Raw genomic sequence first — 226,329 nt, forward strand, 5'->3', positions numbered from 1 at the left:
CGGTATAACCGGTGGCGATCCGCAGGCCGAGCGTTTCCAGCGAGCCGTTGGCCCCGCCGAGCTGCTGCAGGAGCCGTTCGTTTTCCTCTGCGGTTTCGGTATCGCACCACAGCTTGACGCTGTGCAGCACATTGCCGTCTGCGTCCAGCGGCACAAACCCATGTTGTTGGCCAGAGACCCCCAGAGCATGAATCTCCCGTGCATCAACGCCGGCGTTAGTCACGGCTTGGCGAAAAGCGATGACCAGCGCCTCAATCCACCAGTCGGCCTCCTGTTCGCGCCGGCCATTGGCTTGGCTGATGAGACGGTGAGGGGCGTTGCCCTCACCGAGGATCACGCCCTGTGTGCTGTCGACAATCACGACTTTCGTGCCTTGCGTACCGCAGTCTATGCCAGCATAGAGCGCCATAGGATCACTCCATTTCCAGCATGATTTTGATGTCCGAGGCATGTCCCGCCGCCGCGCGCTCGAAGGCGGCCACGCTGTCGGAGAACTTGTAGGTTTGGCTTATCAACGGCTGGACGCGCAATTTGCCGCTGCTCAACAGCCGCAGCGTGCGCGGGTACATGTTGGCGTAGCGGAAAATGGTCTTGAAGGTGATTTCCTTGGCCTGCGCGGCGACGATATCCATCGGCGCGGCATCGATCGGCATGCCGACCAGCACGGCGGTCGCTCCTGGCGCCGCATGTTCGGCCAGCGTAGCGATAGCCGGTTTGGCGCCGCTGCATTCAAACACGACATCGGCGCCATTGCCGCTGGTGAGCGCGGCCACTTTCCCCGCCAGGTCGCCGGTTTTGATATTGACGGCGTGCAGCCCCTCATAACTGGCCGCCACGGCGAGTTTTTCGTCAAACAGGTCGCAAATAATGACGTCCGAGCAGCCGCCCGCCAGCGCCGCGAGGGCGGTGACCACGCCGATCGGCCCGGCGCCGATCACCAGCGCGATATCGCCGGGTTTGATCCCGGCTTTGGTGGCCGCTTGCATGCCGATGGCTAAGGGTTCCACCATGGCGCCCTCAGCAAAACTGACGTTGTCCGGCAATTTGAACGTGAAGGCGGCGGGGTGGATGACGGTTTCGCGCAGGCAGCCGTGCACCGGCGGCGTCGCCCAGAAGCGCACGGCCGGATCAAGGTTGTAAATGCCGGCGCGCGTCTGGGCCGAGTTGAGATCCGGAATACCGGGCTCCATGCAAACGCGATCGCCGATGCTGAGATGAGTGACGTTTTTACCTGTCGCGAGCACTACGCCGGAGGCCTCATGGCCGAGCACCATCGGGGCGTTAACCACGAACGGGCCAATGCGGCCATGTTGGTAATAGTGCACATCACTGCCGCAGATGCCCACGGAATGAATTTTTATCTGCACATCATCGGGCCCCAGCGTTTCGGCAAGCTGGACGTCCTCAATAGCGATTTCCCCCGCTTTGGCCAACACTAATGCTTTCATATTGCCTCCTGGTGAATCATTTTTGTGGTAACGATATCATTTCAATGCGGCGATAGTGGGCTAAAGCGGGGGGTTAAACTGTGATCGATGTTGGAATTACTCGACGGGAGTTAATTTTGCTGGTGGGTTGTTATTCAATATGGGGATGAAGATCACAAAATCGGCGATGCAATGACGGTTTTAATATCAGCATGCTGATATCGATACCGTTACTTTGCAGGGGAAATGATGAGCAAACAACAACGTGCCATAGCCGCTACGCTGGAATACTTGCGCGAGGCGGACATTGTTCTGACCGAAGAAGAGCAGCAACGTATTGAAATTGCGACGTTTGGCTTGGCTGACTATCCCGTCTCAGGGCTGCAACTGCTGACCTATGTCAACTCACCTCGGTATTGTGCGAAAGAGTTGGTGCTGTTTCCTGAGCAGACTTGCCCAGAGCATTTGCATCCTCCTTTCGCCGGCACGCCCGGCAAGCAAGAGACGTTTCGCTGCCGTTGGGGCGAGGTGTTTCTGTTTGTCGACGATGAAAACCTGACGCTTAATGACGCCGGCGGTGAACCGGTATGCCGGGTGCCGGAGGGCGCGGAGCCTTGGTATACCTGCAATCGCTATATCCTCTTGCGGCCTGGCGAACAATACACCATCGCGCCCAATACCCGGCACTGGTTTCAGGCGGGGAAGCGGGGCGCGGTGGTGTCCGAGTTTTCTTCCGAGAGCCGTGACGAGCTGGATATCTTTACCGATCCCCGGATTAACCGCCTGGCAGGCGTAAACCATTAGCGCGACGATGAAAGTTCTGTCATGATGTTGTTAATGGTACAAAATGATAACCTTAAGCTAAGGAGCTGCATTTGGCGGTGGGGCGAGGACGGAAAGCGACGCTGGCTAGCGTGGCCGCACAGGCAAACGTCAGTAAAATCACCGCGTCGCGGGCATTTTCACAGCCGGACAAGGTTCATCCGGAAACGCTGCGCCGCATTCGGGAGACCGCTGCCGAACTCGGTTATGTGGTCAATGCTGCGGCGCGCAATCTGCGGGCGAAAAGCAGCAGAACCATCGGCATCGTCAACCCTGATATGGCCAACCCGTTCTTTGGCGGCCTGACGCGGTTGATGACGCTTGAAGCGCAAAAAATGGGATATGACACTCTGGTGTTCGATTCCTATGAGTCACAGGAAAGCGAAGACAGAATCATCGACAAACTGATTGGCTACAACGTCGATGCGATCATTCTCTCGGTCATTTCCAACGATCATCTGTACCAGCCTTCCTATCTAAAGCGGTTGGAAACATTGAATATCCCGGTGGTATTGATCGACCGTGAGCTGGACAATCGCCACTGCAGCGGAGTGTATATCGATAACCTGGACTGCGGCCTTCAGGCGGGGCGCTGGCTTCTGGAACAGAAAGCGCAGCGGGTGGTGGTGGTGTCCGGGCCGGAGAACTCCAACGTTGCACGGGACAGGGTTACAGGGCTGCAGGCGGCGCTGCAAGGGAAAGTGGCGTCGTTTGAAGTGCTGTATGCCGATTTCTTTATGGATATCGCCTGGCAAGAGACGAGCCGTTGGCTGGCCAACAACCGCGCCCCGGACTTTTTCGTTGGCTGCAATAACCAGATCTCCCTGGGCATTATCAAAGCCTGCATCGAACATCGGCTGCCGTTGATGCAGGACGTGTCGTTGTTCAGCATCGATGAGGTTTCACATGCTGAGATCTACGGTTTTCATTTCCCGTGCGTGTCACACGACTTGCAAGAGATCGCCTGGCAAGCGTTGAATCTGGCGATCCGTCGTATTGCCGACCCCGAGATCAAGCCGGGCAAGGTGGTGGTACGGGGGAAACTCGTCGCGTAACGGCGCCATCATTCGCTTATCCGTCATTTTTCAGCGTGTTGCGCTGTTTTGGGCTCATCACGCCCGGCGGGACGGATGAGCAGCCACAAACCACTTCCTGCCGCCGCCGCGCCTAGCAACATGGGCCAGGAAAGAGGTTCATTGAACATTAACCCTGCCCAGCAGAAGGTGACGAAGGGGCTGAGAAACAGCAGGCTCGTCACGCGCAGCGCAGAAGTGCGCCTTAGACAAAACCAGTACAGACCGTAGCCGGCCAGGGTCGCCAGTAGCGCGGTCCAAAGCACGCCGATCACAAACCCCGTCGTTACCGTTGGCAGCAGCGGGCCTTCCGCGCCGGCCATGGCGGCGAAAGCCAGCGCGGAAACCGCGCTTTGTATCCCCAGCGCGGCTGGCAAACTCATTGCTTGCGTTCGCGGCAGCCGTTCCTGCCACAGCGTTGCCAGCGCCAGCGACAGCATCCCCGCCAGCGGCAACAGGTAGCTCCACAATGGGGCGTCTCCCCATGAGATGGCGCTGCCGGTCGCCAGCGCTACCCCGCTAACTCCCAAGGCTAACCCGGACCAAACGCGGCCATCGGGCAAGCGGCGTTGTAACAGCATGCTCAGCAGCGCGGTGCCGAGCGGGAGCAAATCGGCGATGAGCGCGGCCAACCCGGCCGGCACGCCATATTCGATGCCTTTGCTGACGCCGGTCAGGTAACCGGTCATGGCGAGCAACCCAATCCCGGCGTGAACAGCTATCGTCAGCGGAGATGCGCGCCTGATGGCGCGCAGACTAAGCGGCAGCAACACGAACGCGACCACCACGCAGCGCCAGAACGCCACCAGCAACACCGGCGCGTAATCGGCGGCGAAGCGGATGCCGACGAAGCCGGAGCTCCAGGCCACGATCAGCAGGATCTCGGCCGCAGCCAGCCAGAGGGCGGCTCTGCCGCGATGTTTGCCGCAGCGGGAAGAGGGGCGAAATGGTGCCAGGGACATGATGGTCACCTCCTTTCCGCCCGATGGTAGTGAGTGGCTATAATTTAATAAATCGAATAATTTTCGCCCAGTTGTTTAATGAGGTTAAATCATGCGGCCGACATTGGATATCGATCTCTTACGCACTTTTCACGCTATTGCGCGTTTGGGGCAATTTCGCGCGGCGGCGGCATTTGTCAATCGCAGCCCCGCCGCCGTGAGCGTGCATATCCGGCGTCTGGAACAGGTGGCGGGCGGCCGCCTGCTGGAGCGTGACAATCAGTCCGTGGCGTTGACGCCGTTGGGAAACAAGCTGCTGGCCTCGACGCTCGGGCTGCTGAGCGCCCATGACGATATTCTGCGGGAACTGCAGGGCGCGCCGCTAAGCGGCCATATCAAATTGGGCTTGCCTGATGAGTACGCTTCTCATGTGATACGCCATATTTTGCCGCGGTTTACCGACAGTTTCCCCGCGGTGGAACTGGAGGTCTCTACCGCTGCCAGTCAGGCGCTGGCGGAGCAAGTTGGCCGTAATCGGCTGCATCTCGCGCTGGTGGTTCAACCTTCGGGGAAACAGTGCCAGACACCGCTCGCGGTGACTGCGCCAGTGTGGGCCGGAGGCCGTTCGCTGGCGCTGCAGGCTAACCGGCCACTGCCGCTGGCGTTGCATGCCGCCGATTGCCCTTATCGTGAGGCTATGATCGATGCATTGACCAGGGCGGGAAGGCACTGGCGAGTGGTTGTGAGCAGCCCTTCGGCCAGCGTGGTGGCGGCTGCCATCGAGGCGGGATTGGCCGTCACGCTGCTTGACCGCGCACGGGTTTCGGCGGCGATGCGGATACTCGACGAATTGCCGTCGGTCGCACCACATGAAGTGCAGCTGCTCCGTTCTGCCACGGCCGCCAGCCAACCGGCGGTGGCGATGCTGGAAAGCGTCATCGGTGAGTATTTACGGGGGGGAACATGAATATCGGCCGCGTGGGGAAGACGAATCGAGCACGACGGTGACGCAGAGATGTGGCTAGCGCCGGGAACGCTGTATCGCGGGGCGTTCCCGGTATTCGGAGGGCTGGAGATCAGAACACCTGTTTGAACGGTTTCACCGTCACGTCGGCATAGACGCCGGCGGCGACGTACGGATCCTGCTGCGCCCAGGCCTGGGCTTCCGCCAGCGAGGCGAATTCGGCGATCACCGTCGAACCGGTAAAGCCGGCGGCGCCGGGATCGTTGCTGTCGATGGCCGGGTTAGGGCCGGCGACCACCAGGCGGCCAGCGTCGCGCAGCGCCTGCAGGCGCGCCAGGTGCGCCGGGCGCACCGCCAGACGGTTTTCCAGCGAGTTGGGGACGTCTTGCGCGTAGATCAGATAAAGCATGTTTCACCTTTAAAATCATGGCTATAAAACGGTGCTACCAAGGTAGCGCAAAAGGCGCGGCAGGGGAACGGCATCGGGCGAATTTCCCGGCGGATTGGCGCTTATGCCTTGAAGCCGCTACTTTTTATTCGTATAGTGCGGCGCGCTTAAACTGATATGCCATTGAGGTGAGGACATGACGGAACTGGTAAGGGAAAAACTCGATTTGCCGGCGGGCAAAAAAAAACTGCTGCTGCATTCATGCTGCGCGCCCTGTTCCGGCGAGGTGATGGAAGCGATTCAGGCCTCCGGGATCGAGTACGCCATTTTCTTCTATAACCCCAACATTCACCCGCAAAAAGAGTATCTGCTGCGTAAAGAAGAGAACATCCGTTTCGCCGAGCAGCACGGGGTGCCGATTATCGATGCCGATTACGACACCGACAACTGGTTCGCCCGCGCCAAGGGGATGGAGAATGAGCCGGAGCGCGGCATTCGTTGCACCATGTGTTTTGACATGCGTTTCGAGCGCACGGCGCTGTATGCGTATGAGCATGGTTACGACACTATCTCCAGCTCGCTGGGCATCTCGCGTTGGAAGAACATGCAGCAGATCACCGACTGCGGCATCCGCGCGGCGGAAAAGTATCCCGATCTGGTGTACTGGGATTACAACTGGCGCAAGAAGGGCGGTTCGTCGCGCATGATAGAGATCAGCAAGCGCGAACGCTTCTATCAGCAGGAATACTGCGGCTGCGTCTATTCGCTGCGTGACACCAACCTGCACCGTAAGGCGCAAGGGCGGCCGCTGATCAAGCTGGGCGTGCTTTACTATGGCGATGAAGAATAACGCTGACTCACCGCAATTAACCCGCTCCGGCGGGTTTTTTACTTTTTGACGCCTGGCCAAACGTTAATGAAGCGTGTCGCCCCGGCGGTAAAAAAGCAACGGCCAGGTTAATATCCTTATGAGTTTGCTGGTTTTAGCCGCGCATACTGACGATTAAAGCGATAGTTTGCCTTTCGTTATTGAATATGATTGCTATTTGCATTTAAACTTGGCGAACCAGAGGAAACAGAATCATTATGCCGCTAAAAAAGATGTTCCTTAATCGCCGTATATCCGTGCCTTTCGTCTTATCCGTAGGCTTGCACAGCGCCCTGGTGGCGGGATTGCTTTACGCTTCGGTAAAAGAAGTGGTGGAGCTGCCGAAGCCAGAGGACGCGCCGATCAGCGTCATGATGGTCAACACCGCCGCGATGGCCGAACCGCCACCGCCGGCGCCGGCCGAGCCGGAGCCGCCGCAGGTTGAACCTGAGCCGGAGCCAGAACCGGAACCTATCGTGGAGCCGCCGCCAAAGGCGATCGTGAAGCCGGAGCCGGTCAAGCCGAAACCAAAACCTAAGCCGAAGCCGAAGGTCGAAAAACAGGTCAAACCGGAGCCGAAAAAAGTCGAGCCGCGCGAACCGTCGCCGTTCAACAACGATTCGCCGGCCAAGCCGATCGACAAAGCGCCGGTGAAACAGGCGCCTGCCGCGCCGGTGCAGGGCAACTCGCGCGAGGTCGGGCCGAGGCCGATCAGCCGCGCCAATCCGCTCTATCCACCGCGGGCTCAGGCTTTGCAGATCGAAGGCAACGTGCGGGTACAGTTCGATATCGACAGCGACGGGCGCGTCAGCAACGTGCGTATCTTGTCGGCCGAACCGCGCAATATGTTCGAGCGTGAAGTGAAGCAGGCGATGCGTAAATGGCGCTATGAAGCCAAAGAAGCGAAAGATCGCACCGTCACTATCCGCTTCAAGCTGAACGGCACCACCGAATTGAACTGAGTTCGGTCACACCAAAAAGAAAGGGTCGCCTCGGCGACCCTTGTTGCATTTGCGGCGCAGCCGCAGGCTTACTCTTCGAAGCCGACGCGGAAGTTCATTTTGCCCTCGGGCAGCGCGCGCGAGTTGCCTTCCGCATCGACCGCCACATAGGTGAACACCGCTTCGGTCGCCCGGTAACGCTGGCCGATCGGGGCGGAAGAAACTTTCTTTACCCACACTTCGATATTGATGGTGATCGAGCTGCGCCCGGTGCGGATACAGTGCGCATAGCAGCAAACCACGTCGCCTACCGCCACCGGTTTCAGGAAGGTCATGCCGTCTACGCGCACCGTCACCACGCGCCCTTCGGCGATCTCTTTGGCCTGGATGGCGCCGCCGATATCCATTTGCGACATCAGCCAGCCGCCGAAGATATCACCGTTGGCATTGGTATCGGCCGGCATCGCCAGCGTGCGCAGCACCAGCTCGCCGCTGGGTAAAGGTCGTTGTTGTGTCATAGCAGTCTGCTTTTAAAAGGAGGGAATAACATCATACTGCCCGCGGCAAGCGCCGCAGGCATTAACAATTTTGTAACTATTTTTTCTGTTCTTCCGGCATGTGCCGGTAAATATAGATACCGCTGAGGAGGGTGAAGACCAGCGTCAGTACCGTCAGGCCAAAGACTTTGAAATTGACCCAGACGCTTTGCGGCAGCCAGAAGGCGACATAGATGTTCGCCAGGCCGCAGGCCAGGAAGAAGATCGCCCAGGCCAGGTTAAGGTTGCTCCACACTTTGTCCGGCAGCGTCAGCTCCTTGCCCAGCATGCGCTGAACCAGCGGTTTTTTGAGCACCCATTGGCTGATCAGCAGCGCCAGCGCGAACAGCGCGTAAATCACCGTGACCTTCCATTTGATGAACAAATCGTTGTGGAACACCAGCGTCAGGGTGCCGAACACCAGCACCATCAGGAAGGTGATCAGCGTCATCTTCTCGACCTTGCGGTATTTCACCCAGGTGAACACCAGCGCCAGCGCGGTGGCGACAATTAACGCGCCGGAAGCGACGTAAATGTCGTACAGCTTGTAAAAAGCGAAAAAGACAATTAGCGGGAGGAAATCAAGAAACTGCTTCATAAATCAATCCATCATCTGTTCATCGGCCGACTATACCGGATTCGGCGAGCTCTGTGTACCGCCGGGCGTTGCCGATTATCGGCGTTTGGCCGGCGGATTTCTGCCGCGAAAGCAGGAATTTGCATAAACTTACGCAAGAAAGCGCCGGCAGATTGCCAGCGCGGGCCGCAGGCCGCATAGTAAGCGTCATAATAACCAGATAATTTACCGCGGAAAACAACATGCAGTGGAAATCTCTCCAGGCCCTGACGCCTGGTTTGACGCATTTATTGGGCTATCAACGCAGCTGGCTCAAGCCGGATATTCGCGCCGGCCTTTCCGTCGCCGCCGTCGCCCTCCCGGTGGCTATCGCCTACGCCGAACTGGCCGGGGTCAGCCCGGTAGTGGGGCTCTACTCCTGTATCTTGCCGATGATGGCCTACGCGCTGTTCGGCTCGTCGCGCCAGCTGATCGTCGGGCCCGACGCCGCCACCTGCGCGGTGATCGCCGCAGTGGTGACGCCGCTGGCAGCGGGCAATATGGAACGCCATTGGCAACTGACCATTATGATGACCGCCATGATGGGCGGCTGGTGCCTGCTGGCCAGCCGGTTCAAGCTGGGGGCGCTGGCGGATTTGCTGTCGCGGCCGATCCTCAGCGGGCTGCTGAACGGGGTGGCGATCACCATTATTGTCGATCAGATCGGCAAGGTGTTGGGGTTCACGGTGCGCCCGGCACAGCTGATCGAGCGCATCTATGCGCTGCCCGGTAACTTGCTGCACAGCGACTGGCTGACGATGGCGGTGTCGTTGCTGACGCTGGTGACGCTGCTTGGATTTAAAAAATGGCGGCCTAACTGGCCGGCGCCGCTGTTCGCTATCGTGCTGGCGGCGTTCGTGACCTGGGCGGGCGGCCTGCAGCAGCATGGCGTGGTGACGGTGGGCGGTTTCAGCGGCGTGCTGCCGATCGTCCAGTGGCCGGACTTCCAGCCCGGTTTGCTGCGCGACATGGTGATCCCGGCGCTTAACCTGGCGGTGGTGAGCTTTGTCAGCATGATGCTCACCGCCCGCAGCTTCGCCGCCAAAAACGGTTATGAGGTAAACGCCGACGCCGAGTTTCGCGCGCTGGGGCTGGTGAATATCGTCTCTGCGCTGTCGCAAGGTTTCGCCATCAGCGGCGCGGATTCGCGCACCGCGGTGAATGATGCCAACGGCGGCAAGAGCCAACTGGTGTCGATCATCGCCGCCGCGGTCATCGCCTTTGTCTTGCTGTTCCTGATGGCGCCGCTGCAGTTTATTCCGGTGGCGGGATTGGGTGTGGTGCTGATGTATGCGGCCTGGTCGCTGCTGGACATCCGTGGCATCTGGATCTTGCGCCGTCGCAACGCGCAGGCGTTCCGTCTGGCGCTGTTTACCTTCCTCAGCGTGTTGCTGGTGGGAGTGATCAGCGGCATCGGGCTGGCGGTGTTGCTGGGGCTGATGCAGTTTTTGCGCACCGTCTTCCGGCCGACGGAACAGCTGCTGGGCGTCAACGATGAAGGCATGATCCATTCCATGGGCAATAACAATGGGGTGAAGGCGGTACCTGGCGTCATGATGTATCGCTTCAATTCGCCGCTGACCTATTTCAACGTGGCGTATTTCAAACGCCGTATCCTCAATTTGGTCGACGGCACACCGTTCCAGCCACGTTGGGTGGTGGTGGATGCGGTGGCCAGTTTCACCCATGCCGATATCAGCGTGCTGGCGGCCATCGACGAACTGAAACGCGACCTGTTACAGCGTAACGTAAAGCTGGTGCTGGCGGGGCGCCGCACCGAGCTGACGCGTTGGTTCCGCATCAACCGCTTAGGGCGCGATAAAGAGTTGATTTTGGTGCCGGATCTGTATCTGGCGCTGAAGCTGATTCAGAGTAAGGAGCAGGCGGAAGCCGCCGTGGTGGGGTAAACAAAAAAAGGGGCGCGCCGAAGCGCGCCCCTTGGTTTTTGCTGACGCCGGCGTTAGCCGCGCAGCAGCATATACAGCCGGAACAGGTAGATCAGCAGCAGAGCGGAGACCAGATTGCTCAACGCGGTCAGCACCACGCTGGCGACGTTCGGCGTCAGCACCGACAGATGGCTCACCAGGAACAGCACCAGCAGCTTGGCCGCCAGCCACAGCATCATCGCTGGCACCAGCACGCGCGCATTGGCGAAGGCCAATTTGCTGCTCAGCTTGAGCGAAGCGAACACGCCTTTTTTATCGACGGAGGCGATCACCGGTGCCAGCGCGAAGGCGATCGCCATCAGCACGCCCGGCACCACAAACAGCGTCAGGCCGAGCTGGATCAGCAGGGTGCAGATAAACAGCAGCAGCAGCAGGCGCGGCAAGTCGGGCGCCGAGGCGCCGAGCGCGCGCAGGGCGCTGGTGCGTTGCCCTTGCGACACCAGACGGATCAGCGTCAGCATCCCGCCGACCAGCAGCACGTTGCCGACCAGCGCAGAGAAGGTGGCGGCCGCCGACACTTTCAGCAACACCATCTGCTGTTCCGGCGTCATCTGCTGGATCACTTCCTGAATGCCCATGCCGGTAGACGAAGCAAAATCGCTGGTGGTGGCAGCGAGCGTCGCCAACTGTTCGGCATCAGGGCTGAAGGCCTGATTCAGCAGCACGGAGATAAACGCCGTCAACAAAGCCAGCATCAGGATGCTGGCCAGTTGGTTGCGTAAAAAGTTAAAACTGTCACGGTACAAAGCGTTGGCCGTGATAGGCATGCAGACTCCTTGGCGTCGGGAAAACAGAGATAAATCAGTGGGTGATTGTACCCTGTTCCACGCCGCTGTGGCACCCCGCGAATTGCACTACGCCTATTTCTTCAACGATCGTCGCGTCAGACAGCGATAGCGGCAAGGGCACCGGCAAGGGCGGCAGGCCGTAGCGTTCCCGGGCGCGATCGCAGGCTTCGTTGCGCAGGCCGTTTTCACCGGACTGATCGAACTCCCTGCACGGGCTGGGCCGATTAAGGTAGATCGAGCAGGAAACGGCTTTACCTATTTCACCGTCTAGCGCGCTGCAGCGGGGGGACTTGCTGTTGGTCCCCTGCATGCAGCGCAGGAACGGGGTCAAAGGCTCTGTTAAGGAAAGGGGAACGGTGCCGCCGCCGTCTTCGGCTTCGGCCCAATAGAATGACACTCGAAAATAACCGCAGCATGCGCCGCAGCTGACACAGGGATTAAGGATTTCGCTCATCTTGATTGCCCACCGACTCCTCACGGCACCAACCAAAACCAACACGGAAAATGAAATTACCTCAGCCGCATTTTTCTCCGCAACAGAAATTTGAACATGTAGATAATTTGCAACAAAATCGTTTTTTTGATGCAGATCAATCCTTGATTTATTAGACGGTTAGGTAACCTTGTTTTTGGTGGGATTTTAAATTTTTACACATAAGATGTGATCTCGATGGGATCACAAATACCCGAAAGTAGGTATATTCCCCCTCGAGCGATTAACCACACAAATGGAATGGATAATGAAAAAGACAACTCTGATGGTATTGGCGACGATGATGGCGCCTATGTTGGCAAGTGCGCATCAGGCCGGTGATTTCCTGTTCCGCGCGGGCACCGCGACGGTGCGTCCAAATGCAGGTTCGGACAACGTACTGGGGTTGGGTTCGCTGGATGCGAAAAACAACACTCAGCTCGGTCTGACCTTCGGTTACATGGTGACGGACAACATCGGTGTTGAGTTGTTGGCCGCAACGCCATTCCGCCACAAGGTGACGCTGGGCGGCACTGATTTGGCGACCGTTCACCAACTGCCGCCTACGCTGATGGCGCAATACTATTTCGGCGACAAGCAGGACAAACTGCGTCCTTACCTGGGCGTCGGCGTTAACTACACCACCTTCTTCGACGAGAAGTTCAACGACTACGGCAAAAGCGCCGGGTTGAGCGACCTCGATCTGAAAGATTCCTGGGGCGTGGCGGCGCAGGCTGGCCTGGATTACAACCTGGATGAGCACTGGATGCTGAACATGTCGGTGTGGTGGATGAACATCGAAACCAAAACTCGCTTCAACGATGCGAACGGTGGGCACCACAGCTTCGATACGCGTCTGGATCCGTGGGTGTTCATGTTCGGGGCGGGTTACCGCTTCTGATGAAGGCCGCAATCAGGGAGGCGTTGCGCCTCCCTGTGTCGGTATTATTTAACCTGCATCACGTTTTCAACCGATTTCACGCCGGCCACGCCGCGTGTGACCTGCACCGCACGGTTGGCGTCATCGCTGGAGGTCACGAAGCCGCTCAGCTGTACGCGCCCTTTAAAGGTTTCTACGCTGATCTCGCGTGACTTGATGTTTTTATCCGCCAGCAACGCCGATTTCACTTTGGTGGTGACCACGGTGTCATCGATATAACCGCCTGTTCCCTCTGATTTTGCCGTCGGCGCGCAAGCGCTCACCGCGACCGCCACAACGGCTGCCATGCACAAGGCTGAAAGGGTTTTAAACAGCTTCATAAATTACTCTCCATGCAATGTTATGGTTGAAATTCGCTACGGTTTTTCGCCGCAGCGAGCGCATTCCCCAAATCAAACGAAGAAATGCATAGCGAACAACGTTCATTGTGAGACAAGACCTGGGTTTGTTCAAATTTTTGATGTAAATAAATGGAACAAACTTTGAGGGGAAACAAGCTGTTAAAGCGAGCGCCGGCAGGGCGCTCGCTAAAGAGGATCACGCCCGGGTGGCGCGCTTCATATTGCTGACGAAGGCCGCCAGCCTGGTCAGCATCTCCGCCGGGTCGGCATGGTGCTGTTCGATGATTTTGACGATTGCCGAGCCGGAGATCGCGCCGGCGGCGCCGGCCTGCAGCGCCGCCTTCACCTGCTCGGGTTCGGAGATGCCGAAGCCCTGCAGCGGCGGCGCGGCGTGATACTCGCGCAGCGTGTTCACCAGGTGATGCAACGGCAACTGCGCCCGGCTTTCGGTGCCGGTCACCCCGGCGCGCGACAGCAGGTAGGTGTAACCGCGGCCGTGCGACGCGATTTCACGCAGCAGATCGTCATCGGCGTTCGGCGGGCAGATAAAGATCGGTGCGATACCGTGGCGAGCGGCGGCGGCGCGGAACGGCGCAGACTCTTCAAACGGCACGTCGGCGACCAGCACCGAATCCACGCCCACTTCGGCGCAGCGTTGGTAAAACGCATCGATGCCTTTATGGAACACCAGATTGGCGTACATCAGCAGGCCGATGGGAATGATCGGGTGCTTCTGGCGGATGGCCGCCAGCATCTCGAAGCACTGGGTCGGCGTGACGCCGGCGGCGAAAGCGCGCAGCGTCGCGCTCTGGATGGTTGGGCCATCCGCCAGCGGATCGGAGAAGGGGATGCCCAGCTCCAGCGCGTCCGCGCCGGCTTCGATCAGGGTATCGATAATCTGCAGCGACAGCGTCGGATTAGGATCGCCCAGCGTCACGAACGGGACGAAGGCGCCTTCCTTGTTGCTTTCCAGGCGTTTGAACAGTTGCTGATAACGTTCCATCAGATTTCTCCCCGTGCTTTCAAAATGTCGTGAACGGTAAATATGTCTTTGTCGCCGCGGCCGGACAGGTTGACCACCAGGATCTGTTCTTTCTGCGGCGTTTCACGGATCATTTTCAGCGCGTGCGCCAGGGCGTGCGAGGATTCCAGCGCCGGGATGATGCCTTCATGGCGCGACAGCGCCTTGAACGCTTCCAGCGCTTCGTCGTCGGTGATCGACACGTATTCGGCGCGGCCGATGCTGTTCAGGAAGGCGTGTTGCGGCCCGACGGACGGGAAGTCCAACCCGGCGGAGATTGAATAGGATTCTTCAATCTGGCCTTCGGCGGTCTGCATCATCGGCGCTTTCATACCGAAGTAGATGCCGACGTGGCCGTGCTTCAGCGGCGCGCCGTGCTGGCCGGTCTCGATGCCCAGACCGGCGGGTTCCACGCCGATCAGCCCGACATCGGCATCATCGATAAAGTCGGCGAACATACCGATGGCGTTGGAGCCGCCGCCGACGCAGGCAATGACCGCATCCGGCAGACGGCCTTCGCGCTCCAGCACCTGCGCTTTGGTTTCTTCGCCGATCATGCGCTGGAATTCACGCACGATAGTCGGGTACGGATGCGGGCCGGCGGCGGTGCCGAGCATGTAGTGCGCGGTTTCATAGCTGCCGGACCAGTCGCGCAACGCTTCGTTGCAGGCGTCTTTCAGGGTGGCGGAGCCGCTGTGCACCGGGATCACTTCCGCGCCCATCAGCCGCATGCGGAACACGTTCGGCGACTGGCGCTCGACGTCTTTGGCGCCCATATAGATGCGGCATTTGAGGCCGAGCAGCGCGCAGGCCAGCGCCGACGCGACGCCGTGTTGGCCGGCGCCGGTTTCCGCGATGATCTCGGTTTTGCCCATGCGCTTGGCCAGCAACGCCTGGCCCAGCACCTGGTTGGTCTTGTGCGCGCCGCCGTGCAGCAGGTCTTCACGCTTCAGATAAAGCTTGGTGTTGCTGCCGGCGGTGAGGTTTTTGCACAGCGTCAGCGCCGTCGGGCGGCCCGCGTAGTTCTTCAACAGATCGATAAATTCCGCTTGAAACGCCGGATCGCGCTGGGCGCTGACAAAGGCTTCTTCCAGTTGTTTCAGGGCCGGCATCAGAATTTGCGGCACGTATTGGCCACCAAATTCGCCGAAGTAGGGGTTAAGCAGCGTCATGAGAGTTCCCGTTATTATCCGTTATTAATATAGAGCCGTATTCAGTAGGCGCGCAGGGTCTGGAAGACCGAGGCCAGGCGCGCGGGATCTTTGATGCCCGGTTCGCTTTCCACGCCGGAGTTGAAGTCCAGCCCGGCGCAGCCGAGCTTGGCCGCTTCGACGCAGTTGTCGGCGCGCAGGCCGCCCGCCAGCATCACGTTAGTCAGATCTTCGCCTTGCAATACCGACCAGTCGAAGCGTTGGCCGGTGCCGCCGGCGCCGTTGTCGAGCAGGTAGCGATCGACATGCTGCAGATCGCGCGCCGGCACCCGATCTTTCACGCTCAGCGCTTTCCAGATGCGGCAATCAGCCGGCAAGCGGGCGCGCAGGGCGTTGATATAAGCCTGGTCTTCCGCGCCGTGCAATTGCACCGCATGCAGGCCGAGGCGCTCAACGGTCAACGCCACGGTATCGACCTGGGCGTCGCAGAACACGCCGACATACTTCAGCGGCGCGCCGGAGATCACTTCGCGGGCGCGGGTGATATCCACATAGCGCGGTGAACGGCCGACGAAAATCAGCCCGCCGTAGATGGCGCCGGCCTGATACGCGGCGGCGGCGTCCTGCGGACGGGTCAGGCCGCACACTTTGTTGTCGCCCAGGATCACGCGGCGCACGGCGGCGCGCAGATCGGGTTCAGACATCAGCGCGCTACCGATCAGGAAACCGTTGGCGTAATGGCTCAGCTCGCGGATCTGCCCATAGTTGTTGATGCCTGACTCGCTGATCACCGTCACGCCATGCGGCACGCGCGGCGCCAGTTGGCGAGTGCGGTCCAGATCGATGCTCAGATCGCGCAGATCGCGATTATTGATGCCGACCACGCGCGCTTCCAGCGCGATCGCGCGCTGCAGCTCTTCTTCACTGATCACTTCGGTCAGCACGCCCATATTCAGGCTGTGAGCCACCGCCGCCAACTGGCGATACTGGTCGTCGGTCAACACCGACAGCATCAGCAGGATGGCATCGGCCTGATAGTAGCGCGCCAGGTAAATCTGATACGGATCGATGATAAAGTCTTTGCACAACACCGGTTGGCTGACGGTTTTACTGACCAGCGGCAGGAAATCGAAGCTGCCCTGGAAGTATTTCTCGTCGGTCAGCACCGAGATCGCCGAGGCGAAATCTTTATACACCGTGGCGATCTCTACCGGATCAAAGTTTTCGCGAATCAGCCCTTTGGAAGGCGAGGCCTTCTTGCATTCGAGAATGAAAGCCGTCCGGGTGCCCTGCAGCGCGTGATAAAAGCTGCGTTCACTCGGTACGATGTCGTTCTGAAAGCCGGCCAGGGGCTGTTGCTGTTGTCGCGCCGCGATCCATTGCGCTTTGTCGCGGACAATCTTGTGTAGCACGGTTTCCTGCATCATTTATCCTCTTGCCGCCAGTGCGATGACACGCTCATAGGCCTGCCCGCTGTTGATCATATCCAGTGCCTGCCGCGCATTTTGGCGCAGGTCTTCATGTCCGAATAACTTCAGAAGCAACGCGACGTTGGCCGCGACCGCCGCGGCGTGCGCCGGCTCGCCTTTACCTTGTAACAGCCGCGCCAAAATGTCACGGTTTTCTTCCGGCGTGCCGCCCAGCAAGGCTTCCAGCGGATAGGTTTCCAATCCGAAGGACTGCGGCGTGAGCTGGTAGCTGCTGATTTCGCCGTTGTTCAATTCCGCTACGTGCGTCGGAGCGTGGATCGCCACCTCGTCCATGCCGCCGCCGTGAACCACCGCCGCACGCTGATAACCCAGCACGCGCAGGGTTTCGGCAATCGGCAGCACCAGTTCCGGGCTGTAAACGCCGATCAGCGCCAGCGGCGGGCGCGCCGGGTTGATCAGCGGGCCCAGCACGTTGAACAGCGTGCGGGTCTTCAACTGCTGGCGCACCGGCATGGCGTGACGAAAACCGGTGTGGTACTGCGGCGCGAACAGGAAGCACACGCCGAGATCGTCCAGCGCCTTGCGCGCTTCTTCCGCCGGCAGATCCAGGCGGATGCCGAACGCCGCCAGCAGATCCGAAGAGCCGGAACGGCTGGAGACGCTGCGGTTGCCGTGTTTGGCGATCTTCGCGCCGCACGCCGCCGCCACGAAGGCGCTGGCGGTGGAAATATTGATGCTGTTGGTGCCGTCGCCGCCGGTGCCGACGATATCGGCGAACAGATAGTCAGGGCGCGGGAACGGCTGAGCGTCGTCCAGCAGCGCTTTGGCGGCGCCGGCGATCTCTTCCGGGCGCTCGCCGCGGACTTTCATGCTGATCAACGCCGCCGCCAGTTGGCTCGGCTCCAGCTCGCCGCGCACGATGGCGCTGAACAGCTGTTGGCTTTCCTGCTGGCTCATCGACTCGGCGCGGTACAGTTTCTCAAGAATAGGTTGCATCGTCGTGTTCCTTATATTACTTCGCCAGCGCCCAGGCCAGGGTCTGCTCAAGCAGGCGCGCGCCGTGGGTGGTCAGAATCGATTCCGGGTGGAACTGGAAGCCGCACACGCGGCGGCGGTCGTCGCGCACCGCCATCACCATTTCGCCGAAACGGGCGTTGACGGTGAGATCGGCCGGGATATTGCTGCCGACCAGCGAGTGGTAGCGCGCCACCGGCAGCGGATTGGCCATACCGGCGAACATGCCTTCGCCATCGTGAGCGATCGCCGAGGCTTTGCCGTGCAGGATCTCGCCCGCCTGGCCGACCTGGCCGCCATAGGCTTCGACGATCGCCTGGTGGCCGAGGCAGATGCCGATGATCGGCAGTTGGCCGCGCAGACGCTGCAGCAGTTCCGGCATACAGCCCGCTTCGGACGGCGTGCCGGGACCGGGCGACAGCATCAGCACCGGCTGTTCCATCTGTTGCAGACGCTCGATGATCACCTCGGCGGCGATCTGATTACGGTAAATCACCACCTGGTGGCCGCTGGCGCGCAGCTGATCGACCAGGTTGTAGGTAAAGGAATCGACGTTGTCGAGCAGCAGGATATCGGCCATCAGAACACCTCCTTGGCATGGTGCGCAGTGGCGATGGCGCGCAGCACGGCACGGGCTTTATTACGGGTTTCGTCGGCTTCCGCCTGCGGGACGGAATCCAGCACCACGCCGGCACCGGCCTGCACGGTGGCGATGCCGTCTTCAACGTAGGCGGAGCGAATGACGATGCAGGTATCCAGATCGCCGGTGGCGGTGAAGTAGCCCACCGCGCCGCCGTAGCTGCCGCGGCGCGTGCCTTCGGAGGCGGCGATCAGCTGCATCGCCCGCACTTTCGGCGCGCCGCTGAGGGTGCCCATGTTCATGCAGGCCTGGTAGGCGTGCAGCACGTCGAGATCGGCGCGCAGGGTGCCCACCACCCGGGAAACCAGGTGCATGACGAATGAATAGCGGTCCACCTTGGTCAGGTCGGCCACGTAGCGGCTGCCGGCCTGGCAGATACGCGCCAGATCGTTGCGCGCCAGATCGACCAGCATCAGGTGCTCGGCCAGCTCTTTGTGGTCGGTGCGCATTTCCAGCTCAATGCGGCTGTCGAGATCCAGATCCAGCGAACCATCGGCGCGGCGGCCGCGTGGGCGAGTGCCGGCGATCGGGTAGATTTCGATTTGGCGATTGCCCGCGTCGTATTTCAGCGCGCTCTCCGGCGAAGCGCCGAACAGGGTGAAGTCATCATCCTGCATGAAGAACATGTACGGGCTGGGGTTGTTGTCTTTTAAGGTTTGGTAGGCCGCCAGCGGCGCCGGGCACGGCAGGGTGAAGCGGCGCGACGGCACCACCTGGAAAATCTCGCCCTGGCGGATCGCTTCCTGCAGCTCGCTGACCACCGCGCCGTACTCTTCGTCGCTCTGGTTACAGCTCAGCTGCATGTTTTCCAGCGTTTGGTGCGGGATCGGCTGCGGGGGTTGTTGCAACTCAGCCTGCAGCTGTTCCAGGCGATGCTGCAAACGCTGCGCTTCACTCGCCTGCTCACTGAAGACGCTGGCCTGCAGACGGGCCGATCCGCGTTGATGATCAAGCACCAGCAGGGTTTCCGCCAGATAGAAGCAGAAATCCGGGCAGCGTTGATCCTGGCGCAGTGCCGGCAGGTCCTCGAACCCGGCGACCAAATCGTAGGCGAACAGGCCGCCCAGCATCACGGCTTCGCGCTCGTCCGCCGGGGAGTCCACCAGGGTCAGCAGCGTGCGCAGCGCGTCGAACACCGACAGTGAACGCAGGCGGGCGTCTTCGTCCTGCACCGCGTCGATCGCCGGGAAGGTCAGTTCGCGGCCGTTGGGGCGCGCCTGATTGCGCACCTCGGGCGGCAGCGCTTCGTCCAGCAGCGGCAGCAGCGCCGCGCCGTTGGCGGTCAGCGCCTGCACGCTGACGGTGTGGCCCAGTGCGGTAATGCGCAGCGCGCTGTCGATGACCAGCAGGCTCTGCAGATTCTGTTTGCTGTTGATTTCCGCCGACTCCAGCAGCAGGGTGGCCGGACGGGCGCCGCACAGCTGGTGGAAAAGGGTGGTGGGATCGCCCCGGTAGCTGGCTTGCGCCTTCAGCAATGTCAGTTGTGGTTTGGTGTTCATCATCGGTGGTTCCAGTGAATTGTGTCCATAAAAAAGCCCGCATCAGGTGCGGGCTCAGGAAATCTGCATTGTCAGATGACAGCTATGCGCGATTACACCGCCCGCAAGAGGGAGGTACGCCACCAACCGTGAAGAGAAATGTATGTGTTCATTTGCAGACTCTCTTTGTTAACTCTCATCCGACACGGCCGTTGCCGTGAACTTGTGTACTAGTTAACTGGTTCGCGAGGGCAAAGTCAACCCTCTTTTTGCACAATGTTTTAGCGGTCAGCGTGAATTCTATTCATCGTCTGCCTGGCGCAGAATAGATTTCCGTCCGGCCGCCGATCGCGGGTATGATAGAAAACCAAGCCATTGCCGGATAGCCGTTTTGACAGACAGTAACCCCCCATCCATCGCCTTTACTCTGTACGACCTCCACAGCCACACGACCGCCTCCGACGGCTACCTGACGCCGACGCAGCTGGTGCTGCGGGCGGTAGAGATGCGCGTGGGCGTGCTGGCGATCACCGATCACGACACCACCGCAGGCTTGGCTGAGGCCGCCGCCGCTATTGCGGAGCAGGCGTTGCCGCTGCGGCTGGTCAACGGGGTGGAAATCTCGACGCTATGGGAAAATCATGAAATTCATATCGTTGGGTTGGGCGTGGACGTCGCGCACCCGGCGCTGGTGGCGCTATTGGCGGAACAAACCGAACGTCGCCATCGGCGCGCGCAGGAGATCGGCGCACGTCTGGGTAAAGCGCGCATTCCCGACGCCTATGCCGGCGCCCAGCGGTTAGCGGGGGACGGTGCGGTGACCCGCGGCCATTTCGCCCGTTACCTGGTGGAGATTGGCGTGGCGGACAACATGGCGCAGGTGTTCAAGAAATATCTGGCCAAAGGCAAAACCGGCTACGTGCCGCCGCAGTGGTGTACAATAGAACAAGCCATTGATGCGATTCATCAATCGGGCGGCCAGGCGGTGATAGCGCACCCCGGCCGTTATGATCTGACCGCGAAGTGGTTGAAACGTTTGCTGGCGCATTTCGCCGAACACGGCGGCGACGCCATGGAAGTGGCGCAGTGTCAGCAGGCGCCGCATGAGCGCGCGCAGCTGGCGAAGTACGCGCAGGACTACCACCTGTTGGCCTCGCAAGGCTCTGATTTCCATCAACCTTGTTCGTGGATCGAACTGGGGCGCAAGCTGTGGCTGCCGGGCGGCGTCGAGCCAGTGTGGCGCGATTGGCCGCAACCGGGCCAGGCGGTCTGATTTTACGCGCGTGGCAACGCGCGCGGGCATTATTTTAGGAGCAAGTCATGAGTCAGCTTTTTTATATTCATCCGGACAACCCACAGCCGCGTTTGATTAACCAGGCGGTCGAGGTGCTGCGCAAGGGCGGAGTGATCGTTTATCCCACCGATTCCGGCTACGCGCTGGGTTGCATGCTGGAAGAGAAGGCGGCGATGGAGCGCATTTGCCGCATCCGTCAACTGGACGGCAACCACAACTTTACCCTGATGTGCCGCGATCTGTCCGAATTGTCGACCTATGCGCACGTCGATAATACGGCCTTCCGCCTGATCAAAAACAATACGCCGGGCCACTACACGTTCATTCTGAAGGCGACCAAAGAAGTGCCGCGCCGCCTGATGAATGAAAAGCGCAAAACCATCGGCCTGCGCGTGCCGTCGAACCCGATCGCATTGGCGCTGCTGGAGGCGCTGAACGAACCGATGATGTCCACCACCCTGATGCTGCCGGGCAATGATTTTGCCGAGTCCGATCCGGAAGAGATCAGCGATCATTTGGGCAAGGTGGTCGATCTGGTGATCCACGGCGGCTTCCTCGGCCAACAGCCGACCACGGTTATCGATCTGACCGAATCCACGCCGGAAGTGGTGCGCGAAGGGGCGGGTGACGCGGCGCCTTTCCGCTGATGTAAAAGGTTGCCACCTTGCCCATTGTCTGAAAATCGGCTGAAGCGAGGCTATTTCGCGTGAAAGCCGCTATTCTTGACTACTTCAGAATTGATAATGGGCAGGATGCGCAGCAATGATTAAACAGGTTTCTTTTTTAGCGGCCTTATTATTTTCCTCAATGGCAAATGCGGGGTTTTATTCAGGCAGCGGTTTGCTGGCGGAATCCGGCGGTTACGTAAAAAATAAAAGCGGTGAAGCCACCGTGGCCGAAGCGCTGAATGGCGGCATGTTCATGGGATACGTCGCCGGCGTATTCGATACTTATTCCATGCAGGGCAATCGCAATATCTGCCCGCAAGCCGGGATGAGCATCGGCGTAGCCGCCGACGCGGTGATGCAGTATTTGAACGAGCATCCTGAGCAACTGCATTATTCCGCACCGTCGGTGATCATGCTGGCGTTAAGCGCCGCCTATCCCTGCGTGCGCCATTAAGTTCCCATTCCAATTAGTGCGCATTTTTTCATAAGGTGCGCCCAGGGGACTTTCCGCACGAACTTCAATAGATCAATACCTGCTGCGCTGTCACCTTATCCCCGTCGGTATTCCCCGAACGGGTCGGGGAGAGACGCGCAGGAGGTAATATGACCGCATTTCACAGTGCCAACATGATGCTCGATTATCAGGATATCGGCTCAGGGCCGCTCACGTTGGTGTTGCTGCCCGGCTGGTGCGAACCGAAAACCGTGTTTGAGCCGTTCATCGCTCTGGCGGCCGAACGCTATCGGGTGATCAGCATCGACTGGCGCGGCCATGGCCTGTCGTCAAAAGCCACGGAGATGTCGCTGACGGCGGACGACTTGCTGGAGGATGTGCGCCAACTGCTGACGGCGCTGCGTTTGGATAACGCGGTCACTCTGTCGGTGGCGCACGCCAGCTGGCTGGCGGTGGCGTTGGCCGAAGCGTTGCCGCAGCGGGTGCGGGGCATGGTGTTTCTCGACTGGATCATGACGCAGCCGGAGCCGGCGTTCTTTACGGCGGTGAGTCGCATGCAGCAGCCGCAGCAGTGGCTGGCGGCGCGCGACGCCTTGTTCGACTTCTGGCAGGGCGGCATCCGTCACGATCGGGTCAAACGCCATCTGGAGGTCGAGATGGCGCAGGAAGATTACCGGCTCTGGCGTGCCGCCGGCGTGGCCATCGAACAGGCCTATCGGCAATACGGCTCGCCGCTGCAACGCCTGGCGGGCATGAGCGCGCCGCCGCCGTGTCGGCACATCTACTCGTTGGATCGCCGCGACGACTACCTGCGGCAACAGCAGGCGTTTGCCGCCGAACAGCCGTTTTTCTCCGTGGTGCGTCTAGGCGAGGCTCGCACTCACCTCGGCATTTTGGAACGGCCCGACGCGGTGCTGTGGGCGGTGGAGGATTTTTTGGCGCCGTGAACGCTGTCTGAAGGGGGCCACCGCCGATAAAGTGGGTTTCAACACCTTAGAAAGCCTGTATAATACGCGGTTCGATCCTGATAAGCGTATTATGACCGTCGTGGCGCTTGGCCGCGGCGGTATCCCCCCGACGCCTGTGAAGGCGACATTAGAGGTTGCTCAATGAGCGAAAAGTTACAGAAAGTTTTAGCGCGCGCCGGGCATGGCTCGCGTCGTGAAATCGAAACCATGATTGAAGCCGGGCGCGTCAGCGTCGACGGCAAGGTCGCCAAGCTCGGCGATCGCGTTGAAGTGACGCCGGCGATGAAAATCCGTCTGGATGGCCATGTCCTGTCGATCAAAGAATCCGAAGAGGTGGTTTGCCGGGTGCTGGCTTACTACAAACCGGAAGGCGAGCTGTGTACCCGCAGCGATCCTGAAGGCCGCCCGACGGTGTTCGATCGCCTGCCGAAGCTGCGCGGTTCGCGCTGGGTGGCGGTAGGGCGCCTGGACGTCAACACCTCCGGTCTGCTGCTGTTCACCACCGATGGCGAACTGGCCAACCGTCTGATGCACCCGAGCCGTGAAGTGGAGCGCGAGTACGCGGTGCGCGTGTTCGGCCAGGTTGACGATGCGAAAGTGAAGCAGCTGAGCAAAGGCGTGCAATTGGAAGACGGCCCGGCCGCCTTCCGCACCATCAGCTTCCAGGGCGGTGAAGGCCTCAACCAGTGGTACAACGTGACCCTGACCGAAGGCCGCAACCGTGAAGTGCGTCGCCTGTGGGAAGCGGTGGGCGTGCAGGTGAGCCGCCTGATCCGCGTGCGTTACGGCGACATCGATCTGCCGAAAGGCCTGCCGCGCGGCGGCTGGGCTGAACTGGATCTGCCGGCGATCAACTACCTGCGCGAGCTGGTGGAGTTGAAACCGGAAACGGTCAGCAAAATGCCGGTGGAGCGTGAGCGCCGCCGCGTGAAGGCCAACCAGATCCGCCGTGCGGTCAAGCGCCACTCGCAGGTGGCCGGCAGCGGCCGCCGCAGTGCGCCAGGCAGCAAACCGGGCAAGCCAAGCAAACGCAGCTAATCCCGCCATTCTGGCCCCGTTCGGGGCCAGAACGTTTTGTTACCAATCGATCCCCTGTTGCGCCTTCACGCCCGCGTCGAATGCGTGTTTCACCGGCCGCATCTCCGTGACCGTATCCGCCAGTTCCAGCAGATCGCGATGGCAGCCGCGCCCGGTCAGGATCACCGTTTGATGCGCAGGGCGTTGCAGGAGCGCTTCCTTCAGCTCTTCCAGTTCCAGATAGCCGTAGGTCAGCATGTAGGTCACTTCATCCAGCAGAACCAGATCCAGGCCGCTGTCGGCCAGCATGCGTTTGCCGTGCTGCCACACCGCCTGGCAGGCGGCGGTGTCGCCGGCCTTGTTTTGCGTTTCCCAGGTGAAACCGGTGGCCATCACCTGAAATTCAACGCCGTGTTGCTGCAGCAGATTCTTTTCGCCATTGGGCCATTCGCCCTTGATGAACTGGATCACCCCGGCGCGCATGCCGTGGCCGACCGCGCGGGTGACGGTGCCGAAGGCGGCGGTGGTTTTACCCTTGCCGTTGCCGGTAAACACCAGCAGCAGGCCGCGGGTGTCCTGCGCCGCAGCGATGCGCGCATCGACCTGTTCTTTCAGGCGCTGCTGGCGCTGTTGATGACGATCTTCCGCCATGAAACGCTCCTGATTATTCGGCTGCGCCGGGTTTGCGGTTCGGCTGCGCGTCGAAGCTCATGCCGGTTTTGCGGCGGCTGTCTTCGCCCATCAAATACAGATACAGCGGCATGATATCGGCCGGGGTTTTCAGCTTGTTCTTGTCTTCGTGCGGGAAGGCAGATGCGCGCATTTTGGTGCGGGTGCCGCCCGGATTGATGCAGTTCACCCGCAGATTGCGGTTTTTATACTCGTCGGCCAACACCTGCATCATGCCCTCGGTGGCGAACTTTGACACCGCATAGGCACCCCAGTCTGCGCGGCCGGTACGCCCGACGCTGGAGCTGGTGAACACCAGTGAACCGGCGTGGGATTTCAGCAGCAGCGGCAGCAGTGCCTGAGTCAGCATAAAGGTGGCGTTGACGTTAACCTGCATCACTTCTTGCCACATGGTTATCGACAGGTCGGCCATCGGCGCGATGTCGCCGAGCAGGCCGGCGTTGTGCAACACGCCGTCAAGGCGGGGGATCTGGCGCGCCAGATCGTCGGCTATCTGCCGGCATTGCTCCTGAGTGGCGTGCAGCAAGTCGAGCGTGACCACCAGGGCCGGGGCGCCGCCCAGGGCTGCGATCTCTTGTTGTACCGCCAGCAGTTTGCTCTCGGTGCGCCCCAGCAGCACCAACTGAGCGCCGAAGCGCGCGTAGGTCAGCGCCGCTTCGCGGCCGATGCCGTCGCCGGCGCCGGTGACCAAAATGATACGTTGTTCGAGCAGATCTTGTTTGGGTTGGTAATGCACGATAAATCCTCGCCTGGGTGGCTGTTCTCCCGCGGATATCGGGGAGCAAGGGTGAAACGCGCGGCCGGGGCGGGAGCGAAGGCTCGACCGTCTGCGGGCCGCGCAGCGAATCCGTCTCATCATATTGATGAATAATGGGTGTTATATGCCTTAATCCGCAGGCATTTTCAATGCGTAGCAGGCTGAAATGGCATTCTTTTGTAACAAAAGCGCGGCGGTGGCGGCTTGGTTCGGCCGTAAATCGTCCCCATAGTGATGCTCTGTGCGCAATGAATTTTCATTTAGCCGCGACAGCAGCCGCTGCGGTTGGCTAAAATGGAAATAAGCATACTAACAACCTGTAAATAAAGGCGGAATCTGTGGAGTTTATATCTGTTTATGGCCTGTTTCTGGCCAAGGTCGCCACGGTGGTGCTCGCCATCGCTGCGTTGGCCATCCTGGCGGTCAGTTTGGGGCAACGCAAGAGCCGCCAGAAAGGGGAGCTGCAGCTGACCGATCTCGGCGAACAGTATCGCGAGATGCAGCGCGATATGCGCCTGGCGCGCATGGATGCCGCCGAGCAGAAGGTTTGGCTGAAACAGTTCAAGAAGCAGACCAAATCTGATGACAAATTGAAGAAGCAGCGCGCCAAGTCCGGCGCGGTGGAAGTGGCCAAGCCGTGCCTGTATGTGCTGGATTTCAAGGGCAGCATGGACGCGCACGAGGTCACCTCGCTGCGCGAAGAGATCTCGGCGGTGCTGGCGGTGGCGTCGGCGCAGGATGAAGTTCTGTTGCGCCTGGAAAGCCCTGGCGGGGTGGTGCACGGCTACGGCCTGGCGGCTTCGCAGTTGGAGCGCCTGCGCAAAGGCGGTATTCGTCTGACGGTCGCGGTGGATAAAGTGGCGGCCAGCGGCGGCTACATGATGGCTTGCGTTGCGGATCGCATCGTGGCGGCGCCGTTCGCCATTATCGGTTCCATCGGCGTGGTGGCGCAGATCCCGAACTTCCACCGCCTGTTGAAAAAGAACGATATCGACGTGGAGTTGCATACCGCCGGGCAATTTAAACGCACGCTGACGCTGTTTGGCGAAAACACCGAACAAGGGCGCGAGAAGTTCCGAGAAGATCTGAACGAAACGCACGAGCTGTTCAAGCGCTTTGTGCATGAGCAGCGCCCGTCGCTCGACATCGACAGTGTCGCCACCGGTGAGCACTGGTTCGGTTCACAGGCGAAAGAGAAGGGCCTGATCGACGCCATCGGCACCAGCGATGATTTGCTGATCGCCGAGCTGGATAACCACGAAGTGATCGCCGTGCGCTATACGCGCCGCAAACGCCTGATGGATCGCTTCACCGGCAGCGCGGCGGAAAGCGTCGATCGTTTGCTGCTGCGCTGGTGGCAGCGTGGGGAAAAGCCGTTGTTGTAACGGCAACGAGAGCGTGAATCAACGGGGGCCAGGCGCCCCCGTTTTCTTGTCTTAATCGACCAGGTGGTATTTTTCCGAAAGTAGGTGAGCCAAATGTTTAAACATATTAAATACCGCGGTGGTTTTGGCGGTGGGCAATCCATCGGCATCCAAAAAGTATTCGCCGCGAAAAACTAAAACGCCGCTTTTTTGTTCAACGTCGGTGGCGATCATGCCGTGCAGATAATCTTCGTGTTGGCGGATGATGTTATTTGCTTCCGCCAGCAGGGCCTCGCGGCCGATAGGTGCAGTATTCGTGCGCATTTATTAGACTCCAAACTAAAAACTCTGCGCATATTCTAACGCCGGTTCGCTTTTATCCGCAAACCGACTAAGGTTTATTTGCCGTCTGGATGGCCATGGGCGGCCGCCGGTTGGCGAAATCGGACTTTCCATGCTAATTAGGTTGCGTGACGCTTTTTATCAGGTACAGTGTGGGATTTTGCGGCGTCGGGTGGAAGGTTTTGTTTACGCCATGAATAAAACTCACACAGCCATACTTCTGGGGCATGGGTGAATAGCAGGCAGGATCAACAACTTGCGTTCAGGTTGAGCAGTTGGGCAACCAAAAGAAAAAAATCTGTTGATCTCTTGCCAGACTGCCGCAATATAAAAAAAGAGACACGAATTGCCGCGGCACGGCGAGATAAAAGACTTCTTTTTAGAAGAAATAAATTAGGTAAAGGTAAATATGGGTAAAGCTCTCGTAATAGTTGAGTCCCCGGCAAAAGCCAAAACTATTAATAAATATTTAGGAAGTGACTACGTGGTGAAGTCCAGCGTCGGTCACATCCGTGATTTGCCGACCAGTGGCTCAGCCAGCAAAAAGAGCGCTGACTCAACCGAAGACAAAGCCAAGAAAAAAGTTAAAAAAGATGAGAAGGCGGCGCTGGTAAATCGCATGGGCGTCGACCCTTACCACGGCTGGAAAGCGCATTATGAAATCCTGCCGGGTAAAGAAAAAGTGGTCGCCGAGTTAAAATCGTTGGCGGAAAACGCCGACCACATTTATCTCGCAACCGACCTTGACCGCGAAGGGGAAGCCATCGCCTGGCACCTGCGGGAAGTGATCGGTGGAGATGACAAACGCTTTAGCCGCGTGGTGTTTAACGAAATCACCAAAAACGCGATCCAGCAGGCGTTCAAACAGCCGGGCGAGCTGAACATTGATCGCGTCAACGCGCAGCAGGCGCGCCGGTTTATGGACCGCGTGGTGGGCTATATGGTCTCGCCGCTGCTGTGGAAGAAAATCGCCCGCGGCCTGTCCGCCGGCCGTGTGCAGTCGGTGGCGGTGCGTCTGGTGGTTGAGCGCGAACGCGACATCAAGGCGTTCGTGCCGGAAGAGTACTGGGAACTGCATGCCGATCTGCTGGCGAAGGGTGAAACCGCGCTGCAGATGGAAGTGACCCACGCGCACGACAAACCGTTCAAGCCGGTCAACCGCGAGCAGACTCACGCCGCGGTCAAGTTGCTGGAAAAAGCCCGCTACACGGTGCTGGATCGCGAAGACAAACCGACCAGCAGCAAGCCGGGCGCGCCTTTCATTACCTCCACGCTGCAACAGGCCGCCAGCACCCGCCTGAGCTTCGGCGTGAAGAAAACCATGATGATGGCGCAACGGCTGTATGAAGCCGGCCACATCACCTATATGCGTACCGATTCCACCAACCTGAGCCAGGATGCGCTCAACATGGTGCGTGGCTACATCGGCGACAACTTCGGCGATAAATACCTGCCGAAGGCGCCGAATCAGTACAGCAGCAAAGAGAATTCGCAGGAAGCGCACGAAGCGATCCGTCCTTCGGACGTGAACGTGCTCGCCGAGCAGTTGAAAGACATGGAAGCGGATGCGCAGAAGCTGTATCAGCTGATCTGGCGCCAGTTCGTCGCCTGCCAGATGACGCCGGCGCAGTACGATTCCACCACGCTGACGGTGAAAGCCGGCGATTATCAGCTGCGCGCCAAGGGCCGTACGCTGCGCTTTGACGGCTGGACCAAGGTGATGCCGGCGTTGCGCAAGGGCGATGAAGATCGCACCCTGCCATACGTCGAAATCGGCAGCGAGCTGGATCTGCAGAAACTGATCCCGAGCCAGCACTTCACCAAGCCGCCGGCGCGCTACAGCGAAGCCTCGCTGGTGAAAGAGCTGGAAAAACGCGGCATTGGCCGCCCGTCCACCTACGCCTCCATTATCTCAACCATTCAGGATCGCGGTTATGTGCGGGTGGAAAGCCGCCGCTTCTATGCCGAGAAAATGGGTGAGATCGTCACCGATCGTCTGGAAGAAAACTTCCGCGAGCTGATGAACTATGACTTCACCGCGCGCATGGAAGATGGTCTCGATGAGGTCGCCAACAACCAGGCCGAGTGGAAAGCGGTGCTGGACGAGTTCTTCGTCGATTTCAGCGAGCAGCTGGAAACGGCGGAGAAGGATCCGGAAGAAGGCGGCATGCGGCCTAACCAGATGGTGATGACCAGCATCGACTGCCCGACCTGCGGCCGCAAGATGGGCATCCGTACCGCCAGCACCGGCGTGTTCCTCGGCTGTTCCGGCTACGCGCTGCCGCCGAAGGAGCGTTGCAAAACCACCATCAACCTGGTGCCTGAAGCGGAAGTGCTCAACATCCTCGAAGGTGACGACGCGGAAACCAACGCGCTGCGCGCCCGCCGCCGCTGCCAGAAATGCGGTACGGCGATGGACAGCTATCTGATCGACAACCAGCGCAAGCTGCACGTCTGCGGCAACAACCCGGCGTGTGACGGCTATGAGATCGAAGAGGGCGAGTTCCGCCTGAAAGGCTATGACGGCCCGGTGGTGGAATGCGACAAGTGCGGTTCGGAAATGCACCTGAAAATGGGGCGTTTCGGCAAGTACATGGGCTGCACCAACGAGAACTGCAAAAACACCCGCAAGATACTGCGTAACGGCGATGTGGCGCCGCCGAAGGAAGATCCGGTGCCGTTGCCGGAGCTGCCGTGCGAGAAGTCCGACGCCTATTTCGTGCTGCGTGACGGCGCTGCCGGCGTGTTCCTGGCGGCCAACACCTTCCCTAAATCGCGCGAGACCCGCGCGCCGCTGGTGGAAGAACTGGCTCGCTTCAAGGATCGTCTGCCGGAGAAGCTGCGCTACCTGGCCGATGCGCCGGTGGCGGATGCCGAAGGCAACAAAACGCTGGTGCGTTTCAGCCGTAAAACCAAGCAGCAGTACGTCTCCTCTGAAAAAGACGGCAAGGCGACCGGTTGGTCCGCGTTCTACGTGGACGGCAAGTGGGTCGAAGGCAAGAAGTAAGGGCGATGTCCTGCCTGCAAGATGAAAAACCAGCCCTGGCGGCTGGTTTTTTTATTGGTGAAAAGGGGCAAACGGATCTATCCTTTGCTGTTTTTATCCCTCCGACACCGCCGTTTCACGTTGATACCAATGCAAAATAATCGTTATCATAGTGTGACGCGGATCTATACTTGAAGCTGCATCGTGGTATAGTGGTTATATAAAAAGTTTTTTTATTATTAAAGCTTATTAACAACGGCGTTTTCTTCACCATCAGGGTAGAACACGGGGTTTATGGCTTGTGAGTTTCAGCATACCGGGGCGACACCGATATACCTGGCTGCGGGTAAGCCGCAGTGTTTAACCTAGGATGGTATAAGATATGAAATTGCAGCAGCTTCGTTACATTGTGGAAGTGGTTAACCACAACCTGAATGTCTCCTCGACGGCAGAAGGGCTCTATACCTCTCAACCCGGCATCAGTAAACAGGTGCGCATGCTCGAAGATGAGCTGGGCATCCAGATTTTCGCCCGCAGCGGCAAGCATCTGACCCAGGTCACCCCCGCCGGCCAGGAAATCATTCGCATCGCGCGTGAAGTGCTGTCCAAGGTAGACGCCATCAAGGCCGTCGCCGGTGAACACACCTACCCGGACAAAGGCTCGCTGTACGTCGCCACCACGCACACTCAGGCTCGTTACGCATTGCCAAACGTGATCAAAGGCTTCATCGAGCGTTACCCGCGCGTCTCGCTGCACATGCATCAGGGCTCGCCGACGCAGATCGCCGAAGCGGTCTCCAAGGGCACCGCCGATTTTGCCATCGCCACCGAGGCGCTGCACTTGTACGACGACCTCATCATGCTGCCGTGCTACCACTGGAACCGTGCGGTGGTGGTGAAGCCCGATCATCCTTTGGCGGGAAAAAGCAGCATCAGCATCGAAGAACTGGCGGCTTACCCGATCGTCACTTACACCTTCGGCTTTACCGGCCGCTCGGAGCTGGACACCGCCTTCAACCGCGCCGGCCTGACGCCGCGCATCGTCTTTACCGCCACTGACGCCGACGTGATTAAAACCTATGTGCGTTTGGGATTGGGGGTAGGGGTGATCGCCAGCATGGCGGTGGATCCGGTGCAGGATCCGGATCTGGTGACGGTGGATGCGCGCGACATCTTCACCTACAGCACCACCAAAATCGGCTTCCGCCGCAGCACCTTCCTGCGCAGCTACATGTACGACTTCATTCAGCGCTTCGCGCCGCACCTGACGCGCGACGTGGTCGACAGCGCAGTGGCGCTGCGCTCCAACGAAGAAATCGAAGCGATGTTCAAGGACATCAAGCTGCCGATTAAATAATCGTTGACGATATCAAATCAAACCCGGTTAGGCGCCTGCCAAACCGGGTTTTTTTAGCCCGGAAACCCGCACCTTCCTTGTTTCTCAGGATCATCCTGAAAAGCCACCGTCCTCTTTTCAACCCGTTCACCTCTAAGTAGACTGCAAAACGTTCGGATAATTGAATAAGGAAATTCAACGTTATGCAGATATGCAGGCTTAACTACGCTGATTTATCAAGTGATGGCAAGATAGCGAAATTACGGTGCTATGGAGTGGGGACATTCGACGTGTTATCGGGTATCGAGCATTACATTAACAACCCAAACTGTTCGGATCGTGAAAAAGCCGCCATTCCTCCAGGAACATACTGGATCGTCGACAGACCACAGGGCAGTATTGCAAATCAAATTCGTTCTGAGTTGGTTGACCTGTATCATCTCTACAAGAATCGCCATTCTGAGTGGTTTGGTCTCTTCAGCAATGAAACTATGAGTGACTACCTCGCCGTAAATGGCGTCTTTCGAAACAGTTTTAGACTGCATCCACTTAACACAGATGGCACCGGTGTTTCTTGGGGATGTATTACTCTCTATCAGGCATCTGACTTTCAGATCCTTCGGGATGCGCTGCTAAGGCGTAGAAAGGTGAGAGTGCCTGGAGGTCGAGGGCTGATGGCGTACGGTCGTATAGATGTTCAAGGCGAGCCTGATTACAGTAAATGCGTGGTATCACAATGAAAAAAAGTCTCTGGATTGTTCTGTTCTTGTTGCTAACATTTTTGTTGTTGCGCTACCTACCAGACGGAATTTTCGACAGCTTCGTTTCCAACAACATAGAAATTAGCGGTGATGGTGAAATAGGGATGAATAATTTCGACTCGGCTGTCATTGCCATTAAATTGGGTGTCTCTGCTATCATTGCTGCAGTTGTGCTCACAGTATGTCGCCGCCTGGTGCGCAAACCCCGCTAAAGCCGTGAGATTTTCGCTGCCAAAACGCCGCCTCGTTGCGGCGTTTTCGTTGACGCGTGGCCTAACCCCTTGGCTGTGCTCGCACTTCCTTCTTCTTGATTGTTCTCACCTATCGTTGTGATCAAATCGTGTTGTTATCAAAACGTTAACTTGTCTTTGTGGTATCTTTAAACAAGACCTCACTGATTACCCTGTTTTAGTCACAATAAGAAATGGAGGAGCTATGTCGTCCGATCTTCGTGAAACAAGTCTGGATAAGCTGGTTGCGCTGAATAGCGAATATTACTACTACAGTCTGCCGCTGGCGGCGAAGCAGCTGGGTGCTATCGACCGGTTGCCGAAATCGATGAAAGTGCTGTTGGAGAACCTGCTGCGTCATGTGGATGGCGATACCGTGCAGGTTGACGACCTCAAGGCCATCGTCGCCTGGTTGCAAACCGGCCATGCTGACCGTGAGATCGCCTACCGTCCGGCGCGCGTGCTGATGCAGGATTTTACCGGCGTCCCGGCGGTGGTGGATCTGGCGGCGATGCGCGAAGCGGTACGGCGACTGGGCGGCAATGTCGAGCAGGTGAACCCGCTGTCGCCGGTGGATCTGGTGATTGACCACTCGGTTACCGTCGATGAATTTGGCGATAACAACGCCTTCGAAGACAATGTGCGTATCGAAATGCAGCGCAACCACGAGCGCTACACCTTCCTGCGCTGGGGGCAGAAAGCTTTTAACCGCTTCCGCGTGGTGCCGCCGGGCACCGGCATTTGTCACCAGGTCAACCTCGAATACCTCGGCCAAACGGTCTGGCACAGCGACGAAAGCGGCCGCCGTGTGGCTTATCCCGATACGCTGGTGGGCACCGATTCCCACACCACCATGATCAACGGCCTGGGCATCCTCGGCTGGGGCGTGGGCGGCATCGAAGCAGAAGCGGCGATGTTGGGCCAGCCGGTGTCGATGCTGATCCCGGATGTGGTCGGCTTCAAGCTGACCGGCAAGCTCCGCGAGGGCATTACCGCCACCGATCTGGTGCTGACCGTCACCCAAATGCTGCGCAAACACGGCGTTGTCGGCAAGTTCGTCGAGTTTTACGGCGACGGCCTGGCCGATCTGCCGCTGGCGGACCGGGCGACCATCGCCAACATGTCGCCGGAGTTCGGCGCCACCTGCGGCTTCTTCCCGGTGGATGACGTTACGCTCGGCTATATGAAGCTCAGCGGCCGCAGCGCCGAACAAATCGCGCTGGTGGAAGCCTACGCCAAAGCGCAGGGCATGTGGCGCAATCCGGGGGATGAGCCGGTCTTCACCAGCTCGTTGGCGCTGGACATGTCGACGGTGGAGGCGAGCCTCGCCGGGCCGAAACGCCCGCAGGATCGCGTCGCGCTGCCGAATGTGCCGCAGGCGTTCAAGGCCGCTACCGAGCTGGATATCGGCGGCCACAAGGCCACGACAGACGGCAAAACCTTTACGTTGGACGGGCAGCAGCACGAATTGCGCGACGGCGCGGTGGTGATCGCGGCGATCACCTCCTGCACCAACACCTCCAACCCGAGCGTGATGATGGCGGCCGGCCTGCTGGCGAAAAACGCCGTCAAGAAAGGGCTGCGCAGCAAACCCTGGGTAAAAACCTCGCTGGCGCCGGGTTCCAAAGTGGTGACCGACTACTTCGACAGCGCCAAACTCACCGCCTATCTGGAAGAGCTGGGGTTCAACCTGGTGGGATATGGCTGTACCACCTGTATCGGCAACTCCGGGCCGCTGCCGGATCCTATCGAGCAGGCGATCAAAGAGGGCGATCTGACCGTTGGCGCGGTGCTGTCGGGCAACCGTAATTTCGAAGGGCGCATCCACCCGCTGGTGAAAACCAACTGGCTGGCCTCGCCGCCGCTGGTGGTGGCTTATGCGCTGGCGGGCAGCATGAAGATCGATCTGACCAAAGAGCCGCTGGGCGAGGGTAATGACGGTCAGCCGGTCTATTTGAAGGACATCTGGCCGAGCAGCCAGGACATCGCTCAGGCGGTGGAAGAAGTGCGCACCGAGATGTTCCACAAGGAATACGGCGAAGTGTTCGACGGCGACGCCAACTGGCAGGCGATCCAGGTGACCGGTTCGGCGACCTATCAGTGGCAGGAGGATTCTACCTATATCCGCCATCCGCCGTTCTTCAGCACCATGCAGGTGAAGCCGGATCCGGTGCAGGACATCAAAGACGCGCGCATTCTGGCGATTCTGGCCGACTCGGTGACCACCGACCACATCTCGCCGGCGGGTAACATCAAGCGCGACAGCCCGGCGGGGCGTTACCTGAGCGAGCATGGCGTAGCGCCGCAGGATTTCAACTCCTACGGTTCACGCCGCGGCAACCACGAAGTGATGATGCGCGGCACCTTCGCCAACATTCGCATCCGCAACGAAATGGTGCCGGGCGTGGAGGGCGGCTATACCCGCCATATTCCGTCACAACAGCAGCTGTCTATCTACGACGCCGCCATGCAGTACCAGCAGGAGAAAGTGCCGCTGGCGGTGATCGCCGGTAAAGAGTACGGTTCCGGCTCCAGCCGCGACTGGGCGGCGAAGGGGCCGCGCCTGCTGGGCGTGCGGGTGGTGATTGCCGAATCCTTCGAGCGTATTCACCGCTCTAACCTGATCGGCATGGGGATTTTGCCGCTGGAGTTCCCGCAGGGGGTGACGCGCAAAACCCTGGGGCTGACCGGGGATGAGCAGATCAGCGTTGGCGGCCTGCAACAGCTGCAGCCGGGCCAGACGGTGCCGGTGCACATCACCTATGCCGACGGGCGCAAGGAAGTGGTCGACACCCGGTGCCGCATCGATACCGGCAATGAGCTGACTTACTACGAAAACGACGGTATCCTGCACTATGTGATCAGGAAAATGCTGTAATTAATCAATAAAAAGGGCGCCGTAAGGCGCCCTGATTGTTTCCGCGGCGGTGGCGATCACTTCTGGTCGAGCAAATGGCCCATTTTGGCGGCCTTGGTGGCCAGATAGCGTTCGTTCTTCGGGTTGCGACCGACGATCAACGGCACGCGTTCGCTGATATTGATACCGGCTTCGGTCAGGATCTCGACCTTTTTCGGGTTGTTGGTCAGCAAACGCACCGCGTCGACGCCCAGCAGTTTGAACATGTCGGCACACAGGGTGAAGTCGCGCTCGTCGGCGGCGAAGCCGAGCTGGTGATTGGCTTCCACGGTGTCTGCGCCCTTATCCTGCAGGGCGTAGGCGCGGATCTTGTTCAACAGGCCGATATTGCGGCCCTCCTGGCGATGATAAAGCAGGATGCCGCGGCCTTCTTCCGCAATCTGCTCCAGTGCGGCTTCCAGTTGAAAACCGCAGTCGCAGCGCAGGCTGAACAACGCGTCGCCGGTCAGGCATTCGGAATGCACGCGTGCGAGCACCGGCGCTTCGCCGGAAATATCACCGAATACCAGTGCCAGATGGTCATGTCCGGTCGCCAGTTCTTCGAATCCTACCATCAGGAAATCGCCCCAAGGTGTCGGCAGTTTAGCCTCTGCCACCCGTTTCAGCTGCATGTCACTCTCCACAAAAACCTACGATTCAATCATTGTCGCGCATCCTAAGTCCGGTTCAGTAAATTGACCAAGACTAAAACGTGCTACGCCGATCTCTATTTCGTTAATTATCGGCTATTTTGCCACAACTTCTTGCCGGGCGGTGCTCAGCAAACCAGCAGATGGCGTTTTCTGGCCACCTATTATTGCGATAGGTTTCCTATCTGTTTAATTTTTCGCGTGTTATCAATATTGCACTCTTGTTACACTGCAGCCTGATTCACGCAGAGGAAAACGGGAATGTATGAGATAGCAAAACGTACGGCGGGCGGCGCGCTGCTGCTGCTGTTGATGCCGCTGGTCGTATGGGCATCCGGCTGGCATTGGCAGCCCGGCGGCAATGAACGGCTGCTCAAAGCGCTGTTCTGGGTGACCGAAACCGTGACCTCGCCGTGGGGCATTCTGACCAGCGCTATCCTTTGCGGTTGGTTTTTGTGGTGCCTGCGCTTTCGGCTGAAAGCGGCCATCGGTCTGGCGATCCTGCTTTCCGCCGCGTTGGTGATTGGGCAGGGGGTCAAGTCGTTGATCAAGGATCGGGTGCAAGAACCGCGGCCGTTTGTGGTATGGCTCGAGCAAACCCACGGCGTGGACGGAAAATATTTCTATTCGCTGCATCGTAAAGAGCGCAGCGCGCTGGTGCGCGAGCAACTGCAAGACCAGACGCTGGTGCCGAACTGGCTGCGCAAGCACTGGCAGTTTGAAACCGGCTTCGCTTTCCCGTCGGGGCATACGATGTTCGCCGCCACTTGGGCGCTGCTGGGCGTCGGATTGCTGTGGCCGCGCCGCCATTATAAAACCGTCGCGCTGCTGATGGTGTGGGCAACGGGGGTGATGGGCAGCCGTCTGCTGCTGGGCATGCACTGGCCGCGCGATCTGGCGATGGCTACGCTGATCAGTTGGCTGCTGGTGGTGATCACCTGCTGGCTGGCGCAGCGCTGGTTCGGTCCGCTGACGCCGCCGCCGCAAGAGCAGCAGGAAATCGCGGCGCGCAAGCCGGAGATATGATCGATATGTGACCGCGTCACAAAATAGGCGGCATCGGACCGGTGCCGCATTAACCGCTTACATTTTCCTGCCATTGCAATTCGCCCGGTTGCCCCCATATCCTTATAAATTCGACGTTTTGAGAAGCTTTCTCATCAATTTGTTCGCTAAGACCGTTTACTGCCGAATATGCCAGCAGATATGTGGTTTTATCGTGCGGCAGGGTTTCCCTGCCGCAGCGGGAAATGCTAACTTAAGGGTTAGGGACGCCACATTTTGGCATCGTTCATCCGATTCACTCGGCATCGCGGGAAAGAATGTGAAATATTTGCTGATTTTTTTGTTGGTTCTGGTGATCTTCGTGATTTCCGTCACCTTGGGTGCGCATAACGATCAGGTGGTCAATTTTAACTATCTGGTTGCGCAGGGGGATTATCGCGTATCGACCCTGTTGGCCACGCTGTTTGGCGCCGGTTTCGTTCTCGGCTGGATCATTTGCGGCCTGTTCTACCTGCGTACGCGTATTGCGCTGGGTCGCGCCGAGCGCAAAATCAAAAGGCTGGAGCTGCAGCTTGAGCAGCCCGCAGAACCGGCGGCTCAGCCTGTTGTCAGCAAGGAATAATCCTCTATGTTAGAACTGCTGTTTCTGTTGCTGCCCGTGGCTGCCGCGTACGGTTGGTACATGGGGCGCAGAAGCGCTCAGCAGGATAAACAGCAAGAAGCCAACCGCCTGTCGCGCGAATATGTGGCAGGGGTGAACTTTCTGCTTTCCAACCAGCAGGACAAGGCGGTCGATCTGTTCCTCGACATGTTGAAAGAGGACAGCAACACCGTTGAAGCCCACCTGACCTTGGGTAACCTGTTCCGCTCGCGCGGCGAAGTCGACCGCGCCATCCGCATCCATCAGGCCTTGATGGAAAGCGCCTCTCTGACCTTCGAACAGCGCCTGCTGGCGGTGCAGCAACTGGGCCGCGACTATATGGCGGCCGGGCTGTACGATCGCGCGGAAGACATGTTCAGCCAGTTGACTGACGAAGCGGATTTTCGCGTCTCGGCGCTGCAGCAACTGCTGGTGATCCATCAGGCGACCAGCGACTGGCAGAAAGCGATCGACGTGGCGGAAAAGCTGGTCAAGCTGGGCAAAGAGAAGCAACGCGTCGAGATCGCGCACTTTTACTGTGAGTTGGCGCTGCAGGCGATGGGCAGCGACGATCTCGATCGGGCGATGAGCCTGCTCAAACGGGCGGCCGCCGCCGATAAACAGTGTGCGCGCGTGTCCATCATGTTCGGGCGCATCTACATGGCGCAAAACGACTACGCCAAAGCGGCAGAGTCGCTGCAACGCGTTCTGAGCCAGGATAAAGAGTTGGTCAGCGAGACGCTGCCGATGCTGCAGGAATGCTACACGCATCTGCCGGAACAACAGCACAACTGGGCTGAATTCCTGAAGCGCTGCGTGGAAGAGAACACCGGCGCCACCGCCGATCTGATGCTGGCCGAGATTATCGAGCAGCACGAAGGGCGCGACGTGGTGCAGGTCTATATCAACCGCCAGCTGCAACGCCATCCGACCATGCGGGTGTTTTACCGGCTGATGGATTATCACCTGGCGGACGCCGAAGACGGCCGGGCGAAAGAGAGTCTGCTGCTGTTGCGCGATATGGTCGGCGAGCAAATTCGCACCAAGCCGCGTTACCGCTGCCACAAATGCGGCTTCACCGCGCACTCGCTCTATTGGCATTGCCCGTCGTGCCGCGCCTGGTCATCGGTTAAACCGATCCGCGGTCTGGACGGCCAATAATGCGGCGGGGCGACAAAACAAAACGGGGCGATTTATCGCCCCGTTTTTTATGTTCGTCTGTTCGTCGCTTATTTTTTCTTGCCGCCTTTGGCGCCGGTTTTCAACAGCTGGCGGAGTTTCTTCAGCTCTTTCTGGCTCAGCGGCTGTTCAATTTCTTCTTCGGTGCTTTGATTGTCGATCTCGCCGTGGTGCAGGTCATCCGCCTTTTTGGCCGGTTTTTCTGCTTTGGTGGCGGGCGCGCTGAAACTGCTTTCCAGGCGCTGGCACACTTCCACGCTCAACGAAAATTCGTTTTCAGCGGCGGCGGCGCGGATTTTTTCCTTGAGTTCCAGAGGAATTTTAATGGTAAGTGTCGATATCTCGCTCATTTTGAAAGCCTTTCTGCAGGAAGATGCCTTCAAGCTAAGCCACTGGCGATCGGGTGTCTAGTGTGTAATAAAAATTTAATATTTATGTAACAAATGAGGGCGGGGCAAACGCGGGTTTTTTTAGGCGAGAAACAGAGGCAGGGCCCGAGCGTGCGGGCCCTGTACCGGAAACATTATTTGTAGATGATCGCGGTGCCGCTCAGCATGTTGTTACCGCCGGCGGAGATGATGCGGTAGCTACTGGCGCCCTGAGCGTCGGCTTTAGCGGCCAGCTTTTTTTCCAGGCTGCTGAGGGTGGTCGCGTGGCCTGCGGAAACGATGCCGGTGGCGGTCAGGTTATCGGCCTGCTGGCTATTGATCGGTTCAGCGGCGAAAGTGGCGAAAGAGGTCAGTGCGATAGCGGCAGCGGTTGCAAAATATTTGATGGTTTTCATAGGTGACTCCAGTCTGTTTATTTAGGAAGGAAGCCATTCGCTTCCGATTGGTTGAATAATAAAGCATCTACGTCGATTGAAAATCTGATAATGCTGAGTAATTCATTCAAAATATCTGATCAACAATTTACGCATCTTTACGGCGTTTTACGCTGCGTGGTTTATCGCTAACGCGCTTTCGTTGACGCGCCATGACAAAGGTGAGCGGTAACATGACAGAGCGCCGGTGCGCGCTGCGGCTGGGATTTCTGCCCTCCGGCATGTAGAATGCGGCGGTCAGTTTCGCGGGTGAGTCCCTGATTATGTCTATTTTACAGAAGGTAGAAGAAATGAAGTCTGAAAATAACACTAATAACAATGACTTAAAATCATCTCCAATCGTTGTGGCGTTAGATTACGCCGATAAGAACGCCGCGCTGGCGTTCGCCGACCGTATCGATCCGCAAGACTGCCGGCTGAAAGTGGGCAAAGAAATGTTCACGCTGTTTGGGCCGCAATTGGTGCGCGATCTGCATGGGCGCGGCTTCGACGTATTTCTTGACCTGAAATTCCACGATATTCCCAATACCACCGCGCATGCGGTCGCGGCGGCGGCCGAACTGGGCGTTTGGATGGTCAACGTCCATGCCAGCGGCGGCGCGCGCATGATGACCGCCGCTAAAGAAGCGCTGGCGTCATTCGGGGCGGATGCGCCGCTGTTGATTGCCGTGACGGTGTTGACCAGCATGGAAGCGGAAGACCTGCGCGGCATCGGCATTGAGGCCAGCCCGGCGGAACACGCCGAGCGCTTGGCGCGTCTGACCCGCGACTGCGGGCTGGACGGCGTGGTGTGTTCGGCACACGAAGCGCAGCGGCTGAAGGCGGCCTGCGGGCAGGCTTTCCAACTGGTTACGCCGGGGATCCGCCCAGAAGGCAGCGCGGCGGGCGATCAGCGCCGTATTATGACGCCGGTGCAGGCGCAGGCCGCCGGCGTGGACTACATGGTGATTGGGCGTCCGATCACCCAATCTGCCGATCCGGCCGCGACGCTGCGCGCGATCCGCGCCTCTTTGGCCTGAGGAACCGCCGATGAATGACGATAACAGCCGCCTGGTGTATTCCACGGACACCGGCCGCATCAAGCAGGAAGAGGTTAAACCGCAACGCGCCAAGGGCGACGGCATCGTGCGCATCCAGCGTCAGACCAGCGGCCGCAAGGGGAAGGGCGTATGCCTGATCGCCGGCGTCGATCTGGATGATGCTGCGCTCGACAAACTGGCGGCCGAGCTGAAAAAGAAATGCGGCTGCGGCGGTTCGGTGAAAGACGGGGTCATCGAGATCCAGGGCGATAAACGCGATCTGCTCAAGCAACTGCTGGAAGCCAAAGGCATGAAGGTCAAACTGGCGGGCGGTTGAGGTGAATCGCCATGCCGCGGTGCAATGCCGTGGCATGGCTTGAGGTTGTTGCTGCCGGGGATTAGCCCGTTAACGGCAAAAGAACCATAGACTTAAAGTAAAACAGACCTGAAATCATCGTTATTGGTTAATACGTCAAAGCGCCAAAGCGCTTTTGCCAGCCTGTCGGCCGAGGGCGCTCGGTCAGGTTATTTACCAACCTGGTGACCGATAATGCCCCCTACCGCAGCCCCGCCCAGCGTACCCAACGCGCTGCCGTCTGTCAGCACTGCGCCGCCGACTGCACCTGCGCCGGCACCGATAGCGGTGTTGCGATCGCGTTTGGACATGTTGGAACAGGCACTGAGTGAAAACGCCAGAGTCAGTGCCAGAGCGGCGGTGGCGAAACGTTTATTGATAATCATCATAATGACTTCTCCTTAGCATTGGCTATATGGAAGTGCCCTATAAGTATAGGCGTTAACCATAAATCAGGCCTGCTGTTGATTCCCGTACAGTATCGATATAAAAAATGGCATTTTTTGTTAACGGCCGAATAATTAGCAGGTTACGGCCCAAAAGTTACCGAAGCTGAGTATAGGTTTCTCGGGAAGGATAAACAGGTAAATAGTCTTAAAATCCCGCTGCGCAAGGGAATCGGCGGGCGGCGTGGCCCGCGCGGCGCGTTATTCGTTGACCAGCTCCACCTGTACGCCCTGACGTTTCAGCTGATGCTGATACTCCAGCGCCAAACGTGAATCGGTGATCACCCGGCTGATTTGCCCCGGCTGCGCCAGCGGATTGGGCTGGATCTGGCCGAATTTGCTGGAGTCCGTCAGCACGATATTCTCCACGCCCTTGGCCAGTACCGCGCTGACCACGTCGGCGCGCATCATGTCGCGGCCGGTAAAGCCGGTTTCGGCCTGAAAGCCGTCAATGCCGATAAACGCCTTGTTGAAATGCACCTGCTGAATGCACAGCCGCGTGAGCGGGCCGACTACGGTCTCGCTTTTCTTCTGGTACATGCCGCCCAGCACAATCACGTCGCAGTCGGTTTCTTTCAGCAGGTTGGCGATGTAGTGGCTGACGGTGATCAGCGTAATGCGCTTGCGCTCGGCGATGTAGCGCGCCAGCAGGGCGTTGGCGCTGCCGCTCTCGATAAAGATCGTCTCGCCGTCGTTGACCTGCGCGGCGGCGTATTGCGCCAGCCGCTGCTTGAGGGTGAAATTGGACATCATGCGGGCGTCGACGTCATCACTCTCCAACGCCACGGCGGAGCCGTGCACCCGCTTCAGATAACTGCGTTTTTCCAGCAGGTTGAGATCCTGCCGGATGGTGACTTCCGAGACGCCCGAGGCGCGCGCCAGCTCATTGACGCTGATCCGCCGGCGATCGTTAACCAACTGCAATATGGTCTGTTGTCGTAAATTCATATCGGCCTGATGATGCGGCCGCCAAGGCGCGGCCGCTAAGAGTCAAAGGTTTAAAGAGTATGTTCTGTGCGCGCAATAATATCATCCTGCGCCTCAGGGGATAATGCGGTAAAGAAGGCGGAATAGCCAGCTACGCGAACCACTAAATCACGATATTGGTCAGGGTGTTGCTTCGCCGCCAGCAGCGTTTCGCGCGACACGATGTTGTACTGCACATGCCAGCCGCGATAGCTCTCGAAGAAGGTGCGCAACATCAGCATCAGCTTTTCCCGATCGCGCGGGTTGTCCAGCGTCGCCGGGTTCAGCTTTTGGTTGAGCAGCACGCCGCCGAGGATCGCCTCGGTCGGCAACTTGGCGAGCGAATTGAACACCGCCGTCGGCCCCAGGTGGTCGGTGCCGGACGCCGGACTGGCGCCTTCCGCCAGTGGCGCGTGCGCCTTACGTCCATCGGGCGTGGCCAGAGTGGCGGCGCCGAAGGGCACGTTGGCCGAAATCGACGAGGTGCCGGCGTAGTAACCGCCGCCGATCGGCCCGCGGCCGAAGCGGGTGTTGCGATACTGCTTCAGTTCTTCGATATAGGTTTGGTAGGCGCGCACCAGCAGCCGATCGACCTCGTCCACATCGTTGCCGTATTTGGGCGCGGCGTTGAGCAGCCGCTGGTGCAGCTGCTCGCCATCCAGCCCGGCGAAGTCGTCGGCCAGCGAGGTCGCCAGCTGCTGCTGGCCGATCGCCCCCTGGTCGAACACCAGTTTGCGCACCGCCGCCAGGCTGTTGCCCAGGTTGGCGATGCCGACCTGCAGGCCGGAAACCCAATCGTATTTGGCGCCGCCTTGCTTGATGCTTTTACCGCGTTCGATGCAGTCATCCACCAGCGCGGAACAGAGGATATCGTGGGCATTCTCTTCCAGCACGCTGTCCACCACGCATTCGATCTCGATCGACTTGCGCGTGTAGTAGCGGATTTGCCGATCCCAGGTGGCTAAGACCTGCTCGAAATCGACGAAGTTTCCTTTGGACAGCGCCTGTTCCTGCGGCATGAATATTTGCCCGGAGGTGGCGTCACGGCCCTGTTCCAGCGCTGCCAGCAGCACGCGGGCGAAGTTGATGAAGCTCATGCCGGTGCAACGATAGCCCCATTTGCCGCCGACGGCGGTCTCGATGCAGCCGATGGCGGCGTAGTCGTAGGCGTCTTGCGGCTCAACCCCCAGCTTGATGAATTCGGGAATGACGATTTCGTCGTTGTTGAACGCCGGCATGCCGAAACCGCAGCGGATCACCTGCACGCAGGCGTCGAGGAAGTCGGCGCTCATCCCGGCATGGTAACGCACGCTGAGGTTGGGCTGGGTGGAGCGCAGGCGGCCGCAGGACTCGAGAATGGCGTAGGACAGCGGGTTGACCGCATCGCACGGCCGGCCGTCGATCAGCTTCTGTCCGCCGATGGTGACGTTCTGGTACAGCGGGCTGCCGGCGGAAGCCTTGGAATGCGAGCCGGAGCGGATCTTGTTGACCTCCAGCAGCTTCAGCCAGCAGCTGTGCAACAGCTCGATGGCGTCTTCTCGCGCCAGCTTTTGCTCCAGCTCCACGTCACGCCGATACCAGGGATAGAGGTATTGATCGAGGCGGCCAAAGGAAACCGAATGGCCGTTGGATTCGATCTGCAACGTCAGCTGGATGAAATAGCACAGCTGCAGCGCCTGCCAGAAGGTTTGCGGCGGGCGATGGGCGATCTGTTCACAGTTATCCGCGATGGCCAGCAGCTCGGTACGCCGGCCAGTGCGCGGTTCGTTTTGCGCCATGTCGCGCGCCAGGCGGGCGAAGCGCAGGATGTGTTCGCTCAGCGCCGCCAGCACGATGTCGATAGCGTTGAGAAACTGCGCTTTGTGCAGGTCTTCCCACTCGGTCAGGCGCAGGCGGCTGTGGCGCGCGTTCACTTTTTCACGCAGGCCGTCGAGACCTAGCTCCAGCAACAGCGGGAAGTTGACCGCCAGGTGAGCATCGCCGGAGGTCATGTTGCCCTCGGCCTTGATGATGCCGGTGGCCAGCAGCGCTTTTTGCTCGTCGGTGAACATGCCGTAGCAGCGATCCTGCACCGTTTGGCCGCGCCACCAGGGGCACAGGCGATGCAAAGTCGCCTTGTTCTCTTCGCTGACCGAAAAACCGGCGCCCGGCCGGTCGGCCAATTGGTCTATTTCGTTTTCTATCCAGCCGACGGTGTATTCGGGAAAGATCGGCGCGGCGCGCAGCTCGCTGGCCTGGTTGCCGACGATCAGTTCGTCGTTGGCGATCCAGATGGTGCGCTTCGCCAGATGGTTAGCCAGCGCCAGCGCGCGGCGCACCGGCAGCGGCCGATCCTGATGCTGTTGATAGGCCTCGGTATAGTGCTGCGCGCGTTCGGTGCACACCGGCGGTTTGACGATGTGAATCAGCGCGTTCTTATGCGCCTGAATGCGGGCGCTGAGGGTGGTCAAATCCAACGTGGTCATGGCGTTATCCTCGCAAAATGGCGGTCAGGCCTTTGGCGCCGGCATAGTCTTCGGCGAAGGCCAGCAGATCGGGCGCGTCCAGCGGCGTGCGGGCGGCGCGGTAGGGCTCGCCGAGCAGGTGGTACTTGTTGATGCCCAGCGTGTGGTACGGCAGAAAGTGGATCTCCGACACGCCGATCTCGTCGGCGGCGAAGTCGACGATCGCACGGACAGAGCGACGATCGGCGTTGAAATCGGGGATCAGCGGCACGCGCACGGTCATTGGCACGCCGTGCGCCGCCAGCCGGCGGAAATTGTTCATCACCCGGCGGGCGGAGCCGCCGGTCCAGGCTCTAAAGCGCGCTTCGTCGGTGTGTTTGAGATCGGCCAACAGCAGATCCAGCCACGGCAGCGAAGGCGCGATGTAACGCCACGGAACGTGCAGGCAGGATTCGACGGCGGTGTGGATGCCGGCTTCGCGGCCGCGCCGTAGCAGTTCCGCTGCAACCTCCGGCTGCATAAAGGGTTCGCCGCCGGACAGCGTTAAACCGCCGCCGCTGCGCAGGTAGAAAGGCTTATCCCGCATCACCTCGGCCATGATATCGTCGGGGTTGACCGGGCTGCCGCACAGGCTGAGCGCGCCGGTCGGGCAGGCGGCGGCCAGCGCCGCGTAGTCGTTTGCGCTGATGACTTCACGCTGCAGCGTCAACGCCTCTTCGTCACGCTGCAGGCCTTGCGGGCAGCGCTCGGCGCACAGCGTGCAGCCGCTCAGGCACAGGCGTTCGTCAAACAGCAGGTCTGCATGGCGCGAGCGGCTTTCCGGGTTCTGACACCAGCGGCAGCTCAGCGGGCAGCCTTTTAAAAAGACCACGCTGCGGATGCCGGGGCCGTCATGGGTCGAGTAGCGCTGCAGATTGAAGAACATGAGTCACCCGTTTGGCGTTGCTGAATCTTTCGCCATTAAAGGTGTTTCGAATGAAAGTTGAATTGATTTTGATCAAAGGTTGGCGGTTTTTTTGCCCTATGATGATCAGAGTTTGAGTCCGCCCACAGAACATGACACAGGAGTCCGTGATGGAGCTTTATCTCGATACCGCCGATGTGACCGCGGTAAAACGCCTGGCGCGCATTCTGCCGCTGCACGGCGTCACCACCAACCCGAGCATCGTGGCGAAGGAAGGCAAGCCGATCTGGGAAGTGCTGCCCGCGCTGCGCGACGCCCTCGGCGGCACCGGCAAGCTGTTTGCGCAGGTGATGGCGGCCGATGCGGAACGTATGGTGGCGGAGGCGGCGCTGCTCAGCCAGCGGGTACCGGGGTTGGTGGTCAAGATCCCGGCAACCGCCGAAGGGTTGGCGGCGATCAAGAAACTCAAAACGATGTCCATCCCGACGCTGGGCACGGCGGTATACGGCGCCGGGCAAGGGCTGTTGGCGGCATTGGCCGGTGCGGAATATGTGGCGCCTTACGTCAACCGCGTGGACGCGCAGGGCGGCGACGGCATCGAAATGGTGCACGAGCTGCAGCAGCTGTTGAGCCTGCATGCGCCGTCGGCGCAGGTGCTGGCCGCCAGCTTCAAAACGCCGCGCCAGGCGCTGGAGTGCTTGCTCGCGGGCTGTCAGGCCATCACGCTGCCGGTGGACGTGGCGGAGCAGTTCCTGAATGCGCCGGCCGTACAGGCCGCGGTCGAGAAGTTCGAGCAGGATTGGCAGGGGGCGTTCGGCTCGACGCTGTTAGGCTAAAGCCAGTAAAAAGGGCGCCGCGGCGCCCTTGCTTGATGCTCGGTTCGTTTAGCCGCGGCCGGTCTCCTCCCGCAGCGCGGCGCTCACCTCGTGCGCCGTCGGTTGTTCGGAACGCAGCGCCCTGCGGATCGCGAAGAAGGCGGCGATCAGCATGGTCACCGCCACCAGCATAAAGAACCCGCACAGCGCGGCGTTGATCTGGTTGCTGAACACGATGGTCTCCATGTCCTTCAGCGACTTGGCCGGCGCAATGATCGTGCCTTGCTCGATGCCGGTTGAAAATTTCTTCGCCTGCGCCAGGAAACCGATACTCGGTTTTTCATGGAAGATCTTCTGCCAGCCGGCGGTCATGGAGGTTACGAACAGCCAGGCGGTCGGCAGAATGGTGACCCAGGCGTAGCGCTGCTTCTTCATCTTGAACAGCACCACGGTGCCGAGGATCAGCGCCATCGACGCCAGCATCTGGTTGCCGATGCCGAACAGCGGCCACAGGGTATTGATGCCGCCGAGCGGATCGACCACGCCTTGATACACGAAGAAGCCCCAGCCGGCTACCGCCACCGTGGTGCCCGCCAGGTTGCCGAACCAGGAGCGGTTGTTGGCCAACTGCGGCACCGCCACGCCTACCAGATCCTGCACCATAAAGCGGCAGGCGCGGGTGCCGGCGTCGACGGCGGTCAGGATGAACAGCGCTTCGAACAGAATGGCGAAGTGGTACCAGAACGCCATCATCGCCCGGCTGTTGAACACCTCACTGATGATGTGCGCCATGCCCACGGCGAAGGTCGGGGCGCCGCCGGCGCGCGACAGTATCGAATTCTCACCCACCTCTTTGGCGATCAGCGCCAGCGTTTCCGGTGTGACGATAAAGCCCCAGCTGTTAATGACCTGCGAAGCATTTTCCACCGTGGTGCCGATCAGCGCCGCCGGCGAGTTCATGGCGAAGTAAACGCCCGGATCCAGCACCGAGGCGCAGATCAGCGCCATGATGGCGACGAAAGACTCCATCAGCATGGCGCCGTAACCGATAAAGCGAATGTGGCTTTCGCGCTCCACCAGTTTGGGCGTGGTGCCGCTGGAAACCAGCGCGTGGAAGCCGGAAATGGCGCCGCAGGCGATGGTGATGAACAGGAATGGGAACAGGGCGCCGGCGAACACCGGGCCGCTGCCGTCGATAAAGCGCGAAACCGCCGGCATTTTCATCTCCGGCATGGCGAAGACGATGCCGATGGCCAGACCGATGATGACGCCGATCTTCATAAAGGTCGAAAGGTAGTCGCGCGGCGCCAGCAGTAGCCACACCGGCAGCACCGAGGCGACGAAGCCGTAGATCACCAGCACCCAGGTCAGGGTGGTGCCGTGCAGCGTGAAGAACGGCCCCCAGTAGGGATCTTGCGCCACGTTGCCGCCGTAAACGATCGCCAGCAGCATCAGCACGAAGCCGATCACTGAGATTTCAGCGATTTTGCCCGGCCGGATAAAGCGCATGTAGACGCCCATGAACAGCGCGATCGGGATGGTGGCGGCGATGGTGAACAACCCCCACGGGCTGTCGGCCAGCGCCTTCACCACCACCAGCGCCAGCGCCGACAGGATGATGATCATCACCCCCAGCGCGCCGAGCATGGTAATCACCCCGGCGAACGCCCCCAGCTCTTGCTTGGCCATCTCCCCCAGCGAACGTCCGTCGCGGCGGGTGGAGATGAACAGCACCAGAAAATCCTGCACCGCGCCGGCCAACATAACGCCGACCAGGATCCAGATGGTCCCCGGCAGGAAGCCCATCTGCGCGGCCAGGATGGGCCCTACCAGTGGCCCGGCGCCGGCGATGGCGGCGAAGTGGTGGCCGAACAGCACCCATTTGTTGGTGGGCACGTAGTCCAGGCCGTCGTTGTGGCGTTCGGCCGGGGTAAGACGGCGGTCATCCAGTTCAAAGACCTTGTCGGCGATGAACCGGCTGTAGAAGCGGTAGGCGATGCTGTAGCAGGCGACGGCGGCGACCACCAGCCAGACGGCGTTGACGTGTTCGCCGCGGCTGAGCGCCAGCATGGCGAAGGCGAAAGCGCCGACCAACGCCACCAGCAGCCAGATAAGTCCGGACCTGATGTTTTTCATGAAACAACTCCTTGGCGTACAGAGGTAGAAATTGACGTTGTTATTAGGGATGACGTTTTAACAGTAGAAGTTTTGCCGCTGAACCGCGGCAGGTCGGATGAGAAATGTGAAGCAGGTGGGGTTTTGGTGTAAAAACAAGGCGATGAAACGCCGTTGGCGCAGGCTGCCGCCCACGCATTTCCGAACAGATTTTCATTCTGCACTTTTACTGCGCATGCAGCGAATCATCGCCGTTTTTTATCTGGGTGCGGCGTTTGTCGGCTTATTATTTCATCTGTAGAGGTGTGCCGGAATAAAATGGCACGCATCGTGTTATACCTTTATTTTCATCCGCCTGTTTATTCATTCATTAAATAAATAATAGGGAAAGAAAAGGGATTTAATTATGATAAATAAAGTTATTGAAGGGTATTTACCGCAGCTCACGGCGATTCGTCATGATATTCACCAGCACCCGGAGCTTGGCTTCGAGGAGTTTCGTACCAGCGATTTGGTGGCGGATTATCTGAGTTCGTGGGGGTATGAGGTGCACCGCGGATTGGCGGGCACCGGCGTCGTCGGTACGCTGCGAGCGGGCGCCGGTGCGAAGCGTCTCGGGCTGCGCGCCGATATGGATGCGCTGCCGATCGAAGAAAACAACGGCAAATCCTGGAGCAGCAGCGTGCCCAACCGCATGCACGGTTGCGGCCACGACGGCCATACCACCATGTTGCTCGGCGCTGCGCGTTACCTGGCGCAAACCCGCCGCTTCAATGGCACGCTGCATCTGATTTTTCAGCCGGCGGAAGAGACGCTGGGCGGCGGCGCGTTGATGGTGGAGCAAGGGTTATTCGAACGCTTTCCCTGTGACGCCATCTTCGCCATGCACAACATGCCGGGTCTGCCGGTGGGCGAGTTTTTCTTCCGTCACGGCGCCTTTATGGCTTCGACGGACCAATTCGTCGTTACCGTGCAAGGCTGCGGTGGGCACGGCGCTATGCCGCATCTGACCGTCGATCCGGTGCTGGTGGCCTCGCATATCGTCGTCGCGCTGCAAAGCATCGTCTCGCGTAATACCGATCCGCTGGAGGCGGCGGTGATCACCGTCGGCAGCATTAAGGCCGGTGAGGCGGCCAATGTTATCCCGGACAGCGCGGAAATGCGGCTTAGCGTGCGATCGCTGGGGCGCGAGTGGCGAACAACGCTGTTAACGCGCATTCCTGCGCTGATTCAGGCGCAGGCGCAAAGCTTCGGCGCCACGGCAATCGTGAACCACATCAACGGCGCTCCGGTATTGGTTAACGATGAGGCTATGACGCGCTTCGCGCATCAGGTGGCGCAGCAGCAGTTTGGTGCCGCGCGCGCGCACTACGGCGCTAAGCCGCTGATGGGCAGCGAAGATTTCACCTTCATGCTTGAGGCGCAGCCGCGGGGGTGCTATCTGCTGATCGGCAATGGCGACGGTGAAGGAAGCTGTATGGTGCATAACCCGGGATATGACTTTAACGATGAATGCCTGGCGGCGGGCAGCCATTATTGGGGCGCGCTGGCGGAAGCGTATTTAAAATAAGTCAGAAAAATAATAACAGGGAAGATAATAATGAGTGAAAATACGGCGGTGACGCAATCAGAAATAAACACGCCGTCGAAGGCGGGCGGCAAGAAAGTGATATTTGCCGCCTCCTTCGGTAATGCGCTGGAATTTTTCGACTTCGGCATTTATAACTTCTTCGTCATTTATATTAGTGTGCTGTTCTTTCCGCCGTCGAGCGATCCTAATCTGGCGTTGCTGCTGGCGTTCGCCACGTTCGGCGTCAGTTTTATTATGCGGCCTCTGGGCGGTATTTTGATCGGCGCCTATGCCGATCGCCGCGGCCGCAAACCGGCGATGATCCTGACGATTTCGTTGATGAGCCTGGGTACGGCGATGATCGGTTTTGCGCCGACCTACGCCAGCGCCGGCTATTGGGGAACCGTCACGCTGGTGGCGGCGCGCCTTATCCAGGGTGTGGCGGCGGGTGGAGAGGTGGGGGCGTCGATGTCGTTGCTGGTGGAGTCGGCGCCGCCTAATCGGCGCGGCTTCTATTCCAGCTGGTCACTGGCGACGCAGGGTATCGCCAGCGTGATTGGCGGTGTGACAGCGCTGGGGTTGAGCGCCGCGCTGCCGCTGCTTTCGGGCGAACCGAACGCGATGGCTGAATGGGGGTGGCGCATTCCTTTCTTTATCGGCGTGGCGCTTGCTCCGCTCGGTTGCTGGCTGCGCCTCGGGCTGGAAAGCGACCGTCCGCCGATGCCGCGCACTCAGGAGCCGCCTGCGCAGCTGCGCCGGCACTCGCGAGCGGTGGTACTCGGCGTGATGTTGACCATCGGCGCCACGGTTGCCACGTACATTTCTATGTATTATCTCGGTACCTTTGCGGTGAAGTATCTGGGCATGGCGCAGACTTACGGCTATGCCGCGATGCTGCTGGCCGGGATCATCACTTTCGGCGGCAGTTTGCTGGTTGGGGGCTGGTGCGATCGCTATGGCCGTCTGCCGCTGATCCGCTGGGCGCGGATCGCCATTTTGCTGCTGGCGTTGCCGGTTTTCTGGTTGCTGACGGTGGCGCCGTATCCGGCGGTGTTGCTGAGCGTGGTTGCGCTGATGGTTGGGCTAACGACGTTGGGGTCTGTTCCTACGCTGTTGGTGATTTCCGAGCTGTTTCCGCAGCGCGTGCGCGCGCTGGGGTTTGCGTTGGTTTATAGCCTTGGCGTCGCAATCTTCGGCGGCTTTGCCCAATACATCGCTTCACAGTCGATCGCACTCAGCGGTTCGCTGCTGGCGCCCGCCGGCTATCTGATGTTGGCGACGCTGATCTCGCTGGCCGCGTTGCCGCTGTTGCGTGAAACCGGCGGCGATCCGCTGCGCTAGCAGACGCGGGGCAAAAAAAGCGCCGGCGGTTTTCACCGCCGGCGCTTGACGCTTGTTACCGCACGCTATCCTACCGTCAGACCGCAGGGCGGGCGATCACGCTGCGGGTTTCCATGCGCACTTCAGCGATGGTGACCTGCAAGGTGTCGCTCTGGCGGTAAACCACTTCACCTTTGATCTGCACGGTGCCGGTTTCCTGGCTGCACTGCATCTCGTCACGCACTGCGTGAATGAACGGCGCCGGGATGAAGGCAACCGCGCCGTTGTCCAGCAGGCGCACACGCAGGCCGCCACGGGTTACGTCGATAATCTCGGCGTTGAAGCGGGTATCGGTGCCGGCCTTGTCCTGCAGGAAGCGGGCGTACAGCCAGTCGCCGACGTCGCGTTCCGCCATGCGGTTCAGGCGGCGGCGCTCCGCCAGCTGCACCGTCACGTCATCCTGCGGTTTTTCCGCCGACTGCTGGTTGATGATCGCCTTCAGCAGGCGGTGGTTGACCATATCGCCGTATTTACGGATCGGCGATGTCCAGGTGGCGTAAGCCTCCAGACCCAGACCAAAGTGTGGCCCCGGCGTAGTGCTGATCTCGGCGAAGGTCTGGAAGCGGCGGATGCGGCTGTCGAGGAACTGGGTCGGCTGCGCGTCCAGGTGGCGGCGCAATTCGCAGAAACCGTCGAGGGTCAGCAGCTTCTCGGCTTCGGCTTCGACGCCGTTGGCCTGCAGTACGGTGACCGCTTGCTCAACCAGCGCAGGATCGAAACCGGTGTGCACGTTGTACACGCCGAAGCCCAGGCGATCGCGCAGCACGATGGCGGCGCAGACGTTGGCGGCGATCATGCATTCTTCAACAATACGGTTGGCGCTGCGGCGCTGCTCGGTAACGATCTCCAGCACGTCGCCTTTTTCACCCAATACGAAGCGGTAGTCCGGGCGATCTTTGAATACCAGCGCATGCTGGTGGCGCCAGGCGTTACGCGCGTCGCAAACGCGTTTCAGCAGGGTGATCTGTTGCGCGATGGCGTCGCTCGGCGGTTGCCAGCCGGCAATGCCGTCCAGCCAGTCGGAGACTTCGTCGTACACCAGTTTGGCTTTGGATTCGATCTCGGCGGCGAAGAACTGAATATCTTCGCTCAGCGCGCCGTCGGCGGCGATGGTCACGCGGCAAGCCAGCACCTGACGGCGCTCGTTAGGGCGCAGCGAGCACAGGTTGTCCGACAGATCGCGCGGCAGCATCGGGATGTTGAAGCCCGGCAGATAGTTGGTGAAGGCGCGCACGCGGGCGATATCGTCCAGCTTGCTGCCTTGCTCGACATAAGCGGTCGGATCGGCGATGGCGATGGTCAACTGCAGCGAACCGTCACCGTTGTCGGTCACGTACAGCGCATCGTCCATGTCTTCGGTGCTGGCGCTGTCGATGGTGACGAATTCGAGCGCGGTCAGATCTTCACGCACCAGCGCAGCGTCCGGCTCGCTGAGAGCCTGCATCTCCGGCGCCTCTTTTTCCAGATTGTGACGCGCCAGCGTCACCCACCACGGGGCGAAATGGTCTTCACCGTCGGTGATAAACTGGGTCAGGTCGGCGTTGAAGCCGCGATCGCCTTTCAGCGGATGACGGCGCATTTCCGCCACCGCCCAGTCGCCGGCCTGGAAGTTGTGGGTCAGTTCACGCACCGGGCGGCACGGAATCGCCTCTTTCAGCAACGGATGATCGGGCACGATGGACAGGCGATCGTCGCGCTTTTGCACGCGGCCGACGAAGCGCGACAGGAACGGTTCGACCAGGGTTTCCGGCTCGGCGATTTCGCGCTCTTTCTCGGTGTGCAGGGTGGCGATAATGCGATCCCCGTGCATGACTTTCTTCATGTACGGCGGTGGAATGAAGTAGCTTTTTTGACCGTCTACTTCAAGAAAGCCAAAGCCTTTCTCAGTCCCTTTCACGACGCCTTCAACGCGCGGGGTCTGAGAGTGAAGTTGCTGTTTAAGCTGCGCCAGCAGCGGGTTATCTTGAAACATATCGTCCAGTGAATGGGTTGTGAGTGGCAAGATTTGCGGCTGACAGTTTTACGCGAATCACCCGCTGCGAGCAAGCCTAACGTCACGGAACCCCGCGTTGCCGCGCGATTTTGCGCAAGAATGGTCAATCGAAGGGCGAACGATGAAAAACCCCGGCGCGCAGGCCGGGGTGAAAGGCGTGGGACAATCAGTCCCGCAGCGGCGTCGGCTGCAGGATTTCAATCCAGTAATCGTCCGGATCGCGAATGAACGCCACGTAGTTCATGCGGCCTTCATGCAGGCGTTTCTGGAAGGTGACGCCCAGGCGCTCAAACCGCTCGCAGGCGGCGCGCACGTCCGGCACCGTAACGCACAGGTGGCCAAAGCCGCGCGGCTCGCCGTTGCCGTTGTGGTAATGGAAATCCGCCTGATTTTCGGTGCCGTGGTTATGGGTCAGCTCGAGAATGCCCGGCTGGCTCAGCGCCCAGCGTTTGCGTTCGTCGTCATCCTGCGGGATCTGCTCGCGCGGGCTGCGCGTCAGGTAGCAGATGGTGAAGGCGGCTTCTTTGAACTCTTCCAGATAGACCGGGGTAAAGCCCAGCACGCGCGTATAGAAATCCAACGCTTTGGTCAGGTCTTTCACGCGGATCATGGTGTGGTTGAACACGTAACCGTCGGTTACCGTATCCGGTTGGGCCGCCACGCCGGGCAGCGTCAGTAAGTCATTCAGTGGCATCAGTGATCCTCCTCAGGGTGTCGACAGACTGTAGGTGAAATCGATGCTAATCTAAAGTGATTGTTTTTAAGTAAAACGCTAACTAAAAGTGAAGGATAGATGAAGCTGAGCCAGCTGAAGTTTTTCTGCACCGTGGTGGAACACAAAACCATCGCCGCCGCCGCCCGTGAGCTGCACTGCGTGCCTTCCAACGTCACGCTGCGGCTGCGCGAGCTGGAAGAGTCGCTGGGCGGCGAGCTGTTTTTCCGCGACAAGAACCGGCTGTACGTGAATCCCAAAGGCCGGCTGTTCTACCAGCAGGCGCGCGACATCGTGGCGCAGGCCGAGCGCAGCAAACAGCTGTTCGCCGGCGAGCAACAGCATGGGCTGCTGAACCTCGGGGCGCTGGATTTTTCGCTGGTCAGTCACTTGCCGGCGCGCATCGCCCGGCTGCGCCGTTTACAGCCCCATTTGCACATCAACGTGCTGAGCCGCGACTCGCTGGTGCTGGAACGCATGTTGATCGACAGCGATCTCGATCTGGCGATCACCGACGGCCCGATTGAGCATCCGCTGCTGGCCAGCCAAAAGGCGTTTGACGAACGGCTGGTGCTGCTGATGCCGGCGGATGTCGGGCAACCCGACGCCGCCACGCTGGCGCCGCTGGAGTTTTACACGTTCAGCCGCGAGTGCTCGTTCCGGCTGAAGGTCGATCACTGGCTGGCCTCGCGCGGGCTGAAACCGCGCATGACGCTGGAAATGGAATCTTATGCCGCGATGGCAGCCTGCGTGAAGGATGGTTGCGGCGTCGCCTGCGTGCCCGGCTCGTTGCTGCCGCTGATTTTGCCGGCGCCGGGGCTGAAGGTGGTGGAAATGGGCGAGGAGGGCGTGAGCGATCTCTATTTCGTCTGGCGGCGGCATCAGCTGTCCGAGGAATTGCAGACTATCCTGGAAATATTGGCGCGCCCGGCGTGAACCGGGCGCGCGTTTTCAGGCGATGCGCAGCGACGGTTGCTGCTCGCTGCGGCGAATCGCCACCGGGATCGACTTCGACGTCGGGGTGCCGGTGCCGTCGCCGAAGCTGGCCAGCGGCACCAGCGGGTTGGTTTCCGGGTAGTAGGCCGCCAGGTTGCCACGCGGAATGTCGTAACTCACCAGCTTGAATCCATCCACCTTACGCACCACGCCGTCGTTCCACAGGGTTTCTATCTCTACCCGTTCGCCATCCTGCAGGCCCAGCGCCGCCAGATCTTCCGGATGGATGAACAGCACTTCGCGCTGACCGTAAACGCCGCGGTAGCGGTCATCCAGACCATAGATGGTTGTGTTGTACTGATCGTGCGAGCGCAGCGTCTGCAGGGTAAACGGCGCTTGCTCGCCACCCAGCTGCGGGAACAGGGTGGTCGGCAGCGCGGCGTCGCTGAATTCCGCCTTGCCGCTTGGCGTGGCGAAGCGCAGTTCGGCGGCGGCATTGCCCAGGTAGAAGCCGCCGGGTTGCTCGCAGCGCCGGTTGAAATCCTCGAAGCCGGGAATGGTGGCGGCGATGTGATCGCGGATCAGCGAGTAGTCGTCGGCCAATTCCAGCCAGTCCAGCTGTTGCGTACCCAGCACGGCGTCGGCGATGCCGCAGACGATCGCTGTCTCCGAACGTTGAGTGTCCGCCAGCGGTTTGCCGATGCCTTCCGAGGCGTGCACCATGCTGAACGAGTCCTCGACCGTGATGTACTGTGAGCCGCTGGCCTGCATGTCCAGTTCGGTGCGGCCGAGCGTCGGCAGGATCAGCGCGTCTTTGCCGGTCACCAGGTGGCTGCGGTTAAGCTTGGTGCTGATATGCACCGTCAAATCGCAGTTGCGCAGGGCGCGGGCGGTGCGCTCGGTGTCCGGCGCCGCGGCGGCCAGGTTGCCGCCCAGCGCGATCAGCACTTTCACTTCGCCGCGCAGCATCGCTTCGATCGCTTCCACCGTGTTGTGGCCCAGCGCGCGATTGGCGGTGAAGTTAAAGTGGCGTTCCAGGCTGTCGAGCAGCGCCTTCGGCGACTTCTCATCGATCCCCATGGTGCGGTTGCCCTGGACGTTGCTGTGGCCGCGTACCGGGCACAAACCGGCGCCCGGTTTGCCCAGTTGCCCGAACAACAACTGCAGGTTGGTGATTTCACGCACCGTTGCAATAGAGTGCTTATGCTGAGTCACGCCCATCGCCCAGGTGCAGATCACCCGTTCGGCGCCCTGGTAGGTGGCCGCCGCCTGGCGCAATTGCGCTTCGCTCAGGCCCGATTGCGCGGTAATGGTCCGCCATTCGGTGGCGTCCACCTGCGCCAGATAAGCCTCTACGCCGACGCTGTGCCGTTCGATAAACGCCAGGTCAAACAGGGCGGGTTCACCGGCGGCGAGGCGCTGACGGTGGGTTTCCAGCAGGGCTTTCACCATGCCGCGCACCGCCGCCATATCGCCGCCCAGATTCGGCTGGTAATAGGAAGAGCTGATCGGCGAGGATTTTGGCGTCAGCATCTGCACCGGATCCTGCGGATCGGCGAACCTTTCCAGCCCACGTTCGCGCAGGGTGTTAAAGCTGACGATGCGCGCGCCGCGTCGGGCGGCGTTTTTCAGGCTGTGCAGCATGCGCGGGTGGTTGGTGCCGGGGTTTTGACCGAACACGAAGATGGCGTCGGCCTTTTCGAAGTCATCGATGCGGATGGTGCCTTTGCCGACGCCGATGCTCTGCTTCAGCCCAACGCCGCTCGCTTCGTGGCACATATTGGAACAGTCGGGGAAGTTGCTGGTGCCGAGCATGCGGCCAAACAGCTGATAAAGATACGACGCTTCGTTGCTGGCGCGGCCCGAGGTATACAGCTCGATCTGGTTCGGGTTGTCCATGCCGTTGATGTGTTTGGCGATCAGCGCCAGCGCGTCCGGCCAATGGATAGGCTCATAGTGGTCGGTTTCGGCGTTGTAGCGCATCGGATGGGTGAGACGCCCTTGATACTCGAGGAAATAGTCGCTCTGCTGCTGCAGGGTGCTGACGCTGTGGGCGGCGAAGAACTCAGGCTCCACGGCGCTGCGCGTCGCTTCCCAACTGACCGCTTTGGCGCCGTTTTCGCAAAAGCTGAAGGTGCTGTGATTGTCGTCGCCCCAGGCGCAACCGGGGCAGTCGAAGCCGCGTGCCTTGTTGACGCGCATCAGGTTGCGCATGTTTTTTAGCGTTTGTTTACTGTCGAGGACAAAGCGGGTGGTGGCTTCAAGCGAACCCCAGCCGCCCGCCGGGCCGGTATAAGGCTTGATTGACGGTTTGAATTTCATGGTGACACTTCGCAGGTGGTTGTAGCTAAAAAGTAAACGCTTTTTTATGCGTTTTGCGTATTTATGTCACAAGTTTAGGAGCGCGGCAGGCGGGCGTCTAATCGAATGGTGCAATGGCGGCATAGAGCATATCTATCGCAGATGGATGTTGACCTAAACAAATGGTTGCATAAAGACACCCGCTGCAAAAGAGTAAAGGTTTCGTCTGAAAGTGAATTCATGCAGTCTATCTCGCGGATTATATTGGCATTTTATTTAGCCTGCGGGCCTGAGGAACACAGCGTGAAGCGTTCAGTATCAGTAGTGATCGGCGGTATGTTACTGCCTTTGGCGGCGCAGGCGGCGGAAACGACGCCTCATTTTCCCACCATGACGCCACCGGCGATAGACGCCGCCTCTTACGTTTTGATGGATTACACCACCGGCCAGGTGCTGGCCGCCGGCAATGCCGACGAGCGGCGCAATCCGGCCAGCCTGACCAAACTGATGACCGGCTTGGTGATCGACCACGCGCTCGACCAGCATAAGATTGGCCTCGACGATGTCGTCACCGTGGGGAAAGACGCCTGGGCGCAGGGCAACCCGGTGTTCAAAGGCTCCTCGCTGATGTTCCTGAAGCCCGGTGACAGGGTCACTGTTCGCGATCTCAGTCGCGGCATTATCATCGATTCCGGTAACGATGCCTGCGTGGCGATGGCCGATTATGTGGCGGGTAGCCAGGCCAACTTCGTCAAGCTGATGAACGAGAAGAGCGCCCAGCTGGGATTGCAGAACACCCATTTTGAGACGGTACACGGGCTGGATGCGCCTGGGCAGTTCACCACCGCCGGCGATCTGGCGGTGATTGCGCGCGCCATCATTATGAGCGAGCCGGCGGAATACCACATGTACAGCGAGAAATCGCTGACCTGGAACGGCATCACGCAGCAGAACCGCAACGGCCTGCTGTGGGATAAGACCCTGCACGTCGACGGCCTGAAAACCGGGCACACCGCCGCGGCCGGCTTCAACATCATCGCCTCCGCCACCGAAGGGGATCGCCGCCTGATTGCCGTGGTGATGGGCGGCAAAAGTTCCAAAGGCCGCGAGGAACAGGCGCGTAAGCTGTTGACGTGGGGGCTGCGCGACTTTACCACGGTGCACCTGTTCAGCGCCGGCCAGAGCCTGGGGGACGAACCGGTCTGGTACGGCGAAAGCCACCGCTTGCCGGTCGGCAGCGCGCAAGAACAGTCGCTCAGCCTGCCGAAAAGCGAGGCGGACAAACTGAAGGCGCAGTACGTGATCAATGCCGCGCGGCTGGAAGCGCCGATCAACAAAGGACAAACCGTTGGCGAGATCCGCATCAGCGATAATGGCCAGGTGGTGAAAACCCTGCCGCTGGTGGCGCTGCAGGCGGTGCCGCAGGGCGGCGTGTTCTCGCGCCTGATGGATTACATGAAGCTGAAGCTCTGACTCACCGGGCGAGCGACGACGCCCGGTGGTATACTGAGCGCGAATGCCGATCATTGAGCCGCGCTATGGATATTAAACAACTGATTTATTTGTGTAATTTAGAACGGGAACGCCACTTCGGTCGGGCGGCGGAGGCCAGCTTCGTCAGCCAGCCGACGCTGTCCATGCGATTGAAAAACCTGGAAAAAGAGCTGGGCGTTTCGCTGATTAACCGCGGCAACCATTTCGGCGGTTTTACCGCCGAAGGCGAGCGGGTGCTGGCGTGGGCGCGTGAGATTGTCTCGGTTTACCAGGGGCTGAAGCTGGAGGTGGAGTCGCTCAAGCACGGTTTGCACGGCACGTTGCGCCTTGGCGTGGTGCCGCAGTGCAGCATCTCGGTGGCGGAAATGCTCAAGGCGGTCAGCGAGCGTTATCCGCATCTTGATTACCGGCTGGCGGTGCTGAGCGCCGATCAACTGCTGGAGGCGTTGACGGCGCATACCGTCGACATCGGCATCGGCTTTTTCGAGCTGTCGACGCTGAAGGAACTGCATTTTCAATCACAACCGCTGGTGGAAACCGGCGTTGAGCTGGTATTTCATCCGCAACACTTCCCTAAGCTGGTGGGCGACACACCGTTGCCGCTGGAGGCGGTGGCCGCCTTGCCGCTGTGCCTGGCCGAGCCGACGCGGTATTTTCGCCGCTATCTCGATCAGCATTTCCGCGACGCCGGGTTGACGCTGCACCCGCGGCTGGAAACCGCTTCGATCTTCCAACTGCTGGAAGGGATTTTCGTCGGCCTGGGTTGCGGGTTGTTCCCGCGCGGCCAGTTGCAATCGCCGCTGATGCCGGAACTGCAGCGGCGGCCGGTGGCCATCGCCGCCATGCCGCGCCATGCGGCGGTGGTGGTTGATATGGCGGAGCGCGCCACGCCGTTGGCGCAAAAATTCTTCGATGCCGCCAGCGAGTGGCTGCGTCGGCAAAAGGAATAGAGACGTTTAAGTTTATCCGATGTTCCCCCATGATTATGGCCCCACGGGGCCATAATCATGTTTTCTCTAACGGCCGATGAAATCATGTTAATTACTGATGGTAATGGTCGGATCCCAATAGAAATAACCCAGTAATTTCTGATCGCCGCCGTTTGGCCGATAATAAAGGCCAAATTGGATGCAATAGTTTTCCGTGCCGGTATTGGTAATGTCCGCCTGTATAAACCAATAGGTTTGGTTGGTGAAGCTGACGGGGAATACGGTATTTTGCGCCGGCATCATCGAGCTGCGGGTATACATTTTGAAGGTCGGGTTGGAGAAAACCTGGGTGCCGCTGCCGAACTGCGGCAGCCCGTAGATCAGCACGCTGGCGTCGAAATTGGCGGATTCCGAGGTGCCGGTCCAGCGAATGACGTCGCCGACATTGGCTTTAAAATTCAGGTCCGCCGTACCGGAGCCGCCGATCACCTGTTCGGAGGTGACGACCATATAGGCGTATTGATGGCCAATGCCCGTCGGGTTGCCGGCGTCCTGGCTGGGGTTGTTATTCTCGAATGCTTCTATCAGGGCATCGGTATCGATGACGACAATCACGTTAACGATACTGTTGCTGGATTTAAGTTCTTGTTCAGACATAGGGTTACCTCACAATATTTTTTTTGCTGTGATAGAAAATTAAAATAATGGGAATAACGGCGAGCGTTTATCTTTGTTGAATATTTAAAAGGGGGCATCACAACGCCGCTATCGGCTTAATCATAGAAACGAAATAGCAAGACGACCACTGCTGAAAGGTTAGGAGTGTTAATGAGTTCATCTATTAATTAGCAGGGTTAAAACCTTGTTTTACTGCTTATGCGATGAGAACGGTTACAGAATTGAGCGATGGCGCAATCTGCCTATTGCTTTGTTTGCAGACATAATTTTGACGAACCCTGTTTTTCGCCGATGCTAGAACAAAACGAATCATAATCCTGATAAATGAAGTGTGTTTGGATTTTTGCTTTATCAATTTATATTTTGGTGAAGTTTTTCGCCGAAACAGAGAAGGGTGAGTTAACGGCGAAGGACGCTAGCCGTCAACTCAGTGATGACAGATCACGGCGCCGGTTGTGCCGGTTCCGCATCGCCCAGCGTTTGGCGCAGGCGATTTTCCCAGGCGTAGAGCGCGGCGGTGAGGATCACTTCCAGCGCCTGCGCCTGATTCAGGCCGCTGTTGAACAACGGCTGCACGCTCTGCGGGGTGAACTTCTCCGGTGCGCGAGTCAGCTCGGCGGCAGTGCGCATCACCGCGAGTTTTACCGAGTCTTCGGTATACGCCAGTCCCTGAGGCAGCCCGGCGAACAGCGCCTGAACCAATCCCTCATCCTGCAATTCTTGCGCGACGGTGGCCGCGCAGTAATGGCTGCCGTTGATGCGCGAGACCGCCAGCGTCGCCAGCGCCTTCAGGCGGCTCGATAACCCATATCCTTCGGCATTGATGCCGTTGAACACCCCATTACGCTCGCGCAGTGCGGCGGCATCGTGCGCCAACAGCAGATAATAAGATTCGGCGCGCGCCTGCGGGTGGCTCTGATCCAGCACATCAAGCTGTTCGGCGGCGGCGGCTTCCGTGTCGATTGGCGGCAGACGCGCGGTCCAGCTTAACTCTTCGGCACTGAACGCGACGCCATCGGCGTCTTCGACGTTAGGGAAGCCGGGCACCACCACCGCCGGCCGGCCGGCCAACGCCGCGACACCCGCGACCACGCGCGCCTGATAGCTGACAAAACCGATCACCTGCGAAAAGGTGACGATATCCGCCGGGCTCAGCCCGACGTCGGCGAGCTGTTGCAGCGCCTTGCGGCAAATCAGCGTGGGCTGGCTGGCAAGCTGGCGGGCATATTGGGTGATCTGAGCAAGGCGGATATTGCTTTCCCGGGAGGCGTCCGGGCTGTGCAGAGGGGCGAGGCGAGCGGCGTAGTGGCTACAAAGCGATTGCACGCCCGTCACCTGAGCGACGGTCAACGCGGTGCTGAGGCGATCGTAGGGTGACAATGTCACGTATCGTGACAGCGGCACCTGGTCGGGAAACAGGGCATGGTAGCCGGCCAACGAGGCGCTGAACACGCCGGCGCGAGCGCTGAGCGCATTGTTTAAGGCTTCATCGGCGAAGGCGCCCAGCCCCAGCAGAAAGCGATCGCGAAGGGTGGCCGCCTGCGGTTCCAGCGGCGCATCGCCCCGCACGCTGCTTTGGGTTTCGTGATACCACTGGGCATTATGTTGTCGACGGAGTCGTTCCATAGGGTCAATCCTTAATCATGATCAGCAGCCGCCGCTGCGCGCGGCAGCGTCGGCTGGACAAAGAGGCAACATGCCCGCAGGCGGGGCGAAAGGCGGTTTTAGCGCAGCTCATCACAGCAGAGGGCGTGGCCGTAAACAGAAAAACCGGCTGCCAACGTGAGCAGAAACTGCGTAAGGCGGCGATGGTGAATGCTGTTCATCAGTGCGATATCCTGTCGTATGAGAAGTGCAACGTAGGGGATATCCTCACCGATCGCCCTGGCGAGATAAAATAATGTTACGGACTAATCAATAACTGAAAGGAATAAAATATAAGGATATATAACAAGAATGTAATTTGCATGTGCGCTTTCTTGCTAAGCGGCAGGCGCGCAAGGCGATAAAAACCCGCCGCAGCGGGTTTGGAGGTGAAGGCGTGACTCAGAAGCGGCCGCCGTCGCGCCGCCAGGCATCGGCGGTCAGCGCCTCGCCGAAGTGGCTGGCGATAAGACGCTTGGTCAATTCGTGCAGCGGCGCCGCCAACACCTCGGCGGTGCTGCCGCGTTCGACGATTTCCCCTTCATGCATCACCAGCACCTGGTCGCTGATATGCTTCATCATGCCGAGATGTTGGGTGACATAAATATAGGAAATACCGTGTTTTTCCTGCAGCTCCAGCATCAGGTTGATGATTTGCGAGCGCATCGACATGTCCAGCGAGGCCAGCGCCTCATCGGCGACGATCACTTTCGGCTGCAGGATCAGCGCACGCGCCAGCGCGACGCGCTGTTTCTGCCCGGAAGCCAGCATGTGCGGATAGTAGTAGGCGTGATCCGGCAGCATGCCGACCTGGCGCAGCGTCTGGTTGATGCGCTGCTCGCGCTCGGCGGGTTCCAGATCGGTGTTCAGCCGCAGCGGCGCATCCAGCAACTGGCCGATGCGTTGGCGCGGGTTGAGCGAGGTGCTCGGATCCTGAAAAATCATGCGAATGCGCTGGCTGCGATAGCGATAATCGCCGAACGCCAGCGGATGATCGTCGATCAACAGCTCGCCGGCGGTCGGCTCCACCATGCCGGAGAGCATCTTCGCCAGCGTGGATTTGCCGGAGCCGTTCTCGCCGATCACCGCCAGCGTCTGGCCTTCGCGCAGGGTAAAGCTGACCGATTTCACCGCCTCGACGTGCTGGCGGCGGAACAGCCCGGTGCGATAGCGGTAGGTTTTGCTCAGGTTGCGCACTTCCAACAGCGTTTCCATGTTATTGCTCCTCCATGTTCAGCGGGAAGTGGCAGGCGAAGAAGTGGTTTTTGACCGGGCGCAGGCGCGGCGTTTCGATGCACTTCTTCTGTGCGTAAGGGCAGCGCGGCCCCAGGCGGCAGCCGATCGGCAGGTGTTCCAGCGAAGGAATGGCGCCCGGCAGCGTATTCAACCGGCTTTTGTGCGGCAGCGAGCGGCCGAAGTCCGGCATGGCGCGGATCAGCGCCTGGGTGTAAGGGTGGTGCGGCGCCGCCAGCAGTTCTTCGCACTGGGCGCTTTCCACCGTTTGCCCGCAGTACAAGACGTTCACCCGGTCGGCCCACTTGCTCATCATCTGCAGGTCGTGACTGATCAGCAGAATGGTGGTGTTGTTGTTCTGGTTGAGACGCGCCAACAGGCGGAAAATCTGCGCCTGCGTGGTCGGTTCCATGGCGTTGGTCGGTTCATCGGCGATCAGCAGGCGCGGTTGGTTGGCCAGCGCGATGGCGATCATCACTTTCTGGCACTCGCCTTCCGTCAGCTCGTAGGGGAAGCTGCCCATGATGTCGTCGTGATCCTTGATGCCGACGCGGTGCAGCAACTCGATGGCGCGGCGTTTGCGCCAGTTGAAGCGCTGCCACCAGTGGCCCTTGTAGGTCCAGCCCGGGATGGCCTGCGCCAGCTGGCGGCCAATGCTCTCGGAAGGGTCGAGACAGGACTGCGGCTCCTGGAAGATCATTGAGACGTTGTGGCCCACCAGCTTGCGCCGCTCGCGCGGGCTCAGCTGCAGCAGATCGATGTCGTCGAAGCGGAAACGATCGGCGGTGACGCGCCAGTTGTCTTTGGTCACGCCGCAGATGGCCTTGGCGATCAGGCTCTTGCCGGAGCCCGATTCGCCCACCAGGCCGCGCACCTCGCCCTCGGTCAGCGTCATGCTGACGCGATCGACCGCCTTGACCGGCCCTTCGGCGGTCATAAATTCAATCGTCAGATTGCGGATATCGAGTAACGGCATTATTCCACCCCGGCATTGATTGCGCGGCGCATACCGTCGCCCAACAGGTTAACCAGCAGCACGCTGACGAGGATGGCCGCGCCGGGCAACATCACCGTCCAGGGCGCGACGTACACCAGCTCGAGCGAATCGCCGAGCATCGCTCCCCATTCCGGCGAAGGCAACTGCGCGCCGAGATCGAGGAAGCCGAGCGCGGCGATATCCAAAATAGCCATCGACAGCGCGCGGGTGAACTCGGTCACCAGCACCGCCGCGATGTTCGGCATGACCGCATACCACAGGATCTGCAGCGTGGAAGCGCCGTCAAGGCGCGCCGCCACCACGTACTCTTTCTCCAACTCATCGTGCACCGCGCTGTAGATGGTGCGCACCATGCGCGGCAGCAGAGCCAGCCACACCGCCAGCATGGCGTGTTCGAGTTTGGGCCCGATAAACGCCACCACCACGATCGCCAGCAGTAACGACGGAATCGACAGCAGAGTGTCGAGAATGTGGTTAAGCACCGCCGAGCGCAGCCCGTGGGTGACGCCGGCGAACACGCCGAGGATCACCCCGCAGAACGCCGCGGCCAGCGTCACCGCCAGCGCGGAACCGAAGGAGGCGGCGGTGCCGGTCAACAGACGGCTGAGGATGTCGCGCCCGAGATCGTCGGTGCCGAGGAAGAACGACACGTTGCCGTAGCGCGACCAGGACGGCGGCAGCAGCTGATAACCGAGGAACTGCTGATCCAGCGCGTAGGGCGCCAGCAGGCTGCCGAACAGCGACAGCAGCAGCAGGGCGATCACGCCGTAAAAACCGATCATCGCCAGCGCGTCGCCGTAGAAAATCCGCCAGGTGTAGCGCAACGGGCTCGGCATCTTTTTCTCGCGGTATACGTTATCGAAGGGCATACCATTCCTTATGTTTCAGCGGGTTGGTTGCCGCACCCAGAATGTCGGCCAGAACGTTAATGGTGATCACCAGCGTGCCGACCACCATGACGCCGGCGGAGATCGCCGCATAGTCCTGCTGGCGAATGGCGTTGATCAGCCACCGGCCGAGGCCCGGCCAGCTGAACACCACTTCGGTGATCATCGCCAGCGTGAGCATGGTGGAGAACTGCAGCCCCAGCTTGGGCACGATCGGCGGCAGCGCATTGTGCAACACGTGGCGGCGGATGATGGTGAAGCGCGACAGGCCGCGGGTGGCGGCGGCCTTGATGTAGTTTTGGCTCAGCACGTCGTCGGTGCTGATGCGCATCAGGCGCACCACTTCGGTGGTGGGCGCCACCGCCAGCGCGGCGATCGGCAGGATCATGTGGCGCAGGGCGCTGCCGATCATCTCGGCGCGGTACGGCGAATCCGACAGCCAGGCGTCGATCAGCGCGAAACCGGTGATGGGCTTCACCTGATACAGCAGGTCGAAACGGCCGGATACCGGCAGCCAGCCCAGGTGCAGCGAGAAGAACAGCATCAGCAGCAGCGCCAGCCAAAACACCGGCATCGAGAAGCCCAGCAGCGCGAAGGTGCTGATGGCGGTGTCCTGCCACTTGCCGCGCAGCACGCCGGCGATGATGCCCAGCGGAATGCCGATGAACAGCGCCATAGCGAAGGCCAGCAGGCACAGTTCCATGGTAGCCGGGAACACTTCGCGCAACTGTTCGCTGATCGCTTGGCCGTTGATGCTGGAGACGCCGAAGTCCCAGTGCAGCAGGCTGACGAAGTAGAACTGATAGGCGTCCAGCAGGGCGGCGCCGTTCAGCGGCGCGCGCGGCGTGAAATAGCTCAGGCTGAAACTGACCAGCGTCAGGAAGAACAGTGTGATCAGCAGCAGCAGAATGCGGCGCAGGGTAAAGATAATCACTTTTTCACCTCCGGCGCGGATTCACGGTACACCCCGGCGAACGAGGCGTTGCCGAACGGGCTCAGCACCAATCCCTTGATGTCGTAACGATAGGCCTGCAGGCGCAGGGAAGACGCCAACGGCAGCACCGGCAATTGCTGCTCAAGGATCTTCTGCGCCTTGCGGTAGTTGTCGATGCGCTGAGACAGCTGCTGCGACAGCAGCGCGTTCTGCAGCACTTCGTCAAAGCCCGGATCACACCAGTGAGCATAGTTGGTTTGCGAACGGATTGCCGCGCAGCTCAGCAGCGGCCGGAAGAAGCTGTCCGGATCGTTGCTGTCGGTGGCCCAGCCGGTCAGGGTCAGATCGTGGTTCATCTCCATCAGGCGCGCTTCCTGGAAACGGCCCTCCACCGGCACGATGGTGACGTTGATGCCCACCTGGCCGAGATCGGCCTGGATCAGTTCGGCGGTTTTCAGCGGGCTCGGGTTGTAAGACTGCGAGGCGGTCGGCACCCACAGCTTCAGGTTCAGCTGGCTGACGCCGGCCTGCCGCAGCATCTCGCGCGATTTGGCCGGATCGTATTCGGTGACGTGCGCATCGTTGTCGTAGGCCCAGGAGGCGCGCGGCAGGATCGAGGCGGCGGTTTCCGCCGTGCCGTAATAGATCGACTGCATCAACCGTTGGTTGTTGATCGCCAGCGAGATCGCCTGGCGCACGTTGAGGTTGTCGAGCGGCGGTTTGCGGGTGTTGAACGCCAGGTAGGCGATGTTCATCCCTGGGCGCAGCGTCAGGCGCAGGCGCGGATCGTCGCGTAGGATAGACAGCTGGCTGGCCGCCGGATAAGCCAGCACGTCGCATTCGCCGGTCAGCAGCTTGGAGAGGCGGCCGGTGCCGCCGGCGCCCAGATCGATCACCACCTGCGGCATGCGCGGCAGGCCTTTCCAGTAGGCGGCGTTGCGCGCCAGCCGAATATATTGCCCCGAGCGGTATTCGTTGAGCAGGAATGGGCCGCTGCCGACCGGCTCACGATCGATCAGCTCCTGATGGCCTTCGCGCGTCAGCGTGTCGGCGTATTCGGCGGACAACACCGGCGCATAATGAGTCGCCAGGTGCCACAGGAACGAGGCGTCGGGCGACTGCAGGCGAATTTCCACCGTGTAGTCGTCGAGCTTTCTCACGCTCTGCACCGAATCGCCGAACTGCAGGCTGTCGAAATAGGGGTATTCGCCGCCGTTCACGTCGTGATACGGATGTTTCTGATCGAATACGCGGGCAAAGCTGAACACCACGTCGTCGGCATTCATCTTGCGGGTGGGCGTGAACCAGGCGGTGGTCTGGAACGGCACGTCCTTGCGCAAATGGAAGCGGTAGGTAGCGCCGTTATCCAGCACTTCCCAGCTTTGCGCCAGCTCGGGGATCAGGCGATAGGTGTAGGGATCGACGTCCAGCAGGCGATCGTACAGCTGGGCGGCCAGGGTATCCACCGTCAGGCCGCTGCTGGCCATTTGCGGGTTGAAGGTATTCAGTATGCCGCTGACGCAATAGACAAAGCCGCTCTGGCGAATGTCCGGCAGCGGCGCCGCGGTGGGCGCGGGCGGTGTTGTCGCGGCCAGGGCAGAGCCCGTCAGGCACAACGACAGTATCCAAAAGGGTAAACCACGCATAGAGGCTCATGGGTTAATCAGCAATAGCGTTAGTGTATCGCACTCTGACCGGCAGCCCAATCCATTGAGCAAAATCGCTGAGTTTTCTGCGACTTGATTAATCAGGCCGTTCAGCGGCAAGAAAAAAGTTTTTTATGTTATGTTATAATATAACAAAAACATGTTACCGTTCCCCGGCAAAGTCACAACAACGCAAGGGGATGTATGAACGAAGTTGCACTTCCACCACGCCGTTCGCTGCCGGACGCTCAGGCAGGGCGCGGCGAAATGAGTGATGTCGGGCTCGATTGGGTCGGGATGCAAGGGATCGCGCTGCCGCTGGAGCTGGCCGGCAAGCCATTGATGGCGAAGGTCGACGCCGGTATCAACCTGCGCGCCGAGGCGGCGGGGGAACGCGGCATTCACATGTCGCGGCTGTATCTGGCGCTGGACGAATTGACGCAGGGAGAGCTGACGCCGCAGCGCATCGGTCGGACGCTGCAGGCTTTTCTGGATTCGCAGCCGGAACACAGCGATCGCGCCAGCCTGACGCTCAGCGGCGAGCTGTTGCTGTCACGCCCGGCGCTGCTGTCGCCGCAGCGCGGCTGGAAAGCCTATCCGCTGCGCATCGAGGCCACCCTGACGGACACGCTGACGCTGGCGCTGACCGTCGGCGTGCCTTACTCCTCTACTTGCCCGAGTTCGGCGGCGCTCAGCCGCCAGCTGGCGCAGCAACAGTTCCAGTTTGATTTTGAACAGGAGGCGGAGCGGGTCAGCCAGCGGCAGGTGAGCGAGTGGCTGTTGGAGCAGGGAATGCCGGCCACGCCCCACAGCCAGCGCAGCTGGGCCTGGATCACCGTGACGCCCGAGAATGAACGGGCGTTCGAACCGGTGAAACTGATTGACCGCATCGAACACGCGCTGGGCACGCCGGTACAAACGCTGGTGAAACGCCGCGACGAACAGGCCTTCGCATTGGCCAACGGTCAGAACCTGATGTTTTGCGAGGACGCGGCGCGCCGTCTGTATCGCATGCTGCGCAGCCAGTGCGACTACCGCGCTTTCTCGCTGCGCGTTGAACATCAGGAGAGCCTGCATGCCCACAATGCGGTGGCGGAGCTGAGCTGGCGGGGAGAACACCATGCTGCGTAAAAATCCCAGTGGCCATCTGCCGCAGGTCTCGCCGCTGGCCTACATCGATCCCACCGCCATTCTATGCGGCCGGGTGATCGTCGAAGATTTCGTCTACGTCGGCCCGTATGCGGTGATCCGCGCCGACGAGTTGAACGCAACCGGCGACATGGAGCCGATCGTCATCGGCTCGCACTCCAATATTCAGGACGGCGTGGTGATCCATTCCAAGAGCGGGGCGGCGGTCACCATCGGCCGTTACAGCTCGATCGCCCACCGCGCCATCGTGCACGGCCCGTGTCGCATCGACGATCGGGTGTTTATCGGTTTCAACAGCGTGCTGTTCAACTGCCACGTTCAGTCCGGCTGCGTGGTGCGCTACAACGCGGTGGTGGACGGCGTGACGCTGCCGGAAAACCGCTATATCCCCTCGACCGAGCGCGTGGGGCCGGACAGCGATTTGTCGCGTTATCGCCAGGTCGATCGCGGCGCGCTGCAGTTTTCGGAAGAAGTGGCCGCCACCAACGTCGAACTGGTGCGCGGTTATCAGGCATTACGCAATGAATTTTAATGAGGTTTCCATGAAACAACTTCCCGTGACCGTGCTTTCCGGCTTTCTCGGCGCCGGCAAGACCACGGTGCTGAACCATATCCTGAACAACCGGCAGGGCATGCGCGTGGCGGTGATTGTCAACGACATGAGCGAAGTGAACATTGACGCCGCGCTGGTAGAGAATGAAGTGCATCTTGATCGCCAGGAAGAGAAGCTGGTGGAGATGAGCAACGGGTGCATCTGCTGCACGCTGCGCGAAGATCTGCTGGTGTCGGTGCGCGAACTGGCGCAGGAGGGGCGTTTCGATTACCTGTTGATCGAATCGAGCGGCATCTCGGAGCCGCTGCCGGTGGCGGAAACCTTTACCTTTGAGGATGAAGCGGGCGAAAGCCTGTCCCAATTCGCCCGGCTGGATACGCTGGTGACGGTGGTCGACGGGGTGAATTTCATTCAGCAATACCAACAGGCGCAAAGCCTGCAGGAGGCCGGCCAAAGCCTGGGCGAGGACGATCTGCGCAGCGTGGCGGACCTGTTGATCGAGCAAATTGAATTTTGCGACGTGATCCTGGTCAGCAAGACCGATCTGTTGACGCCAACGCAGCAGGGCGAAGTGATGGCGCTGCTGGCCAGCCTGAATCCCGACGCCCGCATTGTGCCGATCGCGCCGGGCAAACTGCCGCTGGAGGCGGTGCTGAATACCGGCAGCTTCAGCTTTGAAAAGGCGCAGCAGGCGCCCGGCTGGCTGAAAGAGCTGCGCGGCGAACACGTGCCGGAAACGGAAAGCTACGGCATCAGCAGCTTTGTCTATCAAGCGCGGCGGCCGTTTGCGCCGGACAAGTTCTACCGTGTGATCAACGGCGACTGGGGCGGCGGCAAGCTGCTGCGTTCGAAAGGCTTCTTCTGGCTGGCGACGCGTCCGCGACAGGCCGGGCAGTGGAGCCAGGCCGGCGGCATCGCCCATTACGGCCTGGCGGGCACCTTTTGGCGCGCTATCCCGCAAGATAATTGGCCGCAGGATCCGGAAACGCGGGCACATATTCAGGAGAAATGGGTGGAGCCGTTCGGCGACATGCGCCAGGAGTTGGTGTTTATCGGCCAGCACTTGCAACAGGCGGCGATCGTGCGTTTGCTGGATGACTGCCTGCTGAGCGACGATGAAATGGCCGCCGGCGTGGACTATTGGCTGGAGATGGCGGACCCGTTCCCTGAGTGGTAATTGCGCAATCTTCGTGTGGTAATGAGAAAAATTCTCAACAAAGTGCTTTACAGACGATACTGATAACTATTATCATCGCCTGGCAGTTCACGGAAGGCCACGGTTTGCGGCTCTGATGTGGAAGGCACGACATTGCTCACATTGCTTCCAGTGTTTTTTAAGCCAGCTCGGGTGCTGGCTTTTTTTTTGCCCGCTATTCCTCGTCCGCTTCGCCGTTTTGCAGCAGCGCATGTTTTTTCAGCATGCCGCGTAGCTGATGGTAGGTGAGCCCCAGCAGCTGCGCCGCCTTGCGCTGATTGAACCGGCCTTGCTGCAGCGCCGCTTCGAGAAGCGCCTTCTCCTGCTCGAGCTGCCAGTGTTTCAAATCCAACGGCAGCGGCGGCAACGCGGCGGCGTCTTCAGGAATGGGCGCGACCGGCGTGGCCTCGCGCGGCGCAAACGGGTTGATGACGATCTCATCCAGCGGGCTATCGCTGTCGCCGTGACGATAGACCGAACGTTCCACCACGTTTTTCAGTTCGCGCACGTTGCCCGGCCAGCCATATTCGAGCAACGTCTGCCTGGCGCGTTCGGTAAAGCCGGGAAACAGCGGCAGCCCCAGCTCGCGGCACATTTGAATGGCGAAGTGCTCGGCCAGCAACATGATATCGGGCCGGCGTTGGCGCAGCGGCGGCAACTGCACCACGTCGAACGCCAGCCGATCCAGCAGATCGGCGCGAAACTTGCCCGCCGCCGCCAGCGCCGGCAGATCGTCGTTGGTGGCGCACACCAACCGCACATCCACCCGCAGCGGCTGGCTGCCGCCCACGCGTTCCAGCTGACCGTATTCGATCACCCGCAGCAATTTCTCCTGCACCAGCATCGGCGCGGTCGCCAGCTCATCGAGGAACAGCGTGCCGCCGTCGGCGCGCTCGAAGCGGCCCAGATGACGTTTCTGCGCGCCGGTAAAGGCGCCGGCCTCGTGGCCGAACAGCTCGGAGTCCAGCAGATTTTCATTCAGCGCCGCGCAGTTGAGCGAGATGAACGGCCCTTGCCAACGGTTGGAGAGGTAGTGCAGGCGGTGGGCGATCAGCTCCTTGCCGGTGCCGCGCTCGCCGATCACCAGCACCGGTTTGTTCAGCTTTGCCACCTGGGAGACTTGCTCCAATACGTCGACGAAGGCGTTTGCTTCGCCCAACAAATTCTCTGGCTGTTCGTTCATGATGAAATTCGCCAATGTTTGGTGAAAATAATCACTCTACAGCAAGCGCTCGGAGAGTCAAAAATAAAGAATTGTTGTTTTTCAATAATATAAAAGTTGGCACGGGTTTTGATTATATCTTTAGGCAAGCTGTACGACTTAACGCGGCGCTTCAGACGCCATCAGAACCAAGAGGAAGTGAATTATGGGTATTTTTTCTCGTTTTGCCGACATCGTGAACGCCAACATCAACACCCTGCTGGACAAGGCGGAAGATCCGCAGAAGCTGGTGCGGTTAATGATCCAAGAGATGGAAGACACGCTGGTTGAAGTCCGCTCTACGTCGGCGCGCGCGCTGGCGGAAAAGAAACAGCTGCTGCGCCGCATCGAGCAGGGTGAAAGCCAGGTAAGCGACTGGCAGGAAAAAGCCGAACTGGCGCTGCGTAAGGATAAAGAAGACTTGGCCCGCGCGGCGCTGATCGAAAAACAAAAGGTGGCCGATCTGATCGCCACGTTGACGCAGGAAGTGGCGACCGTAGAAGAAACGCTGGCGCGCATGAAGAGCGAAATCGGCGAGCTGGAAAACAAGCTGACCGAAACCCGCGCGCGGCAGCAGGCGCTGGCGCTGCGTCATCAGGCCGCGTCTTCTTCCCGTGAAGTGCGCCGTCAGCTCGACAGCGGCAAGCTGGATGAGGCGATGGCGCGTTTCGAACAGTTCGAGCGCCGCATCGACCACATGGAAGCCGAAGCGGAAAGCATCAGCATCGGTAAAAAGAAGTCGCTGGACCAAGAGTTTGCCGAGCTGAAAGCCGACGACGCCATCAGTGAGCAGCTGGCGGCGCTGAAAGCCAAGATGAACCGCTCAGAGTAAGGCGAACCGCGGCCACACGCCGGAGGTGGCCGCCAATCCAGGACCCGAATAAGAAGGAATAACAATGAGTGCTTTATTACTTGCCATTCCGCTGACAATTTTCGTGCTGTTTGTCGCGCCGATTTGGCTTTGGCTGCATTACAGCAATCGGCAACAGACCGGCATCCAGCTGAGTCAGCAAGAAATGCAGCGCCTGGCGCAGCTGGCGGAAGACGCCAAACGCATGCGTGAACGCATTCAGGCGCTGGAAGAGATCCTCGATGCGGAACACCCGAACTGGAGACAGTCCTGATGAGCAATACGCTGGGCAGTAAAAAGCTTTATCGCGTACCCGAAGAAGGCATGGTGAAAGGCGTCTGCGCCGGTTTGGCCCATTATTTCGACGTGCCGGTGCGCCTGATCCGCGTGATGGTGGTGCTGTCGCTGTTCTTTGGGCTGTTCTTCTTCACGCTGGTGGCCTATATCGCGCTGGTCTTCGTGTTGGACGAAGCGCCGGCCAGCCGTTTCGAGGGCGAGCATCAGAAAACGCCGCGCCAGCTGCTCGATCAGCTGGAATATGAGCTGGGCAGCGGCGAACAGCAATTGCGTCAGGTCGAGCGTTACGTGACGTCCGACACCTTCGGCGTACAGAGCCGTTTCCGCAAGCTATAACCCTTCTTGCGATGCCCGGCCTGCGCAGGCCGGGCATCTTCGCCGCCGTTATCCCGTTGAGGGTCATCTTAATCGTCTTGTGCCGGAGGGCATTGTCATGAATAAAATCGATGTCGCGAACACCGCCAGAACGGGTGGATTTAAACGAGGAGCGGCGGCAATGTTGAAGACATTGGCTAAAGTCATCATCATAGCGTTACTGAACTATGGCCCGGCGGGCGCCGCCGGCTGGCTGTTGAAGACCGTCGGCCGCAAACCGGTGCGCTTCGTGCTGGCGCTGGTGTTGGAACCGCTGTTCCGTAAAGGTCTGAACAAGGCATTCGGGCGTTACGTCAAGGAGAGCAATGAAACGACTGCAAAATGAGTTAACCTCGCTGGTCAACCGCGGAATGGATCGCCATCTGCGCCTGGCGGTGACCGGCCTGAGCCGCAGCGGCAAAACCGCCTTTATCACCGCCTTCGTTAACCAACTGCTGCATGTGCACAGCGGCGCGCGCATGCCGCTGTTTTCACCGGTGCGCGAAGAGCGCCTGCTGGGCGTTAAACGCATCCCGCAGCGCGATCTCGGCATCCAGCGTTTCACCTATGATGAAGGGCTGGCGCAGCTGTACGGCACGCCGCCGGCCTGGCCGACGCCGACGCGCGGCGTCAGCGAAATCCGGCTGGCGTTGCGCTACCGTTCCAACGACTCGCTGCTGCGCCACTTCAAAGACACCTCCACGCTGTACCTGGAGATCGTCGATTATCCCGGTGAATGGTTGCTTGATCTGCCGATGCTCGAGCAGGATTACCTGGCCTGGTCGCGCCAGATGACCGGGCTGCTGCAGGGCGAGCGCGCCGAATGGGCCAAGCCCTGGCTTGAGCTGTGCAAAGCCTGCGATCCGCTGGCGCCGGTCGACGAAAACCGCCTGGCGGCGATCGCCCAGGCCTACACCGATTATCTGCTGCGCTGCAAAAGCGAAGGGCTGCACTTCATTCAGCCGGGGCGTTTCGTGCTGCCGGGCGATATGGCCGGCGCGCCGGCGCTGCAGTTTTTCCCGTGGCCTGACGTGGCCACTATCGGCGAATCGAAGCTGGCGCAGGCCGACAAACACACCAACATCGGCATGTTGCGCGCTCGCTTCAACTATTACTGCCAGTCGATCGTCAAAAACTTCTACAAAGAACACTTCGTTCGTTTCGATCGGCAAATCGTGCTGGTTGACTGCCTGCAGCCGCTCAACAGCGGCCCGCAGGCGTTCAACGACATGCGTCTGGCGCTGACCCAGCTGATGCAGAGCTTCCATTACGGCAAGCGCACGCTGTTTCGCCGCTTGTTCTCGCCGACCATCGACAAACTGATGTTCGCCGCCACCAAGGCGGACCATATCACCGCCGATCAGCACGCCAATCTGGTGTCGTTGCTGCAACAGCTGGTGCAAGAGGCGTGGCAGAATGCGGCGTTCGAAGGCATCAGCATGGATTGCGTCGGCCTGGCCTCGGTGCAGGCGACCGAGAGCGGCATCGTCGATCATCAGGGGCAGCGTATCCCGGCGCTGAAGGGCAACCGCCTGAGCGACGGCGCGCCGCTGACGGTGTTCCCCGGCGAGGTGCCCGCCCGTCTGCCGGGGCCGGCGTTCTGGCAGAGCCAGGGGTTCCACTTCGATGAGTTTCGTCCGCGCGCCATGAGCGTGGACAGCCCGTTGCCGCACATCCGTCTGGATGCGGTGATGGAGTTTTTATTGGGAGACAAATTGCGATGAGCGAGCCGATCAAACCGCGTATCGATTTTGACGAGCCGCTGCAGCCGCCGCAGGAGCCGGCGTTGCGCGCCGGCGTCGCTTTCGATGCCGAACAGGCGGAAAGCTTCTTTCCGGCGGCGCCGGAGCTGCAGCAGGAAGAGGAAGAAGGGCGCGCCGAAGGCATCATTAACGCCGCGCTGAAACCTAAACGCAGCCTGTGGCGCAAAATGGTCACCGCCGGCCTGGCGCTGTTCGGCGTCAGCGTAGTGGCGCAGGGCGTGCAGTGGGTGCATACCGCCTGGGTGCAGCAGGACTGGATCGCCATGGGCGGCGGCGTGGCCGGCGGCCTGATCGTGTTCGCCGGCGTCGGTTCGGTGGTCACCGAGTGGCGGCGTTTGTATCGGCTGCGCCAGCGCGCGGAAGAGCGCGACGTGGCGCGCGAGCTGTTGCACAGCCACGGGCTGGGGCAAGGGCGCGAATTCTGCGAGAAGCTGGCGCGCCAGGCCGGTCTGGATCAGGGGCATCCGGCACTGCAGCGCTGGCAGGCGTCGCTGCATGAAACGCAAAACGATCGTGAAGTGGTGGAGCTGTACGCCAAACTGGTGCAGCCGGTGCTCGACAACCAGGCGCGGCGCGAAATCAGCCGCTCCGCCGCCGAGTCGACGCTGATGATCGCCGTCAGCCCGTTGGCGCTGGTGGATATGGCGTTTATTGCCTGGCGCAACATCCGTTTGATTAACCGCATCGCCGCGCTGTACGGCATCGAGTTGGGCTACTTCAGCCGCATTCGTCTGTTCCGGCTGGTGCTGCTCAACATCGCCTTCGCCGGCGCCTCCGAACTGGTGCGCGAAGTGGGCATGGACTGGATGTCGCAGGATCTGGCGGCGCGGCTGTCGGCGCGCGCGGCGCAGGGCATTGGCGCCGGGTTGTTGACCGCGCGGTTGGGCATCAAGGCGATGGAACTGTGCCGCCCGCTGCCGTGGCTGGAAGGGGAAAAACCGAAGCTTGGCGATTTCCGCAGCCAGCTGATCGGCCAGTTGAAAGATACGCTGAAAAAGAGCGACGGCAAGGCCAAATAACCCCGCGACGGCGCTCTCAGGAGCGCCGTTTTCTCAACGGCGCCGACGCCGGACGTAATCGAGACTTGACGACAGTCGATCCCCCTGTGATTACGTGATAAATCTCTGCAAAATTAATTCTGGTTGTGATAACTCTCTGTTTGTAGGCTAAAATGACGCCGATGCTGTTATCCGCTTGCGTTTAAAATCAGCAACCACGGCAATAAATCAGAGTTCTGTCAACTTTTGCTGACAGATCGCTTCTACCGCCCGGTGCGAGGGAGTATCATCATCGTCAACGATCCCCGCACCTGCAGAGATAAGGCCAACACTGATGCGTTTGGAAGTATTTTGCGAAGACCGCCTCGGTCTCACTCGAGAATTACTCGATCTTTTGGTATCGCGCAGCATTGACTTACGTGGCATCGAAATCGATCCCATCGGCCGCATTTACCTCAATTTCTCCCAGCTGGATTTCGATACTTTCCGCGCGTTGATGGCGGAGATCCGCCGCATCGCCGGCGTAACCGACGTGCGCACCGTCAGCTTTATGCCTTCCGAACGCGAGCATCGCGCGCTGCGTGCGCTGCTGGAGTCGATGCCGGAACCGGTGTTCTCGATCGACATGAAAGGCAAGGTCGAGCTGGCCAACCCGGCGGCGCAGGCGCTGTTCAGCCTGAGCGAAGACAAGATCCGCAACCAGACCGCCGGGGCGCTGATCGGCGGCTATAACTTCAGCCGTTGGCTGGAGAGCGAGCATACGGCGCCGCACGCCGAGCGGGTGGTGATCCGCAGCCAGGATTTCCTGATGGACATCACGCCGATTTATCTGGAAGACCAACAGCAGCAGCCGGCCGCGGTTGGCGCGGTGGTGATGCTGAAGTCCACCGCGCGCATGGGCCGCCAACTGCAAAATCTGTCGGTGAACGACGATACCGAATTCGACCACATCGTCGCGGTGAGCGCCAAGATGCGTCATGTGCTGGAGCAGGCGCGCAAGCTGGCGATGCTCGATGCGCCGCTGCTGATCGTCGGCGATACCGGCACCGGCAAGGATATTCTGGCCCGCGCCTGCCATTTACGCAGCCCGCGCGGCAAACAGCCGTTCCTGGCGCTGAACTGCGCCGCGCTGCCGGATGACGTGGTGGAGAGCGAGCTGTTCGGCCATGCGCCGGGCGCTTATCCCAACGCGCTGGAAGGCAAGAAAGGCTTCTTCGAGCAGGCCAACGGCGGTTCGGTGCTGCTGGATGAGATCGGCGAAATGTCGCCGCGCATGCAGACCAAACTGCTGCGTTTCCTCAACGACGGCACGTTCCGTCGCGTCGGTGAGGAGCATGAGGTGCACGTCGACGTGCGCGTGATCTGCGCCACCCAGAAAAACCTCACCGAGCTGGTGCAGCGCGGCGAATTCCGCGAAGACCTCTATTATCGCCTCAACGTGCTGACCATCACCATCCCGCCGCTGCGCGAACGTCCGCAGGACATCATGCCGCTGACCGAACTGTTCGTGGCGCGCTTCGCCGATGAACAGGGCGTAGCGCGGCCCAAGCTGGCGAGCGATCTGGGCGGCTTCCTCAGCAAATACGGCTGGCCGGGCAACGTGCGTCAGCTGAAAAACGCCATCTACCGCGCGCTGACGCAAACCGAAGGCTACGAGCTGCGGCCGCAGGACATCGTGTTGCCGGAGTTCGAGGTGGAGATGTCGTTGGGCGACGAGGTGCTGGACGGCTCGCTGGACGACATCAGCAAGCGTTTCGAGCGCTCGGTGCTGACGCGCCTGTATCGCACCTATCCCAGCACCCGCAAGCTGGCGAAGCGGTTGGGCGTTTCCCATACCGCCATTGCCAACAAGCTGCGCGAGTATGGCCTGAGCAGCCGCAAAGGCGGCGCTGAGGGCGAAGAATAAAAAAGGCGCCTTGCGGCGCCTTTAGCGTGTTTCCAAAGCCGGCGTTCGCCGGCTTTGTTATTTCAGCGCAGCCAGCGCCGCGTCGTAGTCCGGCTCGGTGGTGATTTCGTTCACCAGCTCGCTGTACAGTACGTTGTCCTGGCCATCCAGCACCACGACCGCGCGCGCGGTCAGGCCCGCCAATGGGCCTTCGGTGATTTCGACGCCGTACGCCTGCTTGAACTCGGCGCCGCGCAGGGTGGACAGGGTGACCACGTTGCTCAGGCCTTCCGCGCCGCAGAAACGAGACTGCGCGAACGGGAGATCGGCGGAGATGCACAGCACCACGGTGTTATCCAGGCCGCTGGCCAGCTGGTTGAATTTACGCACCGACGTCGCGCAGACGCCGGTATCGATGCTTGGGAAGATGTTCAGGACTTTGCGTTTACCCGCGAAGCTGCTCAGCGCCACGTCTGACAGGTCTTTGGCAACCAGCGAGAAGGCCTTGGCCTGTTCGCCCTGCTGTGGCAGCTTGCCCGCTACGCCGACCGGATTGCCTTGAAAATGTACTGTCTGAGTCATTGCTAGATTCCTTTTACAGGTGTTTATACAAAGGGTATGAACCTGATGAAACGGCGCGCCGACAACGGCAGTTAACATCAGGTTCACACCCTGGCGCCAGTTTATGACAACCGGGACGGATTGGATATCAAAGTTTGCTAAATAGTTGTATATATTAGACTGTTCTATAAAACATCACCGGCGCATCAGCCTGGCTGAATGCGCAGTTTTCGCTCAGGAGCCGTTATGAGAGACATGCGTTTTTACCCGGAAGCCTGGCCGCTGCATACCGCCTTCGTGATTGCGCGCGGCAGCCGCACCGAAGCCCGGGTGGTGGTGGTCGAAATCGAACAGCAGGGCGTGCGCGGCACCGGTGAATGCACACCGTATCCGCGCTACGGCGAGAGCGAGGAATCGGTGATGGCGCAGCTGGCAGAGATGGCGCCGGCGATCGCGCGGGGCATCACCCGCGAGCAGCTGCTGACGCAGATGCCGGCGGGCGCGGCCCGCAACGCGCTGGATTCGGCGCTGTGGGATCTGGAGTGCAGGCTGCACGGGCAGAGCCTGTGGCAGCGCAGCGGCGTGACGGCGCCGGCGCAGATCCGCATGGCGCAGACCGTCAGCATTGGCACGCCGGAAGCGATGGCCTTCGCCGCGCGCGAGCTGGAGCGGCAGGGCGCCACACTGCTGAAGATCAAACTCGACGATCACTATATCAGCGAGCGGCTGGTGGCGATCCGCGCCGCGGTGCCGCAGACGACGCTGATCGTCGACGCCAATGAGTCATGGCAGGCGGAAGGGCTGGCGGCGCGCTGCCAGCTGCTGGCCGATCTCGGCGTGGCGATGCTGGAGCAACCGTTGCCGGCCGGTGACGACGCCGCGTTGGAGCACTTTATTCATCCGCTGCCGATCTGCGCCGATGAAAGCTGCCACACCCGCGCCGATCTGCCGCAGTTGGCGCAGCGCTATCAGATGGTCAACATCAAATTGGACAAAACCGGCGGCTTGACCGAGGCGTTGGCGCTGGCGCAGGCCGCGCGCGAACAAGGGTTCGCCATCATGCTCGGCTGCATGTTGTGTACGTCGCGGGCGATATCCGCTGCCTTGCCGCTGGCGCCGGCGGCGCGCTTCGTCGATCTGGACGGCCCGACCTGGCTGGCGCGGGACGCCGAACCGGGCCTGGCGTTCGAATGCGGGGCGATCGTCGATATCGCCCCGTAGGGATTAATTCGGGTAGGTCAACAGCTCGGTCATCGCGTCGATGTAACGCTCGCTGGCGGCATCGGCGGAGATCGGCGGGAATTCGGCGGTGATGCACGGCAGCGACAGATCCGCGCACCAGCTGCCGAACGAGCCGGGCGTTTCATAACCGACGCTGGTCACCAGCGGCAGCTCGAACTTGTGCGACAGCCAAACGCCGAGCCGCGAACTGGCGGGATCTTCGATGCAGGCCAGCGGCTCGTGGAACGACACCACCCAGTGCGGCTTCAGGCGATGGATCAGGTGACACAGCGCCTGGGTTTCCGGTTCGGAACCGGGGCGCCCGCCGGTGGAGAGTTTGACGTCGCGCACCGGCGCCGCGCTGTTCCAACGGTAGACGGTGTCGCCGGAGCGCCAGTTGGCGGCCGGGAAGTTGCGGTTCAGATCGACGCCGTTGGCATTGGCGCGCAGCCCCAGCTGGCAGCCGTCGGGGTTGACCGCCAGCACCACGTGGTGGCGCAACTGCTCGGGGGCGATGCTGCGCAGCGCGCAGGACAGGGTCACGATGGCGGCGCTCTCATCGCCGTGGGTGCCGGCGATGATCAGCCCGGTCTGCGGCCCGCCGTTCGCCGCCGGGAAATAGAGCAGCGGCGCGCCCAGCAGCGAGCTGCCGTAGTTCTCTCCTGCGATGGCCAACTGGCCACGTTCACTGCGTGGTCGATGTTCGGTCATGGTGTTGTCCCTGGATGAAAGGTCGAGAGTCATTGTCATTTTATTCAGTGTATTACGCTTTGAGACATCTTTCCCATCGCAATTGTGCGGCGTTTGCGCGATCTGTGAGGCCGCTGCGGTGAAAACGCCAATTAAACCGCACCTGGCCTGACGCTATTGTTATACTAACGGCAGTGCTAAGCCAATCACCCGCAAGAGGATTTAACATGCCAGTAGCCAGAATCATCGCCAGCTATAGCGAAAATGAAAATGACACCATCACGCTGCTGTGCGGCGTGGACGCTGAAAACCAGATCCGCCAGGGGGAATGGTTCGGCGTGGTGAAAAACGACGACGGGCGCGGTGACGAATCGAACTATCCGTTCACCCTGCATATCGATTACCAGAAAGATGCCTTCTACCTCGACTACGGTTATGACGACGCCGACGCGCGCCAGCTGCAAAAAACCGATATCTCGGCTCGTCCGCTGGCCGAGAAAGGCTTTTTCACCGTGTTCGATGAAGAAGAGGGCGAAGAGTTCAGCTACCGCATCAACAGCATCCACCTGTACGACTGACGGTCGCCGCTGCAAACACCGCCCGTGCCGCCCTGCGCCGCACGGGTTTTTTATCGCCTGAATCGCACTTTTTGCAACTTCTCGACCGCGGGCTCTAGGCCGGATGGATCTTGTGCTATATGATAAAAAATTCAGATGGTTAACGGGGGAAAATCATAATGACGGGAAGAAGAATGCAACGGGGTTTTCGTTTGGCGCTTTGCGCGGCGGCGATCGGCGCCTGTATGAGCAGCGCTATGGCGGCGCAGGTTCCCCCGGGCACCGCGTTGGCGGCCAAACAGGAAATCGTGCGCCACATTAAAGACGAACCGGCCTCGCTCGATCCGATCAAAGCGGTAGGCTTGCCGGAGGCTCAGCTGGCGCGCGATTTGTTCGAAGGGCTGGTCAATCAGGACGCCAGCGGTAAAGTGATCCCCGGCGTCGCCACGCGTTGGCAGACCAGCGACAACCAGACTTATATCTTCCATCTGCGCAAAGACGCGCGGTGGTCAAACGGTGACCCTGTTACGGCGAAGGATTTCGTTTACAGCTGGCAGCGGCTGGTAGAGCCGAAAAACCTGTCGCCGTTCGCCTGGTTCGCGCAGCTGGCGGGGATCCAGAACGCCGAGCAGATCATCAGCGGCAAATTGCCGGCCGATCGTTTAGGCGTGTCGGCGCCGGACGACTACACGCTTAAAGTGCAGCTGGACAAACCGGTGCCGTACTTCGTCAGCCTGACGGCCAACTTCAGCCTGTTCCCGGTCAATAAGACGGTGGTGGAAAAATACGGCAATGATTGGACCAAGGTCGGCAATCTGGTGGGCAACGGCGCGTTCAAACTGCAGGAGCGGGTGGTGAACGAGAAGCTGGTGCTGACGCCTAACGACCATTACTGGGATCATGCGCGTACCGTACTGACTAAAGTGACCTTCGTGCCGATCAACCAGGAATCCAACGCCACCAAGCGTTACCTGGCGGGTGACATCGACATCACCGAATCCTTCCCGAAAAACATGTATCAGAAGCTGCTGAAAGACATTCCGGGGCAGGTGTACACGCCGGATCAACTGGGCACCTATTACTACGCGTTCAACACCCAGCGCGCGCCAACCAACGACGTGCGGGTGCGCCAGGCTTTGTCCTACGCCATCGATCGCAAGATTATCGCGGAAAAAGTGCTGGGCACCGGCGAAAAACCGGCCTATCACTTCACGCCGGATGTGACCGCCGGGTTCAAACCGGAAGCGAGCTTGCTGCAACAGCAATCACAGGCGGAGTTGGATGCACAGGCCAAGGCGTTGCTGCAGGCGGCCGGTTACGGCCCGAACAACCCGCTGAAACTGACGCTGCTGTATAACACCTCGGAAAGCCACCAGAAGATCGCCATCGCCGTGGCCTCGATGTGGAAGAAAAAGCTCGGTATTGACGTCAAGCTGCAGAATCAGGAGTGGAAAACCTATATCGACAGCCGCAACACCGGCAATTTTGATGTGATCCGCGCCTCCTGGGTGGGTGACTATAACGAGGCGTCGACCTTCCTGTCGCTGCTGACCTCCACCCACAGCGGCAACATCGCCAAGTTCAAGAACGCGGACTACGACAAGCTGCTGGCGCAGGCGGGGCGGGAAACCAATCCGGCGGCGGTGACCGCCGATTACAACAAAATGGAACAGATCATTGCCGATCAGGCGCCGATCGCGCCGATTTACCAATACACCAACGGCCGCCTGATCAAACCGTGGGTAAAAGGCTACCCGATCACCAATCCGGAAGACGTGGCCTATAGTCAAACGATGTATATCATCAAACACTGAGTCGATTTATTGATCGCCCCCGTCTAATGCGGGGGCTTTATTTTCTCGACGCTGCAACAACGAAGGTAATTAATTTTTCCACGCGATAAACCCCGTTTAATAATAAACAGGGTTGCCATCATCACATTATTGTTTCGCTATTTCAGCGAGTGGTTACGCTTATAGACAGTCCCGCATGGCATCCACCACCACACGGCCACTCATGTCGGTTTGGGTGATGCGGTAGCTGGTGGGGTAAGAGCGACGAGTGCTGAAACGATCGTGGACGGAGACCTTGCCAATCTGCAGGCCGGCGGCGTTTTTCACCACGAACTCACTGATCTCTTCCTGGCCCTGGTTTTGCAAATGGATATTGCTGATTTTTTCCAGCGTATCGCTGGCGTTTATTTTTAAATGGTCGCGTAACATAACTACCTCCTCGTAGTGAGAAAAGTATATGCCCCTAAAATTTGCGCTGAAACAGCTTTGTGTTGATTTATTATTATCATTTTGAATTAAAATTGATAGCAATATGTTAAGTCATAATAATAACGCTATTGCCAGCGCTTTATCGGCGATATTGTCCGATTTATCGGCAAGGGTTTATTTCATTGCCGTTATTATTAGTCTGCATTAATGGGGAAAAGCGCCTGCCTGGCCGTCGGGGCGGGAAAGACGCAGGCGACATTGTGCCCGCAGCCGGGAACGATCGTTAACCGATGCGGCTTCTGGGGCGCCAGGTAACGCCGATCGTAGTCGGCGTAGGCCAGGGCGCGCTGCAATCGATAGGGGCCCTGCAGCTGGGCGGCGCAGGATTTGTCGAGTATCCGATAGTAGGCGCCCGGCGCGGTGCCGGTATCATCGGCGGCGGCCAGATAGGTGATATCGGCCGCAGCATAGCGCCGGCGAGCCGCGTCTGCGGCGCGCTGCAGGTGAGCGGGAAGCGTTTCCAGACCGAATTTCCAGCGATTGGCCTGCGGACAGCGGCCGGCGTCCAGCGTTTGCCAGCGGAAGCGGCAGGTTTTCTCACTGCCGCAGCTTCCCCAGCTTGTGGGCAGAGGGCGCAGACGATCAAAATAGAGCCAGCTGCCGGGATCGGCCACCACATAGCGCAGACGCACTCCGCTTGGCGGTTGAGCAAAGCCGACATAATGTTGCACGAACTGGGCGCCGGCGGAAAAACCGGCCACGGTTATCGACTGCAGCGACGGCCAACGCCGTTTCAGATCGGCCAGCAGGTTATCCATGGCGTTGAACGAGCCGGTTTTCCCGCTATTATCCAAATCGCCTGCGATCCACGAGCCGCAGCGCCAGAGAGCGTCACCGTCTTGCGGCCGGGGTAGACCGGCGGAATGGCAGTGGACGGCGAGTTTTACCGGCACCTGGAACAGCGGGGCGACCAGCAAGCTGTTGCCTCCCGCTCCCTGCGCGGCATCGATCGCCGCTTGCAACGTCTTGGCGGCGTCGCGTGGATGCCCGTGCATCACCACCAGCGCGGTACGCGGCTGGGGGCGGTGCTCATGGGCGACATAGTAAGAAAAATCGCCCGCCGCCGTCGCTACGCGAAACGGAACGGCGATGCGCTCCAGCGTCGGCTGCGCATAGGCCATTTGCCCGGCGAACAGCAGCGTCGCTATCGCGCGGCGAAACAAGCGGCGCATCCCCATCAGATACGGCACAGAACATCGCGCATTTGTCTTAGGAGTTCCCGACATCGTTGTTCCTCACGCGCCTGTTGATAGTAACGATAAAAGGCGCTTTCCGAGCTGAGATTGCCCGCCAGCATCAACTGTCTGAAAATCATGAATACCAGGCTAAGCATAATGATAGTAAACAATAAGCCGAGGAACAGCAGTTGCCAGCCGTCGCCGATGCGCGCATCGGGCAGATAGGTGATCGACGTGGTGGTGATTTCTACCCCACGCAGCCCCCATTGCGCCAGTGCCAGCAATAGCACCAGCAGCATGACGAACAGCAGGTACAGCAAGAAATAACGGCCGGAAAGCAAAAAACGTTTGAACTTGCTATCGGCGTTTGGCCGCAAAACGAAGCCTGCGGACGTGGCGCGCAGGATTTGCTGGCGGCCACCGGTGAAGCGATAACGTTCCAGCGCGGTCACGCTGTCCGGCAGCGCCAGCAGTAGCCGCAATGCCGTCAGCCTGATGGTTTTATTTCCCATATAGTCTCGAAACTGCAGCAGGCAAATGGGGGCGGCGTGGGGTTTCTCGACAGACTCGAGCAGTTTGAGCAGCTTATCGTGTTTTTCCCGCCGAATGCGAAAAGGGGTTTTGACCACGGCGATAAACAGCGTAATGACGGTCGGTAAGACGACTTTCAAGATATCTGCGGTGCTGATTGGTAACATGCGAGTCTCCTCTCGGGCTGTCTGGCGTTCCTTGCGGCAGAAGTATAGAACACGTTTATGGGACAACGAGAAAACTGGCGTTACAGCTTGGCCTTTGATCTCCAAGACGTTAACGCTAGACTCAGCAACATAAGCAAGACTGAGGGGATAAATGAATGGATGTGATTGAGGGGAGCGAGCTGCAGGTCGCCGATGCGGTTTACGCCTACCAGCTCGACGGCAAGGGGGGCGTCACGCCGATCGAACAGGATGACAAGATCACCTGCGACGTGCCGTGCTGGCTGCATCTTGATTACGCGCACCCGGCCAGCGCTGAATGGCTGAGTACCACGCCGCTGCTGCCGGACTCGGTGCGCGAAGCACTCTCCGGCGAAAGCTCACGGCCGCGCGTCAGCCGCCAGGGCGAAGGCACCATGATCACCCTGCGCAGCATCAACTTTAACGCTAATTCCCGGCCGGATCAGCTGGTTACCATCCGCGTATATATCACCGACAAGCTGATTATCTCCACCCGGCACCGCAAGGTGTATTCCATCGATCAGGTGGTGAACGATTTGCAAAGCGGCGCTGGGCCGACCAACAGCGGCAGCTGGCTGGTGGAAATTTCCGATGCGTTGACCGATCACACCAGCGAATTTATCGAGGATCTGCACGACAAGATTATCGATCTGGAGGACGCCTTGCTGGAGCAGCAGGTGCCGGAGCGCGGCCAGCTGGCGCTGATCCGTAAACAGCTGATCGTGCTGCGCCGTTACATGGCGCCGCAGCGCGACGTCTTCGCGCGGCTGGCCAGCGACCGCCTGCCGTGGATGAGCGACGACGATCGCCGCCGCATGCAGGATATCGCCGATCGCCTGGGACGGGGATTGGACGATCTGGACGGCAGCATTGCACGCACCGCCATCTTGTCCGACGAAATCACCACGGTGATGGCCGACGCGATGAACCGCCGCACTTACACCATGTCATTGTTGGCGATGGTATTTCTGCCCACCACTTTCCTGACCGGGCTGTTCGGGGTCAACCTTGGCGGTATTCCGGGCGGCGGTAATCCTTTCGGTTTCGCGGCATTTTGCCTGATGCTGGTCGGATTGGTGCTTGGCGTCGCCTGGTGGTTGAAGCGCAGCCGCTGGCTGTAGGCAAAAATGACGAAAACCCGGTTAACATTGAGCAATATCAACATTTAGCCGGGGGAAATGGGGCATGATCTCTCTCGCAGGTGAATGCAACGTCAAGCGATGGGCGTTGCGCTCCATAATTGTCTTACTTTCTTATTTTTGAATTACTGCATAGCACATTTGATTCGTACAATGCCGGTTTAATCACCGGCATTTTTTTATTCGGCTTCCTTTCTTCTTCAGGCCGCGCTTTCATCCCAGAAGCTGGCTTCAATCTTGTGCCCATCCAAATCCCGAACAAAGCAGCCGTAGTAAGCCTCGCCGTAATGCGGCCGCGAACCGGGCGCGCCTTCATCGACGGCGCCGGCCAGCAGCGCCTGGCGATGGAATTCATCCACCTGTTGCTTGCTGGTGGCGAAAAAACCGACGTGCGTGCCGTTGCCGGGTGAGGCCGGCCGGCCGTCGATCGGCACCTGTAGCCAAAACTCCGGGTAGTCGCGGCCGTAACCAATGGCGCCGGGATGCTCCAGCACCCGTCGGCAACCCAAAGCGGCCAGCGCACGATCGTAAAAGGCGGCGGCGGCCTCGAAATCGTTGGAGCCCAGCGAGACGTGGGACAGGCAGGGGGTGATATTCATTGCGCGATCTCCATATGACTGTATAAATAAACAGTATAGGGTAAAAACGGCACTGCCCAGCAAATTTTGCGCAAACTGTGAACAGGATCGAGATCGTCGGGAAAGGGAAATGTCGCCGCTCGCAGGATGGCAAGCGGCGAGGGGGCTTATTTGATTTCCAGCACGTTCAAACGCTCTGGCGCAGGCGCTGCGTCGTCCGAGTCTTCCGGCTGCCAGCCGACCGGCTGCATCGGGATGTCTTCGCGATCGAAGGCCAAATCGCCGCCGTCCACCACGGCGCTGCCGTGGTGAATGCCTTTGAAATCGAACAGGTTGATATCGCTCAGGTGCGAAGGCACCACGTTCTGCATGGCGCTGAACATGGTTTCCAACCGGCCTGGGTAACGCTTGTCCCAGTCGCGCAGCATGTCGCCGATCACCTGGCGCTGCAAATTAGGCTGCGAGCCGCACAGGTTGCATGGAATGATCGGGAACGCTTTGGCAATCGAGAAACGCTCGATGTCTTTCTCGCGGCAATAGGCCAGCGGGCGGATGACCACGTGTTTGCCGTCGTCGCTCATCAGCTTGGGCGGCATGCCTTTCATCTTGCCGCCGTAGAACATGTTGAGGAACAGCGTCTGCAGAATGTCGTCGCGGTGGTGGCCCAGTGCGATCTTGGTGGCGCCCAGTTCGGTGGCGGTGCGGTACAGAATGCCGCGGCGCAGGCGCGAACACAGTGAACAAGTGGTTTTCCCTTCCGGGATCTTGTCTTTAACGATGCTGTAGGTGTTTTCTTCGACGATCTTGTATTCCACCCCCAGGCTTTCCAGATAGGCGGGCAGAATATGCTCCGGGAAGCCGGGCTGTTTCTGATCGAGGTTCACCGCCACCAGCGAGAAGTTGACCGGCGCGCTTTGCTGCAGATTGCGCAGGATCTCCAGCATGGTGTAGCTGTCTTTGCCGCCGGACAGACAGACCATGATGCGGTCGCCTTCTTCAATCATATTGAAATCGGCGATCGCTTCGCCCACGTTGCGGCGCAGGCGCTTTTGCAATTTGTTCAGGTTGTACTGCTCTTTTTGGCTAACGGATTGCTTTTCTGACATTTAAATCGTGCTCATTCTCAATGGGGGGCACTAGGGGCATGGGGTTGTAGACCGCGAGTTTACCATTCAACCGGCCAATTTTGATCATTATTCATCATCCTGCTTCCATGCGCCCGACGCGAGGCCTGTATGGTACGGATTGCGCGCCGGAATGCCAGCAGGTTTTGTTGCTGCGATTTACGCCGGCGGTAGTAAAAGAACAGGGCGCGAATCGCTCGCGCCCTGACAGGGGTTACTCAGCGGCGGACTTTTCCGCCTTGCCGGCCAGCAGGCTGAGGAAATCGTATTTCTCCTTCAGCTCTTTCTCGGCGGCCTGATACAGCGCGCTGGCCACCTCCGGCTGCTGCGCGTTTAGGCGACGGAAACGCTGCTCGTTCAGCAACGTTTCAGCCAGGCTGCTGTTCGGCGGCCGCGAATCCAGCGCCAATGCGGCCTTGCCCTCGGCGCTGCGGCGCGGATCGAAGCGGTACAGCGGCCAGAAGCCGGTGGCGGTCAGCTGTTTCATCTGATCGTGGCTGAGCGCCAGATCGTAGCCGTGCTCTTCGCACGGGCTGTAGGCGATGATCAGCGACGGCCCCGGATAGGCCTCGGCTTCCTGAATCGCTTTCACCGTCTGGTTAAGCTGCGCCCCCAGCGAGATCTGCGCGACGTAGACATGGCCGTACATCATCATGCTGACGCCCAGATCCTTGCGCGCCTTGCGCTTGCCGTGCTCGCCGAACTTGGTCACCGCGCCCAGCGGCGTGGCTTTCGACTGCTGGCCGCCGGTGTTGGAGTAGCACTGAGTGTCGAGCACCAGCACGTTGACGTTCTCCGTCAGGCTGAGCACGTGATCCAAACCGCCGAAGCCGATGTCGTAGGCCCAACCGTCCCCGCCGATCAGCCAGATGGATTTATCCACCAGGTAATCGGCATCGGCCGCCAGCTGGCGTGCGTCTTCACCTTCGAAACTCGCCAACAGCGTGCGCAGTTCGGCGATTTGCTTCCGGCGCGGCTCCGGCGCCACGTCGTCCATCTGCAAGGCATTGACCAACTGCTCCGGCAGCTGCGGCGCCAGCGAGTTCAGCAGGCGCAGCACCCGTGCGCGATGTTGATCGACCGTCAGACGGAAGCCCAGGCCGAATTCGGCGTTGTCTTCGAACAGCGAGTTGGCCCACGCCGGCCCGCGCCCTTCGGCATTGGTGGTGTAAGGCGTGGTCGGCAGATTGCCGCCGTAGATCGAGGAACAGCCGGTGGCGTTGGCGATCAGCAAACGGTCGCCATAGAGCTGGGTCAGCAGCTTGATGTACGGCGTTTCGCCGCAGCCGGAGCAGGCGCCGGAGTATTCGAACAGCGGCGTGATCAGCTGCGAGGTGCGAATGTCGATGCGCTCCAGCTGCGCCGGATCGATTTCCGGCAGCTGCAGGAAGAAGTCGTAGTTGTCTTTTTCCGCCGTCAGATTATCGAGGCGCGACGCCATGTTGATGGCTTTGATCTCCGGGTTCTGGCGATCTTTCGCCGGGCAGACCTCGACGCACAGGTTACAGCCGGTGCAATCTTCCGGCGCCACTTGCAGTACGTATTTCTGGCCGCGCATATCGCGCGCTTTGACATCCAGAGACTGCAGAGAGGCGGGGGCGTGTTCCATCTCCGCCGGCTGAACCACTTTGGCGCGAATGGCGGAGTGCGGGCAGGCGGCGACGCAGTGGTTGCACTGGGTGCACAGGTCGGGCTGCCAGATCGGGATCGCTTCGGCGATGTTGCGCTTTTCCCACTGGGTGGTGCCCACCGGCCAGGTGCCGTCCGGCGGGAAGGCGGAAACCGGCAGCGCATCGCCCAGCCCGGCCAGCATCGCGGCGGTAACGGTTTTGACGAAGTCCGGCGCGGCGTCCGAGACCACCGGCGGGCGCATCGGGCTGCTGTCGTCGACCGGCTGCAGCGGAATTTCAATCAGTGCACCGCGGGTGGCGCCCAGCGCCTGCCAGTTGCGCTCGACGATCTCTTGGCCCTTGCTGCTGTAGCTGCGGGCGATGGCGTCCTGCAGCTGTTGCAGCGCCACGTCGCTCGGCAGGATCTGCGTCAGGTGGAAGAACGCCATCTGCATCACGGTGTTGATGCGCGCGCCGAGCCGGCATTCGCGCGCCAGCTTGGCGGCGTTGATGATATAGAAACGCGCCTGGCGTTGGTACAACAACGCCTGAACCTCCTGCGGCAGGCGCGACCAGACCTCATCGGCGCCGTAAGGGGTATTGAGCAGGAAGGTGCCGCCGGGCTTCAGGCGTTCAACCATCTGGTACTTATCGATAAACTGCAGCTGGTGGCAGCCGACGAAATCCGCCTGGCTGACCAGATAGGCCGAATTGATCGGCTGCTCGCTGACGCGCAGATGCGACACCGTCAGGCCGCCGGCCTTTTTGGAGTCGTAGACGAAATAGCCCTGCGCATACAGCGGCGTGGCGTTGCCGATGATTTTGATGTTGTTCTTGGTGGCCGAGACCGAACCGTCGCTGCCCAAACCGTAGAACAGCGCTTCCAGCGAGGCGCGCTGCGGCAGGACTTCGTCGCTCAGCGGCAGTGAAAGCCCGGTGACATCATCGAAGATGCCGACGGTAAAGCGCGGGCGCGGCTGCGGCTGGGCCAGCTCACGGAACACCGCCAGCGCACAGTCCGGGCCGAACTCTTTCGACGACAGGCCGTAACGGCCGCCGATCACCCGCGGCAGCGTGGCGCGCTCGCCTCGGCTGTAGGCTTCCGCCAGCGCGGTCATCACGTCCAGATACAGCGGCTCGGCCAGCGCGCCCGGTTCTTTGGTGCGATCGAGCACCGCGACGCTGCGCACGCTGTCCGGCAGCGCGCCGAGCAGATGCTGGGCGGAGAACGGCCGGAACAGCCGCACCTTCAGCACGCCGACTTTCTCGCCGCGGGTCAGCAGGGTGTCGATCACTTCTTCGCAGGTGCCGGCGGCGGAGCCCATCACCACCACCACGCGTTCGGCCTGCGGGTGGCCGTAATAGTCGAACGGCCGATAGTGGCGGCCGGTGAGGGCGGCGAAGGCTTCCATGGCGTCGATCACGTGTTGGCCGGTGGCGTCATACCACGGGTTGGTGGCTTCGCGCGACTGGAAATAGGTGTCCGGGTTGGCGGAAGTGCCGCGCACCACCGGATGATCCGGCGACAGCGCCCGGCTGCGGTGGGCGTCGATCGCCGCCTGCGGCAGCATGTGCCGCAGCGTATCGTCGCTGAGAGGCACAATCTTGTTGATCTCGTGCGAGGTGCGGAAACCGTCGAAGAAATGGATAAACGGCACGCGCGCGTTGAGGGTGGCGGTCTGTGAGATCAGCGCGAAGTCCTGCGCCTCCTGCACGCTGCCGGCGCACAGCATGGCGCAGCCGGTTTGGCGCACCGCCATCACGTCCGAATGGTCGCCGAAGATGGACAGCGCATGCGTGGCCACGGTGCGCGCGGCGACGTGCAGCACGAACGGCGTCAGCTCGCCGGCCAGTTTGTACAGCGTGGGGATCATCAGCAGCAGACCCTGCGATGAAGTGAACGAGGTCGACAGCGCGCCGGTTTGCAAGGCGCCGTGCACGGTGGCGATCGCGCCGCCTTCCGACTGCATTTCCACCACCCGGGGGATATCGCCCCAGATGTTTTGCCGGCCATCGCCGGACCAGGCGTCCGCCTGCTCCGCCATGGTGGAGCTTGGCGTGATAGGGTAGATGGCAATCACTTCGTTGGTGCGATAGGCCACGGAAGCGACTGCATTATTACCATCTGTAGTTATCATCGGCGTTACCTTTTCATTGCTCACAAAGCCGCGAAAGCGCACTTTCGCAGTAATGGAAAAAAGTCTAACAGAGGGGGCGAACGTGGCTTTATCGTGTTTGTGTGGCGGGTGATAAATCGTCAAAGGCGTATTTCCTCGCCGATTAGGGGCCGGGGCAATAAATTGTTTTCACCGTTTAAAGACAATTTATTTCCGGCGCGTCATAATTGCGCATCGGCAAATTGACAGAAGAAAACCATGAGCGCATTTATGTATTTGACGATGGCGATAGTCGCGGAAGTGATCGCCACCACCATGTTGAAAGCCTCTGAGGGCTTTACCCGCCTGTGGCCGTCGCTGCTGGTGGTGCTGGGCTACGGCGTGGCGTTTTGGGGGCTGTCGATGGTGGTCAAAAGCATGCCGCTGGGCATCGTGTATGCGATTTGGTCGGGCATGGGCATCGTGCTGGTGTCGGTCGCCGCAGTGTTCGTTTATCAGCAAAAATTGGATTGGCCGGCGATCGTCGGCATGGGATTAATTATTGCCGGCGTGCTGGTGATTAATTTACTGTCGAAAGCCTCGGTGCACTGAGTGTTATTTTAATGTAAAAAAAGGCCGGCATGACAGCAAGTCGCGCCGGTTGAAGAATTCAGTCATCATTCACTGAAAATAGTGGAATGCTAATTACTTAGCGCCGCCAGCATAGACGCAAATATCGTTCTCTCCGGTAGCAAAAAATGCGCCGCCGCAATGAAAGCACGCGAAGATAATTAATACCAATGTCGCGGGAAAAACTTCCTCGATGGCAGCGGTGACGTTATCACTTTTTGCGTGCAGCCAGCGCCTGGCAGCGAGTGGCGCCGTCACGGAAATATTCTGCAAACAAAATAAATGTCCGGCCGGCGCAAAAAAACGACAAATAATGGCTGGAATATATTTTCATTATTTATATATCGAGCTAGATTAAACAAGTTTGCATCAAAGATAGCGAAACGTGTCCGCCAAGTGACGCGCGTTATCAGCAATGGCGATTTTACACAGCGCAGTTCCGGGTTCAGGAGTGGGATAATGACGACATCAAAATGGCTGCTTGCCAGCGCCGTGCTGCTTTTAGCCGCCTGCAGCAGCAATAACGAAGAGCCAGTACAGCAGGGCAACAGTGCCAGAATCAATACGTTGCAGACCAGCACCGGTTGCGCGGCGGTCGGTGGCGTTACCACCATCGCGCACAATTTGAACGGTGAAGCGCTGCGCATGTGCCAGATGCCGAACGGCAAGCAGTGCGAAGAGCGCACGCTGGCCCTGGGCAGCTGCGCCGGGTAAGCCCCGGCGCCTGGCCTGCAGGATCAATACACCCAATCGCGCAGGGTATAAATAAGCGTGTGGCCGCTGCCGGTGAGCGTCAGCTGCTGTGCGTTTAGCGTCACTTCGGCGCCGTTTTCCAGCACGGTGCCGATCACCCGATCCCAGCGGTTGCGCTGCTCATCAGGGCACAGCTTGCGCGTCGTGGCCAGCGATTTCACCGTCAGCACGCCGTCGCGTAATTGCCCCTGACCGAAAAAGCGGTTGCACATCGTGCCGGAGACATGCAGGTTCTCGCCGAACTCCAGATTGAGCAGGCCGCCGCCCGCCGGTGATTTTGCCGTGTCGCCATCCACGCTTTGCAACACGAAGTTGTGATGCAGCAGATCGCCTGGCGTGACGGCCGTGTGTGGTTTCATGCTGCACCCCGCTAAGGCCAGCGCCGCAAGGGCGGCCACCGTGGTTTTTCTCATCGCGTTCTCTCAAATAAACAGGGCGCCGCAAGGGCGCCCCGAGGTTACGCTCAGGCGTTCAACTGGTTCGGGCAGGCTTCGCCGCGATCCAACTGGCTGATGTTCTGCAGCGTGGTTTGGGAAATGCTGGTCAACGCCTCTTCGGTCAGGAAAGCCTGATGGCCGGTGAACAGCACGTTGTGGCAGGCCGACAGGCGGCGGAACACGTCATCCTGAATCACGTCGTTAGACTTGTCCTCAAAGAACAGATCGCGTTCGTTCTCGTAGACGTCCATCCCGAGGGCGCCGATTTTTTGCTGCTTCAGCGCATCGATGGCGGCGGTGGAGTCGATGAGCGCGCCGCGGCTGGTGTTGATCACCATTACGCCGTTTTTCATCATCGCGAAGGCGTCGGCATTCAGCAAATGGTGGTTCTCCGGCGTCAGCGGGCAGTGCAGGGTGATCACGTCGGATTGCGCGTACAGCGTCTTCAGATCGACATACTCCGCGCCCAGTTCCAGCGCCTGTTCGCTCGGGAACGGATCGTAGGCCAGCAGCTTCATGCCGAAGCCTTTCAGAATGCGCATTGTCGCCACGCCGATTTTACCAGTGCCGATCACGCCGGCGGTGCGATTGTGCATGTTAAAACCGATTAGCCCTTCCAGCGAGAAGTTGGCGTCACGGGTACGCTGATAAGCGCGGTGAATACGGCGGTTCAGGCACATCATCATGCCTACCGCGTGTTCCGCCACGGCCTCCGGCGAGTAGGCCGGCACGCGCACCACCTTGATGCCCAGTTCTTTGGCGGCGTCCAGATCGACGTTATTAAAACCGGCGCAGCGCAGGGCGAGAATTTCGACGCCCAGCGCCGCCAGTTCTTCGAGCACTTCACGGCTGCCGTCGTCGTTGACGAAGATACACACCGCCTTGCAACCGGCGGCCGTTTTGGCGGTTTTTTTACTGAGTAAAAAGTCGAAGAATTCCAGCTCATAGCCAAACTGCTGGTTCACCAGTTCGAGGTATTTACGGTCATACTGTTTGGTACTGTATATCGCCAATTTCATCGTGGTTTCTCCACCGTGATTTTGTGATCAATTTAACAGATTTTAGTAAATTCGACAATTGGTTAGCGGTTTGTCCTGCACGGGGTTTGTCCGATGAAACAGGGGGATGAAACCGGCCCGCATTGGGCCGGTTCACGCGATGTTAGCGAGCGATTTCCGTGTAATGGTGCTCATCGTAATCATGGGTCAAATACCCGTTGACGGCATCGTTAAAGGCGATCCAATGCGGCGTTTTCTGGTGTGCCGAAAGCGCCGCCTTATCGTCCCAGTTTTCGATCAGCGCATAGCTGTTTTCATCGTTCTGGCATTGCCAAAGCTGGTAAAAAGAGCAGCCGGTTTCTTTATTGGATTCCTGCACCATAGTGTTGAGCAGACTGAGAAAAGCTGGGCGTTTGGCCGGGTTGACCTGAAAAAAGACGTTGAGCGTGATCATGGTTTATTTCCTCTGTCGATAATGAAACTGGAATTTCCAGGAGGCAGCAATGTGCTGACTGCGAGCATTCTATGGGCTTGATGGTTGATTAAAAGTGAAATAAAGTTCGGTTATCATTCATTTTTGGTGAAGGTTTGTGGTGTTGAAACGAGCTCAGTTGGTCACCTTTTGCATGGTGGTTGAGTCGGAGAGTCTCACGGCTGCGGCGGAGCGGCTGTTTTGCGTGCCCTCTAACGTGACCAAGAAATTAAAAGAGTTGGAAACGGCGTGTGGCGTTACGCTATTTGAGCGTGAGCGCAATCGGCTGTCGCTCACACCGGAAGGCCGGGCGCTTTACCATAAGGCCAAGCGCTTTTTGGCTATCGAAGAGCGGGCGCGAGCGCAGCTTGAACAGGATCCGGTACAGGGTGAATTGAAGCTTGGCGCGCTGGATATCGCCTTGAGTCATCATCTGCCGCAAAAGTTGGCGCATTACCGTGCGCAGAACCGCCGCGTTCAGTTGAGTGTGGTGCAAGGCTATTCGCTGGATCTGGAGTTTCAATTGCAAAAAGGGACTCTGGACGTGGTGTTTTCAGATGGGCCGATAGAACATCCGCAGCTGCAGAGCCGGCGTGCTTTTCAGGAGCGTTTGGTCTTCATTGGCGGGGCGTATCAGCCAGCGTTGCTGGCAAAAAGCGATCTCTATGTTTATTCGCGTCAATGCCACTATCGCCATCTGGTGGACGCCTGGCTGCAAAAGCAGCAAATCATCCCCGCCGCGCTGCTGGAGGTGGAATGCTACGACGTGATATTCGCCTGCGTAACAGCGGGGTTGGGGTATGCGTTTGTCCCTGAAAGCCTCGCGCGACAGCGGGAGGTGGCGTATATCGAGTGCGGGAATGAAATGCGCAGCGATATTTATGCTATCTGGCGTAAAGCGAGCGACAGCCGCATAGTACAGGCTTTTATTGAGGCCGTGATTTGAAATTAACGGCAAAAAAATCCCCACGGGGGTGTGGGGAATGGCTTCTCTAGTACACAGTTAGCTAGCAGCTAAACTTTTATTAGAATGGTTGCAAGACTATTAATCATCAACGGTAACAACAATAACAAAAGTCTGAAAACTGTCCTGTTAATGTGATGTAGTTGTAACGAAAATCTACAACTCCGCACACGTTTGCGCCAAAAAGGTGCAAATCGCTTCTGCGAGCCCGCTCGGCTTCACCCTATGTCAAATTCGTGCCATCATTATTGTCAATTCAGGCATAGACTTAACCAATGCCTAACTCAGGAACGAAGCAATCATTTAATGACCAGGCGATTGAAAGTATTCATAGGGACGGTGGCGGGCTGCGCAATCCTGGTGCTGGCGTTGTGGCAAACCTTGCCGCGCTGGCTGCCGGGGGTGTTATCGCATTGGTTGCCGGCGGGGAGCCGCCTGGAATTGCAGGGCAAATTGCACTGGCGCCAGGGCGGCCTGGCATTGGCGGGGGCGCGTTTCACTGCGCAAGATTGCCTGTTGGCCAACGTCGGGCCGACGCGGCTGGCTTACCGCCAGGGCCGCTGGCAGCTGTCGAGCGATAAGGTCAGCGTCGATAGCGCCTGTTTGTCAAAACTGCCGAGCGGCGACGCCAACAGCGCGCCGCTGGCGCTCGATCAGCTGCAGCAACAGCTGCCGCCGCTGGATCTCACCATTAATGACCTGACGCTCATTCCCTGGCAGCGCTATGCCGGCAAGCTGCAGCTTTCCTCCGGCCCCGACGGGCAACGTCTGCATTATCGGGGGCCGAATCTCAGCGCCGAGGCGCAGCTGGATGAAAAACAGCAGCTGACGTTGCAGAGCCTGACCGTGGTTCCGCCCAACAGCGCACAACCGCTGCACCTCGCCGGCAAGATAACCATTCCGTTGGATCTGGCTAGCCTGCCGACGCAGGGCGCGTTGCAGGGGGAAATGCAGACCGCCTATCTGGAAAAACCGGTATTGCTGGACATGCGCTGGCAACAGCAGCAGGGCGTGTTGACGGTAAGCGAAAAAGGCGACGATCGCCCGCTGGCGGTGTTGCCGTGGGAAGTCGCGCCGCAGCGGGTCAGCATCAAGCAGGGCGAGTGGCGTTGGCCGTACAGCGAGCAGCCGTTGAACGGCGGGCTCAGCATCGCGCTGCACGATTGGAGCAAAGGGCTGGATGAAACGGAGATCAGCGCGCGGCTGAACGTCATCACCGCGGGTCACAACGGCAAGGGCAATGCGGTGCTCACCCTCGGGCCGGGCAAGGTGGGGTTGACCGACAGCGATCTGCGCTTCCAACTGACCGGCCAGGCCAATCTGGCCGACTTTTCCACTACCGCGTCGATCCCGGGCGTGATCGGCGGCAGCATTCTCAACCCGACGCTGGTGCTGCAGCCGGGTTCGCTGCTGCGCCTGTGGGGCAAGGTGACGCCGGAAATGACGCTGGAAGAGGCGCGTTTGCCGCTGGCGGGCGTGAAGGTGACCGCCGCCGGTATCACCGGCCGCCTGCAGGCGATTTTGAGCGCCAGCGACAGTTACTGGGGCCGCTTCAAGCTGCATCTGGACGGCCAGGCGCAGGATTTCTGGCCGGACAAGGGCAACTGGCAATGGCGTTACTGGGGCAATGGCCGCTTGCCGCCGCTGCAGGCCGCCTGGGACGTCGCCGGCAGCGGCCGTTGGCGCGACAGTGAGTTGGTGCTCGACAAACTTTCCACCGGCTTCGATAAGTTGAAGTACGGTCTGGTGACGGTCGCCGCGCCGCGCCTGAGCCTCAATCAGCCGCTGCGCTGGCGGCGTGATGAACAAAGTCCGCAGTTCAACGGCGAGTTGCAGCTGGCGGCGGATAAGGTCAGCTTCAGCGACGGCGGCTATCTGCCGGCGCCGGTGCTGGCGCTGCAGGTAAACGGCCGTTCGCCGGACAGTTTCCAACTGCAGGGCAAACTGCAGGCGCAACAGATTGGGCCGATCGCGCTGCGCGGCCGTTGGGACGGCGAACGTCTGCGCGGCGAAGCCTGGTGGCCGAAACAGTCGCTGAAGGTGTTCCAACCGCTGCTGGCGCCGGATCTCAATCTCACGCTGCGCGACGGCGAGTTTTACGCGCAGTCGGCGTTTTCCGCCGCGCGCGAACAGGGGTTCGAGGCCGGTGGCCACTGGGTGGTGAAAAACGGCGGCATGTGGCTGAAGGACGGCGAGATGAGCGGCCTGGATTTTATCCTGTCGTACCGGTTCAAGCAGCATCACTGGCAATTGGGGGCCAAACAGCCGGTGTCGCTGCGCATCAAGTCTTTCACCAACCTGTTCGAGATGCAGAACATTTCCGCCGATTTGCAGGGCACCTATCCTTATAGCGAAGGGCAGCCGCTGACGTTGAGCAACGTCGGCGTGGACATGCTCAACGGGCATATCAGCCTGTCGGCACTGCGGTTGCCGCAGCATGACGCCGCAGTGCTGAAGCTGGACAAGGTCGATCTCAGCGCGCTGTTTACCGCCCTGAAACCGAAGCAGTTCGCCATGTCCGGCCGCGTCGACGGCGAGTTGCCGCTGTTCCTGAATCACCCGAAATGGCTGGTGCAAAACGGCTGGATCGCCAACGCCGGCACATTGACGCTGCGCCTGGACAAAGACATGGCCGACGCCATCGGCAGCAACAACCTGGCGACCGGCGCGGCGATCGACTGGCTGCGCTACATGGAAATCAACCGTTCGCACGCCCGGGTCGATCTCGACAACCTGGGCGAGCTGACGCTGAGCGCGCGCATCGACGGCATCAACCCGCAGAAAAGCGCCAAGCGCGAGGTGATCCTGAACTATCGCCATCAGGAAAACGTGTTTCAGCTGTGGCGCAGTTTGCGCTTCGGCGACAATTTACAGGAGTGGCTGGAGCAGGCCCTCTCACAACCTGGGGAGCAACAATGAAAATCATGAGTGTGTCGGCGCTGGCAGCGGTGCTGTGCGTTTCGCTGCTGAGCGGCTGCGTGCCGCGCATCGAGGTGGCGACGCCGAAGGATCCGATCACCATCAATATGAACGTCAAGATCGAGCATGAAATTCATATCAAGGTGGATAAGGACGTCGAAAACCTGCTGAAAACCCAAAGCGGTCTGTTCTAGGAGCCGACATGAAAAAACGTTATTTGTGGCTGGCCGGCGCCGCCTGGCTGTTCAGCGGCCTGGCGATGGCGTTGACGCTGGATGAGGCGAAGCAGCAAGGTCGGGTGGGGGAAACCCTGAGCGGTTATATCGCGCCGGTGAAGCAGGACGCGGAAACCCTGGCGCTGGTGAAACGCATCAACGCCGGCCGCGCCGAGAAGTATCAGGAAGTGGCGGACGGCAACCATATCGCCGTCGACGAAGTGGCGCGCATGGCCGGGCAAAAGCTGGTGACGCGCGCGCAAAGCGGCGAGTATGTGCGCGGCATCAACGGGCAGTGGCTGAAGAAATAAAAAAAGCGCGCCGTCTGGCGCGCCAAAAGATACGGATAGATGATTATTATGAGGGTAGTGCAGGTTTGACAGGACTTGCCTCTTGTCCGGCAGGGGCACGGCGCCCCTGCGCAGGGTCTTAGGCAGCAACCACCTGAGACAGGGCCGCCTTGGCGTCTTCCTGTGCTTTGGTCGCCACTTCCGGGCCATAGGCGATGCCTTCCGCGAAGACGAACTCCACGTCGGTGATGCCGATGAAGCCCAGGAACAGACGCAGGTAAGGTTCTACCAGGTCGGTCGGGGTGCCTTTATGGATGCCGCCGCGGCTGGTCAGGATCACGGCGCGTTTGTTTTTCACCAGGCCTTCCGGACCGTTTTCGGTGTAACGGAAGGTCACGCCGGCGCGGGCAACCAGGTCGAAATAGTTTTTCAGCTGGGTCGGGATGTTGAAGTTGTACATCGGTGCGGCAATCACGATGACGTCATTGGCCTGCAGCTCGGCGATCAGCTCGTCCGACAGCGCCAGCGCTTCTTGTTGACGCGGGGTCAACGGAGCATCGGAAGGACGCAGCGCGCCGACCAGTTCGCCGTCCAGCACCGGGATTGGCTGTGCGGCCAGATCGCGCACGGTGATGGTGTCGCCGCCATGGGCGTTGCTCCATTGCTCTACGAAGAAATCGGCCAGTTGGTTAGACTGAGAGTAGGTCGCCAGGATGCTTGATTTCAGAACCAATACGTTGCTCATCGATAATTCCTTACGTTGTGACAGTGACATCAGGACTCAGCGTCCCTTGCATGAAGTACATGCTATTCACATTCCACACACAGTGATAGCGCAATATTTCGAGATCTTCGTTCGATTTTATTGAATAACATGCCGAGGCTTTACTCGCGAAAGTAGGGAGGAAAAGCCGTTTGTGATAGGCTGTGCGGCTAAAGCAAAAAAATCGCTAAAAAAACATTAAACCGTTGCCAAGCCTGGTCTTGGCCACGATGAAACAAGGAACACCGAACGTGAAATCTCCGCTCGAGGCACTGCCGGCCCAACTGGGCGAGCTGATGCTCCGCGATCAACAACGCCTGCGTCGTCGCCTGCAGGGCGCACGAAAAATCAAAAATCCCGATGCCCAGCTGGCGGTCGCCGCCGAAGTGGAAAGCGACATCGCGGCGGCGCGGCAAAAAGTGCAGGCGCGCGCCGCGTCTTGCCCGCGCATTACCTATCCGGAAAGCCTGCCGGTCAGCCAGAAAAAGCAGGACATTTTAAACGCTGTCCGCGATCACCAGGTGGTGATCGTTGCCGGGGAGACCGGTTCGGGGAAAACCACCCAGTTGCCGAAGATCTGTCTGGAGCTGGGGCGTGGCGTGAAAGGGCTGATCGGCCATACCCAGCCGCGCCGCCTGGCGGCGCGCACCGTCGCCAACCGCATCGCCGACGAGCTGGAAACCCCGCTCGGCGGCAGCGTGGGCTACAAGGTGCGCTTCAACGATCAGGTGGGGGAAAACACCCTGGTCAAGCTGATGACCGACGGTATCTTGCTGGCGGAGATTCAGCAGGATCGCCTGCTGATGCAGTACGACACGCTGATCATCGATGAAGCGCACGAGCGCAGCCTCAACATCGACTTTATTCTCGGCTACCTGCGCGAACTGTTGCCGAAGCGCCCGGATCTCAAGGTGATCATCACCTCGGCGACCATCGATCCGCAGCGCTTCTCGCGCCACTTCAACAATGCGCCGATCATCGAGGTTTCCGGACGCACTTACCCGGTGGAGGTGCGTTACCGTCCGGTGGTCGACGACGGCGACGATACCGATCGCGACCAGCTGCAGGCGATTTTCGATGCGGTGGACGAGCTTGGACGCGAAGGGCCGGGCGACATTCTGATCTTCATGAGCGGCGAGCGCGAGATCCGCGACACCGCCGACGCCCTGAACCGCCTCAATCTGCCGCACACCGAAGTGCTGCCGCTGTATGCGCGCCTGTCGAACAGCGAGCAGAATCGGGTGTTCCAGTCGCACCACGGCCGCCGTATCGTGCTGGCCACCAACGTGGCGGAAACCTCGCTGACGGTGCCGGGCATCAAATACGTCATCGATCCGGGCACCGCGCGCATCAGCCGCTACAGCTTCCGCACCAAGGTGCAGCGCCTGCCGATCGAGCCGGTGTCGCAGGCCTCCGCCAACCAGCGTAAAGGGCGTTGCGGCCGCGTGTCGGAAGGGGTGTGCATTCGTCTGTACTCCGAACAGGATTTCCTGTCGCGGCCGGCGTTTACCGATCCGGAAATTCTGCGCACCAACCTGGCGTCGGTCATTCTGCAGATGACCTCGCTGGGGCTGGGCGATATCGCCGCGTTTCCGTTCGTCGAAGCGCCGGATAAACGCAACATTCAGGATGGCGTGCGCCTGCTGGAAGAGCTGGGGGCGATCGCCACCGCCGACAACGGCCACTATCAGCTGACGCCGCAAGGCCGCCAACTGGCGCAGTTGCCGATCGACCCGCGTCTGGCGCGCATGGTGCTGGAAGCGCAGAAGAGCGGCAGCGTGCGCGAGGTGATGATCATCACCGCCGCGCTGTCGATTCAGGATCCGCGTGAGCGCCCGATGGACAAGCAGCAGGCCTCGGACGAAAAACACCGCCGCTTCGCCGACAAAGACTCGGATTTCCTGGCGTTCGTCAACCTGTGGGATTATCTGCAGGAGCAGCAAAAAGCGAACTCTTCCAGCCAGTTCCGCCGGCTGTGCCGCAACGATTTCCTCAATTACCTGCGGGTGCGCGAGTGGCAGGATATCTATACCCAACTGCGCCAGGTGGTGAAAGAGCTGGGGTTGCCTATCAACAGCACGCCTTCCGACTACCGCAGCGTGCACACCGCGCTGCTGACCGGCTTGCTGTCGCACATTGGCCAGAAGGATGCGGACAAGCAGGAATACACCGGCGCGCGCAACGCCCGCTTCTCGATCTTCCCCGGCTCCGGCCTGTTCAAGAAGCCGCCGAAGTGGACCATGGTGGCCGAACTGGTGGAAACCAGCCGCCTGTGGGGGCGCATCGCCGCGCGCATCGAACCGGAATGGATCGAGCCGCTGGCTCAGCATCTGGTGAAACACAGCTACAGCGAGCCGCACTGGTCGAAGTCGCAGGGGGCGGTGATGGCCAGCGAAAAGGTCACGCTGTTCGGTTTGCCGATCGTCGCGGCGCGCCAGGTCAATTACGGCGCCATCGATCCATTGCTGTGCCGCGAGCTGTTTATCCGCCATGCGCTGGTGGAGGGGGACTGGCAGACGCGCCACGCCTTCTTCCGCGACAACCAAAAGCTGCGCGCCGAAGTGGAAGAGCTGGAACATAAATCGCGCCGCCGCGATATTCTGGTGGACGACGAAACGCTGTTCGGCTTCTACGATCGCCGGATCCCCAACGACGTGGTGTCCGGCCGTCATTTCGACAGCTGGTGGAAGAACGCGGCCAAACAGCAGCCGGATCTGCTGAACTTCGAAAAAGAGATGCTGATCAAAGACGGCGCCAACAAGATCAGCGCGCTCGACTACCCGAACTTCTGGCATCAGGGCAATCTCAAGCTGCGGCTGAGCTATCAGTTCGAACCGGGCACCGACGCCGACGGCGTGACGGTGCATATTCCGCTGCCGATCCTCAATCAGGTGGAGGAGCAGGGCTTCGAGTGGCAAATCCCCGGCATCCGCCGTGAGCTGGTGATTGCGCTGATCAAGTCGCTGCCGAAACCGGTGCGTCGCAACTTCGTGCCGGCGCCGAACTACGCCGAGGCGTTCCTGGGCCGCGTAACGGCGCTGGAATTGCCGCTGCTGGACGCGCTGGAGCGCGAGCTGCGGCGCATGACTGGTGTGACCGTGTCACGTGATGACTGGCAGTGGGATCAGGTGCCCGATCACCTGAAGATGACTTTCCGCGTGGTGGGAGAGAAAAACCAGACGCTGCGCGAAGGCAAAGACCTGGCCGCGTTGCGCCTGCAGCTGAAAGAGAAGGTGCAGGAGACGCTGTCGGCGGTGGCCGACGACGGGCTGGAGCAGAGCAATCTGCATGTCTGGAGCTTTGGCCAACTGCCGGCGTTTTACGAGCAGAAGCGCGGCGGCTATTCGATGAAGGCGTACCCGGCGCTGGTGGATGAAAAGGACAGCGTGGCGATCCGCCTGTTCGACAGCGAAATCGAGCAGCAACAGGCGATGTGGCAGGGTACGCGCCGCCTGCTGTTGCTGAATATTCCTTCGCCGATCAAATACCTGCATGAAAAGTTGCCGAACAAGGCCAAGCTGGGGCTCTATTTCAACCCGTACGGCAAGGTGCTGGAGCTGATCGACGACTGCATTTCGTGCGGCATCGACAAGCTGATCGCCGAACACGGCGGCCCGGTCTGGCAAGAAGAAGGCTTTGCGCGCCTGCAGGAACAGATCCGCGCCGAGCTGAACGACACGGTCGTCGAGGTGGCCAAGCAGGTTGAACAGATCCTGACGGCGGTCTTCAACATCAACAAACGGCTGAAGGGCCGGGTGGACATGTCGTTGGCGCTGGCGCTGTCGGACATCAAGACCCAGCTCGGCGGGCTGGTCTACCGCGGCTTCGTGACCGGCAACGGGTGGAAACGCCTGCCGGATACGCTGCGTTACCTGCAGGCGATCGAGCGCCGATTGGAAAAATTGGCTATCGATCCGCACCGCGACCGCGCGCAGATGTTGCGGGTGGAGCAGGTGCAGCAGGCGTGGCAGCAGTGGTTGAACAAGCTGCCGCCGAAGCGACAGCAGGAGGAAGAAGTGAAGGCGGTGCGCTGGATGATCGAAGAGCTGCGCGTCAGCCTGTTCGCGCAGCAGTTGGGCACGCCTTACCCGATTTCCGACAAGCGCATTTTGCAAACTATCGAGCAGCTTTCGGGTTAAGCTCGGGCGCACCGGCCGGCAAGCGGCCGGCGCACCACAGGCTCAACAGGCCGCACAGCAGCAGCGTGGCGGCCAAATCCTGCCCGCGCGCCGCGATCGTCAGCCCCAGGGCGATCAACAGATAGTACAGCAGCCCGAATAACGCGCCGGCGGTGCCGAGTTGCTGCCGGTAGCGACTCAGCGCCTGGCTCAGCACATTCGGGATAGCCAACCCGAACGCCAGCATCACCAGCGCACAGGGGAGCAGCATCCACAGGCTGTGTTGCCACCAGAACAATGCCACGCCGCTGGCCACCGCCAGCAAACCGCCCAGCAGGATCTGATGTTTGGCGCTGACGCCGCGCGCCAGCAGGTGGCGGTTCAACAGCGCCCCCGCCAGGCTGCCCAAAGCCAGCATCACGCCCGAGTAGCCAAATTGTTGGCTGTTCAACCCCAGCCTTTCGAACATGAACGGCGCCAGGCTGAAGTAGCTGAACACCATGATATTGAAGCTGGCGACCAGCAGCGCCGAGCACCAGATGTGCCGATCGCGCAGTATTGCCGTCAGGGCAATGCCCGGCGCGGCGGCCGTTGCGGTTTGCCGCCGTCGCGTTTCCGGCAATGTGCCGTAGCTCCACAGCAGCAGCGCCAGCGCCCAGGCCGCCTGCGCGGTGAAAATCGCCGCGCTGCCGCCCCAGGCGACCAGCGCGCCGCCGGCGAACATCCCCAGCAGCGGACTGATGGAGAGCGCGATGCCGACCAGCGCGAACATGCGCCCCAGCGCCGGGCCTTGATAGACATCACGCAGCATGGTTTGCGTGACGATTGAGCCGACCGCGGCGCCGAAGGCGATCAGCGCACGGGCGGCCAGCAACAGCGTGAAACTGCCGCTCAGCAGCGCGAGGCCGGTGCCGACCAGATAGAGCGCCAGGCCGGCCAGCATCGCCGGACGGCGGCCGAACCGATCGCAGAAGGCTCCCCAAAAGGCGACGCCGAGGGCGAAGGCGAAGAAATAGATGGATAACGTCTGCCCGGCCTGCGCGGCGCTGACGCCGAAGTCGCTGCGGATGGCGGTGAGCGCTGGGCTGTACAGCGTTTCCAGGAGCTGCGGCGTCATGATGGCGGTGACGAGCAGCGGCAAAGATAAGCGTTGCATGATGCACATTCTCCCTAAAAGTTAAGGCGGCCAGTATAGGGAGCGGCGTTTTGTTCGATTACAATCATCCGGACAAAAAACAACAGGTATAGGACAGTCTGATGGCGCTGATTCAACAGCATCACCCGTTCGACCCGGATCGGCTGCCGGCACCGGCTCTCGGCATCGCGGCGGCACTGGCGGAGCACGACTCCGGGCTGCATTGGCATCAGCGTTCGCAGCTGCTGTATGCGCCGCAGGGGTGCATGACGGTCACGTTGGCGCAGCAGTGGCTGATTCTGCCGCCGACGCGCAGCGTCTGGATACCGGGCGGCATTGCGCATCGGGTGCAGCTGCGCGGCCGCGTCGCGTATCGCTCGCTGTATTTCGATCCGGCGCTGACGGCCGCCATGCCGCCACAGGCAACGGTGCTGGCGGTAAACCCGCTGTTGGCGGCGATCGTCGAGCGCATCGCGCACTGGCCGCTGGACTATGCGTTGGCACAGCCCCACGCGCGCGATTTGCTGGCGGTGCTGATCAATGAGTTGGGCGAGGCGCAGCGCGAGAATACCCAGTTGCGGCTGCCGCAGGATAAGCGTCTTGCCGCCTGGTTGGCGACGCTGCCGGAGAGCGACGAGTTGCCGGCGTTGGCGGCGTTGGCGCTGCGCTTGCACCTGCACGCCAAAACGCTGACGCGGCTGTTTCAGCGGGAAACCGGCCTGAGCTATCAGCAGTGGTGCCAGCAGTGGCGGCTGATGCGCGCGATCGAACTGCTGGCGTCGTTGCCGTCGGTCAGCGCGGTGGCGCAGCGGTTGGGGTTTTCCAGCGACAGTGCGTTTATCGCGTTTTTCCGTCAGTTCACCGGCACCACGCCGCGGCGCTATATGCAAGGGGGCTGAAAAAGCACAACGGCGCATAATGCGCCGTTGTGAGAGGATTATTTGCCTGCCGCCAGGGCGTCCAGCGCTTCGCGGATGCCGGGCACCGCCAGGGCGCGGTTATCGGCGCGATAGCGATCTTTCGCCGCCGGCGCCGAGCTTTGGATGGCGATCAGTTGCCAGCCGTCGGCGGTTTTCAACAGCAGCGGTGAGCCGCTGTCGCCGGGCAGGGTATCACATTGGTGCGACAGTACGCCTTGCTGAGCCCAGCCGGTGACCTTGCAGTTTTGGTGGCTGTAGAGGTCATCCAGGTGGTCTTCCGGGTAACCCGCCTGAGTTATCAGCCGCTTGGCCTGTTTTAGGGCCTGGGTCAACGCCTTGCTGTCGCCTTGCCACAGCGGCAACGGGGCGATCGGCAGCGGCTTTTTGTCTTTCAGACGGATCAGCGCAAAGTCATAAGCGGCCGCAGCGGGCGGGACGATCCAGCCATCACCGTCCGGCTTCAGCTTTTTGCCCAGCTTGCTGTCGACCAAGGTCTCGATATCGCCGGTTTGATACCGCCAGGATTTATCGCCCGCCACGAAGCGCAGGGCGATGGCTTTATCCAGTTGCCCGGGCGGCGCCAGAACGCAGTGGCCGGCGGTCAACGCCAGGTGCGGAGAGATCAGCGTGGCGGTACACAGATTGCCGCTGGCGGTTTCGACCTGGCCGATGGCTTGCCACGGCTGGGCGGCGGTATCCGTGACCTTGATTCGTTCATCTTTGCCGAAAAACAGACGCGTTTGCTCGGCCTTGGACGGGCCGTCGGCGCGTGCCGCCTGAGCAGCGATAAGCGGGAGTAAGCACAGCAACAGTAAAACGGATATGCGCATAGATCTCTTGCCTGACAAATACGGATCATCCATAAACACACTGAATGCTAACTATAGACTGATTTAGCAGCCATGTGGATGGGCAATAATTGATTTTTCAATAATTTCCCGCCGGCAACGCGGCAGGCTACAGGTAAAAAAAGACGGCGATCAGTCCGCAAAGAATCAGGGCGGTCAGAACGATCTCGAACAGGTAGCGGCGCAGCATCAATGAGAACCCCCCGATGAAAAAACACCCGGCGAACCGGGTGTCGTACACGTCAAGCCTGAAGCGGTGAGGGGACCCTCACGTCATTACGCTTTTTTGTGGCTGGCTTTCTTGTGGTGCTTTTTAGCCGCCTGGGCCTTTTGAGCCGGGGCTTTCTTCGCGGCTTTTTTGTGATGCTTCTTGGCCGCCTGCGCTTTCTGTACCGGTGCTTTCTTGCCGTGGTGTTTCACCTGAGCTTTAGCCGGCGCAGCGGTGGCGGTGGTTGCGGTAGCCGCAGGTGCGGTGGTGGCAGCCTCGGCAGCGAAAGCCACGGAAGACAGACCCATTGCAGCGGCAACAACCAGAGCTAATACTTTTTTCATCGTAGAATCCTCAACATGACTTTTGGGTATCAACCCCACTGCGGGGCCGTTGAAATGATAGTAGGCAAACGGCGCCCGGCTTTCCGTGAGTGATTGGTTTCGGCATGTAACCTAATGTACAGGGCGGCGGCGGCGAGGGGATTGCTGCTATAATGACCGCCAGGCGCGATAAAAGAGATTTAAAATGAACGAGATAGTGATTCGTTGTGGCGTGACCGAACAGGGCGAGGTGCCGCTGGCCTATGAGGACTGGGGCGATGAGGCGCACCCGCCGCTGCTGCTCATCATGGGCATCGGCGCGCAGCTTCTGTTGTGGCCTGACGACTTCTGCCGCGCCCTGGTGGCCCAGGGATTTCGGGTGATCCGTTATGACAACCGCGACGTCGGCCTTTCCGGCAAAACGCAGGCGCAACGCACGCAGCCGTTGTGGCTGCTGATGCTGCGCGCCCAGCTCGGCTGGCAAACGCCGGTGCCTTATACCCTGGCGGACATGGCGACGGACGCGGCGCATCTGCTCGATCATTTACGCATCCCGCAGGCTCACGTACTGGGCGCTTCGATGGGGGGGATGATCGCCCAGGTGCTGGCCGCCGAATACCCGCAGCGCGTCGCCTCGCTATGCATCTTGTTCTCCAGCACCAATCAGCCGCTGTTGCCACCGCCGGCGCCTTCGCTGCTGTGGCTGTTGGCGCGCAGGCCGGCGGCCGATTTGACGCTGCAGCAGCGCCAGGAGGGAATGAAGGCCTTCCTGCGCGCGCTCGGTACCCGGTTTTACCCGCCGGAGGAGGCGGAACTGGATGCATTGGTGAATCGGCTATTGAAGCGGGGCGTGGATCCCGAAGGCGTGCAGCGGCAACTTTCCGCGTTGCTCGGCAGCGGCGATCTGCGTCGCTACAGCCGGCGCATAGCCGCGCCGACGCTGGTCATTCACGGCGATCGCGATCGGCTGGTGCGCAAGGCCGGCGGGGTGGCGATCGCTCGGGCTGTCGTCAACGCCAAATTGCATATTATGCCGGGCATGGGGCATGACCTGCCTGCGCCGTTGAGGCCGCAGCTGGCGGCGATGATCGCCCGTCATGCTCTGGGATGAGAAGCCGGGACGCCGGCGTTTTTTGCCATTTTAGTTACAACATACTAATGATGAGTAGCCACCCGCCACTCTGCGGCCAAGGCGTTGTCAGCAGGGAACGTGCGCTATGAAACATTATCCGGTCATGCAGACGGAAAAAGGGCGCGGCTGGGGCCGCGCCAGGAGAGATTACAGGTAGCGGTTTTCCAAATGCTGGCGGAAGTAGCGTGGGTTGAGCGCTTCGCCGGTCGCATTGACGATCAGCGTCTCGGTCGGGAAGCGGCTGCCGTGGCGCCAGATGTTGTGCTGCAACCAGTGGAACAGCGGCTGCAGGTTGCCGGCGGCGATATCTTCGCTCAGCGAAGGCAGGGCCTGGCGCACGCTGTGGAACAGCTGCGCGGCGTACATCGCGCCGAGGGTGTAAGTCGGGAAGTAGCCGAAGGCACCGTCGGTCCAGTGAATATCCTGCATGCAGCCATTGCGGTAGTTGCCGATGGTGTCGAGGCCGAGGTAAGCACTCATCTTCTCATTCCACAGCGCCGGAATGTCTTCCACTTCGATATCGCCTTCGATCAGCGCTTTTTCAATTTCGTAGCGCAGGATGACATGAGCAGGATAGCTCACCTCGTCGGCGTCGACGCGGATCAGGCCCGGTTTAACGCGCTGGTTGAGGCGAATGAAGTTGGCTTCTTCCAGCGCCGGCTGTTCGCCAAACTGTGCGGTGACTAACGGACGCAATATTTTCAGGAATTCATTGCCGCGCGCCAGCTGCATTTCGAACAGCAGGCTTTGCGATTCGTGGATAGCGGTGGAACGGGCCAGGGCGATCGGCTGGCCGAGCAGATCGCGCGGCAGGTTTTGCTCGTAGCGGGCGTGGCCGGTCTCGTGCACGATGCCGAGCAGCGCGGTCAAAAACTCTTTCTCGTTGTAACGCGTGGTGATGCGTACATCTTCCGGCACGCCGCCGCAGAACGGGTGGGCGCTGACGTCGACGCGGCCGTTGTCGAAGTTGAAACCGAGCAGTTTCATCACGCTCAGGCTCAGCTGACGCTGGGTGTCCACATTGAATGGACCTTGTGGCGCCTGGCAGGGCTCATTAGCCTGTTTGGCCACCACGCGCTGCAACAGATCCGGCAGCCAGGTTTTCAGATCGCCGAAGATGCGGTCGAGATCGCTGCTGCGCATGCCCGGTTCATACAGGTTAAGCAGGGCGTCGTAACGGCTGGTGCCGGCCGCCTGCGCGCGGATCTGCGCCTCTTCCCGACTGAGCTTGACCACCTCGCGCAGATTCTCGGCGAAGCCGTCCCAATCGTTGGCCGGGCGTTGGGCGCGCCAGGCGTGTTCGCAGCGCGCGCCGGCCAGCGACTTGGCTTCGACCAGCGAGGCCGGCAGCAGCACGGCGTCTTCATACTGGCGGCGCATTTCGCGCAGGTTGGCGCGGTCGATCTCGTCCAGCGTCTCTTGCTGCGCGCGATCCAACAGCGCGCCGGTGCTTTCCGCCGTTAAAATCTGGTGCTGCAGCACGCTCAACTCAGCCAGCGCCTCGGAACGTGCCTTGCTGCCGCCCGGCGGCATCATGGTTTGCATGTCCCAACCGGCGATGGCGGACAGGTGGCCGAAACGCGACAACCGGCTGAACAGGGCGCGCAGGTGATCGTAAGCAGACGTGTTGGAATGTGCAGATGTCATTATTATTCGGCTCCAATGAGAAGGTCTGGCGGCATTACGCCAGATCGGCTTTTAAACTGAATGTCGGCTTTACCGGCCAGCAGAAACGGAAACTGGCGCCGCCGAGCGAACTCCCTTCGACGAACACCTGCCCCTGGTAGGCGACGGCGATGGAATGGACGATGGCCAGGCCCAATCCGCAGCCGCCGGTAGCGCGATCGCGGCTGGGGTCGAGACGGACGAAAGGTTCAAACACCCGCTCGCGCTCTTCCGGCGGGATACCTGGCCCGTCATCCTCGACCTGCAAGCAGGCGAGGTCGCCGTCAAACCACAGGCCGACGCGCAGACGCTGTTCGGAATAGCGCAGCGCGTTGTTGACCAGGTTGTCGAGCACGCGCTCCATCAGGCGCAGATCGACGCCGCCGAAGTCGCCGACGTGCGGGATATCGAGCTGGATGTCGCGTTCCTGATGAATAAGACGGATATCATCGACCTTGTCCTCGAGCCATTTTGGCAGATCGATGGGTTCAATGTTTAACGCAACCTGCGGGCGATCCAAACGGGCATAGGTCAGCAGCTCGTCGATCAGCGACTCCAGCTGGCCGATATCGCGGTTCAACGCCTGCTGCTCGCTTTCGGACAGGTTATCGCTCATTTCGAGCCGGTAACGCAGGCGCACCAGCGGCGTGCGCAGCTCGTGCGCGATGCCGTCGATCAGCTGTTTCTTGCTGGCGATCAGGGTGTTGACGCTGTCGGCCATCTGGTTGAACGCCACGCCGAGCCGGCTCAGGCTGGAAGTGGGATCGAAGTGGGTGCGTTCATCCAGATGCCCGGCGCCGAGCCGCTGGGCGGCGTTTTCCAGCTTCAGCAAATCTTGCCAGTGCGGCCGCATCCACAGAAACACCGGCAGTGCCAGCGACATGCCGATAAACACCAGCAATACCAGATCCAGCAGGCGCATCTGGTGCAGGTAGAACAGATAAGGAATGGGGCCGACCACTAACACGTAGTGGCTGCGCGGAATGCGCTGCATAAAGGTGTACTGATCGTCGAGGGCGATGATTTCCCCCAGCCGCAGCCGTTTTTTCAGATCCTCGCTCAGCGCCTGTTTGCCGAGCGGTTCGATATGCAGTTTGAACGACAGATTGAGATCCAGCGTGGCGATGGTCTTGTTCCAGTCCTTCAACGGGATTTCACGCAGCTCGCTGCGCATCAGGTACAGCGAACTTTTCATCAGATCGTCCATCGACTGGCGGCCGGCGCGCTCGGCGGTCACCTTGTACACCAGGCCAACCAGCATCGCCATCACCAGAAAACAGACGAACAGCAACAGGAAGAACTGGACGAAAAGTTTTCTCATTGTTGCACCGATGCCCAGGCGTTAGGGGCGAACAGATAGCCTTTATTGCGCACGGTCTTGATGCGGAACGGTTCCAGCGCGTTATCGTACAGCTTGCGGCGCAGGCGGGAGATCGCCACGTCGATACTGCGATCCATACCGTCGTAGCTCACGCCGCGCAGGTTTTGCAGCAACGCCTCGCGATCCATGATCTGCCCGGCGTGGGTCGCCAGTTCCCACAACAAATCGAAATCCGAGGTGGACAGGGTGATCGTTTCTTCGCCCAGCGTGACCTGCCGGTTGACCGGATCGATGCACAATAGCCCAAAATGCAGCGCGTTATGCTGGGTGAGCGGCTGAACCGACTCTTCTTTCGGCTGCTGGCTGTGTTGGCGCAGGTGCAAACGCAGGCGGGCCAGCAACACCGCCGGCGGCGTGGTTTTCAGGATATAGTCGTTGGCGCCCATCTCCAGCGACAGAATATGGTTCATGTCGCTGTCGAGCGAGGTGAGCAGCACGATCGGGCCGGGGAAGGTAGGGCGCAGATCGCGGCACAGCGTCATGCCGTCTTTGCCGGGCAGCATGATGTCCAGCAGCACTAAATCGGGTTGCTCGCGCTCGATGCGCGCTTGCGCGCTGTCGCCGCGCGGTTCGATCAGCACCTCGATGTCGTGTTTGCCCAGATAGGCGGCGATCAGTTTGCCGACTTCAGGATCGTCTTCCACAAAAACAATTTTATGCATATGCCCGTGTTTTAATAAGAAAAGCGGATTTCAGCATAGCGCGGCCCACAGCGAAGCGCCATGCGGATCTTTGCCTCAGCGCAGCGGCCGCCCGCCGTCGACGCCGTGGGTGCGGCCGGTCACGTAACGGCTCTCCAGCAGGTAGTTCACCAGATTGACCACTTCGCTCTCGCCCGGCGCGACCTTCATCAGCGATTTCGCCAGCGCTTGTTGGCGGTAGGCTTCATCGTCGCCCGGATTGAAGATGATCAGCGCCGGCGCGATGGCGTTGACCTTCACCTCCGGCGCCAGCTTGCGGGCGAACGAGCGGGTCATATTGTCCAGCGCGGCCTTGCTGGCGGCGTAGGCGATATGTTTGTCGCTGCCTTTTTCCACCACGTAGTCGGTCAGATGGATAATGTCCGCGCCTGCCTGGCCCTGGCCGGTCAGGCAAGATTCGAGCAGTTGGTTGAGCAAATAGGGCGTATAGACGTGAATTTGCAGCATCGCCGCCATCACTTGCTCCGGCGGCACTTCCGCCGACTCGGCCTGCCAGGCGCTGGCGTTGTGGATCACTGCGCGCAATTTGGGCGCCACCTGCCGCACCTGGTCGGCGAAACGGTAGATGCCTTCGTGCGTGGAAAAATCGCCCTGAATGCAACTGGCGCCCAAGGCTTTCAACTCGGTCATCGCCGGATATTCGCTGCGATAGGCAATGATGACGGGAACGCCGCGCTGGAGAAACGCTCTGGCGAGCGCCAGCCCGATGCGCCGCGCGCCGCCGGTAATCAGCACCGGGGCAGAGTTGGGGTGTTCCATTGATTAAAGCTCCTGGACAGACTGGCAAACAATAGGGGAATTATGCCATCATACGGCGGAAAGTCGTTAAAGCTTCGCATGATTATCCATTTCTGGATGTAAGATCCCCAATGCGTTTCAGGTTGCCGCCCGGCGGCGGCTTGAAAGACCACGGGTTAACACTGGCCATGAGAGGAATGAGGGGATGAACAGCAATCACCTTGCATCCATCGCGCGCAGTGAGAAAATCTGTTTTGACTATATGGATTTTCTGTCCGCATCGTGCAGGAAGCACTGGCGCTTTGTTGATGCTATTTATGGTGTGATGCCGATCTTCGGCATGGTGTTGAAATCGCGCGTGACCACGTCACAAACGCGCAAAGAGCAGTTGAAAGAGCTGGCGCTGCAAGTGGTGTCGACGCAGGTCAGCGATGAAACCAATATCGTGCGTCTGATTGACCTGGCGCAGCAGCAGGGCCTGACGGTGTTTGATATTCAGTTGCCCTATGCGCTGGAAGCGCAACAGCTGGCGGCCATTCAAAAAGAGTGCGAGGAAGGCATTGCGATCGCCCTGGTGGGTGAGCGCATGACCATCACCATTCCCCCTAAAAGCTGACCGGGTGTATCGACCCGGCCGCCCGTTCATGGTTAGGCAATTGACTTACCGCGATGGCCTAACCATGAATGTGAAATTTCGCGCCGCGTCACGGTCAGCGTCTAACCTTCATCCCATCATTCAATTCATTCATTGGCGGATTACCCTCCTCAGGGCGTTGTGCCGTTTTTAATGCACGGTGGCGGAATGGTTGCCAGCAGGCGCGCAGATGCCGGTTTCCGGCAGCCGATGTTCGCGCAGCACCTGCAGCGTTTCTATTCGAAAGCGCAGCAGGTGCCGCTCGGCGGCCTGCTGCATTTGTTCGCACAGCGAGGTATCGTCCATCACCTGTTCGATGGCGAGCCGAGCCTGATGCACATGCGGCTCAACGCCGCGGAGGGGCGTTTGCCGCAGGCGCAGATGGGTAATGTTGTTGAATGTAACGATCAACGCGGCCAGGGCAGACTCGAAAATATTCAGTGCGTTAACTCTGGCGGCATATTCCACATTCAGCCAGGGTTTCTCGGCGATGATCGCCTGAGCGACGCCCAGCGCCTGCTGATAGTGCATCATCGCCAGGCGATCGCGCCGCTGATTGAATGCCGTGTTGCCCTTGGCGATCAGTGCTTCCCAAGCGGCAAACAAGGGGAATGCGTGCAGCAGTTTTTCAGCCATGAAATGCCTTCCATTTTCAGCCTGTCCAAACCCGCCTCCTGACGCCTCTCAGCGGGGGCACTTGTGTCTTACCGTTAATGCTTAGATGATAATGATAATTAATTGCATTTAAGATCGCAAGCGGAGCCTCTGACGAATCAATAACGGGGAGCGGGGTAAGAGGAAGGGCGAGGAAACGAAATGCGGCTGACGGGCAGCCGCATGGGCAGGCGATTTTAGTGCAACATAAACCAGCCGGCAGGCAGCGTGGCCACCAGCAGCAAGAAGATGCTGCTTTTTTCCAGGCGATTGAGCAGATTGATATCCCGATGGCCGCGGCGGGCATACATGAACACCAACAGCCCTGGCGCATACAGCAGCACCGACATCAGCAGGTGCATCAGCCCGGAAGCATACAGCAGCCACAGGCCATAGACGCAGGCGCCGGAGGCGGCGAAGATCAGGCGCTTGTCGCGGCGGCGGTAAGCCACCTTGAACAGAAACGCGCCGACCAGGAAGTAAGGCACCAGGATCATCTCTGACGCGATGGTCAACAGCGAGTTGTAGTTGCTGCCGGTCAGCCAGATAAGCACCAGCGCCAGCTGCACAGCGATGTTGGTCAGCCACAGCGAAGAGGACGGGGCGTGATGGCGGTTCTGCTTGCCGAACACGCGCGGAAACGCGCCGTGCTGCGCGGCCAGCAGCGGCACTTCCGCCGCCATGATGGTCCAGCTCAGGTAGGCGCCGCACACGGAAACGATCAGGCCGGCGGCGATGAGTACGTCTCCCCACGGGCCGATCAGTTCTACCATCAGCACCGCCATCGACGGATTGCGCATCTCGGCCAGTTCGCTGCGCGGCACCACGCCCAGCGACAGCAGCGTGACCATCAGATACACCGCCAGCGCCGACAGCACCGCCAGCATAGTGGCGCGGCCCACGTCTTTCTTATTGCGGGCGCGAGCGGAAACCACCACCGCGCCCTCCACGCCGATAAACACCCATAGGGTGATCAGCATGGTGTCCTTGACCTGTTCCCACACCGGTTTGCCGAGGGCGACGCCGTTGAAATCCAGTGTGAACACGTCCATTTTAAAGGCGATCGCCGCCAGAACGGCGAACATTCCCAGCGGCAACAGCTTGGCGAGGGTGGCCGCCAGATTGATGCTGGCGGCGGTTTGCACGCCGCGCAGCACCAGCGCGTGCACGATCCACAGCAGGGCGGATTCGGCGATCAGCGCCTGCCAGGTATTGCCGTCACCGAGGATAACGTTGCCGCCGCGATCGGTGAAAATGCTCAGCGCCGCGAACACGATCACCAGATACGAGACGTTGGCGATCACGGCGCACAGCCAGTAACCCCAGGCGGAGCAGAAGCCCACCAGTTCGCCGAATCCTTCTTTGGCGTAGGTGAAGATGCCACCGTCCAGATCCGGACGCAAACGCGTAAGCAACAGCATGGCGAATGCTAAGAACAGAATGCCGACGCCGGTGATCCCCCAACCCAGCAGCAGCGCGGCGGGGCTGGCGACCTGCGCCATGTTTTGCGGCAGACTGAACACGCCGGCGCCCAGCATCGAGCTGAGCACCAAAGCGGTTAGCGCGGTAAGACCGAGTTTTTTTTCCAATGACGGATCCTGAACGCAGAATAAACAACTGGAAGGGAACTGCTTGGCTGCAACAATGTATTAACAACCACTGCGCGAATAGACAATAGCCCTAAAAATTGGCGCAAATTCTACGGAGGGATGATTAGAGATGCAATGATTGAATATGCGGAATTTACAAAAAACTATTCAACGCGCGATGGAAAAAGCGGCAATAAAAACGGGCAGCTCAAGGGCTGCCCTATGGTAAACCTAAAAACGGGTTTTATTTGAACAGATCGGCGCTGACGGTCAGGTTGCCGCCGCTCTTGTTCTGCCACTGGCGGGTGACGTGGTAGTACTTGGCGCCTTTCTCAGCCGCGCGTTTCGCCACTTCGGTGGAGACATCGGTCATGCTGTTGAAGTGGCCGGTGAAGGTGACGGAATCGAACGGCACCATCTGCGCGGCGGTCACGTTGTTCACTTCCTGGATCTTGGTGCCGTTAGGCAGCGTGACGGTATAGCGTTGGCCGGTAGAGGACTGGGTTTCGAAGAAACGGCCCACTTCGCGGCTTGGCGAACCGGAAGATGCGACGCCAGGGATTTCGACTTTCGCGGCTGCGGCGCCGCCAGCGGCCAGCGCGGCGCGGCCGGCGTCAGAATCGGCCGGAATGGCGTCCGGGCTCTGCACGCGGCGTTTCGTCGCATCGGCCTTATAGATATAGGCGGTGACGAACTGGTTGCCGCCGGAGTTGGCGTCAACCTGGCGCACGATGAAGAAGGATGCAGCGCCTTTTTTCTTCGCTTCTTTGGAGATGGCGTCGTTGATGTCCGGCTGGCTGCGGTAGAAGCCGCTGACGCTCACGGTATCGTAAGGCTCCAGCAGGTAGGCTTCCTCTTTAGGCAGTTCATTCACGCCGTTAAATACGCGGTATTTTGGTGTTTTGCTCACTTCTGGCGCATCTTTATGATAAAGGTCTGCGGTGACGCGCCAGTTGCCGCCGTTGTTGCTGTTGTTGCTGTCCTGGATATAGAAGGAATCGGCACCCAGTTTGTCTGCACGGCGGGATACGGCGTCGACGGCTTCATTGATGGCATTGAAGCGGCCGGTAATCGTGATGCGATCAAACGGCTTCAGCGCCGCTGCTTTCTCAGGAGTTAACTCTTGCGCCGCATGAGCAGACAGCGCGGTGAGTGATAACAAGGCTGACGCGATGATCGTGGTCTTCAGCTTCATAAAAAATCCTTTCGCCTAGCGCATTAACGTTTATAACGTACTGAACTGTTTAAGTGTAATTCAGCCGTCGATTATTACATGTAATTCTGAAAACTGTCTCAGCATTTTATGTTATCCCGTGCGACAAATCGGTGACGGTGACGCGGGTCGCACGGATGGCGCCACCGTCATAAGTTTCCATAATAACGGCTTGGGTGTCATTAATGTTAATTATTCACAAAATGATAACTTTTATGCTTTTCCGCCGCGCATGGCCATAATTCGTTACGCCGGGCGTAAACCTCTTGCCACGCAGAATACGCTGTTCTGTATGGATTTTTTCACAGTAAATTGCGATTTGTCATATCACGCGCGGCGTTTTTATGTAAAAACAGAGCTGAATGCGTAAGCAATTATGGATCATCGACCTTATTTTCAGTAGGTTATAGTTGGCGTCTGAAATCAGTGCGGGCAAGTTAACGCTTCGCCCGCCGGCGGCGCCGTGCTATGGGCAGGAAAATAATAAACATCATCCAAGACAGGTGAGAAGGGAACATTATGCGTATTGGTGTACCAAGAGAGCGGTTGGCCAATGAAGCCCGGGTCGCAGCCACGCCGAAAACGGTGGAACAACTGCTGAAGCTGGGTTTTACCGTCGCGATTGAACGCGGGGCGGGCAAACTGGCCAGTTTTGAGGACGTCGCCTACGAAGCCGCCGGCGCGGCGCTGGTCGACGAAAACGAAGTGTGGCAGTCGGATCTGATCCTGAAAGTCAACGCGCCGCAAGACGACGAGATCGCCTTGATGCGCGAAGGCAGCACGCTGGTCAGCTTTATCTGGCCGGCGCAAAACCCTGAATTGATGGCCAAGCTGGCGGCGCGCAACGTCACCGCGCTGGCGATGGACTCGGTGCCGCGCATCTCGCGCGCCCAGTCGATGGACGCGCTGAGCTCGATGGCCAACATCGCCGGCTACCGCGCGATCGTCGAAGCGGCGCATGAGTTCGGCCGCTTCTTCACCGGCCAGATCACCGCCGCCGGCAAAGTGCCGCCGGCCAAAGTGATGATCATCGGCGCCGGCGTGGCCGGCCTGGCGGCGATCGGCGCTGCGGGCAGCCTCGGCGCCATCGTGCGCGCCTTCGACACCCGCCCGGAGGTGAAAGAGCAGGTGCAGAGCATGGGCGCGGAATTCCTCGAGCTGGATTTTGAAGAGGAAGCGGGCAGCGGCGACGGTTACGCCAAAGTGATGTCCGAAGCCTTTATCAAGGCCGAGATGGCGCTGTTCGCCGCACAGGCGGCGGAGGTCGATATCATCGTCACCACCGCGCTGATCCCGGGCAAACCGGCGCCGAAGCTCATCACCAAAGAGATGGTGGCGTCGATGAAGCCGGGCAGCGTGATCGTCGATCTGGCGGCGCAAACCGGCGGCAACTGCGAACTGACCGTGGCCGACACCATTACCGTGACCGACAACGGCGTGAAAATCATCGGCTATACCGATCTGCCGAGCCGCTTGCCGACCCAATCTTCGCAGCTGTACGGCACCAACCTGGTCAACCTGTTGAAGCTGCTGTCGAAAGAGAAAAACGGTGAGATTGACATCGATTTCGACGATACGGTGATCCGCGGCGTTACCGTGGTGCGCCGCGGTGAAATCACCTGGCCGGCGCCGCCGATCCAGGTCTCCGCCCAGCCGAAAGCGGCGCCCGCCGCCGCACCGGCCGCCAAACCCGAAGCCAAACCGACCTCGCCGTGGCTGAAGTATGGCCTGATGGCTCTGGCGATCCTGCTGTTCGGCTGGCTGGCGGACGCGGCGCCGAAAGAGTTCCTGTCGCACTTTACCGTGTTCGCGCTGGCCTGCGTGGTCGGTTACTACGTGGTCTGGAACGTCAGCCATGCGCTGCATACCCCGTTGATGTCGGTCACCAACGCGATCTCAGGGATTATCGTGGTCGGTGCGCTGCTGCAGATCGGTCATGGCGGCTGGGTGAGTTTCCTCTCCTTTATCGCCGTGCTGATCGCCAGCATCAACATTTTTGGTGGATTCACCGTCACTCAGCGCATGCTGAAGATGTTCCGCAAGAACTAAGGGGTAACAAATGTCTGGAGGATTGGTTACAGCTGCATACATTGTTGCCGCTATTTTGTTTATTTTCAGCCTGGCGGGCCTGTCGCGTCATGAAACGTCGAAGCAGGGCAACCTGTTCGGCGTCGCCGGCATGGCGATCGCGCTGATCGCCACCATCTTGGGGCCGGATTCCGGCAACGTCGGCTGGATCATCATCGCCATGATCATCGGCGGCTCGATCGGCGTCTATCTGGCCAAGAAGGTCGAGATGACCGAAATGCCGGAGCTGGTGGCGGTGCTGCACAGTTTCGTTGGCCTGGCGGCGGTGCTGGTCGGCTTCAACAGCTACCTGGATCACGGCGGGCCGATGGAGCCGGTGATGGCGAATATCCATCTGACCGAAGTGTTCCTCGGCGTCTTTATCGGTGCGGTGACCTTCACCGGGTCGATCGTCGCCTTCGGCAAGCTGCGCGGCATCATTTCTTCCAAACCGCTGATGCTGCCGAATCGCCACAAGCTGAACCTGGCGGCGCTGGTGATCTCGTTCTTGTTGCTGGTGGCGTTCGTGCGCACCGACAGCGTGGGCTGGCAGGTGGTAACGCTGTTGCTGATGACGGCGATCGCGCTGGCGTTCGGCTGGCATCTGGTCGCCTCGATCGGCGGCGCCGACATGCCGGTGGTGGTGTCGATGCTCAACTCTTACTCGGGGTGGGCGGCCGCCGCGGCGGGCTTCATGCTGAGCAACGATCTGCTGATCGTCACCGGCGCGCTGGTGGGCTCTTCGGGTGCGATCCTGTCTTACATCATGTGCAAGGCGATGAACCGCTCGTTTATCAGCGTGATCGCCGGCGGTTTCGGCAGCGACGGTTCTTCCACCGGTGACGCCGAAGAGATGGGCGAATACCGTGAAACCACGGCGGAAGAGGTGGCCGAGCAGCTGAAGAACTCCACGTCGGTGATCATCACCCCGGGCTACGGCATGGCGGTGGCGCAGGCGCAGTATCCGGTGGCGGAAATCACCGAAAAACTGCGGGCGCGCGGCGTGAAGGTGCGTTTCGGCATTCACCCGGTCGCGGGGCGCTTGCCGGGCCACATGAACGTGCTGCTGGCGGAAGCGAAGGTGCCGTACGACGTGGTGCTGGAGATGGATGAAATCAACGACGATTTCCCGGATACCGATACCGTGCTGGTAATTGGCGCCAACGACACGGTGAACCCGGCGGCGCTGGAGGATCCGCGCAGCCCGATCGCCGGCATGCCGGTATTGGAAGTGTGGAAAGCGCAGAACGTAATCGCGTTCAAACGCTCGATGAACACCGGCTACGCCGGCGTGCAGAACCCGCTGTTCTTCAAGGAGAATACCCAGATGCTGTTCGGCGACGCCAAAGACAGCGTGGAGGCGATTCTGCGGGCGCTGCAGAAGTAAAATTGGGCAACCAAAAAAACGGGCCGCTTAGCGGCCCGTTTTTTATGCGCGAAGGTTAATCTTCGTCGTCATGCTCGTCATCTTCATCCGCCTCGATCGGGCAGTTGAAGTTTTCCGGTTTAATCACCAGCAGGTCGCATTTCAGATGATCGATCACATGTTCCGCGGTGTTGCCGATAAAGGCGGCTGAAATGCCGGTGCGGCCCAGAGTGCCCAGCACCACCACGCCGGCCTGCAGATGTTCGGCCAGATCGGGGATGACCTCTTCCGGCAGGCCTTTTTCCACGTGGGTGAACTCTTCCTTAATGCAGAATTTCTGCCGCAGCGCCTTCATGGCGATCAGATGCTGGCCGCGAATGGCGTCGTTGTAGACGCTCGGGTCGAAGTCGGGCAATTCGATGGCGATGTTGATCGGGGTAACGGGATAGGCGCCGACCAGGTGAACCTCGGTCTGGTTGACGTTTTGCGCCAGTTCGACGGTTTCTTGCACCAGTTTGATATTGAGCGGGTCGTGATAGGGTTCCTCGCTGGCCAGGTTGACCGCCACCAGCGCCTTGCCGCCTTCCGGCCAGGGCTGGTCTTTCACCATCCACACCGGGCAAGGGCATTTGCGCAGCAGGTGCCAGTCGGTGGGGGTGAAGATCACCGACTCTAACCGATCGTGTTGGTGCGCCATTTTCAGCAGCAGGTCATGTTGGCCGGAAAGCACTTCCTGAATGATGGCTTCGAAGGGGCGGTTATGCCAAACCACTTTGATTTCGATCGGCACGCCGTCGTTGAGATAGAAGCGGCACTGCTCGTTGATCCAGGCGGCGCGTTGGCTGATCACACCTTGCCGCATCGCCGTTCTTTCATCCGGGGAGAGCAGGGTCGTCATTTCGTAAGAGAAGTCATAGATGGGCAGGAAGGCCTTGATGCGCCCGCCGTTCCGTTTTACCAGGTACACGGCGCGGCGCAATGCCGGCTGATCGTCCTGATTGGGGTCAATAGCCACCAGAAGATTCTGATACTTCGCCATAGGGCCTCCTTACAGCTGAAATCAACAGTCTGTTAATTTACAGAGTAACCCAACATTGAAAAACAGAACAACAACGGAAGCGTGCCGGATCAACAATTTCGGTGAAATGTTGATCCGGCGGGGGGATCAGGCGTTGACGGTCACGTTGATGCGCGGCGTACCGGCCAGCACCGACAGCGCGTCGGCGTTTTCGATGGTGATGTATTTGCCTTTCACGCTGAGGATTTCGCTTTTCTGGAAGCGGCCCAGCAGGCGGCTGATGGTTTCCACCGTCAGCCCAAGGTAGTTGCCGATGTCGCCGCGGGTCATGGTCAACCGGAACTCACGCGGTGAGAAGCCGCGCTCCGCAAAGCGGCGCGACAGGTTGTAAACGAACGCCGCCAGGCGCTCTTCGGCGTTTTTCTTCGACAGCAGCAGGATCATGTCCTGGTCGCCTTTGATCTCGCCGCTCATCAATCGCATGATTTGCTGACGCAGGTTCGGCATTTTGCCGGACAGATCGTCGAGGGTCTCGAATGGGATCTCGCACACCATCGAGGTTTCCAGCGCCTGAGCGAAGCTCGGATGCTTCAGGCCGCCGATGGCGTCGAAGCCTACCAGGTCGCCCGCCAGGTGGAAGCCGGTGATCTGCTCATCACCTTGCTCGGTGATGGTGTAGCTTTTGATGGTTCCGGAACGGATCGCGTACAGCGATTTCAGCTCGTCGCCGGCCTTGAACAAGGTCTGGCCTTTCTGGATGGGCTTCTTCCTCTCGATAATGTTGTCGAGCTGATCCAGCTCGTGAGCATTGAGGGTGAAAGGAATGCACAGCTGGCTGATGCTGCAGTCCTGGCAATGGATCGCACAACCACCAGACTGGATACGACGAATCACGCGTTTTTCCGGGATCATAGATTACGCTCATTCAATAATTGATATGAGTCAATTTTAACATCTTTTGCTGCAGCTGATAAGGGTGGCATTAGCATGAATAGGGGTATTGTGTGCGAATTTTGCGCACACATGCCGCCGATTATTCTGTATCGGACTGAAGTTATGAGTATTATTTGTGACTTATGCGTTTTATTCACACAAGTTATTAATAGTGCCCTGCGGGCACGAGCGCGGCGTTGGGCACTGTGCTTTATTAAGCAGCGCCAAACAATGGCGCTGGATAAGCCGATCGCAGCGGCTACAGCAAACTTTTCGGCAGGTAGCCTTCATGCTGCAGCAGCCACTGCTTGCGCTGTACGCCGCCGGCATAGCCGGTCAGCGCGCCTTGCGAACCGATCACTCGATGGCAGGGCACCACGATGCTGATCGGATTTGAACCGTTGGCCATGCCGACGGCGCGCGAGGCGGTCGGACGGCCGATGCGTTGCGCCAGCTGGCCGTAGGTCAGGATCTCGCCACAGGGGATTTGGCGCAGCTGTTGCCAGACGGTGCGCTGGAACTCGGTGCCGGCGGTCATCACCGGCAACCGATCGATAATGCTCAGTTCCCCGGCGAAATAGCGCTGCATGGCGTCGGTCAGCCCGCTGGGATCGCGCTGTTCGCGCAGGGTGAACCGATCGGCGCGGTAGTGGGTGTTCAGCAGCTTCATCAGGCGCGCTTCGTGATCGGTCCAGTCGATCGCCCGCAGGCGCCCCTGTTCATCGGCAATCAGCACCAGTTCTCCCACCGGCGTGGCGGTACGATCAATCAAAAAAGTCTGCATCTGGCTCACTCCTCAGTTTAGTGTGGCGATTATCGCATGAAATGGGAGGGAGCGATGGCGGATTTCGGACATGCTGATGGGCAACCACAGGATTGCCCGAATAGCCGGCTTACGGTAAGGCGGGGAGTTATTGTGCGATAAATTTATAAAATAAATTTATAAGTCATCAAGACAAGTTGTGTCTTGTTTATTATTTCAGCAGGCAGTAACGCTTTGTACTTACTTATAGCTGATAGTCACGCGCTTTAAATGGGGATCGTTATTCACCAACTCACTGCTGACGGCAGAAACTAATTCTTTTGGCATCTCTTTTAACGAAGAGGATATATACCCGTTCTGATATTCCGTCACTTTACCGAAGCAGCTGGAGATAAGCTTTTCATCCTGATGTTTGACGGTGCAGGCCGGCGTGGTAATGGCGCCGGTGAAGCGCACGACGCCGGAGGCGACCTGGCTGCCGGAAAGCGGTTTTGCTTGCAGAGCGAAGGGCAGAATGACCAATGCGCTTAATATGGCTAAGTAATGGTTCATATGCTGTTCCTTTCAGAGTAAAAACACTGCCAATTAAAAAACAAGCGCGCTTGTTTTCATCAAATAAGCTATTTCGCTTGGAGAAATAAAAACGAATGGGCAAAAATCCTACTGCCCGCATTCAATGAATTTGATAATAGGGAGGTAGGATGAGTAAAACCATGATTTGGATCATAGTGAAGGTCGGTTAATGATTTAAGGCGCAGGCGGGATAACAGGCTGTGATCGTTCTCTCAGGAAATTCGGGCAATGGCGGCCGTTTTCGCCCCCGTTGCGCGGCCGCAGCAACGGAGGCGAGAGCGGGGTTACAGCATGCCGCTGCTGCCGCAGATGCGGATCTTTTCCGCCACCACTTCTTTCATCGCCAGCTTGCCGGGGACGATGTACTTGCGCGGATCGTTGGCGTCCGGGTGCTGCGAAAAGTAGCTTTTTACCGCATCGGCGAAGGCGATTTTCAATTCGGTGGCGACGTTGACCTTGCAAACGCCGAGCGAGATCGCGCGCTTGACCATCGCTTCCGGAATGCCGGAGGCGCCGTGCAGCACCAACGGCACGTCCACCTGTTCGCGGATCAGCGCCAGGCGCTCGAAGTCCAACTTCGGTTCGCCGTGATACAGGCCGTGGGCGGAACCGATCGCCACCGCCAGCGAATCGATGCCGGTGGCGGCGACAAACTCGCGTGCCGCGGCCGGATCGGTATAAAAGCTGTCCGCCGTATCGACGATCAGATCGTCTTCCTGCCCGCCCAGGCGGCCCAGCTCCGCCTCCACGCTGGCGCCGTAGCGGTGGCACAGGACTACTGCGGCGGCCACCTTGGCGATATTCTGCTCGAACGGCAAATGGGAGCCGTCGATCATCACCGAGCGGATGCCGCTTTTCACCTTATACTCGATGTCGTCCAGCGCTTCGTGATGATCCAGATGCAGCGCCAGCGGCAGATCGTAGCGGTGCGCGGCCGATTGGCAAATGCCGATCAGGTAGTCGGTGCCGGCATAGCTGAAGGTGCCGGGCGTGCCGGCCATGATCACCGGCGAGCGCAGCTCGGCGGCGGTCTCCGCCACCACCTGCACGGTTTCCAGATTGTGGACGTTAAACGCCGGAACGGCGTAACCCTGGCGCTGCGCCTTGAGCAGCATGTCTCGGTTGGCTATCAGATACATGGGATCTCCTTACAGCTCGGGGGAAGGAAAACGGTAAATCGTCACGCCTTTCACCACCCGGTTGACCTCGCCGGTCGGGCAGGGGTTATCCGGGGTCAGCCCCAGCGCCAGCGAACTCTCGAAGGCCAGCATCTGGCTGAACAGCAGATACGGGAACAGCAGCCAGATATCGTCAGCCGCATCGTGCATATGCAGCAGGGCATCGGACAGAGGTTGGCGTTCGCCGGTCAACCCGACCAGCTGCATCGCCTGCCCATCGCGCTGCAGCTCGTTCCACAGATCGCGGTCATACTGGCGGGCATAGTCGTTGTGGGAGAACATCAGCACCACCAACGTCTGGCCGTCGACCATGAATTTCGGGCCATGGCGCAGGCCGAGCGGCGAGTCGTAGCGCGTAACGATGCGGCCGGCGGTCAACTCCAGCATCTTGAGCGAGGCCTCTTCGGCGAGGCCGGTAAAACAGCTGCCGCCGAGGGTGATATAGCGGCGGAAACCGCTGGCGGCCAGCGCCTTCACCTGCGGCTGCAGCGTTTCGCGCAGTGCGCGGCAGCGCTGCACCATGGCGTTCAACGGCGCCTGGGCGGCCTCGAGCGAAGCCGGGCCGAGCAGCAGCGCGGCGCTCAGCATCATGCAGCTGAAGCTGGAGGTCATGGCGAAGCTCTGATCGTTGGCGCCTTGCGGCATCACCAGCGAACAGACGTTGCCACGCTGATGCGCGTACTGCGCCAGCCGGCTGTCCGGGTTGCACACCAGCATCAGATGATAGCTTTCCGGCAGCAATTGATCGGCCAGCTCCACCGTCGCCACGCTTTCCGGGCTGTTGCCCGAACGGGCGAAGGAAACCAGCAGCGTCGGCCGATCAGGGTCAAGATACTGCAGCGGGTTGGCGACGATATCGGTGGTGCCGTAAGCCACCACGTCGCGGCCGGTGCGTTCGCGCAGCCAGGGGGCCAGGGCGCGGCCGGCAAATGCCGAGCTGCCGGCGCCGCACAAGACGATTTGCAGGCGCGGATTAGCCAGCAACGGCGCCAGGAACGGTTGCCACTGCGCCTGTTGATCCTGCAGTTGGCGGTGCAGCGCCGCCCACAAATCCGGCTGTTGCCAAATTTCTGCGGCGGTATGCCAGGCGTTGCGCTGCTTCAGCCAATTCGCCTCGTAAGAGAAATACGCGTTCATGATGACAGCTCCTTAAAAAGCCTCGGTTAACGGTCGGCGATAATCACGTCGATCCCTAAATGGTGCAGCGCCTGCAGATAGTGTTCCGGAATGCGGCTGTCGGTGACCAGGCGGTGGATCTGGCCGATGTCGCGGATCATGCAAAAGCTGGTGCGGCCGAATTTGCTGGCGTCGGCGAGGGCGATCACTTCGCGCGCCACCTCGCACATGACCCGGTTCAGCTGCGCTTCGCCCGGATCCGGCGTGGTGATGCCGCTCGCGAGATCGAAGCCGTCGACGCCGAGAAAAAGCTTGTCGAACCGATACTGGCGCAGCTGCTGTTCGGCGGCGGGGCCGTACAGCGACCAGGCTTTGCGGCGCACGCTGCCGCCGACCACCATCAGGTCGATCTCCTCGTTGTTGGCCAGTTCGAAGGCGATGTTGAGCGCGTTGGTCATCACCACCAGATCCTTTTTCCCCGCCAGCTGCGGCGCCATTTGGCTGGTGGTGGAGCCGGAGTCGAGGATGACGGCGTCGCCGTCTTCAATCAGCGCCGCGGCCGCGCAGGCGATGGCGTGTTTGACGTCGCGATTGATGCGGCCCTTGTCCTGCAACGGGCGGTCGAAGGCGAACTGTTTGTTCAACATGGCGCCGCCGTAGGCGCGCACCGCGCAGCCGTGTTTTTCCAGCTGGCGCAGATCGCTGCGGATGGTGACGCTGGACACCGAAAACTGCTGGCTGAGCTGCTCCACGCGCACCGTGCCCTCGCGACACAGCTGGTCGATAATTAATTCCCGGCGTTTTGCGGTATTGATCATTAACGCAGACTCCTGATTTACCTGTAGCCGTGCCCGACCGCGGCTTAATAAGCCGCAGCGATACCGACCGGAGCGCTTTCAGTTGTTCGTGGCGAATTACAGCAAACGAAACACTGAAATGCAATCGATTAATTTTAAAATATCTATATCTATCAGTTGGTTATATTTGATTTTGCTTTCGGTTGGGCGGCAACCGAAAGCAGTGTTAACGCAAAGTGAAAACGGCAAATTCGTTATTTTTCAGTCGCCAATTCCCAGCGCTTATTCATTCAGTCCGTCGATGCCGAAAGCCGCAGCGATCGCTCGACAATCTCCGGGCTTTCACTGTTTTTTTATGCCGGCGCGCGTAAAAGCGCTGCGCCGCGCACGCCGCTGCTGTCACCGTGCACCGGCGGGAACACCGCCGCCGGCTCCATGCCCGGCAGCAGCCAGCGCCGCATCGCCGGCGGCAACAGCCGGTAAAGCTCGCCGACGTTGGACAATCCACCGCCCAGCACGAAGGCATCAACGTCCAGCAGCAGCTGTAAGCCGGCCAGCGCGCTGGCCAGGATGTCGACGTAGATGGTCATCAGCCGCTGCGCGAGCGCATCACCGGCACGATAGCAGGCGACCAGCGCCGGCACGTCAGCGGCCGGATGGGCGAAATGGCGGCTCAGCGCCAGCAGCCCGCTGCCGGAGACGTAGCGTTCAAAGCAGCCGGTCAGCCCGCAGTTGCAGCCGAACAGCGGCAGATCGTAACGCTGCGCCAGCTGGGCCGAGATTGGCATATGGCCCCATTCGCCCGCCACGCCGCTGCGCCCCTTGTGCAGTTGCCGGTTCACCACCAGGCCGCCGCCGGCGCCGGTGCCGATGATGGCGCCGAACACCAGCGGCAGGTGCGCGGTTTGCGGCGTGCTGGCTTCCGACAGCGCGAAGCAGCGGCAGTCGTTCTCAATAGCGATCGGTCGCGCCAGCGCCTGCGTCAAATCATCCGCCAGGCAATGGCCGGTCAGGCAGGGCACGTTGACCGCCAACTGGCGGCGGCTGACGGGATCGGTGATCCCCGGCAAACCGATGCCGATGCTGCCGCGCGTGTGCAGTTCGCGATCCGCCTGCTCGACCAGCCCGGCGATGCAGGCCACGAACTCGCCGTAATCGCCGGTTGGGGTGCGCACCCGCTGGAGCAGCACCTGATTGAGCCGGCGATCGTAAGCGGCCATTTCAATTTTGGTGCCGCCGATGTCGAAGCCGTAACGCATCTCTGTCGTGGCCATGCTTTAGGCTCCACTCAGGGCGATCACCGCCGCCTCGCGGCGGGCGCGTTCGGCGGCAAACACCATCAGGTGGCTCTCCAGCGCTTCCGCCGAGCCGGCCAGCACCTGGCTCGGATCGTTGGCGCGAATGGCCGCGATAAAGTGCTGCATCAGGAAGTAGTCGCCGCCGCCGTGGCCGGCCATGGCGTGCAGATCCTGGCCGGCATCGGTGTCGTAATGCGTTTCGCCGTCGTCGAGGAACGAGGTGATGCGGATATGGCGGCCGTCGCCTTCCAGGCAGCCGCGGCTGCCAAAGATACGGGTGTGACGATCTTCGTGGCGGGTAAAGGCCGTCATGGTGAACGACGCGGTGCGGCCGCCGGCGAACTGCATGTTGACCACCTGATGGTCGACCACGTTATTGTCGCAGCGGTAGACGCAGCGGCCGTAAGGCCCGTCGCGCAGCGCCGCCCGCAGCGTCGTCTGGTCGGGTTCCGGCGTCAGCACGCGCAGAAAACCGGGCGTGGCCTTGTGATCGTCGCCCAGATAGATGCGTTTGGCGGAATAGGGGCAGTTTGCCTCTACCGCGCAATCCAGGCAGTTGTCCGCCGCGCCCGCCGGTTGGTTTTCCTGGCGGAAGTGGCGCAGGTTGCCGAAGGAGCTGACCTGTTCACAGGGTTGCTCCATCACGTAGCGGATCCAGTCGATGTCGTGGCAGGATTTCTGCAGCAGCATAAAGGCGGCCTGCCGATCGTTGCGCCAGTTGCCGCGCACGAAGGAGTGCGCCTGATGCCAGTAGCCGACCGGTTCCAAATGTTGCAGGCTGACGATGTCGCCGATCGCGCCGTCGCGCAGCAACTGTTTGAGCTTTTGGGTATAGCGGGTGTAACGCAGCACGTGGCCGACCGAGAAGATCAGCCGTTGGCGCGTCACTTCGGCGACGATGGCGCGGCACTCATCGGCGTCCGGCGACAGCGGTTTTTCCAGCAGCATGGCGTAGCCCTGGCGGGCGAAGGCCAGCGCCGGTTCCAGATGCATCTGATCCTGGGTGCAGATCAGCACCGCGTCGGCCAGCTTGCCGGCGTCGGCGGCCTGACGCCAGTCGGTGAAGACGTTTTCCGGCGCGATGGCATGCTGCGCCACGAACGGCTCGCGGTAGGCGTCGCGCGGTTCCGCTACCGCCACCACTTGCATCAAATCGGGATGCGCCAGCGCATAGCGCGAGTAGATTTCACCGCGCGCCCCGGCGCCGACCACCAGCACCCGCACCGGGCGATGGGCAAAGCTGTTGGGTTGTGTTGACGACATTGCTGGATACTCCGCTGTTGTTATTTGAGGTTTTGGCCGCTGAGCTCGTCGAACAAATGCGCGCGCGTCAGATCGAATGCCAGATGAATGCTTTCGCCGAGGCGCGGCTCCCAGTCCGGCAGCGACGCCATGCGCAGCACGAAGCGCAGATCGGCCAGTTCGCAGTGCAGCAGCTCTTCGTTGCCCATGCGCTCGATAGTGACGATCTGCGCCGGGAAACAGTTGGCGCTGCCGGGCGCGCACAGCCGCAAAGATTCCGGCCGGATGCCGAGACACACCCGCGCATGCGGGTAGTCCGCCAATTGCCGTTGCAGCGCCGGCGGCAGATCGAGCAGGTGCTGCAGGCCGATACGCAGCCGCACCGTTTGGCCGTCGCGCACGATCGCCAGATCGTGCAAATTCATCGACGGGCTGCCGATAAACTCGGCGACGAAACGGTTGGCGGGGTGGTGGTACAGATTGATTGGTTTATCCACCTGCATGATGGCGCCGCGGTTCATCACGCAAATGCGATCGCCCATGGTCATCGCCTCGACCTGATCGTGGGTGACGTACACCATGGTGGCGGCGGCGCCTTCTTGCTTCAGCTGGTTGTGCAGTTCGATCAGCTGCACGCGCATTGACACCCGCAGCTTGGCGTCGAGGTTGGACAGCGGCTCATCGAACAGAAACACCTTGGGTTTGCGCACGATGGCGCGGCCGACCGCCACCCGCTGGCACTGGCCGCCGGAGAGCTGGCCCGGCTTGCGCTGCAGCAGATTGGTGATCTCCAGCTTTTCCGCCGCGTCGCGCACCCGGCGGTCGATCTCCGCCTTGCTCTCTTTGCCGATCAGGCCGAACGCCATGTTCTTGTACACCGTCATGTGCGGGTACAGCGCATAGTTCTGGAACACCATGGCGACGCCGCGATCCTTCGGCATGCTGTCGTTGACGCAGCGATCGTGGATCAGGATCTGCCCCTCGCTGACGCTCTCCAGCCCGGCGATCATCCGCAGCAGGGTGGATTTGGCGCAGCCGGACGGGCCGACGAACACCATAAATTCCCCATCTTCAATGTCCAGATCGACGCCGTGCAGCGCGTGGAAACCGTTGGGGTACACTTTTTTAACGCTGTTTAACTGAATTCCGGCCATGTTGTTTACCTTGTCTGCGCGTTAGCCTTTCACCCCGGCGCTGGCGATGCCCTGGATGAAATAGCGTTGGAAAATAATGAACAGCATCAGCATCGGGATCACTGCCATCAGCGCCCCGGCCATCAGCAGCGGGTATTCCACCCCGGCGCGGCTGGAGAGCGAGGCCAGCCCTACCGGCAGCGTCAGCTTCTCGGTGGTGGTATTGACGATCAGCGGCCACATCAGGTTGTTCCAGCTCCACAGGCCGTTGATGATGACGCAGGCGATAATGCCCGGTCGGATCAGCGGCAGCATGATGCGCCAGAAGATGGCGAAGTAGCTGTAACCGTCGATCAGCGCCGCTTCCTCCATCTCCTTCGGCACCGCCAGGAAGAACTGGCGCAGCAGGAAGGTGGCGTAAACGCTGAAAATGCCCGGCAGCACCAACCCGGTGATGCTGTTGACCAGCCCCAGCTTCTGCACCACCAGGAATTGCGGGATCAGAAACGCCTGGCCGGGCACCATCAGGATCGACACGCACACCAGAAACACCGCGTCGCGGCCGCGAAAATGCAGGCGCGAGAAGCCATAGGCGGCCAGGGTGGCGATAGCCATCTGCAGGCTGACGGTGAAGAAGGTCGCCAGCAGCGAGTTGAGATAAAAACCGGCGAACGGGATTTCGTGCATCACCCGGCCGTAGGCCTGCAGGCTGGGATGCCCCGGCAGCAGCGTCAGCGGGATCTGGATGCTCTCGGCCTGGGTTTTCAGCGAGGTCACCAGCATCCAGATAAAGGGCACCACCGAGGCCAGCGCCGCCAGCCCCATAAACAGGTACACCAGCGTTTTCTTGCTTGCGTTCATGTGCAGCTCCTCAGCTGACTTTCAGGCGCTTGCCGATCGCCATTTGAATCAGGGTGATCACCAGCGTGACGGCGAACAGCACCACGGTGATGGCGGAGGCGTAACCTTTTTCCTGCAGGTAAAACGCGTACTTGTAGAACAGGTTGGTGACGGTCATCACGTCGTTTTCCACCAGCGCGCGGTCGAACATCAGGAACACCACGTCAAAGACTTGCAGGATCTCGATAAAGCTCATCACCGACACGAAGAACAGCGTCGGCACCATCATCGGCAGCGTGATGCAGAAGAAGCGCCGCAGGGTGCCGATGCCGTCGATATCCGCCGCTTCGTACAACTGGCGTGGAATGCTCTGCAGTCCGGCCAGCAAAATGATGATCTTCAGCGCCAGCGACGACCAGATGATGATGATGGATACGCTGATGCGCACCACGTCCGGATCGGACAGCCAGGCGACCGGCGCAATGTGCAGCAGGCCCAGCGCCTGGTTGATCAGGCCGAAGTCCTTGTTGAACAGCCATTGCCACACCATGGCCACCGCCGCGGGCATGGTGACCGCCGGCAGGAACAGCAGGGTGCGCAGCAGGCCTTTGCCGCGGATATTCTGGTTGAGGCCGATCGCCAGCAGCAGCGACAGGCTCAGGCTGATCGGCACGCAGACCACCACGTAGAACAGGGTGTTGGCGGCGGCGGTGTAAAAGTCGTCGTCTTCGAACAGGTTGAGATAGTTATCGACGCTGATGCTGCTCCAGCGCATGAATTGGTTCAGATCGGTAAAGCTGTAAAAGATGTTTTGCAAGAAGGGGATCAGGTAAAACACCGTCACCCCCAACAACAGCGGCAGGATCATCACCCAGCCCCAGAAGCGCTCGGCGCGTTCGAGCCGATTGAGCGCGGGACGGGCGGTGCGCCGGGGGTGTTTCAGGGTGACCGTAGCCGTTTCTGCCAGCGACATGTTGCCATTCCTCACCTATGACGTTCAGCGTGGTTCCCCCGCGGCGCGCGCTCGGGGCTGCGCGCCGCGGCGGGGTGATTACTGCTCCATGACGCGCGCGATCTTCTTGACCGATTTGTCCATTTCCTGCTTAGCGTCCGCGCCCATAAAGATCTTTTTCAGGCTGGCGATCCACATGTTTTGCCACTTCGGCGTATTGGTGCCGGCGGTGGGGTAAGCCTGGGTCACTTCAAGGGTCTGGATATAAGGCGTGACGTCAACCTTTTGGATCTGCTGCGCCCAGACCTTGGCCGCCGTCTTGTTGGCCGGGATCACCACCTTGGCCAGCTCCGCCTGCGAGGCTTCGCTGCTCATGAAGGCGATATATTTCCAGGCGGCCTGCTTGTGGGCGCTTTTCGCCGACATGGCGAAGGCCAGACTGTGCGCCACGCCGGACTGGCGTTCAATTTTGGGCATCATCACCACGCCGATGTGGTCGTTGATCAGCGGGTTATTGGCGAACGGCGCCGCCAGCCAGGAGCCGGCATAGACCATCGCGGCGCGGTTGGACTGGAAGATATTCTCGGTTTTGACTTCGCTCATTTGCTGGGCGCTTGGCATCAGGCCGTCTTTCATCATGCCCTGCAGCTGTTGGTAGACCCAGAGGGATCTGTCGTTGGCGATGTCGGTGGGCTGGCCGTCTTTCGGCACGATGTGGTTGCCGTTTTGGAACAGCAGGTTCATGTAACTGTCCTGGCCGTCGATGCTGAGATCCATCACCAGCGGGAAGGCGGCGCCTTTCAGCCCGTTTTTCAGCGCGGCGGCCTTGCTCTTCAGATCGTCCCAGCTCCAGTCGTTGGTGGGGTAGCTGACGCCGGCCTGATCGAACAGCTTTTTGTTGTACCACACGGCGATGGAATCGACGTCGCGCGGGATGGCCATCTGCTGACCGTCATACTGATAGGCTTTCACCGAGCTGGCGACCACGTCGTCCAGCTTAAGGCCGCTGTCCTTAATATAGGGCGCCAACGGCTCCATAATGCCGTTTTTGGCGTACTGCACAAAATAAGGCATATTGATCCAGAATATATCTGGCGCTACGCCGCCGGCGGCGGCGGAATCTAATTTAACGAAATATTGCGCCGAGGGGGTTAATTCTATTTCTATTTTTATATCCGGATTGGCCTGTTCAAAGCGCTTGGCAATCTCCTGTTCGGCGGGTAATTGATTTCTGTCCCAAACGGCATAGCGCAAAGTTATTTTATCTGCGGCATGGAGCAGCGTGGGTAATAATAATGCGCTGGCAAGAATAGAATGCGCCAGCAAGCGGCCGGTATTTTTTATCGGTGACATTGCTTTCCCCTCGGTGAGCGACGAATAGCGTTTTTTGCAACGTAAATTCTTTCTATCCCTTAACTTTCAATGTGTCAATACACCCCCAAACGCCCAAAAATGGGGCGTCAATGTTTCGTTGTTGTTAAAATCGAAAGGCTTTCACGGTCAAGTGAAAGGTGTTCTTGTTCACATTTCATTAACCTTTATGCGGGGTTTTTCCCCGGTGGCGCGGCATTTAGCGGCCTTCGCAGGCATAGGAATAACTGATAACCCTTGCACCATAATGGGGATTAAAAATATTTTTATTGTGCAAGCTTCAGCTTCTTTCATTTTTGTGATGCAAATAAACAAAAAAATCTTGCTGAGGCTGTCCAGGGAGGGCGCGCAAACGTTTTTTATTGCCGGCTATTGTTTGTGTCGATAAAAGACGCTAGCCTGAATCTCACAACACTTATTCATCCATAATAAAGAGGGCGGAATATCATGCGCCTGTCTCTGGTATTTACGCATTGCCTGGAGAAAGTATTTCATCGCCAAAATATGCCGCCCATTGCCGTGGAAAATCGGTTGAGCGGGTTAAATAACGAGGTGCTGTCCTGGCAGGCGGTGTACTGTTTGCAAACCCCGGGCAACGAGACTCGCCATGAGCTGTGTTATCAACTCGACGGGCCGCTGGCGGAGTATATCAGCGTGCGCCAGGTGCAATCGGTGCCGAGCGGTTTTCCCTGTTATCGCGAGACCGATGAGAATTACCTGACGACTGAGCCGGGCTTATTTCCCGATCCGCTGATACCGCTGCCGCAACGGCGTTTTTTTGCCGCCTGCCGCTATTATGGCAGCCTGTGGTTGACCCTGACGCCGCCGGCCGACGCGCAACTGGCCGGCGACTTTCCGTTGACCCTGCGGCTGCGGGATGCCCAGAGCGGCGAGGCGCTGGCCGAGGCCACGCTGACGCTGCATCTGGTGCCGGCGGCGTTGCCGCCGCAAACGCTGTTGCACACCGAGTGGCTGCACACCGACTGCCTGGCGGATTACTACCGTCTGGCGGTGTTCAGCCCGGATTACTGGCGCGCGGTGCGCAACTTTGTGCGCTGCGCGGTGCATAGCGGGGTCAATATGCTGCTGACGCCGCTGTTTACGCCGCCGCTGGATACCGCCGTCGGCGGTGAACGCACCACAGTGCAGTTGGTGAGGGTGTCGCGTTCCGCGCAGGGGTATCGCTTCGATTTCAGCCGCTTGGCGCAGTGGGTGGCGTTGGCGCAGGAAGAGGGCATCGAGCACTTCGAAATCGCGCCGTTGTTTACCCAATGGGGCGCGGCGCATGCGCCGAAGATCGTGGTGGAGGAGCAGGGCGAGGCGCGACCGCTGTTCGGCTGGCACACCGATGCGCAGGGCGAACCGTATCAGCGTTTCCTGCAGGCGCTGCTGCCCGAATTGACCGCCTGGTTCCGCGAGCGGGGGTTGGAACGACAGGTGTGGTTCCATGTTTCCGATGAGCCGACGCTGGACAACCTGGCGGCCTACCGGCGCGCCAGCGCCGCGCTGCTGCCGCTACTGGATGGCTTTCGCACTTTCGATGCGCTGTCGGATTTCGCTTTCTATCAGCGAGGCCTGGTGGAAATCCCGGTCGCCGCCACCGATCATATTGAGCCCTTTATCGAACACCGGGTGCCTGGCCTGTGGGCCTATTACTGCTGCGTGCAGAAGACCGAGGTCGCCAACCGGTTCTTCGCCCAGCCTTCGGCGCGCAACCGCATATTGGGCGTGCAGCTCTATCTGTACCGCATCGCCGGCTTCCTGCATTGGGGATTCAACTTCTATAACAGCGCCCATTCGCTCGAACGTATCAATCCTTATGCCGTGACCGACAGCGGCCATGCGTTTCCCTCCGGCGATCCGTTCGTGGTCTATCCGGGCGATGATCTGCAGCCGGTGGAGTCGCTGCGCCTGCGGGTGCTGCATCAGGGGCTGCAGGACATGCGCGCGCTGCAACTGCTGGAGAGTCTGACCGACCGGCCGACGGTTGAGGCGCTGATCGAACGCGAGCTGGGCATGCGCATCACCTTCAAGCGTTATCCGCACCAGGCCGGGCCGCTGCTGCGCCTGCGCGACGCGGTAAACCGCCGCATCGAAGCGTTGCTGGCGCCGATGTGAAGGCAAGTGGGGGCGAAAATGCGTCTTTCGCTCCCAATTCGCCATTACTTTGCTATACCTGATAGTCGATGGATTCACTTTATTGTCATGTAACTGACACGTCAGAGTCATGGCTCTGGCTTAAGTTTGCAGCGACTACGTCAGGAGATAACGCGATGTTCAGCCTGGATTCTCTGTTGCAAGATGCATTTCCACACCGCAATACCCCTGCCTGGCAGCGCAGCCTGCTAAGAACCCTTCTCTTCGAAAAAGAATTCAAGCAGTTCGCCGCCGATTATCCCCACCTGAAAGGGCTCGATCTGATCGAGCAGGTGGTGGACTACTTTAACCTCAGCTGCGAACTGGTGGACGGCGATCTGGAAAACATCCCGAGCCAGGGGCCGGTGGTGCTCGTGGCCAATCACCCGATCGGTTCGCTCGACGGCCTGGTGCTGCTGCGCGCCGTTGCGGCGGTGCGCCCGGACGTGAAAGTGGTGGCCAGCCAACTGCTGACCTACATTGAACCGCTGCGCAGCCTGTTCGTGCCGGTGGATAACGTCGCTTATAAAACCAGCCGCAAACAGATTGAAGGCATGCAGCAACAACTGGACAATCAGGGCGCGCTAATCCTGTTCCCGGCCGGCGAAGTGTCGCGCATGAGCCCGAAAGGCATCCGCGACGGCCACTGGCATACCGGTTTTCTGCGCCTGGCCGCCAAAGCGCGCGCGCCGATCGTGCCAATCCACATCAGCGCACGCAACAGCAACCTGTTCTACTTTACCTCACTGGTCTACCGGCCGCTGTCGACGTTGCTGCTGGTGCGCGAAATGTTCCAGCAGCGGGGCGGGCGCATCAAGATCCGCGTGGGCGGCCGCGTGCCGTTCGCCAACTGGCACGACGGCCACACCAGCGCCAAGGATCTGGCGGAGCGTTTTCGCCGCCACGTCTATCGCCTGGGCCAGGGCAAGCCGGGGCTGTTCGCCAGCGAGTCGCCGATCGCGCTGCCGGAAGATCGTCTTGAGCTGAAAAAGGCGCTGGCGAACTGCGAACGGTTGGGGGTAACGCCGGACGGTAAAACCATCTATCTCTACCGTCGCCATGACGAAGCGCGTACGCCAATCCTGCGCGAGCTGGGGCGCCTGCGCGAGATCGCCTTCCGCGCGGTGGGGGAAGGATCCGGCCGCCGCCGCGATCTGGACAGCTACGACGACGATTACTACCACCTGGTGCTGTGGGATGAGGAAGAGTTGGAGATCGTCGGCGCCTATCGCTTTATCCCTACCGCCGAACAAATCGCGCGCAAAGGGCTGGAAAGCATCTACAGCAACAGCCTGTTCCATTATGACCGCGATATGGAACCGATCCTGGCGCAGGGCATTGAGCTGGGGCGCAGCTTTATTCAGCCGGCCTATTGGGGCAAGCGCGGGCTGGACTATTTGTGGCTGGGCATCGGCGCCTATCTGTCGAAATACCCGCAGTACCGCTATCTGTTCGGCCCGGTGTCGATCTCCGGCGGCATGCCGCTGGCAGCACGTGACTTGCTGATCGCCTTCTATCGGCTCTATTTCTCGCCGGATCACGCGTTCGGGCAGTCGCGGCGGCCTTATCCGGCGTCGCTGCCGCAGGTGCTGGCGCAGTTCGCCGGGGACAACTATCAGGAAGATCTGGTGCGGCTGAAGAGCCTGCTCAGCAATATCGGCTGCTCGATCCCAACGCTGTACAAGCAGTACACCGAGCTGTGCGAGCCGGGCGGGGTACAGTTTATCGATTTCGGCACCGATCCGGCGTTCAACAACTGTATCGACGGACTGGTGCTGGTGGATACCACGCGGCTCAAGCCGTCGCGGTATCAGCGTTATATCGCGGTGCACCAGCCGCAGCCGGCCGAGACGGCATGACTATAGTCTGACTCATGCCTTTTTGATCTAAGCACGACCTTGGGGCCGGCGACGGGATAGCGCTACGATAAACGTTTTGCTTTTCACCGCCGGAGCCTGTCATGCCCCATTCGTTTATCCCGCCGCTATTGTCCGCCGATGAACCGCCCGCCGCTGCCGTTGAAATCCCGCGCGGCAAAGCGCCCTTTTTGCTGCTGTGCGATCACGCCGGCAAGGCGATACCGCAATCTCTTGGCGATCTCGGTTTGCCGCCGGGGGAGATTGAGCGCCACATCGGCTGGGATATCGGCGCGCTGAGCGTGTCGCGCCATCTGAGCCGCCAACTGGACGCCACCCTGATCCACCAGCGTTACTCACGGCTGGTGATCGACTGCAACCGGGCGCCCGGCATCGCCAGCTCGATCCCGCATTTGTCCGAACTGACGCCGATACCCGGCAATATCGGTATCGACGCCGCGCACGCGCTGGCGCGCGAGCGTGAGGTGTTTTTGCCGTATCACCACGCCATCGACGATCATTTGGGGCAACGTCAGCTGCGCGAACTGCCGACGGCGGTGATCGCCATGCACAGCTTCACGCCGGTGTTCAAAGGGGAATCGCGCCCCTGGCAGGTGGGGCTGCTGTTTAATCGCTACCCGGAATTTGCGCTGCTGCTGGCCGAACTGCTGCGCGAAGAGGGGGATTTGCAGGTGGGGATCAACGAGCCCTATGCAATGACTGACGCCACCGACTACACGTTGCCGGTGCATGCGGAACGGCGCGGTTTGCCTTATGTCGGCATCGAAATCCGCCAGGATCTGATCGCCGATGAACGCGGGCAGCAGGCGTGGGCGAAACGTTTCGCACGCCTGCTGCCGCAGGCCTGGCAGCGCTGGCAAATTTGACTTTAGGAATATTCCCAGAGATGATAACCGTAAGGAATACGTAATACGTCATTAGAAAAAAAGTCAGGAGAGACGTGTGGAGCACAGCGATAACGGACTGTTTATCAAACGGGAGCGTTTTGAAGTTCTGGCGATTCTGCGTGAAATTTGCAAACAACGCACGCCGCTGCGCGTAGAAAATCAGCAGCACCGGTTTCAAAGTCTGTTATTGAGCGTCGGGCCGGACAATATCGTGTTTAGCGGTGAGGAAGCGGAAAACGCCATCGACGGCGCCTGCACCATCGTGATTGAAAGCCACGACGCCAAAATCGAGTTTTCCGTCGGCCAGGCGGAATTGACCGAACATCAGGGCGTCCAGGCCTGCTCGACCCGGCTGCCGCAGGAGTTGGTTTACATCCAGCGCCGCCGTCAGTTCCGCATCACCACGCCGCACTGGCGCCAATTCTTCTGTACCGGCGAATACCCGGACGGCACGCCGTACGAGCTGCGGATCCACGATCTGTCCGCCGGCGGCGTCGGTTTGCGCTTCGACGGCCCGCTGCCGGATTTCTTCCAGCCAGGCCTGCAGTTCAAGAAAGCGGAGTTGGATCTGGGCAGCTACGGCAGCTTCAAGGTCAACATGGAGCTGGTGGTGGTCAACGACGATCAGGAAACCGACGATAACGATCGGGTGGTGCACTTCTCGCGCCTGTCGTGCCGTTTCCTCAAGCTGGGGCTGGCGATGGAACGCAAAATTCAGAGCGCGGTGTTCGCCTTCGAGCTGGATTTCAACAAAAAGAAAAAACGCTGATAGGTATCAGGGGCGGCACGCTGCCCCTGACTCTCCACCGGCCTTACGGCTTTAACGCCCGCAGGCTGCCGATCTCTTCCCAACCGAAATGCGCCGCTTCGGCCAGCACGTCGCACACTTCGCCCCCGGCGGCGACCACGGCCGCGTCGAGCGCGGCGCCGCGCAGCAGATGGCTCACCAGCAGTGCGGTGAACAGATCGCCGGTGCCTTTGACCGCCGATTTAACCTTCGGATGGGTAAAGCACTGCGTTTCCTGCCGGGTGACCAGCATCAATCCCACCTCGTCTTCGCGCTGTGCCACGCCCGGCGCGCTGGTGACCAGCACCCATTCGGTGGTGTCGTTCAACAGCGCCTGCGCGGCGCGTTGCGTCTGCTCCCGACTGCTCAGAGAGCGGCCGCACAGCTGCTCCAGTTCGAAACCGTTCGGCGTCAGGCCGTTGGCCAGCCGCAGGAACGGCGAGCGATAGCAGTTGACGATGCGCTCATCCACGTAGATCCCTTCGCCGTAATCGCCCATCACCGGATCGATATAGATCCTTATCTGCGGATTGAGGGCGCGCACCCGCTGCAGCCAGTTGGCCAGAATATGGCACTGCATCACGTCGCCCAGGTAACCGACGATCACCGCCTGGGTGCGTTTCATCACGCCGCGGGCGATCAGATCGTCGAGAAAACCGCCGAACCACTCGCCGGAGATGACGCCGCCGTGCGGCTTGCCGTAATAGGGCGGGCAGCCGAACAGCACGCTGGGCACCTGCAGCGCTTCTAGCCCCTTTTTCAGCAGAGCGCGGTAGGCGATGCCGTTGCCGACGCTGCCGTAGACCACCTGAGATTGAATGCTGATCACGTCGATGGACGGTGACCGCAAGGGTGAAGCCTGTTGCATGAGTTACATCCTTGGTTCGTTATTATCCAGCCAGCGGGCGAACACCTGCCGCGCGCGCTGTTCCAGCTGCGCGCCGTGGCGCGCCGCCTGTTCGCGCAGGCTCTGGGGCGCGATGTCGGCCAGTTCCAGCTCGCAGGCATGGCCAATCAGCCAGCGTTCGATATCGCGGTGATCCGCCTCCAGATGGAACTGCAGGCCGAGCGCGAACCCCTGATAGTCGAAAGCCTGATGCGGGCAAATCGCCGTGCCGGCCAGGCAGCGGGCGCCGTCCGGGATCATGAACATATCGCCGTGCCAATGCAGCACCGGCGTATCGGCCAGCGGCGCCAGCACCGAGTCGTCTTGTGCCGCGAGCGTGGTCAGCGGGGCGAAGCCGATCTCTTTGACGCCGAGCGAGATCACGTCGGCGCCCAGCGCCTGGGCGATCACCTGCGCGCCGAGACACACCCCGAGGGTCGGTCGCCGCTGCGCCAGGCGCTGTTTGACCAACGCCAATTCATGGTCGAGAAAATCGTAGCGCTGCTCACCGGAAAAGTGCTGGGCGGCGCTGATCGGCCCGCCGAGCACCACCAACAGATCGGTCTCTTCATTATTGATAGCACGAATATCATCGCGGCCGGCATCGTAATAATCGATCTGATAGCCACGCAGCGAGAGCAGGGAACCGAGGATACCCAGGTTTTCAAAATTGACGTGTCGAATGGCGACGGCTTTTTTCATTGTTTAACCTCGCTAGCGTGGGTGAACGGCGTCAGCGCCAGCGACTCGCCCAGCACCGTGATGCCTTGCGCGCCGCTCTGGTAGACGATGCGGCGTTCGCTGACCTGGCTGAGCTGCACCTGATAACCCTGCGCGGCCGGGAACAGCGCGCACGCCTGTTCCAGCTGATCGGCTGCCCAGGGGGTGAACATCTGCAGGCGGGCAAAGGCTTTTCCTGCATACTGAATGTCGAGCACGTAATGTTTATCCATGGAACCCCTTACTTTTGGCCGCGGAAACGGGTAATCTTATTTGAACTAGTACAAAGGGATTTATGTATGACTTCATTGTATGCAAAAGGCGGCGGCGCTGTCCAGATTGCCGAGCAGATCGCCGCACGCATCAAAGACGGCGCGCTGCGGCCGGGCGAGCTGTTGCCGCCGGTACGCCAACTGGCGGCGGAGCTGGAGGTCAATCCGAATACCGTCGCCAGCGCTTACGCCCGATTGCGCGATGCCGGTCTGGTGGCGACGCGCGGGCGGGCGGGAACGGTGGTGCTGGAGCCGCCGCTGGCGGCGGTGAGTGCGGCCTATACGCCGCGTCAGGTGCCGGCGGGGATGTGCGATCTGGCCAGCGGCAATCTGGATGCCGCATTGTTGCCGGCGTTGGCGCTTGGCGCGGCGGAGGCGTTCCCGCAGCAAAATGGTTATGACATCAGCGGCGATCTGCCGGCATTGACCGATCTGGGGCGCGAGTGGCTCGGCCGCCAGGACGTCGCGCTGGGGGAGCCGGCGGTGTTCTCCGGCGCGCTGGATGCGATGGAAAAGGCGCTGCGCTGCCATGTGCAGCCGGGCGCGGCGGTGTGGGTGGAAGATCCCTGCTGGCCGCCGCTATTGACGCTGTTGCGCCACCTGCGTCTGCGGCCGCTGCCGCTGGCGGTAGATGAACAGGGTTGTCGGTTGCCGGAAAGCGGGGCGGCCGGCGCGGTGATCCTGACGCCGCGCGCCCACAATCCGACCGGCGTCTCGCTCTCTGCGCAACGCGCGCAGCAGTGGCGGCGTTTTCTGCGCGACAATCCGCAGTGTCTGGCGATCGTCGACGATTTCTGGGGGCCGTTGTCGCAGCAACCGCTGCATCTGCCGTTCGACGGCGATCGCGGCCTGTATGTGCTGTCGCTGAGCAAGTTTCTCAGCCCGGATCTGCGCATCGCGCTGGCCTGCGGTGACCCGACGTTGCTGCAGGCGATGCGCGCCGATCAGTACATCAGCGAACGCTGGGTCAGCCATATCTTGCAGCAGATCGCCGCCAGGCTGTGGAGACAGGCCTTGCAGGAAGGGCAACTGCAGCGGGCGCAACAGGCATATCAGGCCAGAAGGGATGAACTGGTGCAGCGGCTCAATGCCTTGAATCACACGGCGCTGGCGGTGGGTGAAGGGCTGCATCTGTGGTTGCCGGTGCGGTCGGAAACCGCCGCCGCGCAGCTGATGGCGCAGCGGGGGTGGTTGGTGCAGGGCGGTGAACCTTTCCGCCTGAAGGGCGGCCCGGCGCTCCGCGTCAGCCTGGCTAACGTCACGCCGGCGCAGTTGGCGCCACTGGCGCAGGATCTGACCGACGCCATGCGGGCCGGGGCGGCGATCAACTAGGCCGGCGTCAAACTCTCCTCCGCCAGTAACTGCAGCGAAGCTAACCGGGCGACCGGTTCGGCGATCGGCGTGTCGATGATGAACTCGTCCACGCCGTACTGCTGTTGCAGCTGCGCCAGTTGCTGATGCACCTGCGGCGCGGTGCCGAGCAGAACATGGCTTTCTCGCGGCTCGATGCGGTAGTCGGTGGCGCCGGCCTGTTGCACGAAACTCTCGGCCTGGGCCAGGCTGCCGACGGTCACGCTCTGCTCACCGGCGACGTGCACGCGGTATTGCTGAATATCCGCCGCCAGCGTCGCGGCCTGCTCCGGGCTCTGCGCCACGATCGCCGCCACCGCCAGCAGCCCCTTGCGGCCGCCGCTGTGTGCGGTGTAGTGCTCCAGCGCTTCTCTAATGTCTTGCGGATTGCCGTTCAGATGCGCGGCGAACACGAAGGCCCAGCCGGATTCAGCCGCCAGCGTCGCGCTCTCTTTACTGGCGCCGAGCAAAAAGCGCTGGGCGGCGTGAGGCGGCAACGGCGTGGCGCTCAGGCCCGGTTCGGCATCGTCGTTCAGGTACGCGGTCAACTGCGACAGCTGCTGCGGGAAGGCCGGTTTGTTTTGCCGGTCATGGGCGGCCTGCAGCGCCTGGGTGGCGAGCGGCAGCCCGCCGGGCGCTTTGCCCACCCCGAGATCGACGCGCCCTGGCGCCAGCGCCGCCAGCAGGTTGAAGTTTTCGGCTACCTTGTAGGCGCTGTAGTGCTGCAGCATCACGCCGCCGGAGCCGATGCGAATGCGCGACGTTTGGCCGAGCAGATAACCGATCAGCACCTCCGGCGACGGGCAGGCGAGCTGCGGCGTATTGTGGTGCTCCGCTAACCAGAAACGCCGATATCCCCAGCGTTCCGCCTGTTGCGCCAGATGCAGCGTGCGCGCCAGCGCCTGCGCGGCGCTTTCCCCTTCGGCGATCGGACTCTTTTCCAATATGCTCAAGGCATAAGCCATTTTCCCGCTCCTTTCCTCATCAGATATGCCAGACAAATACCATGTGGGCGGCGTGCGCCTTAATACTGATTGGCGATAGGATATTCCATTGATCCAAAACGGATTTGGATATGCGCAGAACGGTAAAGCGCCGCGGTGTTACCCCTCGAGCCAGGCCTTCAGACGAATGGCGTCACGGTAGTGGCCGTAACGCGGCTGTGCGCCGAGCAGGATCATCACCACCGGCTGCCCTTTGATGGTGGTGCGCATCACCAGGCAGTGACCGGCCTCGTCGGTAAAGCCGGTTTTCTGCAGCTGGATCTTCCAGGCGGGGTTGTTGATCAGGCCGTTGGAGCTGCGGTAAACCAACTGGCCGCGGCCGGGGCGCACGATCTGCTGCTTGTCGGTGCTGAAGCGGCGAATCGACTGATAGCGATAGGCGTGATTGACCATCTTCAGCAGATCGTTGGCGGTCGCCACATTGCGCGGCGTCAGCCCGGTCGGATCGTAGAAGCGGGCGCGTTTCATGCCGATGGCGCGCGCTTTCTGATTCATTTTCGCCACGAAGGCCTTGCGCCCGCCGGGATAACTGCGGCTCAGCGCGGCGGCGGCTCGGTTCTCCGAAGACATCAGGGCGATGTGCAGCATGTCGCGGCGGCTGAGCACCGAGCCGATGGTCAGGCGCGAATGGGTTTTCTTCAGCAGATCGCGATCGGCGGCGGTGACTTTGAGCTTGCTGCCCATCGGGCGTTTGCTGTCCAGGGCGACCATGGCGGTCATCAGTTTAGTGAGCGAGGCGATCGGCAGCACGCGGTTCGGCTGCTTCTGATAGAGGGTCTTTCCGGTGCGTTGATTGACGACCAGCACCGATTTGGCATTCAGCACCAGCGGCGGTGCAGCGGCATGCACGGGCGCCAAAACGAACAGCAGGCTGAACAGCAGGGCGGCGCCGAAGCGCCGGACAGGCAGACGGAGAAAAGCGTGAGATAAAAGCATAACGGCGGCAATAGTGACCCTAAGTGATTAAAAAATATCAAAAGAGTCTGCCGGGCAAATGTGAAGGAAATAGGGCGATAATCGCTCAAACTGTTACAACAATCCCTTTTGCCGCAGAGTGAAGCGGGTGGCCTCGTTCAAATCGTAGTCCGCGAGACGCTCGCGCGGCACCCAGGCGTAGTCGTCGAACTCGTCGTTGATCGTCACGTCGCGGTTGGCGGCATGGCAGTCGAAAATCAGGTAAATCATGTAGATTTGCTCCCGGCTGCCGTCGGCGTAAGTTTTGATGCGCACGTCATCGCGGAAAGTCCAGGGCGTGATGTTGTCGAGGATCAGCGCGGCGCCCAACTCTTCGCGCACTTCGCGTCGCAGCGCCTGTTCTATTTGTTCACCCGGCTCGACGCCGCCGCCGGACAGCGCCCACTGGCCGGGAAATACGCCCTTGTGCGCCGCCATTTTGCACAGCAGGAAGGCGTTATCGTTTTCAATCAGCGGGCAGACAATGATGCGTTGGCGCATGGAGGACTCCTGTCAAAATGGAAAGCAACCACTTTAACATGGGGTCTGGCCCCTTAGCGTGAGAGAAATCAAAGCGTTGTATTTGCGCAGAGCTGCGGCAACCGCCTCTCTGCGCTACGGTCAGTAGATTTCCGGCACCACCATGTTGTCCGGCACCGGGTTACGGTGGTACTCCGGGCTGCGTTTGCGCTGCGGCAGCGTGATGACGTTGCCTTCGGCTTCCTCATAAGGTACCTGTTGCAGCAGGTGGGTGATGCAGTTCAAGCGGGCCTTTTTCTTGTCGACGCCCTGAACCACCCACCAGGGCGCCTCGGCAATGTTAGTGCGCGCTAACATGATTTCTTTGGCCTCGGTGTAGTCTTCCCAGCGGCGGCGGCTTTCCAGATCCATCGGGCTGAGCTTCCACTGCTTGAGCGGATCGTGAATGCGGCTGAGGAAACGCAGCTCCTGCTCCTCATCGGTGATCGAAAACCAGTATTTGACGATTTGGATGCCGCTGCGCGTCAGCATTTTTTCGAATTCCGGCACGCTGCGGAAAAACTCCTCGTACTCTTCGTCGTTGCAAAAGCCCATCACGCGTTCCACGCCGGCGCGGTTATACCAGCTGCGGTCGAACAGCACCATTTCGCCGGCGGCGGGCAGATGCGCGATATAGCGCTGAAAATACCACTGGGTGCGTTCGCGGTCGTTCGGCGCCGGCAGCGCCGCCACGCGACAGGTGCGCGGGTTGAGACGCTGGGTGATGCGTTTGATCACGCCGCCCTTGCCGGCGGCGTCGCGGCCTTCGAAGAGGATCACCAGCCGGTGGCCGGTGCGCATCACCCAATCCTGCAGCTTCACCAGTTCGCCCTGCAGGCGCAGCAGTTCGCGGAAGTATTGTTTGCGCCAGGCTTTCTTCGCGTCGCTGTCGACTTCTGCCGCGTCGAAGCGCAGGTCGTCCAGCTCCATTTCCAGCTCTTCATCGTAGCTGTCGTAAAATTCTTGCAGCAGGCGCTGGTTGAAACCGTCATCGCGGTTGAATTCATGCATGGTCATCAGATTTTCTCCGTGTCAGCCCGGTGTTAGAAATGGTTGAAGATCCAGTACAGCACCGCCGACAGCAGTACCGAGGCCGGCAGCGTCAGCACCCAGGCCATCAGCAGATTGCGCAGGGTGGCCATCTGCAGGCCGGAGCGGTTGGCGGCCATGGTGCCGGCGATGCCGGACGAAAGTACGTGCGTGGTCGAAACCGGCAAACCGAAGGCGTCGGCCGCGCCGATGGTGGTCATCGCCACCAGTTCGGCGCTGGCGCCCTGGGCGTAGGTCAGGTGCGATTTACCGATCTTTTCGCCCACCGTCACCACGATGCGGCGCCAGCCAACCATGGTGCCGAGCCCCAGCGCAATCGCCACCACCACTTTCACCCAAAAGGGAATGAAGCGGGTGGCGTTGTCGAGTTCGCCTTTCAACGCGTCGAGGTTGCGCTGCGCATCGGAATTGATCTGCAACTGACGCTCTGCCTTCAGGTGCTTGATGGTCTCGGACGCCAGGTACATGTCATTGCGGGTGTTCGACACCGCTTGCGCCGGGATCTTGTCGACCGAGCCGTACTGACGGATTTGATCGCCGATCGCGCCGGCCAGCTGCGCCAGCGCCGGCACCACCTCCGGCGTCAGTTCGCTGGTGCGCACATAGCCGGTCAGCACCTCGCGCGGCGGCGTTTGGCCGCCGGCCGGGAACTGGCGCAGCAGCTCGTTTTTGGTCACTTCCGCCAGCGCCGCCACCCGGGGGATCTGCTCCGGCGGCATCGAACGGTTCAGGGCGTAGGCGATCGGCATGGTGCCCACCAGGATCAGCATGATAAGGCCCATGCCTTTCTGCCCGTCGTTGGAGCCGTGGGCAAAGGAAACGCCGGTGCAGGTGAGGATCAGCAATCCGCGGATCCACAGCGGCGGCGGGCTATTGTCCTTAGGCGCGCTGTACAGCTGGCGGTTCTTGACGAACAGCTTCAGCGCCAGCAGCAGCAGGCCGGCGAACACGAAGCCGATCACCGGCGACAGCAGCAGCGCGTAGCCCACCTTGATCGCCTGGCCCCAGTCCACGCCGCTGGTGCCGGTGCGGCCGTGGATCAGAGCGTTGGCCACGCCGACGCCGATAATCGAGCCGATCAGCGTATGCGACGACGAGGCGGGCAGCCCGAGCCACCAGGTGCCGAGGTTCCAGATGATGGCGGAGAACAGCAGGGCGTACACCATGGCGAAACCGTTGCCGGTGCCGGCCTGCAGGATCAGCTCAACCGGCAGCAGCGAAATGATGCCGAAGGCCACCACGCCGCTGGAGAGCAATACGCCGAGAAAGTTGAAGAAACCGGACCACACCACGGCGACCATCGGCGACAGCGAGTGGGTGTAAATCACCGTCGCGACCGCATTGGCGGTGTCGTGGAAGCCGTTGACGAATTCAAAGCCCAGCGCGATCAGCAGCGCCAGCCCCAATAATAAAAACGGAATGTAACTGGTATAGACGGCGCCGGCGTCGCTGACGTCGTTAAATAAGTTCACTCCGGCGAACGCGATCCCCAGAATTAATAAGAACACAAAAAAAAGAACAGTGAGTCGACTGTTCTTTTGATGCAGCTTGGGCAGGCTGGATGCGGCCGGCACACCCGTTTGAACGGCGCTGTTATCGCTCATAATGACCTTCCTGAGAGGATTGAATGCGGTAGCTGTCGCCTGAAAAGTATTCTGAATGAATGTGGCCTTTTTATGACGAAAATATTAATCATCGGGAACGGCGAAAATCATTAACGCCGATAAATAAAGATTGTTATAACAGCGGGGACGGTCTTGGGTTAACGGCAACAGGCAGGATAAGGCGTTATGGTGCAACGGTTAGCGGAAAAGATGCACAAGCTTGATTTCGATGATGAAGTGACCGGGCTGATCTACGGCCATGTGTTTCGTTCCGGTGAGCCGCCGGCGCGCCTGAACTCGCAACAGGTCTGCCAGGCTTACCAGGCTTTGCCGTCCGGCGACGGCTTTGTCTGGCTGCACCTCAATCTCAACCACGCGGCGGCGGAGAAGTGGCTGAAAAACCATTTCGCCATTTCCGATTTTTTCTTCCATGAAATTCGGCATGGTTCCCACACGACGCGCATCGAGCGCCAGGGCGACGATCTGTTCGCCGTGCTCAACGACGTGATTTTCCACCCTGAGGACAGCAACCCGGAAACGGCGACGCTGTGGCTCTATTGCTGCCGTGGGCTGGTGGTCACCGTGCGTCACAAACCGGTGCGATTGATTGAACGGCTGCTTGGCCGCCTGACGGCGTTGGAGCTGGCGTCGTCTACCGAGCTGCTGGCGCACCTGCTGGAAGAGCAGGAGGACGTGCTGGAACAGGTGGTGCGGCAGGCTAACCAGTATGTTGATGCCATCGAGGATCGCCTGCTGACCCGCCGCGTCAAACGCAACCGCGCCGAGCTGGGGCGCATGCGCCGCATGTTATTGCGCTTTCAGCGCCTGTTGGCGCCGGAACCGGCCGCGCTGTTTCGGTTGTTGAACCGGCCGCCGGCCTGGCTGAGCCGCGAGGTGGTGCAAGATCTGCGGCAGTTTACCGAAGAGTTCACCGTGGTGTTGAACGATCTCGCCAGCCTGACCGAACGCATCCGGCTATTGCAGGAAGAGCTGGGTGCCAAGCTGATGGAGCAGAATAACCGCACGCTCTACACCCTGACGGTGATCACCGTGCTGGCGTTGCCGATCAACATCGTCGCCGGTTTCTTCGGCATGAACGTCGGGGGGATACCGCTGGCCAGCAATCACCACGGTTTTATCCTGCTGGTGTTGCTGGTCGGCAGTTTTACGCTGATCGCCGGTTATCTGGCGTTCAGGCGCCGGGACGAGTCGTAATTACAGGCGGGCGCGGTACTCTTCTTCCAGCCGGGCATGGGTGCTCCAGAACGGCTGCGGCGCCCGATCGTGCAGACGATCCAGCAGGATATCCAGATGGGTGTGCCAGCCGCCGGCGACGCTGAGCATCTCGTCGCGGTTGGCCAGGCGCCGGTGGGTGACCGTCAGCAGCACCGCGTTTCCCTGTTCCGTCAGCTCGAAGGTCACTTCGGAAGGGCGCCCCTGATCCTGTTCGGCCCAGGTAAAGCTCAGCAGGCGCGGCGGGAACAGGCAGGTGATGTGGCCGCGGTTGCTGACGCAGCCGCCGTGCTGTTTGTACTTGGCCGGCGGTTGCTCGTGCTCGCCCGCCAGATCGGAGTTGCGAAACTCCAGCTCCAGCGGCGCGCCGTTTTCCAACTTCATGGCGCCAGCCGCCAGCCAGGTGGCGCGCTTGTCGGATTCGGTCAGGTAAGCCCACACCCGCTCGATGGGGCCGGGCAGCAGCCGCTGGATGCGCAGCGTGCCGGGTTCGATAATCATGCCGTAATCATTCATGGTTCACTCCTTGGGAGGAAGCTGTTCGGGCTGCAGCAGCGCCTGTTCGAGCGCATCCAGCCGTTCAGTCCAGAAATGTTCATAGGTTTGCAGCCAGTGCATGGCCTGCGCCATAGGCTCGGGTTCGAGCCGGCAGATATGGTTTCTTCCTTGCACGGTGCGTTGCACCAGGCCCGCATGTTCCAGTGCTTTCACGTGCTTGGAGGCGCCGGCGAACGACATCTGCAACGGCGCGGCCAGTTCGCCGATGCTGCGCTCACCGCCGGCCAGCGCGCGTAACATCGAACGGCGGGTCGGGTCGGCCAGCGCATGAAAAATGGCGTCCAGCTGTGAGGAAGATAATTCAACCATATGGTTGAATATAGAACAGGCGGGCTAATATTCAACCGTTTTGTTGAATATTTTTTGCCCCGGCGAGAAACCGGGGCGACGATCAGGCGCCGGCGTGCGCCAGCAGCGCGTTCAGCAATACGTCAGCGCCGGCGGCGGCCCAGGCGGGGGTGATATCTTCCCGCTCGTTGTGGCTGATGCCGTCCACGCAGGGAATGAAAATCATTGCGGTCGGGGCGACGCGGTTAAGGTAACAGGCATCGTGGCCGGCGCCGGAAATCATGTCGCGATGGCGATAGCCCAACGCTTGCGCGGCTTGACGTACGCTGTCGATGCAGCCCCGATCAAAAGCGATCGGGGGATACTGGAAGATGCGCTCGGCGCGAGCGGTCAGGCCGCCGCCGTTGACGGCGTTCACCGCCGCCAGCAGGCGCTGCTCCATCTGCTCCAGAATTGACTCCTCTGGATGGCGGAATTCGACGCTGAAAAAGACGCGCCCCGGCACCACGTTGCGTGAATTGGGGGTAATTTGCGCCATGCCCACCGTGGCGCGCGCGTCGGGCGCGAAATCCCAACCGATGCGGTTGACCGCCGTGACCAGCGCCGCAAAGCCCAGCAGGGCGTCGCGGCGGCGGTCCATCGGCGTGGTGCCGGCATGGGCGCTGAAGCCGACGACCTCCAGTTCATACCAGCGCTGCCCTTGTGCGGCGGTCACCACGCCGATGTCGAGATGCTCCGCTTCCAGAATCGGCCCCTGTTCGATGTGCAACTCGAAGGCGGCATGGATCGGCGTGCCGCCCACCGGATACTCGCCGGCGTAGCCGATGCGCTCCAGCGCCTCGCCGAGGCTGACGCCGTGCTCGTCGCGGCGCGTCAGACCGTATTCCAGGTCGAATACCCCGGCGAACACGCCGGAGGCGATCATCGCCGGCGCAAAGCGTGCGCCTTCTTCGTTGGTCCAGTTGATCACTTCAATCGCGCGTTCGGTGACGATCTGCCGATCGTTAAGGCTGCGAATAACCTCCAATCCGGCCAGCACGCCGTAGATGCCGTCGAAACGGCCGCCGCGGGGTTGCGAGTCGCCGTGAGAACCGGTGACAACCGGCGCCAGCTCGGGCCGCGCGCCTTCACGGCGCAGGAACATGTTGCCCATCCGATCGACGCGCACGCTGCAACCGGCCTCCAGCGCCCACAGACGCAGCTGGTCGCGCGCCTGACGATCCTCTTCGCTGAGCGCCAGGCGGGTGACGCCGTTGTCAGCGATGGCGCCGAACTGCGCCATCGCCTGCAGGCTTTGCCACAGGCGCTCGCCGTTGACCCGATGCGTCATGGCTTTTCTCCCGGCGTTTTGGCGGCGTAACGGAAATCGCAGCAGGGGGCGCCGGACATGATGGTCTGGGTGCGCTGCAGTTCAACGTCAGGCGCATAGCCGACGATAAACTGGCTGTCGCGAGCGCAGGAGAGCAGGTGGCCGATGTCTCCCAGCCCCATCTCATGATACATCTCGGCGTAGCGGCAGCGGGTGACGTTATAGTCGAAGTGCTGTTCGTCCTGATTGATCACCTCGACGCGCAACGCATCGTCTTTTTCCCACAGGTACTGCAAGGCGGCGAAGCTGCGCAGATCCGCGCCGTTCGGTTCCTGAGCGGCGAACTGTTTGCCCGCCGCGATGGCGGCATTCTCGATGGCTTCGCCGATCACTGCCTGAGCGCGCGTCTTGCCGATTTCACGCACCAGAATCTGGTAGATCGGTTTGATGATTTCCGCCTCGATCTTTCTGCGGGCCAAAATGCCCAATTCATTATTTGCACAGCTCATCGCCTTGCTCCTCTTGATTTATTGTGGTTTGGCGCCGCCCAACACGGTTTGCGGCTGCCATTTGCCGTCGACTACCCGGTACAGGGTGAAGCTCGGCTGTTGCAGGTTGCCCTGCGCATCGAAGGCAATGGCGCCGGTCACGCCCTGATAATGTATGGCGCGCAGTTTCGGCAGATAATCGGCCGGGTTGGCCGAGCCGGCCTGTTCGATGGCGGCGATCAGCACCCGGGTGGCGTCGTAGGCGAAGGGCGCATGCAGTTCGATGTGGGTGTGGTAACGATCGCGGTAGGCTTGCTCAAACGCCTTGCCGCCCAGCATCTGTTCCAGCGGCAGCCCCGGCTCCAACGCGACGACGCCTTCGCCTTCTTGCTGCGCCAGCGTCAGGAAGGTTTGGCTGACAAAGCCGCCGGCGCCCATCAGCTGCGCGTTCATGCCCAGCTGCTTCAGTTTGCGCGCCAGCGGCGCCGCCTGGGAATCTACGCCGCCGAAGAAGATCAGATCGGCGTTTTTGCTGCGCACGGTGGTCAGTACGGCGCTGAAATCGACGGTCTTGTCATCCACATACTCGCGGGCGATCGGCTGCACGCCCTGGGCCTGCAGCGATTTGATGAACTCGTCCGCCAGCCCCTGGCCGAAAGCGGTGCGATCGTCGATCACCGCGATGCGCTGGGCTTTCAGCGTTTTCACCGCATATTGCCCGGCATAGTTGCCGCCGTCGTCGTCGTGGCCCATCACGCGAAAGCTGGTGTCAAAACCCTGTTGCGTATAGCCGTGACCGGTGGCGACCGGCGCCACCTGGGCGATGCCGGCATCGTGATAGATGCGCGCCGCCGGGATGCTGGTGCCGGTGTTCCAGTGGCCGACCACGCCGGCGACGCCTTCGTCGACCAAACGCTGCGCCACGGCCACGGCGGTGCGCGGGTCGGACTGGTCGTCCTCGGACACCAGTTTGAAGGTGACCGGTTTGCCGTTCAGCGTCGGTTTCTGCGCGTTAGCGTCGGCGATCGCCAGTTGCGCGCCGTTTTCGAGATCTTTGCCGATGCGCGCGGAAGGGCCGGTCAGCGGCCCGGCCAGGCCGATCAGCACGGTGTCGGCCGCCAGCGCCGGGAGGCTAAGAATCATTGTCATGGCGGCCAGCGCCAACGGTTTGATGCGAATGCTCTGTTGCATGTCATACTCCTGGTGCGGTTAAAAGAAACAACGGTTATTCACCCAAATAGATCTGTTTGATTTTTTCATCGTCCAGCATCTCGGCGGAACGGCCGCTGTGGCTCAGGCTGCCGCTGTCCAACACGTAGGCGCGATCGGTGGACTCCAGCGCCAGGCGCGCGTTCTGCTCGACCAATAGCAGCGTGACGCCGTCACGGGCTAACTGCTTGATGACCGTGAAAATGGCTTCCACCACAATCGGCGCCAGCCCCATCGAGGGTTCGTCCAATATCAGCAGCCGCGGGCGGCTGAGCAGCGCGCGGCCCATCGCCACCATCTGCTGTTCACCGCCCGAAAGCAGCCCGGCCGGTTGGTGCAGGCGCTCGCTCAGCCGCGGGAAGGTGGCGCACACCCGTTCGAAATCTTGCCGCACCGCCGATTTGTCACGCCGCGCATAGGCGCCGAGCTGCAGGTTTTCCCGCACCGTCAAACGGGTGAAAATGCCGCGTCCCTCCGGCACCATCACCAGCCCCCGTTGCAGCAACCGGTGCGGCGGCGCGCCGCGAATCGAGCAACCGTCGAACAGGATGTCGCCTTCGAACGGCTGCAGGCCGGTCAGCGCTCGCAGGCTGGAGGTCTTGCCCGCGCCATTGGCGCCGATCAGCGTCACCTGTTCGCCGGCGTTCACCGTGAAATCGATGCCTTTGACCGCATGAATGCCGCCGTAAGACACTTTGAGACGTTTAACGCTCAGCAGGGCTTCAGACATGCGCGCCGCCTCCCAGATAGGCCTGAATGACCGCCGGTTCGCGCCGCACCTGCGCCGGTTCGCCTTCGGCGATCGCTTTGCCGTAGTCCAGCACCGTCAGGCGATCGCACAGGCCCATCACCAGCTTGACGTCGTGTTCGATCAGCAGCAGCGTTTTGCCGCTGTCGCGGATGCGCAGCAGCAGCTCGCGCAGCGCTACTTTTTCACCGGCGTTCATGCCGGCCGCCGGCTCGTCCAGCGCCAGCAACCGGGGTTCGGTCGCCAGCGCGCGGGCAATCTCCAGGCGGCGTTGGTGGCCATAGGCGAGATCGCCGGCGCGGTAATGGGCGAATTGGCTGATGCCGACGTACTCCAGCAGCGCATGGGATTTATCGCGCACCGCCTGTTCCTCTGCCTTGGCGCGCCGGTGGCGAGCGATCGCCGCCCACAGGCCGTTGCGGGTGCGTACGTGGCAGCCGACCATCACATTTTCCAGCACGCTCATTTCGTTGAACAACCGCAGGTTCTGGAAGGTGCGGGCAATGCCGGCCTGCGCCACTTTGTCGATCGCCTGGGGTTTATAGCGCTGGCCCAACAGGCGGAACTCGCCTTCATCGGCGCGATACAGGCCGGTGATCAGGTTGAAGCAGGTGGTTTTGCCGGCGCCGTTCGGCCCGATCAGGCCGTAGATTTCCCCCTGGCGGATGCTCATGCTGACGTCATCCACCGCCGTCAGGCCGCCGAAACGTTTGCTGACGTGATTTAAAGCAAGCAGCGGCGTCATGCGGCGGTCCTCCCGGCATGGCGAGCCGGCCACAGGCCCGCCGGGCGATACAGCATCACCAGGATCAGCGCCAGGCCGTAAAACAGTTGGCGGATGATTTCCGGATCGATCAGCACCTGGCCGAACAGCGCCTGCTGCAGCGGCCCCATGCTGCTGCGCAGCAGCTCCGGCAAGGCGGCCAGCAGCAGCGCGCCCAGGATCACGCCGGGGATGTGCCCCATGCCGCCGAGCACCACCATCGCCAGTACGGCGATCGATTCCTGCAGGGTGAACGATTCCGGCGACACGAAGCCCTGAAACGCGGCGAACAACGCGCCGGCCACGCCGCCGAAGGTGGCGCCGATGGCGAAGGCCAGCAGCTTGAAGTTGCGGGTGTTGATGCCCATCGCCCGCGCGGCGTCCTCATCTTCACGGATCGCTGTCCACGCACGGCCGATGCGCGAGTTTTGCAGCCGCAGGCTGATGAACAGGATCGCCAGCAGCAGCGCGGCGAACAGGTAGTAATACAGGTACAGGCCGGAAAAACGCACGCCGAACCACTCGTGCATGCCGGAAAACCTCAGGCCGAACAGGCTGACCGGGTCAATGCCGGAAATGCCTTTGGGGCCGTTGGTGAGATTGACCGGGCGATCCAGATTGCGCATCAGAATGCGCACGATTTCGCCGAATCCCAACGTGACGATCGCCAGATAGTCGCCGCGCAGCCGCAGCGTCGGCGCGCCGAGCAGGATGCCGCATACCGCCGCCAACAGCGCCGCCAGCGGGATCAGCCACAGCATCGGCAGATGCAGCCCGTCGGGGAACCACTGCAGCAGCAGCGGGAACTGCTGCGTCAGATGCGGTGACGACAGCAGCGCGGCGAGATAGGCGCCGACCGCGTAAAAGGCGATAAAACCCATGTCCAGCAACCCGGTCATGCCCACCACGATGTTCAGCCCGAGCGCCAACATCAGATACAGCAGGGCGAAGTCGACGACCCGCACCCAGTAGTTGCCGCCGGCGGCGCCCGCCACCCAGGGCGCCAGCAGCAGGGCGAGAATGAACAGCGTCAGCCCCAGCCCGGCGCGACGCGGCGTGGCCAGAGGAACGGGGGGAGTCAAAACGGTCATCGTGATGTCCTTATGCGCGCGTGGCGATGCGTTCGCCCAACAGCCCGGAGGGGCGGAAGACCAGCACGGCGATCAGCACCAGAAACGCGAACACGTCCTGGTAGTTGCTGCCGAACACGCCGCCGGTCAGCTCGCCGAGATAGCCGGTGCCCAGTGATTCGAACAGACCCAGCAGCAAACCGCCAAGCATCGCGCCGCGCAGGTTGCCGATGCCGCCGAGCACGGCGGCGGTAAACGCCTTGATGCCTGGCAGAAAGCCCATCGAGAAACCGGCGTTGCCGTAGTTGCTGGCCATCATGATGCCGGCCACCGCCGCCAACGCGCCGCCGAGCGCGAAGGTCAGAACGATGATGCGGTCAGGACTGATGCCCATCAGGCCGGCGACCTGCGGGTTTTCCGCCGTGGCGCGCATGGCGCGGCCGAAACGGCTGTGTTCGACCAGCAGCCAGAGGCCGGCCATCACCGCCACGGCTACCGCCAGCGTGACGATCGCCGTGCCGGTGATCACCGCCGGCGCATGTTCGGCGCTGCCTGCGGTCAGGGCGATGGGCGCCATCGGCAACAGCTGCGGAAACATCAGGGGATTGCGTGACCAGATCAGCATCGCCAGGGTTTGCAGCAGCAGTGACACGCCGATGCCGCTGATCAGCGGGGCCAGGCGCGGCGCATTACGCAGCCGGCGATAGGCCAGGCGCTCGATCGCCATAGAGGTGATGGCGCAGATAGCCATGGCGAACAGGGCCGCCAGCAGCAGCGTGGCGTAGGGCGGTAACGCGGGAAAGTGGTGCTGTAACACCCCGATCGCCGACAGCGCGCTCAGCGCCCCGACCATCAGCACGTCGCCGTGCGCGAAGTTGATGATGCGCAGGATGCCGTACACCATGGTGTAGCCGAGCGCGATCAGCGCATAAATGCTGCCGAGCATCAAACCGTTGACGGTTTGCTGTACCAGCGTATCCATAAGGAGAGTCCGGAGATAATGAGTCAGAGGCTCACAGTAGAGAATTTAAAAAAATTGTAAAATACGGAAAAATACTTTCTTATATAAAAAACGAGTGTTTTTAATGCATTGATTTTTATGTATATTAAACCCACTCCTTCAGTGTTCATTTCCCAAAAACAGTCAATATATGAAAAAAACAGAACAGTATGATGAGCCGTTGCCGATGCTGCCGAACGATCCGCCGCTGCGCGCCGTACGGGCGTTCGAGGCCATCGCGCGCCTGGGGGGGATCAGCGCGGCGGCTAACGAGCTGATGATTTCGCCTTCGGCGGTCAGTCATCAACTCAAAACGCTGGAGGCATTTTTGCAGATGCCGTTGACCGAACGGCAGGGGCGTAACCTGGTGTTGCGCAGCGAGGGGCGGGAGTACTACCGTTCGATTCGCTCGGCGTTCAACGTGCTGCGCCAGGCGACCGAACACGTGCGCGAGCAATCCGCGTCGCGGCAGGTGACCATCAGTCTGATCCCGCTGTTCGGCATGGGGTGGTTCATTCCGCGGCTGCGCGGTTTCCTGCGCGAAAATCCGGATATCGACATCAATGTGGTCTACGCCAACCACCGCAATTACCTGAGCGACGCCGCCGATCTGTCGATCCGCTTCGGGGTCGGGCAGTGGACCGGCTATCGCAGCGAGAAGCTGATGTCCGGCAAAATGGTGCCGGTGTGCAGCCGGGCATTCAGTAAACTGCACGGTCTGCTCGATACGCCGGATCAACTGGCGACGCTGCCGCTGCTGCACGACGAGGAACGCAATACCTGGATGCAATGGTTTCAGCAGGCCGGCGTCAAGCGCCCGCCGCGCAGTATCGGCCCGATGTTCGAGGATGGATTGTTGACGTTGGCGGCGGTGCAGGCGGGGCTAGGGTGCGCGTTGATGCGTGAACCGTTAATCGCCCAGTACCTTGAGAGCGGTGAGTTGATCAAAATGTTCGATCTGCCGATCGATGACGGCCGCGATTATTACCTGTGCGCTCGGCTGGATAGTGAGCTGTCGCAGGAAGGCGAAAATCTGCGGCAGTGGCTGCGCCGTGAGGCGGCGGCTCAGAACGCCGGGGCATAATCTACAACCAACGCGTCTTTCAGCAGGTGACGGCTTTGCGGTAGAGTGCCGGTTCCTCTGTAGCGATAAGGTATGACGATGCTGTTCGATTTAAACCAGCAGGCGGCCGAACTGCCCGAGGCCTGGCGTTCCGCCGTGCTGGGCCGCGTCGGTGCGACCAACATCAAAGTGCTGCGTATGGATGCGCGCAGCATTGCGGATGAAGTGCATGATTACAGCGAAGGGTTGCTGGTGATCAGCGGCCACCTGCGGCTGCAGGTGGCGGGGGAAGAAGTGGTGGTGCGAGCCGGTCAGCTGTATCAGGCCGCGGCCGGCGTGCCGCACCGCGTGTTGCCGGGTAGCGAAGGCACGCTGGTGATTGTCGACCTGCCGGAGGATTAAGCTCCGTGTTTGGGCTGGGGTTGCGCCAGAAATCTGACGACGCCCTGGAGAAAGCGTTGTCTGCCGGCGTTATCTCTATCGAGATGGACAAAATGTGTCGCATCAGGAATGACCAGCTTTTCGGCTGTAGGGGCATCTTTCATGATGGCGTCAACATCCTCTGGCCGGCTCCAGAAATCCCGCTCCGAGCGAACAACCAATACGGGAACGGTGGTTAAGGCTGTTGCGGACCACTGTTTTCTGCCCATCGCCAGTTCAAAGCTGTCAGCCATTGCACCGGTCGGTGCGCGGAAGCTGTGTGGCGTTCTGTGCTGCGAGGTGTTGTCCGATGCCAGTGCGGCATCACCGTAAGCGCGTTTCACTGTTTCATCACGCCACTGTGTTTTATCCGCCACGGGAATGCTGTTATCCCAGACGACAAACAGACTGTCCCGCGTGCTCAGGTTCCAGCCGCCAAATTTGGCTGCGTTGAAATGTCCCGGGTTTTGGGGATCGTCCAGGGGTGATCCCTGTCCCAGCAGCGGATGATGGTCGGTTCCGCCATATAACGTGTTATAGAGCACCAGTCGTTCCACATTCTGTGGGTATTGGGCCGCATAAGCGCCCGCCCAGTGTCCTCCTGTCGCCCATCCCAAGAGACTAACGCGAGGGGAGCCGCTCCACGCCTGAATAGCCTGCACGGCGTAAGCGATATCGGTCACGGCATCCGCCGTGCGGATCAAAGGCGCCGACTGGTCAGGGGGGCTATCCATCGCGGCCGGCCGGCTGGATAACCCATATCCCCGCAGATCGAGGATGTACACTCGAAAGCCTGCTAATGCCAGATCTGCCGCCAGAGAGCCGCCCTTGACGGGCAAATCAAAAGAGGCGAGGCCGGGAACCCGGGCGCCATGAATCAGCAATACAGACGGTTGCGGTATCTTGCCGTCAGGTTTCTGCCTGACCTCCCTGACGTGGAGTTGCTCTCCGTTCGCAAGCAAAATGTGCCTGTCCGTGCGCTCTATCGGCGCGGGGATTTCATTTTCTTTCGATGCAGCCAGCGTGGGTGATGCCGAGATCACAAGGAGGGCCAGCAACATATTTAGGTTTCGGTAAGTCAGTGACAACGATCTGAGTATGTTCATTGTTATTTCTGCTCCGCCAATATATACAGGAAGCATCTTCAGGTTACCTGGCTAGTGTGTCTAATACTATCGAGGGGCTTTCTTAATACGTTGAAGGTATCGCGATATGCTCACCCTGCGTCAGCTCCGCCAATTTCTTGTGGTTGCGGAAACAATGAATGTCCGTAAAGCGGCTGAGCGTTTGCATATGGCTCAACCCCCGCTGACAAACGCGATCCGTCAAATGGAAGAGGCGTTGGGCACCCGGCTTTTTGAACGAACCAATCGTATAACGGCACTGACCCCGGCAGGCAAAGTGTTGCAGAAGGAAGCGGTTGCGACGCTGATGCAGATGGAAAGGTCGATGTTGCTGACCCAACGCGCCGGCCAGGGAATGACGGGGGCTTTGCGCATCGGTTTTGTCGCTTCTGCCGTCAGACATCTGCTTCCGGAAACGCTCACGCGGTTTCACGTTTCCAGTCCGCAGGTGGTGCTTGAACTGAAAGAAATGACCACCGCGCGACAGGTTGAAAGCCTTTTGGAAGACTCGCTTGACGTTGGCATTGCGGTTTTACCTGTTCCTGAATACGCCATACCGAAACTGTCCTGCCATCGATTTTTTAGCTGCCCGCTGATTGCCGTTTTGCCGAGTAAACATCCTGGCGGAACACGCGGCGCGATGCCGCTTTCTACCCTGGCCAGGGAGCCGTGGGTATTGTTCCCAGAGCAGGAAGGGCCTGGTCTTTATCGCTCTATTATTGAAGCCTGCGAAAAGGCAGGATTTGCTCCTGAGGTTGTTCAGCGAGCCGTGCAGATGGAAACGATCGTCGGCCTTGTTGCTTCGGGATTAGGAGTCAGTCTGGTCCCTGAATTCATGCAAAAAAGCGGCTGGGTAAACGTTTCTTTTTGCCGGCTTAGTGGAGAACAGATCCCGTATCAGGTTGCTTTGATTCACAAGCGGGAAAATACTAATCCTCACGTCGCAGATTTTGTCAGAAACGCGGTTCCTCCACAGCCATAGGTAAAACGCGCCTGAGTTTGAACCGCATTCAAGAATCGATTAGGCGCGGTTGCCCAGGACCGTCAGCGCCACGTTTACCGCCGCCAATAACCGCGCTTCGGTGACGCCGTCACGCGCCTGAATCGACAGGCCGTGCAGGAAGACGGCGAAATAGTCCCCCAGGCTGTCGGCGTCGGTGTCGGCCGGCAGTTCGCCGGTTTGCACCGCCTGCCGCAGCCGTTCGACGATCTGCTGCGTGCGCTGCAGCCGATGCTCTGCCAGCCAGGCTTTGAGCCCGTCGTTTTCTGCGCTGACGCTGGCGGCGGAGGAAACCACCATGCAGCCCTGCGGCAGATCCGGCCGGCTATAGAGCCGCACGGCATCTTCCAGCAGGCGTTTGATCGCCGGGCGAATACCGCTTTCCTGCGCGAAGGCGCGATCGGCGAAGCCGCCTTCGGCGGTTTCGTAACTGGCGATCGCCTCGCGGAACAGCTGCTCTTTGGAGCCGAACGCTTTGTAGATGCGCGCGGAAGCAATACCCAATTCCGCCACCAGATCCGACATCGAAGTGCCTTCGTAACCCTGCCGCCAGAATAAGTTTCGCGCCTTCAAGAGCGCCTGTTCGCGATCGAACTCGCGCGGTCTGCCTGCCATTCGCTGCTCCAATTTACCTGTCATTCAGCGACATAGGATCGCTTAAATCGACGGGAATACCAATGTCTTTATAAATTTCGCTTGCGGTCAATTCGCTTTGCTCCTATTGTTTGTCAATCGACAACCAATAGGAGTTTACGATGAAAACCCTCAAAGGTCCAAGCCTGCATCTCGCGCAGTTCAGCGATGAGACAGCGCCGTTCAACAGCCTGCCGGCCATCGCCGAGTGGGCGGCGCAAACCGGGTTTACCGCCTTGCAGATCCCGGCCTGGGATCTGCGTTTATTCGACGTGGCCACCGCCGCGGAAAGCCAAACCTACTGTGACGATCTGACCGGCATGTTGGCGGAGCAGGGGTTGGTAGTCAGCGAATTGACCAGCCATATCTTCGGCCAGCTGATGGCGGTACACCCGGCTTACGATGCGCTGTTTGACAGTTTCGCGCCCCCGGCGCTGCAGGGCAATCCGCAGGCGCGCGGCGAGTGGGCGCGGCAGCAAATGTTGTTGGCGGTGAAAGCGTCGGCGCGGCTCGGGCTCAGCGAGCTGGGCACCTTTTCCGGTTCGCTGGCCTGGCCCTATCTGTTCCCGTTCCCACAGCGTCCGGAAGGATTGATCGATACCGCGTTCGACGAACTCGCCAAACGCTGGCTGCCGGTGCTCGACGCCTGCGAGGAGCAGGGCATCAACCTGTGTTATGAAATTCACCCGAGTGAGGATCTGCACGACGGCGTGACGTTCGAAATGTTTCTTGAGCGCGTGGGCAACCACCCGCGTTGCCGGGTGCTGTTCGATCCGAGCCATATGGTGCTGCAGCAGCTTAACTATCTGGAATTTATCGATATCTATAAGGATGTTATCGGCATGTTCCACGTCAAGGACGCCGAGTTCAATCCGACCGGTCGCCAGGGCATTTACGGCGGCTATCAATCCTGGGTCGATCGTGCCGGCCGTTTCCGCTCGTTGGGCGACGGCCAGGTCGATTTCAGCGGCATCTTTTCGCGCCTGACGCAGTACGGCTATTCGGGCTGGGCGACGCTGGAGTGGGAATGTTGCCTGAAAAATCCGCAGGATGGCGCGCGCGAAGGCGCGGCCTTCATTCGCGATCGCATTATCCGCGTCACCGACAAAGTGTTCGACGACTTCGCCGGCGCGCCGGTCAACCCACAACAGATCAATGCCTTGCTTGGCATTCGCTGAGCCTTAACCTTTCAGGGAGTCACCCCATGCAATATCGACAGAACGAGATCCCGTTAGCGGATCTCGCGGCGGAACACGTCTATACCCAGGTCAATGGCCAACGTATCCACTGCGTGATAGCCGGTGAAGGGCGGCCGGTGTTGCTGATCCCCGGCTGGCCGCAAACCTGGTACACCTGGCGCCATGTGATGCGCGCCCTGGCGGCGGCCGGTTTTCAGGCGATCGCCGTCGATCCGCCGGGCATCGGCGATTCGGACAAGCCCGTCGGCGGTTACGACACCGGCAGCATCGGTGCGGCGTTGCACGCGATGATGGCGCAACTGGGCCACGAACGTTACCAACTGGTCGGCCACGACATCGGCATGTGGATCGGTTACGCCATGGCGAGCGACTTCCCGCAGGCGGTGAAGCGCCTGGTGCTGACGGAGGCGGTGATCCCCGGTCTGGCGCCGCCGCCGCCGATTTTCGTCGCGCCGGAGGAGAACATCTTCCTGTGGCATTTCATGTTCAACCAGTTGGCGGATTTGCCGGAGACCCTGACCCAGGGGCGCGAGCGGGAGTATCTTGGCTATATCTTCAACCGCTGGTCTTATCGGCGCGATCGGGTGGCGGCTGAGGTCTATATCGCCGCCTATTCTGCGCCGGGCGGCCTGCGTGCCGGATTCGACTATTACCGGGCGATCCCGGAGACCGTTCGCCAGAACCGAGTGCGCGCCGCCACGCCATTGACGATGCCGGTGCTGACCGTGGGGGCGGAACACGCCACCGGCGACGCGCCGCTGACGACGCTGCAGGGCAATGCGCGCGATCTGCGGGGCGAAACGGTCGCCGGCTGCGGCCATTTCATCACCGAGGAGTGTCATGAGGCGTTTATCGCACTGATTACGCCGTTCCTGGCGGGAGAACAACATGCCGCTTGATGAACGCATCGCCGCCTTTTTGACGGCATCGGTCGACGCACTGCCACCCGCGTCGCTGGCGGAAATGCGCACGGCCACGGAAACCGGTTTGCGCTTGCTGCAGGGCGAAGCGGCACCGAGCGGCGGCGTCAGGGACTATACGGTGGTCGCCGCCGATGGGCACCGGATTGCGCTGCGCGCTTATCTACCGGCGGGGGAAAGGCGCGCTGCCGCACAACCGGCGATGCTGTTCGCCCACGGCGGCGGCTGGTGCCTCGGTTCGCTGTCGCTGTATGACCAGCCCTGCCAGGCGCTGGCTAACGCCACCGGCCGGGTGATCCTGTCGGTCGACTATCGTCTGGCGCCAGAGTATCCGTTTCCGCAGCCGCTGGAAGATGTCTATCAGGCGCTCTGCTGGGTGGTGCAACAGGCGCCGCAGTTGGGGATCGACGCGCAGCGCTTGGCGGTGGGGGGCGACAGCGCAGGGGGCAATCTGGCGGCGGCGGTCGCGCTGCTGGCGCGGGATCGCGGCGGCCCGCATATCGAGCGTCAGCTGCTGCTGTATCCGGCGCTCAGCCGCGAAATGGCGACGAGGAGCTATCGCGAGTTTGCCGAGGGGCACTTTCTGACGCGCGACGCGATGGTATTTTGTTGGCAGCAGTATCTGGCTCAGCGGCGCGAACCCTACGGCGAACCGCTGCACGCCGCCACGCTGCGCGGGTTACCGCCGGCCACCATTCTGAGCTGCGAATATGATCCGCTGCGCGATGAGGCCGAGGAGTATGCGCAGCGGCTGCGCGAGGCGGGCGTGGCGGTACGCTGCGAACGGTTGCCGGGCATGGTGCATGCCTGCATACACATGCTGGGGCTGACCCCGGCGGCGCGGCGCATGTTCGAGCTGGCCGGCGAGTAAAAAAAAGCCCCGCATTGCGGGGCGTTTGGCTATTCATCAGACACGCGATTAACGGCCGGCGACGGTGACGAAGCGGGTTTCCAGATAGGATTCGATCGCTTCGCTGCCGCCTTCGGTGCCGTGACCGGAGTCTTTCACGCCGCCAAATGGCGTTTCCGGCAGGCCGAAACCGATGTGGTTGATGCTCAGCATGCCGCTCTCCACGTCGCGCCCCAGCGCATTGACGGTGGCGATGTTACGGCTGTAGGCGTAGGCGGCCAGCCCGTACGGCAGGCGGTTGGCTTCGGCGATCGCCTCGTCGTAGGTGGCGAACGGGCGCAGCAGGGCGACCGGGCCAAACGGCTCTTCCGACATGGCGCGTGCGCTCAGCGGCACGTCGCGCAGCACCGTCGGCTCGAAGAAGTTGCCTTTGCCCGCCACGCGTTTGCCGCCGGTGCTGGCCTTCGCCCCGTGGGCGATGGCGTCCTGCACCAGCGCTTCGATATTGTCGACGCTGCGGCTCAGCACCATCGGCCCCATCGTCACGCCGTCTTCCAGCCCGTTGCCGAGCTTGAGCTCACGCACGGCGGCGGTGAATTTCTCCACGAAGGCTTCATAAACGCCTTGCTGGATCAGGAAGCGGGTCGGGGCGATACAGACCTGGCCGGCGTTGCGGAACTTCGACTGCGCCAGCTCTTTGGCTGCCGCGTCGAGATCGGCGTCGTCAAAGATCAGCACCGGCGCGTGGCCACCCAGCTCCATGGTGGCCTTTTTCATATGCTGGCCGGCCAGCGCCGCCAGATGTTTGCCCACGCGGGTGGAGCCGGTGAAGGAGATCTTGCGAATGGTCGGATGCGGGATCAGGTATTCCGAGATTTCCGCCGGGGTGCCGTACACCAGCGCGATCACCCCGGCTGGGATACCGGCGTCGGCGAAGGCTTTGATCAGCTCTGCCGGGGAGGCCGGGGTTTCTTCCGGGCCTTTGACGATGATGGAACAGCCCGCCGCCAGCGCGGCGGACAGCTTGCGCACGATCTGGTTAATCGGGAAGTTCCACGGCGTGAAGGCGGCTACCGGGCCGACCGGCAGTTTCAGGGTTTGCTGGTGCACGTCGCGAGCGCGGGACGGAATAATCTGCCCGTAGGTACGGGTGGCTTCGCCGGCGAACCAGTCGATAACGTCGGCGGCGTTGAGAATCTCGATTTTGGCCTGCGCCACCGGCTTACCCTGTTCCTGCGTCATGATGGCGGCGATGGCGTCGGCGCGTTCGCGCAGCAGCGCAGCGGCTTTGCGCATCAGGTTGGCGCGCTGGTGCGCGGCGGTGTCGCGCCAGACGTTAAACCCGCGCGCGGTGGCGGCCAACGCCAGATCGAGATCCTCTGTGACGGCGTGCGCCACCTGACCGATTACCTCGTCGCTGGCGGGGTTGGTGACAGGCAGGGTTTTCCCGGCCAGCGCATTGCGCCATTGTCCATCGATATACAGTTGAGTATCCGGATACATTGTTGCCTCTTGTTTGCGGAGTGGTCAGGGGCCGCTGAGTTTCGCGATGCGGCGCGCCTGAATGGGACAGGGACCTTAACCCTACGCCGAATGGCGGCGATCGTCCAGGCGAGGGGCACGAAAGGACCAGAGCGGCTACTCAATCGGCGATGTTTTGGCTATGCTGAGCAGATTGTCAGCACGGATGAGGAGGTCGGGTGCAAGGGGTACCACAACAGTTTCCGTTCGAAAAGGATTGCGCGCAGTTCCGGCATTTGTCGCATCTGCCCGGCGTCGAACTCTATCAGGCGCATATCGAACGCTATGCCTTCGAGCCGCATACCCATGACGCCTTCGCCATCGGCACCGTGGATGCCGGGGCGGAGCGTTTTCGCTATCGCGGGGCGCAGCACCTGGCGGCGCCGGGCGCGCTGGTGCTGATGAATCCTGACGAGCTGCATACCGGCGAAGCCGAAACGCCGGGCGGTTGGTGTTACCGCATGCTCTATCTGGCGCCCGAGGCGCTGGAGCAGCTGTCCGGCGATCGGAGCCAGTGGTTTACCGAGGCGGTGCGCCACGATCCGCGGGCGGCGCAGCGCCTGTCCGCCATTCTCGCCGCGCTGTGGCAAACCGACGATCCGCTTACGCTCGATGGCCTGCTGCTGGAGGCCGTCGAGCTGTTGCACCCGCACATCCGCACCGGGCAGCGGGAAAAAGCCGAGGCGGCGCACCGTTTCGAGGTGGTGAAAAGCTATCTGCGCGATAACTTCGCCGAGGCCGTGACCCTTAACCAACTGGCCGAGCTGGTGTCGCTCAGCCCGTACCATTTTCTGCGCAAGTTCAAGGCCGAATACCACGTCTCGCCGCAGCAGATGCTGATGGCGATCCGGCTGTCGCAGGCCAAACGTATGCTGGAGCGCGGCATGCCCGCCGCACAGGTGGCGGCGGCGGCGGGGTTGACCGATCAGGCGCACCTGACGCGCGCCTTCGCCAATCGTTACGGTGTCACGCCAGTGCGTTTCCAGAAACAGGTGAAATTGGGCTAAAACAGCAACCTGCTACAATAATTCCTCCCCGCGTTTTCGCTACTCTGCCGCTGTCTTGTCGGGCGGGTTGGCCGCGCCGGCCGTTTGTCGGAGTCGTTATGTTCATTGGCGTTGTTTTTGCCCTGGCCGCCGGGCTGATGTGGGGACTGATTTTCGTCGGCCCGCTGCTGGTGCCGGACTATCCCGCCGCGCTGCAGTCCACCGGGCGCTATCTGGCCTTTGGGCTGATTACCTTGCCGCTGGCGTGGTTTGATCGTCGCCGTCTGCGCAAGCTGCGGCGTCAGGATTGGCTGGAAGCACTCAAGCTGACGGCCATCGGCAATCTGCTGTACTACCTGTGCCTGGCCAGCGCCATTCAGCGCACCGGCGCACCGGTGTCGACCATGATCATCGGCACCTTGCCGGTGGTGATCGCCATTTGCGCCAATCTGTTTTACGGCCGGCATGACGGGCGCCTGGCCTGGGGCCAGCTGGCGCCGGCGCTGCTGCTGATCGTCTGCGGGTTAGCGTGCGTGAACGTCGCCGAGCTGCGCGGCAATGCGGTGCCGATCGACGGCTGGCGCTATCTCAGCGGTCTTGGGCTGGCCGTGTTGGCGGTGGCGTGCTGGACCTGGTTCCCGCTGCGCAATTCACGCTGGCTGCGGGAGAATCCGACGCAGCGGCCGGCCACCTGGGCCACGGCACAAGGGCTGGTGACGCTGCCGCTGGCGCTGCTGGGCTATCTGGCGGTCTGCGGCCAATTGGCGCTGAGCGAACCGGCGTTCGCCTTGCCGTTCGGCCCGCGCCCTGAGGTGTTTATCCCGCTGATGCTGGTTATTGGCGTGTTCTGCTCCTGGCTGGGGGCGCTGTGCTGGAACGAAGCCAGCCAGCGGCTGCCGACGGTGTTGGTGGGGCCGCTCATCGTGTTCGAAATTCTGGCGGGGTTGGCCTATACCTTTCTGCTGCGCCAGGCCTGGCCGCCGCTGCTGACGCTGGCCGGCATCGTTTGCCTGATCGTCGGCGTGGTGTACGCCATGCGCATCAAGCCGCAGCCGGTGGTGGTGGCGCTGGAAGACAAACCGAGATGACGCCCGCCGTGGCGGCGGGCGTGAGGGTTAACGCTTGCTGTGGTGAATGATCTCTTCGGCCACGTTGCGCGGCGCTTCGGCGTAGTGACTGAATTCCATGGTGTAGGTGGCGCGGCCCTGCGACATCGAACGCAGGGTGGTCGAGTAACCGAACATCTCGGACAGCGGCACCTTGGCGCGAATCTCCTTGCCGCCGCCGCCCGGGATCTCTTCCATGCCCTGCACCAGACCGCGGCGTGAGGAGAGGTCGCCCATCACGTTGCCGGCGTAATCCTCCGGCGTTTCCACTTCCACCGACATGATCGGCTCAAGGATCACCGGATCCGCCAGACGGCAGGCGTCCTTGAAGCCGAAGATCGCCGCCATGCGGAACGCCTGTTCCGACGAGTCGACGTCATGGTAAGAACCGAAGGTCAGGTGCACTTTGACGTCCACCACCTGATAACCGGCCAGCACGCCGTTGTTCAGCGCCTCGGCCACGCCTTTTTTCACCGCCGGAATAAACTCGCCGGGAATGACGCCGCCCTTGATTTCATCGAAGAACTCGAAGCCTTTGCCGGGTTCGTTCGGCTCGACGGTCAGCACCACGTGGCCGTATTGCCCTTTACCGCCGGACTGGCGCACGAACTTGCCTTCCACGTCGGCCACCCGTTTGCGGATGGTTTCGCGGTACGACACCTGCGGCTTGCCGGTGGTGGTCTCCACCCCGAACTCGCGGCGCATGCGATCGACGATGATCTCCAGATGCAGCTCGCCCATGCCGTAGATGATGGTTTGGCCGGATTCTTCATCGGTGCGCACGCGGAACGACGGATCTTCCGAAGAGAGGCGCTGCAGCGCGATGCCCATTTTCTCCTGATCGCCCTTGGTTTTCGGCTCGATCGCCTGGGCGATCACCGGTTCGGGGAAGGTCATGCGCTCCAGCGTAATGATGGCGCCAGGGTCGCACAGCGTATCGCCGGTGGTGACGTCCTTCAGGCCGACGCAGGCGGCGATGTCGCCGGCGTGCAACTCGTCGATGTCCTTACGATCGTTGGCATGCATTTGCACGATGCGGCCGATGCGTTCCTTTTTGCCCTTGATCGGGTTGTAAACGCTGCTGCCTTTGGCCAGCACCCCGGAGTAGACGCGCACGAAGGTGAGTTGGCCGACGAACGGATCGGTCATCAGCTTGAACGCCAGCGCCGAGAATTTTTCATTATCGTCGGCTTTGCGGGTGATGATTTCATCGTGTTCGCCGTGGCCTTCCATCGGCGGCACGTCGAGCGGCGAGGGCATCAGCTCGATCACCGCGTCCAGCATGCGCTGCACCCCCTTGTTGCGGAACGCCGACCCGCACAGCATCGGCTGAATTTCGCCGGCGACGGTGCGCACCCGCAGCCCGTGAACGATCTCCTCTTCGCTCAGCGGCACCTGGTTAAGGTATTTCTCCATCAGTTCTTCCGAGGCTTCGGCGGCGGCCTCAATCATATTTTCACGCCACTCCTGCGCCGAGTCGCGCAGCTCTGCCGGGATCTCTTCGAAGCTGAAGTTCATGCCCTGCGAGGCTTCGTCCCACAGAATGGCTTTCATCCGCACCAGATCCACCACGCCGCTGAAGTGGTCTTCGGCGCCGATAGGAATAACGATCGGCACCGGATTGGCTTTGAGGCGCTCGATCATCATTTTGCGTACGCGGAAAAAGTCCGCGCCGATGCGGTCCATCTTGTTGACGAACGCCAGCCGCGGCACCTTGTACTTGTTGGCCTGCCGCCAGACGGTTTCCGACTGCGGCTGCACGCCGCCCACCGAGTCATAGACCATCACGGCGCCGTCCAGCACGCGCATCGAGCGCTCCACTTCAATGGTGAAATCGACGTGCCCGGGGGTGTCGATGATATTGATGCGGTGCTGCGGATAATTATGCTGCATGCCGTTCCAGAAGCAGGTGGTGGCCGCCGAGGTGATGGTGATGCCGCGCTCCTGTTCCTGCGCCATCCAGTCCATGGTCGCCGCGCCGTCATGCACTTCACCCAGCTTGTGGCTGACCCCGGTGTAAAACAGAATCCGCTCGGTGGTGGTGGTCTTGCCGGCATCGATATGCGCGGAGATGCCGATATTGCGGTAACGTTCGATAGGGGTGGTGCGAGCCATAATCAACCTTTCTTAGCCGCGTGAAGGAGAGCGGCTTAAACAGCATGGATAATGGTGATAATCCTCATAGGGTTATCCGCCGGATCGCAGAGCCTCGCTCTGGTCACAAACTAATCGTAGTTGAAGGCGTTGGTTTTTTTAAGCGATGGCTGTGATAGATGAAAGTTTGCACGCAGGCGAAGAAAGGGCGAAAAAAAGGCCCGTAACGGGCCTGTTGTCGAGCGGCGCGTTCGCCGCTTATTTGCGTCCCAGCAAGAAGCCGAAAACGATGCCGACCGCCGCCGCAACGGCTACGCCGGCCAGCGGGTTGGCTTCCACCTGGGTTCTTACGCTATCCGCCGCGTCTCGGGCGGCATAGCTGGCCTGGGAGGCGTATTTGCGCGCCGCGCCGCGCACCTGATGCTCCGGAGAATCAACGGCTTTGCCGAACGCTTCTTGTACCGCGCCTGCGGCTTCATTGGCTTTGTCTTCCGCTTTTCCAAACATGCTGCTCTCCTGTTCCTTGTGGGTTAACGAACCCTAAGCCTAGCAGGTGAATGGCATTTTTTGCAGCATTCTGTGCGTTATAAGATCAATCTGAGCAAAGAAAAGTCTTTCCATACGCGCGGCGTCGGCTTCACCCGCGCGTTTTTTTATGTTCTATTGGCTAGCGGTTTAACCGAGAATCTTTACCCTTTGACCGATTCGTTGAGTTGAAAGGACTCCCCATGTCAGTACTGCGTATTCTGGCGCTGCTCGCCGCGACCGCCGCCGCGTTGCCCGCTCAGGCCAAGCCTGCGCTCCACGGGGCGGCGGCCGGGAACGGCATTCGTTGGCAATCTTGTCTCAACAGCGGCTTTCAGCGCTGGTTCGATGAGGCGCCGCCGCCGGGGCTGCGCTGCGGCTATCTCGAGGTGCCGCTGGCGTACGCCACGCCGCCCGCCCAGACGGTGCCGGCGGGTGAACAGACCGTGCGCCTGGCGCTGACCCTGCTGCCCGCCACCGGGCCGAAAAAGGGCAGCGTGGTGACGATCAGCGGCGGCCCGGGCCTGCCGGGCATCAACCCCTATTTAGGCAACGACGCCCACGTCGCCAGATTGCGTAAATCCTACGACATCATCGGTTACGATCCGCGCGGCGTCGGCCAATCGACGCCGAAAATCTCCTGTCAGGTGGCCGAAGGTGACGAACTCCCTGAACCGGACGACAACGACGTGGCCGGTGCGGAGAATCAGACGCGCGCCCTGATTGCCGCCTGCATCAAACAGACCGGCGCGGACGTGCTGCAACACATCGGCACCGACGAGGCGGTCAACGATCTGAACGCGATCCGCCATGCGCTGGGTGAACCGGGGCTGACGGCGGTGGCATACTCTTACGGCACCAAGGTGGCGGCGCTGTATGCCGAACGTTTTCCGAAGAAAACGCGCGCGCTGGTGCTGGACGGGGTGGTGGATCTGGCGGAGGACGATTTCACCCAGCGCATGAACCAGGAGCGGGGCTTCCAGCAAAGCTTCCTGCGCTTCGCCGCCTACTGCGGCAAAACCGACAGCTGCCAGCTGGGCGGCGGCGCTAATCAGGCGCTGCAGCGCTATCATGCCTTACTGCGCAAGCTGCACGATCAACCGTTCGTTACCGCCGCGGGCTATGAAATCTCCGCCGACGACGTGCTGACGGTCACGCGTTCGCTGCTGCTGTGGCCGGAGCGCTGGCATGAGCTGGCGACCGTGCTGCGTCAACTCGATGCCGGCATCGCCGGGCAGCAGGTTTCCGATCTGATTGACGAAAGCTATTCGCCGGACGCCGATGACGCCCTGAACGTCATCACCTGCGCCGACGTCGCCAACCCGACGGCCGATCCGCAGCAGTTGCGCAGGCAGCGGCAGGAGATCAATACCGCCGCTTTGTACGCTCACTACCTGCCGTTGCACGAGTATCCGCTGGAAATGTGCGATCTGTGGCCGTACCGCGGCAAAGATCGGCCGCACACCCCGGTGGCGTCCGCCGCGCTGCCGCCGCTGCTGTTCGTCGCGCAGCGCTACGATCCGACCACGCCGTACCGCAATGCCCAAGCGATGGCCGCCGCCTTTAAAAGCCCGCTGATCACCCGCGAACGCGACGGGCATACGCTGGCGCTGAACGGTATCGACAGCTGCGTTGACGAAAGCGTGGTGGATTATCTGCTGGCGCCGAAAAAGCCGCGCCGCGACAAGATTTGCCGCTGAGGAGGCCGGGCGTTGGCCCGGCCTGACAGCCAAGTCGCGCGTGTTTTAGAATTTCACCTCTTCCGCCAGCGCCAGCGTCACGAACGGCCCCGACAGGGTCTGGTTATGGTGACGGATAATGGCGTCGGCGCTGAGCGCCGCCGTGTCCGAACAACTATGGGCATCGGCGGCCAACACCAGGTCAAATCCCAACTCCGCGCCGCGCCGACACGCGGTGTCTACGCAGTATTGCGTTTTCATTCCCGAAATCACCAACCGACCGATGCCGGCTTGCTTAAGCCGCTCCGCCAGGCCAGTCCGGTAAAAACAGCTGGGATGGGTTTTATCGATGAACCAGTCGGCTTGCGCATCGGTGTCGAGATCGGGGTGAACTTGCCACAGCGGACTGTTTACGGCGATAGGTGAACCTGCCGGGCCGGTGTGGCGAATAAACACCACGAGCGCATTCGCCACGCGTGCGGCGCGTATCAACGCATGGGTCTTCGCCAGAAGGGTTTCGGCGGCGAACGGCGGATCGTCCGGCGAGGCGAACAGGCCGACTTGCATGTCGATAACCAGCAGGGCGCTGCGCGGTGCGGGGATAGTTGGCATAGGTCTTCTCCGTAATGAAATTGCCGGCGGGCACGGAGAAATAAAAAACCCCGGCCATGGCTGGCGGGGCTTGGGGATACGTCGTTAGCTGTTGCGCACCCGTGCAGCCCGCCATTGCGTGGCGGTTGCGGTGGTGGTGGTGAGGGCGTGCGCGATGCGATTCATGCCATTGATAATGCGCGGTGGCGAGGGGAACGTCAAGGGTCGCTCCCCACACTCTCAGCCGGTGAAAATATGCGCTTGCCCCATCACGTTGAGACTGACCTGCGCCCCGGGCCGCAGGCCTTCGCGGCTGACGGTTTTGATCTCGAGCTGCGCGCCGTCGGCGGCCATTTGCAGATTGAGGGTGGAGACGAAGCCGGCGAAATCGATGCTGGTGATCACCGCCTGGCCGCGCTGCGCCGGATCGGACAAACCGATTTGAATCTGCTCCGGGCGCAACATGATGCGCGCCGGGCCGCTGCGTTGGCGATCGTCGACGGCGATGCGCCCCAGTGCGCAGTCGGCCCAGCCGTGCGCCAGTTCGGCGGTCAACACCAGCGTTTCGCCAAGGAAGCTGGCGGTCGGTTCATCGACCGGGCGCAGATAAAGATCCTGCGGCGCGCCCACCTGCGCCAGCCGGCCATTGCGCATCACCGCCACCTGATCGGCGAACGACAGCGCCTCGCTCTGATCGTGGGTGACCAGGATCGACGCTACTTTGGCCTCCGTCAGCAGTTCGGCCACCGCTTTTCGGGTGGCGGCGCGCAGGCCGGTATCCAGCGCCGAGAACGGCTCGTCCAGCAGCATCAGCCGGGGTTGCTGCGACAGAGCGCGCGCCAGCGCGACCCGCTGCTGCTGCCCGCCGGACAGTTCATGCGGCCACAGGGCCGCCAGACGGCGATCCAGCGCCACCATCTCCATTAACGCCTCGATGCGCCGCTGTTTCTCGCGCTTGCCGCCTTTGAGGCCAAAACCGATGTTGCCGGCGACGGTAAAGTGCGGGAACAGCGCGCCATCCTGCGGAACGAAACCGATGCCGCGCAGATGCGCAGGCACCCAGCCGCCGCCGTTGCCCATGGCTTGTCCCTGCAGCAGGATCTGGCCGCCGTCGGGGATTTCAAAGCCGGCGATGATGCGCAGCAGAGTGGTTTTGCCGGAGCCGGAAGGGCCGACGATCGCCGTGCGGCTGCCGGCGGTAACCTGCAGGTCAATGTGTTCCAGCACTCTGATGGCGTTGTAAGATTTTCCGATACCGTGCAGTTCGAGCGTGCTCATAGTCCCGCCGTGCGTTTAGATTGAGAATAAAGAAGCCAGGTGAGCGGCAATGACAGCGCCACCATAATCAGCGCATAAGGTGCGGCGGCGACGTAGTCTATCTCGCTGGTCAGCGCCCAGAAGCCGGTGGCCAGCGTGCGGGTGCCGTTCGGCGCCAGCAGCAGCGTGGCGGTCAGTTCATTGGCGATCGCCAGGAATACCAGCGCCGCGCCCGCAGCGGCGCCCGGCGCCGCCAGCCGCAGCGTGGTGCTCCACAACGCCTGCGCCGGCGATTTGCCCAGGCTGCGCGCCACGTTTTCCAATTCCACCGGCGCCTGTGCGATACCGGCGCGCAGATTGATCAGCGCCCGCGGCATAAACATCAGCAGATACGCCAGCAGCAGGGTGATTTCGGTCTGGTAAATCGGCCGGAAGCTGTGAATGGTGATGGTCACCAGCGCCAGCGCCACCACGATGCCGGGCAGCGAGCTGGTCACGTAGTTGCAGCCTTCCAGCACCCGATACAGCCGGGCCGGATAGCGTACCGACAGCCAGGCCATCGGAATGGCGCACAGGGTGATCAGCAGCGCGCCGGCGGCGGACAGCGACAGCGTTTGCCACAGCGCGGGCCACAGATCGGCGTTGCGCCATACGTCGAGGCCGCCCAGCCACAGCCAGCGGGCCAGGGTAATGAAAGGCACGCCCAACGCCAGCGCAGTCAGCGCGATCGGCAGCAGCAGCGCCAGCGCGGCGAGCGGCGGCGAAAGGCGGCGCGGCGTTTGGCTGCGGGCGCTGCCGGAACCGACGCGGGCATAGCGTGCGCGGCCACGGCTTATCGCCTCAAGCAACAGCAGCCCCAGGCAGCACAGCACCAACACGCCGGCCAGCATGTTGGCCGCCGGGCCGTTGAAGGTCGACTGGAACTGATCGAAGATCGCGGTGGTGAAGGTATCGAAACGGATCATGGCGTACAGGCCATACTCCGCCAGCAAGTGCAACGCGATCAGCAGCGAGCCGCCCCAGACCGCCAGTTTCAGCTGCGGCAGCACCACGCGGAAAAACACCGCCGGCGGCCGGGAGCCGAGTGAGGTGGCGACGTCCTCGATACCGGGATCCAGGCGGCGCAGCACGGCGGCGGCAGGCAGGTAGATAAACGGAAAGTAAGCGAGCACCGAGATGAAAACGCCGGCGCCCAGGCCGTGCATCGACGGCACCAGGCTGATCCAGGCATAGCTTTGCACGAAGGCCGGCACCGCCAGCGGCGCGGTCGCCAATACCGCCCAGAGACGGCGGCCCGGCAGCGTGGTGCGTTCGGTCAACCAGGCCAGGGCCACGCCCAGCACGGCGCAGATCGGCAGCGTCAGCACCACCAACAGCAGGGTATTCAACAGCAGCTCCGCCACACGCGGGCGGAAAACCAGTGCTTTGACCGTTTGCCAGCCGGTTTCAACCGCCACGCCGATAACGAATCCCAACGGCAGCAGCGCCAGCAACGACAGCAACACGGCGCTGACCACCACGATCGCCCCTGGCCGCGGGTGACGGGGGACAACAGAATAACGCCGCGCGGTCTGCGCGGCGTGGGTACTCAGGTTTGACATAACGATCAAAAACTCTCGGTTTGCCGGCGGGCCTTACAGCAGGCCCGCCTCGGTCATCAGTTCGACAACTTTCTTACTGTTCAACTGCGCGGCGTCTACCTTCGGCGCGTCCAGATCTTTCAGCGGCACCAGTTTCGGGTTGGAGGCCGCGCCGACGCCGACGGCGTATTCGAAGGCGTTGTTGGTGCGCAAGATCTCCTGGCCCTGTTTGCCGGTGATCCACTTGATGAACGCCTGCGCCTGCTGCTGATGCTTGCTGGAAGCCAGCACGCCGCCGCCGGAGATGCTGACGAAGGCGCCCGGATCCTGATGTTTGAAGTAATACAGCTTGATGTTGTTGCTGTTCTCGCCGGTTTTCGCGCCGTCCACGAACGGGTAGTAGTGATAGATCACGCCGCTGTCGATCTGGCCGGCATTGACCGCTTTCATCACCGTGCTGTTGCCTTTATAGGCGGTAAAGTTGGTTTTCATCGCTTTCAGCCAGTCCAGCGTGGCTTTCTCGCCTTTCAGCTCCAGCAGCGCGCTGACGATCGCCTGGAAATCGGCGCCCGACGGCGAAGCGGCCCAGCGGCCTTTCCATTCCGGCTTGGCCAGATCCAGCAGTGACTTCGGCAGCTGCGCGTCGCTCAGTTTGGCCGGGTTATAAACAAACACGGTAGAGCGGGCGGCGATGCCGATCCAGCGGCCGTGGCTTGGGCGATATTGTGGTTCCACCTGGGCCAGCGTGGCGGCGTCCAGCGGGGCGAACAGCTTGGCGTTATCCACCAACACCATCGCCGGGGAGTTTTCCGTCAGAAACACGTCGGCAGGTGAAGCGCTGCCTTCCTGTACCAGTTGGTTGCCCAGTTCGCTGTCGCCGCCGTTGCGCAGCGTCACCTTGATGCCGGTGTCTTTGGTAAATCCGTCGACCCAGGATTTCACCAGATTCTCATGCTGGGCGTTATAAATAACGATGCCCTGGTCGGCGGAGGCCGCCTGAGCGCCAAAGGCCAGCATCATCGAGGAGGCGAGCAGGGCGACGGGGCCGAGAGATGAAATACGCAGCTTCATGCAGTTATCCTTTTTAGCGTTCGAATGAAGAAAACGAATATCGCCTGGCGAGCGCAAGCAGGCCGATTTTAGCCAAGAACATCAATAATGATAGTGAAAACGATTCGTATTAAATTATTTTTGACGATCGCTCACAAAATGAATTGCCCTAAGGATAAGTTAAGCTTCGGCTGGAATAATCTTGTATTGATTGCCTGAATTTATGTCACCGCCGGTTCACGGCGTTCCTGACGGCAATGCCGGTCTCCGCGTTTATCCTCGTGTTTTTCATCGTTCTGTCGCCAGTACTTCTTTGATAATGAAAGAAATTCAACACCGCTTTTGGTTATGACTCATAGCGATTAATGATTTAATTTATTCCACTGCCTCATTGCATATTAAACGCGATAAAACACTAATCAGGGATATCGACGTGAAATATTCATTTTATGGCAAGAAACTGGCTGGTTTAATCCTCCTGGCTTTTAACGCTACGGCTGCCCATGCCGCAGAGGTGCCGGCAGGCGTTAAACTGGCGGCGGTGCAAGAACTGGTGCGCGCCAACGGGTATGAACCGGCGACGCTGGATCCAAACCTGGCCGAAAGCAATGTGGAGTTCTACATCTTCAACGATCTGTTCGAAGGCTTGCTGCGCGTCGGAAAAGACGGTGAAGTGATCCCGGCACTGGCGCAGACGTGGGAGCATCAGGGCAACGTCTGGACTTTCCATCTGCGGCCGCAGGCCAAATGGTCGAACGGCGATCCGGTGACCGCCGACGATTTTGTATACAGCTGGCGGCGCCTCACCGATCCGAAAACCGCCTCGCCGTACGGCAGCTATCTGGCTTCGGCCTACGTGCTGAATGCGGCGGCGATCAACGCCGGCAGCAAACCGCCGAGCGAGCTGGGCGTCAAGGCGCTGGATGCGCACACTCTGCAGGTGACGCTGTCGGAGCCTAATTCCTATCTGCTCAAGCAACTGGTGCATTTCCCGGTTTTGCCGGTTAACCGCAAGGTGGTGGAGCAGTACGGCAAAAACTGGACGCAGCCGGCGCACTTTGTCGGCAACGGGGCGTTCCGCCTCAGCCAGTGGGTGGTGAACGAAAAGGTGGTGGTGGAACGTAACCCGCAGTATTGGGATAACGCCAATACCGTGCTCAACAAGGTCATCTTCTTGCCGATCCAGGGCTTCCCTGAAGTGGCGCGTTTTCGCGCCGGTGAGGTTGAATTGGGGTATACCACGCCGCCGGAGCTGTATCAGCAGCTGAAAAAAACGCTCGGCGAGCAACAGCTGGTGACCTATCCGCTGCTCTCCACCAGCTATTTCGCCTTCAACAACCGCCAGGCGCCGTTTAACGACGTGCGGGTGCGCCAGGCGCTGAACCTGGCGCTGGACAAAGAGATTATCGCCGGCAAAGTGTTGGGATACGGCCAGCAGCCGGCCTGGACCTTTACCCCAACCGGGGCGGGCGGCTATAGCCTGCAGCCCGGCGCCGCGGCCGGTTTGACGCCGGAACAACGCCACGCCCAGGCGAAGCAACTGCTGGCGCAGGCCGGTTTCAACGCCGAGCATCCGCTGCGCTTTACCGTGCTGTACAGCAATGACGCCACCATTAAGAAGATCGTCATCGCCGCCGCCGCCATGTGGAAAAAGAACCTCGGCGCAGAGGCCACCTTGCAAAGCCAGGAGCGCAAAGTCACGCTGGACAATATCAACCGCGGGCAGTACGGCGTGGCCTTTACCCGCTGGCTGGCGGATTACAACGATCCGTCTACTTTCCTGAACGTGTTCCGTTCCGACAGCAGCGAGAACAGCCCCAAATACCGCAATCCGGCGTACGATCGCATTCTGCATCAGGCGACGGCGGCGCCGACACCGCAGCAGGTGCAGCAATATTTCCAGCAGGCCGAGGCGGTGCTGGCCGTCGATACGCCGGTCGCGCCGGTGTACTACGAAGCCAACGCCACGCTCATCAAACCTTACGTGAAGGGGATCGACTTTACTCGTCAGGGCGCCTTATACGATAAAAACGTCTACATTCTCGAACACTGAAAAATAAAAAACGGCTGATTTATATCAGCCGTTTTTATAAATGGCCGTTTAATTAACATTATCCTAAATACTCCATAAACGACGGGCAATCTTTTCTTTCCGCCGGATAAAACAACGCCTATACTGCGCCGGTAGTTTATATGCAGTATCTCGTTTGGCGAGGCTCCTATACAAACACAGGTTACTGATCTGACGACATCGAGAGATGCCCAAGGTTAAGACAGGCTTTATCGGATTAAGGTTCAGCCCAAAGTAACTTCCGAGCAACAACTCGGATACGTTGTATAGTGCTAAAACCTGGACGCGGAGATAGGCAGTCTGCACTCCCTCTGTGGTTACGCCCCTATGCGATTCGCTGTTGAAGTTCACAACAGAAATAGGGACTGACAAAATGATCAAGTCACATCAATACTCTTCTTCTCCGGCGCTGAACGCGACTGAAACTCTCGACGAGACTTCGGTCGCCGGTTATATGAACGCCGATTTTATTACCGTTCCCGCAACGATGACGGTCAATCATGCCCGGGAATATTTACTTTCACAGCTCAAAACGGACGAAATTCCCAGCCGGGTATTTATTACCGCGGACGATTATCATCTGCGCGGCACACTGTCGGTGAAAAAACTGTTGCAGTGCGAAGAACAGGATAAAGCCGTCGGTGTAATGATGGATTACAGCTATTTCCAGGTTTCACCCGACGATGACCGTAACGACGTGGCGCATCTGCTGGGCAAAGGGGGGCTGGACGTGGTGCCGGTGGTGGCCAATAACACGCTGGTCGGCGTGCTGGGCGAGCGTGAGATCGCCCGGCTGGTCGAGGATGAAAACACCGAGGATGCACAACGCCAGGGCGCGAGCCTGCCGCTGGACAAGCCTTATCTGGAGACCAGCCCGTGGGCGCTGTGGCGCAAACGCTCGGTGTGGCTGCTGATGTTGTTCGTCGCTGAAGCCTACACCGGCAACGTGCTGAAAGCGTTTGAAGATCAGCTCGAAGCGGCGATTGCGCTGGCGTTCTTCATCCCGTTGCTGATCGGCACCGGCGGCAACAGCGGCACCCAGATCACCTCGACGCTGGTGCGCGCCATGGCGCTGGGCGAGGTCAGCCTGCGCAACCTGGGCGCGGTGATCCGCAAGGAGGTCACGACCTCGCTGCTGATCGCCGTCACCATCGGTCTGGCGGCCTGGGTGCGCGCCTGGATCATGGGCGTCGGCATGGAGGTGACGCTGGTGGTCAGCCTGTCGCTGGTGGCGATCACCGTGTGGAGCGCCATTGTTTCGTCGATCATCCCGATGCTGCTGAAACGTCTCGGCATCGATCCTGCCGTGGTGTCGGCGCCGTTTATCGCCACCTTTATCGATGGCACCGGCCTGATTATTTATTTCAAAATCGCCCAACACGTTTTGGGTATTTAAACCGCTCCGCCCGTAAAGGGCGGAAATGTGACAAACCTGAGGAGGACGTTAAAAACCATGGACGCCGACCAACCCCGATATTTAACGCAAGGGGATTTTATCGATAACATTTAACCTGAGGACAAAATAATGGGAAACATGACTATTTTTATGGGATTCCTGGCAATGATCAGCTCGCTGGGCCTGTTGGCGGCCTATATGAGCACCAAATGGGATGATTAATGAACGCTAAAGATCCGCCTAGATGCATCCTCCCCGTGATCGCTATTTATTATGGGGAGGATTTAGCGGCGCGCTGAACGCGCAGCCTAAAACGGGAGTTGATAATAATGACGATTCTTATTCTGGGATTGCTCTACGCCATTTTAATGATTTCGGTGGGGGTGAATGAGATTTATTTTTATTCCACCGGAAAATCCAATTTTCTTACTAGCCTCATGCTGACTTTCTCTGGCAGTATGCTGCTGATCGCCTTTGTCTGGCAATTATCCTCTAAAGTAAAAAAATAAATCACCGTCCGAATGTGAGCTGCATCATGCAAAATGAAAAACAGGCCGTGGCCAGAAACTCGATGATCGCCAGCGGGTTGCTGGCCACGGGCAAATTCGTCGCCGGCATTTTTACCGGCAGTATTGGCCTGATATCCGAAGGGATCCACTCTTTCACCGATTTTATCGCCACCAGCATCACCTGGCTGGCGGTGCGCATCAGCGATAAACCCGCCGATGACGATCACCACTTCGGCCACGGCAAGGTGGAAAACCTGGCGGCGCTGTTCGAGGTGTTGCTGTTGCTCGGTGCCGCCGGTTGGATCGTCTACGAGGCGGGCAGCAGCCTGCTTGGGCAGCCGCATGAGATCGTCGCGGCGCCGGTGGTGATCGCGGTGCTGCTGATTTCCATCTGCGTCGATTTTTTCCGCGTGCGGGCGCTCAACCGCGTCGCCAGGGCGACCGACAGCGCGGCGCTGGAGGCGGATGCGCTGCATTTCTTCTCCGACATGCTTTCGTCCGGCGTGGTGCTGCTGGGCATGGTGTTTGTGCTGCTGGGCTTTGGCCGTGCGGACGCCATCGCCGCGCTGATCGTCGCCGGTTTTATCTTTGTCGCGGCAATCAAACTGGGTAAACGCTCCTTCGACTCGCTGATGGATGCCGCGCCGGCCGGAGCCACCGAGGCGATTCGCGCCACGCTGGACAGCTTCCCGGCGGTGCTGGCCTGCGACAGCGTGCGTATTCGCAACGCCGGCGCCGTACTGTTTGTCGAGATCACGGTGGCGGTGTGCCGCACCTTGCCGCTGGAGCGCATCGATGCGCTCAAGCGAGAAATCGTCGAACGACTGCGGGAGCAGTATGCCAAGGCGGAGTTTACCGTCATCGCGGTGCCGCAGACCCGCAGCGACGAAGACATGGCGACGCGCATTCGGGCGATCGCCGCCAATCACGGCGCGCAGGTGCAGAACGTCACCTTGCAGCAGTTGCCGACGCGCATGGCGATCGGCATGGATCTGGCGGTGCCGGCCAACGCCAGCGTGGCGCAGGCGCATGATATCGCCACGGAGATAGAAGGGATCCTACGTCAGGCGATCGGCGAGGACACCGAGATAGAGACCCATCTGGAGCCGCAGACGCCGCACTGGCTGGCCAGCGAGGATGTTTCCGCCGCCGAGCTGGCCGATATCCGGCTGATTTTGCAGTCGGCGCTGGAGCAGGGGGATAAGGTGCAAGACGTGCACAACATCCGGGCGCGCAGAACCGACGGCGGCATCATCGTCAACTTCCACTGCCGGGTGTCGCCGGCGGTAACCATCGCCGCCGCGCACGATGCGGTCGATCGGGTCGAGCGGCGGCTGCGCGCGCTTTATCCGGCCATCTCACGCGCGATAGGGCACGTCGAGCCGATCAAGCCCGGCGTCTGAATCAGCTCGGCCAACTGCGGATAGAGCGCCGCGTTGGCCAGCAGCAGCGGGTTGCCGCGTCGCAGCCCGTTGTGGTGCATAAAGTCATTCGTCACGCCGCCGGCTTCGCGCGTCAGCACCAGCCCAGGCAGGCTGTCCCAGGCGTTCATGTGCGGTTCGTAATAGCCCAGCAGCCGTCCGGCGGCCACCTGGGCGGTCATCAACGCGCCGGAGCCGCTGCGCACAAACATCCCTCCCGTCTGCAGCAGGCGACAGAGAAAGCCGCTGAATTCCGCCGCCGAAGCGCGCGGTGAAATCCCGACGCCCATCACGCCATCCGCGACGCTGCGCCCGGCATGCACGGCGATCGGTTCCCCGTTCAGGAAAGCGCCTTGGCCGCGACAGGCGCGGAACATCTCGCGGTGGTTGGGATCGTAGACCACGCCGATCGTCGGCTCACCGTCGATCACCACGCTTATCGCGATACACCAGGTATGCAGCCCGTTCAGGAAGCAGGCGGTGCCGTCGATCGGATCGACGACCCATACGCAGGAGGCGTTATCGTCGGTGCCGCCGCTTTCCTCGCCGAGAAAACCGTCCTGGGGAAACCGGCGATTGATCATGCGGCGGATCAGCGCTTCGACGCGGCGGTCGGCTTCGCTGACCACGTCCTGCAGGCCCTGTTTAAACTCGACGGCCAGACTTTGCCGCCGTTGATAAAAGCTGAAGGCGAGATCGGCGGCGGCGCGGGCGATCTCGCGTGCAAAGCGGTAGCGCGCCTCGATGTCCCGTGGGGAAAGTGAAGTCATGGCAGGCAGTATTCCAAACAAAGTTTAGTGTGCAGGGTGCCATAGTCAGATGACAATACGGTGTCTATTCCTGCTTGATTTCAGGCTTGATTTGATTTATTTACTTTACTGTAAAGTAAATTTAATTGTTAAACGTACCATCAAAGCATCCGTCAGCAAGATAATCAGAGGGGTCAGGCATGCTAGCGCATTTTTTCATCTTTCGACCGGTGTTTGCGGCCGTGCTGGCCATCTGCATTATGGCTGCGGGTGCTCTGGCGCTCTGGACATTGCCGATTGAGCAATATCCCGACATCGCGCCACCTGGTGTCACGGTGACAGCCAATTACCCCGGTGCTTCGGCCAAAACGGTAGAGGACAGCGTGACTCAGATTATCGAACAACAAATTAAAGGCATCGATGGCCTGTTGTATTTCTCATCAACCAGCAGTTCGGCGGGCCAGGCTCGCATCAGCCTTAGCTTCGAACAACAAACCGATCCGGACATTGCTCAGGTTCAAGTGCAAAATGCGGTCAATCAAGCAACGTCGCGATTGCCGCAAGAAGTGCAGCAGCAAGGCATCACTGTGACTAAATCGCAGGGTGATAGCCTAATGGTGGTTGCCCTGTACGACACGCAAGGCCGTATGGACAGCGTTGATATCAATGATTTTCTGGTCAGTTCGCTGCAAGATCCGCTGAGCCGGGTGGATGGCGTCGGGGAGACGACGGTGTTTGGTGCCCAATATGCTATGCGCATTTGGCTCAATCCGATCAAACTGAGCGGCTATGGTTTGATGCCGTCTGACGTGCAGGTCGCCATCGAAGCGCAAAATGCCCAGGTCACCAGCGGTGAGATCGGAGCCTTGCCTACGATGGAAGGCCAGTCGTTGAACGCGACCGTGACCGCACAATCGCGGCTGGAAACGCCGGAACAGTTTGAGGATATTATTCTGCGTACCAATACCGACGGTTCGGCGGTGTATTTGCGCGATGTTGCTCGTGTTGAAATCGGGGCGGAAAACTATCAAAACCAAACGCGCCTCAATGGTCACCCGGCGGCGGGTATTTCGATTCAGTTGGCTTCCGGCGCCAATGCGCTGGAGGTGGCAGAGCGGGTACGGGCCGAAGTGAATCGCAGGGCCCCGCAGTTTCCACCGGGGTTGCAGGTGGCTTATCCACGAGACAGCACGCCGTTCGTACTGGTTTCCATTGAAGGCGTCGTACAAACGCTGTTGGAAGCGATCGCGCTAGTGATTGTGGTGATGTATCTGTTTTTGCAAAATTGGCGCGCCACGTTGATCCCCGCCATTACGGTACCCGTAGTGTTGCTCGGCACCTTCGGTGTTTTGGCGCTGTTGGATTACAGCGTAAACACCTTGACACTGTTCGCCATGGTGCTCGCGATCGGCCTGTTGGTAGATGACGCGATTGTGGTGGTTGAAAACGTTGAGCGCGTGATGGAGGAGGCGCAATTGCCACCGCGCGAGGCGACGTTGCTTTCGATGCGGGAGATCAATGGCGCTCTGATCGGCATCGCGCTGGTACTTTCGGCGGTATTTATTCCAATGGCATTTTTCGGCGGTTCAACCGGGATGATCTACCGACAGTTTTCCATCACGCTGGTCGCGGCTATGGTGCTGTCGGTTTTAGTTGCGTTGACCTTGACGCCGGCACTGTGTGCCGGTTTGCTGAAACCGCCGGTGCACCGGCCGCGCAGCCGTTTTTTTCGCGGCTTTAACCGCCTGGTGGAATACGGGCAGCGGCGTTATGGACTGGGATTGAACCATGTGATGGCGCGCAAGGGGCGTTTTTGCCTGTTGGCGCTGCTGCTGGTTAGTTTCATGATCTGGCAATATCTGCGTATGCCTACCGGTTTTCTTCCGGTTGAGGATCAGGGCTCGGTAATGGTCCAGTTTTCTCTGCCGCCAGGTGCCCCGATGGCCAGAACGCAACAGACTGCTGACGCTATCGCCGACTATTTCATGACCGCCGAGCGGGACAACCTGAATGTAATCTTCATGGTTGTCGGGCGCAATAACGCCGGCAGTGGTCAGAATGTCGGTATGGCGTTTGCCGAACTGAAACATTGGTCGCTACGCAGCGGTGATGAAAATAACGCGCAGGCGATTATTAGCCGCGCCAATCGCCATTTCAAAAGCTATCGTGACGCGCAGATCAATGTGTTGTCGCCGCCGGCGGTGCGCGGGTTGGGGCAGTCCAGTGGATTTGAATTGTGGTTACAAGATCAAAACGGCGTCGGGCATGACGCGCTGCAAGCTGCTCAGAGGCAGGTGATCGCCGCCGCCACCGAAGATCCGTTGTTAACGGCGGTGCGCATAAACGGCCTCGAAGATAAAGCGCAATTGCAGGTCGATATCGATCAGCAAAAAGCTAGCGCACAAGGGCTGCAGCAGGCTGACATCACTAACACGCTTTCTGCCGCATGGGGAGGTGCTTATATTAACGATTTTATCGATCGCGGCCGCGTGAAGCGGGTCTACATGCAGGGGGATGCGGCCTGGCGCTCGGCGCCGGATGATATCGATAGTTGGTTTGTACGTGGTGAAAGCGGCAGCATGGCGTCCTTTGCCAGCTTCGCGACTACGCGTTGGCTCTCAGGCCCACAAATGCTTCAGCGCTTTAACGGGCTGTCGGCCACGCAGTTACAGGGGACGGCAGCCGAGGGAGAAAGCTCCGGCACCGCGATGGCGCGTATGCAGAGTATCATCGGCGATATAGACGGCTACCGCCTTGAGTGGAGTGGGCTCTCATATCAGGAGCAATTGGCCGCCGGGCAAACACTGATGGTGTATCTAGCTTCGGTGTTGTTCATTTTCCTCTGTCTTGCCGCGCTGTATGAGAGTTGGTCTATTCCGTTGTCTGTGATGCTGATCATTCCCCTCGGGATTATCGGAGCCGTTGTTGCCGCACGCCTTGCGGGGTATGAAAACGATATTTACTTCCAGGTGGGAATGTTGACGACGATTGGTCTGGCGGCGAAAAACGCGATCCTGATCGTCGAGTTTGTTGAAACACAGCTAAAAACGGGATCCGCTTTGTTGCAGGCGACATTGGAAGGGGCGCGATTGCGTCTGCGGCCCATCGTGATGACTTCATTGGCGTTTGTCGCTGGTGTAATCCCGCTGGCGCTTTCTGTCGGTGCCGGGGCCGCCAGCCGGCGCGAAATCGGTATTGCTGTGATAGGAGGCATGATTTCTGGCACACTGCTGACATTATTGTTCGTACCGCTGTTTTTTGTTCTGACTAAACAAGGGTTGGCACGACTTAAAGCGCGAAAATGAGCCTCTGGGCAGGGGAGATAATATGATCAACCGTCAACCGGGAAGGCCGATGAAGGCCAGGCCGCGGATACTGGAAACCGCCAGCGTTCTGTTTTTGCAGCAGGGCTTGGACATCTCTTTGGACGAGATAGCCAACGAGGCGGGAACCACCCGTCAAACCTTATATAACCATTTCCCGAGCAAGGATGCCTTGGTGTTGGAGACGTTCAACCATCTTATCGAAAAGATGCAGCCGCCAATTGCCAGCATTCTGGCACAGGAGAGTGTGGATTTACCGCAGGTGTTGGCACGTTTCGCCTCGGTGGTTCAGGCGCATTTTTTCAGCGTTGAGAACGTGCATTTTCAGCGGTTGCTGGTGCAACTACTATTGCAGAAACCTGAGTTGTACGCCACGTTGCGCGAACGCAATGCCGGGCGGGTGCTTCAGGCGTTAGTGAGGATATTGGAACAGGCGCGGCAGCATGGGCAAATCCAATTTGTCCATGCGCAGCCGCAGGCGATGGCATTTCTGGGCGCGGTTATGGGGTATCCGTTGCCCGCGGTTTTGCTATCCGACCAGTGGCCGACGCCGGAACAATTGCAACACATGACCGAAGCGGCTATCACCGCGTTTCTTTTGGCCTGGCAATATTCGCCGTCTGCCATTACCGAATAACGAAAGAGAACGTGAGCCTGGTGCTTTGTTGCATATGTAGAGCCTCGGCTGGTATCGCCGCCCGCCAAAACGCCAGCCCGCGCGGATTATCCTGGCTGACTGACAGCGACCAACCGCCGGGATGCCGAGCGAACAAGGCGCGGGCAGCCCGTTGCCCCATCCCGTTGCGTCGCCATTCGGGCTTGATGTAGAACTCCGCCATTTCGACGGTGGCGCTATCGAGACGCCTGACCAACGCGAACCCGGCCGTTTGCCGATCGCTCAACATCAAATAGGGGTAGCGGCCGGCCTCGCGCCAGTAGAGCGGCAAATAGGGGTAATCCCCATCGACGCCCAGCTCGCGAAGGCAATCGGACAGCATGGCCGCCAGCAGCGGCCGCTGCGCGAGCGAGGCTTGCTCAAGGGAAAATGCCATGTCGCACTCCGTCAAAAAACAGGGCGCCGGATGGCGGCCTGTCAAGGTTAGCCCAGATTCAACCGGGCGGTGATGTCGGCAATCTCGCGGCGCCAGCGCGCCTGAAGCTCCGGTTTCTGGTGCTTCGGCTTGCGCGCCAGATCGGCCTCCAGTTTGCTTTCGAGGGCAAACAGGGCGGTCAACAGCGCTTCTTCGCCTTTCAATCGCTCGTCCGGCGTTGGGGTATCTGCATCGGCCTTGCCCGCCGTCGGCAGAGCCGGCGTTTCGCCCGCCAGGCGCTGATACACCGGCGCCAGATCGTGCCACTCCTCCAATTTTTGCTGGTCGATCAGCCAAAAGCGGTTGCAGCTCTGTTCGATCAGCATCCGATCGTGGGTGACCAGCATGACGGCGCCGGGGAACTGACGCAACGTTTCCGCCAGCTCCTCTTTGCCGGCCATATCCAGGTGGTTGGTGGGCTCGTCCAGCAGCAGCAACGAATGGTTGGCCAGCGTCAGGCCGACAAACAGCAACCGTGAACGCTCGCCGCCGCTCAACGAACGGATCTGCTGATGGTGGCGCAGGTAAGGGAACCCGGCGCCGATCAGCGCCATTTTCCGCTGTTCCTCGGTCAGCGGCGCGAACTGCGCCAGCGCTTCGCTCAACGTGTCTTCATCGCGCAGCTGCTGCAGGCTCTGATCGTAATAGCCGATGCGCACCCGCGGATGGAACAGCGCCGGACGCTGCGTTTGTTGCTGATACTCGCGCCACAGCAGACGCAGCAGCGACGATTTGCCGCAGCCGTTGCGCCCAACGATGGCGATGCGATCGCCGCTTTTCACGCGCAGATGTTCGAGGTTGAACAGCACCGGCGCATCCGGCGCCGGGCGCACCGCCCAGTGCGGCAGCGCCAGCAGACGATCGGCGTCCAGCGCTTCTCCCTGCAGCCGCAGCCGCCACGGGCTGCCGGCGGTCAGGGTGGTCTGTTCTTCCTTCAACCGATCGACGCGCTTTTCCATTTGCTTGGCCTTGCGCGCCAGATCTTCGTTGTCGTAGACCTTGCCCCAGACCGCCAGCCGTTTAGCGCTTTTTTCCACCCGGTCGATCTCTTTTTGCTCGGCGTGGCGCCGCTGTTCGTCCGCGGCGTCCTGTTCCGCCAGCGCGGTGCGCGCCGCAGAGCAGGGCAACCGGAAGAACTGCAGCGTTTTGTCGCGCAGGATCCAGGTGCAGTTGGTCACCTGATCGAGCAGATGGCGGTCGTGTGACACCAGCACGAAACTGCCGTTCCAGCTTCGCAAGAACTGTTCCAGCCACAGCAGTGTGGGCAGATCCAGGTGGTTGCTGGGTTCGTCGAGCAGCAGCAGGTCGGGCTGGCGGATCAGCGCACGCGCCAACAACAGCCGCGTATGTTGGCCGCCGCTGAGGGTGCCGGCGGTCAATGTCCAGCTCTCTGATTCAAATCCCAGCTCCGCCAGTAAGGCTTCGCAGCGCCAGCGCTCGCTGAGGTGTTGGCCCGCAGGCAACTGCGCCAGCACGGCATCCAGCAGGGAGCAGGCGTGCAGTTCAGGCGGCAGGTGCTGTTCGATGCGCGCCATCAGACATTGATGTGACAATGTCACTGTTCCGGTGTGCGCAGGCAGGGCGCCGCTGAGGATTTGCAGCAGGGTGCTTTTGCCGCAGCCGTTATCGCCGATCAAACCGATGCGGTCGCCTTTTTTCAGGCTGAAGGATATCTCGCTCAGCAGGACGCCGAACGCGTTGTCGTAACCGACAGATTGTGCAGACAGTAATGTGCTCATTGCTTACTCAAGAGTTACAGGCATGGCAATGCCTATCGTCAAACATCGCTGACGACAACCCGGTAAGCCGGAGGGAAGATCCTGGATTTTAGTAAGCTTCGCTCAAGCTGGGTTATCGCAGCACGATACCGGTAATGCTTGAGCGGCGACGATTACCAAAGAAGTGTGAGTGAAAAACCAATTCACACGTCAGCATAGTAAGTCTCCTTTTATTGGTTGCAGGTTAATCGGTGGCAGGAGTATAGAGCGCTTTACGCCGCGCCGCCAGTAAAAGCGCCTGAATAATCAGCAAGCTAAGGAGAGCGCGGGCGCGTGGCACACAATGGGAATAATTACGGTATTTCGGCCGACATTAAGCAGCTATTATAATTAGCGTTTATGGTTAAGCGACGGTTCATCCGCCGCCTGTTCGTCTGTCTATCAGATAATGATGCTGAGCACTGAATTTATGTTAAAGCCTCGCCCGTTCCTCCTGTTGTTATTATTGCTGTTGGGTTTGCAGCTGACGCCGTTCGGCGCCGTCGCCGCCACTCAGGACGATCCCGCCGCTGAAAGCGCGCCCGATCCCGCTACGCAGCTGAAAGCCGCGCAAAAGCAGTTGGACAGCATGAAGCAGCTGGTTTCCAAAGCGACGACCGACACCCAGCTCAGCAAGCTGCGGTTGGCGACGGACGATCTGGTCGCCAGCATGGACAAACTCGCTACCGATCTGCAGCCGCTGCAGGAAAAACTGCAGGCGCAGCTGGACGTGCTGGGGCCGGCCCCGGCGGCGGGCGCGCTGCCGGAAACCCCGGCCGTCGCCCAGCAGCGCAATGCGCTGAACAACAGCAAGAAGCAGTTGGACGATGCGGTAAAACGCGCGCAGGCCATCAAGACCAGCGCCTTCGACCTGGGCCAGCAGATCAGCGATCTGCGCCGGGTGGCGTTCAAAACCCAGCTGGCGCTGAACACCGGCAGCATTTTGGGCGTCAAATTCTGGACGCCGGTGGTGCAGCCGTCAGCGGATGATGGGCAGCGGCTGGACCAGTTCAATGCCGAGATGAAAGCGGCCTGGGACGCCAGTTGGCAGGATGAATGGCGTTACGGCACGCTGGCGCTGCTGGCGCTGGCGGTGATCGTCTGGTCCTGGGGGCGCTATTTGTCCGAGCGTTTTCTTGCCTGGGTCAGCATTCGCTTCCTGCCGGACGGGCGCCTGCGCCGCAGCTTTATGGCGATCATCACCGTGGCAGTGACGGTATTCACTACCTCGATCGCGCTGAACCTGCTGTATTACGTCTTTATCCGCGTGCAGCCGCTGCCGGTGATGCTGGAAGACTTCGCCGAAGGCTTTAACCGTCTGGGGATTTTCTGCGCGCTGATCGCCGGGTTGGGGCGTGCGGCGCTGTCGCTGAATCGTCCGTCGTGGCGTCTGGCTTCGCTGGACAATGAAGTGGCCGCCGGGCTGCGTTACTTCTCGCCGCTGCTGGCCGGTCTGGCGCTGGCGTTCGGCACCGTGGAGCTGATCAACAACGTCGTCAGCGCCTCATTGGCCACCACCATCTTCGGCAATGGCCTGGTGGCGGGGCTGATCGGCATGGTGCTGCTGGCGGCGCCGCTGCGCGGCCAGCGCATTCGTCGCCGTCTGGAGCAGCAGGGCGCGCACCTGGAAAAACGCACGCTGGTCGGCGGGCTGGTGCACATCGTCACCCTGGTCTGTTCGGTGGTGATCCTGCTTTCCCTGCTCATCGGCTACATTGCCTTCGCCCGTTTCCTGACCTACCAGCTGATCTGGGTGGTGCTGGTGCTGATGGCGTTCTACTTCATGGTGCTGTTCGCCACTGACCTGTGCGCCGCGCTGTTTTCGCCGCAGACCGTCAGCGGCAAGATGCTGAAGAAAACGCTCAGCTTCAAGGACCGCCACCTGGAACAGATGTCGATCATCACCACCGCGCTGGCCAAATGTTCGCTGTTGCTGTTGATGATTGTCGCGTTGTTCAACGGTTCGTTTGGCAGCACCACGCCGGGTTCGCTGATGGAGAAAATCGTCTCCATCCTGACCGGCGAAGGGTTGCAGCGTTTCAACATCGTGCCAGGCAACCTGCTCAACGCCGTGATCTGCCTGGCGATCGGCATCTACATTCTGCGCGCGGTACGGCGCTGGCTGGGCTCTGAGCTGTTGCCGAAAACCATCACGGACGTCGGCATCCGCGCCTCGCTGGTGACGCTGTTCAGCAATATCGGCTATGTGCTGGTGATTCTGATCACCCTGGCGGCGCTGGGCATCCAGTGGAGCAACCTGGCGTGGATCGTCAGCGCTCTGTCGGTCGGCATCGGTTTCGGTTTACAGGAGATCGTGAAGAACTTTATTTCCGGCCTGATCCTGCTGACCGAGCGCCCGGTGAAGGTCGGGGATATGATCGGCATCGGCGGCGTGGAAGGCGACGTGCGGCGCATCAACGTGCGCGCCACCGAAATCCAGCTCAGCGACCGTTCCACCATGATCGTACCGAACTCGCAGCTGATCTCGCAGAACGTGCGCAACGCCACCATGGGCAACGCGCAAGGCGTGGTGACCATCGCGTTGACGTTCCCGACCTCCATCGATCCGGAGCAGGTGCGCAATATCTTGCTCAGCGCCTATAACGAGTACGAAACCATTCTGGATACGCCGGCGCCTTACGTGCGCTTCAGCCAACTGGGGCCGGACGGCATTATCCTGAGCGTGACCGGCTACGTGCCGAGCCCGCGCATGGTTGGCGCCACCAAGAGCGAACTGCTGTTCAATATCCTCAAGCTGCTGCGCGCGCAGGAAGTGAGCCTGTCCAGCCCGCAGGAAGTGGTGTTTATGAAGCAGCAGGCGACGCGATATCAGGCCAACGAAGAGGAACACTCCTCCTAGCGCCGGTCTGAGGCGGCGGGCCGTTAAGCGACGGCCCGCCGAGCGCGGCTAGTACATCGATGGTTCCACCGATTGCGAGCAGTCGCTATTGGCGCTGGATTTGGTGCAGGTGTAAGGTTCATTCGGCGATGCCGAAGGCGCATTCGATGGGCCGCCGCCGCCGATACAACCGCTCAGCACCAACGTCAAAAACACGAGAATTATCTTCTTCATCTCACCGTCCTCCATTGCGATTCCTCCTTTAAGTATATGCAGGGAAAGCGAACGGCACCGTTCGCCGCTGCGATCTATACTCCCTTGATGCCGTGTCGATGCTCAACCTCGGCGAATGAGGGGAGAAAGATGCAAACCGACGACGATTTGACCCGCTTTGCCGCGCAGGGCGCGCCGCCGTTGCCGCCCGGTTCCTGGCAGGGTTTTGTCGAACACGACGGCGCACACATCTGGTATGCGGCCTATGGCGCTGACCCGACGGTGATCCTGCTGCACGGCGGCCTGGGCCACAGCGGCAACTGGGGGTATCAACTGCCGGCGCTGCTGGCCGCCGGGTATGGCGTGCTGATCATCGACAGCCGCGGGCACGGGCGCAGCACGAGCGACGCCCGGCCATACCGTTACGATCGCATGGCCGATGATCTGTTGGCGGTAATGGACGCGTTGCGGATCCCGCACGCCGCGCTGGCGGGCTGGAGCGATGGCGCCTGTGTTGCGCTTATCGCCGCCCACCGGGCGCCGCAGCGGGTGGACGGCGTTTTTTTCTTCGGCTGTAATATGGACGCCAGCGGCGTTAAACCGCCCGCGTCCAACCCCATCGTTGAGCGCTGTTTTGCGCGTCATGCGCAGGACTATGCCGCCTTGTCGCCGACGCCGGATGACTTCGATGCGTTCGTCGCCGCCGTGAGCCTGATGATGAGCAGCCAGCCGGACTACCGCGCACAGGAATTAGCGGCCATTCGCGTGCCGGTGACGGTTGTTCACAGCGAACACGATGAGTTTATCCGCGCCGAACATGCCGCCTACCTGAGCGACAGCATCCCCGGCGCCCGTCTGGTGACGCTGCCGGGTGTCAGCCACTTCGCGCCGCTGCAGCGGCCGGCATTGTTCAACCGCGCGCTGTTGGATTTTCTCGCCGGTGTGATGTGTCGCAAGGCGTTTTGAGGGTCGGCGCAAAGAAAACGGGCGCCAAACGGCGCCCAAGGCGTGACAGGTTAGAAATCGACCGTCGCCTGCAGGCTCAGGCTGCGCGGTTCACCCTCAATCACGCGTAAGTTACCGGCGCTGGAGGCATAGTATTCGCGGTTGAACAGGTTTTTCACATTCAGTTTCAGCTGAGTATGTTTCCCCAGCAGCTTGCTGTCCCAGGCGACAAAGGCATCCGCCACGGTATAGGCCGGCATGGTGAAACTGTTCTCTGGATCGCCGGCGCGGCGGCCGACGTAGCGCGCGCCGCCGCCAATGCGCACCTCGCCGGGCACCACCGGCAATGTCATGCGGTGGCTGAGGTACAGGCCGCCCATGTTGGTTGGGGCGTTGACCAGCCGATTGCCGACGTTGTCCGGGTTGAGGTTGTCTTCGACAATTTCGGTTTTATCGTAGCTGTAGTTGGCGGTGAGATCCCAGTTGCGCGCCACTTCGCCGTTCAATTCCAGTTCGACGCCGGTGGAACGCGCTTTGGGGATACTGCGGGTCACGCCGTTGATAAAGATCGACATGTTGCTTTCATCGATGCGATAGAGCGCCAGCGTGGCGTCAAACGCCGGGGTGATCTGCCATTTTCCGCCTACCTCATAGGTGGTGCCGGTTTCCGGCGTGGCGACATCGCCATTGTCGTCGATGGCGGTGGACGGCGTGAACGAACGGCTGTAATTGCCGTACAGCGACAGACTCGGCGTCAGCTTATACACCAACCCCGCCTGCGGCAAAAACTGGTCGTCTTTGTCATTGAGCGTATTTTTTGGTTTCTGGAAACCGTTGCTGTTGTTCTGGTAATACGACTGATAGCGCGCGCCCAGCACCGCGATCCATTGATCGGTGAGATGAATGCTGTCCTTGGCGTACAGGGAACGGCTGAACAGCGTGGCGCGCAGGTTGCTTGACGCGTCACTGTAAGTGGTGCTGTCGGTGACCGGCGTTTCGCCATACACCGGATCGTACATGTTGAAGGTCTTCGAGACCTTGCCGCGATAGGAATAGGCTTTGTAGGTCTGATTCTTCTCGTAGTCCACGCCCAGCAGCAGGTCGTGCTGCATGCCGAACAGCTGCGGCGAGCCGGTCAGATCCCAGGAGTAATAGTGGGTTTGATGATTGAAACCGCGGTTGGCGTCGGCGCGGCGCGAGACGATGCCGGTCGTGGTGTCGACCGCGGTGGCGCGCACTTCGTTGCTGTCGTAACGGCGTTGCAGCCAGGCGTAGTTGAAGCGGGTCGTCCAGATCGGATCCAGCGCGTACTCATAATGGGCGTTCAGACGTTTGTTCTTGCCCCAGGCATGGTTAGCGTAGTCATCCAAGCGGCGGTTATAGGGCACATCGACCGGCTTGCCGTCGATAAATGCGGTGCCGCGATCGTAAGGAATGTCGTACTTGTATTCGCTGTAGGCGATGTTAAAGGAAGCCTGGTCGCCGAACCAACTGAGCGAGGGGGCGACCAGCGTGTGTTCGTCGCTGCCGAAATTGCGCCAGTAATCTGCGTGCTGGCGTTCGGCGATCAGGCGAAAGGCGAAGCCGCCGCCCAGCGGGCCGGTCACATCGACGCTGCCGCTGCCGCCGCCAACACTGTTGGTGGCGCCGCTGATGCGGGTGTTCCAGTCATACTGCGGTTTTTTGCTGATCAGGTTGATGACGCCGCCGGGGCTGAGGATGCCATACAGCAGCGACGCGGAACCTTTCAGGACCTCGACGCGATCGGTGGTGGCGTCCATGCTCAGTCCCTGGTTGCTGCGCACGCCATCGATGAAGACCGAGCCGTCGGAGTTAACCCCGAACCCGCGTTTGACGAAGCCATCCTCCGTGCCGCCGAGCGTGTTGCCCTGGGTGACGCCGCTGACGAACTTCATCGCGTCATTGACGCTTTTGACCTGGAAGTCGTCAATGACCTGAGAGGTGACGACGCTGACCGATTGCGGCACCTCGGCGATCGGCGCGGCGGTCTTGCCGGCGGTCGAGGCAGTGTCGGCGCTATAGCTGCCGGAAGGCTGGGCCGCGGCGGTCACCGTAATGGATTCCTCCGTTTTTGCGCCGGGCGCGGCGGCGATCGCCAGCGCGGGGAACAAACCGGCAAACAGGGGCAGCGCGTGAAGAACGTGATTTTTATTTCTTTGAGTGGGGGGGCGAAGAACTGACTGGTGCATATAATTCCGTGAAAAATAATAAATAGTAACGATTATCATTATAATTATCATTTATGCATTTTGAATAGTGGGCAATGCCTGTATCCCTTCACTGCACGATTTAATTTTGTCTTTACAGTAAAAGACGGCGATTTTGCCGGTAAAAAATCGGCTGGGTGGTAATAACGATCGTAGTGACGGGAGAGTCACGACAGTTTGTTCGCCAGATAGGTGATTACTGTCAATATATTGATACACAAATATATTTTTCCTAGATGAATAAACAGATGTCCGGGCCGGCAAAACTGGCAATAATAGGCGAGTCGGCCGCTTATCTTCTCCTCATCGTCGACGGTTGTGACACGAACAGATTGTCACCTTACGCTAGCGGAAGTCTCTGGATCCAAGATGCAAACCACCTCGTTGTCCGATACCCGGAAAATTTGGCCCGCGCTCATCATTTTTTTGCTGGTGTTCACTCTGTGTCTGTTGGGCATCGTGAGTCGTCCCGGCAGTTTTCTGGCAATATTCTGGCCGGTGAACGCCGTACTGCTGGCGGTTCTGGTGCGGCGGCCACAGTGGGCTACGCGGGCCGGCTGGGGCATGGCGGTGCTGGGCTATCTGGCGGCGGACCTGCTGACCGGCAGTTCGCTGCAAAAGGCGCTGCTGCTGAACGCCGCCAATCTGACCGGCGTCGTGGTGGGGTATCTGTTGTTCATGCGGCTGTCGCCGCCGGCGCGCACGTTGCAGCGTGGCGCTTCCAGCATGTACCTGTTCGGCATCTGCCTGGCCGCCGCCGCCGCGACCGGCGCGGTGGGCGCCGCAACTTCGCAGTGGCTGTTCGGCAGACCGTATCTGACCTCGCTGGCGCTGTGGTTCTCGTCCGAATTCACCAATTACGTCACGCTGATGCCGTTTATTCTGGCGTTTCCCGCCGATTGGCGACGTCGCCTTGCGGCGGCCGGAGCCCTGTTCACCCAGCGCAGCCAATGGCCGCGCGCGGGGCGAAAACTCACGGTATTGGCGCTGCTGTTGCTGGCGGCGGTGTGCAGCGTGCTGATCGGCGGCCCCGGGGCGGTGATCTTTCCCATGCCGGTGCTGCTGTGGCTGGCGATGTCCTTCTCATTGTTCTGCACCATGATTGCGGTGCTGATTTATGTGCTGTGGTGCCATCTGGCGATCGATTTCGGGTTGCTTAGCACGACGCTCGACATGAAAGTGTTGCAAAACGCGGTATCGATGCGTTTGGGCATCGCGCTGTTGGCGCTGGGGCCCATCGCCGTGGCCAGCATGAACTATGCGCGTAATGCGCTGCTGCGCACGCTGGAGCACGTGGCGAATCACGATGCGTTAACGCACGTGCTGACGCGCAATGCGTTTATGCAGCGCGGCGAACGGTTGATAGACCAAAAGGGCGAGCTGGTGTGCGTCATGATGCTCGATATCGACTATTTCAAATCGATTAATGACCGTTTTGGCCATGCCGGCGGCGATCAGGCGCTGATGGCCTTTACCCGCGCGATCGCCGCCGATCTGAGCGTCGGTGACCTGTTCGGCCGCATGGGAGGCGAAGAGTTCGCTATCGTTTCGACGCTCGGCCAGCCACAGCAGGGGTTGCAGCTGGCCGAACGGCTGCGGCAACGCATTGAGGCGGAATCGATCACCATGCCGGCCGGCCATCCGCTGCAGATCACCGTCAGCATTGGCATGGTGACCTGCCCGGGCGGTTCCGGCCACAGCCTGGCCGACCTGCTCAAACTGGCGGATCTGGCGGTATACAAAGCGAAAAACGCCGGCCGTAACCGGGTCGCCACGCCGGAATCTTACCCTCCGAACGATCCTGACCGCTGAACTTCCGATCCGGGTTGCGCGCCCGCCGTCTAAACTGGTAGGGGGCGCAGGCAACGTCGCCCGCGCTGAACCGACTGTCCTTAATCAGACAAGAGGATGCCAGGATGAAATACGTAGACGGTTTTGTGGTGGCGGTGCCGGCTGCCAACAAGGAGGCCTATCACCGGTTGGCGGCCGCAGCGGCGCCGCTGTTCAAAGAGTTTGGCGCCACGCGCATCGTGGAGTGTTGGGGCGATGACGTGCCCGATGGCAAGCTCACCGACTTTCGCGGCGCGGTGAAAGCCCAGGAAGACGAAGTGGTGGTGTTCAGTTGGATAGAGTACCCCTCCAAGGCGGTGCGCGACGCCGCCAATGAGAAAATGATGAACGATCCGCGCATGAAAGCGCTGGGCGAGATGCCGTTCGACGGCAAACGCATGATCTTCGGCGGTTTCGCGCCGATCCTCGATGCGTAAAGGAGGCGCAGATGGCCAGAATTACGCAACATCTGTGGTTTGAAAAGGACATGGAAGCGGCGCTGAATTGCTATGTCGCGCTGATCCCCGGTTCGTCCGTGAACTGGTTTTCCGACCTGCCGGCGGATACGCCGAGTGGCCCGGCCGGCAGCGTGAAGCTGGCTTCCTTCACGCTGGGCGACCAGCGCTACGCGGCGATCGAAGCCGGGCCGCTGGATCCGTTTAACCACAGCTTCTCCGTGATGGTGGAATGTGACGATCAGGCGGAAGTCGACCGGCTATGGGATGCCTTGAGCGAGGGCGGCGAGGCGGAGCAGTGCGGCTGGCTGCGCGATCGCTGGGGGCTGTGCTGGCAGATCGTGCCGCGGCGCCTGACGGAGTTGATGAACGATCCGGACGCCGCTCGTGTGCGGCGGGTCACGGAAGCGATGCTGCTGATGGGCAAAATCGACATCGCCGGGTTGGAAGCGGCGGCGCGGGGCTAGCGGAAAGAGAACGAGGGAGAGAAAGGATGCATCGAGAACGGCACAGTATCGAACGCATCGGTTGGCTGCGGGCGGCGGTGCTCGGCGCCAACGACGGCATCGTTTCAACGGCCAGCCTGCTGCTGGGCGTCGCGGCGGCCAGCGCCTCGCATTCCGCGCTGATGATCGCCGGCGTCGCCGGGTGGGTGGCCGGCGCAATGTCGATGGCCACCGGCGAGTATGTGTCGGTCTCGTCGCAAGCGGATACCGAAAAGGCCGCGCTGGCGGAAGAGCAGGCGGAGCTGCTTGAAGACTACCCGGGGGAGTTTCGCGAACTGACGTCAATCTACGTGCATCGCGGTCTGGATCCGGCGCTGGCCCGGCAGGTGGCGGAAAAGCTGATGGCGCATGATGCGCTGGAGGCGCACGCGCGCGACGAGCTGGGCATTTCCTCCGCTACCCGCGCCCGGCCGCTGCAGGCCGCGTTGGCGTCGGCCTTGAGTTTCTCCCTCGGCGCGCTGCTGCCGCTGCTGGTGGCGCTGGTGGGCTCGGCGTTCTCGGCGGCATCGCCGCGAAAACCGGCGGGGCGCCGATCTTGCCGGGCGTGGCGCGCATTCTCATCTGGAGCGCACTGGCGATGGCAGTTTCTTCCGGCGTTGGCCTGCTGTTTGGCGTGACGGCCGGCTAACGCCGCGCTTGCATCAATCTATTGCACCTCAAGCTCAGAATTTATCATTTGTCAGCCGTCGGCGTTCGCGGCAAGGTGACGGCAACGCCAACATCAGTCAGGGACACTTATGCAGAAATCACAGATCCTATCGTGGGTCGCCCAGCATCCGCTGTTGCAACGCATGGTCGCGCTAGAGCCGATCACCTGGTTCAATCCACGCGCGACAACGTTGGCCGCAGGGCTGCCCCACGTCGGGTTGACCGCCGCCGACGTCGCCGACGCGGAGCAGCGCCTGGCGCGATTCGCGCCTTATCTCGCTGCGGCCTTCCCGGAAACCCAACCGACAAAGGGGATCATCGAATCCGAGCTGGTGGCGATCCCCGCCATGCAGCAGGCGTTGGATCGGCGCTATGGGCAGTCGTTGGGCGGGCGCCTGCTGTTGAAAAAGGACAGCCATCTGCCGATTTCCGGCTCAATCAAGGCGCGCGGCGGCATCTATGAGGTGCTGACGCACGCGGAAAAGCTGGCGCTGGAGGCGGGGCTGCTGCACACCGGCGACGACTACGCCCGGCTATTTTCCGACGAGTTTCGTCAGTTCTTCAGCCAGTACCGCATCGCCGTCGGCTCGACCGGCAATCTGGGATTATCCATCGGCATCATCAGCGCCCGGCTGGGGTTTGACGTCAGCGTGCACATGTCGGCGGATGCGCGGGCGTGGAAAAAACAGAAGCTGCGCGACAATGGCGTGACGGTGGTGGAATACGCCGACGATTACGGCGTGGCGGTCGAACAAGGGCGCCAACAGGCGGCGAACGATCCGAATTGCTTCTTTATCGACGATGAAAACTCGCAAACCCTGTTCCTCGGCTACGCGGTGGCCGGCGGCCGCCTGAAGCGGCAGTTTGCCGAACAGGGCATCGTGGTGGACGCGCAGCATCCGCTGTTCATTTATCTGCCGTGCGGCGTCGGCGGCGGGCCGGGCGGAGTCGCCTTTGGCCTCAAGCTGGCGTTCGGCGATCACGTTCACTGCATTTTTGCCGAACCGACCCATTCCCCCTGCATGCTGCTCGGCGTCTACAGCGGGTTGCATGACGGCATTGCGGTGCAAGATCTCGGCATCGACAACCGCACGGCGGCGGACGGACTGGCGGTGGGGCGCGCCTCCGGTTTTGTCGGCCGGGCGATGGAGCGCCTGCTGAGCGCGTTTTACACCCTGAGCGACGAAGAGATGTTCGCGTTGCTTGGGTTGTTGGACAGGCACGAGCATATCCAACTGGAACCCTCCGCCCTGGCCGGCATGGCCGGGCCGTGGCGCGTTGCGGCCCATGCGGGGGAGCTCAGCGAGCAGGGCGTGAGCGCCGAGCACCTGGCCCAGGCGACGCATCTGGTATGGGCGACCGGCGGCGGCATGGTGCCGGCGGCGGAAATGGCGAAGTATCTCGCCGCCGGGCAGGCGGCGGAGTAAGGCGCAGTAAAAAGGGGCGAAAATCGCCCCTGATTGTCTGTCGTGCGGTTACAGCTGTTCGCCGTTGCTGGCGATCACCCGGCGATACCAGTCGAAGCTTTTCTTGCGCGAACGTTCGAGCGTGCCGGTGCCGTCGTCGTGTTTGTCGACGTAGATGAACCCGTAGCGTTTGCTGTACTCACCGGTGGTGAACGACACGCAGTCGATGCAGCCCCACGGCGTATAGCCGATCAGGTCTACGCCGTCTTCAATCACCGCTTTTTTCATCTCTTCGATATGTGCGCGTAGATAGTCGATGCGATAGTCATCGTTGATCTGGCCGTCCGCATCCACCTTATCGAAGGCGCCGAAGCCGTTCTCCACGATAAACAGCGGCTTCTGGTAGCGTTCATACAGCACGTTCAGCGAATAGCGCAGCCCGACCGGATCGATCTGCCAGCCCCAGTCGGAGGCCTTGACGTACGGGTTCGGCACATTGCCCGGGAAGCCGAACATGCCGTCGCTGCCTTCCACCGCGTTGGCCTGCAGCGCGTTGCTCATGTAGTAGCTGAAGCCGATGTAGTCGGTGCAGCCCTCGCGCAGGATCTGCGCGTCCTGCGGCTGCATCTCGATCTTCAGCCCTTTGCGTTCCCAATCGCGCAGCAGGTAGCTGGGATAGTAGCCGCGCATCTGCACGTCGGTGTACAGATAGCGCTGGTGCATCGCTTCCACGGCGTACATCACGTCGTCCGGCTTGCAGGAGTAAGGGTAAAACGGCACGCAGGCCAGCATGCAGCCGATCTTGAATTCCGGGTTGATCTGATGGCCGAGTTTGACCACCTGCGCGCTGGCGACGAACTGGTGGTGCAACACCTGGTACAGCGCCTGCTCAGGGTTGTCTTCCTGGGTGTAGTCCACGCCGGAACAGCAGTAGCCGAACAGCGGGTAGCGGTAGTTGCTCTGGTTGTTGATTTCGTTGAAGGTCATCCAGTACTTCACTTTTTCGCGATAGCGGCGCATCACCACTTCGCTAAAGCGCACGAAGAACTCCACCACCCGGCGATTTTTCCAGCCGCCGTAGGCTTTCACCAAATGGTAAGGCATTTCGAAGTGCGACAGGGTGATCACCGGCTGGATGCCGTATTTCAGCAACTCGTCGAACAGATCGTCGTAAAACTGCAGGCCGGCCTCGTTTGGCGTTGCTTCGTCGCCGTTCGGGAAGATGCGCGTCCAGGCGATCGAAGTGCGGAAGCATTTGAAACCCATCTCGGCGAACAGCGCCACGTCCTGCTTGTAGCGGCCGTAGAAGTCCACCGCTTCGTGGTTGGGATAGCGATAGCCGTCGAGCACGCCGTCGGTCATCACGCGATCCACGCCGTGCGAACCGCCGGACAGCACGTCGGCGATGCTTGGCCCTTTGCCGCCCCGATCCCAACCGCCTTCAACCTGGTGCGCGGCGACCGCGCCTCCCCACAGAAAATCTTTCGGCAACTGTTTCATCGTCAATGTCTCATCTTATTTAATGAAGGATAATAACGTTTGCATTGCCAATAGAGTAACAAGACCGAAAGAAATGTCACGATATAACAAATCGCCGTGCAAAGTGATTTGTCACAATAAAAAAACAGCCTGTTTTATTTTTCCGAATTAATATGCCCAAGCCGTTTGCCGATGGTTTCAATAATGTAAAGCACGGGGATCTGCGTGGTGATATTGTGATGCCCGCCGATCAAATGCTGCGGCACGTGGTAGGAGAGATTAAAGTCCGCCAGCCGCGCCAGTGAAGAGGTTTCGTTGTTGGTGATGCTGATGATCTTGCAGTGGTGCAGGCTGAACTGGCTCGCCAGTCGCAGGATCTCTTCGGTCTCGCCGGAGACCGACAACATGATCGCCACCGCGTTTTTATACATATCGCTGTTGACGGGATAATAAGGATCGTCGATATGGGTGCTGAATTTCCCGACGTTGGAAAAGAAACGCGCGCCATATTTCCCCAAGGCGCCAGAGGTGCTGATGCCGACGAAAATAATCCGCTCGGCGGCGGCGATATGGTGCGCCGCTTCATCGAGTAACTGATTAAATTCGTCGTTGCTGACGCTTTTAAAAAAACTGAGAATTTCGCCGATGCCGGAATCGACCGGCGGCGCATCGGTTTGCTCCAGATACAGTTTGAAACGGATGCGAAATTCTGAATAACCGTCACAACCCATTTTTTTGCAAAATCGCAGCACGGTGGTGGTGGACACGCCGGCGGCCTCGGCCAGCTCGCGGATGGTCATGTACATCACTTGATTTTTGTGTTTGCTGACGTAGTTATAAACCATCAGCTCCAGGGCGTTGAGCTCGGCGATTGCTTTATGGGTAAACATGAGTCGATCCGGCGGCTGAAAACGGGACATTTATCTGCGGGTTACCATAGCAAAATTCGCCGCTGCCGGCACTGCCGAACAAAAAGAAAAGCCGCACCAGTCAGGGGCGGCCCAGGGTTCACGACGAACAAATTAAAGCAAAAACGTTCCGGAAGACATGCCATGAAAACGCGTTTCATCACACAGAGTTAGCATAGGCCAACTGATGCCGGCGGCAAAATGCCGGTTTCTGCTTTCTAAAGCCAACGCGCGGCAAAAGCTATGGCGCCTCGGGTTTATCTTCTGACCAGCGGGCGGCGTTGACATCCACCTTAACCGGCAGCAGCCCGATGGAGGTGAATTTATCCGCCAACTGTTGTTGCTGCCTGAACACCTCCGGCGACATGCGCTGGCTGCCGAACGGCATGCGAGCGATGGCTCTGGCCCAAATGGCCTGATCCAGGCCGGTGCTCTGAGCGAGGATCGCCGCCGCCTCCTGTGGATGCCCGTTGGCCCAGTCGCTCAGCGCGCCGAGCTGTTGAATCACCTGTTTGGCGCTGTCCGGGTACGTTTCGGCAAAGCGGCGGCTGGCGAGATAGAAGGTGTAGTGCGGCACCAGGCCTTCCGCGTCTTTCAGCAGGCGGGCGTTGGCACGGGTTTCCACCTCGGCGTAGTAGGGATCCCAAATCACCCAGGCGTCGACGCTGCCGCGCTGGAAGGCGGCGCGGGCATCGCTCGGCGGCAGGTAGACCGGCGTGATGTCCTTGTAGCTCAAGCCGGCCTGTTCCAGCGCGCTCACCAGCAGGTAATTGACGTCAGACCCTTTGTTCAACGCCACGCGTTTGCCTTTCAGATCGGCCACGGAGCGGATCGGCGAATCCTGCGGCACCACGATGGCTTCGGTTTTCGGGCTGGGCGGCGAATGCGCCAAATAAACCAGATCGGCCTTGGCGGCTTGCGCGAAGGCCGGCGGGGCGTCGCCGGTCGCCGCCAGATCGATGCTGCCGACGTTCAACCCTTCCAGCATCTGCGGGCCGGCGGGGAATTCTATCCAGCGAACCTTGACGCCCTGCGGCTCAAGGGCTTTTTCCAGCGTGCCGCGGTATTTCAGCAGCGCAAAAATGTTGGCTTTCTGGTAACCGATGGTGATTTGCTGCGGTTTCTCCTGCGCGCCGGCCGGCAGGCTAAACAGGCCGAGCAGCAGGGCGGCGATCAGCGGCGTTGTGAGTTTTCTCATCCTGATTTTCCGATAGGCAAGTGAACGATAGCGATGACGCGCTGGGCGTAACGCCATGAAACGGCATTTAAATTTTCCTGCGGCGGGATAAGGGCGATGATAATGAGCGGCGCAGTGGCGTGTAAAGCGCCCGCTTATGCTGAATAATGCCTTGTTTAGCCATAAATGAGCTTAAGCGGGAGAGGGGCATGACGCTATGCCGCGTCACGCTCGCGCGAACGCCCCAGCAACAGCGGCACCAGCAGATACAGGGCGGCGGCCGACGCCCAGACCAGGCCGGGCCAGACATCGCGCGTGGCGGCATACAGCGCCGTCGCCACCAGCGGCCCCGCGACGCCGATCAGGCTGCCCATGCTGGCCAGCGTCCCTTGCAGCTCGCCCTGATGGTCGTCGTCCACCTTGTGCGCCATCAACGCCTGCAGCGCCGGCAGCGCCATGCCGCCCGCCGCGAAGAACGGCAGCAGCGCAAAGGGCGCCCAGCCGCGCGTGGCGATCGATAACAGCATCAGACCCAGCGCGTCGGCCGCCAGGCCGATCAGCAGCGCCTTGCGTTCGCCGAGCCGTGCGACCAGCGGGCCGATGGCGAAGGCCTGCGACAGCGCGTGGCAGGCGCCGTAACCGGCCAGCGACAGGCCCGCCACCATCATGCTCCAGCCGAAACGATCCTGACCGTATAAAATCCATAGCGTGGCCGGCGCCTGTGAAACCAGCGCCATGATCAGGTAAATGCCGGCCAGCGGCAACAGGCCCGGTTTGCCGTGCAGCCGTCGCAATGACGAAAAGGGATTGAGGCGGATTTTCTCGGCGGCGCGGGCGCGGGGTTTGCGCGATTCCGGCAGCAGGAAAAACGCCATGATCAGATTGAGGGCATTCATCGCCGCCGCCGCCAGGAAGGGCGCATGCAGATGCCATTCGCCCAGCGAGCCACCGAGCAGCGGGCCGACGATAAAGCCGACGCCGAACACCGCGCCCACCAGGCCAAAACGCCGCGCGCGCTGGCCGGCAGGAGTAATATCGGTAACGTAAGCGGTGGCGACCGCCATGTTGGCGCCGGTGATGCCCGCCAGTAACCGGCCCAGATAGAGCCAGGCCAGCGTCGGTGCGAACGCCATCAGCAGATAGTCGGCCGCCGCGCCGGCGAGCGAGATGAGCAGCACCGGCCGCCGGCCGAAACGATCGCTCAGCGCGCCGAGGATCGGCGAGAACAGAAATTGCATTAACGCATAGGCCGCCAGCAGGGCGCCGTAGTGCAGGCTGCCGGCGTCAAGACCGCCCAGCGAACGTAACAACGCCGGCAGAATCGGCATGATCAGACCGATGCCCACCGCATCCAGCAACACCGTCAACAAAATAACCAGCATGGGTTTTTTCAAAATTGTGACTCTAACAGTGATAGAGTATTGAGTATTCCACAGTTACCCTATCAGTGATAGAGATATGAACGAAAAAAATACTGCGACACGTTTAACGCGAGAAACCGTCCTACGCGGGGCGCTGGCGTTGCTGAACGACATCGGCATCGATGCCCTGAGCACCCGCCGCCTGGCGCAACATTTGGGCGTGCAATCTCCCACGCTCTATTGGCACTTCAAGAACAAGGCCGAGCTGCTGAAGGCGATGGCGGAAACCATCATGCTGGATCACCGTGAAGAGGTGCCCGCCGACATGCCCTGGCAGGATTGGGTTGTCACCAATGCCGGCAACTTCCGTCGGGCTCTGCTGGCTTACCGCGACGGCGCGCGTCTGCACGCCGGCACCCGGCCGCAGGAGCCGCAATTCGCCATTATCGAGGCCAAGGTGGCGCTGCTGTGCCGGGCGGGCTTGACGCCGGAACGCGCCGTTAATCTGCTGTTCGCCGTCGGGCGCTTCGTGGTGGGCTGGGTGCTGGAAGAGCAACAAATGCAGCCGGACGATGCGCTGAATGACGCCGATCGCCGGCGTTACCCGCTGCTGTGCGAAGGCTGGGAAACATTGCAGGATAAGGGGGCAGACGCGCTGTTCGAAGCCAGCGTGCGGCTGTTGGTTGACGGCGCCGAGGCCGAATTGATGATCGACAATAATCACGGCAAGCAATCATAAAACCGGGCTTATCTATCGGAAATTTATAGAAAATACCCACTTTTCGTTAAAGCCATGGCGGCTACATTCCCTTAACATCATCAAGTCTTTTGATGATAATTATTAGCATGCTGCTTAATTATTCGCCGCAGTGATGTTACGGATTGAATCCGTTTGTTTAAGGGATAGTTTCACCATGGAAATCAATGTTAATGGCCGGGTGGTTCCACTCGGCGATATCTCGCCCGACACGCCGCTGTTGTACGTTTTACGCAACGATCTGCACTTGAATGGCCCCAAATACGGCTGCGGCCTGGGGGAGTGCGGCGCCTGCACGGTGCTGATCGACGGCGTCGCCGCGCGTTCTTGCTCAATGCCGCTGGCCGCGGTAGGAAGCAAGTCCGTCACCACGCTGGAAGGCCTGGGAACAGCGGAAACGCCGCACCCGGTGCAGCAAGGGTTTATCGATGAGCAGGCGGCGCAGTGCGGTTACTGCGCCAACGGCATGATCATGACGCTGGTCGCGTTGTTCGAACGCGAGCCGGATGCAGATGAACAGACAATCAAGAAAGAGCTGGCCTACAACCTGTGCCGCTGCGGCACCCACCTTGAGATCTTGCGCGCCGCCGAGCGCGCCCGCGATCTGCTGGCTGCGCGGAGGCAAGCATGAGCCGCCTCGAACTGACCCGCCGACAGTTGTTGCAGGCCGGGGGTGTGGTGATGGTCAGCAGTCTGCTGCCCGCGCCGTTTAACGCCTTCGCCGCCGAGGCGGTTTCATCGCCTGCCGATCTGCCGCTGGATCGGGTGGACAGCTTTATCAGCCTCACCGCCGACGGCCGGGTGACGGCCTTCAATGGCCACGTCGATCTCGGCACCGGCATTCGCACCGCGCTGGCGCAGATCGTCGCCGACGAAATTTGCGCGCCGTTCGAGCACGTCACGATGATCCTGGGCGATACGCAACGCACGCCGGATCAGGGGCCGACCATCGCCAGCGCCACCATCCAGGTCACGTCGGTGCCGCTGCGCCAGGCGGCGGCGCAGGTGCGACATATGCTGACGGCGCTGGCGGCCAAAGCCTTCGAACTGCCGGCCGACCAGCTGACGGCGGCCGCGGGGCAGGTGTTTGTGACCAAGAATCCGGGGCGTTCTTTGAGCTATGCGCAGCTGGCGAGCGGGCAGAATCTGCACGTGGCGCTGGATAAAAACGTGCCGCTGAACGGTGAACAGCAGAATCGTTACGTCGGCCGCGCCGTTGCCCGAGTCGACATTCCGGCCAAAGTGAGCGGTGGGCTGACCTACGTGCACGATCTGCGTTTGCCCGGCATGCTGCATGGCCGGGTGGTACGCCCGCCTTACGTAGGCGCCGACAGCAGCGCCCCGCTGGGCGGCGGCCTGTTGTCGGTGGATGAACGTTCGATCGCGCACCTGCCGGGCATCGTGAAACTGGTGGTGATCAACGATTTCATCGGCATCGTGGCCGAGCGCGAAGAGCAGGCGGTCGCCGCCATGCGCCAGCTGAAAACCGAATGGAAACCCTGGGCCGGCTTGCCGGATCTGTCGCCGGAAGCGCTGCCTGCCGCGCTGGAGGCCAACCCGAAAACCGACCGCGTGCTGCGCGACGATGCGGGCACGGATGCCGCGCTGGCGGCGCTGCATACTGAAGTGCGGGCTGATTATGTCTGGCCCTACCATCAGCACGCCTCGATCGGCCCTTCCTGCGCGGTGGCGGAGGTTAAAGACGGGCGGGCGCAGGTGTGGTCCGGCACGCAAAACCCGCACGATCTGCGCAAAGACATCGCCACGCTGCTGGAATTGCCGCCTGAGCAGGTGCACATCACCCGCATGGAGGCCTCCGGCTGCTATGGCCGCAACTGCGCCGACGACGTCTCGGCGGACGCGGCGCTGTTGGCGCGGGCGACCGGCCGCCCGGTGCGGGTGCAGCTGATGCGCGAACAGGAATCCGGCTGGGAGCCGAAGGGCACCGGTCAGCTGATCCGGGTGCGCGGCGGCCTCGACGCGCAAAACCGAGTGGCGGCCTACGAGTTGAAAACCAGCTATCCGTCCAACAATGCGGTGACCTTGCCGCTGGTGTTGACCGGCAAGATGGCCAACCGGGCCGACGTGCAACAGATGGGCGATCGCACCGCCATTCCGCAATACGCGTATCCGCACATGCGGGTGATTTGCCAGGACGCCGCGCCGATCGTGCGGGCGTCGTGGATGCGCGGCGTTTCGGCGCTGCCCAACGTGTTCGCCCATGAGTCCTGGATCGACGAGCTGGCCTGGCGCGCCGGCGAGGACCCGATCGCGTTTCGCCTGCGTTACCTGAACGATCCGCGCGCGGTGGCCTTGATCGAGGCTCTGAAGCGCCAGGCGAACTGGCAAGACGGCCCGGCGCACCGGTCGCGCGCCGCCGGCGCCGAAGTGGCGAGCGGCCGCGGCTTCGCCTATGCGCGCTATTTCCACAGCAAATTCCCCGGCTTTGGCGCCGCCTGGGCGGCCTGGGTGTGCGATCTCAGCGTCAACCGCCTTTCCGGGCAGATCACGCTCGATAAAATTTTCGTGGCGCATGACTGCGGCCGGATGATCAACCCGGCCGGGGTACGCCATCAGGTGCACGGCAACATTATCCAATCCGCCAGCCGGGTACTGAAAGAGTTTGTGACCTTCAACGAGACGGGGGTGACGTCATTGGACTGGGGCGGCTATCCGATCCTGCGCTTCGACGAATTGCCGCAGATCGATATCCAGCTGATCGACCGCCCGGACGAAGCGCCGATGGGCGCCGGAGAGTCCGCCTCGGTGCCGAGTGCGGCGGCGATCGGCAACGCGCTGTTTGACGCGCTCGGCGTGCGTCTGCGCGAGGTGCCGTTCACACCGGCGCGGGTGCTCGCCGCGCTGCGCGCTCAGGCCGGCCATTAACCCCCCGTAACGAACAAGGACAGCAAAGATGAGTAAGATGAAAAAAATCGTCGGGTGGGGCGGCGTCACGGTGATCGCCGTTGTGGTCGCCGGCGTGGTCGCCAGTTGGCAGCCGGAAATCGCGCCGCTCGCCGCCGATGCGACCCACAGTTTCAGCGAGGCGCAGATCGCGCGCGGCAAAACCCTGGCCGATCTCGGCGACTGCGCCGTGTGCCACACCCGTGCGGGCGGTGAGCGCAACACCGGCGGGCTGGCGATGGAGATCCCCTTCGGTACCATTTACACCACCAACATCACGCCGGATGTGGAAACCGGCATCGGCAGCTGGAGTTACGCGGCGTTCGAGCGCGCCATGCGCCACGGCGTCGATCGCCAGGGCCGCTATCTCTACCCGGCGTTTCCCTATACCGCCTTTACCCGCACCCGCGACGACGATCTGCAGGCGCTGTACGCCTACCTGATGTCACAGCCGGCGGTCAAATACCGGCCGCCGGCCACCGATCTGCACTTTCCGTTCAATATTCGCCAGGGCATCTTTGCCTGGAACCTGCTGTTCCTGACGCCGGGCGCGATGCAGGACGAGGCGGCCCAGAGCGCCGACTGGAACCGCGGCGCGTACCTGGTCGAAGGGCTGGGGCACTGCAGCGCCTGCCATTCGCCGCGCAACGTGCTGTTCGGCGAAAAAACCGGTGGCGATCATCTGGACGGCGGCGTGGCGGAGGGATGGACGGCGCCGGCGTTGACCGGCCGCTCGCCCGCGCCGCTCGATTGGACGCAGCAGGATCTGGTCGAGTTTATGCGCACCGGCTACTCGGCCAACCACGGCGTCGCCGCCGGCCCGATGGCACCGGTGATCGAAGAAGGCCTGTCGCGCTTGCCGCAGGCCGATCTGCAGGCGATCGCCGTCTACTTGCGCAGCTATCATCCTGAAACGGCGGCGGGCGCTACGGCGGCAACGTTAAACGCTCAGGCGGAACGGCAGGTGGAGCCTCTGAGTTCGGAAGGGGCGCGGCTGTTTTCCGGCGCCTGCATGGCGTGCCATGCGCAGGAAAAAGGCGCGCAGATGGCGGGGGTGCGGCCGTCACTGGCGCTGAACACCAACCTGTTCGCCGACGCGCCGGACAACGCCATTCGCGTGGTGCTGAACGGCATACAGCGGCCGGCGAACGCCGAGCTGGGCTATATGCCGGGCTTTCGCCATAACCTGAATGACGCGCAGATCGCCATCCTGCTCAACTACCTGCGGCAGCATTACGCCGGTCAGGCGCCGTGGCCCGATTTGACGGCGCAGGTCGGCCGCTTGCGCGCCGAAACCGCGCAGAAATAGCCGCCGGGGGCTGGACAGCCGCGCCGTGTTGGCGACAATAGCGCTTTTCACATGGACAGAGGCAGTAAAATGAATACGTTAGACGCAATCCGTCAGCGCCGCGCTACCAAGCAGTTTGATACGCAGCACGTGATGACGCTCGAAGAGAAAAAAGCGCTGTTGAACATTGCGCTGCAGGGCGCACCCAGCGCGTTTAACCTGCAGCACTGGCGTCCGCTGCTGATCGAAGATCGCGCACAACGCGAGAAAATTCGCGAAGCGGCGTGGGGGCAGGCGCAGGTGACCGACGCATCGATGCTGGTCGTGCTGTGCGGCGATCTGTCGAGCTGGGAGTCACAGGTAAAAACCGTTTGGGCCGAGGCGGCGGAGCCGGTACAGCAGTTCATGATCCCGGCCGTCGATCAGTATTATCGCGGTAAGCCGCAGGTGCAGCGCGACGAGGTGATGCGCAGCAGCGGCATCTTCGCCCAGACGCTGATGCTGGCGGCCAAGGCGCAGGGTTACGACTCTTGCCCGATGGACGGGTTTGATTTCGACGCGGTGGGCGAGATTATCAACAAACCGGCTCACTATCAGATCGCGCTGATGGTCGCCATCGGCAAGGCGGCGGGGCAGCCTTATCCGCGCATCGGCAAACTGCCGTTCGACGAGGTGGTGAAAACCGATCGCTTCTGAGCTGAACGGTGAATGACAAAAGGGAAGGCTTGCGCCTTCCCTTATTTTTTTGTGACGCACAGTTCGTTCCAGTAGCTGAAACGGATGCGCCGTTGCAGGCGGTGATGCCACATAGAAAAACTCCTTCTACCCTACACGGTTTAAATAAATAGCACCGCGCCGGACACAAGGCGAATGCCTTATTGTGCATAGCTTGCCCATCGGGCGGGATTAACTGATTTTACCGGCCCGGTGCGCGGCGGGCGCCCATCGCCAGCCGAAGTTCATGCCCGCCGCCGCGCCGAGAATGGCCAGCGTGCCCAGCAACTGCAGCAGGCTGAGACGGTGCCCGAACACTGCCCAGTCCACCACGATCGCCACCGCCGGGTAGATGAACGACAGCGCGCCGACCAGAGCGGTGGGGATTTTCTGGATCGCACCATAGAGCAACGTGGACATCACCCCGGTATGCACCAGGCCGAGGGTTGCCAGCAGCAGCCAGTCGGTCGGTTTCGCGGGAAGGTGGGCCAAAGCGGCGAACGGCGCCATCGCCAGCGCGCCGACGGTCAGCTGAATCAACACGAGCAGCTGCGGCGGCAGCGCGGCCAACTGTTTGACGATCGCCGCCGCCAGGGCGTACATCAGGGCCGCACCGAGCGCCAGCGCCACGCCGAGCAGATAGTCGCCCTCGCCGCCACCGCTCTGCCGGCCGATGACGATCAACACCATCCCCGCGAATGCCAGCAGAAGCCAGCCCAGCCGGTTAGCCGTCAGTTTTTCGCCGAACAGCAGCGCCCCCAGCGCCACCAACATAAACGGCTGAACGTGGTAGGTCACGGTGGCGACAGCGATCGAAGCGTGCTGATAGGCAGCAAACAATAGCGTCCAGTTGAGCACCAGCGCGATACCCCCGAGGATGGCGACAGCCAGCTGCCGCCGGTTGATCGCGCCGGGTTTCAACTGCCCAAGCGCGGCGCAGGTCGCCAGCATCGCCAGCGCGCCGAACGCGCAGCGCCAAAACACCACCGTGGCGGGCGGCTGCCCTAAAACGAGTACCGGCCAACCGACGGTGCCGGAGATTGTCATGGCGAGGATCATTTGCACTGCGCCGCGCGTTGTCGTTTTCATGTCATTTTCCTCGTTGCCTGGCCGTGCTTGTGATGAAGCCGCTTAGTCATTAAAATGAACAACCGGACATTATGATGAACATGGTTGACGGTGTTCGTCAAGTCGAACAATTGAATGGTATAATGAACAATGAGCGATAACCTGATGCAGAACATCACGCCGATCGGCCTCTTGTCGGCGGCAATTCGCCGTGAGCGGGAGCGATTGAATCTGTCGGTGACCGAGCTGGCGAAGCGCGCAGGCATCGCCAAATCCACGCTGTCGCAGCTCGAGGCCGGCAGCGGCAATCCCAGCCTGGAAACGCTGTGGGCGTTGGCGATGGCGCTGGATGTGCCGGTCAGCCGGCTGATTTCACAGCCGAGCAGGCCGGTGCAAGTGATCCGCGCCCATGAAGGAACGCCGGCGCTGTCGGAGCAGGGCAACTACGCCGCCACGCTGCTGGCCACCTGCCCGCCGGGCGCGCAGCGCGACATTTACCGGCTGCGGGTGCAACCCGGTGAAACGAAATGCTCGCGGCCGCATCCGTCGGGCACCGTCGAGCACGTGATCATCAGCAGTGGACGGGCGCGCCTTGGCCCGGCGGATCAGCCGCAGGTGCTGAGCGCCGGGGATTACATCAGTTACTCCGCCGATCGCGAGCATATTTTCGAAGCGCTGGAGCCGGAGACCACCGCCGTCATGTTGATCGAGCAGGGCTAGCGCGGCGTTGATGGTTCGTTTATTGAAAATGATTCTCAATTATATTAGTGTGCCCGCCTGTTTTGACGCCGGGACGGGCGTATGGCCCGGTGTCGCTGCTTAACGCCCTTCAAGGACCGAAGATGAAAATCGCTATTCCTTCCATACTGTTACTCGCCGGTTTGACGGCGACGCACCCGGCCACCGTGTTGGCCGCTGCACCGCCCGCTGCGGCGGATCAGGGCCAGAACGACACGGCCAACAACGATTTCAGCTTCGTGCGCTATCGTGCGGATTATCGCGTTAACGCCAACGCCACCAACGTGAAGACGGAAAGCTACGAAGTGCTGCTGAAAACCAAGGCGGCGGTCGAAAAATTCAGCCAGATCCGCCTGAGCTACAGCGAGAAAATGGAAACGCTGGAGGTGGTCGCTGCCTATACGCTGACCGCCGACGGCCAGCGCCACGATGTGGCGCCCGATCGCATCTACACCCAGGAGAGCTACTCCAGCGCCACGGCGCCGCTGTATGCCGACCGCAAAGTGCGCGTCATCGTGTTCTCCAACCTGGCGCCGGGCTCGCGCGTGGTGTACGAACTGCGCCGCACGCAGAACACCCCGTATTTCCCTGACTATTTCGGCCTGTGGGAGACCTTCAGCGTTTTCGATCAGTTCGACGACGCCGAAGTGACCCTGCAGGCGCCGGCCAAGCTGCCGATGCATATCTTCACGCGCGGCGTCGAGGGCGGGGACCAACCGCAGATCCGCAACGGCCAAGCGCACTGGCGCTGGCATTATTCGCGCAGCGCGCCGATGAAGGCGCAAAACTGGGCGGCGGACAGCTGGACCTTCAGCCCGACCATCATGGCCAGCACCTACCGCGAGTGGCCGCAGTTGGCCAAGGCCTACCAGCTGAAGGCCGGCGCGGCGGCGAAGGTGACGCCGGGCATTCAGGCGCTGGCGGACAACATCACCGCCGGCATCAGCGATCGGCGCGAGCAGGCGGAGGCGCTCTATCGCTGGGTGGCGCAAAACATTCGCTACGTGGCGGTGTACCTGGGCAACGGCGGGCTGGAGCCGAATTCGGCGCAGAGCATTCTCGATAATCACTATGGCGACTGTAAGGATCACGTGGTGATCCTGGAGGCGCTGCTCGCCGCCAAGGGCATTGAAAGCTCGCCGGTGCTGATCGGCATGGATGAAGGCCCGATACTGCCTAACGTGCCGCTGCTCGGCCGCTTTAATCACGCCATCACCTACGTGCCGGAGTTCAATTTGTACCTGGACTCCACCAATCCCTGGGCCCGGTTCGGCCAACTGCCGGAGGGCGATCTGGGGGCGCCGGTGCTGCTCACGCGCGACGCCAAACTGGCGCGCACGCCGGGCAGCGACGAGCAGCCGGTCAACAGCGCGCTGAGCGTCGATTTTGTGTTCGACAAGGCGGGCAATCTGCATGGGCAAACCGAGCGCCGGCTGAGCGAAGTGGAAGAGATTGACCTGCGGGGCTACTTCTCGCAGATCAACCGCCAGAACCGGGCGCAGGCCGAAGCGACGATCATGTCCGCCTCCGGCATCGACGGCAGCGGCGAGGTGGCGATGAACAGCGATCCGCTGGATCTCAAAAAGCAGTTCGGTTACCGCTTCCGCTTCAAGGCGGACGACTACGTCGATTTCGGCGTGGTGGGCGGCATGACGTTGCCCAACCCGCCCGGCGGCAAATCGTTCCGCACGCTGTATACCACCACGGCGGCGCCGGGCAATGAAACCCCGTTCTACTGCACCGCGCAGCGCTACGACGAAACCTACCGTCTGCAGCTGCCGGCCAACGTGCCGATTATCGCCATTCCGCAAGACAGGCAGTTCCGCAATGCGGCGGGCGACTATCGCGTGGCGTGGCGGCGCGACGGGCAGCAGGTGACCGTCAATCACCGCCTGCAGGTGAACGCCATTCGCGGCAAGGAAGCGCTGTGCCAGGCGCAGGATTACCCGGCGTTCCGCGAGCTGTTCCAGCAGGTGCGGCGCGGTTTCCGCGGCCAGGTGGTGTACGGCGAATTGGCCAACGGCAAATAAGCCGCTGCCCCGTAGTCGGATAAAAATGGCCCCCACTCAGATGCCAGTGGGGGCCGTAGCGTTCCCACTAAGCGATCTTAACCGCGCGCACCTCTTTGGATCTCAACTTCACGCGGATTGGCACCGATTTGTACGAAGGCGTGCCGCTCTCCTCATCGATGTAATGCAGCGGCACCAGCACGTTGGCTTCCGGGTAGTAGGCGCCGACCGAGCCGGCTGAGATGTTGTAGGCGATCACCGTGATGCCTTCCAGGCGCTGGGTGCTGCCGGGCAACGCCGTTTCCAGGTCGACCACGTCGCCATGCTCCAGCCCCAAACGTTGCAGATCGCTGTCATTCATAAACAGCACGTCGCGCCGGCCGAAAACCCCGCGATAGCGGTCGTCCAGAGCATAGATGGTGGTGTTGTACTGATCGTGGCTGCGCAGGGTGATCAGCCGCAGCGTATTTTGTTCCGCCGCAATCTGGTCTTCGTGTAACCCGCTGAACACCGAAAACATCGCCTTGCCCGTCGCCGTCGGCCACTGGCGTTCGGTCGGCGGCAATGGCATGCGGAAACCGCCGGGTTGGCGAATGCGCGCGTTGTAATCGTCGAAGCCCGGAATGGTTTTTTCGATCAGATCGCGGATCACGTCGTAATCTTCGATCAGTTCATCCCAGGGCACCTTGCTGGCGGGCATCACCGCTTTGGCCATGCTGGCCACAATGGCGGGTTCCGAACGCAGCAGTTCCGACGCCGGTTTTAATTTGCCAGACGAGGCATGCACCATCGACATCGAATCCTCCACCGTCACCGATTGTCGCCCGCCGGCCTGCATGTCCAGTTCGGTGCGGCCCAGGCAGGGCAGAATGAGGGTTTCTTTCGCCACCAACAGATGGCTGCGGTTGAGTTTGGTGCCGATATGCACGCTTAACTCCAGCGCTTTCATCGCCGGGAAGCTCTGATCGGGGTCCGGCAGCGCTACGGCGAAGTTGCCGCCCAGGCAGATCAACGCCTTCGAGGCGCCGTCGATCATCGCCTGCATGCATTTCACGGCATCGTGACCGTGGGCCTTGGGCGGCGTGAAGCCAAACACCGTTTCCAACTTCGCCAAAAATTCGGCCGAGGGTTTTTCGGTGATGCCGACGGTGCGATTGCCCTGCACGTTAGAGTGGCCGCGCAACGGGCAAATGCCGGCGCCCGGTTTGCCGATGTTGCCGCGCAGCAGCAGCAGGTCAGCGATCAGGCGCACGTTGGCGGTGCCTTTATTGTGTTGCGTAATGCCCATACCGTAGGTCACGATGGTGGCATTGGATTTCGCGTAAGCGGCGGCGACCTGTTCCAGATCCCGGCGCGCCAGGCCGCTCTCCGCCTCAATCGCATCCCAACCGGTGGCCTTCAGGTCGGCGGCGAAAGCCGTAAACCCTTCAGTGTGCTCGGCAATAAAGGCGTGATCCAGCGCATTGCCATGCTCATCATCCAACTGCAGCAACGCTTTGGCGATGCCTTTGAGCGCCGCGGCGTCACCGCCGGCTTTGACCTGATAGTAGGTTGAAGCGATCGGGGTCGAACTGTAGGTCGCCATTTCGATGACGTTTTGCGGATCGGTGAAACGTTCGAGCGCCCGCTCGCGCAGCGGGTTAAAGACAATGATCGGTACTTTTTTGCGCGCCAGCTCATGCAGCGTGCCCATCATGCGCGGGTGGTTGGTGCCCGGATTGTGCCCGATGGAGATAACCAGCTCCGCGCTGTCAAAGTCGTCCAGCGAGACGGTGCCTTTACCGATGCCGATCGATTGCGGCAGGCCAACGCTGGTCGGCTCATGGCACATGTTGGAGCAGTCGGGAAAGTTATTGCTGCCAAATTCACGCGCAAACAGCTGGAACAGGTAGGCCGCCTCATTGGACGCCCGGCCGGAGGTATAAAATTCCACCTGTTCCGGCGGCAGCGTCTGCAAGACGGCGGCGATGCGTTGGAACGCCTCGTCCCAGGCCAGCGGGCGCAGGGTGTCCGTCCCGGCGTCATAAAACAGGGGCGTGGTCAGGCGGCCATAGTCTTCCAACTGATAATCGGTTTTTTGCAGCAGTGAGGTCACGGTATTTTGCGCCAGGAATTCGGGCGTCACGCGCTTGCTGGTCGCTTCCCAGGTCACCGCTTTGGCGCCGTTTTCGCAAAACTGAAAGGTGGAGCGATGCTCTTTATCCGGCCATGCGCATCCCGGGCAGTCAAACCCGTCGGGCTGGTTGGTGCGCATCAGTGTCACCGGCGCTTCTAAGGTATCCATCTGCGTGCGCACGGCGATGGCCGTCGCTTTCAGCGCGCCCCAACCGCCGGCGGGCCCATCGTAGGGATGGACACCGGGTACTGCTCGTCTTTTCGCCATTATTGATTGCCTCCGACACCGCTTACGACAAATGCAGGTGATTGATTTAAAGATAATATTTTCGTTATCGTCTAAGAAGGAAGGCAGACACCGCCGTCGTCAAACGCGCGCCTGTCGCTTCAGTATAGATGAGTAAGAAAGGGTGCAGCGGCAGTCAATGCGGGGAAGTAGCGGCCCGTCTAATCGAAGGCGGGCCGCCGGGGCGTTACTTTTTCACTACCAGGCCCACGCCGCGGCCACGCGGATCGGACGCGGTTTCCGGCGTGCGGCCATCGATACGGATGACCTGAATATCCCCCATGTTCCAGCCCTGGTCTTCGAGGGTGTAACCCATGGCCTTCAGCTCGTCCGCCGGTTTGCCGGTCAGCGGCGCAAAGCTGTCATAGTAGACGGTATCCTTCGGCAACAGCTGATGGTGCACGCGCTGGGCGGCCACCGCCTGCGCCAGCGGCAGGTGGTAATCGTAGAGGTTGTTGATCACCTGGAAGATCGAGGTGAAGATGCGTGAACCGCCCGGGGTGCCGATCACCAGGGTGACGTCGCCGTCGCGGGTGATGATGGTCGGGCTCATCGAGGAGAGCATGCGTTTGCCCGGCTCGATGGCGTTGGCGTCGCTGCCCACCACGCCAAAGGCGTTGGCGACGCCGGGTTTGGCGCTGAAGTCGTCCATCTCGTCGTTAAGCAGGAAGCCGGCGCCTTTGACCACCACGCCGCTGCCGAAGTCCCAGTTGAGCGTATAGGTGTTGCTGACCGCGTTGCCGGCCGCATCGACGATCGAGAAGTGGGTGGTTTGGTGGCTTTCCAGCCCCGGCCGCACCCGTTCGGTCGGCGAGATCGCCTGCGGATTGATCTCGGCGGCGCGTTTTTGCAGGTAATCAGGGGCGATCAGCTGCGCTTCCGGCACGTTAGTGAAATCCGGGTCGCCAAGGTAGTCGGCGCGATCGGCGAACACGCGTTTTTCGATTTCCGCCAACAGGTGGATATAGCGCGCCGAGTTGAGCGGCACGCCCTTGAAGTCGGCGGCGCGATCTTCTTTGATCCCCAACAGCTGCGCCAGCGCAATGCCGCCGGAGCTGGGCAGCGGGGCGGTATACACGGTGTTGCCGCGCCAGCTGATGCGCATCGGTTCACGCCATTTCACCCGATAGTCGGCCAAATCCGCCGCGCCGATCAGCCCGTTGTCGCGCTGCATTTGCGCCACCAGCAGGCGGGCGGTTTCGCCGTGATAAAAATCGTCGGCGCCCGATTTGGCGATGCGCTCAAGGGTGGCGGCCAGCTCCGGCTGTTTGAACACCGTGCCGGGCTTCATGGCGCCGAAATAGTCGCCGAAGTTGGTTTTACCGGCGAACAGTTTGTTGGCGTCTTCACGGTACTGATACTGCTGGTCCGCCACGGTGAAACCTTGCCGGGCGTAACCTATCGCCGGCGTCAGCAGTTCGGCCCACGGCAGCTTGCCGAAACGCTTATGGGCTTCCCACAACCCCAGCACGGTGCCCGGCACACCGGCGGCGCGGCTGCCCACCAGGCTGAGATTTTCGATCACTTCGCCTTTCTCGTTCAGATACATGGTCTTGCCGGCGGCCTTGGGCGCCACTTCGCGGTAGTCGAGGAAATAGGGTTTGCCGTCGACGTACAACGTCATAAAGCCGCCGCCGCCGATATTGCCGGCTTCAGGGTAGGTCACCGCGAGGGTAAAGGCGGTGGCGACCGCCGCGTCGACCGCGTTGCCGCCGGCCTGCAGAATGTGCGCGGCGACCTTGGCGCCATACTGATCCGGGGCGGCGACCGCGCCGGCGGTCAGATCGGCGGCAAAGGCGGCGGGAACGGTGCAGGCAAGGGCCACGCTCAGAGCTATCGTTTTCAATAAACCGGCAGACATAGAAGATCCTTTTAGCGATGTTCAGTTATCAGGTGAATTCAACTAATTATTTTGAAACAGCAGGTTAGCGCGTTTTCTTCGGGTTGTTGCGACGCTTTATTGAAGGTAGCAGCGGTCAGGCGGGGCCGCCTGACCAGAGTAGCAAATCGTGACGTGGCGCGTTATGCGCCGGCGGACAGCGCCGACTGGAGCCATTGGCAGAAGTGCCGGGCGAGCGGATTGTGTTCGCTGTCGCGGTGCAGCAGCCACGCCCAGTTGGCGCCGCGCACGCGTTGCTCGGTTAACGGTTGCAGCAGCCCGACGTCGCGCGCATGTTGCGCCAGCAGTTGGCTGACCAACGCGATGCCGAGGCCATTGCAGGCGGCGTCCAGCAGCAGACCAGGATCGGAGAAGTTCAGCCCGCTGTCGCGTTGGCCGACGTGCGCGCCGCCCGCCACCGCCCAGTGGCTCCAGTCCATCTCACGTTCGCCGTGCAAGGTCACGCGCTGCTCCGGCGTCAACGCCAGCAGGCTGGGGTGGCAGGCGGGGTAGAGCCGGTCGGTACAGAGAACCTTGAAGGCGCAGTCCGCCTGCGCGCTGAGATCGTCGCGGATCGCCAGATCGATGCTGTCCGTCGCCATATCCGGCGGTTCAAAGCTGGTGAACAGCCACAGATCGATCTGAGGATGTCGCCGGTTGAAATCGCCCAGCCGCGGCGTCAGCCAGTGGCGGGCAAAGGCCGGGGTGGTGTTGACGATCAGCTGGTTGGGTTTGCGGTACTGATCCAAACGGCGAATGCCGACGGCCAGCTGTTGCAGCATCACCTGTGCGGTGCTGAACAGATCGTGGCCGGCGTCGGTCAGCGTTACGCTGCGGCCGGTGCGGAAGAACAGCGGCTGTTCCAGAAACGCTTCGAGGCTGCGGATCTGCTGGCTGATGGCCGATTGGGTCAGGTGCAATTCTTCGGCGGCCTGATGAAAACTGCCCAGGCGCGCCGCCGCTTCGAAACCGCGCAGGGCGCTCAAAGGAGGCCAGTGTTTTAACATTATCGATAAGCCTGTCTAATCAGATATCCACTAAATATATCGTTTGTCGCGGTGGCAGGGGAAGACTAGCATGGGATTCAAGCGCCGGAGCGTAAAGAAACTGGATAACCATTTGAATTTAAATTAATTTAAAGAGGCCATTTATGGCAACGCGTCGCACCTTTATCAAGCAGTTTTCGGCAGTGGCCGGCGTGGGTTTGGCGGCATCGCTGGGCATTTCGTTACACGGTCACGCGAAAGCTGCGCTTAACCCGGTCTGGCGCCTGCCCGACGAAGGGGAACCGCAGCAGCGGGCGTTTCTCGCGTTCGGCGCGCAGCGTGCGATTTGGGGCGGGTTCACGGCGGACGTGCAGGCCGCGCAGGGGCGCATCGCCCGCGCCATCGCCGAGTTTCAGCCACTGACGGTATTTTGCCGCGCGCACGAACGGCAACTGGCGGAAGCGACCTGCGGCAGCCATAACGTCAGCTATGTCGTCACCGAGTTGGATGACATCTGGATGCGCGACATCGGCGCCAATTTCGTCGTCAACGACGCCGGTGCGCTGGGCGCGGTGGATTTCAACTTCAACGGCTGGGGCAATAAACAGCGACATGCCAAGGATGCGCGTCTGGCGGCGTTCGCCGCCAAAAAATACGGCGTCGCTCAACCGCGCCGCAGCGCGCTGGTAGGCGAAGGCGGCGGCATCGAAGTGGATGGGCACGGCACCGGCATCATGACCGAGAGCTGCTGGGTGAATGCGAACCGCAACCGGGGCTGGAGCCGGGAGCGGGTTGAGCGGGAGCTGAAAGCGATGCTCGGCCTGCGCAAAATTATCTGGCTGCCGGGCATTAAAGGCCGGGATATCACCGATGCCCACGTCGATTTTTACGCCCGTTTCGTGCGGCCGGGCGTGGTGGTGGCCAACCTGGATACCGATCCGGCCTCTTATGATCATGCGGTTACCCAGGCGCATCTGGCGATCCTCAAGACAGCGACCGACGCCGATGGCCGCACGTTGCAGGTGCATACGCTTTCGCCGCCGCTGGCACCGCGCGACAGCCGATTCAGCCGCCGCAATCCCGATTTCGCGGCGGGCTACATCAACTATTTCGTGATCAACGGCGCGGTGATCGCCCCTGAATTTGGCGACCCGCAGGCGGATAAGGCGGCGTTTACGCTGCTGTCGGCGCTCTATCCGCAGCGCAAGGTGGTACAGTTGGAGATCGACGCCATCGCCGCCGGCGGCGGCGGCATTCACTGCGTGACCAGCCAACTGCCGGTGCATGGCAAGCCAGAGCAGTGAATGTTCAAAAAATGCGCACGCGGTTGTTTGTCGCCCTAGGCTGTGGTTGGCTGAGTGGAAACATAAGGAGGCCATAATGAACGACTCCCCCTTGAGCATCCCCACCTGGTATCGCGATCCGCACGCAGAGCAGGCCATGGCGGAAGGCCATGCGCCTATCTGGCGGCATCTGCTAACTCTGGTGCCGGAACACGAACTGTCCGGCGTCAGGGTGCTGGACTTCGGCTGCAATCAGGGCGGTTTTCTGCGTCTGTTGCACCAAATCCGGCCATTTCGTGAAGGGCTCGGCGTCGATATCGCCCGCCAGTCCGTCGAACACGCCAACCGCCTGAAAGGAAACCTGCCGATCGGTTATCAAACCGACACGCGGCTGACGGGCTGGGATGACCATTTCGATATCGCCTTCAGCCATGAAGTCATCTACCTGATCGAAGATATCGCGCAGCATGCCGCCGATATGCTGCGGGCGCTGAAGCCGGGCGGCGTTTACTATGCGGTGACCGGTTGCCACACCGACAACCCGCTGTGGCCGCAATGGCGCGCAAGGGTAGCTGAACAGACGCATACCGTGGTGCAGGATCGCTCGCTGGATGACTATGCGCGCATTTTCTCCGGCGCGGGGTTCCAGGTTTCTGCCCGCAGGCTGGGTTTTTCCGGCTTCGTACCCTATGAGCCGGACGGTTGGATGCCGAATATCGCGGCGGCGATCGACTACTATTGGCACACCAAAACGGTGTTTCGGCTGGTTAAATCCCCAGAGCCAGTGAGTTAACGCGCCGGGCCGATGCCGTAGCGCAGCAGGGCGACGGCGTGGCGGGCGATATCTTCGGCGTTTAGCTGGCCTTTATCCCGTTCGCGCCGCCATTTGGGCGCGGTGGCCAGCGGCAGCAGCGTGATGCCGAACAGGGTGAAGAACAGCAGGGCAGGCTCGAGATCGGGATTAAGTTTACCTTGCGCCTGCCAGCGCGCGATGGCTTGCAGCGCGATCTGATGGCGTTCATTACCGAAGCGTTCATCCATGCGCTGTTTCAGCACGCCGCTTTCACTCATAACCTCCCGCAGCCACAGCGGGGCGAACCAGGGGTGTTCCAACGCGATGTCGATAAAACGTTGCGCCAGCAGGGTGAAGGCGGTGACGGGATCGTCCGCGTTGGCGTCGAATACTTCGCCGGCCATCTTGCGCACTGGCAGAAAGCGCTCCTCGATCAGCACGTCCAGCAGCTGATCGCGGTTATGAAAGTAGTAGTGCAGCATGGCCGGGGTGACGTTTGCCTCGCGCGCAATGGCGTTCAACGAGGTGTCTACGATCCCCTGGCGGGCAAACAGGTTCAGTGCGGTATCAAGCAAATGCTCGCGTTTGTCAGCCCCTTTGGCACCGCCGCTCGGCCGGCCGGGGCGACGAGGCTTGGCGGGAGTTTGAACGTTTCGTGCTGTCATCGCGGTGAGATCCATTGACCGGAGAAAAGGATGACTCATATATTAATTATGCGATTAATTAATTACAAGTGAACTGACTCCGATGGAGATAGAAAACCCGACAATCCGGCCCGATCAGGGCGGGGCGCCAGCCAAGGCGCCTTCGCTCCCGTTGCTGTTTTCCGCGTTGCTGCTGGTGATGCTGCTGGCGGCGCTGGATCAAACCATTGTCTCCACCGCGCTGCCGACCATCGTCGGCGAGTTTGGTGGGCTTGAGAAACTGTCCTGGGTGGTGACGGCCTATCTGCTGTCTTCCACTATCGTGGTGCCGCTGTACGGCAAATTCGGCGATCTTTTCGGCCGCAAGATTGTGCTGCAAATCGCTATTTTGCTGTTTTTGCTTGGGTCGGTACTGTGTGGGCTGGCGCAAAATATGACGCAGCTGATTATGATGCGCGCGCTGCAAGGGTTGGGCGGCGGTGGGCTGTTGGTGGTCACCCTGGCGGTGGTCGGCGACGTGATCCCGCCGGCGGAACGCGGCCGTTATCAGGGGCTGTTCGGCGGGGTATTCGGCCTGGCCACGGTGGTGGGGCCGCTGATCGGCGGCCTGTTGGTGCAGCATTTTTCCTGGCGCTGGATTTTCTACATCAATCTGCCGCTGGGCCTGTTCGCCCTGCTGGTGATTGGCGCAGTGTTTCAGTCGCAGGTTAATCGAGTGCGGCATGAAATCGACGTCCTGGGCGCCGGTTACCTGGCGATGGCGCTCACCTGCATCATCCTGTTCACCAGCCAGGGGGGCACGGTAATGGCCTGGTCGGACGGCCAGCTGTGGTGCATTCTGGCCTTTGGCCTGGTGTCGCTGGGCGGCTTTATCTATGAGGAACGGCTGGCCGCTGAACCGATCATTCCCCTCGGGCTGTTTCGCAACCGCACCTTCGTGCTGTGCGGCCTGATCGGCTTTATCGTCGGCATGTCGCTGTTCGGCTCCGTGACTTTCCTGCCGCTGTATCTGCAGGTGGTGAAAGGCTCGACGCCATCGCAGGCTGGGATGCAGCTGCTGCCGTTGATGGGCGGCATTATGGCCAGCTCGATCATCAGCGGGCGGATCATCAGCAAACGCGGTAAATATCGCCTGTTCCCGATCGTCGGTACCCTGTGCGCGCTGGGGGCCATGACGCTGCTCGGCACTCTGACCAATAACACGCCGGTGCAGCAACTGTATCTGTATCTTTGCCTGCTGGGATTGGGGCTGGGCATGGTGATGCAAGTGATGATTTTGGCGGCGCAAAACAGCGTGGAGCCCCGACATATCGGGGGCGCGACGTCCAGCGCCACGCTGTTCCGCTCTATCGGCGGTTCGATAGGCGTGGCGGTGTTCGGGGCGATTTTCACGCAGGTGTTGCACACCCGTTTGGCGGCGCTGTTGCCGGAAGGCGCGCAGCTGCCGCGCTCGCTCGGCGCAGAAGCGGTGCACCATTTGCCGACGGCGCTGCAGCAGGATTACCTGCAGGCTTTCGGCGGGGCGATCCATTCGGTGTATCAAATTGCCGCCGGGGTGATGGCGCTGGCTTTTGCGCTGACCTGGCTCTTGAAAGACGTGCCGCTGCGGCACAAATAATCGCGATACCGGCCGGCTCAGCCCGACGGACTTTTACCGAATCCTTACGCAACCCTTTCAGAAGCGCATCGCGGCATTCGATATATTGAGAATAGTTATTCTCAATAGGATCGTATTGCAATGCAGAGGAAAACGCTTTTAGCGCTGGGGCTGTCGCTGTCGCTGGCCGCCTGCGATGGGCAAAACGCCGGCGCGCCGACGGGCGCAGGCGGTGAACGGGAGGTCGGCGTGGTCACGCTGCGCGGCCAGTCGGTGACCCTGAGCAGCGAGCTGACCGGCCGGGTCAACGCCACCATGACCTCCGACGTGCGACCGCAGGTCGATGGCATCATCAAGCAGCGGCTGTTTACCGAAGGGGCCGAGGTGAAAGCCGGGCAGGTATTGTATCAAATTGATCCCGCCAGCTATCAGGCCAGCTACGATCAGGCCGCCGCCCAGTTGAAAAACGCCCAGGCCACGGTGCAATCCACCCGGCTCAAATCGCAGCGCTATGCGGCGCTGGTGAAAGAAAACGGCGTTTCCAAACAGGACGCAGACGACGCCAAAGCCGCGTATCTGCAGGCCGTGGCGTCGGTGGCGCAGTATCAGGCGGCGCTGGAGACGGCGCGCATCAATCTCGGTTATACCCAGGTGCGTGCGCCTATCGCCGGGCGTATCGGCATCTCATCCGTGACGCCGGGCGCGCTGGTCACCGCCAGCCAGACCGATGCGTTGGCCACCATCCGCGCGTTGGATCCGATCTATGTCGATCTGACCCAGTCCAGCGCCCAGATGCTTAAGTTGCGACGCCAGCAGGCGGCGTTACAGCGCGGCGCGGTCACGCCGGTCGCCATCAAGCTGGAAGACGGCACGTCTTATGCCCACGCCGGCAAGCTGGAGTTGACCGAGGTGGCGGTGGATGAGGCCACCGGTTCGGTCACGCTGCGCGCGGTGTTCCCCAACCCCGAACATGAACTGTTGCCCGGCATGTATGTCCACGCCACGGTGGATAACGGCGTCGATTCTAAAGCCATTCTGGCGCCGCAGCAGGGCATCACCCGCAATGCCAAAGGGGAAGCCACCGCGTTGGTGGTGGACGAGCAAAATAAAGTGGCGCAGCGCACCGTCACCGCCGAACGGGTGGTGGGCAGCAACTGGCTGATCGGCAGCGGGCTGAACGAGGGCGATCGCCTGATCGTCGAAGGCACCAGCAAGGTGACGATCGGCGCGGCGGTGAAGCCGGTCGCCGTCTCGCTCGACAAAGCCCAACGCGGGGAGCAGTGATATGGCGCAGTTCTTTATCCGCCGCCCGGTGTTCGCCTGGGTGATCGCCATCATCATCATGCTGTGCGGCCTGATGTCGATCAATTCGTTGCCCATCTCGCAGTACCCGGACGTGTCACCGCCGCAGATTTCCATCTCCGCCACTTATCCGGGCGCGGACGCGGAAACGCTGGAAAACAGCGTCACCCAAGTGATTGAACAGCAGCTCACCGGTCTGGATGGCCTGCTGTATTTCTCTTCGACCAGTAGCTCCAGCGGCTCGGTCAGCATCGACGTCACCTTTGAGCAGGGCACCGATCCGGATATCGCGCAGGTGCAGGTGCAAAACAAAGTTCAGCAGGCGGAAAGCCGCTTGCCGAGCGCAGTCACCGCCCAAGGCGTGACGGTCAAGAAATCCCAGAGCAGCTTTCTGCTGATCGTCGGGCTGTATGACGAGAACGACAAGGCGACGATGGCCGATATTTCCGACTATCTGGTCAGCAACCTGCAGGATCCGCTGTCGCGCATCGAGGGCGTGGGGGACGTGCAGGTGTTCGGTTCGGAATACGCGATGCGCATCTGGCTGGATCCGACCAGGCTGGCGAGCTATGCGCTGATGCCTTCCGACGTGCAGACGGCGATCGAGGCGCAAAACACCCAGGTGTCCGCCGGCAAGGTAGGCGATCTGCCGGCCGCCGCCGATCAGCAGCTGACCGCCACGGTGAAGGCGCAGTCGCGGCTGCAAACGCCGGAACAGTTTCGCAATATCATCCTGAAAAGCGAC

The 226,329-nt window shown here is 60.5% G+C and carries 209 protein-coding genes, 2 pseudogenes, 1 riboswitch and 1 other annotated feature (2 of these 213 cut by a window edge); of the genes and pseudogenes, 99 read left to right on the forward strand and 112 right to left on the reverse strand.

The genetic code is table 11. The features are described from left to right. Both xylB and ACMGGK_RS10025 read right to left on the reverse strand, forming a co-directional pair. Window positions 1-409 carry the start of a xylulokinase gene (gene xylB / locus ACMGGK_RS10020; protein WP_016927503.1) on the reverse strand. It extends 1,109 nt beyond the left edge of the window, so only the first 409 of its 1,518 coding nucleotides appear in the window; the start codon lies at window positions 407-409; its stop codon lies beyond the left edge, outside the window. A gap of 4 nt (window positions 410-413) precedes the next feature. Beyond that, window positions 414-1,448 (reverse strand): NAD(P)-dependent alcohol dehydrogenase, encoded by a 1,035-nt coding sequence (locus ACMGGK_RS10025; protein ID WP_004932112.1) that lies wholly within the window; start codon window positions 1,446-1,448, stop codon window positions 414-416. Between the two features lie 228 nt (window positions 1,449-1,676). Between ACMGGK_RS10025 and ACMGGK_RS10030 the strand changes: the two genes are divergently transcribed. After that, on the forward strand, window positions 1,677-2,231 hold the full coding sequence (locus ACMGGK_RS10030; protein WP_028127467.1) for a D-lyxose/D-mannose family sugar isomerase: 555 nt from the start codon (window positions 1,677-1,679) through the stop codon (window positions 2,229-2,231). Window positions 2,232-2,302: 71 nt separating this feature from the next. Then, window positions 2,303-3,304, forward strand: a complete 1,002-nt coding sequence (locus ACMGGK_RS10035; protein ID WP_049299419.1) for a LacI family DNA-binding transcriptional regulator — start codon at window positions 2,303-2,305, stop codon at window positions 3,302-3,304. Between the two features lie 23 nt (window positions 3,305-3,327). On the opposite strand, the gene ACMGGK_RS10040 is transcribed toward ACMGGK_RS10035, so the two are convergent. Continuing rightward, window positions 3,328-4,284, reverse strand: a complete 957-nt coding sequence (locus ACMGGK_RS10040) for a DMT family transporter (protein WP_049299417.1) — start codon at window positions 4,282-4,284, stop codon at window positions 3,328-3,330. A gap of 91 nt (window positions 4,285-4,375) precedes the next feature. Here ACMGGK_RS10040 and ACMGGK_RS10045 point away from each other — a divergent pair, with 91 nt between their 5' ends. Beyond that, window positions 4,376-5,230 carry a LysR substrate-binding domain-containing protein gene (locus ACMGGK_RS10045; RefSeq protein ID WP_049299414.1) on the forward strand — a complete coding sequence of 285 codons (855 nt, stop codon included), beginning with the start codon at window positions 4,376-4,378 and terminating at the stop codon, window positions 5,228-5,230. Between the two features lie 109 nt (window positions 5,231-5,339). Here ACMGGK_RS10045 and ACMGGK_RS10050 read toward each other — a convergent pair whose 3' ends face one another. Continuing rightward, window positions 5,340-5,636, reverse strand: a complete 297-nt coding sequence (locus tag ACMGGK_RS10050; RefSeq protein ID WP_016927508.1) for a YciI family protein — start codon at window positions 5,634-5,636, stop codon at window positions 5,340-5,342. A 175-nt stretch (window positions 5,637-5,811) separates the two neighbouring features. On the opposite strand from ACMGGK_RS10050, the gene ACMGGK_RS10055 reads away from it, so the two are divergent. Continuing rightward, on the forward strand, window positions 5,812-6,465 hold the full coding sequence (locus ACMGGK_RS10055; protein WP_420276861.1) for an epoxyqueuosine reductase QueH: 654 nt from the start codon (window positions 5,812-5,814) through the stop codon (window positions 6,463-6,465). A gap of 236 nt (window positions 6,466-6,701) precedes the next feature. Further along, window positions 6,702-7,445 (forward strand): TonB system transport protein TonB, encoded by a 744-nt coding sequence (tonB, locus tag ACMGGK_RS10060; RefSeq protein ID WP_016927510.1) that lies wholly within the window; start codon window positions 6,702-6,704, stop codon window positions 7,443-7,445. A 68-nt stretch (window positions 7,446-7,513) separates the two neighbouring features. Here the strand turns inward: tonB and yciA are convergent, their stop codons facing one another. Next, entirely contained in the window at window positions 7,514-7,942 is a 429-nt protein-coding gene (yciA, locus tag ACMGGK_RS10065) for an acyl-CoA thioester hydrolase YciA (protein WP_004932085.1), read from the reverse strand. A gap of 76 nt (window positions 7,943-8,018) precedes the next feature. After that, window positions 8,019-8,558, reverse strand: coding sequence for a septation protein A (locus ACMGGK_RS10070; protein ID WP_016927511.1), 540 nt, complete (start codon window positions 8,556-8,558; stop codon window positions 8,019-8,021). A gap of 221 nt (window positions 8,559-8,779) precedes the next feature. On the opposite strand from ACMGGK_RS10070, the gene ACMGGK_RS10075 reads away from it, so the two are divergent. Next, the gene (locus tag ACMGGK_RS10075) at window positions 8,780-10,483 is read left to right on the forward strand and encodes a SulP family inorganic anion transporter (protein WP_016927512.1); all 1,704 of its coding nucleotides are present in this window, start codon (window positions 8,780-8,782) and stop codon (window positions 10,481-10,483) included. 53 nt (window positions 10,484-10,536) lie between these two features. Here the strand turns inward: ACMGGK_RS10075 and ACMGGK_RS10080 are convergent, their stop codons facing one another. Continuing rightward, window positions 10,537-11,289 (reverse strand): YciC family protein, encoded by a 753-nt coding sequence (locus tag ACMGGK_RS10080; RefSeq protein ID WP_016927513.1) that lies wholly within the window; start codon window positions 11,287-11,289, stop codon window positions 10,537-10,539. Window positions 11,290-11,323: 34 nt separating this feature from the next. Next, a complete protein-coding gene (locus ACMGGK_RS10085; RefSeq protein WP_049299411.1) occupies window positions 11,324-11,764 on the reverse strand; it encodes a YkgJ family cysteine cluster protein in 441 nt (146 codons plus the stop codon). A 286-nt stretch (window positions 11,765-12,050) separates the two neighbouring features. Here ACMGGK_RS10085 and ompW point away from each other — a divergent pair, with 286 nt between their 5' ends. Next, a complete protein-coding gene (ompW, locus tag ACMGGK_RS10090; RefSeq protein WP_016927514.1) occupies window positions 12,051-12,683 on the forward strand; it encodes an outer membrane protein OmpW in 633 nt (210 codons plus the stop codon). Between the two features lie 44 nt (window positions 12,684-12,727). Here ompW and ACMGGK_RS10095 read toward each other — a convergent pair whose 3' ends face one another. The 6 genes and pseudogenes from ACMGGK_RS10095 to ACMGGK_RS10120 form a co-directional block, all read right to left on the reverse strand. Next, complete coding sequence (locus ACMGGK_RS10095) at window positions 12,728-13,042, reverse strand: BON domain-containing protein (protein ID WP_016927515.1); 315 nt, start codon at window positions 13,040-13,042, stop codon at window positions 12,728-12,730. A 217-nt stretch (window positions 13,043-13,259) separates the two neighbouring features. Beyond that, complete coding sequence (gene trpA, locus ACMGGK_RS10100) at window positions 13,260-14,066, reverse strand: tryptophan synthase subunit alpha (protein WP_420276862.1); 807 nt, start codon at window positions 14,064-14,066, stop codon at window positions 13,260-13,262. Then, window positions 14,066-15,256 carry a tryptophan synthase subunit beta gene (gene trpB / locus ACMGGK_RS10105; protein ID WP_016927517.1) on the reverse strand — a complete coding sequence of 397 codons (1,191 nt, stop codon included), beginning with the start codon at window positions 15,254-15,256 and terminating at the stop codon, window positions 14,066-14,068. Before trpB ends, trpA begins: the two co-directional genes overlap by 1 nt. 41 nt (window positions 15,257-15,297) lie before the next feature. Beyond that, window positions 15,298-16,659 carry a bifunctional indole-3-glycerol-phosphate synthase TrpC/phosphoribosylanthranilate isomerase TrpF gene (gene trpCF, locus ACMGGK_RS10110; protein WP_172962824.1) on the reverse strand — a complete coding sequence of 454 codons (1,362 nt, stop codon included), beginning with the start codon at window positions 16,657-16,659 and terminating at the stop codon, window positions 15,298-15,300. Window positions 16,660-16,662: 3 nt separating this feature from the next. Beyond that, a pseudogene (gene trpD, locus ACMGGK_RS10115) lies at window positions 16,663-18,259 on the reverse strand (bifunctional anthranilate synthase glutamate amidotransferase component TrpG/anthranilate phosphoribosyltransferase TrpD). Then, a complete protein-coding gene (locus tag ACMGGK_RS10120) occupies window positions 18,259-19,821 on the reverse strand; it encodes an anthranilate synthase component 1 (RefSeq protein ID WP_049190685.1) in 1,563 nt (520 codons plus the stop codon). Before ACMGGK_RS10120 ends, trpD begins: the two are co-directional and overlap by 1 nt. Window positions 19,822-19,845: 24 nt before the next feature. After that, window positions 19,846-19,949: a sequence feature (Trp leader region), on the reverse strand. 239 nt (window positions 19,950-20,188) lie between these two features. Here ACMGGK_RS10120 and rnm point away from each other — a divergent pair. The 5 genes from rnm (at window position 20,189) to rluB (ending at window position 24,219) form a co-directional block, all read left to right on the forward strand. After that, complete coding sequence (rnm, locus tag ACMGGK_RS10125) at window positions 20,189-21,070, forward strand: RNase RNM (protein ID WP_049299405.1); 882 nt, start codon at window positions 20,189-20,191, stop codon at window positions 21,068-21,070. Between the two features lie 47 nt (window positions 21,071-21,117). Next, a complete protein-coding gene (locus ACMGGK_RS10130) occupies window positions 21,118-21,738 on the forward strand; it encodes an L-threonylcarbamoyladenylate synthase (RefSeq protein WP_016927522.1) in 621 nt (206 codons plus the stop codon). Window positions 21,739-21,853: 115 nt separating this feature from the next. Beyond that, window positions 21,854-22,213 carry a Rap1a/Tai family immunity protein gene (locus tag ACMGGK_RS10135; RefSeq protein WP_337060778.1) on the forward strand — a complete coding sequence of 120 codons (360 nt, stop codon included), beginning with the start codon at window positions 21,854-21,856 and terminating at the stop codon, window positions 22,211-22,213. 149 nt (window positions 22,214-22,362) lie between these two features. Beyond that, window positions 22,363-23,160: an alpha/beta fold hydrolase gene (locus ACMGGK_RS10140; RefSeq protein ID WP_033640137.1), complete on the forward strand. Its 798-nt coding sequence runs from the start codon at window positions 22,363-22,365 to the stop codon at window positions 23,158-23,160. A gap of 162 nt (window positions 23,161-23,322) precedes the next feature. Continuing rightward, entirely contained in the window at window positions 23,323-24,219 is an 897-nt protein-coding gene (rluB, locus tag ACMGGK_RS10145; RefSeq protein ID WP_015378049.1) for a 23S rRNA pseudouridine(2605) synthase RluB, read from the forward strand. 39 nt (window positions 24,220-24,258) lie between these two features. On the opposite strand, the gene cobO is transcribed toward rluB, so the two are convergent. Together cobO and ACMGGK_RS10155 are read right to left on the reverse strand one after the other, a co-directional pair. Then, on the reverse strand, window positions 24,259-24,849 hold the full coding sequence (gene cobO / locus ACMGGK_RS10150; protein WP_016927525.1) for a cob(I)yrinic acid a,c-diamide adenosyltransferase: 591 nt from the start codon (window positions 24,847-24,849) through the stop codon (window positions 24,259-24,261). A gap of 13 nt (window positions 24,850-24,862) precedes the next feature. Continuing rightward, window positions 24,863-25,624, reverse strand: coding sequence for a YciK family oxidoreductase (locus ACMGGK_RS10155; RefSeq protein WP_016927526.1), 762 nt, complete (start codon window positions 25,622-25,624; stop codon window positions 24,863-24,865). Window positions 25,625-25,983: 359 nt separating this feature from the next. Here ACMGGK_RS10155 and sohB point away from each other — a divergent pair, with 359 nt between their 5' ends. Next, on the forward strand, window positions 25,984-27,030 hold the full coding sequence (gene sohB, locus ACMGGK_RS10160) for a protease SohB (protein WP_004930703.1): 1,047 nt from the start codon (window positions 25,984-25,986) through the stop codon (window positions 27,028-27,030). Between the two features lie 51 nt (window positions 27,031-27,081). Here sohB and ACMGGK_RS10165 read toward each other — a convergent pair whose 3' ends face one another. Continuing rightward, window positions 27,082-27,333, reverse strand: coding sequence for a YciN family protein (locus ACMGGK_RS10165; protein ID WP_004930700.1), 252 nt, complete (start codon window positions 27,331-27,333; stop codon window positions 27,082-27,084). A gap of 427 nt (window positions 27,334-27,760) precedes the next feature. On the opposite strand from ACMGGK_RS10165, the gene topA reads away from it, so the two are divergent. The 6 genes from topA (at window position 27,761) to acnA (ending at window position 35,542) form a co-directional block, all read left to right on the forward strand. Continuing rightward, entirely contained in the window at window positions 27,761-30,358 is a 2,598-nt protein-coding gene (gene topA / locus ACMGGK_RS10170; protein ID WP_004930691.1) for a type I DNA topoisomerase, read from the forward strand. A gap of 5 nt (window positions 30,359-30,363) precedes the next feature. Continuing rightward, on the forward strand, window positions 30,364-30,498 hold the full coding sequence (locus tag ACMGGK_RS10175) for a hypothetical protein (protein ID WP_255253503.1): 135 nt from the start codon (window positions 30,364-30,366) through the stop codon (window positions 30,496-30,498). Between the two features lie 221 nt (window positions 30,499-30,719). Beyond that, a complete protein-coding gene (gene cysB / locus ACMGGK_RS10180) occupies window positions 30,720-31,694 on the forward strand; it encodes an HTH-type transcriptional regulator CysB (protein ID WP_004930690.1) in 975 nt (324 codons plus the stop codon). 254 nt (window positions 31,695-31,948) lie between these two features. After that, on the forward strand, window positions 31,949-32,413 hold the full coding sequence (locus ACMGGK_RS10185; RefSeq protein ID WP_313958302.1) for a DUF2778 domain-containing protein: 465 nt from the start codon (window positions 31,949-31,951) through the stop codon (window positions 32,411-32,413). Then, the gene (locus ACMGGK_RS10190; protein WP_079449787.1) at window positions 32,410-32,646 is read left to right on the forward strand and encodes a hypothetical protein; all 237 of its coding nucleotides are present in this window, start codon (window positions 32,410-32,412) and stop codon (window positions 32,644-32,646) included. Before ACMGGK_RS10185 ends, ACMGGK_RS10190 begins: the two co-directional genes overlap by 4 nt. Window positions 32,647-32,869: 223 nt before the next feature. Then, window positions 32,870-35,542 (forward strand): aconitate hydratase AcnA, encoded by a 2,673-nt coding sequence (acnA, locus tag ACMGGK_RS10195; RefSeq protein ID WP_164053760.1) that lies wholly within the window; start codon window positions 32,870-32,872, stop codon window positions 35,540-35,542. Between the two features lie 56 nt (window positions 35,543-35,598). Here the strand turns inward: acnA and ribA are convergent, their stop codons facing one another. Beyond that, window positions 35,599-36,192, reverse strand: a complete 594-nt coding sequence (gene ribA, locus ACMGGK_RS10200; protein ID WP_004930678.1) for a GTP cyclohydrolase II — start codon at window positions 36,190-36,192, stop codon at window positions 35,599-35,601. Between the two features lie 279 nt (window positions 36,193-36,471). Between ribA and pgpB the strand changes: the two genes are divergently transcribed. The 3 genes from pgpB (at window position 36,472) to lapB (ending at window position 39,016) form a co-directional block, all read left to right on the forward strand. Beyond that, window positions 36,472-37,236, forward strand: coding sequence for a phosphatidylglycerophosphatase B (gene pgpB, locus ACMGGK_RS10205; protein ID WP_049299398.1), 765 nt, complete (start codon window positions 36,472-36,474; stop codon window positions 37,234-37,236). A 298-nt stretch (window positions 37,237-37,534) separates the two neighbouring features. Then, window positions 37,535-37,837: a LapA family protein gene (locus ACMGGK_RS10210; protein ID WP_004930650.1), complete on the forward strand. Its 303-nt coding sequence runs from the start codon at window positions 37,535-37,537 to the stop codon at window positions 37,835-37,837. A gap of 6 nt (window positions 37,838-37,843) precedes the next feature. Beyond that, window positions 37,844-39,016, forward strand: coding sequence for a lipopolysaccharide assembly protein LapB (gene lapB, locus ACMGGK_RS10215; RefSeq protein ID WP_016927532.1), 1,173 nt, complete (start codon window positions 37,844-37,846; stop codon window positions 39,014-39,016). Window positions 39,017-39,084: 68 nt separating this feature from the next. Here lapB and ACMGGK_RS10220 read toward each other — a convergent pair whose 3' ends face one another. Together ACMGGK_RS10220 and bhsA are read right to left on the reverse strand one after the other, a co-directional pair. After that, window positions 39,085-39,384 (reverse strand): Arc family DNA-binding protein, encoded by a 300-nt coding sequence (locus ACMGGK_RS10220; protein WP_004930644.1) that lies wholly within the window; start codon window positions 39,382-39,384, stop codon window positions 39,085-39,087. A 173-nt stretch (window positions 39,385-39,557) separates the two neighbouring features. Next, entirely contained in the window at window positions 39,558-39,818 is a 261-nt protein-coding gene (gene bhsA / locus ACMGGK_RS10225; RefSeq protein ID WP_016927533.1) for a multiple stress resistance protein BhsA, read from the reverse strand. Window positions 39,819-40,147: 329 nt separating this feature from the next. Between bhsA and pyrF the strand changes: the two genes are divergently transcribed. Further along, entirely contained in the window at window positions 40,148-40,876 is a 729-nt protein-coding gene (pyrF, locus tag ACMGGK_RS10230; RefSeq protein ID WP_028127463.1) for an orotidine-5'-phosphate decarboxylase, read from the forward strand. A gap of 10 nt (window positions 40,877-40,886) precedes the next feature. Then, window positions 40,887-41,213 (forward strand): stress response translation initiation inhibitor YciH, encoded by a 327-nt coding sequence (yciH, locus tag ACMGGK_RS10235; protein WP_016927535.1) that lies wholly within the window; start codon window positions 40,887-40,889, stop codon window positions 41,211-41,213. A 188-nt stretch (window positions 41,214-41,401) separates the two neighbouring features. Here yciH and osmB read toward each other — a convergent pair whose 3' ends face one another. The 4 genes from osmB to ACMGGK_RS10255 form a co-directional block, all read right to left on the reverse strand. Then, window positions 41,402-41,620 (reverse strand): osmotically-inducible lipoprotein OsmB, encoded by a 219-nt coding sequence (gene osmB, locus ACMGGK_RS10240; protein ID WP_004945176.1) that lies wholly within the window; start codon window positions 41,618-41,620, stop codon window positions 41,402-41,404. A 258-nt stretch (window positions 41,621-41,878) separates the two neighbouring features. After that, a complete protein-coding gene (locus ACMGGK_RS10245) occupies window positions 41,879-42,625 on the reverse strand; it encodes a DNA-binding transcriptional regulator YciT (RefSeq protein ID WP_004930631.1) in 747 nt (248 codons plus the stop codon). 50 nt (window positions 42,626-42,675) lie between these two features. Beyond that, window positions 42,676-45,108 (reverse strand): formate C-acetyltransferase/glycerol dehydratase family glycyl radical enzyme, encoded by a 2,433-nt coding sequence (locus ACMGGK_RS10250; RefSeq protein ID WP_420276863.1) that lies wholly within the window; start codon window positions 45,106-45,108, stop codon window positions 42,676-42,678. A 4-nt stretch (window positions 45,109-45,112) separates the two neighbouring features. Beyond that, window positions 45,113-46,012: a glycyl-radical enzyme activating protein gene (locus tag ACMGGK_RS10255; RefSeq protein WP_049299393.1), complete on the reverse strand. Its 900-nt coding sequence runs from the start codon at window positions 46,010-46,012 to the stop codon at window positions 45,113-45,115. A 149-nt stretch (window positions 46,013-46,161) separates the two neighbouring features. Between ACMGGK_RS10255 and fsa the strand changes: the two genes are divergently transcribed. Continuing rightward, window positions 46,162-46,827 (forward strand): fructose-6-phosphate aldolase, encoded by a 666-nt coding sequence (fsa, locus tag ACMGGK_RS10260; protein ID WP_015378028.1) that lies wholly within the window; start codon window positions 46,162-46,164, stop codon window positions 46,825-46,827. Window positions 46,828-46,875: 48 nt separating this feature from the next. Here the strand turns inward: fsa and ACMGGK_RS10265 are convergent, their stop codons facing one another. Continuing rightward, window positions 46,876-48,942 (reverse strand): carbon starvation CstA family protein, encoded by a 2,067-nt coding sequence (locus ACMGGK_RS10265; RefSeq protein WP_049299390.1) that lies wholly within the window; start codon window positions 48,940-48,942, stop codon window positions 46,876-46,878. Window positions 48,943-49,327: 385 nt separating this feature from the next. Between ACMGGK_RS10265 and ACMGGK_RS10270 the strand changes: the two genes are divergently transcribed. Continuing rightward, window positions 49,328-50,491, forward strand: a complete 1,164-nt coding sequence (locus ACMGGK_RS10270) for a M20 aminoacylase family protein (protein ID WP_206194759.1) — start codon at window positions 49,328-49,330, stop codon at window positions 50,489-50,491. Window positions 50,492-50,521: 30 nt separating this feature from the next. Then, window positions 50,522-51,832, forward strand: coding sequence for an MFS transporter (locus tag ACMGGK_RS10275; protein WP_049299387.1), 1,311 nt, complete (start codon window positions 50,522-50,524; stop codon window positions 51,830-51,832). Window positions 51,833-51,908: 76 nt separating this feature from the next. Here ACMGGK_RS10275 and ACMGGK_RS10280 read toward each other — a convergent pair whose 3' ends face one another. Together ACMGGK_RS10280 and gloA are read right to left on the reverse strand one after the other, a co-directional pair. Further along, entirely contained in the window at window positions 51,909-53,843 is a 1,935-nt protein-coding gene (locus tag ACMGGK_RS10280) for an exoribonuclease II (protein WP_420276864.1), read from the reverse strand. A gap of 187 nt (window positions 53,844-54,030) precedes the next feature. Beyond that, window positions 54,031-54,558 (reverse strand): lactoylglutathione lyase, encoded by a 528-nt coding sequence (gene gloA, locus ACMGGK_RS10285; protein ID WP_016927543.1) that lies wholly within the window; start codon window positions 54,556-54,558, stop codon window positions 54,031-54,033. 99 nt (window positions 54,559-54,657) lie between these two features. Between gloA and ACMGGK_RS10290 the strand changes: the two genes are divergently transcribed. Further along, the gene (locus ACMGGK_RS10290; protein ID WP_033640155.1) at window positions 54,658-55,512 is read left to right on the forward strand and encodes a LysR family transcriptional regulator; all 855 of its coding nucleotides are present in this window, start codon (window positions 54,658-54,660) and stop codon (window positions 55,510-55,512) included. Window positions 55,513-55,527: 15 nt separating this feature from the next. On the opposite strand, the gene ACMGGK_RS10295 is transcribed toward ACMGGK_RS10290, so the two are convergent. Further along, window positions 55,528-57,834 (reverse strand): FdhF/YdeP family oxidoreductase, encoded by a 2,307-nt coding sequence (locus ACMGGK_RS10295; RefSeq protein ID WP_016927545.1) that lies wholly within the window; start codon window positions 57,832-57,834, stop codon window positions 55,528-55,530. Between the two features lie 282 nt (window positions 57,835-58,116). Here ACMGGK_RS10295 and dacD point away from each other — a divergent pair, with 282 nt between their 5' ends. After that, on the forward strand, window positions 58,117-59,286 hold the full coding sequence (dacD, locus tag ACMGGK_RS10300; RefSeq protein WP_049299385.1) for a serine-type D-Ala-D-Ala carboxypeptidase DacD: 1,170 nt from the start codon (window positions 58,117-58,119) through the stop codon (window positions 59,284-59,286). 65 nt (window positions 59,287-59,351) lie between these two features. After that, window positions 59,352-60,257 carry a LysR family transcriptional regulator gene (locus ACMGGK_RS10305; RefSeq protein WP_004930593.1) on the forward strand — a complete coding sequence of 302 codons (906 nt, stop codon included), beginning with the start codon at window positions 59,352-59,354 and terminating at the stop codon, window positions 60,255-60,257. Window positions 60,258-60,344: 87 nt separating this feature from the next. On the opposite strand, the gene ACMGGK_RS10310 is transcribed toward ACMGGK_RS10305, so the two are convergent. Both ACMGGK_RS10310 and ACMGGK_RS10315 read right to left on the reverse strand, forming a co-directional pair. Beyond that, on the reverse strand, window positions 60,345-60,893 hold the full coding sequence (locus ACMGGK_RS10310; protein ID WP_015378018.1) for an inclusion body family protein: 549 nt from the start codon (window positions 60,891-60,893) through the stop codon (window positions 60,345-60,347). 462 nt (window positions 60,894-61,355) lie between these two features. Continuing rightward, the gene (locus ACMGGK_RS10315; protein WP_049299384.1) at window positions 61,356-62,540 is read right to left on the reverse strand and encodes a CMD domain-containing protein; all 1,185 of its coding nucleotides are present in this window, start codon (window positions 62,538-62,540) and stop codon (window positions 61,356-61,358) included. Window positions 62,541-62,557: 17 nt separating this feature from the next. Between ACMGGK_RS10315 and ACMGGK_RS10320 the strand changes: the two genes are divergently transcribed. Continuing rightward, window positions 62,558-62,815 (forward strand): hypothetical protein, encoded by a 258-nt coding sequence (locus tag ACMGGK_RS10320; RefSeq protein ID WP_164052319.1) that lies wholly within the window; start codon window positions 62,558-62,560, stop codon window positions 62,813-62,815. A gap of 145 nt (window positions 62,816-62,960) precedes the next feature. On the opposite strand, the gene sapF is transcribed toward ACMGGK_RS10320, so the two are convergent. From sapF to sapA, 5 genes are read right to left on the reverse strand one after another with little or no spacing between them, the layout of a single operon-like run. Next, window positions 62,961-63,773 (reverse strand): putrescine export ABC transporter ATP-binding protein SapF, encoded by an 813-nt coding sequence (gene sapF / locus ACMGGK_RS10325; protein ID WP_016927550.1) that lies wholly within the window; start codon window positions 63,771-63,773, stop codon window positions 62,961-62,963. A 1-nt stretch (window position 63,774) separates the two neighbouring features. Further along, window positions 63,775-64,767: a putrescine export ABC transporter ATP-binding protein SapD gene (gene sapD / locus ACMGGK_RS10330; protein WP_016927551.1), complete on the reverse strand. Its 993-nt coding sequence runs from the start codon at window positions 64,765-64,767 to the stop codon at window positions 63,775-63,777. Continuing rightward, window positions 64,767-65,657 (reverse strand): putrescine export ABC transporter permease SapC, encoded by an 891-nt coding sequence (sapC, locus tag ACMGGK_RS10335; RefSeq protein WP_420276865.1) that lies wholly within the window; start codon window positions 65,655-65,657, stop codon window positions 64,767-64,769. The genes sapD and sapC overlap by 1 nt, the downstream gene beginning before the upstream one ends. Continuing rightward, window positions 65,644-66,609, reverse strand: coding sequence for a putrescine export ABC transporter permease SapB (gene sapB, locus ACMGGK_RS10340; protein WP_016927552.1), 966 nt, complete (start codon window positions 66,607-66,609; stop codon window positions 65,644-65,646). The genes sapC and sapB overlap by 14 nt, the downstream gene beginning before the upstream one ends. Continuing rightward, entirely contained in the window at window positions 66,606-68,255 is a 1,650-nt protein-coding gene (gene sapA / locus ACMGGK_RS10345) for an ABC transporter substrate-binding protein SapA (protein WP_015378016.1), read from the reverse strand. The genes sapB and sapA overlap by 4 nt, the downstream gene beginning before the upstream one ends. A gap of 204 nt (window positions 68,256-68,459) precedes the next feature. On the opposite strand from sapA, the gene folE2 reads away from it, so the two are divergent. Genes folE2 through zigA form a run of 3 tightly spaced genes read left to right on the forward strand, consistent with a single transcriptional unit; the run spans window position 68,460 to window position 71,134 of the window. Continuing rightward, window positions 68,460-69,386 (forward strand): GTP cyclohydrolase FolE2, encoded by a 927-nt coding sequence (gene folE2, locus ACMGGK_RS10350; protein WP_164052323.1) that lies wholly within the window; start codon window positions 68,460-68,462, stop codon window positions 69,384-69,386. Then, window positions 69,376-69,936, forward strand: coding sequence for a carbonate dehydratase (locus ACMGGK_RS10355; RefSeq protein ID WP_164052326.1), 561 nt, complete (start codon window positions 69,376-69,378; stop codon window positions 69,934-69,936). Before folE2 ends, ACMGGK_RS10355 begins: the two co-directional genes overlap by 11 nt. Window positions 69,937-69,946: 10 nt before the next feature. Next, complete coding sequence (gene zigA, locus ACMGGK_RS10360; RefSeq protein ID WP_049299380.1) at window positions 69,947-71,134, forward strand: zinc metallochaperone GTPase ZigA; 1,188 nt, start codon at window positions 69,947-69,949, stop codon at window positions 71,132-71,134. Window positions 71,135-71,327: 193 nt separating this feature from the next. Here zigA and pspF read toward each other — a convergent pair whose 3' ends face one another. Beyond that, the gene (pspF, locus tag ACMGGK_RS10365) at window positions 71,328-72,335 is read right to left on the reverse strand and encodes a phage shock protein operon transcriptional activator (protein ID WP_049299379.1); all 1,008 of its coding nucleotides are present in this window, start codon (window positions 72,333-72,335) and stop codon (window positions 71,328-71,330) included. Window positions 72,336-72,519: 184 nt separating this feature from the next. On the opposite strand from pspF, the gene pspA reads away from it, so the two are divergent. The 7 genes from pspA (at window position 72,520) to tyrR (ending at window position 78,521) form a co-directional block, all read left to right on the forward strand. Continuing rightward, window positions 72,520-73,185 carry a phage shock protein PspA gene (gene pspA / locus ACMGGK_RS10370; protein ID WP_004930555.1) on the forward strand — a complete coding sequence of 222 codons (666 nt, stop codon included), beginning with the start codon at window positions 72,520-72,522 and terminating at the stop codon, window positions 73,183-73,185. Window positions 73,186-73,249: 64 nt separating this feature from the next. Next, window positions 73,250-73,477, forward strand: coding sequence for an envelope stress response membrane protein PspB (gene pspB / locus ACMGGK_RS10375; RefSeq protein WP_004930553.1), 228 nt, complete (start codon window positions 73,250-73,252; stop codon window positions 73,475-73,477). After that, window positions 73,477-73,836, forward strand: a complete 360-nt coding sequence (gene pspC / locus ACMGGK_RS10380) for an envelope stress response membrane protein PspC (protein ID WP_015378011.1) — start codon at window positions 73,477-73,479, stop codon at window positions 73,834-73,836. Before pspB ends, pspC begins: the two co-directional genes overlap by 1 nt. 97 nt (window positions 73,837-73,933) lie before the next feature. Further along, window positions 73,934-74,200: a phage shock protein PspD gene (pspD, locus tag ACMGGK_RS10385; RefSeq protein WP_031299672.1), complete on the forward strand. Its 267-nt coding sequence runs from the start codon at window positions 73,934-73,936 to the stop codon at window positions 74,198-74,200. Next, complete coding sequence (locus ACMGGK_RS10390; protein ID WP_016927559.1) at window positions 74,181-75,578, forward strand: YcjX family protein; 1,398 nt, start codon at window positions 74,181-74,183, stop codon at window positions 75,576-75,578. Before pspD ends, ACMGGK_RS10390 begins: the two co-directional genes overlap by 20 nt. After that, the gene (locus tag ACMGGK_RS10395) at window positions 75,575-76,636 is read left to right on the forward strand and encodes a YcjF family protein (RefSeq protein ID WP_004930545.1); all 1,062 of its coding nucleotides are present in this window, start codon (window positions 75,575-75,577) and stop codon (window positions 76,634-76,636) included. The genes ACMGGK_RS10390 and ACMGGK_RS10395 overlap by 4 nt, the downstream gene beginning before the upstream one ends. Before the next feature lie 313 nt (window positions 76,637-76,949). Then, window positions 76,950-78,521 carry a transcriptional regulator TyrR gene (gene tyrR / locus ACMGGK_RS10400; protein WP_033634193.1) on the forward strand — a complete coding sequence of 524 codons (1,572 nt, stop codon included), beginning with the start codon at window positions 76,950-76,952 and terminating at the stop codon, window positions 78,519-78,521. A gap of 57 nt (window positions 78,522-78,578) precedes the next feature. Here tyrR and tpx read toward each other — a convergent pair whose 3' ends face one another. Beyond that, window positions 78,579-79,082, reverse strand: a complete 504-nt coding sequence (gene tpx / locus ACMGGK_RS10405) for a thiol peroxidase (protein WP_016927561.1) — start codon at window positions 79,080-79,082, stop codon at window positions 78,579-78,581. A gap of 225 nt (window positions 79,083-79,307) precedes the next feature. On the opposite strand from tpx, the gene ycjG reads away from it, so the two are divergent. Next, window positions 79,308-80,282: an L-Ala-D/L-Glu epimerase gene (gene ycjG / locus ACMGGK_RS10410; protein ID WP_033640164.1), complete on the forward strand. Its 975-nt coding sequence runs from the start codon at window positions 79,308-79,310 to the stop codon at window positions 80,280-80,282. 3 nt (window positions 80,283-80,285) lie between these two features. Here the strand turns inward: ycjG and mpaA are convergent, their stop codons facing one another. After that, window positions 80,286-80,993 (reverse strand): murein tripeptide amidase MpaA, encoded by a 708-nt coding sequence (gene mpaA / locus ACMGGK_RS10415; RefSeq protein ID WP_028128339.1) that lies wholly within the window; start codon window positions 80,991-80,993, stop codon window positions 80,286-80,288. A 206-nt stretch (window positions 80,994-81,199) separates the two neighbouring features. Here mpaA and ACMGGK_RS10420 point away from each other — a divergent pair, with 206 nt between their 5' ends. After that, the gene (locus ACMGGK_RS10420) at window positions 81,200-81,550 is read left to right on the forward strand and encodes a hypothetical protein (RefSeq protein ID WP_015378006.1); all 351 of its coding nucleotides are present in this window, start codon (window positions 81,200-81,202) and stop codon (window positions 81,548-81,550) included. Window positions 81,551-81,708: 158 nt separating this feature from the next. Beyond that, window positions 81,709-83,343, forward strand: coding sequence for a peptide ABC transporter substrate-binding protein (locus tag ACMGGK_RS10425; RefSeq protein WP_033640165.1), 1,635 nt, complete (start codon window positions 81,709-81,711; stop codon window positions 83,341-83,343). A 159-nt stretch (window positions 83,344-83,502) separates the two neighbouring features. On the opposite strand, the gene ACMGGK_RS10430 is transcribed toward ACMGGK_RS10425, so the two are convergent. The 3 genes from ACMGGK_RS10430 to ACMGGK_RS10440 all read right to left on the reverse strand — a co-directional run bounded on the left by ACMGGK_RS10430 (window position 83,503) and on the right by ACMGGK_RS10440 (window position 85,792). Continuing rightward, entirely contained in the window at window positions 83,503-83,751 is a 249-nt protein-coding gene (locus ACMGGK_RS10430; protein WP_004930507.1) for a hypothetical protein, read from the reverse strand. A 194-nt stretch (window positions 83,752-83,945) separates the two neighbouring features. After that, window positions 83,946-85,037 (reverse strand): hypothetical protein, encoded by a 1,092-nt coding sequence (locus ACMGGK_RS10435; RefSeq protein WP_420276866.1) that lies wholly within the window; start codon window positions 85,035-85,037, stop codon window positions 83,946-83,948. Continuing rightward, entirely contained in the window at window positions 84,989-85,792 is an 804-nt protein-coding gene (locus ACMGGK_RS10440) for a hypothetical protein (RefSeq protein WP_420276867.1), read from the reverse strand. The genes ACMGGK_RS10435 and ACMGGK_RS10440 overlap by 49 nt, the downstream gene beginning before the upstream one ends. Before the next feature lie 50 nt (window positions 85,793-85,842). Between ACMGGK_RS10440 and zntB the strand changes: the two genes are divergently transcribed. Continuing rightward, window positions 85,843-86,826, forward strand: a complete 984-nt coding sequence (zntB, locus tag ACMGGK_RS10445) for a zinc transporter ZntB (protein ID WP_143779042.1) — start codon at window positions 85,843-85,845, stop codon at window positions 86,824-86,826. 218 nt (window positions 86,827-87,044) lie between these two features. Here zntB and ACMGGK_RS10450 read toward each other — a convergent pair whose 3' ends face one another. The 3 genes from ACMGGK_RS10450 to nifJ form a co-directional block, all read right to left on the reverse strand. Further along, on the reverse strand, window positions 87,045-87,443 hold the full coding sequence (locus ACMGGK_RS10450; RefSeq protein ID WP_004930496.1) for a VOC family protein: 399 nt from the start codon (window positions 87,441-87,443) through the stop codon (window positions 87,045-87,047). 146 nt (window positions 87,444-87,589) lie between these two features. Further along, the gene (ttcA, locus tag ACMGGK_RS10455) at window positions 87,590-88,528 is read right to left on the reverse strand and encodes a tRNA 2-thiocytidine(32) synthetase TtcA (protein ID WP_004930494.1); all 939 of its coding nucleotides are present in this window, start codon (window positions 88,526-88,528) and stop codon (window positions 87,590-87,592) included. A gap of 232 nt (window positions 88,529-88,760) precedes the next feature. Beyond that, complete coding sequence (gene nifJ / locus ACMGGK_RS10460; protein WP_420276868.1) at window positions 88,761-92,294, reverse strand: pyruvate:ferredoxin (flavodoxin) oxidoreductase; 3,534 nt, start codon at window positions 92,292-92,294, stop codon at window positions 88,761-88,763. Window positions 92,295-92,531: 237 nt separating this feature from the next. Here nifJ and ssmE point away from each other — a divergent pair, with 237 nt between their 5' ends. Further along, window positions 92,532-92,864: a multidrug efflux SMR transporter SsmE gene (gene ssmE, locus ACMGGK_RS10465; protein WP_004930487.1), complete on the forward strand. Its 333-nt coding sequence runs from the start codon at window positions 92,532-92,534 to the stop codon at window positions 92,862-92,864. A 93-nt stretch (window positions 92,865-92,957) separates the two neighbouring features. Here ssmE and ACMGGK_RS10470 read toward each other — a convergent pair whose 3' ends face one another. Beyond that, entirely contained in the window at window positions 92,958-93,155 is a 198-nt protein-coding gene (locus ACMGGK_RS10470; RefSeq protein WP_143779040.1) for a hypothetical protein, read from the reverse strand. Window positions 93,156-93,341: 186 nt separating this feature from the next. Between ACMGGK_RS10470 and ACMGGK_RS10475 the strand changes: the two genes are divergently transcribed. Next, window positions 93,342-93,596 (forward strand): DUF333 domain-containing protein, encoded by a 255-nt coding sequence (locus ACMGGK_RS10475; RefSeq protein WP_016927569.1) that lies wholly within the window; start codon window positions 93,342-93,344, stop codon window positions 93,594-93,596. A 23-nt stretch (window positions 93,597-93,619) separates the two neighbouring features. Here the strand turns inward: ACMGGK_RS10475 and hslJ are convergent, their stop codons facing one another. From hslJ to ACMGGK_RS10490, 3 genes are all read right to left on the reverse strand, one after another. Further along, window positions 93,620-94,048 carry a heat shock protein HslJ gene (hslJ, locus tag ACMGGK_RS10480; RefSeq protein ID WP_033640169.1) on the reverse strand — a complete coding sequence of 143 codons (429 nt, stop codon included), beginning with the start codon at window positions 94,046-94,048 and terminating at the stop codon, window positions 93,620-93,622. Window positions 94,049-94,098: 50 nt separating this feature from the next. Then, the gene (locus ACMGGK_RS10485) at window positions 94,099-95,091 is read right to left on the reverse strand and encodes a 2-hydroxyacid dehydrogenase (protein ID WP_016927571.1); all 993 of its coding nucleotides are present in this window, start codon (window positions 95,089-95,091) and stop codon (window positions 94,099-94,101) included. 142 nt (window positions 95,092-95,233) lie between these two features. Further along, window positions 95,234-95,524 (reverse strand): putative quinol monooxygenase, encoded by a 291-nt coding sequence (locus tag ACMGGK_RS10490; protein WP_016927572.1) that lies wholly within the window; start codon window positions 95,522-95,524, stop codon window positions 95,234-95,236. 139 nt (window positions 95,525-95,663) lie between these two features. Between ACMGGK_RS10490 and ACMGGK_RS10495 the strand changes: the two genes are divergently transcribed. From ACMGGK_RS10495 to ACMGGK_RS10510, 4 genes are all read left to right on the forward strand, one after another. Further along, window positions 95,664-96,488 carry a LysR family transcriptional regulator gene (locus ACMGGK_RS10495; protein WP_197758311.1) on the forward strand — a complete coding sequence of 275 codons (825 nt, stop codon included), beginning with the start codon at window positions 95,664-95,666 and terminating at the stop codon, window positions 96,486-96,488. A 324-nt stretch (window positions 96,489-96,812) separates the two neighbouring features. After that, window positions 96,813-99,425, forward strand: a complete 2,613-nt coding sequence (locus ACMGGK_RS10500) for a YdbH family protein (RefSeq protein ID WP_350024201.1) — start codon at window positions 96,813-96,815, stop codon at window positions 99,423-99,425. Continuing rightward, the gene (locus ACMGGK_RS10505; RefSeq protein WP_004930472.1) at window positions 99,422-99,619 is read left to right on the forward strand and encodes a YnbE family lipoprotein; all 198 of its coding nucleotides are present in this window, start codon (window positions 99,422-99,424) and stop codon (window positions 99,617-99,619) included. Before ACMGGK_RS10500 ends, ACMGGK_RS10505 begins: the two co-directional genes overlap by 4 nt. A gap of 8 nt (window positions 99,620-99,627) precedes the next feature. Next, window positions 99,628-99,951: a YdbL family protein gene (locus ACMGGK_RS10510; RefSeq protein ID WP_049299369.1), complete on the forward strand. Its 324-nt coding sequence runs from the start codon at window positions 99,628-99,630 to the stop codon at window positions 99,949-99,951. 118 nt (window positions 99,952-100,069) lie between these two features. On the opposite strand, the gene azoR is transcribed toward ACMGGK_RS10510, so the two are convergent. Next, on the reverse strand, window positions 100,070-100,675 hold the full coding sequence (gene azoR / locus ACMGGK_RS10515; protein ID WP_016927576.1) for an FMN-dependent NADH-azoreductase: 606 nt from the start codon (window positions 100,673-100,675) through the stop codon (window positions 100,070-100,072). Window positions 100,676-100,944: 269 nt separating this feature from the next. Here azoR and hrpA point away from each other — a divergent pair, with 269 nt between their 5' ends. Then, a complete protein-coding gene (gene hrpA / locus ACMGGK_RS10520; RefSeq protein WP_075205894.1) occupies window positions 100,945-104,832 on the forward strand; it encodes an ATP-dependent RNA helicase HrpA in 3,888 nt (1,295 codons plus the stop codon). Here hrpA and ACMGGK_RS10525 read toward each other — a convergent pair. After that, window positions 104,810-105,967 (reverse strand): MFS transporter, encoded by a 1,158-nt coding sequence (locus ACMGGK_RS10525; protein ID WP_193842819.1) that lies wholly within the window; start codon window positions 105,965-105,967, stop codon window positions 104,810-104,812. The genes hrpA and ACMGGK_RS10525 overlap by 23 nt on opposite strands. 101 nt (window positions 105,968-106,068) lie before the next feature. Here ACMGGK_RS10525 and ACMGGK_RS10530 point away from each other — a divergent pair, with 101 nt between their 5' ends. Further along, on the forward strand, window positions 106,069-106,845 hold the full coding sequence (locus ACMGGK_RS10530; protein WP_420276869.1) for an AraC family transcriptional regulator: 777 nt from the start codon (window positions 106,069-106,071) through the stop codon (window positions 106,843-106,845). Between the two features lie 38 nt (window positions 106,846-106,883). Here the strand turns inward: ACMGGK_RS10530 and ACMGGK_RS10535 are convergent, their stop codons facing one another. Together ACMGGK_RS10535 and asr are read right to left on the reverse strand one after the other, a co-directional pair. Then, complete coding sequence (locus ACMGGK_RS10535; RefSeq protein ID WP_420276870.1) at window positions 106,884-107,696, reverse strand: trypsin-like serine peptidase; 813 nt, start codon at window positions 107,694-107,696, stop codon at window positions 106,884-106,886. A gap of 294 nt (window positions 107,697-107,990) precedes the next feature. Beyond that, window positions 107,991-108,266, reverse strand: a complete 276-nt coding sequence (asr, locus tag ACMGGK_RS10540) for an acid resistance repetitive basic protein Asr (protein WP_028127450.1) — start codon at window positions 108,264-108,266, stop codon at window positions 107,991-107,993. A 184-nt stretch (window positions 108,267-108,450) separates the two neighbouring features. Between asr and ACMGGK_RS10545 the strand changes: the two genes are divergently transcribed. Further along, window positions 108,451-109,356, forward strand: a complete 906-nt coding sequence (locus tag ACMGGK_RS10545; protein WP_079449769.1) for an alpha/beta fold hydrolase — start codon at window positions 108,451-108,453, stop codon at window positions 109,354-109,356. A gap of 168 nt (window positions 109,357-109,524) precedes the next feature. On the opposite strand, the gene ACMGGK_RS10550 is transcribed toward ACMGGK_RS10545, so the two are convergent. From ACMGGK_RS10550 to folM, 4 genes are all read right to left on the reverse strand, one after another. After that, on the reverse strand, window positions 109,525-111,024 hold the full coding sequence (locus ACMGGK_RS10550; protein ID WP_143779035.1) for a carboxypeptidase M32: 1,500 nt from the start codon (window positions 111,022-111,024) through the stop codon (window positions 109,525-109,527). Between the two features lie 34 nt (window positions 111,025-111,058). Further along, window positions 111,059-112,363 (reverse strand): two-component system sensor histidine kinase RstB, encoded by a 1,305-nt coding sequence (rstB, locus tag ACMGGK_RS10555; protein ID WP_031299665.1) that lies wholly within the window; start codon window positions 112,361-112,363, stop codon window positions 111,059-111,061. After that, window positions 112,360-113,085 carry a two-component system response regulator RstA gene (rstA, locus tag ACMGGK_RS10560; protein WP_004938307.1) on the reverse strand — a complete coding sequence of 242 codons (726 nt, stop codon included), beginning with the start codon at window positions 113,083-113,085 and terminating at the stop codon, window positions 112,360-112,362. Before rstA ends, rstB begins: the two co-directional genes overlap by 4 nt. 75 nt (window positions 113,086-113,160) lie before the next feature. Then, entirely contained in the window at window positions 113,161-113,883 is a 723-nt protein-coding gene (gene folM / locus ACMGGK_RS10565; RefSeq protein ID WP_016927586.1) for a dihydromonapterin reductase, read from the reverse strand. Window positions 113,884-114,067: 184 nt separating this feature from the next. Between folM and ACMGGK_RS10570 the strand changes: the two genes are divergently transcribed. Further along, the gene (locus ACMGGK_RS10570; RefSeq protein ID WP_004938301.1) at window positions 114,068-114,478 is read left to right on the forward strand and encodes a hypothetical protein; all 411 of its coding nucleotides are present in this window, start codon (window positions 114,068-114,070) and stop codon (window positions 114,476-114,478) included. A 168-nt stretch (window positions 114,479-114,646) separates the two neighbouring features. On the opposite strand, the gene ACMGGK_RS10575 is transcribed toward ACMGGK_RS10570, so the two are convergent. The 3 genes from ACMGGK_RS10575 to ydgH all read right to left on the reverse strand — a co-directional run bounded on the left by ACMGGK_RS10575 (window position 114,647) and on the right by ydgH (window position 117,934). Further along, window positions 114,647-115,132 carry a hypothetical protein gene (locus ACMGGK_RS10575; RefSeq protein ID WP_176063085.1) on the reverse strand — a complete coding sequence of 162 codons (486 nt, stop codon included), beginning with the start codon at window positions 115,130-115,132 and terminating at the stop codon, window positions 114,647-114,649. 215 nt (window positions 115,133-115,347) lie between these two features. Then, window positions 115,348-116,739, reverse strand: coding sequence for an amino acid permease (locus ACMGGK_RS10580; protein WP_049299367.1), 1,392 nt, complete (start codon window positions 116,737-116,739; stop codon window positions 115,348-115,350). A gap of 244 nt (window positions 116,740-116,983) precedes the next feature. Then, window positions 116,984-117,934, reverse strand: coding sequence for a DUF1471 family protein YdgH (gene ydgH, locus ACMGGK_RS10585; RefSeq protein WP_420276871.1), 951 nt, complete (start codon window positions 117,932-117,934; stop codon window positions 116,984-116,986). 537 nt (window positions 117,935-118,471) lie between these two features. Here ydgH and pntA point away from each other — a divergent pair. Then, window positions 118,472-120,001 (forward strand): Re/Si-specific NAD(P)(+) transhydrogenase subunit alpha, encoded by a 1,530-nt coding sequence (gene pntA / locus ACMGGK_RS10590; protein ID WP_420276872.1) that lies wholly within the window; start codon window positions 118,472-118,474, stop codon window positions 119,999-120,001. Window positions 120,002-120,011: 10 nt separating this feature from the next. Next, complete coding sequence (gene pntB, locus ACMGGK_RS10595) at window positions 120,012-121,406, forward strand: Re/Si-specific NAD(P)(+) transhydrogenase subunit beta (RefSeq protein WP_028127446.1); 1,395 nt, start codon at window positions 120,012-120,014, stop codon at window positions 121,404-121,406. A 55-nt stretch (window positions 121,407-121,461) separates the two neighbouring features. On the opposite strand, the gene uspE is transcribed toward pntB, so the two are convergent. From uspE to ACMGGK_RS10660, 13 genes are all read right to left on the reverse strand, one after another. Beyond that, window positions 121,462-122,424 carry a universal stress protein UspE gene (gene uspE, locus ACMGGK_RS10600; protein WP_004938281.1) on the reverse strand — a complete coding sequence of 321 codons (963 nt, stop codon included), beginning with the start codon at window positions 122,422-122,424 and terminating at the stop codon, window positions 121,462-121,464. Window positions 122,425-122,550: 126 nt separating this feature from the next. Then, window positions 122,551-123,315 (reverse strand): FNR family transcription factor, encoded by a 765-nt coding sequence (locus ACMGGK_RS10605; protein ID WP_004938278.1) that lies wholly within the window; start codon window positions 123,313-123,315, stop codon window positions 122,551-122,553. Between the two features lie 280 nt (window positions 123,316-123,595). Beyond that, entirely contained in the window at window positions 123,596-124,120 is a 525-nt protein-coding gene (gene ogt / locus ACMGGK_RS10610; protein WP_004938274.1) for a methylated-DNA--[protein]-cysteine S-methyltransferase, read from the reverse strand. A 219-nt stretch (window positions 124,121-124,339) separates the two neighbouring features. Continuing rightward, window positions 124,340-124,651 (reverse strand): hypothetical protein, encoded by a 312-nt coding sequence (locus ACMGGK_RS10615; protein WP_049240886.1) that lies wholly within the window; start codon window positions 124,649-124,651, stop codon window positions 124,340-124,342. Between the two features lie 305 nt (window positions 124,652-124,956). Next, complete coding sequence (locus ACMGGK_RS10620) at window positions 124,957-125,811, reverse strand: tagatose bisphosphate family class II aldolase (RefSeq protein ID WP_016927594.1); 855 nt, start codon at window positions 125,809-125,811, stop codon at window positions 124,957-124,959. A 9-nt stretch (window positions 125,812-125,820) separates the two neighbouring features. Beyond that, window positions 125,821-126,987: an SIS domain-containing protein gene (locus ACMGGK_RS10625; RefSeq protein ID WP_048795609.1), complete on the reverse strand. Its 1,167-nt coding sequence runs from the start codon at window positions 126,985-126,987 to the stop codon at window positions 125,821-125,823. Between the two features lie 26 nt (window positions 126,988-127,013). After that, the gene (agaR, locus tag ACMGGK_RS10630) at window positions 127,014-127,784 is read right to left on the reverse strand and encodes a transcriptional repressor AgaR (protein WP_016927596.1); all 771 of its coding nucleotides are present in this window, start codon (window positions 127,782-127,784) and stop codon (window positions 127,014-127,016) included. A 332-nt stretch (window positions 127,785-128,116) separates the two neighbouring features. Continuing rightward, entirely contained in the window at window positions 128,117-129,022 is a 906-nt protein-coding gene (locus ACMGGK_RS10635; RefSeq protein ID WP_049299361.1) for an ROK family protein, read from the reverse strand. Window positions 129,023-129,040: 18 nt separating this feature from the next. Continuing rightward, the gene (locus tag ACMGGK_RS10640; protein WP_193842815.1) at window positions 129,041-130,324 is read right to left on the reverse strand and encodes a Gfo/Idh/MocA family protein; all 1,284 of its coding nucleotides are present in this window, start codon (window positions 130,322-130,324) and stop codon (window positions 129,041-129,043) included. Window positions 130,325-130,344: 20 nt separating this feature from the next. Then, window positions 130,345-131,457 carry an ABC transporter ATP-binding protein gene (locus ACMGGK_RS10645; protein WP_016927599.1) on the reverse strand — a complete coding sequence of 371 codons (1,113 nt, stop codon included), beginning with the start codon at window positions 131,455-131,457 and terminating at the stop codon, window positions 130,345-130,347. A gap of 21 nt (window positions 131,458-131,478) precedes the next feature. After that, window positions 131,479-132,297: a carbohydrate ABC transporter permease gene (locus tag ACMGGK_RS10650; RefSeq protein WP_049299359.1), complete on the reverse strand. Its 819-nt coding sequence runs from the start codon at window positions 132,295-132,297 to the stop codon at window positions 131,479-131,481. Between the two features lie 10 nt (window positions 132,298-132,307). Continuing rightward, window positions 132,308-133,249: a carbohydrate ABC transporter permease gene (locus ACMGGK_RS10655; protein WP_015377976.1), complete on the reverse strand. Its 942-nt coding sequence runs from the start codon at window positions 133,247-133,249 to the stop codon at window positions 132,308-132,310. Window positions 133,250-133,327: 78 nt separating this feature from the next. Next, complete coding sequence (locus tag ACMGGK_RS10660) at window positions 133,328-134,581, reverse strand: ABC transporter substrate-binding protein (protein ID WP_049191746.1); 1,254 nt, start codon at window positions 134,579-134,581, stop codon at window positions 133,328-133,330. A 34-nt stretch (window positions 134,582-134,615) separates the two neighbouring features. On the opposite strand from ACMGGK_RS10660, the gene ACMGGK_RS10665 reads away from it, so the two are divergent. From ACMGGK_RS10665 to ACMGGK_RS10685, 5 genes are all read left to right on the forward strand, one after another. Further along, window positions 134,616-134,987: a hypothetical protein gene (locus ACMGGK_RS10665; protein ID WP_420276873.1), complete on the forward strand. Its 372-nt coding sequence runs from the start codon at window positions 134,616-134,618 to the stop codon at window positions 134,985-134,987. 59 nt (window positions 134,988-135,046) lie between these two features. Further along, window positions 135,047-136,717 (forward strand): DUF4091 domain-containing protein, encoded by a 1,671-nt coding sequence (locus ACMGGK_RS10670; protein ID WP_049277961.1) that lies wholly within the window; start codon window positions 135,047-135,049, stop codon window positions 136,715-136,717. Window positions 136,718-136,872: 155 nt separating this feature from the next. Beyond that, window positions 136,873-138,594 carry an ornithine lipid synthase OlsF gene (olsF, locus tag ACMGGK_RS10675; RefSeq protein WP_016927604.1) on the forward strand — a complete coding sequence of 574 codons (1,722 nt, stop codon included), beginning with the start codon at window positions 136,873-136,875 and terminating at the stop codon, window positions 138,592-138,594. Between the two features lie 101 nt (window positions 138,595-138,695). Further along, window positions 138,696-139,478, forward strand: coding sequence for an N-formylglutamate amidohydrolase (locus ACMGGK_RS10680; protein ID WP_143779031.1), 783 nt, complete (start codon window positions 138,696-138,698; stop codon window positions 139,476-139,478). A gap of 76 nt (window positions 139,479-139,554) precedes the next feature. Then, complete coding sequence (locus ACMGGK_RS10685) at window positions 139,555-140,268, forward strand: flagellar brake protein (protein ID WP_097101956.1); 714 nt, start codon at window positions 139,555-139,557, stop codon at window positions 140,266-140,268. 43 nt (window positions 140,269-140,311) lie between these two features. On the opposite strand, the gene ACMGGK_RS10690 is transcribed toward ACMGGK_RS10685, so the two are convergent. The 3 genes from ACMGGK_RS10690 to ACMGGK_RS10700 are packed head-to-tail and all read right to left on the reverse strand — an operon-like array spanning window position 140,312 to window position 142,125. Beyond that, entirely contained in the window at window positions 140,312-141,154 is an 843-nt protein-coding gene (locus ACMGGK_RS10690; protein WP_164052358.1) for a PfkB family carbohydrate kinase, read from the reverse strand. A 3-nt stretch (window positions 141,155-141,157) separates the two neighbouring features. Then, entirely contained in the window at window positions 141,158-141,874 is a 717-nt protein-coding gene (locus ACMGGK_RS10695) for a glutamine amidotransferase (RefSeq protein ID WP_016927607.1), read from the reverse strand. Then, entirely contained in the window at window positions 141,871-142,125 is a 255-nt protein-coding gene (locus ACMGGK_RS10700) for a hypothetical protein (protein WP_016927608.1), read from the reverse strand. Before ACMGGK_RS10700 ends, ACMGGK_RS10695 begins: the two co-directional genes overlap by 4 nt. Window positions 142,126-142,191: 66 nt before the next feature. Here ACMGGK_RS10700 and ACMGGK_RS10705 point away from each other — a divergent pair, with 66 nt between their 5' ends. After that, window positions 142,192-143,496, forward strand: coding sequence for an aminotransferase class I/II-fold pyridoxal phosphate-dependent enzyme (locus tag ACMGGK_RS10705; RefSeq protein WP_420276874.1), 1,305 nt, complete (start codon window positions 142,192-142,194; stop codon window positions 143,494-143,496). Here ACMGGK_RS10705 and ACMGGK_RS10710 read toward each other — a convergent pair. The 5 genes from ACMGGK_RS10710 to ACMGGK_RS10730 all read right to left on the reverse strand — a co-directional run bounded on the left by ACMGGK_RS10710 (window position 143,493) and on the right by ACMGGK_RS10730 (window position 148,645). Next, window positions 143,493-144,479 (reverse strand): MsnO8 family LLM class oxidoreductase, encoded by a 987-nt coding sequence (locus ACMGGK_RS10710; protein WP_143779029.1) that lies wholly within the window; start codon window positions 144,477-144,479, stop codon window positions 143,493-143,495. The genes ACMGGK_RS10705 and ACMGGK_RS10710 overlap by 4 nt on opposite strands. Before the next feature lie 138 nt (window positions 144,480-144,617). Beyond that, window positions 144,618-145,454, reverse strand: coding sequence for a D-alanyl-D-alanine endopeptidase (gene pbpG / locus ACMGGK_RS10715; RefSeq protein ID WP_004938210.1), 837 nt, complete (start codon window positions 145,452-145,454; stop codon window positions 144,618-144,620). A 93-nt stretch (window positions 145,455-145,547) separates the two neighbouring features. Beyond that, window positions 145,548-145,973: a nucleoside triphosphatase NudI gene (gene nudI, locus ACMGGK_RS10720; protein WP_004938207.1), complete on the reverse strand. Its 426-nt coding sequence runs from the start codon at window positions 145,971-145,973 to the stop codon at window positions 145,548-145,550. A 120-nt stretch (window positions 145,974-146,093) separates the two neighbouring features. Next, a complete protein-coding gene (gene ppk2, locus ACMGGK_RS10725; protein ID WP_016927613.1) occupies window positions 146,094-147,008 on the reverse strand; it encodes a polyphosphate kinase 2 in 915 nt (304 codons plus the stop codon). 26 nt (window positions 147,009-147,034) lie between these two features. Continuing rightward, window positions 147,035-148,645 (reverse strand): inorganic phosphate transporter, encoded by a 1,611-nt coding sequence (locus tag ACMGGK_RS10730; protein WP_049299349.1) that lies wholly within the window; start codon window positions 148,643-148,645, stop codon window positions 147,035-147,037. A gap of 186 nt (window positions 148,646-148,831) precedes the next feature. Here ACMGGK_RS10730 and ACMGGK_RS10735 point away from each other — a divergent pair, with 186 nt between their 5' ends. Next, window positions 148,832-149,860: a transporter gene (locus tag ACMGGK_RS10735; protein ID WP_016927615.1), complete on the forward strand. Its 1,029-nt coding sequence runs from the start codon at window positions 148,832-148,834 to the stop codon at window positions 149,858-149,860. Here the strand turns inward: ACMGGK_RS10735 and ACMGGK_RS10740 are convergent, their stop codons facing one another. From ACMGGK_RS10740 to ACMGGK_RS10780, 9 genes are all read right to left on the reverse strand, one after another. Then, window positions 149,861-150,394, reverse strand: a complete 534-nt coding sequence (locus tag ACMGGK_RS10740) for an SRPBCC family protein (protein ID WP_016927616.1) — start codon at window positions 150,392-150,394, stop codon at window positions 149,861-149,863. Window positions 150,395-150,397: 3 nt separating this feature from the next. Next, window positions 150,398-150,745, reverse strand: coding sequence for an ArsR/SmtB family transcription factor (locus ACMGGK_RS10745; protein WP_004938187.1), 348 nt, complete (start codon window positions 150,743-150,745; stop codon window positions 150,398-150,400). Window positions 150,746-150,827: 82 nt separating this feature from the next. Continuing rightward, entirely contained in the window at window positions 150,828-152,054 is a 1,227-nt protein-coding gene (locus ACMGGK_RS10750) for a Zn-dependent hydrolase (protein WP_079452088.1), read from the reverse strand. Then, a complete protein-coding gene (locus ACMGGK_RS10755; protein WP_016927618.1) occupies window positions 152,051-152,542 on the reverse strand; it encodes an L-2-amino-thiazoline-4-carboxylic acid hydrolase in 492 nt (163 codons plus the stop codon). The genes ACMGGK_RS10750 and ACMGGK_RS10755 overlap by 4 nt, the downstream gene beginning before the upstream one ends. An 18-nt stretch (window positions 152,543-152,560) precedes the next feature. Then, window positions 152,561-153,712, reverse strand: a complete 1,152-nt coding sequence (locus ACMGGK_RS10760) for a branched-chain amino acid ABC transporter substrate-binding protein (protein ID WP_420276875.1) — start codon at window positions 153,710-153,712, stop codon at window positions 152,561-152,563. 34 nt (window positions 153,713-153,746) lie between these two features. Then, window positions 153,747-154,460, reverse strand: a complete 714-nt coding sequence (locus tag ACMGGK_RS10765) for an ABC transporter ATP-binding protein (RefSeq protein WP_016927620.1) — start codon at window positions 154,458-154,460, stop codon at window positions 153,747-153,749. Beyond that, a complete protein-coding gene (locus ACMGGK_RS10770) occupies window positions 154,453-155,223 on the reverse strand; it encodes an ABC transporter ATP-binding protein (RefSeq protein ID WP_016927621.1) in 771 nt (256 codons plus the stop codon). Before ACMGGK_RS10770 ends, ACMGGK_RS10765 begins: the two co-directional genes overlap by 8 nt. Further along, a complete protein-coding gene (locus tag ACMGGK_RS10775; RefSeq protein ID WP_049299342.1) occupies window positions 155,220-156,332 on the reverse strand; it encodes a branched-chain amino acid ABC transporter permease in 1,113 nt (370 codons plus the stop codon). The genes ACMGGK_RS10770 and ACMGGK_RS10775 overlap by 4 nt, the downstream gene beginning before the upstream one ends. Window positions 156,333-156,342: 10 nt before the next feature. Next, entirely contained in the window at window positions 156,343-157,293 is a 951-nt protein-coding gene (locus ACMGGK_RS10780; RefSeq protein WP_049299340.1) for a branched-chain amino acid ABC transporter permease, read from the reverse strand. A 169-nt stretch (window positions 157,294-157,462) separates the two neighbouring features. Between ACMGGK_RS10780 and ACMGGK_RS10785 the strand changes: the two genes are divergently transcribed. Continuing rightward, entirely contained in the window at window positions 157,463-158,395 is a 933-nt protein-coding gene (locus tag ACMGGK_RS10785) for a LysR substrate-binding domain-containing protein (protein ID WP_033640207.1), read from the forward strand. Between the two features lie 78 nt (window positions 158,396-158,473). Further along, a complete protein-coding gene (locus ACMGGK_RS10790) occupies window positions 158,474-158,776 on the forward strand; it encodes a cupin domain-containing protein (protein ID WP_420276876.1) in 303 nt (100 codons plus the stop codon). Here the strand turns inward: ACMGGK_RS10790 and ACMGGK_RS10795 are convergent. After that, window positions 158,773-159,900, reverse strand: a complete 1,128-nt coding sequence (locus tag ACMGGK_RS10795; RefSeq protein ID WP_420276877.1) for an alpha/beta fold hydrolase — start codon at window positions 159,898-159,900, stop codon at window positions 158,773-158,775. The genes ACMGGK_RS10790 and ACMGGK_RS10795 overlap by 4 nt on opposite strands. 106 nt (window positions 159,901-160,006) lie before the next feature. On the opposite strand from ACMGGK_RS10795, the gene ACMGGK_RS10800 reads away from it, so the two are divergent. Next, on the forward strand, window positions 160,007-160,900 hold the full coding sequence (locus ACMGGK_RS10800; RefSeq protein WP_143779025.1) for a LysR family transcriptional regulator: 894 nt from the start codon (window positions 160,007-160,009) through the stop codon (window positions 160,898-160,900). A 39-nt stretch (window positions 160,901-160,939) separates the two neighbouring features. Here the strand turns inward: ACMGGK_RS10800 and ACMGGK_RS10805 are convergent, their stop codons facing one another. After that, window positions 160,940-161,533 carry a TetR/AcrR family transcriptional regulator gene (locus ACMGGK_RS10805; RefSeq protein ID WP_193842806.1) on the reverse strand — a complete coding sequence of 198 codons (594 nt, stop codon included), beginning with the start codon at window positions 161,531-161,533 and terminating at the stop codon, window positions 160,940-160,942. A 140-nt stretch (window positions 161,534-161,673) separates the two neighbouring features. Here ACMGGK_RS10805 and ACMGGK_RS10810 point away from each other — a divergent pair, with 140 nt between their 5' ends. From ACMGGK_RS10810 to ACMGGK_RS10820, 3 genes are read left to right on the forward strand one after another with little or no spacing between them, the layout of a single operon-like run. Further along, window positions 161,674-162,729: a sugar phosphate isomerase/epimerase family protein gene (locus tag ACMGGK_RS10810; RefSeq protein ID WP_337060730.1), complete on the forward strand. Its 1,056-nt coding sequence runs from the start codon at window positions 161,674-161,676 to the stop codon at window positions 162,727-162,729. A gap of 26 nt (window positions 162,730-162,755) precedes the next feature. Continuing rightward, entirely contained in the window at window positions 162,756-163,649 is an 894-nt protein-coding gene (locus ACMGGK_RS10815; protein ID WP_193842804.1) for an alpha/beta fold hydrolase, read from the forward strand. After that, entirely contained in the window at window positions 163,639-164,541 is a 903-nt protein-coding gene (locus ACMGGK_RS10820) for an alpha/beta hydrolase (protein ID WP_193842803.1), read from the forward strand. The genes ACMGGK_RS10815 and ACMGGK_RS10820 overlap by 11 nt, the downstream gene beginning before the upstream one ends. A 48-nt stretch (window positions 164,542-164,589) precedes the next feature. On the opposite strand, the gene ACMGGK_RS10825 is transcribed toward ACMGGK_RS10820, so the two are convergent. Next, window positions 164,590-166,023 (reverse strand): NAD-dependent succinate-semialdehyde dehydrogenase, encoded by a 1,434-nt coding sequence (locus ACMGGK_RS10825; RefSeq protein WP_420276878.1) that lies wholly within the window; start codon window positions 166,021-166,023, stop codon window positions 164,590-164,592. Between the two features lie 197 nt (window positions 166,024-166,220). Between ACMGGK_RS10825 and ACMGGK_RS10830 the strand changes: the two genes are divergently transcribed. Beyond that, window positions 166,221-167,048 (forward strand): AraC family transcriptional regulator, encoded by an 828-nt coding sequence (locus ACMGGK_RS10830; RefSeq protein WP_049299330.1) that lies wholly within the window; start codon window positions 166,221-166,223, stop codon window positions 167,046-167,048. 98 nt (window positions 167,049-167,146) lie between these two features. After that, window positions 167,147-168,115 (forward strand): DMT family transporter, encoded by a 969-nt coding sequence (locus tag ACMGGK_RS10835; RefSeq protein WP_079449753.1) that lies wholly within the window; start codon window positions 167,147-167,149, stop codon window positions 168,113-168,115. A gap of 27 nt (window positions 168,116-168,142) precedes the next feature. On the opposite strand, the gene fusA is transcribed toward ACMGGK_RS10835, so the two are convergent. Next, a complete protein-coding gene (gene fusA / locus ACMGGK_RS10840) occupies window positions 168,143-170,248 on the reverse strand; it encodes an elongation factor G (RefSeq protein WP_016927633.1) in 2,106 nt (701 codons plus the stop codon). 237 nt (window positions 170,249-170,485) lie between these two features. Beyond that, window positions 170,486-170,734, reverse strand: coding sequence for a CsbD family protein (locus ACMGGK_RS10845; RefSeq protein ID WP_016927634.1), 249 nt, complete (start codon window positions 170,732-170,734; stop codon window positions 170,486-170,488). A 221-nt stretch (window positions 170,735-170,955) separates the two neighbouring features. On the opposite strand from ACMGGK_RS10845, the gene ACMGGK_RS10850 reads away from it, so the two are divergent. Continuing rightward, window positions 170,956-172,452, forward strand: coding sequence for an alpha/beta hydrolase (locus ACMGGK_RS10850; protein WP_049299326.1), 1,497 nt, complete (start codon window positions 170,956-170,958; stop codon window positions 172,450-172,452). A gap of 45 nt (window positions 172,453-172,497) precedes the next feature. Here ACMGGK_RS10850 and ACMGGK_RS10855 read toward each other — a convergent pair whose 3' ends face one another. The 4 genes from ACMGGK_RS10855 to ACMGGK_RS10870 form a co-directional block, all read right to left on the reverse strand. Next, window positions 172,498-173,043 (reverse strand): cysteine hydrolase family protein, encoded by a 546-nt coding sequence (locus tag ACMGGK_RS10855; protein WP_420276879.1) that lies wholly within the window; start codon window positions 173,041-173,043, stop codon window positions 172,498-172,500. A gap of 219 nt (window positions 173,044-173,262) precedes the next feature. Next, window positions 173,263-174,300 carry an ABC transporter ATP-binding protein gene (locus ACMGGK_RS10860; protein WP_337055290.1) on the reverse strand — a complete coding sequence of 346 codons (1,038 nt, stop codon included), beginning with the start codon at window positions 174,298-174,300 and terminating at the stop codon, window positions 173,263-173,265. After that, window positions 174,297-175,880: an ABC transporter permease gene (locus ACMGGK_RS10865; RefSeq protein ID WP_031299659.1), complete on the reverse strand. Its 1,584-nt coding sequence runs from the start codon at window positions 175,878-175,880 to the stop codon at window positions 174,297-174,299. Before ACMGGK_RS10865 ends, ACMGGK_RS10860 begins: the two co-directional genes overlap by 4 nt. 33 nt (window positions 175,881-175,913) lie before the next feature. Further along, on the reverse strand, window positions 175,914-176,930 hold the full coding sequence (locus ACMGGK_RS10870) for an iron ABC transporter substrate-binding protein (protein WP_004938115.1): 1,017 nt from the start codon (window positions 176,928-176,930) through the stop codon (window positions 175,914-175,916). A gap of 412 nt (window positions 176,931-177,342) precedes the next feature. Here ACMGGK_RS10870 and ACMGGK_RS10875 point away from each other — a divergent pair, with 412 nt between their 5' ends. The 5 genes from ACMGGK_RS10875 to ACMGGK_RS10895 all read left to right on the forward strand — a co-directional run bounded on the left by ACMGGK_RS10875 (window position 177,343) and on the right by ACMGGK_RS10895 (window position 182,288). After that, complete coding sequence (locus tag ACMGGK_RS10875; RefSeq protein ID WP_420276880.1) at window positions 177,343-178,962, forward strand: ABC transporter substrate-binding protein; 1,620 nt, start codon at window positions 177,343-177,345, stop codon at window positions 178,960-178,962. A gap of 142 nt (window positions 178,963-179,104) precedes the next feature. After that, window positions 179,105-179,278: riboswitch (M-box (ykoK) riboswitch) on the forward strand. A 75-nt stretch (window positions 179,279-179,353) separates the two neighbouring features. Then, complete coding sequence (locus ACMGGK_RS10880; protein WP_049299317.1) at window positions 179,354-180,376, forward strand: magnesium transporter; 1,023 nt, start codon at window positions 179,354-179,356, stop codon at window positions 180,374-180,376. A 129-nt stretch (window positions 180,377-180,505) separates the two neighbouring features. Next, window positions 180,506-180,598: a protein MgtS gene (mgtS, locus tag ACMGGK_RS10885; protein ID WP_004938109.1), complete on the forward strand. Its 93-nt coding sequence runs from the start codon at window positions 180,506-180,508 to the stop codon at window positions 180,596-180,598. A 107-nt stretch (window positions 180,599-180,705) separates the two neighbouring features. Continuing rightward, the gene (locus tag ACMGGK_RS10890) at window positions 180,706-180,885 is read left to right on the forward strand and encodes a hypothetical protein (protein ID WP_004938106.1); all 180 of its coding nucleotides are present in this window, start codon (window positions 180,706-180,708) and stop codon (window positions 180,883-180,885) included. 26 nt (window positions 180,886-180,911) lie between these two features. Then, window positions 180,912-182,288: a cation diffusion facilitator family transporter gene (locus ACMGGK_RS10895; RefSeq protein ID WP_049299315.1), complete on the forward strand. Its 1,377-nt coding sequence runs from the start codon at window positions 180,912-180,914 to the stop codon at window positions 182,286-182,288. On the opposite strand, the gene ACMGGK_RS10900 is transcribed toward ACMGGK_RS10895, so the two are convergent. Next, window positions 182,231-183,076 (reverse strand): inositol monophosphatase family protein, encoded by an 846-nt coding sequence (locus ACMGGK_RS10900; protein WP_049299313.1) that lies wholly within the window; start codon window positions 183,074-183,076, stop codon window positions 182,231-182,233. The two genes, ACMGGK_RS10895 and ACMGGK_RS10900, sit on opposite strands and share 58 nt — an antisense overlap. Before the next feature lie 179 nt (window positions 183,077-183,255). On the opposite strand from ACMGGK_RS10900, the gene ACMGGK_RS10905 reads away from it, so the two are divergent. Together ACMGGK_RS10905 and ACMGGK_RS10910 are read left to right on the forward strand one after the other, a co-directional pair. Beyond that, window positions 183,256-186,360, forward strand: coding sequence for an efflux RND transporter permease subunit (locus tag ACMGGK_RS10905; RefSeq protein ID WP_016927644.1), 3,105 nt, complete (start codon window positions 183,256-183,258; stop codon window positions 186,358-186,360). Between the two features lie 22 nt (window positions 186,361-186,382). Beyond that, a complete protein-coding gene (locus ACMGGK_RS10910; RefSeq protein WP_028127437.1) occupies window positions 186,383-187,015 on the forward strand; it encodes a TetR/AcrR family transcriptional regulator in 633 nt (210 codons plus the stop codon). Here ACMGGK_RS10910 and ACMGGK_RS10915 read toward each other — a convergent pair. Continuing rightward, on the reverse strand, window positions 187,005-187,430 hold the full coding sequence (locus ACMGGK_RS10915; protein ID WP_049299312.1) for a GNAT family N-acetyltransferase: 426 nt from the start codon (window positions 187,428-187,430) through the stop codon (window positions 187,005-187,007). The genes ACMGGK_RS10910 and ACMGGK_RS10915 overlap by 11 nt on opposite strands. A gap of 47 nt (window positions 187,431-187,477) precedes the next feature. Continuing rightward, complete coding sequence (locus tag ACMGGK_RS10920) at window positions 187,478-189,208, reverse strand: ABC-F family ATP-binding cassette domain-containing protein (RefSeq protein ID WP_151254557.1); 1,731 nt, start codon at window positions 189,206-189,208, stop codon at window positions 187,478-187,480. 448 nt (window positions 189,209-189,656) lie between these two features. On the opposite strand from ACMGGK_RS10920, the gene ACMGGK_RS10925 reads away from it, so the two are divergent. Then, window positions 189,657-192,086, forward strand: a complete 2,430-nt coding sequence (locus ACMGGK_RS10925; RefSeq protein WP_420276881.1) for a DUF3772 domain-containing protein — start codon at window positions 189,657-189,659, stop codon at window positions 192,084-192,086. Between the two features lie 48 nt (window positions 192,087-192,134). Here ACMGGK_RS10925 and ACMGGK_RS10930 read toward each other — a convergent pair whose 3' ends face one another. Then, window positions 192,135-192,299, reverse strand: coding sequence for a hypothetical protein (locus ACMGGK_RS10930; protein ID WP_420276882.1), 165 nt, complete (start codon window positions 192,297-192,299; stop codon window positions 192,135-192,137). Between the two features lie 129 nt (window positions 192,300-192,428). Between ACMGGK_RS10930 and ACMGGK_RS10935 the strand changes: the two genes are divergently transcribed. Beyond that, window positions 192,429-193,244, forward strand: a complete 816-nt coding sequence (locus ACMGGK_RS10935; protein ID WP_049299308.1) for an alpha/beta fold hydrolase — start codon at window positions 192,429-192,431, stop codon at window positions 193,242-193,244. 50 nt (window positions 193,245-193,294) lie between these two features. Here the strand turns inward: ACMGGK_RS10935 and ACMGGK_RS10940 are convergent, their stop codons facing one another. Beyond that, window positions 193,295-195,355, reverse strand: a complete 2,061-nt coding sequence (locus ACMGGK_RS10940) for a TonB-dependent siderophore receptor (RefSeq protein ID WP_049299306.1) — start codon at window positions 195,353-195,355, stop codon at window positions 193,295-193,297. Window positions 195,356-195,820: 465 nt separating this feature from the next. On the opposite strand from ACMGGK_RS10940, the gene ACMGGK_RS10945 reads away from it, so the two are divergent. The 5 genes and pseudogenes from ACMGGK_RS10945 (at window position 195,821) to ACMGGK_RS10965 (ending at window position 200,317) form a co-directional block, all read left to right on the forward strand. Then, window positions 195,821-197,263 (forward strand): sensor domain-containing diguanylate cyclase, encoded by a 1,443-nt coding sequence (locus ACMGGK_RS10945; protein WP_049299304.1) that lies wholly within the window; start codon window positions 195,821-195,823, stop codon window positions 197,261-197,263. 104 nt (window positions 197,264-197,367) lie between these two features. Then, window positions 197,368-197,718 carry a DUF1428 domain-containing protein gene (locus tag ACMGGK_RS10950; protein WP_025302905.1) on the forward strand — a complete coding sequence of 117 codons (351 nt, stop codon included), beginning with the start codon at window positions 197,368-197,370 and terminating at the stop codon, window positions 197,716-197,718. A gap of 11 nt (window positions 197,719-197,729) precedes the next feature. Continuing rightward, on the forward strand, window positions 197,730-198,203 hold the full coding sequence (locus ACMGGK_RS10955; protein ID WP_015377932.1) for a VOC family protein: 474 nt from the start codon (window positions 197,730-197,732) through the stop codon (window positions 198,201-198,203). Between the two features lie 26 nt (window positions 198,204-198,229). Further along, window positions 198,230-198,870 (forward strand): annotated as a pseudogene (locus ACMGGK_RS10960) (VIT1/CCC1 transporter family protein). Window positions 198,871-198,979: 109 nt separating this feature from the next. After that, complete coding sequence (locus tag ACMGGK_RS10965) at window positions 198,980-200,317, forward strand: D-serine ammonia-lyase (protein ID WP_420276883.1); 1,338 nt, start codon at window positions 198,980-198,982, stop codon at window positions 200,315-200,317. A gap of 48 nt (window positions 200,318-200,365) precedes the next feature. On the opposite strand, the gene ACMGGK_RS10970 is transcribed toward ACMGGK_RS10965, so the two are convergent. From ACMGGK_RS10970 to tet(41), 4 genes are all read right to left on the reverse strand, one after another. Further along, window positions 200,366-201,802 (reverse strand): 6-phospho-beta-glucosidase, encoded by a 1,437-nt coding sequence (locus ACMGGK_RS10970; protein ID WP_139375584.1) that lies wholly within the window; start codon window positions 201,800-201,802, stop codon window positions 200,366-200,368. A gap of 128 nt (window positions 201,803-201,930) precedes the next feature. After that, window positions 201,931-202,665 carry a MurR/RpiR family transcriptional regulator gene (locus ACMGGK_RS10975; RefSeq protein ID WP_016927659.1) on the reverse strand — a complete coding sequence of 245 codons (735 nt, stop codon included), beginning with the start codon at window positions 202,663-202,665 and terminating at the stop codon, window positions 201,931-201,933. 259 nt (window positions 202,666-202,924) lie between these two features. Continuing rightward, window positions 202,925-203,881, reverse strand: coding sequence for a sulfonate ABC transporter substrate-binding protein (locus tag ACMGGK_RS10980; RefSeq protein WP_420276884.1), 957 nt, complete (start codon window positions 203,879-203,881; stop codon window positions 202,925-202,927). 194 nt (window positions 203,882-204,075) lie between these two features. Then, window positions 204,076-205,254: a tetracycline efflux MFS transporter Tet(41) gene (gene tet(41), locus ACMGGK_RS10985; protein ID WP_071525934.1), complete on the reverse strand. Its 1,179-nt coding sequence runs from the start codon at window positions 205,252-205,254 to the stop codon at window positions 204,076-204,078. A 64-nt stretch (window positions 205,255-205,318) separates the two neighbouring features. Between tet(41) and tetR the strand changes: the two genes are divergently transcribed. The 5 genes from tetR to ACMGGK_RS11010 all read left to right on the forward strand — a co-directional run bounded on the left by tetR (window position 205,319) and on the right by ACMGGK_RS11010 (window position 210,866). Beyond that, on the forward strand, window positions 205,319-205,960 hold the full coding sequence (gene tetR / locus ACMGGK_RS10990; protein WP_049299297.1) for a tetracycline resistance transcriptional repressor TetR: 642 nt from the start codon (window positions 205,319-205,321) through the stop codon (window positions 205,958-205,960). Between the two features lie 175 nt (window positions 205,961-206,135). Further along, complete coding sequence (locus tag ACMGGK_RS10995) at window positions 206,136-206,609, forward strand: (2Fe-2S)-binding protein (protein WP_337055297.1); 474 nt, start codon at window positions 206,136-206,138, stop codon at window positions 206,607-206,609. Continuing rightward, on the forward strand, window positions 206,606-208,864 hold the full coding sequence (locus ACMGGK_RS11000; RefSeq protein WP_197766382.1) for a xanthine dehydrogenase family protein molybdopterin-binding subunit: 2,259 nt from the start codon (window positions 206,606-206,608) through the stop codon (window positions 208,862-208,864). Before ACMGGK_RS10995 ends, ACMGGK_RS11000 begins: the two co-directional genes overlap by 4 nt. Before the next feature lie 28 nt (window positions 208,865-208,892). Next, window positions 208,893-210,191: a c-type cytochrome gene (locus ACMGGK_RS11005; RefSeq protein ID WP_420276885.1), complete on the forward strand. Its 1,299-nt coding sequence runs from the start codon at window positions 208,893-208,895 to the stop codon at window positions 210,189-210,191. 69 nt (window positions 210,192-210,260) lie between these two features. After that, window positions 210,261-210,866, forward strand: a complete 606-nt coding sequence (locus ACMGGK_RS11010) for a nitroreductase family protein (RefSeq protein WP_033640238.1) — start codon at window positions 210,261-210,263, stop codon at window positions 210,864-210,866. 210 nt (window positions 210,867-211,076) lie between these two features. Here the strand turns inward: ACMGGK_RS11010 and ACMGGK_RS11015 are convergent, their stop codons facing one another. Further along, window positions 211,077-211,973, reverse strand: coding sequence for a DMT family transporter (locus ACMGGK_RS11015; protein WP_420276886.1), 897 nt, complete (start codon window positions 211,971-211,973; stop codon window positions 211,077-211,079). Window positions 211,974-212,102: 129 nt separating this feature from the next. Between ACMGGK_RS11015 and ACMGGK_RS11020 the strand changes: the two genes are divergently transcribed. Further along, on the forward strand, window positions 212,103-212,672 hold the full coding sequence (locus tag ACMGGK_RS11020; protein WP_197758278.1) for a helix-turn-helix domain-containing protein: 570 nt from the start codon (window positions 212,103-212,105) through the stop codon (window positions 212,670-212,672). A gap of 122 nt (window positions 212,673-212,794) precedes the next feature. Then, window positions 212,795-214,720, forward strand: a complete 1,926-nt coding sequence (locus ACMGGK_RS11025; RefSeq protein WP_033640243.1) for a DUF3857 domain-containing protein — start codon at window positions 212,795-212,797, stop codon at window positions 214,718-214,720. 67 nt (window positions 214,721-214,787) lie between these two features. Here ACMGGK_RS11025 and ACMGGK_RS11030 read toward each other — a convergent pair whose 3' ends face one another. The 3 genes from ACMGGK_RS11030 to ACMGGK_RS11040 form a co-directional block, all read right to left on the reverse strand. Beyond that, a complete protein-coding gene (locus tag ACMGGK_RS11030) occupies window positions 214,788-217,085 on the reverse strand; it encodes an FdhF/YdeP family oxidoreductase (RefSeq protein WP_197783123.1) in 2,298 nt (765 codons plus the stop codon). 202 nt (window positions 217,086-217,287) lie between these two features. Beyond that, window positions 217,288-218,961, reverse strand: a complete 1,674-nt coding sequence (ggt, locus tag ACMGGK_RS11035) for a gamma-glutamyltransferase (RefSeq protein WP_016927671.1) — start codon at window positions 218,959-218,961, stop codon at window positions 217,288-217,290. A gap of 161 nt (window positions 218,962-219,122) precedes the next feature. Next, window positions 219,123-219,986: a LysR substrate-binding domain-containing protein gene (locus tag ACMGGK_RS11040; RefSeq protein ID WP_197758276.1), complete on the reverse strand. Its 864-nt coding sequence runs from the start codon at window positions 219,984-219,986 to the stop codon at window positions 219,123-219,125. A gap of 143 nt (window positions 219,987-220,129) precedes the next feature. On the opposite strand from ACMGGK_RS11040, the gene ACMGGK_RS11045 reads away from it, so the two are divergent. Together ACMGGK_RS11045 and ACMGGK_RS11050 are read left to right on the forward strand one after the other, a co-directional pair. Beyond that, entirely contained in the window at window positions 220,130-221,269 is a 1,140-nt protein-coding gene (locus ACMGGK_RS11045) for an agmatine deiminase family protein (protein WP_049299284.1), read from the forward strand. A gap of 76 nt (window positions 221,270-221,345) precedes the next feature. After that, window positions 221,346-222,041 (forward strand): class I SAM-dependent methyltransferase, encoded by a 696-nt coding sequence (locus ACMGGK_RS11050; protein WP_048797238.1) that lies wholly within the window; start codon window positions 221,346-221,348, stop codon window positions 222,039-222,041. On the opposite strand, the gene ACMGGK_RS11055 is transcribed toward ACMGGK_RS11050, so the two are convergent. Further along, complete coding sequence (locus ACMGGK_RS11055; RefSeq protein WP_228009708.1) at window positions 222,038-222,706, reverse strand: TetR/AcrR family transcriptional regulator; 669 nt, start codon at window positions 222,704-222,706, stop codon at window positions 222,038-222,040. The genes ACMGGK_RS11050 and ACMGGK_RS11055 overlap by 4 nt on opposite strands. Before the next feature lie 82 nt (window positions 222,707-222,788). Between ACMGGK_RS11055 and ACMGGK_RS11060 the strand changes: the two genes are divergently transcribed. From ACMGGK_RS11060 to ACMGGK_RS11070, 3 genes are all read left to right on the forward strand, one after another. Continuing rightward, window positions 222,789-224,303, forward strand: a complete 1,515-nt coding sequence (locus ACMGGK_RS11060) for an MDR family MFS transporter (RefSeq protein ID WP_420276887.1) — start codon at window positions 222,789-222,791, stop codon at window positions 224,301-224,303. 120 nt (window positions 224,304-224,423) lie between these two features. Beyond that, window positions 224,424-225,566, forward strand: a complete 1,143-nt coding sequence (locus ACMGGK_RS11065; protein WP_016927677.1) for an efflux RND transporter periplasmic adaptor subunit — start codon at window positions 224,424-224,426, stop codon at window positions 225,564-225,566. Between the two features lies 1 nt (window position 225,567). Further along, window positions 225,568-226,329, forward strand: the start of a protein-coding gene (locus ACMGGK_RS11070; protein ID WP_420276888.1) for an efflux RND transporter permease subunit. The gene runs 2,376 nt beyond the window's last position; 762 of the gene's 3,138 nt are visible here — the first part of the coding sequence; the start codon lies at window positions 225,568-225,570; its stop codon lies off the right edge, out of view.

The organism is Serratia sp. BNK-33-b (genome assembly GCF_048684565.1).
In the GTDB taxonomy this organism is placed as follows: Bacteria; Pseudomonadota; Gammaproteobacteria; order Enterobacterales; family Enterobacteriaceae; genus Serratia; species Serratia marcescens.

Coding starts and splice junctions, on each gene's coding strand:
- ACMGGK_RS10025 (WP_004932112.1), bottom strand. CDS start 1,448: ATGAAAGCATTAGTGTTGGCCAAAGCGGGGGAAATCGCTATTGAGGAC.
- ACMGGK_RS10030 (WP_028127467.1), top strand. CDS start 1,677: ATGAGCAAACAACAACGTGCCATAGCCGCTACGCTGGAATACTTGCGC.
- ACMGGK_RS10040 (WP_049299417.1), bottom strand. CDS start 4,284: ATGTCCCTGGCACCATTTCGCCCCTCTTCCCGCTGCGGCAAACATCGC.
- ACMGGK_RS10045 (WP_049299414.1), top strand. CDS start 4,376: ATGCGGCCGACATTGGATATCGATCTCTTACGCACTTTTCACGCTATT.
- ACMGGK_RS10050 (WP_016927508.1), bottom strand. CDS start 5,636: ATGCTTTATCTGATCTACGCGCAAGACGTCCCCAACTCGCTGGAAAAC.
- ACMGGK_RS10055 (WP_420276861.1), top strand. CDS start 5,812: ATGACGGAACTGGTAAGGGAAAAACTCGATTTGCCGGCGGGCAAAAAA.
- tonB (WP_016927510.1), top strand. CDS start 6,702: ATGCCGCTAAAAAAGATGTTCCTTAATCGCCGTATATCCGTGCCTTTC.
- yciA (WP_004932085.1), bottom strand. CDS start 7,942: ATGACACAACAACGACCTTTACCCAGCGGCGAGCTGGTGCTGCGCACG.
- ACMGGK_RS10070 (WP_016927511.1), bottom strand. CDS start 8,558: ATGAAGCAGTTTCTTGATTTCCTCCCGCTAATTGTCTTTTTCGCTTTT.
- ACMGGK_RS10075 (WP_016927512.1), top strand. CDS start 8,780: ATGCAGTGGAAATCTCTCCAGGCCCTGACGCCTGGTTTGACGCATTTA.
- ACMGGK_RS10080 (WP_016927513.1), bottom strand. CDS start 11,289: ATGCCTATCACGGCCAACGCTTTGTACCGTGACAGTTTTAACTTTTTA.
- ACMGGK_RS10085 (WP_049299411.1), bottom strand. CDS start 11,764: ATGAGCGAAATCCTTAATCCCTGTGTCAGCTGCGGCGCATGCTGCGGT.
- ompW (WP_016927514.1), top strand. CDS start 12,051: ATGAAAAAGACAACTCTGATGGTATTGGCGACGATGATGGCGCCTATG.
- ACMGGK_RS10095 (WP_016927515.1), bottom strand. CDS start 13,042: ATGAAGCTGTTTAAAACCCTTTCAGCCTTGTGCATGGCAGCCGTTGTG.
- trpA (WP_420276862.1), bottom strand. CDS start 14,066: ATGGAACGTTATCAGCAACTGTTCAAACGCCTGGAAAGCAACAAGGAA.
- trpB (WP_016927517.1), bottom strand. CDS start 15,256: ATGACGCTGCTTAACCCCTACTTCGGCGAATTTGGTGGCCAATACGTG.
- trpCF (WP_172962824.1), bottom strand. CDS start 16,659: ATGCAGGAAACCGTGCTACACAAGATTGTCCGCGACAAAGCGCAATGG.
- ACMGGK_RS10120 (WP_049190685.1), bottom strand. CDS start 19,821: ATGATGAACACCAAACCACAACTGACATTGCTGAAGGCGCAAGCCAGC.
- ACMGGK_RS10130 (WP_016927522.1), top strand. CDS start 21,118: ATGAGTCAGCTTTTTTATATTCATCCGGACAACCCACAGCCGCGTTTG.
- ACMGGK_RS10135 (WP_337060778.1), top strand. CDS start 21,854: ATGATTAAACAGGTTTCTTTTTTAGCGGCCTTATTATTTTCCTCAATG.
- ACMGGK_RS10140 (WP_033640137.1), top strand. CDS start 22,363: ATGACCGCATTTCACAGTGCCAACATGATGCTCGATTATCAGGATATC.
- rluB (WP_015378049.1), top strand. CDS start 23,323: ATGAGCGAAAAGTTACAGAAAGTTTTAGCGCGCGCCGGGCATGGCTCG.
- cobO (WP_016927525.1), bottom strand. CDS start 24,849: ATGGCGGAAGATCGTCATCAACAGCGCCAGCAGCGCCTGAAAGAACAG.
- ACMGGK_RS10165 (WP_004930700.1), bottom strand. CDS start 27,333: ATGCGCACGAATACTGCACCTATCGGCCGCGAGGCCCTGCTGGCGGAA.
- topA (WP_004930691.1), top strand. CDS start 27,761: ATGGGTAAAGCTCTCGTAATAGTTGAGTCCCCGGCAAAAGCCAAAACT.
- ACMGGK_RS10175 (WP_255253503.1), top strand. CDS start 30,364: ATGTCCTGCCTGCAAGATGAAAAACCAGCCCTGGCGGCTGGTTTTTTT.
- cysB (WP_004930690.1), top strand. CDS start 30,720: ATGAAATTGCAGCAGCTTCGTTACATTGTGGAAGTGGTTAACCACAAC.
- ACMGGK_RS10190 (WP_079449787.1), top strand. CDS start 32,410: ATGAAAAAAAGTCTCTGGATTGTTCTGTTCTTGTTGCTAACATTTTTG.
- acnA (WP_164053760.1), top strand. CDS start 32,870: ATGTCGTCCGATCTTCGTGAAACAAGTCTGGATAAGCTGGTTGCGCTG.
- ribA (WP_004930678.1), bottom strand. CDS start 36,192: ATGCAGCTGAAACGGGTGGCAGAGGCTAAACTGCCGACACCTTGGGGC.
- pgpB (WP_049299398.1), top strand. CDS start 36,472: ATGTATGAGATAGCAAAACGTACGGCGGGCGGCGCGCTGCTGCTGCTG.
- lapB (WP_016927532.1), top strand. CDS start 37,844: ATGTTAGAACTGCTGTTTCTGTTGCTGCCCGTGGCTGCCGCGTACGGT.
- ACMGGK_RS10220 (WP_004930644.1), bottom strand. CDS start 39,384: ATGAGCGAGATATCGACACTTACCATTAAAATTCCTCTGGAACTCAAG.
- bhsA (WP_016927533.1), bottom strand. CDS start 39,818: ATGAAAACCATCAAATATTTTGCAACCGCTGCCGCTATCGCACTGACC.
- pyrF (WP_028127463.1), top strand. CDS start 40,148: ATGAAGTCTGAAAATAACACTAATAACAATGACTTAAAATCATCTCCA.
- yciH (WP_016927535.1), top strand. CDS start 40,887: ATGAATGACGATAACAGCCGCCTGGTGTATTCCACGGACACCGGCCGC.
- osmB (WP_004945176.1), bottom strand. CDS start 41,620: ATGATGATTATCAATAAACGTTTCGCCACCGCCGCTCTGGCACTGACT.
- ACMGGK_RS10245 (WP_004930631.1), bottom strand. CDS start 42,625: ATGAATTTACGACAACAGACCATATTGCAGTTGGTTAACGATCGCCGG.
- ACMGGK_RS10250 (WP_420276863.1), bottom strand. CDS start 45,108: ATGACCACGTTGGATTTGACCACCCTCAGCGCCCGCATTCAGGCGCAT.
- ACMGGK_RS10255 (WP_049299393.1), bottom strand. CDS start 46,012: ATGTTCTTCAATCTGCAGCGCTACTCGACCCATGACGGCCCCGGCATC.
- fsa (WP_015378028.1), top strand. CDS start 46,162: ATGGAGCTTTATCTCGATACCGCCGATGTGACCGCGGTAAAACGCCTG.
- ACMGGK_RS10265 (WP_049299390.1), bottom strand. CDS start 48,942: ATGAAAAACATCAGGTCCGGACTTATCTGGCTGCTGGTGGCGTTGGTC.
- ACMGGK_RS10270 (WP_206194759.1), top strand. CDS start 49,328: ATGATAAATAAAGTTATTGAAGGGTATTTACCGCAGCTCACGGCGATT.
- ACMGGK_RS10275 (WP_049299387.1), top strand. CDS start 50,522: ATGAGTGAAAATACGGCGGTGACGCAATCAGAAATAAACACGCCGTCG.
- ACMGGK_RS10280 (WP_420276864.1), bottom strand. CDS start 53,843: ATGTTTCAAGATAACCCGCTGCTGGCGCAGCTTAAACAGCAACTTCAC.
- gloA (WP_016927543.1), bottom strand. CDS start 54,558: ATGCCACTGAATGACTTACTGACGCTGCCCGGCGTGGCGGCCCAACCG.
- ACMGGK_RS10290 (WP_033640155.1), top strand. CDS start 54,658: ATGAAGCTGAGCCAGCTGAAGTTTTTCTGCACCGTGGTGGAACACAAA.
- ACMGGK_RS10295 (WP_016927545.1), bottom strand. CDS start 57,834: ATGAAATTCAAACCGTCAATCAAGCCTTATACCGGCCCGGCGGGCGGC.
- ACMGGK_RS10305 (WP_004930593.1), top strand. CDS start 59,352: ATGGATATTAAACAACTGATTTATTTGTGTAATTTAGAACGGGAACGC.
- ACMGGK_RS10310 (WP_015378018.1), bottom strand. CDS start 60,893: ATGTCTGAACAAGAACTTAAATCCAGCAACAGTATCGTTAACGTGATT.
- ACMGGK_RS10315 (WP_049299384.1), bottom strand. CDS start 62,540: ATGGAACGACTCCGTCGACAACATAATGCCCAGTGGTATCACGAAACC.
- ACMGGK_RS10320 (WP_164052319.1), top strand. CDS start 62,558: ATGATCAGCAGCCGCCGCTGCGCGCGGCAGCGTCGGCTGGACAAAGAG.
- sapF (WP_016927550.1), bottom strand. CDS start 63,773: ATGGAAACGCTGTTGGAAGTGCGCAACCTGAGCAAAACCTACCGCTAT.
- sapD (WP_016927551.1), bottom strand. CDS start 64,767: ATGCCGTTACTCGATATCCGCAATCTGACGATTGAATTTATGACCGCC.
- sapC (WP_420276865.1), bottom strand. CDS start 65,657: ATGCCCTTCGATAACGTATACCGCGAGAAAAAGATGCCGAGCCCGTTG.
- sapA (WP_015378016.1), bottom strand. CDS start 68,255: ATGCGTGGTTTACCCTTTTGGATACTGTCGTTGTGCCTGACGGGCTCT.
- folE2 (WP_164052323.1), top strand. CDS start 68,460: ATGAACGAAGTTGCACTTCCACCACGCCGTTCGCTGCCGGACGCTCAG.
- ACMGGK_RS10355 (WP_164052326.1), top strand. CDS start 69,376: ATGCTGCGTAAAAATCCCAGTGGCCATCTGCCGCAGGTCTCGCCGCTG.
- zigA (WP_049299380.1), top strand. CDS start 69,947: ATGAAACAACTTCCCGTGACCGTGCTTTCCGGCTTTCTCGGCGCCGGC.
- pspF (WP_049299379.1), bottom strand. CDS start 72,335: ATGAACGAACAGCCAGAGAATTTGTTGGGCGAAGCAAACGCCTTCGTC.
- pspA (WP_004930555.1), top strand. CDS start 72,520: ATGGGTATTTTTTCTCGTTTTGCCGACATCGTGAACGCCAACATCAAC.
- pspB (WP_004930553.1), top strand. CDS start 73,250: ATGAGTGCTTTATTACTTGCCATTCCGCTGACAATTTTCGTGCTGTTT.
- pspC (WP_015378011.1), top strand. CDS start 73,477: ATGAGCAATACGCTGGGCAGTAAAAAGCTTTATCGCGTACCCGAAGAA.
- pspD (WP_031299672.1), top strand. CDS start 73,934: ATGAATAAAATCGATGTCGCGAACACCGCCAGAACGGGTGGATTTAAA.
- ACMGGK_RS10390 (WP_016927559.1), top strand. CDS start 74,181: ATGAAACGACTGCAAAATGAGTTAACCTCGCTGGTCAACCGCGGAATG.
- ACMGGK_RS10395 (WP_004930545.1), top strand. CDS start 75,575: ATGAGCGAGCCGATCAAACCGCGTATCGATTTTGACGAGCCGCTGCAG.
- tyrR (WP_033634193.1), top strand. CDS start 76,950: ATGCGTTTGGAAGTATTTTGCGAAGACCGCCTCGGTCTCACTCGAGAA.
- tpx (WP_016927561.1), bottom strand. CDS start 79,082: ATGACTCAGACAGTACATTTTCAAGGCAATCCGGTCGGCGTAGCGGGC.
- ycjG (WP_033640164.1), top strand. CDS start 79,308: ATGAGAGACATGCGTTTTTACCCGGAAGCCTGGCCGCTGCATACCGCC.
- mpaA (WP_028128339.1), bottom strand. CDS start 80,993: ATGACCGAACATCGACCACGCAGTGAACGTGGCCAGTTGGCCATCGCA.
- ACMGGK_RS10420 (WP_015378006.1), top strand. CDS start 81,200: ATGCCAGTAGCCAGAATCATCGCCAGCTATAGCGAAAATGAAAATGAC.
- ACMGGK_RS10425 (WP_033640165.1), top strand. CDS start 81,709: ATGACGGGAAGAAGAATGCAACGGGGTTTTCGTTTGGCGCTTTGCGCG.
- ACMGGK_RS10430 (WP_004930507.1), bottom strand. CDS start 83,751: ATGTTACGCGACCATTTAAAAATAAACGCCAGCGATACGCTGGAAAAA.
- ACMGGK_RS10435 (WP_420276866.1), bottom strand. CDS start 85,037: ATGTCGGGAACTCCTAAGACAAATGCGCGATGTTCTGTGCCGTATCTG.
- zntB (WP_143779042.1), top strand. CDS start 85,843: ATGGATGTGATTGAGGGGAGCGAGCTGCAGGTCGCCGATGCGGTTTAC.
- ACMGGK_RS10450 (WP_004930496.1), bottom strand. CDS start 87,443: ATGAATATCACCCCCTGCCTGTCCCACGTCTCGCTGGGCTCCAACGAT.
- ttcA (WP_004930494.1), bottom strand. CDS start 88,528: ATGTCAGAAAAGCAATCCGTTAGCCAAAAAGAGCAGTACAACCTGAAC.
- nifJ (WP_420276868.1), bottom strand. CDS start 92,294: ATGATAACTACAGATGGTAATAATGCAGTCGCTTCCGTGGCCTATCGC.
- ssmE (WP_004930487.1), top strand. CDS start 92,532: ATGAGCGCATTTATGTATTTGACGATGGCGATAGTCGCGGAAGTGATC.
- ACMGGK_RS10475 (WP_016927569.1), top strand. CDS start 93,342: ATGACGACATCAAAATGGCTGCTTGCCAGCGCCGTGCTGCTTTTAGCC.
- hslJ (WP_033640169.1), bottom strand. CDS start 94,048: ATGAGAAAAACCACGGTGGCCGCCCTTGCGGCGCTGGCCTTAGCGGGG.
- ACMGGK_RS10485 (WP_016927571.1), bottom strand. CDS start 95,091: ATGAAATTGGCGATATACAGTACCAAACAGTATGACCGTAAATACCTC.
- ACMGGK_RS10490 (WP_016927572.1), bottom strand. CDS start 95,524: ATGATCACGCTCAACGTCTTTTTTCAGGTCAACCCGGCCAAACGCCCA.
- ACMGGK_RS10500 (WP_350024201.1), top strand. CDS start 96,813: ATGACCAGGCGATTGAAAGTATTCATAGGGACGGTGGCGGGCTGCGCA.
- ACMGGK_RS10505 (WP_004930472.1), top strand. CDS start 99,422: ATGAAAATCATGAGTGTGTCGGCGCTGGCAGCGGTGCTGTGCGTTTCG.
- ACMGGK_RS10510 (WP_049299369.1), top strand. CDS start 99,628: ATGAAAAAACGTTATTTGTGGCTGGCCGGCGCCGCCTGGCTGTTCAGC.
- azoR (WP_016927576.1), bottom strand. CDS start 100,675: ATGAGCAACGTATTGGTTCTGAAATCAAGCATCCTGGCGACCTACTCT.
- ACMGGK_RS10525 (WP_193842819.1), bottom strand. CDS start 105,967: ATGCAACGCTTATCTTTGCCGCTGCTCGTCACCGCCATCATGACGCCG.
- ACMGGK_RS10530 (WP_420276869.1), top strand. CDS start 106,069: ATGGCGCTGATTCAACAGCATCACCCGTTCGACCCGGATCGGCTGCCG.
- ACMGGK_RS10535 (WP_420276870.1), bottom strand. CDS start 107,696: ATGCGCATATCCGTTTTACTGTTGCTGTGCTTACTCCCGCTTATCGCT.
- asr (WP_028127450.1), bottom strand. CDS start 108,266: ATGAAAAAAGTATTAGCTCTGGTTGTTGCCGCTGCAATGGGTCTGTCT.
- ACMGGK_RS10545 (WP_079449769.1), top strand. CDS start 108,451: ATGAACGAGATAGTGATTCGTTGTGGCGTGACCGAACAGGGCGAGGTG.
- ACMGGK_RS10550 (WP_143779035.1), bottom strand. CDS start 111,024: ATGACATCTGCACATTCCAACACGTCTGCTTACGATCACCTGCGCGCC.
- rstB (WP_031299665.1), bottom strand. CDS start 112,363: ATGAGAAAACTTTTCGTCCAGTTCTTCCTGTTGCTGTTCGTCTGTTTT.
- rstA (WP_004938307.1), bottom strand. CDS start 113,085: ATGCATAAAATTGTTTTTGTGGAAGACGATCCTGAAGTCGGCAAACTG.
- folM (WP_016927586.1), bottom strand. CDS start 113,883: ATGGAACACCCCAACTCTGCCCCGGTGCTGATTACCGGCGGCGCGCGG.
- ACMGGK_RS10570 (WP_004938301.1), top strand. CDS start 114,068: ATGAACAGCAATCACCTTGCATCCATCGCGCGCAGTGAGAAAATCTGT.
- ACMGGK_RS10575 (WP_176063085.1), bottom strand. CDS start 115,132: ATGGCTGAAAAACTGCTGCACGCATTCCCCTTGTTTGCCGCTTGGGAA.
- ydgH (WP_420276871.1), bottom strand. CDS start 117,934: ATGAAGCTGAAGACCACGATCATCGCGTCAGCCTTGTTATCACTCACC.
- pntA (WP_420276872.1), top strand. CDS start 118,472: ATGCGTATTGGTGTACCAAGAGAGCGGTTGGCCAATGAAGCCCGGGTC.
- pntB (WP_028127446.1), top strand. CDS start 120,012: ATGTCTGGAGGATTGGTTACAGCTGCATACATTGTTGCCGCTATTTTG.
- uspE (WP_004938281.1), bottom strand. CDS start 122,424: ATGGCGAAGTATCAGAATCTTCTGGTGGCTATTGACCCCAATCAGGAC.
- ACMGGK_RS10605 (WP_004938278.1), bottom strand. CDS start 123,315: ATGATCCCGGAAAAACGCGTGATTCGTCGTATCCAGTCTGGTGGTTGT.
- ogt (WP_004938274.1), bottom strand. CDS start 124,120: ATGCAGACTTTTTTGATTGATCGTACCGCCACGCCGGTGGGAGAACTG.
- ACMGGK_RS10615 (WP_049240886.1), bottom strand. CDS start 124,651: ATGAACCATTACTTAGCCATATTAAGCGCATTGGTCATTCTGCCCTTC.
- ACMGGK_RS10620 (WP_016927594.1), bottom strand. CDS start 125,811: ATGTATCTGATAGCCAACCGAGACATGCTGCTCAAGGCGCAGCGCCAG.
- ACMGGK_RS10625 (WP_048795609.1), bottom strand. CDS start 126,987: ATGAACGCGTATTTCTCTTACGAGGCGAATTGGCTGAAGCAGCGCAAC.
- agaR (WP_016927596.1), bottom strand. CDS start 127,784: ATGATCAATACCGCAAAACGCCGGGAATTAATTATCGACCAGCTGTGT.
- ACMGGK_RS10635 (WP_049299361.1), bottom strand. CDS start 129,022: ATGCGTTACGGCTTCGACATCGGCGGCACCAAAATTGAAATGGCCGCT.
- ACMGGK_RS10640 (WP_193842815.1), bottom strand. CDS start 130,324: ATGTCGTCAACACAACCCAACAGCTTTGCCCATCGCCCGGTGCGGGTG.
- ACMGGK_RS10645 (WP_016927599.1), bottom strand. CDS start 131,457: ATGGCCGGAATTCAGTTAAACAGCGTTAAAAAAGTGTACCCCAACGGT.
- ACMGGK_RS10650 (WP_049299359.1), bottom strand. CDS start 132,297: ATGAACGCAAGCAAGAAAACGCTGGTGTACCTGTTTATGGGGCTGGCG.
- ACMGGK_RS10655 (WP_015377976.1), bottom strand. CDS start 133,249: ATGTCGCTGGCAGAAACGGCTACGGTCACCCTGAAACACCCCCGGCGC.
- ACMGGK_RS10660 (WP_049191746.1), bottom strand. CDS start 134,581: ATGTCACCGATAAAAAATACCGGCCGCTTGCTGGCGCATTCTATTCTT.
- ACMGGK_RS10670 (WP_049277961.1), top strand. CDS start 135,047: ATGCGCCTGTCTCTGGTATTTACGCATTGCCTGGAGAAAGTATTTCAT.
- olsF (WP_016927604.1), top strand. CDS start 136,873: ATGTTCAGCCTGGATTCTCTGTTGCAAGATGCATTTCCACACCGCAAT.
- ACMGGK_RS10680 (WP_143779031.1), top strand. CDS start 138,696: ATGCCCCATTCGTTTATCCCGCCGCTATTGTCCGCCGATGAACCGCCC.
- ACMGGK_RS10690 (WP_164052358.1), bottom strand. CDS start 141,154: ATGCAACAGGCTTCACCCTTGCGGTCACCGTCCATCGACGTGATCAGC.
- ACMGGK_RS10695 (WP_016927607.1), bottom strand. CDS start 141,874: ATGAAAAAAGCCGTCGCCATTCGACACGTCAATTTTGAAAACCTGGGT.
- ACMGGK_RS10700 (WP_016927608.1), bottom strand. CDS start 142,125: ATGGATAAACATTACGTGCTCGACATTCAGTATGCAGGAAAAGCCTTT.
- ACMGGK_RS10705 (WP_420276874.1), top strand. CDS start 142,192: ATGACTTCATTGTATGCAAAAGGCGGCGGCGCTGTCCAGATTGCCGAG.
- ACMGGK_RS10710 (WP_143779029.1), bottom strand. CDS start 144,479: ATGGCTTATGCCTTGAGCATATTGGAAAAGAGTCCGATCGCCGAAGGG.
- pbpG (WP_004938210.1), bottom strand. CDS start 145,454: ATGCTTTTATCTCACGCTTTTCTCCGTCTGCCTGTCCGGCGCTTCGGC.
- nudI (WP_004938207.1), bottom strand. CDS start 145,973: ATGCGCCAACGCATCATTGTCTGCCCGCTGATTGAAAACGATAACGCC.
- ppk2 (WP_016927613.1), bottom strand. CDS start 147,008: ATGACCATGCATGAATTCAACCGCGATGACGGTTTCAACCAGCGCCTG.
- ACMGGK_RS10730 (WP_049299349.1), bottom strand. CDS start 148,645: ATGAGCGATAACAGCGCCGTTCAAACGGGTGTGCCGGCCGCATCCAGC.
- ACMGGK_RS10735 (WP_016927615.1), top strand. CDS start 148,832: ATGGTGCAACGGTTAGCGGAAAAGATGCACAAGCTTGATTTCGATGAT.
- ACMGGK_RS10740 (WP_016927616.1), bottom strand. CDS start 150,394: ATGAATGATTACGGCATGATTATCGAACCCGGCACGCTGCGCATCCAG.
- ACMGGK_RS10745 (WP_004938187.1), bottom strand. CDS start 150,745: ATGGTTGAATTATCTTCCTCACAGCTGGACGCCATTTTTCATGCGCTG.
- ACMGGK_RS10750 (WP_079452088.1), bottom strand. CDS start 152,054: ATGACGCATCGGGTCAACGGCGAGCGCCTGTGGCAAAGCCTGCAGGCG.
- ACMGGK_RS10755 (WP_016927618.1), bottom strand. CDS start 152,542: ATGAGCTGTGCAAATAATGAATTGGGCATTTTGGCCCGCAGAAAGATC.
- ACMGGK_RS10760 (WP_420276875.1), bottom strand. CDS start 153,712: ATGCAACAGAGCATTCGCATCAAACCGTTGGCGCTGGCCGCCATGACA.
- ACMGGK_RS10765 (WP_016927620.1), bottom strand. CDS start 154,460: ATGTCTGAAGCCCTGCTGAGCGTTAAACGTCTCAAAGTGTCTTACGGC.
- ACMGGK_RS10770 (WP_016927621.1), bottom strand. CDS start 155,223: ATGACGCCGCTGCTTGCTTTAAATCACGTCAGCAAACGTTTCGGCGGC.
- ACMGGK_RS10775 (WP_049299342.1), bottom strand. CDS start 156,332: ATGACCGTTTTGACTCCCCCCGTTCCTCTGGCCACGCCGCGTCGCGCC.
- ACMGGK_RS10780 (WP_049299340.1), bottom strand. CDS start 157,293: ATGGATACGCTGGTACAGCAAACCGTCAACGGTTTGATGCTCGGCAGC.
- ACMGGK_RS10785 (WP_033640207.1), top strand. CDS start 157,463: ATGAAAAAAACAGAACAGTATGATGAGCCGTTGCCGATGCTGCCGAAC.
- ACMGGK_RS10790 (WP_420276876.1), top strand. CDS start 158,474: ATGCTGTTCGATTTAAACCAGCAGGCGGCCGAACTGCCCGAGGCCTGG.
- ACMGGK_RS10795 (WP_420276877.1), bottom strand. CDS start 159,900: ATGAACATACTCAGATCGTTGTCACTGACTTACCGAAACCTAAATATG.
- ACMGGK_RS10800 (WP_143779025.1), top strand. CDS start 160,007: ATGCTCACCCTGCGTCAGCTCCGCCAATTTCTTGTGGTTGCGGAAACA.
- ACMGGK_RS10805 (WP_193842806.1), bottom strand. CDS start 161,533: ATGGCAGGCAGACCGCGCGAGTTCGATCGCGAACAGGCGCTCTTGAAG.
- ACMGGK_RS10810 (WP_337060730.1), top strand. CDS start 161,674: ATGAAAACCCTCAAAGGTCCAAGCCTGCATCTCGCGCAGTTCAGCGAT.
- ACMGGK_RS10815 (WP_193842804.1), top strand. CDS start 162,756: ATGCAATATCGACAGAACGAGATCCCGTTAGCGGATCTCGCGGCGGAA.
- ACMGGK_RS10820 (WP_193842803.1), top strand. CDS start 163,639: ATGCCGCTTGATGAACGCATCGCCGCCTTTTTGACGGCATCGGTCGAC.
- ACMGGK_RS10825 (WP_420276878.1), bottom strand. CDS start 166,023: ATGTATCCGGATACTCAACTGTATATCGATGGACAATGGCGCAATGCG.
- ACMGGK_RS10835 (WP_079449753.1), top strand. CDS start 167,147: ATGTTCATTGGCGTTGTTTTTGCCCTGGCCGCCGGGCTGATGTGGGGA.
- fusA (WP_016927633.1), bottom strand. CDS start 170,248: ATGGCTCGCACCACCCCTATCGAACGTTACCGCAATATCGGCATCTCC.
- ACMGGK_RS10845 (WP_016927634.1), bottom strand. CDS start 170,734: ATGTTTGGAAAAGCGGAAGACAAAGCCAATGAAGCCGCAGGCGCGGTA.
- ACMGGK_RS10850 (WP_049299326.1), top strand. CDS start 170,956: ATGTCAGTACTGCGTATTCTGGCGCTGCTCGCCGCGACCGCCGCCGCG.
- ACMGGK_RS10855 (WP_420276879.1), bottom strand. CDS start 173,043: ATGCCAACTATCCCCGCACCGCGCAGCGCCCTGCTGGTTATCGACATG.
- ACMGGK_RS10860 (WP_337055290.1), bottom strand. CDS start 174,300: ATGAGCACGCTCGAACTGCACGGTATCGGAAAATCTTACAACGCCATC.
- ACMGGK_RS10865 (WP_031299659.1), bottom strand. CDS start 175,880: ATGTCAAACCTGAGTACCCACGCCGCGCAGACCGCGCGGCGTTATTCT.
- ACMGGK_RS10870 (WP_004938115.1), bottom strand. CDS start 176,930: ATGAAGCTGCGTATTTCATCTCTCGGCCCCGTCGCCCTGCTCGCCTCC.
- ACMGGK_RS10880 (WP_049299317.1), top strand. CDS start 179,354: ATGATCAAGTCACATCAATACTCTTCTTCTCCGGCGCTGAACGCGACT.
- mgtS (WP_004938109.1), top strand. CDS start 180,506: ATGGGAAACATGACTATTTTTATGGGATTCCTGGCAATGATCAGCTCG.
- ACMGGK_RS10890 (WP_004938106.1), top strand. CDS start 180,706: ATGACGATTCTTATTCTGGGATTGCTCTACGCCATTTTAATGATTTCG.
- ACMGGK_RS10895 (WP_049299315.1), top strand. CDS start 180,912: ATGCAAAATGAAAAACAGGCCGTGGCCAGAAACTCGATGATCGCCAGC.
- ACMGGK_RS10900 (WP_049299313.1), bottom strand. CDS start 183,076: ATGACTTCACTTTCCCCACGGGACATCGAGGCGCGCTACCGCTTTGCA.
- ACMGGK_RS10905 (WP_016927644.1), top strand. CDS start 183,256: ATGCTAGCGCATTTTTTCATCTTTCGACCGGTGTTTGCGGCCGTGCTG.
- ACMGGK_RS10910 (WP_028127437.1), top strand. CDS start 186,383: ATGATCAACCGTCAACCGGGAAGGCCGATGAAGGCCAGGCCGCGGATA.
- ACMGGK_RS10915 (WP_049299312.1), bottom strand. CDS start 187,430: ATGGCATTTTCCCTTGAGCAAGCCTCGCTCGCGCAGCGGCCGCTGCTG.
- ACMGGK_RS10920 (WP_151254557.1), bottom strand. CDS start 189,208: ATGAGCACATTACTGTCTGCACAATCTGTCGGTTACGACAACGCGTTC.
- ACMGGK_RS10925 (WP_420276881.1), top strand. CDS start 189,657: ATGTTAAAGCCTCGCCCGTTCCTCCTGTTGTTATTATTGCTGTTGGGT.
- ACMGGK_RS10930 (WP_420276882.1), bottom strand. CDS start 192,299: ATGAAGAAGATAATTCTCGTGTTTTTGACGTTGGTGCTGAGCGGTTGT.
- ACMGGK_RS10935 (WP_049299308.1), top strand. CDS start 192,429: ATGCAAACCGACGACGATTTGACCCGCTTTGCCGCGCAGGGCGCGCCG.
- ACMGGK_RS10945 (WP_049299304.1), top strand. CDS start 195,821: ATGCAAACCACCTCGTTGTCCGATACCCGGAAAATTTGGCCCGCGCTC.
- ACMGGK_RS10950 (WP_025302905.1), top strand. CDS start 197,368: ATGAAATACGTAGACGGTTTTGTGGTGGCGGTGCCGGCTGCCAACAAG.
- ACMGGK_RS10955 (WP_015377932.1), top strand. CDS start 197,730: ATGGCCAGAATTACGCAACATCTGTGGTTTGAAAAGGACATGGAAGCG.
- ACMGGK_RS10965 (WP_420276883.1), top strand. CDS start 198,980: ATGCAGAAATCACAGATCCTATCGTGGGTCGCCCAGCATCCGCTGTTG.
- ACMGGK_RS10975 (WP_016927659.1), bottom strand. CDS start 202,665: ATGTTTACCCATAAAGCAATCGCCGAGCTCAACGCCCTGGAGCTGATG.
- ACMGGK_RS10980 (WP_420276884.1), bottom strand. CDS start 203,881: ATGAGAAAACTCACAACGCCGCTGATCGCCGCCCTGCTGCTCGGCCTG.
- tetR (WP_049299297.1), top strand. CDS start 205,319: ATGAACGAAAAAAATACTGCGACACGTTTAACGCGAGAAACCGTCCTA.
- ACMGGK_RS10995 (WP_337055297.1), top strand. CDS start 206,136: ATGGAAATCAATGTTAATGGCCGGGTGGTTCCACTCGGCGATATCTCG.
- ACMGGK_RS11000 (WP_197766382.1), top strand. CDS start 206,606: ATGAGCCGCCTCGAACTGACCCGCCGACAGTTGTTGCAGGCCGGGGGT.
- ACMGGK_RS11005 (WP_420276885.1), top strand. CDS start 208,893: ATGAGTAAGATGAAAAAAATCGTCGGGTGGGGCGGCGTCACGGTGATC.
- ACMGGK_RS11010 (WP_033640238.1), top strand. CDS start 210,261: ATGAATACGTTAGACGCAATCCGTCAGCGCCGCGCTACCAAGCAGTTT.
- ACMGGK_RS11015 (WP_420276886.1), bottom strand. CDS start 211,973: ATGAAAACGACAACGCGCGGCGCAGTGCAAATGATCCTCGCCATGACA.
- ACMGGK_RS11020 (WP_197758278.1), top strand. CDS start 212,103: ATGAGCGATAACCTGATGCAGAACATCACGCCGATCGGCCTCTTGTCG.
- ACMGGK_RS11025 (WP_033640243.1), top strand. CDS start 212,795: ATGAAAATCGCTATTCCTTCCATACTGTTACTCGCCGGTTTGACGGCG.
- ggt (WP_016927671.1), bottom strand. CDS start 218,961: ATGTCTGCCGGTTTATTGAAAACGATAGCTCTGAGCGTGGCCCTTGCC.
- ACMGGK_RS11040 (WP_197758276.1), bottom strand. CDS start 219,986: ATGTTAAAACACTGGCCTCCTTTGAGCGCCCTGCGCGGTTTCGAAGCG.
- ACMGGK_RS11045 (WP_049299284.1), top strand. CDS start 220,130: ATGGCAACGCGTCGCACCTTTATCAAGCAGTTTTCGGCAGTGGCCGGC.
- ACMGGK_RS11050 (WP_048797238.1), top strand. CDS start 221,346: ATGAACGACTCCCCCTTGAGCATCCCCACCTGGTATCGCGATCCGCAC.
- ACMGGK_RS11055 (WP_228009708.1), bottom strand. CDS start 222,706: ATGACAGCACGAAACGTTCAAACTCCCGCCAAGCCTCGTCGCCCCGGC.
- ACMGGK_RS11060 (WP_420276887.1), top strand. CDS start 222,789: ATGGAGATAGAAAACCCGACAATCCGGCCCGATCAGGGCGGGGCGCCA.
- ACMGGK_RS11065 (WP_016927677.1), top strand. CDS start 224,424: ATGCAGAGGAAAACGCTTTTAGCGCTGGGGCTGTCGCTGTCGCTGGCC.